Source organism: Bordetella sp. H567 (assembly GCF_001704295.1).
In the GTDB taxonomy this organism is placed as follows: Bacteria; Pseudomonadota; Gammaproteobacteria; order Burkholderiales; family Burkholderiaceae_B; genus Bordetella_C.
Genome location: NZ_CP012334.1, coordinates 2,162,378 through 2,393,063 on the forward strand (window position 1 = coordinate 2,162,378; position 230,686 = coordinate 2,393,063).

Below are 230,686 nucleotides of genomic sequence, written 5' to 3' on the forward strand. Positions count from 1 at the left end.
CGAGCTGGCCGACATCAAGAAGGCAGGCAAGATCCGCGTGGCCATCGCCATGGGCACGCCGCTGTACAGCTACGTGGACGAAAACCTCAAGCCCACCGGTTCGGACGTGGATACTGCGGCCCTGCTGGCCAAGGACCTGGGCGTGAAGCTGGAGATCGTGCAGGTCACCAACGCTGCCCGCGTGCCGACGCTGCAGGCCAAGCGCGCCGACCTAGTCGTGGCCGACCTGTCGATCACCCCCGAGCGCGCGAAGGTCGTCGACTTCTCCGTGCCGTATGCCGTGATCTCGTTGATCGTGGGGGCGCCCAAGGACATCAAGATCGCCGGTTATCCGGACCTGAACGGCAAGACCATCGGGCTGACTCGCGCGACGGTCAACGACAGCATCACCACGGAACTGGCCAAGGGCGCGGACATCAAGCGCTATGAGGATGACGCCACGCTCATCACTTCCATGGTGACCGGCCAGATCGATATCTTCTCCAGCACGCCGTCCAACCTGGCCGAAATCCAGAAGCGCGCGCCGCAGCGCAACGTCGAAATGAAGTTCGCCCAGAAGGAGTTCGACCTGGGCATCGCCCTGCAGCAGGGCCAGCCCGCGCTGAAGGACTGGGTCAACAACTGGGTGCGCGAAAACCTGAAGAACGGCAAGCTGAACGCCATCTACAAGAAATATCACGGCCGCGATCTGCCCGCGCGTATCACGCAAGCGCAGGGCTGATGCGAGTTTGAGCGCGTCGGGCCCTTCGTGACGCGACCGCGTCATCGGGCCTGGCGGCGATCGATGCAACCGGCGTCCCGCGCGCAGGCATGGCCTGGGCGCCGGTGCCGGTTTTTCGTTATGCTGGGCGGCTTTGATGCAGCGGCTATGACAGGAGCGCGGGTGCCTTGCGGCGATGCTGGGCACGCGGTCGCGCCGAACGAGGACCATGCAGCGATGGAGCACGGGGTGATGCAGTGTCTACGATGACGGGATCCCATGCGGGCGCGGCCAGCGCGGCCCGCGCGACAAGCATAGGCGTGATCGCCATCCTGCTGTGGGCGGCGCTGGCCCTGCTGACGGTGCGGGCCGGCGGCCTGCCGCCGTTCCAGCTGCTGGCCCTGAGTTTCGGCGTGGCTTTCGTGGGCGGCGTCTGCGCGCTGCTGCCGCGCGGACGCGCCGCGCTGGCCGAGATGCGCCAGCCCCTGCGCCCCTGGCTGCTGAGCGTCGGCGGCATCTTTTGCTATCACGCGCTGTATTTCTTCGCGCTCTCGCACGCGCCGGCCGCGCAGGCCAGCTTGATCGCCTATTTGTGGCCCTTGTTCATCGTGCTGTTTTCCGCGCTGGCGCCGGGCGGCCATTTGCATCCCCGCCATGTCGTGGGCGCGGTGCTGGGGCTGGCGGGCACGGCGCTGATCGCACTCGATCGCAGCGGCGCGGCCGACGCGGCATGGCCGGTCGCGGGCATCGCCGCCGCCTTCGGCTGTGCGCTGATCTGGTCGGGATACTCGGTGCTGAACCGGCGTTACGCCAGTGCGCCCAGCAGCATGATGGTGGGCGTATGTGGACTGGTTGCGCTGGCAGGCGCCGCCTGCCACGCCCTGCTGGAAACCACCGTGCCCGTCAGCGGCGCCCAGTGGGGCGCGATCCTGCTGCTGGGGCTGGGGCCGACGGGGCTTGCCTTCCTGGCCTGGGACTACGCCACCAAGCATGGGCATCTGGCCTTGCTGGGCCCCTTGTCCTATCTGGCGCCCTTGCTGTCGACGCTGCTGCTTGTCCTGACCGGCGAAACGCCCGCGACCCTGTCACTGCTGATGGCGGCCTTGCTGATCATCGGCGGTTCGGTGGTGGCCACCTTCGCGCGCCGCTAGCGTCGTCCGTCACGGCGGGCGGCTGCGGGGCCGGGCGCCTTCCTTGACAGGCCCTAGATCATCTCCAGCGGCCGTTTCCGCCCGGGCGGCGGGAAGGCCTGGTCCAGTTCGGCCAGGTCCTGGTCCGTCAGCGTAACCCCCAGGCAAGCCAGGTTCTGCTTCAGGTGTTCGCGCGATGCCGTCTTTGGGATCGCGATCACGCCGGGCTCGCGCAACACCCACGCCAGGGCGGCCGCCGCCGCGCTGATGCCATGGCGTTCGCCCACCCGCTTCAGCGTGGGATCGTGCAGCAGGCGCCCCTGCTCGATGGGGGAGTAGGCCATGACCGGCATCCCACGCGAGCGGCACCACGGCAGCAGATCGAACTCGATGCCGCGACGGCCAAGGTTGTACAGCACCTGGTCGGTCTGCGCCCGCTCGCCGCCGGGCAGGGCGGTCAATTCCTTCATCTCCTCGCCGTCCAGGTTGCTGACGCCCCAGCGGGCGATCTTGCCCTGGCTGACCAGCTCCTCGAAGGCCGCCACGGTGTCGGCCAGGGGGTGCGGCCCACGCCAGTGCAGCAGGTACAGGTCGATGCGGTCCACGCCCAGGCGCCGCAGGCTCGCCTCGCAGGCACGCGCGACGCCATGCCGGGAGGCATTGCCGGGCAGGACCTTGCTGACCAGGAATATGCGGTCGCGCCGTCCCTGGATGGCGCGGCCGACGATTTCCTCCGCGCCGCCATTGGCATACATTTCCGCGGTGTCGATCAGCGTCAGGCCGGCGTCGATGCCGGCCTGCAGCGAACGGATTTCAACTTGGGCGCGCGCCGAGGATTCGCCCATGGACCAGGTCCCCTGGCCCAGGGCCGGGACGGTCTGCCCATCGGGGAAAGCGATGCTGGGGGGCTTGCGGGTCATGGCGGGCTCCTCCGTTGGCCGCCGCGGATCCCGGGCCGCGGCGGATGGTCAGCCGCAGCGCAGGGCAGTCAGCGCGCCCTGTTGGTCCAGGATCAGGTTGATACGCTGCGGGTCGTATTCCATGGTCATGACTTCGCCAGGCTTCAGCACACGGGTCTTGCTGGAGGAAGACGCCTGCTTGATCTGGCTTTCCACCGAGCTGGTCAGCTTGGTGCCGATCATGTTCTGCACGGGCTGGGCATCGCAGCCGCGGCTGGCCGCATAGGACGGGGTGTAGCCGCCGCCGCCATACCCCCCGCCGTAGCTTCCACCTGCGCTGTCGCCGGAGGCCCCGTAGCTTTCCGTGCTGCTCGAGCTGTCCGTGGTACCGGCCGAAGGCGTGGAGGATGTCGTGCCGTCCGTGCCGGTCGATGATGCCTGCCGGCCGGTGTTGGCGCAGGCAGCGAGACTGGCGACGAGAACGAGCGGGATGAGCTTGCGGATCATGCGTACCCCTATAACAGCGTTGATATTGCGTACAAGCGTCCTTGCGGGAAGGACCGGTACATCATAGTTCAGTGCGAACGGCTTGGGTTCGCGGCGCGGGCGCGTCCTCCACCCCCAGCGGCGTGGCGATCTCTTCCAGCGGCTTGCGTTCCGCGTCCACGCCGTGGCGCAGGGCCAGCAGGCCGGCCGCGATGACCAGCAGCGCGGCGAACGCGTAGCCGTAACCGACGGCGTTGCGGTTGCCGCTTTCGATCAGCGTGCCGAACAGCACGGGTCCGACAAAGCCGCCGGCGCCCGTACCGATGGCATAAAAGACGGAAATCGCCAGGGCGCGGGTTTCCAGCGGAAAGACTTCGCTGACCGTCAGGTACGCCGAGCTGGCCGCGGCCGACGCCAGGAAGAACACCGCCGACCAGCACAGCGCCAGTGTGCCCGCCCCCAGGTGGCCCGCCATGAAGGCCCATCCCGTCAGCGCCAGCGCGACCCCGGCCGAGACATAGGTCAACGCGATCATGCGGCGGCGGCCCACGTGGTCGAACAGCGGGCCCAGCAGCAGCGGCCCCAGCACATTGCCCGCGGCGAACGGAAAAATATACAGGGCCACGCGGTCTGCCGGTACGTGCATGAAGCGCGTCAGCACAAGCGAATAGGTAAAGAAGATTGCGTTGTAGAAGAACGCCTGCGAGATCATCATCGACAGCGCCACCACGCTGCGCTTGCGATAGCGCCGCGTCAGTACGTGCGCTACCTCGCGCAGGGTGGGCGCGGCCCGGCGGCCGAACGTCACGCTGGCGGCCACCGGCGCCAGGCCGCCCTCCCGCGCGATGACCTCGGCTTCGATCGCTTCGATGATGCGCAGGGCTTGCGCCTCGCGCCCGTGAGACAGCAGCCAGCGCGGGCTTTCCGGCACATCGCGCCGCACCAGCAGGATGGCCAGGGCCAGCACCGCGCCCAGGGCGAAGCCCGCCCGCCAGCCGTATTCCGGACCGAGCACGCGCGCGTCGAGCAGGAACAGGCTGACCGCCGCACCCAGTGCCGCACCGACCCAGAAGCTGCCATTGATGGCCAGGCTGACGCGGCCACGCACCCGCGCCGGAATCAATTCATCGATGGCCGAGTTGATGGCGGCGTATTCGCCGCCGATGCCCAGCCCCGTGGCGAAGCGGCAGATCGCAAAGAACACGAAATTCGTGGAGAAGGCCGTCAGCAGCGTGGCAGCCATGTACAGCGCCAGCGTCATCAAGAACAGCCTCTTGCGGCCGAGGCGGTCGGCCAGGCGACCGAAGACCAGGGCACCCACCACCGCCCCGGCGATATACAGCGAACCGGACCAGCCCACCTGGACGGCGTCCAGCCCTAGGGTATCCGGACGTTCCAGCACGCTGCCCAGCGAGCCGACCAGCGTGACTTCCAGCCCGTCCAGCACCCAGGCGACGCCCAGCGCCACGACGACGCGCGTATGCCAGCGGGACCAGGGCAGGCGGTCCAGCCGGGCGGGAATGTCGCTGCGGATGACGCTCATGAAGGAGGACGGCAGGAAGAATGATTTTCCCGAGTGTGATGGCGGGCGACCTTGCGCGGGCGTGTCAAAATCCTTGTGACGGATACCAATGGAGACACGCCGCGGCGCCGCGGCGCAGACACCCGATGCTAGACCTGAATGAGTTTCTGACCTTTTCGGTGATCGCGGAGGAGAAAAGCTTTTCCCGCGCGGCGGAAAAGCTGGGTATCTCCAAGGCGCTGGCCAGCAAGCACGTGGCCGACCTGGAACATGCGCTGGGGGTCAAGTTGCTGCATCGGACCACCCGCAAGATCGGACTGACCACGGCCGGCGCGCTGTTCTACGAGCGCTGCCGCCAGCTGGTGGCGCACGCGGAAGACGCGCGTCACGAGATCGAACAATTCCGCAGTTCCCCCGGCGGCCTCATACGCGTCAGTTCGGCCATGGCCTTCGGGCGGCGCCATCTGGTACCGGCCATCACCCGTTTCCTGGAGCAGTATCCCGATATTTCCGTCGACCTGGACCTGAGCCAGCAGTTTCCCGACCTGATCACCGCCGGCGCCGACGTGGTGATACGCCAGGCCGATGAGCCCTTGCTGGTGTCCCTGGTGGCGCGTCGGCTGGCGCCGGTGCGCTGGGTGGCTTGCGCCAGTCCCGCGTATCTGGCGCGGCGTGGTGCACCGCGCACGCCGGCCGACCTGGTCGAACACAACTGCCTGGTGTATTTCGTCAACAGCAAGGGGGAATGGTCGTTCACGGATGAGGCGGGCGTGCAGGCGGTGCGTCCCAAGGGCAACTTCAAGGCCAATAGCGCCGACGCGGTGCTGCATGCCGCGCTGGGCAATCTGGGGATCGGGGTCGTGCCCACCTTTGCGGCCGGCGACGCGCTGCGCAGCGGCCAGCTGGTGCGCGTGTTGCCGGAATACCGGCTGCCGGAACGCGCGCTGTACGCCGCCTATCTGCCCAACCCCACCATGGCCCAGAGTACACGGCTGTTCGTCGGTTTCCTGGGTGATTACTTCGGCGACCAACCCTACTGGGACCGCGACCTGGCGCCGTGACAGCGGCGCGCCCGCCCGTGGTGGTGCCGCGACAGCGACACTTTTCATAACAAATAACGGCGCGGGCGAAGCGCGCCGTGATGGCGGATGCGCGGTTCAGGCCGCGCTGGTTCCGAGCGGTTCAGGCGCGCTGGTTCCGGATAGCGGTTCGGGCCGCTTTAGCCGGATCAGCGGTTCAAGCCGCTTTCGCCCGCGATGTCGTGAAAAAGCTCGCGCTGCTCGAATCGCCACCGGCCATCGAGCCGTACGACACGGTCGCGATAGGTTCCGGCCACGGCGATGGCCGGCCCACCCGGCGCATCGCGCACGACCAGGAAATTGGACCGCACGCCGGCGCTGTCGCCGTCCACGTCGATGATGATGTTGGTGGTGAAGTGCTTGCGCCGCGTCCCCGGCCCCGGCGCGGGCACCAGTTGGCGCATGAAGGAAGCGATGCCGTCCGGGCCCTGCGCCCGGCCGTTGCGCGATATCCACTGGCCCGTCGGCGTGAACAGCCGGCCCAGCTCGGCAAGCTCGTATCCATCCAGCCGGAAGCAGTAGTCCGCCAGGAGCTCCCGGATCGCGTCCTTGGCGTGCAGGATGTCGTTCATGGGCGCATCTCCTCCAGGATGGGCCGCCCGCGCGGCATGTCTTCCGGCGCGATCGGCGCGCGCGTCATCGTCAGTACCACGGTGGCCCCTACCAGCAACAGGACGCCCGCCACCACGAAGGCGGCGTCGTAGCTGCCCGTGCCGGCTATCACGTAGGCGGTCGCGATCGGCGCGATCACGCCGAACAGGTTGCCGCCCGTGACCAGGAAGCCATGTGCCTTGCCGGTATTGGCGGCATTGCGCAACAGGTCGTTGGTCAGCGTGATGTTCAGGCCCACGGCGCTGCCGATGCAGCTGAGCGAGATGGAAAGCAGCGCGATGATGGTCGCGGTGTCGTGAACCCAGCGGATCGTCACCATGACGGCCGAGCACAACATCATGACCGCCACCTGGTTGCGGCGCGCGCCGGACTGCACCGGCTTGCCGCGCATGAGGCGGTCGCTGAGCCAGCCGATGAAGATCGTGCCGGGTACCGCGAAAGCATAGGGTACCGCCGTGAACATGCCGGTTTTCAGGACGCTCAGGCCGCGCGTCGTCTGCAGATACGAGGGCAGCCAGGTGAGGAAAAAGTACACGGTATAGACCGCGCAGCCCTGGGTAATCGCCACGCCCCTCAGGCTGCGGCACCGCAGCAGCGCGGACAGGGGCGCGCCGTGCCGGGCGTCGCGGCGCCGCCGCGCTCGGCCAGAATTTTGGCGCGCTCGGCTTCGCCGATGAAACGGGCCTGCTCGGGCTGGCGAAACCAGATCAGCCACGCCAGCAGCCAGACGAAGCCCACGGCGCCGGCCACATAGAATCCGCCGCGCCAGCCCAGTTCGCTGACGACATAGCCCATGGTGACCAGGCCCAGGGCCGGGCCCGCGTAGCCGCCGCAATTGAAGACCACCGTGGCCAGCCCGCGTTCGCCCGCGGGCATCCATTCGCGTATGGTGCGGCCGCCGGCCGGGTAGGTGGCGCCTTCGCCGAAGCCCATGGCCAGGCGCGACGCGAACAGCGATGCAAAGCTCCAACTCGCACCGGTTGCCAGCGTGGCGAGCGACCATATCGCCATGCCGGCCGCCGTCGAACGCCGGGTACCGTATTTGTCGACCCACATGCCCCAGGGCAGGACGGCCACCAGGTAGGTCCACAGGAAGGCCGAGAACAGATAGCCCAGCTGGACGGTCGACAAGTGGAAGGCGGCGGCCACCGGCTGCGCGGCGACGGACAATACGATGCGGTCGATGTAGTTGATCGAGCAGCCCGTGAAAAGCAGCAGGTAGATCCAGATCCGGCCGCGCGTCATGCCTTGTTGTTGCATTGCTCGTCTCCCCATGAAAGCGTGGCGCCGTGTGCCGCGATCGCCTGGGCGAGCGCGGTGGGCGCCTGCACGGCCATCAGGTGGCCGCTGTCGATTTCCGTGTACCGCGCCCCCGGGATGGCGTCCGCGATACGGCGCGCGTAGGCGGGCGGGCGCAGCACGTCGTGGCGGCCCGCGACGACCAGGACCGGGCAGCGCAGATCGGCCAGCCGCCCATCCAGCTCGGCATGGGCCAGCGCCTGGTTGGCGTGCGCGTAGCCAACGGGATCGCAGCCGAGGAAACGCGCGCGATACGCATCGAAGGCAGCCGCATCGCGCCGGATGCCAGGCGGATAGGAGTTGGCGAGCGATGCATCCGCCACGGCGCGCATGCCCTGATCGACGGCCATGCGCGAACGTTCGTCCAGGTAGGCACGCCGTTGCGGATCCGCGCCCAGCGCGGGCGGGCAAAGCACCAGTCCCGCCACGCGGTCGGGGTGCCGCAAGGCATAGGAAACGACGATGGCCGCGCCGGCCGCCGCGCCCACCAGCAGGCAGGGCAGCGGCACGCCGGCCGCGGCGAGCACCGCTCCAAGGTCGCGCGCCTGGTCATCCAGCGTGCAGGGCGTGCGGGGTTTTTCGGCCAGGCCGTGACCACGCTGGTCGTAGCGCAGGACGCGCCACTGCGATTCCAGCGGGTTCGCCACCTTGTCCCAGCTGTCCAGGCTGCCGCCCAGCTCGTGCACGAGCACGATGGCGCGCCCGCCATGGCCGCTGTCGCGCCGGCAAAGCATGACGCCCGAGGCGTCGTCCCATGCCATGTCGCGATGGTTGGTCTCCTTCATGCTGTCTCGCTTTCGCCGGGCGCCTGGCCCGTTCTTGTTGTCGATCTCGATATCTGGCGCACCTTAGCAGCCGGCGGGGACCGTTGACAAAGACCGAGTCGCGATGGAAAGCTATGCCGTCCCGGCATGGGTGCGTGCCGGTCCATCCACCTGACGGGAGACAGTCATCGACCTGCGCGAATTGCGCTACTTCGCCCATGTCGCGCGCGCCGGGAGTTTCAGCCGCGCCGCCCAGGAGCTCTATATCGCCCAACCCGCGCTCAGCCGCCAGATACGCAAGCTGGAGGAAGAGCTGGGCGTCGCGCTGCTGGCGCGGCACGGGCGCGGCGTGCGGCTGACGGGCGCCGGCGCCCGCCTGCTGGAACGCGCTGAGATGATTGCCGACTTCGTGCGGCAGACGGAGGATCACGTACGCCAGGAAGGGGATGCGCTATCCGGGCACGTCGCGCTGGGGCTGCCGACCGGCGTGGCCATGATGGTCGGCCGCCGTGTCATCGAGGCATTCCGCGCGCGCTGGCCGCAGGTGTCCTTGCATGTGCGAGAAGGCCTGAGCACTTCGCTGCAGGAATGGGTGTTGAACGGGCGGGTGGACCTGGCCGTGCTACACAATCCGCCCCCGCTGGACCGCCTGGACGTCGAACCGGTCATCGCGGAGCCCATGGTGCTGGTCGCGCCGCCGGACGCGGGATTGCCCGGGGCGCCCGGCCGTGCCCGCCGGCTGGCCGATGTGCAGGCGCTGCCCTTGATCCTGCCCGGCTTGCCGCACGCGAACCGCCGGCTGATCGAACAGAGCGCCGTGCAAAGCGGCCTGCGCCTGCGCGTCATCATGGAAATCGACAGCCTGGCCTTGACGCGGGACCTGGTGGCGGGCGGGCTCGGCTATTCCATCCTGACCTATGCGGCGGTGCAGGACGACGCCGCGGCGGGCAGGGTGGCCGCGTATCCGATCGAGCGGCCCGCCATCCCGTCCATCGTGGCCATCGCCGCATTGCGCGAGAGCCGCGCGGTGCGTGCCACCCAAGCCATGCGCTCGGTGCTGCGCGCGGCCTTGCGCGATCACGTGACCTCGGGGGCGTGGCGCGGCAATGCCGCATGGCTGGGCGACGGCTGAGCGGTGAACAATGCCGCGCGCGATTCGTGAACAATCTTTTCACGGATCGCTGTTGAATCGGGCGGGCCACGCGTTCACCATGTTTTCCTCTGTACGTGACTTTTTAATAGGAAGACAGCATGGCTCAAGCAGCAACCTCCCAGGACCCGTCGCTGAAAGGAACGGGCGCCGTGACCTGGCAGGGAGGCCAGGAACACTGGACGCAGCGCGACGGCGACGTCAAGCTTTTCCTCTGGCACAAGCCGGCCGCCGCGGGCGTGCCGCATGCCGGCACGGTACTCTTCGTGCATGGCTCGTCGATGGCATCGCAGCCCACCTTCGACCTGAGCGTGCCGGGCCGGCCCGATTCCTCCGTCATGGACTGGTTCGCAGCGCGCGGCTTCGATACCTGGTGCATGGACAACGAAGGCTATGGCCGTTCCAGCAAGCACCGGCCGATCAACTTCGACATCCCCAACGGCGCGCAGGACCTGGCCGCCGGCAGCGAATACATCCTGCAGCGCGCCAAGGATGAGAAGCTGATGGTCTACGGTATTTCATCCGGCGCCCTGAAGGCGGCGCTGTTCGCCCAGCAGCATCCGGAGCGCGTCGCCCGCGTGGCGCTGGACGCGTTCGTGTGGACAGGCGAAGGCAGCCCCACGCTGGCGCAACGCAAGCTGAAGCTGGCGGAATTCCTGGCCAAGAACCGTCGCCCCATTGACCGCGCTTTCGTCGAAAGCATTTTCTCCCGCGACCATCCCGGCTGCGCCGACGCGGCAACGGTTTCCGCCTTCGCCGACGCCATCCTGTCGCTGGACAGCTCCATGCCCACCGGCACCTATGTCGACATGTGCAGCAAGCTGCCCCTGGTGGATCCGGAAAAGCTGCAGGTCCCGGCCATCGTCATGCGGGGCGAATACGACGGCATCGCGTCCTTCGACGACCTGGCCGAATTCTTCAAGCGCCTGCCCAATACCTTCAAGCAGTTCACCGTGATGCAGGGCATATCGCACGCGAGCTTCCAGCAGAAAAACTACAAGATGGTCTATCACATCCTGCACGCCTTCTTCACGCAGCCGGACCCCGTGTATCGCTGACAGCGTAGCGCCCAGGCGGCGCGATGCGCGAGCCCGGCTCACCGGGCCGCGTCTTCCGTGAATAAAAGGGAGGAGACTACGATGCGACATCGATTTGCAGGCATCATGGCGGCGCTCGCCTTGTGCGCGACGGCGATGACCGGCGCATGGGCCCAAGGCGACGCGGCCAACTACCCCAGCGCCCCGATCAAGCTGGTGGTGCCCTTCGCGCCCGGCGGTTTCACGGACGTCGTGGCGCGCATGCTGGCGGAAAAGCTCAGCCCCGAGCTGGGGCAGCCGGTCGTGGTGGAAAACCGCATGGGCGCGGGCTCGACCATCGGCACGGATTTCGTCGCGAAGTCGGCGCCGGACGGCTATACCCTGGTGCTTATTTCCACCACGCACGTCATTGGCCCGTGGCTGTACAAGAAGCTGCCCTATGACGCGATCAAAAGCTTCGCGCCCATCACCAAGCTGGTGGACAGTCCCTATGTGCTGGTGGTCAATCCCAAGGTGCCGGTCAAGACAGTCGGAGAGCTGATCGCGCTGGCCAAGGCCAAGCCCGGGCGCCTGGACTACGCGTCGTCGGGCAATGGCAGCAGCCAGCATCTCGCGGCCGCGCTGTTCGCCACCATGGCCGATATCAAGATCAACCACGTCCCGTACCGCGGCAGCGGCCAGGCGCTGACCGACATCATCGGCGGCCAGGTCTCGATGGGTTTCCTGGGCGTGACGGCGGCCTTGCCCCAGATCACCGCGGGACGCCTGCGAGCGCTGGCGGTGACGACGCGCCAGCGCTCGGCCGACCTGCCCGATGTGCCGACGCTGGACGAGGCTGGCGTGAAAGGCTACGAGGCCAATATCTGGCTGGGGCTGTTGGCGCCGGCCGGCACGCCCAAGCCTATCCTGGACAAGCTGCACGACGCCACGGCCAAGGTGATGCAGGGACCGGAAGCCGCCAAGGCGCTGGCGACGGCCGGACTGACGCTGAGCCTCAGCAGCGAAAGCGAATTCGAATCGTTGCTGAAGTCGGAGTCGGCCAAGTGGGGCAAGGTCGTGCAGGATACGGGGGCGACGGTCAACTGATACGCGCTTGTCCCCGCTGCCATGCAGGGCAGCCGCGATGGTGACTGCGTGGTGTCCCGCGAGTCGCGCTAGGGCAGGATCCCGGGATAGCCATCCAGCGCCAGGCTGATCTGCTGGCGGATGTCCCATTCCTGCAAGCGGGCCTGCACCGGGCCATAGAAGGCCCCATCGCGGACCACGAACATCGTGGGCAGGAAGAAAACCTCGTAGCGTTGCACCAGCCCGCCGTTCTCCCCGGCATCCACCCAGCACACGCGCTGCACCGGCAAATCCATGCCGGGCAGTTGTTCGCGCGCCAGCCGGCAGTCGGCGCAGGTGCGGCTGTGAAACACCACCAGCGACAGGCCGGCCGCATCCAGCAGGAAGCGGTCGGCCGTGCCGTCGTTCAGTTCGATCTGTTCCATTGCAATCCCATGGCCGGGCAAGCGAATAGCGGGCATCTTAGCGCGGCCCGGCGCCGCGCCTGCCGCAAAACCACGACGCCCGCGGTGCCGGCGATGCCGGCGGGGCCCCGCCATCGTGCCGGCCGGACTGGTTAAGATACGCCGAACCGGCATCCTTCAGAGGCGATATGCAATCGAAAGGCTTCTTTGAATCCCTGGGCAATATCCTGGGCGAAATCATCCGATCCATCGTCGGCGTCCTGCGCTACGTGCTGGGCGGCATCGGCCGGGCGATCAGCCAGTTTTCCGAAGGCTTGGCCCATGCCATGGGCATGAGCCCCAACCTGTTCAATTTCGCCGTGCTTATCCTGGGCGTGCTCCTGCTGATCGCGGCGATACGCGCGCTGCTGCGGCGGTCGATACTGGGATTCCTGTTCTGGGCCATACTGGCCGTGCTGGTATTGGGCGCCTTGATCGGCTAGGGTGGGGAATGCGCCGCCCCACCGGGCGGCGGCCACAAGGGCTTCGCCGCCCACCGGGACGGCTGTCCAGGCAGACATCGACATCGGGAGCAAGCACATGGCGGAAGGTCGTATACGCACGGGGATAGGCGGCTGGACATACGAGCCGTGGCGCAAGACCTTCTATCCCGAGGATTTGCCGCACAGCCGCGAACTGGAATACGCCAGCCGGCAGGTCACGGCCATCGAGGTGAACGGCACCTACTACAGCACCCAGAAGCCGGCGTCCTTCGCGCGCTGGCGCGACGAGACGCCCGACGATTTCATGTTCGCGCTGAAAGCGACGCGCTACGCCACCAACCGCCGGGTACTGGCCGAAGCGGGGGAATCCGTGCAGCGCTTCATCGGCAGCGGGATCAGCGAGCTGGGCGACAAGCTGGGCCCCATCCTGTGGCAGTTCGCGCCGACCAAGGCTTTCGACGCGGCGGATTTCGAGGCCTTCCTGGCGCTGCTGCCGGACCGCGTCGATGGCCGAAGCCTGCGCCACGTGATGGACGTGCGGCACGACAGCTTCATGGATGCCGCGTATCTGAAGCTGGCGCGCAAATACAAGGTGGCCACCGTCTACACCGACTCGGAGAAGTACCCATCCTTCGCCGACCTGACCGGCGATTTCGCCTATGCGCGGCTGATGCGGTCCAGTCCGGACCATCGTACCGGCTACGCGCCCAAGGCCTTGCAGGCGTGGGCCGAGCGCGCCCATGCCTGGGCGGCCGGCGGGCAGCCCGACGACCTTCCCCGCGTCGACGCCGCGACGGCCAAGGCGCGCGCCAAGGGCAGGGACGTCTTCATTTTCTTCATCAACGGGCACAAGGAGAATGCGCCCGCCGCGGCGCAGGCGCTGCTGGAAAAATTGGCGAAGTAACTCAAAAGGCCCCGGTAAAACCGGCCCGAAGCTCGACATCCGAACCATCATGACCCGCACCAACGAATACGGACAACCCATCGGCGACGCATTGCCCGGATGGACCGCGCGCCAGCGTCCTCCCGCCACGCCCATGCAGGGGCGCTTTTGCCGCATCGAGCCCCTGGATCCCGCCCGCCATGCCGCGGACCTTTTCCACGCCTACAGCCAGGCGCCGGACGGGCGGTTGTGGACCTATCTTTCCACCGAACCCTTTACCGATGCCGCGGCGTTCGATGCCTACATGGCCAAGGCCGCGGCCGGCACCGATCCGATGCACCACGTCATCGTCGATCTGGCTTCGGGCAAGGCCATCGGGACGGCCGCGCTGATGCGCATCGATCCCGCCAACGGCGTGATCGAAGTCGGGCATGTCAGTTATTCGCCCCTGTTGCAGCAGACCGCCCACGCCACCGAGGCGCAGTACCTCTTCATGAAGCGCGTCTTCGACGAACTGGGTTATCGCCGTTTCGAGTGGAAGTGCGACAGCCTGAACGAACCCTCACGCAAGGCGGCGATCCGCTACGGCTTCACCTTCGAAGGGATATTCCGCCAGGCCATCGTCTACAAGGGGCGCACCCGCGACACCGCGTGGTACGCCATGATCGACGGCGAATGGCCCGCCTTGCGCGACGGCTACGAAGCATGGCTGGCGCCAGGGAATTTCGATGCGCAAGGCCGCCAGCGGCGCACCTTGGCCTCGTGCATGGGCCGGCGCTGACATGGACGCCGATCGCATGGAAGCGGCGCGCCTGATCGACCGACTGGCCCTGCGGCCGCACCCCGAAGGCGGGTATTACCGCGAGACCTATCGCGCGGAAGAAGTCGTGCATCGTCCGGCGCGGGCGGTCGACCGGTCCGCATGCACGGCGATCTATTACCTGCTCAGCGGCGATGCCTTTTCCGCCTGGCACCGCATTCGTTCGGATGAAATCTGGCACTTCTATGCCGGCGGGCCATTGCTGGTGCATGTGCTGGATGGGCAGGGCGGCTTGATGACGCATCGGCTGGGCAATGCCGTCCAGGACGCGGATTGCGTGTTCCAGGCCGTCGTGCCGGCCGGCTGCTGGTTCGCTGCCGAGCGCGTCCGCGCGGACCGCTACACGCTGGCCGGCTGCACGGTCGCGCCGGGTTTCGAATTCAGCGAATTCGAACTCGCCGATGCGCAGCGGCTGGCCGCGGCATATCCCGCGCACAAGGCCCTGGTGGAGAAGCTGGCGCCACGCGCGCCTTGATCGGTGGGGCGGTCTTCCGCGCGTTCATGGCGCCGTCATTCGTGGCGAAGCGCATGGATGCCGGTGGGCCGTCCTTCGGCGCCAGGGCCGCCATGATGGCACGCGTTACCATACCCGGGTCTTCCGCATTCCCTCCGTGCCGATATCGATATGCCCACGCATCGCTCGACCCGTTCGTCCTCCAGGTTCCGTTTCCCTCTTTCGTCCCGCCGGGCGCCGCGCTGGCTGCCGGTGGCCATACTCGTCGGCGCCGGCATCGCGGGGTGTGCGCGGCCCGGGACCAGCGCGTCCGCGCAGGACATGACGCCCGGCGTCGCCGCCCCGCAGCCGCAGACGGCCCCGGCCGGCGCCGCGGCGCCGGCGTATGTGCCCATGGCACGCCCGATGTCGTCCACCGCCGGCACGCCGGACGAGCAGGACCGCGACCCCGCCCAGTGCTTGGCGACCTTGCGCGCATCCGCTCCGGCCAACGGCATCAGCGTGGCGGACTTCGACCGCTACACCCAGGACACGCGACTGCTGGCCGTCACCGTGGCGGCGGCCAAGGCACAGCCCGAAGGCCAGGAGACCTGGTGGGACTACATCGCCAAGACCGTGGACGACCAGCGCGTGGCCGATGGCAGGACCGTCCTGGCCAAATCGCACGATGCGCTGGCCGCGATCGATGATCGCTACCAGATCGACAGCGAGCCCTTGGTGGCGATCTTCGGCATCGAGACGAACTACGGTTCGCAGCTGGGCAAGGTGGACGTGCTCAATGCGTGGCTGACCCGCGCCTGCACCGAGCAAAAGCCCTTGTGGGTGAAGAACGTGTATGCGTCGGTGCGGCTGCTGCGCGACGGCACCGTCACGCGCGACCGCTTCATCGGCTCGTGGAGCGGGGCGTTCGGCATGACGCAATTCATCCCGACGTCCTTCTACGAATTGGCCGCCGACGGCGACGGCGACGGCCGGATCGACTTGTATGGTTCGCTGCCCGATGCGCTGGCGTCCACGGCGAATCACCTGCTCAAGCGCAAGGCGACCTGGACGCGCGGCATGCCGGCCGTCATCGAGGTGCGCCTGCCCGCGTCGATGGCCGCGACGCTGCCCCCGTCGCCCGATAACGAAATCATGAACCGCGACGACCGCCGTCCACTGTCGCTATGGAGCGATGCGGGCGTGACACGCGCGGACGGAACGCCGCTGTCCGCCGTTCCGATGTCGCTGCCCTGGGAGTCCGTGCAGGCCTATCTGTTCGCGCCCACGGGGTCGCAAGGGCCGGCCTTTCTTGCGACGCGCAATTTCGATGCGATCCTGCACTACAACCAATCGCACAAGTATGCGCTGGCGGTCAGCCTGCTGACCAACCGGCTGAAGGGCGGCCCCGGACTCATCGCGGCCTGGCCGACGGACGACCCGGGGTTGTCGCGCGCGCAGATCAAGGAACTACAGGGCCTGCTGGCCGCGCGCGGCCATGACATCGGCACGCCGGACGGCATCCCCGGCAGCAAGACGCGCCAGGCCGTGGCCGAGGAACAGCAGCGCTTGGGCCTGCCCCAGGACGGCCGCGTAGGCTACAAGGTCTACAGCGCGCTGCAAAACAGCCGATAAGCGGGTACGCGATGGCGGCGCGGGTCGCAAGCACTGCCGCGCTGAAGCGCGCAGCGCCGCACCGCACCGCACGGCACCGCATCGCACGGCGTCGCGGCGCGCCAGGCTATAGCGCCGGCAGCACCAGGTCCGTGGTGCCCGGACGCACCCAGCGCACGCATTCGCGCGTGGTGTCGATGCAGCCGCCATCGATATACACGCCGCGCGGCTCGCGCAGCCGCACCATCTGCGTGAGGATGCGATCGATTTCCGCGGGGTCCGCCATCGACGCCCGCACGCGCGGCTCCACCCGCGTTTCATCCACCCGCAGCACTCCCTCGGCGTCGGTGTACACGCCGTCGCGCCAGTGGTAGATCTCCACGCACTTGGCGGTCAGGCTGAAGGGGCGTTGGTGGTTCCAGAAATTATTGAACATGCCGCCCCCCAGGTAGAAAATCCAGGAGCCTTCGAAGCCTTCGACGTTGGAGGAACGCTCGTCCGGATTGCGAAACCACAGGCGGTCGCCGGGCACGTAGAAGCGAGGCGGCAGCGGGTCTTCCATCGAACCGTATTCGCGCAGGAACACGTCGTGGAACAGGCCCGACATGATGGCGCGCTGTTCCCAGTGATGCTGCAGTTGCGCCAGCAGGGCGGGATTGCTGACGACAAGCTCCTGCGCGATGCCCAGCAGCGTGACGTATTCCGTCGCGCGATAGCACGAAAAGGAATACCGCTTGCCGGAGGCTTCCGGCTGCGTCGCCTTGATCAGCCCCTCGATCAACGATTTGCCGGGCAGGATCGTAAAGCCGCGGCTTTCGTCGTAGGTCCAGTAATCCTCGGGGCGTTCCGCATGCTCGGTATCGAAAGCCAGTTCGGTTCGGCTGGCGGCATGCACGATGTTCAGCTTGATGCGCACGGCCGAGACGAACTCGTCCAGGCTGGGATAGCGAAAGGACACCGGCGCGGCCAGCATGGCCAGCACGATCTCGCGCTCCAGGTTGCGCGCGGCATCCGGGAAGCGCGCGGCCAGCGCGTCGGCCAGGCGGGTGGTGTCGTGATCGGGCGTCCAGGCCTCGGCCGCAGCGTCCGCCAGGCGAAAGCCCGACACCGGCCCGTCGTCATCGTGCCACGCCTCGGTGGCGACGAGCTCGACCAGCCCGAGCTCGGATAGATAAGCGGTCATGCGGCGGGCGGCGTCGCCATGATCCACGGCGTTGCCGAATACTTGCACGCCGATCGCGCGGGGATGCGTGGAAAACGGAATAACTCGATTCAACAAGGGCCTCCCTCGGCCGTCGCGCCAATGCGCGGTGCTGACGAATGACTGAATGAATATGCCGTGAAAAGCCCGGGTTGCAGGGCCTGCTTCCGGCGGATTTCGCGATCATAGGCGATCGGCCTATGATTGCCGGCGTCCGGGCGCGCGAGGCGCCGCGCGCGTCGCGGCCGCTCCGCCCATAGAGAGGGGAAATGAAGGAAAGTTCGTCACACCGGGGCATGTTGTGGGTGGTCGCCGCGGGGTTCTTCATGCAATCGCTGGATGCCACGATCGTCAATACCGCCTTGCCGGCCATGGCGGACAGCCTGCATGAACTGCCGCTGGCGATGCGGCCGGTGATCGTGGCGTATTCGCTGTCGATGGCGATGCTGACGCCGGCATCCGGCTGGCTGGCCGACCGCTTCGGCACCCGCCGCGTCTACTTCACGTCCATCCTGATCTTCGTGCTGGGTTCGCTGTTCTGCGCCATGGCCGCGAACCTGCCGCAGTTGGTAATCGCCCGCGTCGTACAGGGCGTGGGCGGATCGATGCTGCTACCCATAGGGCGCCTGTCCGTTCTGCGCAGCGTGCGGGGCGAGGCCTACATCGCGGCGCTCGCGCTGATTTCCATCGCGGGACAAGTCGGCCCCATGATCGGCCCCATGACGGGCGGCTGGCTGGTGCAGGTGTTCAGCTGGCATTGGATCTTCCTGATCAACATCCCCATCGGCATCGTCGGCCTGATCGCCGTGCGCCGATACCTGCCACCCGAACCCGTTGCCTCGACGCCGTCCTTCGATTTCATCGGCTTCACGCTGCTGTCGACATGCATGGTGGCGTTCTCCCTGGGCATGGAGGGCACGGACGGTTCCGGCCGCGCGGTGTACACCGCCGGCCTCATGGCGCTGAGCGTGCTCACGGTGACGGCCTATATCGCCCATGCGCGGCGGCGGCCGCGTCCGCTGTTCAGGCTGGGACTGTTTCGCGACGAGACCTTCAGCACCGGGCTGGTGGGCAACCTGGTGTCGCGCATCGGCAGCAGCGGCGTCGCCTTCCTGCTGCCCTTGCTGCTGCAATTGCAGCTGGGCTACGAACCCCTTTACGCGGGAATGATGATTTTCCCCACCGCGCTGGCGGCGCTGATCACCAAGCGCTGGGTGGCCCCGCTGGTACGGCGCCATGGCTATGAAACCTTTCTCTCGGTGAATACCGTGGTGGTGGGCGTGTCCATCATGTCGTTCGCCCTGATCGCGCCCGGATGGCCGCTGGCGCTGCAGATCGCGCAATTGGCGATTTTCGGCGGGGCGAATTCCATGCAGTTCGCGGCAATGAACAGCGTCACGCTCAAGGGCCTGAGCGTGGAGGACGCCGCCAGCGGCAACAGCCTGTTCTCCATGGTGCAGATGCTGGCGCTGAGCCTGGGCGTGAGCCTGAGCGGCGGCCTGGTGGGCTTGTTCTCCCAGGGCGCCCACGCGGACGCCTGGGGATTCCGCTGGACCTTCATCTGCGTGGGCGGCGTCACGCTGCTGTCGACCCTGATTTTCAGGCGCCTGGACGTCGACACGGTGCGCGGCCGTGCGTGAGCGTTTATGCTCATCCGTGGGCACGGCGCTTGCTGGACCATAGCTTTGACGAACGCGCCGCCCCAGGGCGGCCATCGACTGGGAGGTCAAGCATGACGCATCGAATGAAATTGTCGGCAATCGGATTGGCATTCTGCGCCGCGGGCGTAATGGGCGCCGCGGCGCCGGCATGGTCTGCGTCCGGCACGGACGCGCAGTACCGCGAAGACGTGGCGCGCTGCAAGAGCGGCGCCAGCGGGCAGGACCAGGCGGCTTGCCTGCGCGAAGCGGGCGCCTCGTTGGTCGAGCGCCGCCGCAATGGCCTTACCGCGCCTGCCGATGCCCAAAGCAACGCCATGGCGCGCTGCAACGCCCTGCCGGCGGACCAGCGCCAGGACTGCATGGCCCAGATGTCCGGGCAGGGCAGTACCTCGGTGCAGGGCAGTGTGACCGGCGGCGGCGTGCTGCGCGAAACGGTCATCCCCGTGCCCGCGGGTACGCCGGGGAGCACGCCGGCCGGGACCGGGCAGCCGGGTTATACCCAGCCCGGCTACACGCAACCGGGCTACTCGCAGCCCGCCACGCCGGTGGCCCCGCCGCCCGCCATGCCGCCTGGCGGCTACGGCACGCCGGCACCTTATGGTGGCCAGATGCCGCGCCAGTAAACAGGCGAGTACGCGGCATGGCAAAACGGCCCGCTTGAACGCGGGCCGTTTTGCATACCGGCCGCATCGGCGCTATTTCGGACGTGGGTTCTTCAATTTTTCGTCCGGCGGTACCAGGCGCCCCTCGCGTTGCTGCCGCACCGCGGCGGCGACGGCGCGCGCCACGTTTCGCACTTCTTCCTGCACGGCGCTGTCCCCGTCCAGTTCATCGTGGCTGGTGGCATAGGGTTGGTAGTAGCCGATATAACGGTCCAGCCGCGCCTTGGCGCCTGCATCGATCAGCCCCATCCAGTCCAGCCAGTCGCTCAACGCGCGCCGCACGCCCTCGATGCCTGCGACGTCGCCATGGACGACAAGGCCATAGACGCGTCCGGCCAGGTGCTTGGGATAAGGCCAGCCCGCGAGCTCCAGGGCCTTGGCCTTGGCGGCGTCCTTGCCGGAAGTGGAGGACGGATCGGGATTGCCGCCGTCCGCGCACACCAGCCGGTCGATCATCAGCTTCAAGGGGCTGGGCGACTGATACCAGTACGTGGGGGCCAGCAGGATCACCGCGTGGGCGCGAACCCACTGTTCATAGACGTCATTCATGCAATCGTTGACTTGTCCCAGCGCGTGGTTGGGATAGCAGCTGCAGGGCCAGTGGCACAGCGGCATGGCGGTCGACACGCAACCCTTGCAGGGATAGATCATGCGTTCGTATTCCGAGGTCAGGCGGCTCAGGTCCAATATGTCGGTTTCCATGCCCGCGCCGTCCAGTTCGGTCTTGGCGATGTTCGTCAACCGCCAGGTCTTGGACATCTCGCCAGGACAACTGCCGTCGTTGCGCGATGCGCCGGCAATCAGCAGCACCCGGGACGGCGTGCCTGGGTCGGCCTGTACGCGCGCCGCTTCGCGCAGGCGATGCGCCGCGGCTTTCCATTCCACCGACAGGTCGTAGCCCGGATCGGCCGCGCCGGGGCCCGCTTTCTCCGTGATGGGTGCCTTGCGGCCGTCGCGATAGGCATCCCATGCGATCGCCTCCAGGCGGTCTATCGCTGCCTGTTCGGGCCGGAAGGCCGGATCATGAAAGCGGCGCATGAAACGCTGCCGGAATTGCTCCCGGGACAGCTTGTCGGGCGCTTGGCCCTTGCGTACCTGGACGGGAAAAGAGCGCATGGCGAGCCTCGGTGACGGATGACGCCGGGCGGTTGCAAGTGCTGTACCAGACGGCCGCGATGAGCAGGGCAAAACGGGGCCCAGGATGCCGGCGCCCGGGCCGTGAGGCCGTGGCTCCCCGGCGGGTTGCTGCAATGCAGCATAAAGGGTTTAATGCAAGGCATAGTGATCCCCGCAGGCATATCGCGATGCGTAGCAAGTTGTCCACGCTGTTCTTTTCCACCGCGCGCAAGGTGGCACGCCTGCAACGGACGGCGTGGCGGCTGGGCATGCCCGGGCTGTTCGATGAAAGGGCGCCGCAGCGCGCGCGCCGCCCTCCCGCCAAGTCCCCCGCGACGCGCAAGCCCGCGGCTGCCGACGCGGCGCCGGAGTTCGATGCCGCCGATTTCGCCGGCGTCTGGAAGTCGCGCGTCTACCGCACCCCTGCCGTGCCGGGCGCCTGGCCGGTGCGCCTTTCCTACTTCGTCTATGTTCCCCCGAAGCTGCGCAAGGGGTGCCCCATGCTGGTCATGCTGCATGGCTGTGAACAGAGCGCCATGGATTTCGCCGTGGGCACGCGCATGCATCGCCTGGCCGATCGCGAAGGCCTGTTGCTGGTTTATCCGCAGCAGTCGCTGCGCGGCCAGCGGCATCGCTGCTGGCACTGGTACCAGCCCGATGCGGCACATGGCTATGCCGAGGCGGATGCGATCGCGGGCATCGCCAGCGCCGCGGCGCTGGACTATCGCGCCGATCCCACCCGCGTCTACATCGCGGGCCTGTCCGCGGGGGCCAGCATGGCCGCGTTGGCGGCGCTGCGCCATCCCCATATCTTCGCCGCCCTGGCGATGCATTCCGGCGCGGTGCTGGGCAGCGCGCGCAGCGCCGCCGACGGCCTGCGCACCATGCGGCACGGCGCCTCTCTGCCACCGGACGCGGCCCTGGCGCCGCTGCTGGGGGACCGCGCCGGCTTTCCGGGCATGCCGGCCATCATCCTGCAGGGCGGCCGCGATGCGGTCGTGGACCGGCGCAACGGCGTCCACCTTCTGGCGCAACTCGCGTGGGCCAACGGCCTGGACGCGGACGCCGCCGGTCCCCAGCAGGAAGAGGGCGAGGGCACGGTGCGCCACTATCGGCGCACCGACGTACCCGCGGGGCGCGGCACCGTGGTGAGCTTGTGCGAAGTGCCGGAGCTGGGACATGCCTGGAGCGGCGGCGATGGCCGGGTGCGCTTTCACGCCCGCCAGGGGCCGGATGCTTCGCGCTTGATATGGCGGTTCCTCAAGACGCGCCGTCGCGTGGCGCAAGCCGAGACCCGCTGACGAGACCGCACGATCCGAGGCGGCGCCTGGGCACGCGTGGCGTGTCTACCTTTGCCTGCCTTCCCGCTTTGGCGGGCCCGTGGCCCCGTGCTCGCACGCGATGCCCGGCGCCCGTTGAAAACCACGGCCCCGCCGCAAGCTGCGGCCGCCAGGTGAAATCAGGCAAAATGGCGGCTATTCCCCGGCCGCGCTTTTTCCATGTCCGACGTCATTGCCCTGATCTTCGATTTCGACGATACGCTAGCGCCCGACAGCACGTCGGGCTTCCTGGCGAGCATCGGCGTGGACACGGCCAGCTTCTGGAAAGAACAGGTGGATCCGCTGCTGTTTCAGCAGGACTGGGATCCGGTGCCCGCTTACCTGTATCGCATGATCCAGCTCTCGCGCGACGGTTCGCATGGCCTGGTCACGCGCGAGCGCCTGCAGGACTGGGGCAGGCGGCTGCCTCTGCATGACGGCGTGACGACGGTATTCCAGCGGCTGCGCGACGCCGTGCGCGAGGCCCAGCCGCAGGTATCCCTGGAGTTCTACCTGATTTCCAGCGGCATCGGCGACGTCGTGCGCGCCACGCCCATCGCCCGCGAATTCACGGAAATATGGGCCTCGGAATTCATCTACGGCCAGGACGGCGGCATCGAGTTCCCGCGCCGGCTGGTCAGCTTCACCGACAAGACGCGCTATCTCTTTCATATCCAGAAGGGCATCGTGGGCAGGGAGTTCCGCAACAAGCCCTTCGAGGTCAATCGCAAGGTGCCCGAAGACCGCTTGCGCGTGCCTTTCGACCAGATGGTGTTCGTGGGCGACGGCTATACCGATATCCCGTGCTTTTCGCTGATCCGCGGCGCGGGCGGCATCGCCTTCGGCGTATGGGATCCGCGGCATCGCGACAAGCGCAGCCGCGCCTGGGGGTTCATCGAGGAAGGCCGCGTGTCCAACCTGAACCACGCCCGCTACGACGAAAACGCCGAGCTCTATCAATTGCTGGAAGAGGCGGTCACCAGCCTGGCCCATCGCATCGCCTTGAAGTCCCGGGTGTACCGTGGTTGAAACGGCCTCGGCCATGCCGGCCGCCGAACAGGCGGCGTTCGACACGGCCATGATGCAGCTGGCGCTGGACCAGGCCCGGCAAGCCTGGCGTGTGGGCGAGGTGCCGGTGGGCGCGGTGGTCGTGGACGCGCAGGGCCAGGTGCTGGGTGCCGGCTACAACCGCACGATCATCGATGCCGACCCCACGGCGCATGCCGAAATCGTCGCCTTGCGGGCGGCTGCCCGGCGCCTGTCCAACTATCGCCTGCCGGGCCTGACGCTCTACGTCACGCTGGAACCGTGCGTCATGTGCATGGGCGCGATGCTGCATGCCCGGCTGGCCCGCGTATGTTACGGCGCCAGCGACCCCAAGACCGGTGCCTGCGGCAGCGTGCTGGATGTCGGCGCCGTGGCGCAACTCAATCACCATACGTCGTTTCATGGCGGCGTCCTGGCGGAACCCTGCGGCGAGGTGCTGCGACAGTTCTTCCGGGCACGCCGCACCAAGGAAAATCCTCAATGAGCAAGCAAGGCATCTATCTGTTTTCACCGTCGTCCGCCGTGCAGGACCCCGCGACCCTGGAGCGCGCGCGCCAGCGGCTGGAGGCCGAAGGCTTCAAGACGGCGATCGACCGCGCCGCGGCCTCGGTGCACCAGCGCTTTGCCGGCACGGACGCCCAGCGCCTGAAGGCCCTCTCGCGCGCACTGAAGCAGAAGCAGCCCATCGTGATGGCCACGCGCGGCGGGTATGGCCTGGGCCGCTTGCTGCCCATGATCGACTGGAAGGCGGTGGCCGACAGCGGCAAGCGCTTCGTCGGCCACAGCGATTTCACCGCCTTCAACCTGGCCCTGCTGGCGCAGACGGGGGAAGTGAGCTACAGCGGCGCGACGGCCGTCGCCGATTTCGGCGGCGCACAGGTGGACGAGCTGACGGCGGCCCTGTTCGGCGAACTGATGCGCGGCGAACTCGAGATCCTCAGCTTCGAAACCCCGGATGCGGATCCCGTGGACTGCCGCGGCATCTTGTGGGGCGGCACGCTGGCCATGGTGGCATCGCTGGTGGGCACGCCCTACATGCCGAAGATCAAGGGCGGCATCCTGTTCCTGGAAGACGTCGGCGAACATCCCTACCGCGTCGAGCGCATGCTGACGCAGCTGTGGCAGGCGGGCATCCTGCAAAGGCAGAAAGCCATCCTGCTGGGCCACTTCAGCAACTACCGCCTGGCGGCGCATGATGCCGGCTTCGATATGCCGGCCGTGCTCGCCTGGCTGCGCAAGACCGTGAAGGTACCGGTGCTGACGGGCCTGCCCTATGGCCATATCGCGTCCAAGGCCACGCTGCCGGTCGGCAAGAAAGTGGGCGTGGCCACGGAGCCCGGAATGGTGCACCTGGTGCTGGACGAACACGATCACCTGCATGACCACGCCCCCCTCTGAGGGCGTGATATCCTCGCCGGGTCGACTGCGTTCAGCAATTGTTCAGAATGGCGCCGCGCGGCGCCGTCACCCGATTCCCTGGAGCCTGCATGCCTCATTCCACACCGCTTATTACGACGATCGTGGGCGGTCTGGTATTGGCGTTCATTCTTGCCTCCATCGCGGTTCGGCTGAAGCTGCCGCCGCTCGTCGGCTACCTATGCGCGGGAATCGTGTGCGGGCCTTATACGCCGGGCTTCACCGCCGACAGCGGCCTGGCCCATGAGCTGGCCGAACTCGGCGTCATCCTGTTGATGTTCGGCGTGGGCCTGCATTTCTCGCTGCGGGACCTGCTGTCGGTCAAGCACATCGCCGTGCCGGGGGCGATCGTCCAGATCGCCGTCGCCACCGCGATGGGACTGGGCCTGTCCTCCATGATGGGGTGGAACATGGGGGCGGGGCTGCTGTTCGGCCTGGCCTTGTCCGTGGCCAGTACCGTCGTCCTGATCAAGGCCATGGAGGACCGCAATCTGGTCGATACCAGCGAAGGCCGCATCGCCGTCGGGTGGCTGATCGTCGAAGACCTGGCCATGGTCGCCGCGCTGGTGCTGATCCCGGCGCTGTCGGGCGCGCTGGGCGGCCGCGCAGCCGAAAGCGGCGGTGCATCGCTGTGGGCCATCCTGGGCTTGACCGGCGTCAAGGTGGCCGCCTTCGTCGCCGTCATGCTGGTGATCGGACGGCGCATCATTCCGTGGCTGCTGGAGCGCGTCGTCCATACCGGTAACCGCGAACTGTTCCGGCTAGCGGTCCTGGCCTGCGCGCTGGGCATCGCCTACGGGGCCACCGCGCTGTTCGGCGTGTCGTTCGCGCTGGGCGCCTTCTTCGCCGGCATGGTGATGGCCGAATCGGAATTCAGCCAGCGCGCCGCTGACGAATCGCTGCCCATGCGGGATGCGTTTTCGGTGCTGTTCTTCGTGTCGGTGGGGATGCTGTTCGATCCGCTGGTGCTCCTGCGCGACCCGTGGGGCGTGCTGGGCACCTTCCTGATCATCCTGGTCGGCAAGTCGATCGCTGCCTATCTGATCGTCCGCGCCTTCCGCCATCCCCAGCTGACGGCCCTGACCATCTCCGCCAGCCTGGCGCAGATCGGCGAGTTCTCCTTCATCCTGGCGGGCCTTGGGGTTACGCAGGAAATCCTGCCCAAGGCAGGGCAGGACCTGATCCTCGCCGGGGCCATCCTGTCCATCCTGGTCAATCCGCTGTTGTTCAATGCGCTGGACCGCTACCGCGTCAATCTGGAGCGGGGCCGCCTACGGCCGGAAGAGCCGGATCCGGGCGTGTAGGCAGGACAGGGCCGCTTCAGGCCCCCAGCATGCCCGTCATCCAGGGCGGATTGCGCCCCAGGCTGCCGTCGCTATCCGGGCCCGCATCGTTTCTGGATGCCAGGGTGCCGTAGCCCGCGATGTCATTACCGTCGCGATGCGCCCCCGGCCGTTTTGGCGCGTCATGGACCAGCGTCTTGGTGGCGGCAACCGCGTCGGGAGCCGTCAGCATGAAGGTATCGACCAGCGCGGCGATGCGCATGTCCAGTGAATCCGGTTCGGACAAGCCATGCACGAAGCCGATGCGCCAGGCTTCGGCGGCGCTGAAGGTCTCCCCGGTCAGGAACCAGCGCGTGGCGTCCCGGGGGCTCATCGCGCGCAGGACGTACGGCGCGATGATGGACGGAATCAGGCCCAGCCGCGTTTCGGGCAGCGCGAACGTCGCCTGCGACGATGCAATCGCGATATCGCAGGCCGCCGCCAGCCCCATGCCCAGTCCCATGCAGGCACCGTGCAGGCGGACGATAGTGGGCTTGGGACAGCGGTAGATGGTCTCCAGCATGGCCGCGCAGGCCATGCCGTCGGCGCGGATCGACGCCTCGCCGGCCTGCGCGCTGCGGCGCAGCCATGCTTCGTCCGCGCCGGTGCAAAAGGCGATGCCCCGCGCCGCCAGGACGATCGCCCGGACCTGGCTGTCGTCGGCCAGGGATGCATATGCGTCGGTTAATTCCCGCACCATTTCCGCGTCCATGGCGTTGCGCACATCGGACCGGGACAGCCAGACCAGCGCGGCTTGGGGCTTGTGTTCGATTTCCAGCGTCTGCAGCATGATGTCTTCCTTTCGATGCCTGCCAGCCCCGCGCCGGCGGCCCGGCACATGGCCGGACGAGGCGCTTGATTGGCGTTGCCGCGCACCGTTCCGGTGTGCGGCAGCCAGACGGTATGCGTGCATCGCTCCGTCGCGCTCTCGCTCGCATTACATCCTCGTTGCGGAAGCTTGACAATCAGCGGACCGGGCTTAAGCCAAACGTCGCAGTCCGCTTTGCGGCGGTGCTGGCAGGGCCTCATCGCGGGCGCGGGACCGCGCGGCGGCTTGCCGGCGGCGTGTCGCGGGCCGCCATCGCCATGTCACCGCCGCGCGCCAGGGCGGGGCTGAACGACTCTTCCATGCCGTAACGGGTACACTGATGGGTTTTCGCCTCGCCTTTTTCGACTCAACGTGATATCCACCGCCAATCTCACCATCCAGTTCGGCCCCAAGCCGCTTTTCGAGAACGTCAGCGTCAAGTTCGGGGACGGCAACCGGTATGGACTGATCGGGGCCAACGGATCCGGCAAGTCCACCTTCATGAAGATCATCGGCGGCGACCTCGAGCCCTCCGCGGGCAGCGTGTCGCTGGAACCGGGCGTGCGGCTGGGCAAGCTGCGCCAGGACCAGTTCGCCTTCGAGGACCAGCGCGTGCTGGACGTCGTCATGATGGGCCACACCGACATGTGGGCCGCGATGTCCGAACGCGACGCCATCTACGCGAACGCCGATGCCTCCGAAGAGGACTACATGCGCGCGGCCGACCTGGAAGCCAAGTTCGCCGAGTACGACGGCTATACGGCCGAGGCGCGCGCGGGCGAACTGCTGCTGGGATTGGGCATCGCGGTCGAACAGCACAACCAGCCCATGCGCGAGATCGCGCCCGGCTGGAAGCTGCGCGTGCTGCTGGCGCAGGCGCTGTTCTCCAATCCGGACGTGCTGCTGCTGGACGAGCCGACCAACAACCTGGACATCAATACGATCCGCTGGCTGGAAGACGTGTTGAACGGCTACCAGAGCACGATGATCATCATCAGCCACGACCGTCACTTCCTGAACCAGGTCTGCACGCACATGGCCGACCTGGACTATCGCGAGATCCGCATCTATCCGGGCAACTACGACGACTACATGCTGGCGTCGACCCAGGCCCGCGAACGCCTGTCGGCCACCAACGCCAAGGCCAAGGAGCGCATCGCGGAATTGCAGGACTTCGTGCGCCGCTTCTCCGCCAACAAATCCAAGGCGCGCCAGGCCACCTCGCGCATGAAGCAGATCGACCGCATCAAGGCGGACCAGGTCGAGGTCAAGCCCTCTTCGCGCCAGAACCCGTACATACGCTTCGAGCAGAACAAGGTCATGCACCGCCTGGCGGTGACCGTGGACAACATATCCAAGTCCTATGACGCGCCGGTCATCCGCGGCTATTCCGCGATGGTCGACGCGGGCGAAAAGATCGCCATCGTCGGGGCGAACGGCGCCGGCAAGACGACGCTGCTGCGCATGCTGGCGGGCGACCTGGCACCGGATTCCGGTTCGATCAAGTGGTCGGAGAACGCCGATGCCGGCTACATGGCGCAGGACGTGTCCGATCAATTCCAGCAGACTGACATCAACCTGTTCGATTGGATGGCCGAGTACCGCCAGCCGGGCGACGACGACCAGTCGGTGCGCTCGGCGCTGGGCCGGTTGCTGTTCTCGGCGGACGATCTGCCGAAGGCGCCGAAGGTGCTCTCGGGCGGAGAAAAGAACCGCATGACCTTCGGCCGCCTGATGCTGGGCCGGCACAATGTGCTGCTGCTGGACGAACCGACGAATCACCTGGATATGGAATCCATCGAATCGCTGCAGTTCGCCCTCGAAAAGTACGAGGGCACGCTGTTCTTCGTTTCCCACGACCGGGAATTCGTGTCGGGCCTGGCCACGCGCATCATCGAAATCCTGCCTGGCGGCGAAATCGTCGATTATCGCGGCGGCTACGAGGACTACCTGGCGTCGCGCGGCGTCGAAGTCTGACGCCGGCGGCTGCGGTACACTAGGGAAAACCCTAGCTATTCGTCTCATGCCGCCCCGCACCGCTACGCGTATCCCGCAGCCTCGCGCTTCCGCCGTGACGCTGCAAGTCGTTTCCATCGTTTTTTTCACCTTCCTGTGCTACCTGGTCATCGGCTTGCCGATGGCCGTGCTGCCCGGCTACGTTCATGGCCAGCTGGGCTATGACTCGGTACTGGCCGGGCTGGTCATCAGCGTCCAGTACCTGGCCACGCTGCTCAGCCGGTCCCACGCCGGCCGCATGGCCGATACGGTCGGGCCCAAGCAGACCGTCATGATCGGCCTGGCCGCCTGCGCGGCCAGCGGCGTGTTCCTGTTGCTGGCGAACGCCTTGTCGAGCGCGCCGGCCCTGAGCCTGGCAGCCCTGATGGTGGGACGGCTGGTGCTGGGCTTCGGCGAAAGCTGGGTAGGCACGGGCTGCATCACCTGGGGCATCGGCCGCGTCGGTGCCACGCACACGGCCAAGGTCATCTCCTGGAACGGCATCAGCACCTACGGCGCGCTGGCGATCGGCGCGCCGCTGGGCGTGCAGCTGCAGGCGCATTGGGGGTTCGGCGCGGTAGGCGGTGCGGTGCTGGTGGCCGGGCTGCTGGGGCTGGCGCTGGCGGCGCCGCGGGCGCGGGTAGCCGTGGTAGGCGGCGCGCGCATGGCGTTTTCGCAGGTGGTGGCGCGCGTGCTGCCGCACGGCATGGCCCTGGGCCTGGCATCGGTGGGCTTCGGTTCCATCGCCGCCTTCGTCACGCTGTACTACGCGTTTCACCATTGGGACGGGGCCGCCGTCTCGCTCAGCGTATTCGGCTGCTTCTTCATCGGTGCGCGCCTGCTGCTGGGCGGCACCATCGCCCGCTTCGGCGGCTTCCGGGTGGCGCTCCTGTCCGTCAGCGTGGAGATCCTGGGCCTGTTGCTGCTGTGGCTGGCGGCGTCGCCCGGGATGGCGCTGGCGGGCGCGGCCCTGGCCGGCTTCGGCTTTTCGCTGGTGTTCCCTTCGCTGGGCGTCGAAGCCGTGAACCGGGTGCCGGCGGGCAACCGTGGCGCGGCCCTGGGGGCCTATTCGGCCTTCCTGGACCTGTCGCTGGGCATTACCGGCCCGGTGGCCGGCTTGATCGTGACGGGTTTCGGCTATCCGGCGATCTTCCTGTTCGCCGCGCTGTCGGCGGCGATCGCCATGGCCATCGCGCTGGGCCTGCAGCGCGATGCCCGCCGTGGCGCCATGGCGCCGCGGCCGGACGCCGGGGAGACGGGACGGGACAGCGGCGCGGCCGTGTCCGGCGATGCCATCGGCTCGCGGCTCCCGCCGGTCCATGCGGCCGCGGCCGTCCCCGCGGGCGGCGACTGACGTGGCGGTTACGCTGGCCGCGACCCACGTCTACCGGGAAACCATCAAGAAAAGCGTTTTCCTGGCGCAGGCCGGACCGGCGGCGGACGTGGACGCGGCCATGGCCTTCATCGCGGGCCATTCGGATCCCGGCGCCACGCACAACTGCTGGGCTTACCGTATTGGCGCCGCATACCGGTTCAGCGACGACGGCGAACCGGGCGGCACCGCGGGCCGCCCCATGTTGCAGGCCATAGACGGGCAGGACTGCGACCGTGTCGCCGTGGTGGTGACGCGCTGGTATGGCGGGATCAACCTGGGGACCGGCGGCCTGGCGCGTGCCTACGGCGGTACGGCGGCGAACTGCCTGCGGCTGGCCCAGCGCATCGAAATCATCGATACCGTCAGTGCCACCTGCGCCTGTTCCTATGCTGAACTACAGCCCCTGAAGTCGCGGCTGGCACAGGCCGGCGCTACCATCACGCGCGAGGCCTTCGGCGCTGGCGGCGTCGTGCTCGCCGTGTCGGTGCCACGCCATGCGCTGGATGGGCTGAACGCCTGGCTGGTGAACTTCAGCCGCGGGCAGTCAGCGCTGCGCCTGGACGACGGCCCGCACGGCGCCTGAGCATCAGGCCTGGCCGCCTTCGGCGTCCTGCTTCGCTTGCGCGTCGGCGATGTCCTGGTGCACCTTTTCCATGTCAAGTTCCTTGACCTTGGCCAGCAGTTCGTTCAGCTGCCCGGCGGACAAGGCGCCCGGCTGCGAGAACAACAGCACCTGTTCGCGAAACACCATCAAGGTGGGGATGGAGCGGATGCCCAGCGCGCCGGCCAGCTCCTGCTCAACGTCGGTGTTCACCTTGGCGAAGGTCACGTCGGGGTTTTCGGCAGCGGCCTTTTCGAAGACCGGCGCGAAGCCCCGGCAGGGGCCACACCAGGGCGCCCAGAAATCCACGATAAGCGTGCCTTCCGGCTTGATGGCTTCCTGGAAGGAATCCTTGTTCAGTTCGACGATGCTCATTCGATACATCCTTGCCGTGCCTTGCGCGGCGCTTGCGAGTCCCGTGGGCCTCTGGTTGCATACGGCCGCCCCGGATGGCGCCGTAGTGGGTTCATGGTAACTGTCCTGCCTGCGCGGCCTGCGTCATTGCGCAACGGCCGTACCGGCCTGCCGGTCGCTCGGCGTTTCCGCGTGCTTGAGCGATGCCACGATCTCGTAGGATCGCAGGCGGTCCGCCGGATCGTAGAAGTCCGAGACGATCATGACCTCGTCGGCCTCGGTGCGGGCAACCAGCGATTCCAGTTCGCGCCTGACCGTTTCCGGCCCGCCGACGATGGCCGCGCCCAGGCGCTGCTGTACCGCGGCCCTTTCCCATTCGTTCCACACCGTGGACATATCGTCGACCGGCGGTTGCAGCTGCAGCCGGTTGCCGCGCACCAAGGACAGGAATTTCTGCTGCTGGGTAGTGGCCTGGCGGCGTGCTTCCTGGTCGGTATCCGCGGCAATGATGGGTACGCCGATCATGGAATAGGGCTTGTCCAGCACGTCGGAAGGCTGGAACAGGTCCCGGTACAAGCGCATGGCGGCCATGCCTTCGGGCGAGAAGTGGCCGGCGAAAGAGAAGGGCAGGCCCAGCTGGGCCGCCAGCCGCGCACTGAAATCGCTCGACCCCAGCAGCCAGATCGGAATGCTCAGCCCTTCGCCCGGGATGGCGCGTACCGCCTGCGTGGAATGCGCCGGCCGGAAATAGCCGCGGAGTTCTTCCAGCTGCGCCGGAAAGTTCAGTCCGCTGCGCGGGTCGCGGCCCAAGGCACGCTGGGTCAGTCCATCGCTGCCGGGCGCGCGGCCCAGGCCCAGATCGATACGGCCGGGGAACAGCGTTTCCAGCGTGCCGAACTGTTCGGCGATGATCAGCGAAGCATGATTGGGCAGCATGACACCGCCGGATCCCACGCGGATGGTGCGGGTATTCGCCGCCACGTGGCCGATTAGCACGGCGGTGGCACTGCTGGCGATGCCGTTGATGTTGTGATGCTCAGCCAGCCAGAACCGGTTGTAGCCCAGGGCCTCGACATGGCGGGCCAGCTGGACGGTGTTGTGGAAGGCGTCCGCCGCGGTGCGGCCTTGCGCGATGGGCGCGAGATCCAGGACCGAAAACGGAATTGCTGACAAGGGCTTCATGGTTTTCCTCACGCCATATACATGGGGCAGTGTATCGGCGATTTCAAGCACGAGCCCGAGCAACCTTGCCGGCGGACGGGTTGTCCCGCGCGCCGGCAGCGTTCGTCGTCGCGAAACGCGTAGACTCGCGGTCATGATTCCCATCTCACATGACCTATTCCTGGACGAGCGCGAAGTCGAGTTCAGCATGATCCGCGCGCAGGGTGCGGGCGGGCAAAACGTCAACAAGGTGTCCAGCGCGGTGCACTTGCGTTTCGACATCCGCGCATCGTCGCTACCCGATGCGATCAAGCAGACATTGCTTGCCGGCGGGGATCGCCGCATCACCAAGGAAGGCGTGGCCATCATCAAGGCACAGACGCATCGCAGCCAGGACAAGAACCGCGCCGAAGCCATCGACCGCCTGGCCGCGATGATCGCGTCCGCCGCGCGTCCCGTGACGCCGCGCAAGGCCACGCGGCCCACCCGCGCCTCGCAGCAGCGCCGCGTGCAGCGCAAGGTGCGTCACGGCCAGATCAAGCAAATGCGTGGCAAGGTGGCGCGAGATCCCGGCTGACCGGCCGCGGCGTGCAGGCTCCTTCCCGCGTTGACAGGCCTGGACGCAGGTCGCCGCCGCGCGATCGCCGCCTAGGCCTCGTGGGGCTTGCCGGGAAGCCGCACGTTCATTGCCATTCGAACACAGCGCGCGAATGCGATCCCTTGGAGACCGTGGCTTGGTGCACCATTTCCTTGCCGTTGTAGGTCGAGGAAATCTTGTACGAACCCGGGGGAAGCTGGACCAGCAGGTAAGGGCCCTTGGTCGTCGTCTGCAATACCGTCGCGCCCTTGCTATCGGTGATGGTGACCGGAACGTCGGCGGTATAGACGCTCTCGGTCCCCTGGCGCTGCGCGAACAGCAGGGTGAGCGAATAGTCTTTTTCGGCGGCCTTCATGGAATCGGATTCATCCTGCCCGACCCCGCCGCTGACGAAGGTGACGGGACCCTGGTGCTGCACGGGCGGCATATCGGCGTAGGCGACGGAGAGCCCGGCGCCGAACATCAGCATCGCGGCCAGCGAGCGGCGAAAACGGATTGTTTTCATCATTCTGCTCCTATGAACAAATCAAAAAGGACTGCCCTAAGCCAGGCAGCAGGCGCGCAGCACGGACGGACAGCAAGCCCGGTACCCGATGCGCACTCATTTTGAGCGTGCCGCAGGCGTTAAAGTTCTGCGGCCTTGCGTATACGGATGTGTATGCGCCGGCCGGCGGGTCAATGCGATTCCAGGTCCCAGTTGGAACGCCCCGCGGGCGTGCCGTCCGGCGCGAAGCGCCGTTCGTACAGGGCGCAATGCTCCTGGCCCACCAGCATGACGGTCGACGATCGCGTGCCGTAGGTCAGGCCGACGATGAAGGCGCTGCTGAGAAACCGTTCGCGTTCCAATCCTATGCCCGTATCGGGCAGCTCGGCATCCAGGGCGGTGGAGCGGTCCCCCAAGGCATCGAACAAGGCCTCCACGTCCGGCGTCGGACCGGCGCGCAGGATCTGCGTGAAGGCTGCCTTGGTGCGGGCCAGCTTGGGCCATGGCGTGTCCAGCAGATGGTTGGACAGGGCATAGATCCCCGCCGCTAGCGCCTGCGGCGACCCGCCGCGATTGCTGTAGTACCAGGTGCTGTCCCGATCGCCCACGATGAGATTGAAGCCGTTGTAGTCCGCGCCCTTTTCGGCGACCTGGGCCGCGTAGTCGGCAGGCGCCGCGGCGCCGCGCAGGAAGTCTTCCACCAGTTTGCCGCGCGAAGGCGCATGTGCCCGGATGCTCATGGGATCGCGGTAGTTGGTGACCAGCGCGTAGCGCCCGTCGCGGGTCATTCCCATCCACGAACCGCCGGACTGCAGATCGCGGCCCGCGATGATGTTCGGGTCGTCCTTCCACGGGGCCGCCGCGGCGGTGGGGCGCGCATGGTATTCGTCGCGATTGGCGGCGATCACCACCGGCAGCTCGGGCAATACGCGGATCGCGAGGACGGCCAGGCACATGGCGGTGGTGGCCTCAGCTCGGGGGCGCGGCGCCTTCGGGCGCCTCGCCGAGATCGCGTGTGAAGGCGGCGGTCCGGGGCCGCACCAGCGCCAGGTAATCGGCCGCGCGCATGAGGATGGACGCGTCCAGCCTGCCGGCGTTGAAGACGATCTCTTCATGGCGTGTCCCCAGCGTTTCGTCGACCAGCAGCGACAGCGCATCGTTGAAGACGAACGGTGGAATCGCGCCGATCTCGCAGCCCGTGAGTTCGCGCGCCAGATCGCGTGAGGCCAGCGATGCCTTCTTGCCGCCGGCGGTGCGCGCGATGGCCTCCAGGTCGGCCTGGCGGTCGGCCGGAAACACGGCCAGCACGTGGGCGCGCTGCGTGGACGAGAGCTTGACGCGGCAGACCAGGGCCTTGGCGCCCTGGCCGACCGCCGTGCCACGGATCGCCGCGACGGCTTCGGAGCGGCCTTCGGCGGCGTGGCGCAGCAGGCGATAGGGGACGCCCGCCGCGTCCAGCAGCGCGGTCAGCTGGTCGTACACGGACATCTCCGCGGTGCCCGCGGGCGCCGGGCCTTCGCGCAGCGCCGCGTCAGCGGACGGCATCGCCGAACCGGTATTCATGCGTCAGCGCATCCAGCCTGGACTTCAGTTCGGGCGTCAACGTGTAGTCGATCGCGGCCAGCGTGTCGTCCAGCTGTTCCGGCTTGCTCGCGCCGAGCAGCGGCGCGGTGATCACCGGATTGGCCAGCACCCATGCCATGGCCAGCGTCGTGAGCGATACGCCCGCTTCCTGGGCGATGCCGCGCAGCGCTTCCACCGTTTCGAAGGAACGTTCGTTCCAATAGCGGTCCTGGTAGCGGCCCCCCGCGGTACCCAGCGTGAAGCGCGTGCCTTGCGCGGGCTCGCTGTTCGGCTTGTGCTTGCCCGTCAGCAGCCCGCCGGCCAGGGGGTTGTACGGGATCACCGCCAGGCCCTCGGCCGCGCACAGCGGCAGCAGCTCGCGTTCGATCTCGCGGAACAGCAGGCTGTAGCGCGGCTGCACCGACGTGATGCGGGTCAGGTGGCGCACGTCCGACCGGCCCAGCGCCGTGGCCAGGCGCCAGGCGAGAAAATTCGAAACGCCGATGTAGCGCGCGCGCCCGGACCTCACGATGACGTCCAGGGCTTCCAGCGTTTCGTCCAGCGGCGTGGCGTCGTCGTCGGAATGCAGCTGGTACAGGTCGACGTAATCCGTTTGCAGCCGCTTGAGCGAGGCATCGATGGCGTCGAGCAGATGCTTGCGCGATGCCCCGCGCTCCCAGTCCTGCGGTCCCATCACGCCAACGGCCTTGGTTGCCAGGATGTAGCGCGAGCGTTTGCCGGTGAGCCAGCGGCCGACGATTTCCTCGGTGCGCCCGACGGTGTCCGGCGTCCCGCCCAGCGGATACACGTTCGCGGTATCCAGGAAATTGATGCCGGCGTCGCAGGCCTTGTCCAGGATGCGGCCGGCGACGGTTTCGTCCGTCTGCAGTCCGAAGGTCATCGTGCCGAGCGCCAGGCGGGATACCTTCAGGCCGGTGCGGCCGAACTGGATCTTGGGGATGGACATCGCGTGTTCTCCGAAATGGCGCGCCGCGTGGACGCGTTCAGCATCATGCAAGCAAGCGGCGCCTCGCGGGCGCCGGTGAATGGGGTGAACCGCGACGATTCTACGCCCGATATTCCGCCATGTCGCCGGCCGTCCGGCGGATGGAATGGCCCTAGGCGGTCAACTGGTATTGGCGCGCCGTGTGTGCGAAGTCCGCCACGGTGCGGCGCTGCCACGCGGCATCGTGACCCAGTTCCTCGGCGAGGATGCGTGCCACGTCCGGCGCCGCCCGCAGCGCGGCGGCGCTGTCCAGGAAGAGGGCGCGATTGCGGCGCGCGAGCACGTCCTCGGCGCTGCGCGCCAGTTCGAAGCGGGCGGCAAAGCGCACGTGGGCTTCGCTCAGGCCGCTGGCCGGCACCAGCATCAGGTCGGCGCCCGGCAGCGCACGCAACTGCGGAAGATCGCTGCCGTAGTAGGCGTCCGGGGTGCCCGGCCGGGCCAGGCCGGCGGGTGCGCCGGCGGCCCCGTGCAAGGGCAGGTTTTCGGTGCGGCACGGGGCGAAGGGCAGGATGTGCTCGCGCGCGGCCAGGTCCATGACGTCCTGCGCCATGCGCCGATAGGTGGTCCATTTGCCGCCGGTGACGGTGATCAGGCCGGTCGGGGATACCAGCAGGGTATGCTCGCGCGACAGCGTCTTGGTCGCCCCCACGCCGCTGGCCTTCACCAGCGGACGCAAGCCGCTCCACACGCTGGTCACGTCCGCGCGGGTGGGCTTGCGGCTCAGGTAGCGGCCCGCCGTGGACAGGATGAAGTCCACGTCCTCGCGGCTGGCCGCAGGCTCCAGGGGCAGGTCCGCGCGCGGCGCATCGGTGGTGCCGACGATGGTGTGGCCGTTCCAGGGCACGACGAACAGCACGCGGCCGTCGTCGGTCTTGGGAATCAGGACGGCCTTGTCGCCGGGCAGGAAATCACGCGGCAGCGTCAGGTGCACGCCCTGGCTGGGTGCCACGATGCCCATGGCGGAGCGGTCTTCCATGCGGCGGATCTCGTCCACCCATACGCCGGTGGCGTTGATCACGCATTTGGCATGCAGGACGAAGGCCGTGCCGCTCAGGACGTCGCGCGCCGTCACGCCGTCCACGCGTCCGTTGCTCTGGTTCAGTCCCGTGACCGCCATGTAGTTGACGGCCACGCCGCCCAGGTCGAACAGGGTGCGCATCAGGGTCGTGGCCAGCCGCGCATCGTCGAACTGGCCATCGTAATAGAGCACGCCCCCGCGCAGCCGATGGCCGCCGACGTCGGGCGCCAACGTGGGGGCATCGGCCAGCATCTGCGACCGCGACAGCAGGCGGCTGGGTTTCAGATTCAACCGGCCGGCCAGCACGTCGTACATCTTCAATCCGATACCGTAGAACGGTTGGTCCAGCAGGTTGTACGCGGGGACCAGGAAGCCCAGCGGCCACACCACGTGCGGCGCATTGCGGCCCAGCAGGCCGCGTTCATGCAGGGCTTCGCGCACCAGGCCGATATTGCCTTGGGCCAGGTAGCGCACGCCGCCGTGCACCAGCTTGGTGGCGCGGCTGGATGTGCCCTTGGCGAAATCCGCGGCTTCGACCAGCAGGGTGCGGTAGCCGCGCGCGGCGGCGTCCACCGCGGTCCCCAGCCCCGTGGCGCCACCGCCGATGACGATGACATCCCAGGGCTGGGCGGAATCGAGCTGTGTCAACAGGCGATCGCGGGAGGGGGGCGCAACGGCGCGGGAGGTAGTCATGACGGGGACGGGCGAGAGGGTGTAGGGACGGTGATTTCGCAGCGCACGCCGGCTTCGCGCAGCACGGCCGCGATGGCTTCCGGAATGGGCTGGTCGGTGAACAGGCGGTGGATGCGCGATACGTGGGCGACTTCGACCATGGCCTGGCGTTCGAACTTGCTGCGGTCGGCGGCCAGCCAGACTTCGCGCGATTGCGCGATGATGGCCCGCGACACGCTGACTTCGCGCAGGTCGTAGTCGCGCAGCGTGCCGTCGGCTTCGATGCCGGATATGCCGATCAAGCCGATATCGACCTTGAAACGGCGGATGAAATCGATGGCGGCGTCGCCCACGATGGCCCGATCGCTGGCGCGCATCAGGCCGCCGGCCACGATGACTTCGCAATCGGGATTCGCGGCCAGGATGTCGGCCACGTGCAGGTTGTTGGTGATCACGCGCAGCCCGCGATGGTTCAGCAGCGCGCGGGCGATCGCTTCGGTGGTGGTGCCGATGTTCAGGATCAGCGAACAGCCCTCGGGCACCTGCGCGGCCACGGCTTCGGCGATGCGGCGCTTGCCCTCGGCATTGACGGCCTGGCGCTGCTGGTAGGCGATGTTTTCCGTGGTGGACGAAGCCGCCACCCGGACGCCGCCGTGAAAGCGGGCCAGCAGGCCTTCGCCGGCCAGGAGGGTTACGTCGCGGCGCACGGTCTGCAGTGTGACGCCGAAGCGTTGCGCCAGCGCTTCTATCGAGGCCATGCCCTGCTGGCGGACGGCCTCGACGAGCGCGAGTTGGCGGGGATTCAGGTCCATGAAGGGATCATAAACGAACAAAATCGAAAACTAAAGAACGAACTCGCGCATAAGCGCCTCGCGCGTCCCTTGCGCACGAGAGAGGCCGCAGCTTTTGCTTACGTGCGGCCTCGGGCCGCCGGCAGTGCCACCGCAGGTAACCTCCCGGCGCCCGATTCCCTCCGCTCACGCGGCGCGCGCCGGCGACGCTTGTGACGGATCGGCTCAATTTGACACGTCCGGCGACGAACGCGGGCACGCCACCGCGCGTATGCTGCCCGGCGGCTACCTTCCACCATGTGGTTGGGTTGACTGGGCCATCCCCCCGGCGGGTATGATCGCTGGATAAACGAGCGCAGGCATGCGCGGTCTTCATGACGCGCCGATGACCGCGCCCCCGGCTCGCGACAGAGCTTATCGGTGCCACCGCGCCGCGACAGATTGACGCTTCATCAATAAATCAGGAGATTGCGAATGAACCGACCCCTCGATGGACTCGTAGCCGCGCTCGATGTGCCGGCCTATGTGCGGCACCGTAAACTCGTCGACTGGGTCGGCGAATTCGTGGCGCTGGCCAAGCCCGATCGCGTGGTCTGGTGTGATGGCTCGCAAGAGGAGTATGACCGTCTGTGCGAGCAGATGGTCCAGGCCGGCACGCTGCGTCGCCTGAATCCGGAAAAACGCCCGAATTCCTATTTGGCCTTGTCCGACCCCGGTGATGTTGCCCGCGTCGAGGACCGCACCTTCATCTGCACCGAGGACAAGGCCGATGCCGGTCCGAACAACAACTGGGCGGCGCCTGCCGAAATGCGCGCGACGCTGAACAAGCTCTTCGACGGTGCCATGCGCGGCCGCACGCTGTATGTGGTGCCGTTTTCCATGGGGCCGCTGGGTTCGCCGATCTCGCACATCGGCGTCGAGCTGACCGACAGCCCCTATGTGGTCGTCAGCATGCGCATCATGACCCGCATGGGCAGCAAGGTGTACGACGTCCTGGGCGACGACGGCGAGTTCGTGCCCTGCGTCCATACCGTGGGCGCGCCGCTGGCCAAGGGCCAGGCCGATGTGTCCTGGCCGTGCAATCCCACCAAGTACATCGTCCATTACCCCGCCACGCGCGAGATCTGGAGCTACGGTTCCGGCTATGGCGGCAACGCCCTGCTGGGCAAGAAGTGCTTCGCGCTGCGTATCGCTTCGACGATGGGGCACGACGAAGGCTGGCTGGCCGAACATATGCTGATCCTGGGCGTGACCTCGCCGGAGGGCAAGAAGCATCACGTCGCCGCCGCCTTCCCGTCCGCCTGCGGCAAGACCAATTTCGCCATGCTGATTCCGCCGGAAGGCCTGAACGGCTGGAAGGTGACCACCATCGGCGACGATATTGCCTGGATCAAGCCCAGCAAGGATGGCAAGCTGCACGCCATCAATCCCGAAGCCGGCTACTTCGGCGTGGCGCCGGGCACGGGCGAGAAGACCAACCCGAACGCCATGGCGACCCTGCGGGCCAACTGCATCTTCACCAACGTGGCGCTGACCGACGATGGCGACGTCTGGTGGGAGGGCATGACCGAACAAGCGCCCGCGCACCTGATCGACTGGCAGGGCAATGACTGGACCCCGCAGATCGCCAAGGAAACCGGCCGCAAGGCGGCGCATCCGAACGCGCGCTTCACGGCGCCCGCTTCGCAATGTCCGTCCATCGATCCGGAATGGGAGAACCCGCAGGGCGTGGTCATCGACGCGTTCATCTTCGGCGGCCGCCGTTCCACCACCGTGCCGCTGGTGACCGAGGCCCGCAATTGGGAAGAGGGCGTCTACATGGCCGCGACCATGGGCTCCGAAACCACCGCCGCCGCGGCGGGCCAGCAAGGTGTGGTGCGCCGCGATCCCTTCGCCATGCTGCCGTTCTGCGGCTACAACATGAGCGACTATTTCCAGCACTGGCTGAACCTGGGTGAAAAGCTCGCCAAGGCAGGCGCCACGCTGCCGCGCTTCTATACCGTGAATTGGTTCCGCAAAGGACCGGACGGCAAGTTCGTGTGGCCGGGCTTCGGCGAGAACATGCGTGTGCTGAAGTGGATGCTCGAACGCATCGAAGGCAAGGCGCAGGGCCAGGAGCATGTCTTCGGCGTGTCGCCGCGCTATGAAGACATCGATTGGACGGGCCTGGATTTCAGCGCGGAGAAGTACAAGCTGGTGTCGTCCACCGACGGCGCGTCATGGCGCGATGAACTCGGCTTGCACGAGGAGCTGTTCACGCAGCTGTCGGAACGCCTGCCCAAGGCGCTGCCGGACACCAAGCAGCGCATCGAGGACCGCCTGGCCGCCTGACCCGACCCCACCACGGAAAGCCGCGGGGCCTCGCATCGTCGTGATGCGAGGCCCCGCTTGCATATCAGTTCCACCGTGCATCGCATCGCAAAGCCCACGTCGCAAGAAACAGGTGCCGCTCGATCGGGGACGCCGCGGATCCGGCTTCGCCGGTCCGCCAGCGTCGCCCCCCTTGAGGGGGGAAGCGCGCAGCGCTTCGGGGGGAGGGCCTCTCGTCTACAGCAGCGTTTTTTCCATGAACACGCTCAGCGGGTCGGGCAGATAGTCGCCGAAGGGCGCGATGTCCCGATAGCCGCTGGTCCGGTACAGGCCCAGGGCCTCGGGCTGGTAGATCCCCGTTTCCAATCGCAAGGTGGCGATGCCGCGCCGGCGCGCGTGGTCTTCCAGGCATTCCAGCAGGCGGCGGCCCAGCTTGATGCCGCGCACTTGCGGGGCGACGAACATGCGCTTGATTTCCGCGCTGCCGTCCAGGGCCGGAACTAGGGCGCAGCATCCCAGGGCGGCTCCGTCACGGCGGGCAACGAAGAAATCGATGCCCGGCTGTTCCAGCGCGCCGGCGTCCAGGATGTGGTTGCTTTCCGGTGGATACAGCCCGTGCAGATAGGCATCGGCCTGCGCGAGCAGCGCCAGCACGTCGTGCTGGCGCGGCGATTCCAACGCGATCGCGGCGTGCTCAGTCGTCCAGGTCGAGGTCATCTTCCTCGTCTTCCTCGTCCTGTTCCAATGCGTCGTAGCCCTTCCAGGTGATGCGCCACATGGCGTCCTGCCCCGTGGTGCTTTCGGTCAGCTTCTTGGCCAGGCCCGCATCGGCCAGCAGCTCGAGGTGATGGTTCACGGCCTCGGGCGTGGCGTCGTCGATATCGAGCTCCTGCACGGCGGCCGTCACGTCGCGGCCGCTCAACACCGACGCTTCGGCATCGCGGAATGCGCCCAGGATGGTTACGACCAGATCGAAATTGCGTTGCATGGCGACACCTCGTATGTTGGCGCGCCGTAACGGCGCACCCTAAACGTTAACAGATGCGCCGTTATCGGAATGTCACGGGTATGGTGCGCCGCAGGCCCAGGCAACCGCGCCGGTATAGTCCGCGGGCAGGGGCAGCAGTCGCAAGTGCAGGGACCGCAGCAGATCACGGTCCGCCATGCCGGCGTCGTCGCAGTGGATGAAGCGCGCATCGCCGGCAGCGGCATCGGCGCGCACTTCGATGCGCCGCAGCGCATCCGCGATGCCGTGGCCCGTGGCCTTCAAGGCCGCTTCCTTGCATACCCAGTAGCGGTAGAACGCGTCGCGCCGTGCGGTGATCGGTGCCTGTTCCAGCAGGCGTTGTTCGGGCGGGGCAAGGACCGCCGCCGCGAGTGCCCCGATGTCCAGCTCCGTGCGCAGTTCCACGTCGATGCCGACGGGGCGGCAATCCGAGATGGCGATCAACGCCAGCGCGCCGGAGTGCGCCACGTTGAAATGCAGCGCGGAACCCGGCCAGACGGGGCGCCCCGTGTCCGTATACGCCAATCGGACGGCGGCGGCGTTCATCGCCGGGCCGGCCAGCAGGCGCTTGAGCATCGCCCGCGTCACGCCAAAGCGCACTTTGTCCGCGTGACGCTGGAAGCCTTCCAGCCGCGCGCGTTCGCCGGCGTCCAGTAGTGCGGCGTCCGGCTCCGGTATCGGCGCTTCCAGGTCCAGTGCCAGCCGCCATATCCGCAGGTCCCCCGGCGACCCGGCCAGGGCCAGGGGCAGCACCCTGGCGTGGCCATCCCCGAACGGGGGCGAGCGTTCCGTGGTTCCCATCTGGCGCTTACCGCATCGGCTTTCCTTGGCCGTCGTCTACCAGCCGCGAAAGCGCGGCCAATGCGCCGCGACGCGGCCGGAGTCGTCCCGGATGACGTGATACGCCTCGTGCTGCGCGCCGGTGGCGCAGGCATGGTTGGGCAATATCCGCACCATCGTTCCCAAGGGCAGGTCGGGCAGGCTGGCCGTGCTACCGGGGCGCAGGGCCAGGATGCCCTGTTCCTGGTTGGTCTCGCGCATGACCAGGTCGAGGTAGGGCTTGCCATCGATGTCGCACACCACGCCGTAGTACTGGTCGACCTTCTGCTTGGCCGTGCCGCGGTCGCGCGACATGGCCATCCAGCCGGCATCGACCAGGATCCAGCCCTTGTCTTCCTGGTGGCCGATGACGGTGGTCAGCACGCTCAGCGCGATGTCGTCCTGGCCGCACACGCCCAGGCCCGCCATGAACAGGTCGAAGAACACGAAGACGCCGGCGCGCAGCTCCGTGACACCGGTCAGGTCGCGGCTGAACAGGGCGGTAGGCGTGGAGCCCACGCTGACCACGGGGCAGGGCAGGCCGGCGGCGCGCAGCGCCTGCGCGCACGAGACCGCCGCATGGCGTTCGCGTTCGGCCATGGCCTCGATGGCCTGGGTGGTCTCGCAGTTATAGGATTCGCCGGCGTGCGTCATCACGCCGCGCAGTTCCGCGCCATGGTCGTGCAGGGCGCGGCCGATGGCCAGCAGGCGATCGGTCTGGCCGGGCGCCACGCCGGCGCGGTGCCCGTCGGAATCGATTTCAATCAGGCAGGGAATGCGCATGCCGCTGGCGCGCGATTTTTCCGCGACCGCTTGCGCGCCGTCGACGCTGTCCACCACGATGGTCAGGTCCACGCCCTGGCCCCGCAGCGCGACCACGCGGTCCAGCTTGTTGGGTGCGATGCCGACGGCGTACAGGATGTCCCGCACGCCCGCCTGGGCGAACTGCTCCGCCTCCTGCAGCGTCGAGACGGTGGCGGGGCCTTGCGGGGTGTCCATGACGCGGCGCGCGACGTCGATGGACTTCGGGGTTTTCAGGTGCGGGCGCAGTTGTACGCCGAGCGCGTGGGCACGTTCGCGCATGCGCGCGATATTGGCCGTCATGCGCCGTTCGTCCAGCACGAGGCTGGGGGTTTCCTGGTCGCGCAGCAAAGGCGCGGCGCCGGAGGCGTGGGTCGGCGTGGTCATGCGGTCTCACTCCATGAAAGCAGGACGCATCCGTACGGTCGGCGTCCATTCGGTATCGGGATCCAGCGGCACGACTGGGCGCGGCAGGCGGCGGAAGTCGAAGCGCGACAGGATGGGCGAGGTCAAGCCCGGCGCGTCCACGCTATGGATACGCTCGGGTGGAAAGAACTCGTCGAAAGCGGCGCGGAAGTGCCCGCGGGATTTGACCACAACGGTGCGCGCGGCGGCGATGTCCAGGCCGAACATCTCGAAGAAAGTGGGCTCGTGGCATTGATGGCGGTGGGTGATGACGACGATGTGGATACCGTCCACCGCGATCAGGGCCGAGGCGCCCAGGTCAAAGCTGCATCCCGCCAGCTGGCCGCGCCGGCCCACGCCCTTGCCGTCACGCAGCGCCACCACGGTGGCGTCGGCCTCGAAGGGCTCGGAATAGCGCGTGGTCTCGCTGCGATTGAAGCGCGCGCGCAGGGGCTTGCCCACGCCGGCCGCATGCGCGTCCGCGGCCAGTTCGGGATCCGTGACGACGCCGGCGATGACGCCGCGCGCGCCGGCCTTCAGCAGTGCCTGCAACAGATACGGCGTGTTGCCGCGCGCGCCGCCGCCCGGATTGTCCGCAACGTCGGCCAGCAGCACCGGCGGCCGCGCGGGGTCGCTGCCGGTCGCCACGGCCAGGGCCACCGCCTCGTCCAGCGGCATCAGGCGCGGGAAGAAGGCCGCGCGGTCGCGCCACGCCGGCGTGACCAGGTCCAGCGCCGTGCGCGCGGCCAGTTCGGCATCGCCGCGTGTCGTGACCAGTACCGTCAGGCCGTTCTTGGGTGTATCGCCGTAGGCGAAGCCGCCCACCGCCGATACGTTGACGATGCGCGGATCGTTCAGCGCCTCGGCCTTCTGGATCATGTCCGCGTAGGGCCCCGTGCCCGGCGCGGTCAATAGCTGCGTGGGTGGCGCGCAGACGGGCATGCGCACATGGGCGACCGCCACACGCAGACCGGCCAGCAGTTCACGCAGCACGTCGGCGGCTTCCGCGCCGCGCTCGGCCATGTCGACGTGCGGGTTGCGCCGATAGGAAATCAGCGTGTCGACCTGGTCCACCATGCGGTCGGACACGTTGGCGTGCAGGTCCACCGTGGCGACGATGGGTATCGAAGGCCCGACGATGCGGCGCACGGTTTCGAACACGAGGCCGTCGGGGTCGTCTTCTTCCGTGGTGATGGCCGCGCCGTGCTCGCAGATATAGACCGCATCCACCGGCAGCGCGGCGCGCAGCCGCGTTTCGAACTGCTCCAGCGTGTCGGCGAAAAAGGCGTGCTCCACCGGCCCACCCGATTCCGCATTGGCGAACAGGATGGGCACCGGAGTCCAGTCGGCGGTGGCGTCCATGCGTCGCACGAAGGCCGGAATCTCCGGCGTCATGCGCGGCGCGGGGCTGCGCGCGTCGCGCAACAGGTCCTCTCCGGCCAGGTAGGCGCGCGATACGAAATCCTCTCGCGTCGATACGGGCGCGTAGCGGTTCGACTCGATGGCGAAGCCCAGCAGGGCGATACGTAGCGACATGGCGGCTCAATCCTGTTTTTCGATATGGGCGGCGGTGATCAGGTCGCCCCACTTGCGCTGCTCGGCGGCGATGAAGCGCGCGAAGTCGTCAGGCGTGCCCGGGGTGCCGGGCGACGCGCTGGCATTGGCCAGGTCCTTGGCCAGCGATTCGCTGACCAGGACCTTGCGCAGCGATTGCGACAGGCGGTCCACGATGGGCTGCGGCGTGCCGGCCGGGAACACCAGCCCGCCCCAGGACACATTTTCGTAGCCCTTCAGGCCCAGTTCGTCCAGGGTCGGCATATCCGGGAACAGCGCCACGCGCTGCTTGCTGGTGATGGCCAGTGCGCGCAGCTTGCCGCTCTTGACCAGCGGATAGGCCACCGACGCATTGGTGAAGGTGTAGTCCAGCCGGCCGCCGGCCAGGTCGGACAGCGAGGCGGGATCGCCGTTGTAGGGGATGAACATGACATCGATGCCCGCCATCTGCTTGAAGAGTTCGCCGGCCATCTGGCCGCTGCTGCCAATGCCGGCGGCGCCATACGACAGCTTGCCGGGTTCGCGTTTGGCCTGGGCGATCAGGTCGTCGACGGTGCGGATGGGCGAATCGCCGCGCACCACCAGCAGGTTGTAGACGGCGAACATCTGGCCCACCGGCGCGAAATCCTTGGCCGGATCGTAAGGCAGCTTGTTGAAGAGGGCGGGATTCACGGCCAGCGTATTGATGTTGCCGTAGCCGAGGGTGTAGCCGTCCGGCGCCGCGCGCTTGACCTGGCTCATGCCGATATTGCCGGCCGCGCCCGGGCGGTTCTCCACCACGAAGTTCGCGCCGGTGTCCTCGGCCACGTGCTTCAGTACGATGCGGCTGAGCACGTCGGCCGATCCGCCCGCGGCGGAAGCGATGATGACGGTGACGGGACGCTGGGGCCAGCTTGCGTCGGCCGCCTGGGCGGGAGAACCCGCCAGTGCGAGCGCGCCGGCGGCGAGCAGGATGGTCCAGGCATGGGCAAGGGTACGTCGCATACAACCTCCGGATGGAAACGGGCCGCGACGGCCGTCACGGTTCGGACCCTGGACGCGCGCACCGGATGGGGCGATGTCCACGGACGGACGGCCGCGCTCGGCGGCAATAAGGTAAAGCACGAATCCCCCGAGTATGGACAGAAGGCTAAAGTCTCGGGTTAAACGGCATTGAATCCTTCATTAAGCCGGGACTTAAGGGAGCAAGGGGTGCTGTCGAGCGAAGATCTGCGCTTTTTCCTGACGGTGGTGGCTGCCCGCTCGCTGGCGGACGCTGCCCGCACGCTGGACGTGACGCCCCCCGCCGTCACCCAGCGGCTGGCGGGCCTGGAGAAGCGCCTGGGCATACGGCTGGTCGAGCGCACGGGCCGGCGCATCGCGCTGACCGACGAAGGCGAGCTGATGGCCGCGCGGGGCCGGCGCATCTGCGACGAACTGGGTCTCCTGGCCGATGCGCTGGGCAGCCGCCGGCGCGTCATCGCGGGGCATTTGCGGGTGCTGGCGCCGTTGGGCTTCGGCCACCGCTACGTGGCGCCGGCCGTCGCCCGCGTGCGGCGCGAGCACCCGGAGGTCACCGCCACGCTTACGCTGTCGGATCGGCCGGGCCGCGTCGCGGAGGACGGCTGGGATGTCATGGTGCACATCGGCGAACTGCGCGATTCGGCGCTGGTGATGCAGCGCATCGCCTCCAACCGGCGCATCCTGTGCGCCGCGCCCGCCTACCTGCGGCGGCGCGGCATGCCGGCGCGTCCCGAGGATCTGCGCACGCACGAATGCATCGCCCTGCGGGAAAACGACGAGGACGTCACGCTGTGGCGGTTTACCGGCGCCCACGGGGAAACGGCCAGCGTGCGTGTCGATCCGGTGCTGGCCAGCACGGAGGGCTCGGTGGTGCACGACTGGGCGGTCGCCGGCATGGGCATCATGGTGCGGTCGGAATGGGATGTGGCGGGAGACCTGCGGGACGGGCGGCTGGTGGCGCTGCTGCCGGCCTGGCGCCTGCCGGATGCCGATGTGATCGCGCTGCTGCCTTCGCGCGAGGTGCGCTCGGCGCGGACCTCGCGGTTCCTGGCCTGCCTGCGGGCGGAGGTCGATGCGCATCCGTGGGCGATCCCGGGATGACGCGGCACATTGCCGCGGGCGCGCCGAACCTCTGTACACGCAGGTATACAATCCTGCTCCAAGTGCTCGCGGGACGCGGCGGCCTTCAATAAGCGCGGCAACAGCCGCCCCCCGGGCCGTTTTCGCCACGATTCCCAAACCTGGACCACAGGAGAAAAACATGAAACTCGGCATATCCCTGCTCGGGAAATTGCTGGCAGGCACCGTTCTCTGCGCCAGCACCTTGGCCGCCCACGCCGCCGGCTGGCCCGAACGGCCGATCACGCTGGTCATCCCGTTCCCGCCCGGTGGCACCACCGACATGGTGGGCCGTCCCCTGGCCGAAGCGCTGGCCAAGAAGCTGGGCAAGCCCGTCATCGTGGACAACCGCGCCGGCGCGGGCGGCACGATCGGCGCGGCCTATGTGGCGCGCTCCAATCCGGACGGCTACACCATCTTCCTGTCGACCATCGCGCATACCATCGCGCCCTCGACCTACGACAAGCTGACCTACGACTTCGAGAAGGACTTCGCGCCGATCACCATCGTGGCGTCGTCGCCCAACTTGCTCATCGTCAACAACAAACTGCCGGTCAAGACCATTCCGGAACTGATCGACTATGCCAAGAAGAACCCCGGCAAGCTGAATTTCGGCTCGGCCGGCATCGGCAGCACCGAACACCTGGCGGGCGAACTGTTCAAGAAGATGGCCAACATCGATATCGCGCACGTGCCCTACAAGGGCGGCGCGCCCATGATGGCGGACCTGATCTCCGGCCAGATCCAGATGGCGATCGAAACCAGCGGCTCGGCGATCTCGCAGATCCGCGCGGGCACGGTGCGCGCGCTGGGCGTCAGCAGCGAAAAACCCAGCGCCTACTTCCCGGGCATCCCCGCCATCGACCAGGCCGGCCTGCCGGGCTACACGTTCTCGACCTGGTACGGCCTGGTGGTTCCCGCCAAGGTGCCCAAGGATGTGCAGGCCAAGCTGTACGAAGCCACGCTGGATGCGTTCAAGGATCCGCAGATGGCCAAGGCCCTGGAAACCATCGGCGCGGAGCCTGGCGGCCAGAAGCCGGAGGAGTTCGGCAAGTTCATCGCCGACCAGACCAGCAAGTGGCACGACATCCTGAAGGGCGGCAAGTAAGGCCCGTCGCAAGGGCGTCCGGAAGGGCGGCGAGCAAGCCTCGTCGCGAGGGCGTCCTAAAGGGCGGCAAGTAAGCCGGCGGACGCGGTCCGGGGCTTCCCGCCCTGGCGCGCAAGCGCCGCCGATATGGCCGCCGGTGCATCCGGCGGCCGTTTTCCTTGGAGCCTGGACCATGCATTTCCTACTTGCCTACGAACTCGCGCCCGATTACCTGGCCCGTCGCGGCCAGTTCCGCGATGCGCACCTGGACCTGGCTTGGCAGGCGTCGCACCGCGGCGAGATCGTGCTGGCCGGGGCGGCGGGCGACCCGGTCGACAGCGCGCTGCTGTTGTTCGAAGCGGATTCCCCCGCGGTGGCGGAAGCCTTCGCCCGCAACGATCCCTACGTGATCAACGGCCTGGTCAAGCGCTGGACGGTCAAGCCGTGGCACACCGTGGTCGGCGATCACGCGGCCACGCCGGTCATGCCGGGCGGCGCGAGCTGACCCGGCCTTAATCAGCCGCGAAGGGCGCCTATCCGGAACACGAATTCCCAAGGCGCACGGAATCTCCTACAGTCGTGCTGTCGCCCGTGGGCGGAGATCGGCCACCCCGATCGCCGGACCGCGCGGCGGCAGCGGCCGTCCCGGCACCCCGGGGCCGCATGGCAAACCGTAGGAGACTCGCAAATTGATCGACCACCTGGATCACCTGGTTCTGACCACCACGGATGAAGCGGCCTGCGTGCGCTTCTACGTCGATATCCTGGGCATGCGCCTGGAAACCTTCGGCGAAGGGCGCAAGGCCTTCGTCTTCGGCAACCAGAAAATCAATCTGCACCTCAAGGGCCGCGAGTTCGAACCGAAGGCGCACCTGCCCGTACCGGGTGCGCTGGATCTGTGCTTCATCGCGGCCGTGCCCCTGGACCAGGTCATCGCGCGCTTGCGCGAACACCAGGTAGCGATCGAGCAAGGTCCCGTCATGCGCACCGGCGCCACCTCGCGGATCCGTTCCGTCTATGTGCGCGACCCGGATCTGAACCTGATCGAGATCTCGGAGCTGGTGGTATGAGCGCGCCCGCCGCCGACGCGCATGCCGACCGGGAGGAAGGCATACCGCCTTCGCCCACCGACCAGCCGTTGACCGACGACATCCGCCTGCTGGGCCGGCTGCTGGGCGAAGTGATTCGCGAACAGGAGGGCGACGACGCCTATACCCTGGTCGAACAGGTCCGCCAGCTTGCCGTGGCCTTTCGCCGCGACGACGACGCGCAGGCCGACCAGACGCTCAAGCACCTGCTGCAATCGCTGCCCGGCATCATGCTGGTCTGCGTGGTGCGCGCCTTCACCTATTTCAGCCTGCTGGCCAATCTGGCCGAAGACCGCCACTACATCCGCCGGCGCGTCGCGCATGAGCGCGGTGGCGATGTGCGGGAGGGCAGCATCGAAGCCATGATGGCGCGCCTGCGCGCGGCCGGCGTCGGCGCCGCGCGCATCTCCCGTACGCTGGCCGAAAGCCATGTATCGCCGGTGTTGACCGCCCATCCCACCGAGGTGCAGCGCAAGAGCATCCTGGACGCACAGCGCGCCATCGCGCAATTGCTGGCCGAGCGCGACGACATCCGCGGCCGCGGCCTGGCGGGCGGCGCCGCCGATGCCCTGCTGGCGCGCGAGCTCGAGTCCAACGCTGCCCAGCTGCGCGGCCGCGTCATCCAGCTGTGGACCACGCGCCTGCTGCGCATGTCCCGCCTGACCGTCGCAGACGAGATCGAAAACGCGCTCAGCTACTACCAGACTACTTTCCTGCGCGAAATCCCGCGCCTGTACGCCACCCTGGAACGCGAGATGCCGGACCAGCCCGTCGCCAGTTTCCTGCGCATGGGCCAGTGGATAGGGGGCGACCGCGACGGCAATCCGAATGTATCGGCCGACACGCTGGCTTATGCCCTGAAGCGCCAGTCGGAAATCGCCCTGCGCCACTACCTGGCGGAGGTGCACCAGCTGGGTGGCGAGCTGTCCATGTCGAACTATCTGGTCGATGTCGCTCCCGAGCTGCAGGCGCTGGCCGACCGCTCGCCGGACGACAGCGCGCATCGCCGCGATGAGCCGTATCGCAAGGCGCTGTCCGGTGCCTACGCCAGGCTGGCCGCCACCCTGCATGCGCTGACGGGCGCGCAGGCCGCGCCGCACCCCGTCGCGCCGCAGCCGCCGTATGCGCGCCCGGAAGACTTCCTGGAAGACCTGGCGGTCGTCGAGCGCTCGCTGGACAGCCATCATGCCGGCGCCCTGGCCGCGCAGCGCCTGCGGCCCCTGATACGGGCAGCCAGCGTGTTCGGCTTTCACCTGGCGACGGTCGACCTGCGGCAAAGCTCGGACAAGCACGAGGCCGTGGTAGCCGAACTGCTCGCGGCGGCCCGACTGCATGCCGGCTATGCCGGGCTGGACGAACAGGCGAAGGTGGATCTGCTGTTGAAGCAGCTGAACGATCCACGCCCGCTGCGCGTACCAGGCGCCGGATACTCCGAGCTGGCGCGCGGCGAGCTGGCCATCTTCGAAACGGCCCGCGTCATGCGGGAACGCTATGGCCGGTCCGCCATCCGCCACTACATCATCAGCCATACCGAAACGGTCAGCGATCTGCTGGAAGTCCTGCTGCTGCAGAAAGAGTCCGGGCTGATGCGCGGCCTGCTGAGCGAAGACGCGCAAGCCGAGCTGATCGTCGTGCCGCTGTTCGAGACCATCGAGGACTTGCGCAATGCCACCGCCATCATGCGTGGCTTCTATGCCTTGCCGGGTGTGTTCGAGCTGGTGCGGCGCAGCGGCGCCGAGCAGGACATCATGCTGGGTTATTCCGACAGCAACAAGGACGGCGGCATCTTCACCAGCAATTGGGAGCTGTATCGCGCCGAGATCGCGCTGGCCGCGCTGTTCGATGAGCTGGCGACCCGCGCGCCGATCAAGCTGCGCATGTTCCATGGGCGCGGCGGCACGGTGGGGCGCGGGGGCGGTCCCAGTTACCAGGCCATCCTGGCGCAGCCGCCCGGCACCGTGCGCGGGCAGTTGCGGCTGACCGAGCAGGGCGAGGTGATCGCATCCAAATATACGAATCCGGACATCGGCCGCCGCAACCTTGAAACCCTGGTCGCCGCCACGCTGGAATCGACGCTGCTGCAGACCCAGCAGCGCGCGCCGGACGCCTTCCTGGATGCTGCGGCGTCCCTGTCGGACGCCAGCATGCGGGCGTACCGCGCACTGGTCTATGAAACTCCGGGTTTCCACGACTATTTCTTCGGCTCCACGCCCATCCGCGAGATCGCCGAATTGAACATCGGCTCACGCCCGGCATCGCGCAGCGGCGGCCAGCGCATCGAGGACCTGCGGGCCATTCCATGGGGATTCAGCTGGAGCCAGTGCCGGCTGACGCTGCCCGGCTGGTACGGGTTCGGCTCGGCGGTGCAGGCCTACGTCGAAGGCGCGGGGGGCGGCGCCGACGCCGCCTGGACCTTGCTGCGGGACATGTATCGCGACTGGCCTTTTTTCCGTACGCTGCTGTCGAACGTGGACATGGTACTGGCCAAGTCCGATCTGGCGCTGGCCTCCCGCTATGCCGAACTGGTCGAGGACACCGCGCTGCGCGATCGCATCTTCCCGGTCATCGAGGCCGAATGGCACCGCACCGCGCAAGCGCTGTCCCGCATCACCGGCCAGGATGCCCGGCTGGCGGGCAATCCAGTGCTGGCGCGCTCGATCAGCCATCGCTTTCCCTATCTGGATCCGCTGCACCACGTGCAGGTGGAACTGATGCAGCGCTATCGCGAAGGACGGGGCGACGCCGTCGTCAAGACCGGCATCCATATCTCCATCAACGGGATCGCGGCGGGACTTCGCAATAGCGGTTGACCGATGCCGCACCGCGCGACATGTCGGCCTGCACGCCCTTCACGCAGGCCGACAGATGCTTGCCGAGCAGGGCGCGGCGCGCCGGATCCATGCGCGGGGAAATGGTGGTGATGAACACCGCGGCGGTCGGCATGCCGCCTGGCTGGCGGATATGCATGCCGATCGCGCTGACGCCGTTGGCCGCCACGCCATCGTCCAGCGCATAACCGGTTTCGCGGGTACGGCGGATGGAGGCGCGCAGCGAGGCGACGCTGAAATTCGGATACCGGGCCAGCTTGTGCTCGATGGCGTCCAGCGCGATATCGACTTCCTGGTCGCTCATCGCCGCCAGGATGGCCAGGCCGCCCACCCCGATCCCCAGCGGATGGCGGTCGCCCACGCCGGAGGTCAAGGTCTGGATGGGGAAGTTGCCGGCGATGCGGTCCAGGCATACGGTTTCAAAACCGCTGCGCGCGACCAGGAATGCCATGTCGCCGGTCTGCTCGGCCAGCCGCCGCAGATGCGGATGGCAGGTTTCCCGCAGATTGTTCTCGGGCAGGGCGCACAGGCCCAGCTCGTAGATCAGCGGTCCGAGCCGGTAGCCGCGCTGACCGGGGATGCGCACCAGCATGCGTTCGCTGACCAGCCGCTGCAGCAGGCGATGCGCGGTGGATTTTTCCATGTCGGCACGCCGCGCCAGATCGATCAGGCGCAGATGCTGCGACGGGCTGCTGGCGATCAGGCGCAGCAGGTCGACGGCGCGGCCCACGGTACTGGCCGGCGTAGCTCGGTTTTGCATGGTTCGTATAAACCGCCCGGGGCGGTCTTCCAGGACGTCATACAAATTTCCAGATACTGGGAATGCATCGGCGCGGTCATGCCGCCGGGATCTTTCCGGCGGCGGGTGCCTCTTTTCAAAATATCATGCGCCGCGCGCGCGACAAACCTCTTTTTTTCGTCGCGCCGCACCATCGGCCTTCGCGCCGCCGCGGTTTTACTAAATGGGAAAAAGCGGCCGAAAGGTTGACGCGCATTTTGGCCGGTTCCAATATCGCCCTGACAACGCGCACGGCCACGCATGAGCCGGCGCATCCATGGGGAACGAAGGCGCCGCGGCGTGGGCGGACCGCCTTCCACAGAGGGTCGTCGCAATGGACAGGATCTTCGTCTGGGCCGCCGGGTTCATGCTTTCCCTGGCGCTTGCCACCGGTGCAACCGTAGCCCGCGCCGCGGGTTATCCCGATCATCCGATACGCATCATCGTTCCGTATCCCCCCGGCGACCTGGCCGATGTGATCACGCGCCTGTTGGGCAACGATATGTCGCAGTCGCTGGGGCAGTCCATCGTGGTGGAAAACCATCCGGGCGCCTCGGGCCTCATCGGCTTGCAGGCGGCCGCGCGGGCCGAGCCCGACGGCTACACCCTGGTCATGGGACAGATGGGCGCGGTCGTCGTCGCGCCGTTGACCAACGACTGGCCCATCGACGTGCGCAAGGCGCTGGAACCGGTGGCGCTGGCCTATACCAACTACATGATGCTGGTGGCCAAGCCGGACTTTCCCGCAAAAACGCTGCCGGAGCTGATCGCGTACTCCAGGCAGCATCCGGGCCGCGTGCGAGTCGGCACCAATGGCGAGGGCGGCTTTCCGCACTTGTCCATGGAGCTCCTGAAGGAAAAGGCGGGGTTCGACTTCACGAATATCCCGTACAAGGGCAGCACCCAGATCATGTCGGACCTGATGTCGGGGCGCGTGGAGCTGACCGTGTTCGGGTACTCGGGCCTGTATCCCTACGTGCAGGACGGCCGCCTGATCGCGCTGGGCGTGACCGGCCGCAACCGCGCGCCCAACGCGCCCAATATTCCGACCTTCGGCGAAACCGTGCCGGGCTACGAGGCGCTGGGATGGTTCGGCCTGTTCGCCCCGGCGGGCACCCCGCCCGACGTGGTGGCAAAGGTGAACAAGGCGCTGAACAAGGCCGTCGCCGATCCGCAGGTGCAAGTCCAGGCGCAGCGCCTGGGGCTGGATGCGGCCACCGGCACGCCGGCCCAGTTCGCGAAGGTCTGGTCGGATGACTACGCCAAATGGGGCGGCACGATACGCAAGCTGGGCCTGGAAAAGAAGAAGTAAAACGGAATCAAGGAGAAGCGCAGCATGACTGCCAAGGAACACCCCGCGCCCAAGTACGAGCCGTTCGGCTGGCATCACTGGCCAGACGATTTCTGGATGTCATACCAGTTCCGGCGCGGCCTGGGCGAAACGCAGGAGGGCGGCGGCGCGGTCAGCGAGGTCTTCCAGGCCGCCACGCATATCGTCGCCGGCGATTTCGAGACCTGGTACAGCGCGTGGCGCCACATCGCGGATCGCAACGCACGGCGCGGCGATGCGGCCTTGCAGGAAGGCCATGTCCGTACGGCCATGAATTGCTGGCTGCGCGCGGCGAACTACTACCGCGAGGCCGAGTTCTGGCTCAAGGCCGACGACCCGCGCCGCCTGGACGCCTTCACGCAAGCCGAGCGCGCGTCGGCCCAGGCGTTCACGCGCATGGACCCGCCGGCCGAAATCGTGGAAATTCCCTACGAAAACGGCAAGACGCTGCCGGCGTACTACGTACGTTCCGCCAATGGCGGCGCGCGCCAGCCGGTGTTGATTTCCGTGGGTGGCCTGGATTCGTACAAGGATGAGCTGTGGTTCATGACGGGGCGCGGCGCGGTCCAGCGCGGCATCTCGGTGCTGATGGTGGACGGGCCGGGGCAGGGCGGCGCGCTGCGGCGGCACGGCCTGACCACGCGCCATGACTACGAAGTTCCCATCGGCCGCTGCATCGATTGGCTATCGGCGCGTCCGGACGTCGACGCCAGCCGCATCGCCGTCAGCGGCTCCAGCCTGGGTGGCTACTATTCCGCCCGTGCGGCCTCCATGGATGCGCGCCTGGCGGCCTGCATTTCACACGGCGCCATCTGGGATATCCACGAGCGCTGGAAGGCGCGTGACGAAAACCACGGATTGGCCAGCCACATCAAGTGGGTGTTCGGCGCCAGTAGCATGGCCGAAGCCACGGAGATCGCGCGCCCCTTCACGCTCGCGGGCGTGCTGGAGCACATGAAATGCCCCTATCTGATCATCCACGGCGGCCACGACGTGCTGGGCGTGGAAGAGGTCAGGAAAGTCCATGACTATGCGATCGCGCATGGCATCAAGGCCACGCTGAAGCTCACCAGCGCGGAAGAGACCGGCGCCGAGCACTGCCAGCACGACAACCCTACCCTGGGCCAGGAACTGATGCTGGATTGGCTGGCGGATGTCTTCGGCATCGACCAGGCCCGGCTGTCGTTCTTTCCGGGATAGGAGAAACAGATGAGTCATTGGTTCGAGTATTTTCCCAGCAACCACATGTGGTCGCAGGGCATGATGTTCGGCATCGAAATGGCGGGCTGGGGCGCGGCGTCGATCAGCGAAATCGACCAGATCGGGCAAAAGCTGCGTGGCCATGAAGGCGACAACGAGCGCTGGTGGAAGGAATGGGTCGAGATGGCCCGGCGCATCGAAGGGTTCGGCGATGAAGAAGAGGCGCGCGGGCACCGGCTGACGTCGGGCGCGTACTACCTGCGCGCCGCGGTCTATTACTTCTGCGGCGAACGCTTCATCGCGCCTTCGGACCGCAAGTCGCAGACCTACCGCGATTGCCTGCGCTGCTTCGCCAAGGGCCTGGAGCGGCGCTTCCCGCAGATCACGCGTGCCGACGTGCCTTATGAAGGCACGACGCTGCCGGCCTGGTGGCTGCGCGCCGACGTCGACGGCCCGGCGCCGACGGTGGTGATGTTCGACGGCCTGGACAACGCCAAGGAAATGAGCGTGCTGTTCGGCGGGATCGAGATCGCCAAGCGCGGCATCCACGTACTGGCCATCGACGGACCGGGGCAGGGCGAGGCCCTGCGCCTGCAGGGCATACCGAGCCGCTACGACTACGAAGTGCCGGCCGGTGCGGCCTACGACTGGGTTGCCGCGCGGCCGGAGGTGGATCCCAAACGCGTGGCCGTCATGGGCTTTTCCATGGGCGGCTACTACGCGCCGCGCGCGGCCGCCCGCGACCACCGCTTCGCGGCCTGCGTGGCCTGGGGCGGCCATTTCGATTACCACGAAGCCTGGACGCGTCGCCGGCGCATCATGGAGTCGGGCGGCACGAAGATATCCGCGCCGAACTTCCAGCTGCCCTGGGTACTGGGCAAGCCCGACATGGACGCCTGCATGAAGAAGCTGGAGGACTACCGGCTCAAGGATGTCGCCCCGGACCTGCTGTGCCCGTTCTTCTGCCTGCACGGCGAGAACGACACCATCGTCCCGGTCGAATTCGCCCAACGCCTGTATGACGCCGTCGGCGCCAAGAACAAGACGCTGCGCGTGCTGACCGCCCATGAAGGCGGCAGCGAGCACTGCCAGGAGGACAACCGCCAGGTCGGCGCCAACATCGTCGCCGATTGGCTCGCGGACAATCTCTGACCCGACGTCTGCCTGCAGGCGATCGCTCGCGCCCCGCCACGATTTTCAGGCCAACACGACGTCCACGCCCGTGCGGCGCCAGCGGCGCAGCTCTTTCTCGAAGTCGGCATCCGCGTGCGCGTTCGTGACGATGCGGCCGATTTCCTTTGGGCTGGCGTAGCGCACGCGGCTCACTACGCCGACCTTGCTGTGGTCGGCCAGCAGGATCCGTTCGCTGGCTTGCGCGGCCATCGCCTGGGCCACCGCCGCTTCGTGATGGGCGTAGCTGGTGGCCCCATGCGTGGCGCTCAGTCCCACGGGCGATAGCAGGGCCAGGTCCGCATGGTAGCGGGTGATCTCGTTGATGGTGCTGCCGCCATAGGTGGCGGGCACGTCGCCGTGCGGCGATCCCCCCAGCAGGATGACTTCATGGCGCGGGGATTCTCCCGCACCGGTGCGCCGCGCCAGCGTCATGGCGATTCCGAGCGAGTTCGTGATGACGGTCAATCCGGCCATACCGCACAGCGCTTCGGCCAGGTAGCCGGTGGTGGTCCCGGCATCCATCAGGATGACTTGTCCTGGCGCCAGCATCGGCAGCACGGCGCGGGCGATGGCCCGCTTCTCGCGCGCGCGCAGGTGCTGCCGTTGGGTGAACGGAGGTTCGGCATGGGCGGCCGTCGTCACCACCCCGCCATGCACGCGCCGCAGCGCGCCCTGTGCTTCCAGTTCCACGATGTCCCGGCGCACCGTCTCGCGCGAAACCGACAGTTCCCGCGCCAGCCGTTCGGTACTCATGCGCGCGTAGGCGCCGAGCAAGGCCTGGATGCGGGCGATGCGTTCTTCCTGCAGCATATCGGTCAAGTCGTGATCGGTTGCGCCTGCAAGGCGCCGCGCCACGAAGCACCGTGGCGCGGCGTCCTTGCCGTCAAAGGTCTTCCATGCCCATCGCGGGATCGCTCAGGCCGTCCTTGCCCGTTTCGACGCGGCCCGCGAAGCGGCGGGACCAGCCGGGCTGTTCGGCGCAGGTGACGGCGAAATCGTACCACCGCGCGCTGTCCTTCAAGTCCCAGTGGACGTCCTGGCTGGCGCCGGCGGCCACCGTCAGGTTCCATGGCCCGTCGTTGCGATAGGCCTTTGCCCGCACGGTCAGGTGCACGTCCTTGCCCCCGGTATTGAGGGCGGTCAGATAGACGTTGCCGTTCGCCACGTCGTAGCAGACGCGGATCTCCGGCACGCCGGCACCGGTGGCGGCTTGCGCCGACAAGTCCCCCGTGTAGCCCCGATGGTAGCCGTTCGCTCCCAGCACCCACAGGTCGTACCGGCCCTCATCCAGCGACTTGGCGTCCCAGCTGTCGTCCAGCTGCTTGCCCGCTTCGACCACATAGCGACGCGGGACACGGTCCAGGTGCAGGCGGTCGTACACATGGAAGACGGCGGCGGCGGAGCCCGTATTGGCGAAGATCAGGCTTACCTTGCCGCTGGCCGCATCGGTGCGGGCGCTGGTGTGCAGTTCATACGGCAGGGCGCGCGACGGCCGCGTCCCGGTGCCCTGGCGCGGCAGGTTCTGCGGCGTGGGCAGGGCAACCTGCCCGAGCGCGTCCTGGGAAATGCGCAGCGTGTCGGCATCGTTGCGGGTGCGGCGGCCGTCAAGCGCGGGCAGCGGATCCTCGTTGGGCGTGGCGAAGTTGAAGGCCGTGGTCAGGTCGCCGAAGACGGCGCGGCGATACGGGCTGATCTGCGTCTCCGCCACGCCGAAGCGGGCTTCGAGGAAACGCAATACGGACGTGTGGTCGAACTGCTGGGAATTCACCCAACCGCCGCGGCTCCAGGGCGAAATCACATACATGGGAACGCGCGGACCGGGGCCATAGCAATCGCCGTCGGGCGGGGGCATCGACGTGTTCGGCACCGCGGGATGCGTGTAGTACTCGTAGGACATGTCGCCGGCGCTCAGGGTCGACTTGCCGAAGGTCGTGCCCGATGTCGTGTCGAGCGAAGGCGCGCATGGCGGCGGCACGTGGTCGAAAAAGCCGTCATTTTCGTCGAAGTTGATCAGCAGCACGGTCTTGGACCAGACTTCCCGATCGGCGGTGAGCGCGTCCAGCACTTCCTGCACGTACCAGGCACCCTGTACCGGACTGGAAGGGCCGGGGTGTTCCGAATAGGCTTCCGGCGCGATGATCCAGGAGACCTGCGCCAGCTTGCCGGCCAGGATGTCCTGTTTGAACGTTCCCAGGAAGCCGCCGTCCGGCATGGTGTTGGCGATGCCCTTGTAGAGCGGGTTGTTGGCATCGTCCGTGGCCGGATTGTAGGGCGGGTTCACCGGTACGTCGTGGTACACCGGCTTGCCCGAGCGCAGGTTGGCGTCGCGATACTGCTTGAAGCCGATGAGCGAGTTGTCCGTGAAGTTATCGGGCATGTTCTGGTAGACCATCCACGACACGCCGGCCTGCGTCAGCCGCTCCGGGTAGGTCGTCCAGTTGAAGCCCGTGGTGGCCAGGTTGGTGGTGGTATCCAGGCCATCCCAGACGTTGTTCACCACCACGTGGGCCGCCGGCGTGGTGGCGCCATTGGTGCCGGTCCAGAAGAACAGGCGGTTGGTGTTGGTACCGCCGTGCAGCGAGCTGAAATACCCGTCGCACAGCGTGAAGGCATTGGCCAGCGCGAACTGGAAAGGCACTTCCTGCTCGGTGAAGTAGCCCATGGACTGTTGTTTCTTGAAGCGCGGCCACTGGTACATACGGCCCTTGTCCCAGGCATCGCGCGCGTCCGTCCAGCCGTGCGGCGTGCCGCTCACGCGTTGCGCGTTGCCGCGCGTCTGGTCCAGGTGGTAGGGCAGGATGGGCTTGCCGTTGGCATCGAGTTGCTGCCATACGTTCAGCGCATTGGGCACCGGGATGGTGAAGCGGTCGCCGAAGCCGCGCACGCCGGCCAGGGTGCCGAAGTAGTTGTCGAAGGAGCGGTTTTCCTGCATCAGGATGACGACGTGCTCGACGTCCTTGATGGTGCCCGAGCGATTGTTCGCCGGGATGGCCAGCGCGCGGCGGATGCTGGGCGGGAACATGCTCAGGGCGGTCAGGGACGCGGTGGCGCCCAGGCTGTTGCGCAGGAACTTGCGTTTGGCGTTGTTGATCATTGTCGGGTCGCGAATCGGTTGTGGCGCAAAGGCCTTCATGGCGGACGCGGTGCCGCCAGGCTCACTATCGAAAGGGGGAGGGTGCGGACGCTACGGCGCGCAGTGCAGCACCGGCGCGGGCGGCTGGTCCGGCGCCGGTTGTGCGGGGGTATCTGGAGTCGTGGGTGTGTCGTCGTCATGGTCGCCGCCGCACGCGGAGAGCGAGCAGGCAACGGCGACGGCGGCCAGCAGCAGGGGCCAGCGCGAGGCGGGACGGGCGCGAGAAGGTCGGGTAGAGGTCGGTTTCATGCGGCGAGGGAGGCGGGTTGCGGAAACGGCCATCGGGACGATGGCCGCGCTCGGCGTGGTGGCGCGTCGAAACGCACTCAAACGCACAAGTCCAAAAAAGTGCAACCGCATGATCGGCCAGTGAGGTGACATGGCCGTGACAGGAGCGCGCGAGAGATTCAGCCGGCGCGTGCCCCGGACGCCTTCACGACGCGGCCCCAGCGATCCACCTCGGTAACGAGGAACTGGCGAAAGCCGTCGGGCGTGCTGCCCGTCGCGATCAATCCTTCATCCATCAGGCGGCTGCGGTTCGACGCGTCCGCGAGTATGTGTCCGGTGGCTTCGGACAGGCGGTCCGCCAGGCCGCGGTCCATGCCCGCCGGGCCCAACAGCCCATACCAGGCATTGAAATCGTAGCCGGGCAGGGTGTCCGCGATGGGCGGAATGTCCGGCAGGGTTTCCATGCGCTTGGCGCTGCTTACGCCCAGCGCTTTGAGCGTCTTGCCTTGCAACTGCGGCCCGGCCAGCGCCGCGCCGGCGAACATCAGCTGCACTTGCCCGCCCAGTACGTCGGTCATCGCCGGCGCCGTTCCTTTGTAGGGCACCAGCACCAGGTCTACCTTGGTCTGCTGCTTCAGGACTTCCGCACAGAGATGGCCGGCCGAACCGATGCCGGGCAGGGCGATGTTCAAGGTACCTGGCCGCGATTTCGCCAGCGCGATCAACTCGGGCACATTGTTCGCCTGGACCGATGGGTGGGCCACCAGGATGGACGGCGCGCTCGCGACGTAGGCGATGGGTTGGAAACTCTTGACGGGATCGAAAGGCAGATTGCCGTACAGCGTGGCGTTGATCGCATGGCTGGTGTAGCAGACGAGCAGGGTGCGGCCGTCCGGGTCGGCGTGGGCCACGGCCTGCGCCGCGATGTTGCCGCCCGCGCCGGGCCGGTTCTCCACCACGTAGGTGCCGGGCACGTATTTGCCCAGCTGCGCCGCGAGCATGCGCGCGACCGTATCGGTGCCGCCGCCCGGCGTGGCGCCGACGATGATGCGCGTGGGGCCGCCCTGCGCACGCGCGAGTCCCGACGCCGCCGCCATGCCGGCGCCCAGCGCGCCCATGAAAGACCTTCTGTCCATGTTGTCTCCTGCCTGCGCGTGTGCCGCGCTGGTATGTTTTTTATTTATCCGGGGCGGGCCGTCAGGCCGTTGCCGACTCGCGCGGGTACGCGGCCACGATGCGTTCCATGTCTTCCTTGAGCAGCTGCGGCTTCCAGGTATCGAAGCGCATGTTCATCGCCTTGGCCTGGCGGCGCTCGTATTCCAGGAATTCCTGGGTGATCGCGCTGCCACGCACGCCGCCGCGCACGGCACCCGCCCGCACGTCGCCGTAGTATTCCTTCCAGTCATCCGCCAGGGGCTGCGAGCCGGGCACCGACAGCCACAGGCGGAACAGGTGGCGCTTGCGGTCCGGCTCGTCGTAGTCCTCGAACGGCGTGCGCGAGTGCAGGATCACAAAGTTGTTCAGGAGCTGCATATCGCCTTGTTCCAGCGTCATCGTGTAGCACAACGCGTCGCTGGGCAGCAGTTCGTCCAGCAGGTCCAGGGCTTGCGTCTGCGCCGCGGTCAGGCGCGGGACTTCGGGAAAGTCGCGCTGCGCCGCGATGGTGTTCTTGCGGTTGGTGCGGGCACTGAAGTATTCGGGATGGCTGCCGAAGATGGGGCAACGGTAATAGGGCGGCTGGCTGGGGTCCTGGGTGCCCTGGTAGCTGTGGAAGAAGGGCGCCTTCAGCACGGGAATGAGATCGGGGCGCCGGCGTTCGACTTCCTGGTACAGGGCGATCGAGCTGACCACCTTGCTGGTGCCGCCCGACTTGGCCGTGCGGCGGCACAGCAGGCCTACGACGTCGCAGGAGTCCTGGTGAAAATCCAGGCCCGCATTGGTGTTGTAGCCGCGGCCTCCCTTGACCTTGTATTCGCCCCCCTCGTTGCGCACGTCGTTCATGAACTGGCTGGCGCGGTTTTGCGTGCGTCCCACCCCCATGTACAGGCTCATGCCCCAATAGGCCAGGCGCGCGTCGTCCTCGCTCCAGACGTCCACCGGAAAGCCTTTCAGCAGGCACATGCCCCAGCGGCCCTGCGTGGTGGCGATGGCCTGCTCGAGTATCCCGCGCGAGGCCGCGGTAAGTGGGAAGTCGGCCTGCTCCATGGCCAGCAGCGGCTTGTTCGACTTGCGCGCATGCGCCAGCGCATCATGGAAACCCTGGACCTGCTCTTCGGTCAGGCGCAGTACCCACGAGCCATCCTCCGCCGCCTGCCGTGCCGTCCAGGCCTGCGGCCGTTGATTCGTTTCCGTGACCTTCATGCGCGCGCTTCTCCTCTCGTTCGATGCGGCGGCGATCCTGCCGCCCGGCCGCGATCCCGGCCGCCAGCGTTGACAGGCCCTAGTCTAGCCACGGAGGCATCATTAGAATAGTGAACTTGTTTGAGGAGCTTCATAAGGAATTTTGATGATGATCAGCGGTTGCCGCCACGCTGCCGCGGGGCGCACAGCATGCGCCAGGCGCGCGCGGCCAGGGGCAGGACGATGAAGCTGGAAACCTTCCGCACGCTGGAAGCGGTGCTGCATAGCGGCACTTTCGCGGGCGCCGCCAAACAAGCCAACGTGACGCCCAGCGCGGTCAGCATGCAGATGAAGCAGCTGGAGCTCTACATGGGCAAGCCGCTGTTCGATCGTTCGGGACTGCAGGCCAGGCCCAATCGCCTCGCGCACGAAGTGGCGGACACGCTGCGCCAGGCCTTGCATGACCTGGAAGCCTTGCGCGCGGGTCATAGCGTGGCCGTGCAGGGCGTGGTGCGGCTGGGCGTTATCGAATCGCTGCAGGCGACGGTGCTTCCCGGCATGATCCGCTTCCTGCGAGAACGCCATCCACGGCTGGAGCTGCGGCTGGCGCGTGGCCGCAGCGCCAGCCTGACGGCGGCGGTCCAGGCGGGGGACGTCGACGCGGCGCTGGTGGCGCAACCGCCCAAGGGGGGCTCGGCCCGCCTGCGCTGGACACCCATGCTGCGCCGCGAACTGGTACTGCTGGCCCCGCCCGCGGCCAAGGAAAACAGCGTGGCCGCGCTGTTCCGCCAATACGACTGGATACGCTATGACCGCCAGACCGTCACGGGGACGCTGGCGAACCAGTACGTGGGCACGCACATCCGCCAAATACGCGGCACGCTGGAATTCGACAGCGCGCCTGCCATCGCCGCGCTGATCAGCGCAGGACTGGGCATTTCGGTGCTGCAAACGCCCGATGCCGCCATGCTGCAAACCTATCCCATGCGGGTGGTCAAGCTGGGCCGCGCCGCGCCGGTGCTGACGCTGTCCCTGGCCACCCGCAAGGTCGACGACGACAACCGCCTGGTGGACGCGGTGCGACACGCCATGCAAGCGGCGCTGGCGTCGTACCAGCGCCAGTTCGCGGTAAGCGGCTGAGCCAGCCCGGTGCCGCCGCCCTGCGGGGCAAGGTGCTCGCTGCTGCCGCGCGTTGGCCGGCATCGAAACGGCAGGGTCGCGACCGGGCGTAATGCCCATCTCGTGCAAGAGTCACATTGAGATCCCGTGCAATTGCCCGTAAGGTGCTTGCTCGACAAGGACTCGAATGACGCTGCGCCGCATGCCCATGGTTGCCTTCCTGATGTGTGCCGCCGTGGCTGCCGCGACGGGCGACACCCAGGCCATGCCCGCGGCCGACGCCGCGCTGCCGCCGAACGAAACAGCGGGCGTGCCCATCCACGCGGGACAGATCGACGCCGCGGTAGGCCAGCTGGACACGCTGGCGCAGGCCATGATGCAGCGCACCGGCCTTCCCGGCATGTCGGTCGCGGTGGTCCACGACGGCCGCGAGGTCTTCGCCAAGGGCTATGGCGTGCGCAATACGGACCAGGCTGGCGAGGTGGATGCCGATACCGTTTTCCAGCTGGCATCGCTGTCGAAGTCCGTCGGTGCCACGGTGGTGGCGCACGAGGTCGGCAAGCAAGGCGTGGCGTGGAACGATCCCGTCGTCAAATACCTGCCGGGGTTCCAGCTGGCCGATCCGTGGGTGACCGCGCACGTGACGCTGGCCGACTTCTACTCGCATCGTTCCGGGCTGCCCGATCACGCCGGCGATGATCTCGAGGACCTGGGCTATGACCGCGGGCAGGTGCTGGAACGACTGCGTCATCTGCCTTTGCAGGCCTTCCGGTCGACCTGCGCATACACCAATTTCGGCGTGACGGTCGCGGCCGAGGCCGTTGCGCGCGCTGCCGGCAGGGACTGGGCAAGCCTGTCGGAGGGGGTCCTCTATAGACCCTTGCATATGGACCGCACGAGTTCGCGCTTCGCCGATTTCGCGGCCGACAGCAACCACGCTCATGGTCACGTCAAGAGCGGCGGCGTCTACCAGCCCAAGTACCAGCGCGAGCCCGATGCGCAATCGCCCGCCGGCGGCGTCAGTTCCAGCGCCAACGACATGGCCAAATGGCTGGCGATGCTGCTGGACGATGGGCATGATGCGCAAGGGCAGCCGCTTATCCCGGCCGCGGCGCTGCTGCCGGCGATCACACCGCAGGTCATTTCGCGGGCGTCCTCGTCACCCACCGTCCGGGCGGACATGTATGGCTACGGTTTCAATGTGAACGTGCAGTCCTCCGGCCGCACCGGCATCAGCCATTCGGGCGCGTTCGCACTGGGCGCGGGCACGGCCTTCTCGATCATTCCGTCGGCCAAGGTGGGCATCGTCGTGCTGACCAACGCCGCGCCGATCGGGGCCGCCGAAGCGCTGAGCGCCGAATTCATGGAACTGGCGCAGTTCGGCCGGATCACGCGAGACTGGTATGCCGGCTATCACGCCTTGTTCGCGGCCTATGCCGAGCCGGCGGGCAGCCTGGCCGGCAAACAGCCGCCGGACGACCCGGCGCCCGCCCGCCAGCCGGGCGCTTATGCGGGCGATTACGGCAATGCGTATTTCGGCACCGCCCACGTCGTGGCGGACGATGCCGGCCTGGCGTTGGTGCTGGGTCCCAGGAATACGCGTTTTCCCATGCGCCACTGGGATGGCGATCGCTTCGTCATCGCGATGCACGACGAGAACCACGAAGAAGGATCGGTGTCCGCCGTGGATTTCAGCGGCGCCGGATCGGACGGCATGGCGTCGATGAGGGTCGAATTGCTGGATACGAACCACCTGGGCACGTTCCAGCGCCATTGACCGGGCGTCGGCCCCCGCTTATTTCCCGGTGGCCCAGTGCGAGTCGCGCATCAGCCGGCTGAAGTCCCTGCGGACGAAATGCGGGTCCTTGTACGCCAGGACGTCCGCCAGGCCGGTGCCTTGGGTGGTTTCCGGACGGTGCTTCAGGCTGTCGTAGAGGGCCTGCATGAAGTCTTCGGCGAATCCCGGCGGATGCGGATGAGCGGCCTCGACGGCGTTGCGTTCCGCCGTGGTGAAGTCGCCATAGCCGGCGCCCACCAGGTCCATGTTGGCCCCTTCGGCAACCAGCGTGGCCAGGGGCGACAGATGCGCGGAAATTCCATTCGTGGTGTGCAGCGCGATGGCGAGCCAGACACCCTGGGCGTCGGCTTCCGCGACGCCGTGGCTGCGCAGGAAATCACGGGCGGCGTTCGCGCCGTCCACCTCGTAGCGCAAATGGCTTTGCCCATAAGCGGCCGTCAAGCCGTAATCATGGAACATGGCGGCGACATACAAAAGTTCCGGGTCGAAGTTCAGCGCCCTGCGCTTTCCGGCCAAGGCGCCCCAGTAATACACGCGCGTGGAGTGCTGGAACAGGAAATCGCCTTCCGCATCGCGGACCAGGCGCGCCGCATCGCGCGCCATCTGGCTGTCGGGAATCGTTATGCCAGGGACCTGATCGCCCGCGCCGGGCGTTGCCTGGCCCGATGGGGGCGTGGGTGCCTGCGCCTGACTGTCTGGCACCGCCAGGACAAACCCGAAGGTGGTGAATGCCAGGGCGGCGCAAGCCGCGCGGGTGGAGCTACCGAGCTTCATGGCGTGGCCTCCCGTGCCGGATGATCACGCGCCATTGTACGGCGGACGATGCTAGATAGCGCGCTTGCGCAGCACCCCATCGAAGGCCGTTTGCACCATGCGCTGCAGCAAAGGCTGGATACGGCCCGCCGTTTCGGGAAGGTAGTCGAAGGGCAGCGCCTCCTGCATGTAGGTGCACTGCGTCATTTCCAGCTGGATGGCATGGATGCCCTGTTCAGGCTGTCCGTAGTGGCGGGTGATGTAGCCCCCCGTGAAGCGGCCGTTCAGCACGCTGGTGTAGCCCTGCGCTTCGCCTTCGCGGGCGACGGCGTGGACGGCTTCCGCGATGTCCTGCGCGCAGGCGATGCCCTTGCCCGTGCCCAGGTTCAGGTCGGTCAGCTTGCCTTCGAAGAAACGCGGCAGCACCGAACGGATCGAATGCGCGTCCCAGAGCAGCACGACGCCATGTCGGTCGCGCAGGCGGGCCAGCTCTTCGGCGAGTTTGTCATGGTAGGGCTGCCAGACCTGCGCGCGGCGCTGGGCGACCTCCGCTTCGTCCGGCACGTCCTTGGGATCGCGATACAGCGGGGTGTCGTCGAAGGTATCGACGGGACAGAGCCCGGTGACGCTCTGGCCCGGGTACAGGCTGCTGCCGTCGGGCGGACGGTTCAGGTCGGCGACGTAGCGCGAATGCGTGGCGACCAGCACCGACGCGCCCATGCCGACCACGAAGTCGTACAGGCGTTCCAGGTGCCAGTCCGTATCGGGCACGTGGCGCGCCTCGTCGGTCAGGCGGTCCGCGATCGCGGGCGGCACGTAGGTGCCGACGTGCGGCATGGAAACGAGCAGCGGTGCCGTGCCCTGGCGGAAGGTGAAGACGGGACGGTCGGTCAAGAGTTTGGACATGGATGTTCCTCCGGATGATGAATCAGCTTGCCGCCACGAGCGTACGGCGGACGTCGACGAATGCCGCGGCCGCGGCGTCGCGCAGCGCATGGCGGCCTTCCCGCACGCGGGATCGTCCGCCTACCCATACGTTGCGTATGGCCGATGTGCGGTGGCTGCCGAACACATGGGCCGACAGCATGTCGCGCGCCGGCAGCCCGGCCAGGGCCACATGGCCGGGCTCCAGTTCCAGGAAATCGGCCTGTTGGCCCGGCGCGAGCCCGGCAACCGGCCGCCCGCTGGCCTGCGCGCCGCCCGCGACGGCGGCCAGGGTCATCGCGGTGGCGACGTGCGGCTGCCCGGCCTCGGCCATGACGTTGCGCTGCCGCGTGGTCAGGCGCAGCCCGTACTCCAGCCACTGCAGCTCTTCGGCGGCATTCACGGTGGAATGGCTGTCAGAGCCTATCCCCCATCGTCCTGCGCCTTCGCGCCAGTGGGCCATGTCGAACAGGCCGTCGCCCAGGTTGGCTTCGGTCGTGGGACACAGGCCGGCGACCGCGCCGGTGCGGGCGGCGTCCGTCGCTTCGTCGGCCGTCATGTGCGTGGCGTGGACCAGGCACCAGCGCGGCCCCACGGGCGCATGCTCCAGCAGCCAGCGCACGGGCGGCAGGCCGCTCCATGCGATGCAGTCTTCCACTTCCTTCACCTGCTCGGCGATGTGGATATGGATGGGCGCGGTGGGATCGATGGCATCGAGCCCGTCCAGGGCCTCGGTCAAGGACGCGGGTGGCACGGCACGCAGCGAATGCGGCGCCAGGCCCAGCCGCGCGCCTTGCGCATCGCAGGCAGGCTTCAGGGTATCCAGCAGCCGCAGCATGGCGGCCGTGTCGTGCAGGAAGCGGCGCTGGCCGGCATGCGCCGGCGCCCCGCCGAAACCGCTCGTCTGGTACAGCACGGGAAGCAGCGTCATGCCCATGCCGGTCCGTTCGGCCGCGCGCAGGATGGCGTGCGCCATCTCCGGCCCCTGCGGATAGGGTTCGCCTTGCGGATCATGGTGCAGGTAGTGGAATTCGCAGACGCTGGCGTAGCCGGCTTCCAGCATCTCCACGTACAGCCACGTGGCGATCGCCTCCACCTGGGCCGGGTCGATGCGGCCCGCGCACCGGTACATCAGTTCGCGCCAGCTCCAGAAGCTGTCCGCGGTTTGGCCGCGGTATTCGGTCAGCCCGCAGAAGCCACGCTGGAAGGCGTGCGAATGCAGGTTGGGCATGCCAGGAATCAGCGGACCGGTGGCGCGAGGCTGTTCCGGCTCGGCGGCGGTATCGCTGCGCACCTCGGTCAAGCGGCCCTGGGCATCCCAGGCCAGGCTGACGTTGCGCGCCCAGCCTTCCGGCAACAGGGCATCGGCGGCCCATAGACGGTTGGCGTGTTTCATGTGGCCTCCTGTCCACGCGTGACTTCGCGTGCTTGGTCGTTCGGCGCCTGTGGCGCGATGGCCACGGCGATCAATCCCGTTCCGGGCGCAAGGCCCGTCGTCCCCGCGGGCCGCACGCGCCAGCCATGGTCCGATGCGGCCCACCACAGGCCCGTGTCCGGCGCCAATTCGTATTCCGCGCCGTGCCCGGCCTGGACCTGCCAGCGGCTTCCCACGGCCATCAGCAGGCCGTGCGGCGTGCGGGGCAAATCGCCGCCGTGCTGGATGACGGACACGCGCGCCTGCACACGGCCGCGCCGGCTCATCACATTGAAGTCTTCGGACGTGCCGCCCTGCAGTGTGCATTGGACATCGACGTCGCCCGAGAAGGCGAAGGGCGCGAGGGGCCGGGTCAAGGCGTGTTCGCCCGCCGCGAAGCCGCCGCGCAGCACCACGCCGGGGCCGCTCAGCAGCGTAATGACGCGGTCCACGCCCGCGAAGCGCGAGAACGGGCCGCCGGCGTCGATACGCGCCACGCTGATGCGCCACACGAAGTCGTCCAGCCCCGCCCCCGGCGGCCAGCAGGCGACTTCCCGCGTCAATCCGCCGCCGTTTTTCCAAGGCTGGGCAGGCAGGTCGGCCAGCCGGAAGCGCGTCGGCCCGGCCGGCGCGCCCGCTACGTCATGCCGGCCATCTCCGGCCGCCATCGATTCGAATGTGTCAGCCACGCTTGAGCACCGCCTGCAGGAACTCGCGTGTGCGAGCTTGGTTGGGAACGGTGAAGATCTGCGACGGCGGGCCGGCTTCGATGATGCAGCCGTCGTCCATCACCACCACGCTGTCCGCGACTTCCTGCGCGAACGACATTTCATGGGTGACCACCATCATGGTCATGCCCTCCGCGGCCAGGATCTTCATGACTTTCAGCACTTCGCCGACCAGTTCCGGGTCCAGTGCGGACGTCGGCTCGTCGAAGAGCATCACGCGGGGCCGCATCGCCAGGGCCCGGGCAATGGCGACACGCTGCTTCTGGCCGCCCGACAGGCTGGCCGGCATCGCGTCCGCCTTGTGCGCCAATCCCACTTTGTCCAGCAGCGCGCGCGCTTCCTCTTCCGCCTGCCGGCGCGGTATGCGGCGCAGCTTGCGCGGTCCGAGCGTGATGTTGTGCAGTACGTTCAGATGCGCGAACAGGTTGAAGGACTGGAACACCATGCCCACTTCCTCGCGCAGCTTGTTGAGCTTGCCGTCGGGCAGCGTGCGGCCCCCCGACAGCAGCGGCCGGCCGCAGATCTCGATGTCGCCTCCCTGCGCCAGCTCCAGGCCGTTGCAGCAGCGCAGCAGGGTGCTCTTGCCCGATCCGCTCGGGCCGATCACCACGACCACCTGCGAAGGCAGGACGTCCAGGTCGATGCCGCGCAGCACGACGTTATCGCCATAGGCCTTGGTCAACCGGCGGATGCGAACCATGGGGAGCTGATCGGCCATGTTCATTGCACCATTCCTCCCGCGCGCAGGCGCAGCTCGACACGCCGCAGCAGGAACGTCGTGGCGCCGGTCAATATGAAATAGATCACCGCGATGGCCAGGTACACCTCCAGCGAGCGGTACGACACGGAGATGATCTTCTGCCCCTCGTGCATCACGTCGTGGATGGTCAGCAGCGAAACCAGGGCGGAATTCTTGATCAAGGCGATAAATTCGTTGCCCAGCGGCGGAATCATGCGCACGAAGGCCTGCGGCAGCACGACGTTGGCCATGGCCATGCGGGCCGGCATGCCCAGCGAGCGCGCGGCCTCGACCTGCCCGCGGTCGATGGACTGGATGGCGCCGCGCACGATTTCCGACACGTAGGCCCCGCTGTAGACCGACAGGCCGATGGTGCCGCAGACGAACGCGGGCAGCATGATGCCGAACTGCGGCAGGCCGAAGAACAGGATGAACAGCTGCACCAGCAGGGGCGTGCCGCGGATCGCGGCCACGTAGGCCGAGCACACGCCGTAGACCAGGCGGCGGCGGGGGTCCAGTCGTCCCATGCCGACCAGCAGGCCGATCACGCAGCCGCACAGCAGCGACACGGACACGATTTCCACCGTGACCGCGGCGCCGCGGATCAGGTCGGGCCAGTTGGCCCAGACCGGGGAAAAATCCAGATCCATTCAGGGCCTCAGTTGCTGAACCACTTCTTGACGATGGCGTCGTACGTGCCGTCGGCCTTCAGCTGGGCCAGCGCCTTGTTCAGGCTGGTGGTCAACTCGGGCTCGTCCTTGCGCACCGCCATGCCATAGGCTTCGGTGGTGAGCTGCTCGGGCAGGACTTTCAGTCCGCCGCGGGTGCGCACGTACTGGTAGGCGGCGGGCAGGCCGGTTACGGCGGCGTCGGCGCGGCCGATGGCCACCAGGTTGAACATCTGGTCGTTCTTCTCCACCTCCACCAGCTTCACGCCAGGGTAGTGTTCCTTCAGGTAGCCCACGGATTTCGTGCCGACCTGCACGGTGACCTGCTTGCCCTCCAGGTCCTTCGGCGTCTTGATGGCGTTGTTGTCGGCCTTGACCATCGCGACGAGGCCGCCGGCGTAGTAGGAATCGCCGAAGTCGACGACCTTGCGGCGTTCGTCGGTGATGTAGATGGCCGATACGGCCATGTCATAGCGCTTGGATACCAGGCCGGGGATCAGGCCCTTGAAGTCGATCTGCGTCCATTCGACCTTCTTGCCCATGGCCTTGGCCAGCGCCTCGACGAGTTCGATGTCGAAGCCGGTGAGCTTGCCGTTGTCGACGTACTCCATGGGGGGAAAGGTGGCGTCGGTGACGACGCGGATCACGTCATCGGCGCGGGCGGGCGCCGGCACGGCGGCCCACAGCAGGGGACACAGGGCAATCGCGGCCATCAGGGCACGGCGGCTTGGGGCTTTCATGACAGGCTCCTTGGGGTTCGGGACGCGAAGGTCCGGTAAACAGCGGTCAACTCAGGTTCAACAGACGGGACACGCGCGCGGCGGCCACCACGACCATCTCGATCAATTCGCCTTCGCGGGACAAGGCACGCGCGATCGGCGCCATCAGTGTCATGCAGCCCGCCAGCCGCTGGCCGGGGCCCAGGAGCGGGGCGCTAGCTCCCCATACGCCTTCGTCGATTTCGTTCTGGCTGCATGCATAGCCCGCCTTGCGGATCGCCGCCAGCGATGCACGGTCGGGCAATTGCGGATCCGGCGCTTCGTCATGCCAGCCGTCCAGCACCGCATCGCGCCGTGCCGCGGGCAAATGGGCGAGCAGGCACTTGGCCGTGGCGCCCTTGCGCAGGGGCACGCTGCGGCCTTTCTCGAAGGAGCAGCGCAGCGCCTGCGGGCTTTCCAGCATGTCCAGGCAGATGGCGCGATCGTTCACCGCCACGATCAGCCCCACGCTTTCGTTGGACTGCTTCACCAGGCGCTGCATGTCCATGCGCGCCATGTGCACCAGGTTGGAGCTGGCATCGAAGCCTTGCGCCAATTGCAGGCCCAGCGGTCCGGGCGCATAGCTGCCTTCTTCTTCCTGGACGAAACCCCAATGCTTCAGGCGCGCCAATTGGCGATACAGCGAACTGCGCGGCAACCCGGTGGCGTCGGCAAGCTGCTGCGCCGTCGCCGGGCCGTTCCATTGGGCCAAGGTCGCCAGGACCAGCAGGACGCGGTCTTGGGACGCGGGGGATTGCGCGGGCGTGGACATGATGCCGCCAGTATCGGCCAGCCGGGGGCGTTCGGCAAAGCCAAAATTCCCAACGCATGGGAATGCAGGCGGCTTTTGGCGGCTGTCGCGACGGGTGCGGGTTTCTCCTAAGTGACTGATTTCCCTGTGCGTCCGGGAAAATTGGGGAAAACCCTCGTCAGTGGCGGATTGGTATTGGTCCCAAGGCGTGGGACGATCGAGCATGGCCTTATGGGCGCGCCTGGACCTGGAGCCGACCCAGCCGGCGATATCGGGAACCGTGAAGCAAGCAATCGTCCCCGCGATCCTCGCGCCCCGCGTCACTTTTCGCCTACGACGAAAAGTGATTCATTATTTTTCATTAGAGTAAATCAATGGCCGCTCCTATGATCCCTACGATAGTCAGCCAGACAGGGAGATGCACGTGGCAGGGTGGGCGATCGGGATAGATATCGGCGGGACCTTCACCGATATCGTGGCGCTGGATTACGGGGCTTCATGCCTGCACAGCCTGAAAGTGTTGACGACGCACGGCGATCCCGCCGAAGGCGTGGCCGACGGCGTGGGCCGCATGATCGCGTCGCACCGCATCGATCCGTCCAGGGTCACGCGCATCGTGCATGCGACCACGCTGTTCACCAACGCGCTCATCGAGCGCCGCGGCTGCAGGACGGGCTTGCTGGTCACCCACGGATTCAGGGACGTGATCGAGATCGGCCACGAACGCAAATACGACCTGTACGACCTGCAGATCGAGGCGGCACCGCCGCTGGTGGAACGGCGCCTGCGCGCGGAAATCGGTGCCCGCATGGATGCACGCGGCCAGGAAATCGAACCGGTGAATCCCGGCGAGGTACTCGATGCCGTCGGCCCGCTGGTGCGCGAAGGCATCGAGTCGCTGGCGGTCTGCCTGCTGCACGCCTATGCGGACGACCGGCATGAGCGGCAGGTCAGGGACATCCTGCAAGCGGCTTTTCCCGGCCTTGCCATCACGCTGTCCAGCGAGGTCGCGCCGGTCGTCCGCGAATTCGAGCGTATGTCGACGACGTCGGCCAATGCCTATATCAAGCCGCTGGCCAGCCGCTACCTGGACAATCTCCAGCGCCGGCTGCGCGAGCTGGACTTGCGTGCCGACATCCTGATGATGCTTTCCAACGGCGGGCTGTCCCATCTGGGCGAGGCCAGGCGCGTGCCCATCGAACTGCTGGAGTCCGGTCCCGCGGCCGGGGCGATATCGGCGGCCTGCTACAGCGAACGCGACGGGCAGGCCAATCTGCTGGCCTTCGATATGGGCGGCACGACCGCCAAACTGTGCCTGGTGGAGCACGGCCAGCCGTCGATCTCCTTCGGCTTCGAGGCGGCGCGCCGCAAGCGCTTCGCCGAAGGCAGCGGCTTGCCGATACGCATCACCACCATCGACTTGATCGAGATCGGCGCCGGTGGCGGCAGCATCGCCAACCAGGATGCCCTGGGCCTGTTGAAGGTGGGCCCGCACAGCGCGGGCTCCGAGCCTGGTCCGGTCTGCTATGGCCGCGGCGGCGACCAGCCCACCGTGACGGATGCCAATCTGCTGCTGGGCTACCTGAACCCCGACTATTTCGCCGGCGGCACGATGTCCATCGATCGCGAGCTGTCGGGCACCGCCATCGCGGCAATGGGGCGAGACCTGGGCCACGACACCATCGACGTCGCGTGGGGCATCCACGACATCGTCGCGGAGAACATGGCGGGAGCCGCGCGCGTGCACGTCGCGGAACGGGGCCGCGATCCGCGCGACTTCGTGCTGCTGTGCACGGGGGGTGGGGGGCCGCTGCATTCCTACTACGTTGCCCAGAAGATAGGCGTGCGCACCATCATCTGCCCACCGGCGGCCGGCGTGGCGTCGGCCTACGGCCTGCTGGTCGCGCCCGCTCGCGCGGACCGATCGCGCACGGTCCATGTGCGGCCGGCCGTGGACAGCCTGGAGGACCTGGAGCGCGCCTATGCGGAGCTGGAGCACAACGCGGTCGAATCGCTGCGGCCGCTGGATGCGGCGTTTGGGCCCTGCGCGACCCGGCGCAGCGCCGATGGCCGCTTCGCGGGGCAGGGTTTCAGCCTGACGGTATCGCTGCCGCCCGGCCCCTACGCGGGTCCCGGCGCCGCCGACGGCGACACGGTACGCCAGGCGCTGCTGCACGCCTTCGAAGCCGGCTATCGCGAGAAATTCGGACGCACGCCGCCCGATGTTCCGATCGAACTGCTGAACCTGCGCGTCAGCGCGACGGCGCCGCCGCGCGAGCAGCTTGCACACGTGGCCATGGCGCCCGCTGGCGACATCCCGCCCGCCGGCCGGCGAGATGTGTATTTCCGCGAAGCGGCAGGCTTTGTCGATACGCCGGTCTACAAGCGCGAGACATTGCGCCCGGGCTTCGATCGCGCCGGCCCGATGCTGGTCGAGGACGAGGGGTCCACCCTGGTTGTCGGCCCGCGCGGGCACGTACGCCAGCTTCCCAGCGGCAATCTGATCGTCACCATTCAGGAGCAGCAGGCATGACGAATCCCCACGGCCGCACCGGCGCCCAGGCCGCCGATCCCATCTTCCTGGAAGTCTTCTGGACGCGCATCCGCTCCGTGGTCAACGAAGCCGCCAAGCTGATCGTGCGCACATCGTTTTCGACGCTTTCTACCGAGGCCAATGACTTCGCCGTGGTGCTGACCGATTCCGGCGGCCGGTCCCTGGCGGAAAACAGCGGCAGCATTCCCTCCTTCATCGGCACCCTGCCGCGCACGGTGCAGGCGGCGATCGCCCGTTTCGGACGGGACGATATCCGCGACGGCGACGTGTTCATCACCAACAATCCCTGGATCGGCACCGGCCATCTGAACGATGTGAGCCTGGTCAAGCCGATTTTCCATGAGGGCCGGCTGGTGGGCTTCGCGGCCACCGCGGCGCACGTGCCCGACATCGGCGGCAAGATCCGCTCCGTGGACGCGCGCGAACTCTTCGAAGAGGGTTTCCATATCCCCTTGATGCGCCTGTTGCGCGACGGCCAGCCCGACGAGACCTTGCTGTCGCTGATCCGCACCAATGTGCGCACGCCGCAGCAGACAGTGGGCGACATCTGGTCGCAGGTGGGCGCGGTGGAGCTGATCGCCAATCGCCTGGCTGCCATCCTGCATGAATACCGCCTGGACGGTATCGACGAACTGGCGCGCGCCCTGTTCGACCGCAGCGAAGTCGCCATGCGCCGCGCCATACGCGAGCTGCCGAACGGCGAGTACCGCTACGCCATGCAGACCGACGGTTTCGAGAACCGTTTCGAATATCACGTCTGCGTGCGCATCAACGATGAAGACATCGAATGCGATTTCACCGGCACCTCGCCCCAGCAGCCCCGCGGCATCAATTGCGTGCTGGCCTATACCAGCGCGATGACGGTGTACGCGATCAAAAGCCTGTTGCTGCCTGACCTGTCCAATAACGACGGCTTGTTCCGGCCCATCCGGATCAGCGCGCCGGAAGGCAGCATCCTGAATCCGCGCATGCCCGCACCGGTGGGCGGGCGGGCGTGCACCGGCCACTATGTGCCCACGGTGATCTTCGGCGCCTTGTACGGCATCCTCCCGCACAAGGTCATGGCCGGTGTCGGCTCGCCGCTGTGGATCGCCAACCTGAGCGGCACGCGTGAAGACGGCCGGCCTTTCGCGACCGTGCTTTTCTATAACGGCGGCATGGGTGGCACCTTGGGGAAGGACGGCGCCTCCGTGATGTCGTGGCCCAGCAATATTTCGGCGACGCCCATCGAGGTGGCGGAACGGGAAGCGCCGCTCTTCTTCAAGTACAAACGCCTGCGCCCCGATTCGGGCGGGCAGGGCGCCTATCGCGGCGGCCTGGGCCAGGAGGTCTGTTTCGTCAGCCGGCACCACGCGCCGCTGTCGGTGGTATTCCTGACCGAGCGCCTGCGCGTCGCCGCCCCGGGGCTGGGCGGGGGCGGCGACGGCGCGCTGGGCGAGGTCACGATCAACGGCGTAGCCATCGACAGCCGGCGCCCGCACGTGCTGAACCCGGGCGACGAGGTGGTATTGCGCACGCCCGGCGGCGGCGGCTACGGCGATCCGGCGCAGCGGGACGCCGGGGCAAGGACACGGGATATCGCGCAAGGCTATGTCTCGGCGGACTGAGCCCGGCGGCGGCCACGCGCGCCGCCGGGCTCGGTAAATCAACCAGGCCGCTGCAGCGGCTGATTCAAGGGAAAGCATATGAAGATAACGTTGAAGTGTGGTCTGGCCGCCTTGTCGTTATTGGCCTGCCTGGTATCCGCGGGCGCGTCCGCGGCTCCGGCCTACCCGAACAAGCCGATACGGCTGGTAGTCCCTTATCCGGCCGGCGGATCGACCGACGTGCTGGCCCGCATGCTGGGCCAGAAGGTCGGCGAAACCCTGGGCCAGACCGTGATCGTGGAGAACCGTCCCGGCGCCAGCGGCAATATCGGCGCGACCTTCGTGGCGAAGTCCGAGCCGGACGGCTACACCTTGTTCCTGGGGACGTCCACCGCGCTGTCGGTGAACCAGAGCCTGTACAAGACGCTGCCCTACGATCCGCAGAAGGACTTCACGCCCATCGTGCTGGCCACCATGCTGCCCAGCCTGGTGGTGGTGAACGACAAGGTCCCGGTGAAAACGATGCAGGCGTTGACCGACTGGCTGAAAGGCCCCGGCCGCACGGCGAGCTACGCGTCCTCGGGCGCCGGCACACCCGCGCACCTGGGCGGCGAGCTGTACAAGTGGCTGACCGGCACGCACGCGACGCACGTTCCCTACAAGGGCGGCGCGCCGGCCCTGACCGACCTGGTCGGCGGCCAGACCGCCTATATGTTCGCCATCCTGCCCGAGGCCATGCCGCTGGTGAAAACCGGCCAGCTGCGCGCCCTGGCGGTGACCACGGCCCAGCGCCTGCCCGCGTATCCGGACATTCCGACCGTCGCGGAATCCGGCGTGCCGGGCTATGAGCTGATCGGCTGGTACGGCTTCCTGGCGCCGGCCGGTACGCCGCCCGCCATCATCGACACCTTGAACAAGGCGTTCAACAAGGGCCTGCAGGATCCCGAGACGCGCCGGAAACTGCAGGATCTGGGCTTCGAAGTGGCGGGCGGCCCGCCCCAGGCTCTGAGCGAGCTGATGCGCAGTGAATCGGTCAAGTGGAAGCAGGTCATCGACAAGGCCGGCATCAAGCTGGAGTAGAGGTAAGGCCGGCGCTGCTCACGCATGCGGGGCGCGGCCCTTCAACGTTGCGTGGCGCGAGTCTTTTCCGCCACGCGCTTGCCTTCCCGTGTCTTTTCGCCGGGCGCCTTGCCGGCCGTTACCTTGCTGCCCGTTTGCCCGCCGGCTGGCGCCTTGCTGGCTGGGGCCTTGCCCCCAGTGCCTTGACGCCCGGCGGCAAGGGACGTTCGTCGATCGCGCGGCGCATGAACGCCAGCAAATGCGCCGAACTGGGCGAGAGCGCCCGCAGCTTGCGGCTGATCAGGCAGATCTCGCGTGACAGCCTGGGGCCGGTCACTTCGCGGAACACGAAGGGTGCGAACTGTCCCATGCCCGCGGCCAGCGCTGGAATGATGGCGTAGCTCGCGCCCAGGCGCAGCACCGCATGCAGCGACGTCGTGCTGGATATTTCGTCGCGCAGGCCCGAAAACATGTCCGCGCGCCCGGCGTTCTGCCGCAGGAAGGCGCCTATGCCTGTATCGGGCGAGAAACTGACGTAATCAGCGGGATCCAGCTCCGCCCAGCGCAGCGGCTTGCGGCTCGCGCCGTAGCGATGCCGGGGATCGCACACGACGCCGTAGCGATCTTCCAGCAGCGGCGTGTACACCAGGTCGTCGTGTCCCCGATGCCGGCTCGTCACGGCGAAGTCCAGGTCGCCGCCCGCCACCATGGTCTCGACGAGTTCAGCCCCCGCGTCGCGCAGCGAGATCGTGGTGTCGGGATATTCCGTCTTGAAGGCATGGGCCGCGCTGGCCAGGAAGTGCTCGATCACCGAAGCCGCCGCCGCGATGCGGATGTGGCCCTGGCGGCCTTGCGAGAACGCTTGAAGGTCGCTCAGCGCGCCGTCGAAATGGCTGAGTATCTTGTCCGCCTCGACCTTGAAGCGCACCGCTTCGTTCGTCATCGCGACGCGGCGCGTGCTGCGGTCGAACAGCTTGACGCCCACGGTTTCCTCGAACTGCTGGATGGTGGCGGTCAGCGACGATTGGGTCAGGTACAGGCGCGACGCCGCTACCGTGAACGACCCCGCCTCGGCCACCGCCACAAAACATCGCAGGTGGCGCAGGGAAATATTGCGCAGCATCGGTGCCTCCGTCGTCGCCATGCCCGCTTGATCATATATTGGCGAAAACGAATAAACAATCAAAATTCATTGTTTGTGATGAACAAAGCGGCTTCCTAGAATTCTTCCGGCCGTCCCCTTCCGGGACATGCAGAACGGCGCCATCGCCACGAACCGCAAAGGACATAGACATGGGCTTACTCGCAGACCGGGTCAATCGCATCAAGCCTTCACCGAGCTCGATGGCGGGGCAGCGCGCGCGCGAATTGCGCGCCAGCGGCCGAGACATTCTGGGGCTGACCGCGGGCGAGCCGGACTTCGATACCCCGCAGAACGTCATCGAGGCCGCCACGCGCGCCATGGCGCAATCGCGCACCAAGTACACCGACGTGGGCGGCACGCCGGAATTGAAAGCCGCCATCGCCGAGAAATTCAGGCGGGAGAACGGCCTGGAATACAGCAAGGAAGAAATCATCGCCGGCACCGGCGGCAAGCAGGTGATCTTCAACGCGCTGATGTGCACGGTGGGCAAGGGCGACGAGGTCATCGTGCCGGCGCCGTACTGGGTGTCCTATCCCGACATCGCGATGCTGGCCGGCGCCACGCCCGTGTTCGCGCCCACGCGGGTGGAAGAGGGCTTCAAGCTGCGCCCCGACGCGCTGGAGCGCGCGATCACCCCGCGCACGCGCTGGCTGATCTTGAACGCCCCGAACAATCCCAGCGGCGCCACCTATTCCGCGCAGGAACTCAAGGCGCTGGCGCAGGTGCTCCTGCGCCATCCGCACGTGTGGATCCTCACGGACGACATGTACGAACACATCCTCTACGACGGCCGGCGCTTCAGCACCATGGCGCAGGTCGAACCGGAATTGAAGGCGCGCACCTTGACGGTCAACGGCGTGTCCAAGGCCTACGCAATGACGGGCTGGCGCATAGGCTACGCCGGCGGGCCCGCGGAATTGATCAAGGCCATGACCAAGCTGCAGTCGCAAAGTACGTCCAACCCTTCCTCCATCAGCCAGGCCGCGGCGCGCGAAGCGCTGGTGGGGCCACAGGATTTCATCGCGCAGCGCACGGCGATATTCCAGCAGCGCCGGGATTTCCTGGTGAGTGCCTTGAACAGCATTCCAGGCATCCGCTGCCATGTGCCGGAAGGCGCCTTCTATGCCTTTCCGTCCTGCGCGCAATTGATGGGGCGCCGCACGCCGCGCGGAAGCACCCTGCGCAGCGACGAAGACTTCATCATGTACCTGCTGGAAGAAGTCGATTTCGCCGTCCTGCAAGGCGCGGCCTATGGCGTGTCGCCGTATTTCCGCCTGTCGTTCGCGGCATCCATGAATGCCATAGAGGAAGGCTGCGACCGCCTGCGCCGCGCTTGCGGGAAACTGGCCTGAGTTGTTGGGCTGGGCCGGTTCCGTCGGATAGCGGCAAGATATTCGTTCTTGGAGGGCAGGGACGGGATACGCGCATCCGTCTTGGCGGCATACCGCTAGCACGGTAGCCCAGTGGGGTGCGACGCTACCGAAAAACCGCCAAATCAAAAAAAACGACCGATTTTAAAAGGCGCCGCTGGGCGCAGTCAGCCATACTCGTTGAACATACCTTATTGCATCTTCTGTGCGTTTCGGATAATGAACAACGGAGAGTTTTATAGGCTTTATTCTGGACGTTTGGGGCGAGGGAAGAATTATAGCCGGTAATCAGATTACTGGTTTTGTGGAGGCGGACAATCTCAATCATGTGAATCAGAGGATTTCCAATGGTTCTTATTCGGGACAGCCGATTCCGAGGTTAATCCCGGTTGATAACTACTACTATCCACAATTTCCGATAAGTGATAATTCATACACGTACTTGACGTTGATCGGCTCCCCCATAGCGCCGGCTGTTGTGGCTGAGATGTTAAGAGTATTCGATAAAAGCGCTGGAGGTCGTATTTATCTATATGATCCGCAGGATGAAGACCTCGATACGTTCGAAAAAGCGATATTTTCATCGAAACTTATAATGGACGGAACCTATAATCCGAGAGGTCTTCCCTCGCCATTTAGTCAGATTTATTTGCCTGTTGCGGAGCAAACTAAAGCAGAGTATGTAATGACATACAAGTGGTACGACAAAGAACTATAGTAAGTTGAACGCTGGTACACGCATGTGCGGGGTATCGCGGCGTCCTACGCGCGCCCCGCGAGCCTGGCGACGTCTCGCCGCCGTGGCGCGCCAGATGGCGGCGATGATTGCGTCGTGCATTCCGGTAGATGCCGTTTAGCGCGGTCACGAAGATCCGACAAGCGGCCAGCGGCTCGACCAGGGAGGTAATCCCAATATCGGGCCCGTGTGCGCAAGCAACGGGGAGACGCTCTCGTGGTTCGGATCGGCGAAGTGCTGGATGCCAGGGTGGCGGAAGGCTTTGCAGGGCTGGGTGCCGGCTGATGTGACGTAACCCTCTGACCTGCACCTCTGCCGTAAACCGCTGATCTGAAATGCAAAAACCGACCTGAGGGTCGGTTTTTGTCTGGAATTTTTGGTGGAGCGGAGGAGGATCGAACTCCCGACCTTCGCATTGCGAACGCGACGCTCTCCCAGCTGAGCTACCGCCCCACATCAAGCAAGTCCGCAACTATACCAGAAAATTTCCACGTGGCGTGCCCGCATGCCGGTCCGTCCAGAGCGTGAGGGCGCAGCCTCTTTTCGCTCATCAATCCGCGAAAATGTATGTATCTGGACATGTTGTTACATTACCACAATGTGGCATCGTGCCAACGGCTGATAGGCCGTTTTTGCTTTCGCCGTGCGACGTTACATTCGCGCCGAGCTGCACCGAATAGAGGATAGGAGGGGTTTGCCCGAAGTTGGACGCAATAGACCCCACTTTTAACGGAAGAGCAGGCTACGTCCGTGCCCCCATTACAAATGTGTCCACGCCTTGAAAGGTTTCACTACCATAATATTTACATTCTCCTGATAGCTTGTGACATAAATCGCGTTTTTCTGGAGTTGATCGAGCGTTGAACGACACAGACAATGCCGGCCGCAGTTTCATCTTAGCTGTTTCGTCGACCGTTCCTCTTGTAAAAACGACCTGTATGCGGAGCGGCACGTGCTGAGCGCGAAGTATTACAGCCGGGAAATCAGCTGTTACTCCACCACGACCACGCATCACGGGAAAGTCATGCATTTGTTTCGTCTGAAGCATCTTGTTGCCGCAATTGCAACCGCAGCGACGGCCGCCGCCGTCGCCCAACCCAGCCAGTCCAACGCCCAGCTTGCCAAGCCGCCCGTGGTTCCGGCCGCCGGGGCACCGGTTGCACAAGCCACCGACGTCAAGGGTGCCGCGACCCTGTACCAGGTCGTTGAGCAGACGCTCCTCACCAATCCGGAAATCCAGGCTCGCTACAACGACTTCCGTTCTTCCCTGGAAGGGCAGAACGTCGCCCGCGGCGGCTTCCTGCCGCAAGTCAACGCGCAGGGCTGGCTCGGCCATGAATGGCAAAGCAATCTGCCCGGCCAAGGCTCGGCCAGCTGGAATCGCCCCGGTTATACGCTGGAGCTGCGCCAACTGCTGTTTGACGGCTTCAAGACCACCAGCGACGTGAAGCAGGCCGGTTTCGAAAAGCTGTCGCGCTTCTACGACCTGCTCGCCACCAGCGATGAGATGGCCTTCAATGCGACGCAATCTTTCCTGGACGTCGAGCGCTATCGCGACCTGGAGTTGCTGGCGCGCCAGAACTACAGCCTGCACGAAGAAACGATGAAGCAGATCCGCGAGCGCGCGGATTCCGGCGTGGGCCGCCGCGTGGACCTGGAACAGGCGGGCGGCCGCCTGGCCCTGGCGCAGACCAACCTGATGACGGAAAGCGCCAACCTGAACGACGTGACGCAGCGTTTCCGCCGCGTCACCGGCCTGGATGTGCCGAACACGCTGGCGCCGACTCCGCGCGTGGACGACAAGCTGCCCAAGGATCCGAAGAACTTCAACGACTCGCTGCGCAGCAACCCGTCCTTTCTGTCGAAGCAGGCGCTGCTGCAGGCCGCCGATGCCGGCGTGCAGTCGTCCAAGGGCGCGTTCTCGCCCAAGTTCGAATTCGTGGCCTCCAGCGGCACCGACTCGTCGCAGCCCGGCCCCGACTACAAGAACACGCGCAGCAACAACGTGCAGGTCGTCATGTCGTACAACCTGTACCGCGGCGGTGCCGATTCCGCGCGTGTGCGCCAGACCTCGGCGCAGAGCTATGCCGCGCGCGACGTCCGCAACTTCACCTGCCGCAATATCCAGCAGGACGTGGCGATCGCATGGAACAACGTGGTGCACCTGCGCCAGGCGCTGCCCTTCCTGCGCGACCACGAAGTGGCGACGACCAAGGTCCGCGACGCCTATCGCCAACAGTTCCAGATCGGCCAGCGCACGCTGCTGGACTTGCTGGATACCGAAAACGAATTGTTCGAATCGCGCCGCGCGCTGACCAACGCGCTGTATGACCTGCAGGTGGCCCAGTACCGCTGGCTGACGCTGTCGCACAAGCTGCTGCCCACGCTGGGCCTGCGCCCAGCCAACGACGAGACGCCGGAAGAAAACGGCAAGCTCGAAGTCAGCGACGAAGTCATCAAGCTGTGCAATTCGACGGTGCCGGACGCCTCGCGCCTCCAGCCCGTGAAGGTGAATTACAACAGCGACATGAGCCCGCCGGATCTGGTACCCGCCGGCAAGGCTTCCCAACCCAGCCCGGCCAAGCCGGGTTCCACCCCGAAGTGGTGATCTGCCATGGCGACTCAAGGCGACAAGGAACGAGACGGCGAGTTTTCCAAGCTCGACCTGGATTTTGTCCGCGTACTCGAAGACCTGATAGACGCCTTGATCGCCAACGGCACGCTGCGGCTGACCGATCTGCCGCCGCAGGCGCAGCGCAAGCTCAACGAGCGCAAGCAGCACCGGGCCAGGTTATCCGAACATCTGGATTTGTTGGACGATGAAGACGGACAAGTCATTTGACCGCTCGGTGGACTCGTGGCGCGTAGACCCGCGCTCGACCCATGACGATCCCCTGTTGGAATGCCTGGTCGAGCTGACCCGCGTGCATGGCGTGCCGGCCACGGCGCAGGCCCTGTCGGCGGGGCTGCCGCTGGTGGACCAGCGCCTGACGCCCGCGCTGTTGCCGCGTGCCGCGGCGCGGGCCCGCCTGTCGGCGCGCCTGGTCAAGCGTACGGTGGCGGAAATCCCGACCGATATCCTGCCGGCCATCCTGTTGCTGCACGGCGAACGCGCCTGCCTGCTGCTGGAAGCGCGCGAAGGCACATACCTCATCAGCCATCCCGAACTGGGCGCGGGCGCGGTGGAAATCACTGCGGAGGAACTGGCGCAGGATTACACGGGCATGGCGTGCTTCGTACGCCCGCAGTTCCGCTTCGACGCGCGCTCGCCGGAGATCGGCAAGGTGCGCGGCCGGCACTGGTTCTGGTCGGCGATATTCGAGAACCGGCGGCTGTACCGCGACGCCATCCTGGCGGCGCTGCTGATCAACGTCTTCGCCATGGCGATGCCGCTGTTCACGATGAACGTGTACGACCGTGTCGTCCCCAACAACGCGCTCGAGACCCTTTGGGTGCTGGTGGTGGGGATCGCCATCGTGGTGATCTTCAATACCATCCTTACCACGGCCCGGTCCCACGTGATCGACAGCGCGAGCAAGCGCGTGGATGTGCGCTTGTCGGCACTGATCATGGAGCGCGTCCTGGACCTGCGCATGGAAGCTCGGCCCGCGTCGGTGGGCTCGTTCGCCGCCAACCTGCGTTCCTTCGAGTCCATACGCGACTTCATCGCCTCGGCCAGCATTACCACGCTGGTCGACCTGCCGTTCGTTGTCCTGTTCTTGCTGGTGCTGGCGTGGATTTCGCCGTGGATGCTGATTCCACCGGTGGTTGCCATCGTGCTGATCGTGCTGGTCTCCCTGGCGGCGCAGTTCCGCATGGAGACCTTGACCATGGCGTCCTACCAAGCCTCGTCTCAGCGCAATGCCACCCTGGTGGAGGCCCTGACGGGCTTCGAAACGGTCAAGACCTTGAACGCCCAGGGCGCCATGCAGCGCAACTGGGAGCGATCCACCGAGTACATCGCCAACATCAGCAGCAAGCTGAAGCTGATGTCCAGCACGACGGTGGGCTTCGTCGCGGCCATGCAGCAGCTGGTGTCGGTGGCGGTGGTGACGATAGGCGTGTACCTGGCGCACGATTCGGCCGTGTCCATGGGCGGCATTATCGCGGCGTCGATGATTTCCGGCCGCTGCCTGGTGCCGCTGGGCCAGATCGCCGGGCTGCTGATGCAATACCAGAACGCACGGACGTCGCTGGGCTCCATCGACAACTACATGCAACTGCCGGTCGAACGCCCGGAAACCGCGGAGTTCCTGCATCGACCGGTCTTCCACGGATCGGTCGAGTTCCGCGACGTGACCTTTTCCTATCCCGGCGCCGCGCAGCCCGTGCTGCAGAACGTGTCCTTCAAGCTGAATCCCGGTGACAAGGTCGGCATCATCGGCCGCATCGGCTCGGGCAAGACCACGCTCGAAAAGCTGATCATGGGCCTGTACCAGCCATCCGAAGGCACGGTGCTGCTGGATGGCGTGGACGTCCGCCAGATCGACCCGGCCGACCTGCGCCGCGCGATCGGCTACGTGCCCCAGGACCCGGTGCTGTTCTACGGCAGCTTGAAGCACAACATCTCCATGGGCGCGCCCTACGCGGACGACGCCAGCATTCTGGCGGCGGCCGAGGTCGCGGGCGTGAGCGAGTTCGCGAACGTGCATCCGGACGGCTTCGACATGCTGATCGGCGAACGCGGCGAATCCTTGTCCGGGGGCCAGCGGCAGTCGGTGGCGATCTCGCGTGCCTTGATCAACGATCCGCCGGTGCTGCTGCTGGATGAGCCCAGCAGCAATATGGATCACCAGAGCGAAGCGCGCTTGCGCAAGCAGCTGAGCGCCGCGGGCGCCAACAAGACGATGTTCCTCATCACCCACCGCACGGCGCTGCTGGAACTGGTGACGCGCCTGATCGTGATCGATGGCGGCCGTATCGTGGCCGATGGTCCCAAGGACCAGGTCGTCGAAGCGTTGCGCACGGGCCGGGTGGGACGAGGGAGCTGATCATGGACACGCATGTCGCGAACGGAAACGGTTCCTTCCTGGGGGCGCTCGTGCGTCTGCCGCGGACGGTGTTCGTCAAGCTGTTCGACATCCTGTTGGATGGCGAGGAGCGAGGCAAGCCCAAGGTGACGACCGGCTATACCGGCAATGCCGAGTGGGCGATCTATCACTCCGATGCGCGAGGCGCGCGCGTGCTGCTATGGACCTCGGTGGTCGTGGTGGCGGGCTTGCTGACCTGGGCTGCCTATGGCCCCATCGACGAAGTGGTGCGCGGCGAGGGCAAGGTCGTGCCGTCGCGCCAGGTCCAGGTGGTGCAGAGCCTGGACGGCGGTATCGTCAAGGAAATCATGGTGCGGCCTGGCCAGACCGTCGAGCCAGGCCAGATCCTGCTGAAGATCGACCCGACGCGCTTCAATTCCTCCCTGGGCGAGAACCAGGCCGAATACCTGTCGCTGCAAGCCAAGGCCTCGCGCCTGCGCGCCCTGGCGACCGGCGAGCCCTTCGAGGTGCCGCCGGAAGTGCAGGAAAAGCTGCCTGTCGCGGCGGAGGCCGAGCGCAATGCATGGATCCAGCGCACCAACGAATTGAATGCGACGATCAACGTCGCCAAGGAACAGGTCAAGCAACGCCAGGAAGAACTGCGGGAAACCCAGGCCAAGCGCGACCAGGCGTCCACCACTTGCTCGTTGACGTCGCGGGAACTGGCGGTGACGCGGCCGCTCCTGAGCAGTGGCGCGGTTTCCGAAGTGGATCTGCTGCGCCTGCAGCGCGATGTCGCCAAGAGCTGCGGCGACCAGAAGGCAGCCGAAGCCCAGATTGACCGCATCCAGGCGTCCATCCAGGAGGCCCTGAGCAAGACCAAGGAAGCGGAACTGACTATCCGCAACCAGGCGCGCAGCGACCTGTCGGATACCACGACCAAGCTGCGTACGCTGGGCGAAGGCAAGCTGGCGCTGGCCGACAAGGTCAAGCTGGCGGAGATCCGCTCCCCGGTGCGTGGCACGGTCAAGACCTTGCTGGCGAACACGGTTGGCGGCGTGGTGCAGCCCGGCAAGGACATCATCGAGATTGTCCCGACCGACGACACGCTGCTGCTGGAAGTGCGTATCCAGCCGCGCGACATCGGCTTCCTGCACGCGCAGCAGAAGGCGGAGGTGAAGTTCACGGCCTATGACTTCTCCATCTACGGCGGTTTGCCGGGCGTCGTGGAGCAGATCAACGCCGACACGACCACCGACGAGCGCGGCAATTCGTTCTACATCGTGCGGGTACGCACCGATCGCGCCACCGTTGGCGACACGCATCTGCCGATTATCCCGGGCATGATCGCCGAAGTGCATATCCTTACCGGCAAACGGACGGTGCTGCAGTACCTGCTCAAGCCCATCCTGCGCGCCAAAGAAAACGCATTCACCGAACGCTAGGCGGGCAGGGGCCGGCCGACAGCCCCGCTCGCTCGTTCGGATTCGCATCCGCATACCCCGCGCGCGGCGCGTCACGTCGCGCCGCAGCGGGCTACTGGAAGAGGTATTGATGCACGTGGCACCGGTTCTGTTCGTCACCCATGACGATCTGCTATGGAAACACTGGTCGGGCCTGGACGCGCGACGCTGGCTGCCTGCGCGCGGGCGCACGCTGCCGGATGTCTCGCGCTGGCGCGAACAGGGCAGGTCGCTGGTGGTGGTGGATGCGGACCTGCCCAGGCTTCCGGCTTGGAATTCCGAGCAGTGGACCGGCGCGATCAAGGGCTTGCGCGCCATCGTGGCCAGCGCGCGTCCGCATGACGAACAGGGCACCAAGGTGCTGGCCTCCGGTGCCGTGGGCTATTGCCATACCTATGCACCGCCGGCCTTGCTGAACCAGGTCCTGGAAGTGGTGGACGCCGGCGAGATCTGGATGGGGCGCTCCCTGGTGACGCGTCTGCTGCGACTGGTGGAAAGCCGCGCGGGCGGCAAGGAAGAATGGCACGCCAATGCGCTGACCGAGCGCGAGGACATGGTCGCGCGCCGTGCCGCGGTGGGCGAGGCCAACGGCGAAATCGCCGCCGCACTGGGCATCACCGAGCGCACGGTCAAGGCGCACCTCTCGTCGGTCTTCGAAAAACTGGGGGTAAGCGACCGCCTCCAGCTGGCGCTGCGGGTACACGGCATCAGCCGTTGAGCGGCTGCGCGGCGCGACGGCCGTGCCGTACCCTGCGCCCGCCGGGCGATGGCCGGATGCCTGGCCCCGAACGGACGGCACCCATTCCCGCCGCGGCCCAGCCCGGACAACCGGGTATACAACCGCAGGCGCATCCTTGTTTACTACGCCCAGCCGTACGCCTCGTAGGTTCGGTGGGCCTGTTCAGCGGCCTCCCCTCCCTTCACCTGACTACAAAACCTGTCCTCCAGGACAATATCCGCCATACGGCCCGGTCTATAGGATTACGCCATCTAAAACCGGAGCTAAAAAATGGCCTTCTCCACTCCCGCCGTAGTCACGCAAGTCGTCGGTCGCGCCTGGATACGCAACAGCGACGGCTCGCTGACCGAACTGCATGCCGGCAGCCGGATTCCGCCCGATACCGAAATCGTGACCGCGTCAGGCGCCACCGTCGCCCTGCAGACGGAAGGCGGGATGCCGTTGACCATCGGCGAGAACCGCGACGTGGCCTTCAATGCCGACATGGCGGGCCAGCCGGTCGACCGTTCCGAAGCCGCCGTGGCCGCGCCCACCGGTACCGATTCCGACCGCCTGCTGGCGGCCCTGCAGAATGGCCAAGACCCGTTCGACAACCTGGACCCCACCGCGGCCCTGGTGGCTGGCGGTGGCGATGCCGGCGGCAGCAGCTTCGTGCGCCTGGCCCGTGTCGTCGAGTCGACCTCCCCGCTGGACCTGGCCTACCCGGGTGCCGGCACGCCGTCCATCAATCTGCTGACGCCGGCCGGCCTTGCCACCAATACCAACGCACCGGCCAATGACGCGCCCGTCGCCGGCAACGACACGAACACGACGACCGAAAAGTCCTTCGTGACCGGCAACATCCTGACCAACGACGCCGATCCCAATGGCGACGCGGTCTTCATCCAATCCGTGGCCGGCAACCCCATGGCCACCGGCGGAGTCACCGTGGCCGGTTCCACCGGCGGCACCTTCACCGTCTTCCCCAACGGCACGTACATCTTCAATCCGGGTGAGGCGTACCACAACCTGGGCGCGGGCCAGTCGACGACCAGCAGCATCACCTACACGGTGTCCGATCCCTTCGGCAATACGTCCACGGCCACGGTGACCGTGACCGTGAACGGCTTGAACGATGCACCCACCGCCACCACGGTCGACAACATCAACGGCACCGACGCGCAGCAGAACGTCAATGTGAGCGTGGCCGGCCACTTCGCCGACGTGGACAACGGCGACAAGCTGACCTATACGGCCAACGGCCTGCCCCCCGGCCTGACGATCGACCCGAACACCGGCGTGATCACCGGCAACATCGACCACTCCGCGTCGCAAGGCGGCAACAACGGCGTGTACCAGGTCACCATTACGGCGACCGATACCAGCGGCGCCACGGTCACCGAAACCTTCAACTGGAACGTCACCAATCCCGCTCCCGTTGCCGTCAATGATGCCGGCACGACAAGCGAGGACACCGCGGTGTCGGGCAACGTGCTGACCGGCAACGCCCAGGGCGTGGGCCGCGACAGCGACCCGGATGGCGATACGCTGACGGTCGTGCATGCTGGCGATCGCGACGTCACGGCACAGGGCGTGGAGGTGGCCGGATCCGCCGGCGGGACCTTCACCATCCGTGCGGATGGCTCGTATTCGTTCAATCCGGGCGAGGACTTCCAGAGCCTGGCGGCCGGCGAGACCAAGACGACGACCGTTACATACACGATTTCCGACGGCGAAGGCGGCACGTCCACGGCGACGTTGACGCTCACGGTCACCGGCACCAACGATGTGCCCGTCATCACCCCGGGCGAAGGCGGCCCCGACGCCAACCACGTCAAGGAAGACCAGGTCCTGACGGCCGAAGGCAAGCTGGACATCGTCGATGCCGACCACGACCAGTCCTTCTTCCAGGCACAGAACGGTACGGCCGGCCAGCATGGCACCTTCTCCATCGATGCCGATGGCCACTGGACGTACAACCTGACGAACGACGATCCGCAGGTGCAGCAGCTGGCCGTGGGCGAGCACTTGACCGAAACATTCACGGTGAAGGCGGCCGACGGCACCGAGACGGCCGTGACGATCACCATCGACGGCACGAACGACGTCCCGACCATCAGCGGTCCCGGCACGGCTGCCGCCACCGAAGATGTGGAACAGACGGTTTCCGGCCAATTGACGGTGGCCGACGTCGATACCAGCGATACGCACGCGTGGTCGGTGTCCGGCGAGCCCAAGGGCCAATACGGCACCATCAGCGTGGACCAGACCGGCAAGTGGACGTACACCATCGACCAGCAGGCCACGCAGGCGCTGGCCAAGGACCAGCAGGTCCAGGAAACGTTCCACATCCTGGTCGATGACGGCCATGGCGGCACGGCCGTCCAGGACGTCACGATCACGATCACCGGCACGAACGACGTTCCGGAAGTCAGCAGCGGCGCCAACGCCGTGACGGAAGACCAGAACGTCAGCGACGACGGCCAACTGGTTGCGAGCGGCCAGCTGACGATCGCCGATGCGGACGCCGGTGAAAGCAATTTCCGTCCGGGCGCCACGTTCGACCACAGCACGGGCAACGGCAACGCGGCCCTGGGCACGCTGGAATTCAATGCCGACGGTTCGTACACCTACAAGGTGGACAACAGCAACGCGGTGGTGCAGGGCCTGCGCAGCGGCGAAAGCATCGTCGAGACCTACACGGTGACCAGCCAGGACGGCACGGCCACCAGCACGATCACGATCACGATCAACGGTACCGACGACGTACCGGTGATCACCCCGCATTCGCCGGACAGCGACAAGGGCGAGGTGAAGGAAGACACGACGCTGGCGACCAGCGGCAAGCTGGACATCGTCGACGCCGACCATGACCAGTCGTTCTTCCAGGCGCAGGACAATACGGTTACCCAGCACGGCACGTTCAGCATCGATGCGAATGGCAACTGGACGTACAACCTGAACAACAGCGATCCGAAGGTCCAGGAACTGGGCGTGGGCGAGAGCCTGACGGAGACGATCACGGTGGTGACGGCCGACGGCACGACGACCGAAGTGGTCGTGACGATCGACGGAACGAACGATGTGCCGCAGATCAGCGGCGAAGCCACGGGCGCGATCAAGGAAGACGTGGCGCCGTCTGTGTCGGGCCAGCTGGCCGTGTCGGACGTGGACGTGAACGACGCGCATACCTGGTCGGTACAGGGCAACCCGAAGGGCCAGTACGGCACGCTGACGGTGGATCAAACCGGCAAGTGGACGTACACCGTGGACGGCAAGGCCGTTCAGGCGCTGGCCGAAGGCCAGGAGAAGGTCGAGACTTTCCAAGTCCTGGTCAACGACGGTCATGGCGGCACGGACGTGCAGACCGTGACGGTGACCGTGACGGGCACCAACGATGCGCCGGTGGTTACCGGCTCGGCCCACGGCACGGTGTATGAAGACTTCCTGCCGGTGACCGGCGGTGACCTGGATATCAAGGACGCCGACGCGGGTCAGGCGCACTTCCAGTCGGAGAAGGTGACCGGCGAGCACGGCACTTTCGCGATTGCTTCCAACGGTACGTGGGGCTACCTGCTGAACAACAGCGACCCGGCGGTCCAGGCCCTGGGCGTGGGCGAGAAGCTGACTGAGACCTTCACGGTGAAGACGGCGGACGGCACGCCGACGACGGTGACGGTCACCATCGTGGGCACCAACGATTTCCCGCACATCAGCGGCCAGAGCACGGGCGCGATCAAGGAAGACGCGGCGACGACGGTCAGCGGCCAGCTGAACGTCAGCGACGTGGATGCGCACGATACCCACAGCTGGTCCATCGTCGGCAGCAACAAGGGCGATTACGGCACGCTCGCCATCGACCAGACCGGAAAGTGGACGTTCACCGCCAACCAGAACGTGCAGTCGCTGGGTGAAGGCGATACGGTGCAGCAGAAGTTCCTGGTGCAGGTCAACGACGGCCACGGCGGCTTCGACCTGCGGACCGTGACGGTGACGCTGACGGGCACCAACGACGTGCCGGTCATCACGCCGCATGACCCGGGCAACCCGCAAGACCCGGCCAGCGCCAGCGATCATGGCACGGTGGTGGAGGATGCCACCCCCGATACGACCGGCGGCAAGCTCGACATCAAGGACCCGGATGCCGGCGAAAGCAAGTTCACGCCGCAGAACAACCATGCGGGCGAGCACGGCACGTTCTCCATCGACCAGAACGGCAACTGGACCTATCACCTGAACAACGGCGATAACGCTGTCCAGCAGTTGGGTGCCGGCCAGACCCTGACCGAGCAGTTCACGGTGACGTCGGCCGATGGCTCGGCCTCGCACCAAGTGACGGTGACGATCATCGGCACCAACGACGTGCCAGTTCTTAGCAGCGGCGCGAATGCCGTGACGGAAGACCAGAACATCAGCAACGACGGCCAACTGGTTGCCAGTGGCCAGCTGACGATTGCCGATGTGGATACGGGCGAAAGCAATTTCCGCCCGGGCGCCACGTTCGACCACAGCACGGGCAACGGCAACGCGGCCCTGGGTACGCTGGAGTTCAATGCCGACGGCTCGTACACCTACAAGGTGGACAACAGCAACGCGGTGGTGCAGAGCCTGCGCAGCGGCGAGAGCATCGTCGAGACCTACACGGTGACCAGCCAGGACGGCACGGCCACCAGCACGATCACGATCACGATCAACGGTACCGACGACGTACCGGTGATCACCCCGCATTCGCCGGACAGCGACAAGGGCGAGGTGAAGGAAGACACGACGCTGGCGACCAGCGGCAAGCTGGACATCGTCGACGCCGACCATGATCAGTCGTTCTTCCAGGCGCAGGACAATACGGTTACCCAGCACGGCACGTTCAGCATCGATGCGAACGGCAACTGGACGTACAACCTGAACAACAGCGATCCGAAGGTCCAGGAACTTGGCGTGGGCGAGAGCCTGACGGAGACGGTCACTGTCGTGGCGGCCGACGGTACGACGACCGAAGTGGTCATCACGATCGACGGCACCAACGACGTGCCGCAGATTAGCGGCGAAGCCACGGGCGCGATCAAGGAAGACGTGGCGCCGTCTGTGTCGGGCCAGCTGGCCGTGTCGGACGTGGACGCGAACGACGCGCATACCTGGTCGGTGCAGGGCAACCCGAAGGGCCAGTACGGCACGCTGACGGTGGACCAGACCGGCAAGTGGACATACACCGTGGACGGCAAGGCCGTGCAGGCGCTTGCCGAAGGCCAGGAAAAGACCGAGACCTTCGCCGTCCTGGTGGACGACGGCCATGGCGGCCAGGCCGTGCAGACCGTGACGGTGACCGTGACGGGCACCAACGACATCCCCGTGGTCACGGGCGACGATGCCGGAACGGTCAAGGAGGATTCGTTCTTCCTGGTGACCGGTGGCGACCTGAGCATCAAGGATGCGGATGCGGGCCAGTCGTACTTCCAGCCCAACGTCATCGCGACGCCGCACGGCACTTTCATCGTTGGCTCCAATGGCGGCTGGCTCTACACGCTGAATAACAGCAACCCCGAGGTCCAGGCGCTGGGCGCCGGCGAAAAGCTGGTCGAAAGCTTTACCGTGAAGACGGCGGACGGCACGCCTGAAACGGTGACGATCACCATCCTGGGCACCAACGATGCGCCGCATATCAACGGCGAGAGCACCGGCGCGATCAAGGAAGATGTATCGACGACCGTGAGCGGTCAGTTGAACGTCACTGACGTCGACGCGCACGACACCCACAGTTGGTCCATCTCGGGCAGCAACAAGGGCGATTACGGCACGCTCAGTATCGACCAGACCGGCAAGTGGACCTTCACGGCGAACCAGAACGTACAGGGGCTGGCCGAAGGCGTGACGGTACAGGACAAGTTCTTCGTCCAGGTCAGCGACGGCCATGGCGGCTTCGACCTGCAGCAGGTGGTCGTGAACATTACCGGCACCAACGATGCGGCGGTGATCACCCCGCATCACCCCGGCGACGACCGCGGTACGGTGCAGGAAGACCGCGTGCAGACGGTCTCGGGCAACCTGGATGTCAAGGACGCGGACGCGGGCCAGAGCACGTTCCAGACCCAGAGCAAGACGCCGGGCGAATACGGCAACTTCTCCGTCAATTCGCAGGGCACCTGGACCTACCAGCTCAACAACAGTAACTCCCACGTGCAGGAGCTGGGCCAGGGCGAACACCTGACCGAAACGTTCACGGTCAAGAGCGCCGATGGCACTTCCGCAACCGTAACGATCACGATCGACGGCACCAACGACAATCCGGTGATCGGCGGCGTGCACAACGGTGCGGTGACCGAGGGCGGCGCGCCCGCCGTGGTGGGCCAGCTCACCGTGTCGGACGTGGATGTAAACGACACCCATACCTGGACGGTGGTCAACGGTTCCAAGGGTGACTACGGCACGATCAGCGTGGACGGCACCGGCAAGTGGACCTACACGGTCGACCAGCAGGCCGTACAGGCCCTGAAGGAAGGGCAGAAGCAGACCGACACGTTCACCATCAAGGTGGACGACGGCCACGGTGGTACGGACACGCAAACCATCACGGTTACCCTTACCGGTACCAACGACGTGCCGGTGATCAGCACCGGTGCAAGTTCGGTGACGGAAGACCAGAACGTCAACCATGACGGCAACCTGGTGACGACGGGTCAACTGACGATCACCGACGCGGATACGGGCGAGAGCCACTTCCAGTCGGGCGCACACTTTGACGGCAGCACGGGCAACGGCAACGCGCCGCTGGGCCAGCTGGTGTTCAACGCCGACGGTTCGTACACCTACACGGTGGCCAACGACAACGCGGTGGTGCAGGGCCTGAAGACGGGCGAGAGCATCGTCGAAACGTACACGGTGACCAGCCAGGACGGTTCGCAGACCAGCACGATCACGATCACCATCAACGGTACCGACGACGGCGCGACGATCACGCCGCACGATCCGGGCATGCCGGGCCAGCCGGAGACGGCCAGCGACCACGGCACGGTGGTGGAAGACGCGACGCCGAACACGACCGGTGGCAAACTGGACATCCAGGATGCCGACGCGGGCCAGAACAAGTTCGTGGTGCAGACCAACCACAACGGCGACCACGGCACGTTCTCGATCGACGAGAACGGCAACTGGACGTACAAGCTGAACAACGCCGACCCGGCGGTGCAGGAACTGGGTGCCGGCCAGACGATGACCGAGACGTTCACGGTGTCCTCGGCCGACGGCAGTGCCACGCACGAAGTGACGGTGACCATCGTCGGCACGAACGACGTGCCGGTAGTGAGCAGCGGCACGGGCGCGGTGACCGAAGACCAGAACGTGGGCAACGACGGCCAGTTGAGCACCAGCGGCCAACTGACCATCACCGACACGGATACGGGCGAGAGCCACTTCCAGTCGGGCGCGCACTTTGACGGCAGCACGGGCAACGGCAACGCGCCGCTGGGCCAGCTGGTGTTCAACGCCGACGGTTCGTACACCTACACGGTGGCCAACGACAACGCGGTGGTGCAAGGCCTGAAGACGGGCGAGAGCATTGTCGAAACGTACACGGTGACCAGCCAGGACGGTTCGCAGACCAGCACGATCACGATCACCATCAACGGCACGGACGATGGCGCGACGATCACGCCGCACGATCCGGGCATGCCGGGCCAGCCGGAGACGGCCAGCGATCACGGCACGGTGGTGGAAGACGCGACGCCGGACACGACCGGCGGCAAGCTGGACATCCAGGATGCCGACGCGGGCCAGAACAAGTTCGTGGTGCAGACCAACCACAACGGCGACCACGGCACGTTCTCGATCGACGAGAACGGCAACTGGACGTACAAGCTGAACAACGCCGACCCGGCGGTGCAGGAACTGGGTGCCGGCCAGACGATGACCGAGAAGTTCACGGTGTCCTCGGCCGACGGCAGTGCCACGCACGAAGTGACGGTGACCATCGTCGGCACGAACGACGTGCCGGTAGTGAGCAGCGGCACGGGCGCGGTGACCGAAGACCAGAACGTGGGCAACGACGGCCAGTTGAGCACCAGCGGCCAACTGACCATCACCGACACGGATACGGGCGAAAGCCACTTCCAGTCGGGCGCACACTTTGACGGCAGCACGGGCAACGGCAACGCGCCGCTGGGCCAGCTGGTGTTCAATGCCGATGGCTCCTACACCTACACGGTCGCCAACGACAACGCGGTGGTGCAAGGCCTGAAGACGGACGAGAGCATCGTCGAAACGTACACGGTGACCAGCCAGGACGGTTCGCAGACCAGCACGATCACGATCACCATCAACGGCACGGACGATGGCGCGACGATCACGCCGCACGATCCGGGTATGCCGGGCCAGCCGGAGACGGCCAGCGACCACGGCACGGTGGTGGAAGACGCGACGCCGGACACGACCGGCGGCAAGCTGGACATCCAGGATGCCGACGCGGGCCAGAACAAGTTCGTGGCGCAGACCAACCACAACGGCGACCACGGCACGTTCTCGATCGACGAGAACGGCAACTGGACGTACAAGCTGAACAACGGTGATCCCGCGGTGCAGGCCCTGGGCGCCGGCCAGACGATGACCGAGCAGTTCACGGTGTCCTCGGCCGACGGCAGCGCCACGCACCAGGTGACGGTGACCATCGTCGGCACGAACGACGTGCCGGTAGTGAGCAGCGGCACGGGCGCGGTGACCGAAGACCAGAACGTGGGCAACGACGGCCAGTTGAGCACCAGCGGCCAACTGACCATCACCGACACGGATACGGGCGAGAGCCACTTCCAGTCGGGCGCGCACTTTGACGGCAGCACGGGCAACGGCAACGCGCCGCTGGGCCAGCTGGTGTTCAACGCCGACGGTTCGTACACCTACACGGTGGCCAACGACAACGCGGTGGTGCAAGGCCTGAAGACGGGCGAGAGCATTGTCGAAACGTACACGGTGACCAGCCAGGACGGTTCGCAGACCAGCACGATCACGATCACCATCAACGGCACGGACGATGGCGCGACGATCACGCCGCACGATCCGGGCATGCCGGGCCAGCCGGAGACGGCCAGCGATCACGGCACGGTGGTGGAAGACGCGACGCCGGACACGACCGGCGGCAAGCTGGACATCCAGGATGCCGACGCGGGCCAGAACAAGTTCGTGGTGCAGACCAACCACAACGGCGACCACGGCACGTTCTCGATCGACGAGAACGGCAACTGGACGTACAAGCTGAACAACGGTGATCCCGCGGTGCAGGCCCTGGGCGCTGGCCAGACGATGACCGAGCAGTTCACGGTGTCCTCGGCCGACGGCAGCGCCACGCACCAGGTGACGGTGACCATCGTCGGCACGAACGACGTGCCGGTGGTGAGCAGCGGCACGGGCGCGGTGACCGAAGACCAGAACGTCGGCAACGACGGCAACCTGGTGACTTCGGGTCAGCTGACCATCGCCGATGTGGATGCGGACCAAAGCCACTTCCAGGCCGGCGCCCACTTCGATGGCAGCACGGGTAACGGCAACGCGCCGCTGGGCCAGCTGGTGTTCAACGCCGACGGTTCGTACACCTACACGGTGGCCAACAGCAACGCCGTGGTGCAGGGGCTCAACGCCGGCGAAAGCATCGTCGAGACGTACACGGTGACCAGCCAGGACGGTTCGAAGACCAGCACGATCACGATCACCATCAACGGTACGGATGACAGCGCGACGATCACGCCGCATAGCCCGGGCAGCGATGCGGGTACGGTGTTCGAAGACGCCGTCCCCAACACCATCGGCGGCAAGCTGGACGTGGTGGACCCGAATCCGGGCGAATCGCAGTTCCACGTGCAGCTGGGCACGCCTGGCACGCACGGTGCCTTCTCCATCGACGCCAATGGCAACTGGACATACGCCCTGAACAACAGCGATGCCGCTGTGCAAGGGCTGAGCCAGGGTGAGACCATGACCGAGCAGTTCAAGGTCAAGTCGCTGGATGGCAGCGGCGAGCACACCGTGACGGTCACGATCGTCGGTACGAACGATGTTCCGGTCATCAGCGGCACGGCAACGGGTGCGGTGAAGGAAGACGTGGACACCTCGGTCTCCGGCCAATTGACGGTCGCGGACAAGGACTACCACGACGGCCACACCTGGACCATCGATACGCCCGCCAAGGGCGCCTACGGCACCCTGACCCTGGACAACACCGGCAAGTGGACCTACACGGTCGACCAGCAGGCGACGCAGGCCCTGGCCAAGGATGAGCAGAAGACCGACACCTTCACGGTGAAGGTGGACGATGGCCACGGCGGCATCGATACGCACACGGTCGTCATCACGGTCACCGGCACCAACGACGTCCCGGTCATCACGGTGGGCCAGGGCAATTCCGACCACGGCACGGTCTACGAAGACGGCGCCGCCTTGACCGGATCCCTGTCCATTAAGGACGCCGACGCCGGGGAAAGCAGCTTCCAGGCCAACACGATCCACGATCAGTACGGCACCTTCACGGTCGACGCCAGCGGCAACTGGACCTACACGCTGGACAACACCAATCCGGCGGTGCAGGCCCTGTCCAGCAGCGACAGCCTGGGTACCCGCACTTTCACCGTGGTTTCGGCCGACGGGACCGCGACGCACAATGTGCAGGTCACCATCACTGGCACGAACGACGCGCCGGTCGCGGCGGACAACTCCGCCACGGTGGGCGTGGGCGGCAGCCACGTCTTCACGACCAGCGAGTTCAACTTCGCGGACAGCCATGGCGAGCACAACACGCTGCAGGACGTCATCATCACCCGCACTCCGGACAGCGGCACGCTGAGCTTCAACGGCGTGGCGGTGACGGCCGGCCAGGTGATCTCCGCCAGCGACATCGCCGCCGGCAAGCTGGTCTACACCCCGGGTGCCGACGGCAAGGACACGTCCTTCGGCTTCAAGGTGCAGGACAACGGCGGCACGGCGCACGGCGGTCAGGACACGTCGACGGAGCACAACTTCGGCCTGGTGACCAACAACCTGATCGAAGGCGACAACACCAGCACGGGCGACACCAACAACCACGGCGGCACGACCCCGCCGCTGAACGGCGGTTCGGGCGACGACATCATCCTGGGCGATACGGGCGGCACGGTCACCACGACCACGCCGGGCCAGAACTACAACATCGCGCTGATCGTCGACCACTCGGGCAGTATGGACACCGACCTGGGCACGGAAACGCGCATGGAGCTGGTCAAGGACGCCCTGACGCAGTTCGTCAAGCAGCTGGCCGGCCACGACGGCATCGTCAACGTTACGCTGATCGGGTTCGGCAGCACCGCCGATAACCCCATCACCGTGCAGAACCTGAACCTGAGCGATGTCGACCAGGCGACGGATACGTTGATGAAGGCCATCAACAACCTGTCCGCGTCCGGTTCGACCAACTACGAGGATGCCTTCGATTCCGCGGTGGACTGGTTCAACGCCCAGGCGGGGTCCGGCAAGGGAACGGCGAACGGTTACGACAACCTGAGCTTCTTCCTGACCGACGGTGACCCGACCGTGTACAACGGCGGCGGTGGCAGTTCGGCCACCAGCGCGACGGTGATGCAGCACTCCATCGACGCCTTCGCGGCCCTGTCCGCGATGAGCACGGTGCACGGCATCGGTATCGGCGACGGTGTGAACGAGAACTACCTGAAGTTCTTCGACAACACCGACACCACGGGAACGGGCCAGATCGACTTCGGCAACGGTTCGACCAACCTTAGCTCATCGCGATCCTACGACCTGGACAACGATGCCAACTGGACGCGCGACCAGAACGGCGGCGGCACCATCCAGGAAGGCACCGGCACGTCGATGCTGATTTCCGATGTATACGGTACGAAGGCCGGCACCGCACAGTCGACCAAGTATGCGACGGACAGCACGATCAGCGTGTCCAGCGGCCACACCGCCCACTTCGAGTTCGACCTGGCCACCACGTCGGGCTTCAAGTCCGGCGACACGGTGACGTGGCACCTGCAGCAGTTGGTCAGCGGCAATTGGACCGACGTGCAATCCGGTACCAGCACGGGCCATGTCACCACCCATGATTTCGGCGCCGGCCAATATCGCCTGGACATCGAGGTCAAGGACAACACCAGTGGCACCGGTGATGCGACCGTCAGCGTGGACAACATCACGCTAGTCGACCACCAGTACGTCAGTGGCCCGACCGGCGAAGTGGACATCGTGCTGCAGCCCGGCGACCTGAGCACGGCCTTGACCGGCGGCGGATCGCATTCCGATCCCAACCCGGTGGGTGCCGATACGATCAACGGCGGTGATGGCAACGACATCATCTTCGGCGATACGATCGACACCGATGCGCTGAACTCGACGCAGCATCCGGCCGGTACGCACAACGGCCAGGGTCTGCAGGGCCTGCTGGACAACCTGACCGATACGCTGGGCCACGCGCCTACGTCGAGCGACGTCTACAACTACGTCAGCCAGCATAGCGATACGCTGAACGTGGGCGGCGACACGCGCGGCGGGAACGATACGATCCACGGCGGCAACGGCAACGACATCATCTACGGCCAGGGCGGCAACGACACCCTGTACGGCGATGCGGGCAACGATACCCTGGTGGGCGGCGCGGGCAACGACACGTTGTACGGCGGCGACGGCAGCGACACCTTCAAGTGGTCGCTGCACGACGGCGGCACGACGGCCAGCCCCGCGGTGGATACCATCATGGATTTCGACAACCGTGCCGCCTCGGCCGGCGGTGATGTCCTGGACCTGCATGAGTTGCTGAACAACCCGGCCGACGGCGACCTGTCCAAGTACCTGCACTTCTCCAAGAGCGGTACCGACACGGTCATCAACGTCAGCACCACGGGCGGCGCCGCGCAACAGGCCTTCGACCAGAAGATCGTGTTGCACGGCGTGGATCTGACCAACGGTGGCAACCTGCAGAACGACCAGGCCATCATCAACGATCTGATCCAGAAGGGTAAGCTGCATGGCCATAGCTAATCCCTAGCCTGCCGTCGCCGGACCGCCCTCGAAAGCGGGCGGTCCGGGTTGGCTTTACAATATGTTTCATGGTTAACCCGACCGCATCACGCGCCGTCCTGGCCTTGGCCAGGGCGGCTTTCTTCTGCCTGCTTTTCGGCTGGGGAATCAGCGGTGCGTTGGAACTGGACTCCGCACGGCTGGAGCAGGTCGCCGCCAGCCGCTACGGCGGCAAGGGCGCGCATGCGGTCGCCGCGTGGCTGCAATTGCTGCAGGACGATGCCGCGCTAGCCGAGGCCGACAAGCTGTCCAGCGTGAACAACTTCTGGAACCGGCGCCTGATGCAGGCGGAAGACCAGACGATATGGGGTCAGGCCGACTACTGGGCCACGCCGCTGGAAGCCCTGGGCAAGGGTGCCGGGGATTGCGAAGACTTCGTCATCGGCAAGTATTTTTCCTTGATCAAGCTGGGGGTGCCGACCAGCAAGCTGCGCTTCGTGTATGTCCGGGCGCGCATCGGCGGTCCGGAAAGCAGCGAACAGATCGCGCATATGGTGTTGGCCTACTATTCGACGGCCGATGCCGTCCCGCTGGTCCTGGATAGCCTGATATCCGATATCCTGCCCGCCAGCCAGCGTCGGGATCTGACCCCCGTATTCAGTTTCAATGCCGACGGCGTGTACGTCGACGGCAAACATGCCGCACCGGTCGATCGAATCGGCCGCTGGCGCGACCTGCTTCAGCGCATGGCGCGCGAAGGCATCCGGCAATAGGCATTGCAGGAAACCACTATGTCCATACTTCGACAACTACTGCTCAGTATCACTATCGCCATCGCGATCATCCTGCTCGGTACCCTGGCGCTGAGCGTGACGGCGGCGCGGGACTACCTGGCGGGCCAGCTGCAGGTGCAAAGCAGCGACGCCGCCGTATCGCTGGCGCTGTCGCTGTCCCAGCCGGCGAACAGTTCGCGCGTGACGCAGGAGTTGCTGGTGTCGGCCTTGTACGACGGCGGGCATTTTTCGCTGGTGCGGCTGACCGACCCGCAGGGCAAGACCATCATCGAACGTAGCGGCCAGAGCGCGTCGACCGCGGTACCGAACTGGTTCCAGCGCCTGGTACCTTTGTCGGCCAAGTCGGCCAGCCATGTGGTTACCGACGGCTGGCGCCAGATCGGCGAGGTAACGCTGACCGCCAACGACACCTATGCCTGGGAAACGCTCTGGGCCAGCAGCGTGCAGATGATCCTGGTGATCGTCGCGGCCGGCGTGGTCTGGGCCCTGTTTGCCTTCGCCCTGGTGCGCTGGATCGAAAAACGCTTGCTGGCCGAGGTCGGCGAACACATGCTGGCGATCGGCCGCGGCCAGTTCGGCGGGGCGCTGACGGCACGGGTGCCGGAATTGTCGGGTATCACCGAAGCCCTGAACCAGACCCGTGAACAGCTGCGCGCCACCACGGAGGAACAGACGGCGCGCATCGAGTCCCTGGAGATCGAGGTCAACCAGGATCCGGTTACCGGCCTGGCCAATCGCAAGTACTTCATCAATGAATTCCTGCGCGCGGTGGACAAGGGCGCTGGCAAGCCCAAGGATGGCCAGGCACTGCCGGAAACGGGCCATGTGCTTGTGTCCCGCCAACGCGATCTGGCGGCGATCAACCGCCATATGCCGCGTGAGTTCGTGGACCAGTGGCTGGCGGGCCTGGGCAGCCGCGTGGCGGCCTTGCTGGACCAGTTCCAGTTGAACGATACGCTGGTCGCGCGGCTGAACGGTTCGGACTTCGCGCTGCTGATGCCCGGCTGCGCCGCGCCGACCGCCATGCTGGTGGCCGAGCGCTTGCGCAACGAACTGCGCGAGGCGCGCATCCCGGTGGGCGAGGGCGGGCTGTGCCGCTGGGCGCTGGGCATGACCGATTACCAGCGCGGCGCCAAGGTCGGCGATCTGTTGGGACGCCTGGATTTCGCCTTGATGCGCGGCGAAAGCGCGGGCGACGACCACGTGCAGCTGGCGACCGACGAAGCGCAGGCCTTGTCCGCGCACGGCGAGTCGGCATGGCGCCAGGCCATTACCGACGGCATCGAGCGGCAGCGCTTCACGCTGGCGCTGGAACCTCTGTTGGCGCTGGACGGGTCGGTCATCCGCCAGGAATCCACTTTGATGCTGCACAGCCAGGGTTCGCCGGAACCCATCCCGGCCAAGTTGTTCATTCCGGCGGCGACGCGCCTGGACCTGACGGCGGAATGCGATATCCAGGCGGTGCGCCTGGCGGTCAGCTGGCTGATGATGAACGAAGGCGACGTGACGGTGCGCATCGCGATGCCTTCGCTCTCGCATCCCAATTTCCTGCTGCAGGTCGAACGCATGCTGGCCGAGCGCAAGCAGCTCGCCGCGCGGCTGTACCTGGAAGTCGACGCCCACGCGGTCGCGGAGCGGCGCGACGCCGTGGCGGAGCTGTGCCGCATCGCGCACGATTGCGGCGCCCACGTGGGTGTGCGGCGGCTGGCGCAGCAGCTCAGCGCGGTCAGCCTGCTGCACAGCCTGTCGCTGGCCTATGTGAAGCTGGGCGGCGGCTTCGTCACCGGCATGGCGCGCAGCCTGGGCAGCCAGCAACTGGCGGTGTCGGTGTTGGAAACCGCGCGCTCGCTGGGCATCCAGGTGTATGCGGAGGACGTGCCGGACGAGGCGACGCGCGGCATCCTGGCGAAGCTGGGCGTGAACGTGATGCGCGGACCGGGCATCGCGGCGGCTCCGGGCGCGGAGTGAATCGAATCGGGCATGCGCCGCCGCTGACCACAATTGTTCGGTAGGAAGTCAAAATCTGAAGATTCCGTCGTTACACCGGTCAGGCCAATCGTGTTATCGCGATGCGCGCGGCTTCGGCGATCAGGCTTTCGTCCGCCTTGGCATGCGTGTCCCGGCTACCCGTGTATATCGCCAGCACGATAGGCGGACGGCCCGGCGGCCAGACGATACCGAAGTCGTTCGCGCTGCCGTAGTCTCCCGTGCCGGTTTTGTCGGCCACCTGCCAGCCGGCCGGCACGGCCGCGCGGATGCGGTGGTCGCCCGTCTTGTTGCCCAGCAGCCATGTCTTGAGCCGCGTGCGCGCCTCGGCGGGCAAGGCGTTGCCCAGAACCAGCGCTTCCAGCATCCTGCCCATGTCCGCCGGCGTGGATGTGTCGCGCTCGTCGCCGGGGATGGCGGTGTTCAGTGCGGTCTCGTAGCGGTCCAGGCGAAAGCTCTTGTTGCCCACATCGCGCGCATAGGCGGTCAGCGCGCGGGGCCCGCCCAGGCGATGCAGCAGCAGATTGGCGGCGGTGTTGTCGCTGTACTGCACCGCCGCCGCGCACAGTTCGGCCACCGTCATGCCGCCGCCCAGGCGTTCCTTCGTGACGGGGGAATAGGAAGCCAGATCGTGTTGCGTATAGATGATGCGTCGTTCCAGCAGCCCCGGCTGGGCGGCATCCTGCGCCAGCGTGGCCGCGGCGAGCACGGCCTTGAAGGTGCTGCAGAAGGCGAAGCGCTCGTTCGCCCGGTAGGCGATTTCCCGGCCGGTGCCGGTTTCCAGGGCATAGAGCCCCAGTCGGCGCTGATGGGACCGTTCAAGCCGCGCAAATTCCGCATCGATCGCGGTGCCGACGGCGGCATCATCGCCGTCGCGGGCGGGCAAGTGGCCGCCGGCCAGTGCGGGGCGGATCCATAGCAGGGGCGTCGCGGCTGCCCATAGGAGGGCTTGCCGCCGAGTCAAGCTGGCGGAGGCATGTTCGGTGTGTCGCGGCATGGCGTGTCTCTCTTCGATGAAAAAAGCAGGGTGTGAATATCGGTTCGTGACGATCGCCGCATCCGGTTCCTCCAGCAAACGAGGATAAATCGCGCGGCATGTCGCCCGGCATGCGGGCCTTCCATGACTGGCCATCGCGCAGGCGCGTTGGTGGTTCGTTTATTTGCCATTGAATGCCGGAATATGGCATTACGGAACGCTCGCGCTGGCGGGCGTAAGCGCGCGGATAATCCCGGATACCAGAGATTACGCGTGGGCCCACGGCCTTTCGCGTTATCAATCTAGTCCATTCATACCGACACGGATCCGGAGCCACCATCATATCCACAGCGCGCATCGGCGACCTCGAAATGCACTATGAAATGCAGGGCGCCGGAGATCCTATTGTGCTGGTCGCCGGCTATACCTGCGATCGAACATTCTGGAATGCGGTCGTGCCGTCGCTCGCTGCCCGCCATACCGTGGGCACGCTCGATAACCGCGCCGTCGGACGTTCCCGGGACGAGGGCAAGGCGTTCACCATCGACACCATGGCCGGCGACACGGCGGACCTGATCCGCCATCTGGGCTTGACCCGCCCCGGACTGGTGGGGCAGTCCATGGGCGGTGCCATCGTGCAAACCATGCTGGCGCGGTTCCCGGATGTCTGCGGGCCTTGCGCCATTGTCAACTCGACCCGTTCATTCAGCAGGACCACGCTGCTGGCCTTGAGAACCTTGCTGGCGCTGCGCCAGGCCGATGCGGACCTGGACCTGCAGGTGAACACGGCGCTGCCCTGGCTGGCCGGCAAGGCATGGCTCGCGTCCGCCGAAAACATCGCGGCATTCAAGACCGCGCTGCTGAATCATCCCGCCCCGCAATCGCTCGCGGACCAGGACCGGCAACTGCACGCGCTGGAGTCTTTCCAGGCGGACAAGGACGGTACGCCGTGGACCTATCCTTCGCTCGTCGTATCGGCGACAGAGGACGTGATCACCACGCCGGCGGAGGGCAAGGCGCTGGCCGCGATCCTGGGCGCGGCCTACACCGAGTTGCCGGGCGGCCATCAAACGCCCATCGAAGAGCCTGCCCGCCTCGCCGACGTGCTGGGTGATTTCTTCGCCGCCAGCCCTAGGTAAAACCCGCAGCCACGCGCTTTCCCGTTGACGCCCCCGGTGGGGGCGCCCTACCATGATGTGCATACGTAGTCACATCGGGGCCGATTCCGGTCGCCGGCAGGGGAAGTGGACATGAGCGCAAAAACGCAGCCGGTGCCGCCGCAGGCCGCCGGCATGGTCGACGGCGAATGGGAAATCCGCTGCGACATGGCGGCCATCTTCCGGGCCATGAACCGCCTGGGCATGAACGAACAGATCGCCAACCACTGCAGCATGATGCTGCCCGGCACCGACAACCTGTTCCTGATCAACGCGCGCGGCTATCACTACAGCGAGATCACGGCCAGTAGCCTGATCGTCTGCGATTTGCAGGGCAACGTCCTGCGCGGGGACGGCGAACTGCGCAAGGTCGCCTTCCACATTCACGCACGCCTGCATCTGAAGCACCCGCAGGCCCGCTGCATCCTGCACGTGCACCCGCAATATCTGACCGCGCTGTCCATGCTGGAAGAGGGCAGGCTGGAGTTGGTGCACCAGAACAGCGCCATGCTCTATGACCGTGTGGCCTATGACGAGGTCCACAACGGCGTCGTGCTGTGGGACGAGGAAGGCGACCGCATCGCCGAGGTGCTGGGCGAACGCACCATCCTGATCATGAAAAACCATGGCGTCACGGTGGTCGGCCCCAGCGTGGCGGAGGCCTTCGACGAACTCTATATCGCCGAACGCACCTGCATGTACCAGATGACCGCCATGGGCACCGGTATGAAGCTGGCAAGCATCGGCGACAACTTGCGCGACCGCTACAACGGCCCATGGGGAGAGCGCTTCGACGCGCGCCTGCACCTGGACGCCTGGCGTCGCATGCTGGACAAGCAGGAACCGGACTACGCGACCTGATCCGGCGCACCTAAGACTACTCAAGGGGAAGTGAATATGAAGCGATTCTTTCCGAGCGCCGGCTTGCTGGCCGCGACGTGCATGGCCGCTTTGGTGCTGGCGGCCGCCCCGGCGCATGCCCAGAAGCGCGGCGGCGACGTGGTGGTGGCGCAGCAGGCACAGCCGCCCAGCCTGGACGCGCAGATCACCTTCGCCCAGGCCGCCCGCAATATCAATCTGCACATCTATGAAGCGCTGTTCGCGCGCAACGACAAAGGCGAGACCATCCCGGAACTGGCGGAAAGCCATACCGCGGCGCCGGACAGCCTGTCGTACGAGATCAAGCTGCGCAAGGGTGTCCTGTTCCACAACATGAAGGAAATGAAGGCCCCCGACGTGAAGGCGTCGCTGGAGCGCTACGCCCGCTACGGCGGCAGCGCGCAGAACATGTCGCTCGTCGACCATATCGACATCGTGGACGACTACACGATCAAGATCTTCATGAAGAAGCCCTTCCAGGGGTTCATCGAATTCCTGGGCTCGCCGCGCGCGCCCGTGGCCATCTATCCGGCCGAGGAGGCCGCCAAGGGCCCGAACCAGATCAATGTGATCGGCACCGGCCCCTTCCAGTTGGTGGAATACAAGCCGGACAGCTACGTCAAACTCAAGCGCTTCGATTCGTATTCCGCCAATCCCAACTACAAGGGCCGCGACGGCCTGGGTGGGCGCAAGACGGCGTATTTCGATACGGTGACCTTCCGCTTCATGCCCGAGGCCGGCGCGCGCGAGTCGGCGCTGCAGACCAACGAGGTGCAGGTGCTGGAAGCCATTTCGCCCACCGCGGCCAAGCGACTGAAGAACGACAGCAACATCAAGATCTACGAGATGATGCCGTGGGCCTTCCAGACCATCATCCTGAACGCCGGGGCACCGCCCACCGATAACCTGAAGGTGCGGCAGGCGATTCAGGCTGCTCTGGACGATGAGGAAATCATGGCGATTTCGACGGATGGCCTGTACCGCATGACGCATGGCTGGCAGCATCCCGGCACGCCTTACTACGCCGGCGACGTCGGCAAGAGCCTGTACAACCAGCACAACCTGGATCTGGCCAAGAAGCTGCTGAAGGAGTCCGGCTACAAGGGCGAGGAAATCACCTTCATCGCCGACAACGGTTTCAAGAACCACAACGATACGGCCGTCATCGCCACGCAGCAGTTGCAGGCTATCGGGATGAATGTCAAGCTGCGCATCGCCGACTGGCCCACCACGCTGGCCGCCCGCGACAAGCCCGCGGGATGGAACCTGTTTCCCATCATGGTGGGCATCGAGCCGTACGAAGGACCGAACGGCGTGGCCGTGCTGTTCTCCGGCGAGCAGAACTGGCAGCATCACAAGGATGCCGGACTGGAAGCCGCCGTGGCAAAGCTGAACAGCGCTCCCGACCTGGCCGACCGCAAGGCCGCCTTCGCCACCATCCAGCAAATCGTCTACGAACAGGTGTACGCGATCAAGGTGGGCGATATCGGCGTACTCGAGGCCGCGCGGTCCAACCTGAAGAACTTCGTGCCGCATCGCGTTCCCCGCATGTGGGACGTCTGGTACGACTAAGCGAGGATCGCGGGCAAGCCGCGGCGGGTTAGACGCGCCGCGATCCCGCGCCAGGGAGTTCGCATGCTGATGTATCTGGTGCGCCGATTGCTGAGCGCCATTCCGGTCTTGGTGCTGGTGTCCCTGCTGACGCTCAGCCTGATCTGGCTCGTTCCCGGCGACGCGGCAGCGGAGCTCGCGGGGCCTGGGGCCAGCGCGCACGAGCTGGCGCGCCTGCGCACGGAACTGGGCCTGGATCAACCCGCCTATGTCCAGGCTTGGCGCTGGTACGTCAACGTGCTGCACGGCGACCTGGGGAGGTCGCTGCTGTTGAACCGCGGCGTGACCGAGGCCATCCTGGAACGCCTGCCGGTGACAGCGTCGCTGACTTTGCTGGCCCTGCTGATGACCGTGGCGGTGGGCATGAGCACAGGCATCCTGGCCGCCGTGCGGCGCAATACCTGGGTGGATCAACTGGCCATGTCGCTTGCCATGCTGGGCCTGTCGCTCCCGGATTTCTGGCTGGGGTTGGTCGGCATCTATCTTTTTTCCGTAAAGCTGGGCTGGTTTCCGACGGGCGGATACGTTCCGTTCGGGCAAAGTCCGCTGGGCTGGCTGCACAGTCTGTTCTTGCCGGCGGCCGCGCTGGCGGCGACGCAGCTGGGATTGCTGGCGCGCATGACGCGCTCCAGCATGCTGGAAGTGCTGGGCCAGGACTACATCCGCACCGCGCGCGCCAAGGGTGTGCCGCCGCGTACCGTGGTGGGCCGGCATGCGCTGGTCAATATCGCCGTGCCGACGCTGACCGTGATCGGCGTGAACGTGGGCATTCTGATCGGCGGGGCGGTAATCATCGAATCGGTTTTTTCCGTTCCCGGCGTGGGGCGGCTGGTCATCGGCGCAATCCAGCGGCGCGATCTGCCGGTGATACAGGGTGGCCTGCTGATGATCGCGTGCGCCATGGTGATCGTCAATCTGCTCGTCGACCTGCTTTACGCCGTTTTCGATCCGAGGGTGCGCCATGGCCGTTGAACTGACCGCAGGGGGAGCGGGGACCGCGCCCGGATGGTGGCGGCGCGTGGCCGCTTCGCGCATGGTGGTCCGGTTGCGCGGGCACCGGCTGTTCATGACGGGACTGGTACTGCTGACCGTCATCCTGTTGATGTCCTTGCTGGCTGGGTGGTTGGCGCCTTATTCGCCGGTGGTCAACGATTACCGGTATCGGCTGGGGGCGCCGAATGCCACGCACTGGATGGGAACAGACAGTTTCGGTCGGGACGTGTTCAGCCGCATGCTGTATGGCAGCCGGGTGTCGCTGCGCATCGGCTTTTTCGTGACGTTATTCACGGGGTTGTTGGGGACGGCGATCGGCCTGTGCGCCGGCTATTTTCGCCGGCTGGAGAACCCCCTCATGCGGGTGATGGACGCGCTGATGGCCTTTCCCGGGATCCTGCTGGCCATTGCGCTGTCTTCGGTGCTGGGGCCGTCGGAGATGAATGTGGTGATTGCGCTGGTGATCACCTATACGCCCCGTACGGCGCGCATCATGCGGGCGGCGGCGCTGGTGCTGGTCCAGATGGAATTCGTGCAGGCGGCGAAGGTGGCCGGAGCGGGGCATTTCCGCATCCTGGTGCGCCACATTGCCATGAATAGCCTGGCGCCGTTGATCGTTCAGATGACCTTTATCTTCGCGATATCGATACTTGCGGAGGCCGTGCTCAGTTTCATCGGAGTGGGGCCTCCGCCGCCTACGCCTACCTGGGGCAACATTATCGCGGACGGGCGCGATTTCATTCCGGATGCGCCTTGGATTTGCTTGTTCCCGGGTGGGGTTTTGGCGATGACGGTGCTGGGGCTCAACTTGATCGGCGACGGGTTGCGGGATGTGCTGGATCCGCGGGTGCGGGTTGAGGGGCGGTAGGTCGTCGGCGTTGCGGCTTGTGGTGGGTGTATTGCTAATGCCGTCCGTCGGGGGTGAGGCCTGTCGGGGCCGGCCCGATCGGGCGGTCCGGCCCGCGGGGGCCGGACACCGCTGCGCTCACCTCGTCCGCCGGGCGTTTGGTGTTGGGGTTTTTCTTGATGGGGTCAGCGCCTCGGCTCCCTTCGGTATCCGCTTGCTCGCCCTCAACGGGCCGGCCCCGACAGGCCTCACCCCCGACGGACTCCGTTGTGCCTTAATCACTATCCGCTGACACGATCTGTGTTCTTGCGCTTCGTGGGTGCTGGCTTTCGCTGGTGGAAGACCTTGTCACGCCCGTCGTTCGCGGCCGCCCAGCGCGGCCACGAAGCGACCTACGCCGTTGTGGCATGCCGGGGTTGCCGGCATGTGGACGTTGCTGAAATGAAGTGGAAATCGCTGCCTGCAAAATCCGCTGCCTGCAAAGTTTCTGCGCATTGCACGCACCCTATGCATGCAAAAACCGCCAGCGTATTCGCGACCGTCGCCGTCTAGCAACCGTTGCATGCCTAAACCGCGTAGGCGGTGGGAGTGTCATAAATTTTGTGTTTGAGGCCTAACATAGCTGCTCCAGAGGAGCACATTATGGCTACCAAGCAAAAGGCACCTCCGAGGGAATTGCCATCGATTCCTGCAAATCTGATGGATGAGTTCGTCAAAGGTCCGATGACGCCGGAGTCGGTGCAGGACCTTTCGATGGCGTTCAAGAAGGCCCTGATCGAACGGGCGCTGGGCGCGGAAATGGGCCAGCACCTGGGCTATGGCGCCGGCACGGACCCGCCCGAAGGCAGCACTAACCATCGCAACGGCACCAGTGGCAAGACGGTGATAACCGACGATGGGCCGCTACGCGTGGACATTCCCCGGGACCGGCAAGGCAGTTTTGCGCCGATCCTGATTCCCAAGCACAAGCGTCGATTTACGGGATTTGATGACAAGATCATCGCCATGTACGCCCGGGGGATGACGGTGCGCGAGATCCAAGGTTTTCTGCTTGAGCAGTACGGCACGGAAGTCTCGCCCGAGTTCATCAGTTCGGTGACCGACGCGGTTATGGAAGAGGTGATCGCCTGGCAGAACCGCCCTTTGGAGACCATGTATCCGGTGGTGTTCTTCGACGCGTTGCGGGTGAAGATCCGCGAAGATGGCGTGGTACGCAACAAGGCGGTGTACCTGGCGCTGGCGATCCTGCCGGACGGCACTCGTGACATCCTGGGCCTGTGGATCGAGCAGACCGAGGGATCGAAGTTCTGGATGAAGGTGTTCAACGAACTCAAGACTCGGGGCACGCTGGATATCCTGATCGCGGTCACCGACGGCTTAAAGGGAATGGAGCAGGCGCTGAACGCGGTATTTCCAAGCACCACACTGCAAACGTGCATCGTGCATCTGATGCGCAGTAGCGTCGAATATGCGAGCTGGAAGGAGCGCCGGATAGTGGCTGCGGCTCTCAGGCCGATCTATACCGCACCGACCGTGGAGGCTGCGCAAGCGGCGCTGGCAGTGTTCGAGCAAGGCAGTTGGGGCCAAAGATATCCGACCATCGCCCAGACCTGGCATCGCGCCTGGGACCGCGTGATCCCGTTCTTTACGTTTCCCCCGGCGATCCGAAAGATCATCTACACCACCAATGCCATCGAGAGCTTGAATGCGCAATTGCGCCGATCGGTAAAGACCCGTGGACACTTCCCCAGTGACGACGCCGCAACCAAGTTATTGTGGTTAGTCCTGCGCAATATCACGGGCACCTGGGGCTGCGCCACGCACGACTGGAGGTTGGCCATGAACCAGTTTGCCATCATCTATGCAGAACGCTTCACCGACCCATATCACTGAAGTAGCATGAACCTGGAGAGTCAGAAACACGACGACGTTCAAATGCCTCAAACACAAAAATCCTGACAGTCCCTAGGCGGTTCGTGGCCGCGCTGGGCGGCTGCGAAGCGACGGGCAAGACCAGACCTTCCATCGGCAGAACGCAAGCCCCCACGAAGCCCAAGAACACAGACCGTGCCAGCGGACGTGATGGATAGACACCGGAGTCCGTCGGGGGTGAGGCCTGTTGGGGCCGGCCCGTTGAGGGCGAGCAAGCGGATACCGAAGGGAGCCGAGGCGCTGACGCCGTCAAGAAAAACCCCAACACCGAACGCCCGGCGGACGAGGTGAGCGCAGCGGTGTCCGGCCCCCGCGGGCCGGACCGCCCGATCGGGCCGGCCCCAACAGGCCTCACCCCCGACGGACGGCATTAGCAATACACCCACCAGCAGCAACCCTGAAACACCCAACCTAAAACGACCCCCGCCGCACCAACTCCCCCTGCAGCACCTCCCGAACCGGCGTCAAATCCGCCGGCTGCTCCAGCAGGTCCAAGGCAACATCGATCATCCGGTCCAGCGGATTGCTGTACGTGGTAAGCATGTAAGGCGGCCAGCTGGCATTCGGAATATCGTCGAACCCAACGATGGAAGGCGCTGACCCCAATCCCCCCGGCATCCCGCGATATCCATCCAGCATCCCGATCGCCACCATATCGTCGCCGCAGAACACCGCATCCACCGGTACGTCCCGCTCGCGCAAGATGCCTGCGGCTTCATAGCCCCAGGCGTGCGAGAAAGCCCCTTCCAGCACCACCTCCGGCGTCACGCCCTGTTCACGCAGCGCCTGCAGGAACGCATCCCGCCGCACCACGTTCGTCGGTGAATCCGGCAGGCCGCCGATATATGCGATACGCCGCTTGCCCGCCGCAATGAAATCGTACGCCACCAGCCGGCTGCCATGCACGTTGTCGCAGGATACCCCGTGCACCGCTTTCTCTTCGACATACCGGTTCACCATCACGATAGGCGTCCCGCTTTGCCGCACCTGCCGCGCGATGCGGGCGCCGATGCTGACGTTGGCGATCAGGATGCCCTTGACGCGGTAGCGCAGCGCCAGCGGCAACTGGCGGTCGATATCCTGGCCGGGCGGCGAATTCAGCAGCAGCACTTCCTGCCCCCGCCGCTGGATCGCCAGCGTCATCTTTTCCAGCATCTGGGGCACGAACGGGTGCGTGATATTGCTGGTGACCACCGCCACGATATTCGAGCGCCCCTTGACCAGCGAGCGCGCCGCCATGTCCGGCAGATAACCCAGCTTGCGCGCCGCTTTTTCGATCTGCTGGCGAACCTCCGCGGCCACGTACCCGCGTCCCGCGAACACGCGCGACACCGCGCTTTGCGACACGCCGGCTTCCCGCGCCACGTCCTTTTGCGTGTTTCCGTTCTTCTGGGCCCGCGGCGCGCGGGACTTCGGCAGGGCAGGGGTCGTTCGCTGCGTCGACAAGAGGGCATTCCGTTGATGGCGGGCCGTGGGGCAGTATAGCGAGCTACGTAGCGGCCCGATAGGGCAATCCGCCGCCCGCTTCGTCCCAGTGCGGATTGCTGGCGATCAGGTCCGTCAGGAAGTCGACGAACGCGCGCACCTTCGGCGAGAGATTCTTGCCTGGAAGATAGACGGCGGACACTTGCGGGCCCAGCGCGACATAGTCGGTCAGGATGGCCTGCAGCCGTCCGTCGCGCAGCGCATCGGCGGCGATGAAGTTGCTGATCATCGCCACGCCCAGGCCAGCCGTCGCGGCTTCCAGCAGCGATTCCGCGTTGTTGATGTTCAGCCGTCCCGACACCGTCCTGCCAAAGGTGCGACCGTCCTTGATGAATTGCCATTCGCGGTAGCGGCCCGTATGCATCAGCACATAGGCCAGGCAATGGTGATCGTCCAGGTCATCGGGCGTGGCGGGCTCGCCATGGCGCGCCAGGTATTCCGGCGCGGCGCAAGCCACGAAGCGCAGGTTGCACAAGCGCCGTCCGATCAGGCGCGCATCGGCAAGTTCGCCGATCTGCACCGCGACATCGATGCCTTCGTAGGCCAGGTCCACCATGCGGTCGCTCAGCTCCGCGTCCAGCACCAGGTCGGGATAGCGTTCGATGAAGCCGCTCAGGTGCGGCACGATGACGCGGCGGCCAAATCCCACCGGCATGTGCACACGCAGGCGTCCGTGCGGGGCCGCGCGCGAACGGTTCAGCGAGTTCTCGGCGTCCTCGACATCCGCGAGTATCTGTTGGCAGCGTTCGAAAAAACTCGCGCCGTCGTTGGTCAGGCCCACCGAACGCGTCGTCCGGTGCAGCAGGCGCAGGCCCAGTTCCTGTTCCAACCGCGTGATGGCCTTGCTGACCGCGGAAGAGGTCAGGCCCAGATGCTTGGCGGCGTCGGTGAAGCTGCGCGTCTCGGCGACCTTGGCGAACACGCGCAAGGCGTTCAGGTTTTCCATATTGATTCATGAACCTGGTTCATCAGTGTTTGTAATTCTAGCCAATTGATCGGTCTGGCAGCTGAAATTAGACTGCTCTGCATCACAACAGCACGCCTCTGCGGCGCGGGCGCCCGCCCAAGCCGAAAGAGCGCGTCCCGCACGGAGACCGATGTTCCATGCCGCAGCCGCATCCCGCCACAGGCGCCTTCGCGTCCCCGGACGCTCGTGCAGCCGAAGATGCTGCCGGCCTGCCCGCCTACGACGTGTTCGCCGTGAAGTACGCGACGCGCCCGGCGCAGCGCGTCGCCAACTTCCTGGGTGGTGATCCGCACGATGCGCCGATGCCGATGGATTACTACGTGTGGCTCATCCGCGATGCGCAGCGCATCGTCCTGGTGGATACAGGCTTTGCTCAGGACATGGCCGACAAGCGGCACCGCACCCTGTTGTGCCATCCGGCGCAGGCGCTGGAACGATTGGGCGTGCAGGCCGGCGACGTCGGCGACATCGTCATCACGCACTTGCACAACGACCACGCGGGCACGCTCGCGGACTATCCGAACGCACGATTCCATCTGCAGGATAGCGAGATGGCCTTCGCCACGGGTAGACATATGTGCTGCGGCATGCTGAATCGCGCCTACGAGCCCGACCACGTATGCGGCATGGTGCGCCTGGTCTATGGCGACCGGGTGGTCTTTCACGATGGCGACGCGGCAATCGCGCCAGGCATCAGCGTGCACCGCATCGGCGGCCATACCGATGGGCTGCAGGCCGTGCGGGTGCATACGACGCGGGGCTGGGTGGTGCTGGCTTCGGACGCCAGCCATTACTACGAGCACTTCGAGCAGGATCGCGTATTTCCGCTGGTCTACAGCGTGGGCGACGTGCTGCAGGGTTATCGGCGCCTGAAGGCCCTGGCGGCGTCGCCGGACCACGTCGTGCCCGGGCACGACCCGCTGGTGATGGAGCGCTACCCCAGCGCGGGGCCGGGCCTGGACGGCATCGCCGTGCGCCTGGACGTCGCACCGCGCCGCTGAGGCGATTCATTCGAAGTCGACAAGGAGACAAGCCGAATGCTGCTGCAACAGCCCGGGCTGATAGGCGGATTGCGCCTGAAGAATCGCGTGGTGATGGCGCCCATGGGCACCAACTACAGCACCACGGACGGCCTTTCCACCGAACGCGACAAACAGTACTACGAAGAGCGGGCACGCGGCGGCGTGGGCATGATCATGACCGAAGCGATGGTCGTGACCGAGCAGGCGCGCCCGCACAACAATTCGCTGTGCTGCTATCACGACCGCTTCATTCCCGGCCTGGCCAGCATCGTGGAGGCGATCAAGCGCCACGATTGCGCGGTATTCGGCCAGCTGAACCACCGAGGCGCGCTGCTGCGCCGCTCGGTGCTGAACATGGAGCCGGTCGGGCCGTCGCCATGGGCCAATCCCAATACCGGCGATACGGTGCGGCCGCTGTCCATTGCCGAGATCGCGGAGATCCAGACGCTGTTCGTGGCGGCGGCGCGGCGCCTGTGGCTGGCCGGCTATGACGGCGTGGAGATCCATGCCGCCAACGGCTATCTCTTCCAGCAGTTCTTCAGTCCGCGCATCAACCGGCGCGACGACGCCTACGGCGGCTCGATCGAGAACCGCATGCGTTTCCTGCTGGAGACCATCGGCCGCATGCGCGACGCCTTGCCGGACCTGCGCCTGGGGATACGCCTGAGCGCCAGCGAGTTCGCCGACGGCGGCTACGGGGAGGACGAGATCATCGCGCTGGCGCGGGCCGTGGAGCACGCGGGTGCCGACGCGATCGATCTGTCCGGCGGCAGCAATGAAAGCCCGCAGCTGTCCAAGTTCTGCATCCAGCCGCCGTCGTTTCCGCGCGGCTGCCTGGCCGACACGGCGCGGCCCATCAAGCAGGCCGTGGGCATCCCGGTGTTCGTGGCCGGTCGCATGGTCCAGCCGGAGGATGCGGAACAGGTACTGGCCAGCGGCGCCGCGGATTTCGTATCCATTGGCCGCGCCCTGTATGCCGACCCGCATTGGACGGCAAAGGCCTTCGGCCGTATCGACGCGCCCATCCGCGCCTGTATCGCCTGCAATGTCTGCTTCGAGCGGCTGACGCTGGAAAAGGACGTGGCCTGTGTGCAGAACCCGATGATGGGCACGGAATTCGAACGCCTGGAATACGCGGAGCCGCAGCTGTTCGCGCCACCGGCCGGGCCGCGTGCCCGGGTGCTGGTGCTGGGTGCCGGCGTCGCCGGCATCGAGGCGGCGCGCGTGCTGAAGGGCCGCGGCCACGTGGTGGAGGTCTGGGAAAGCGGGGACCGGCCCGGTGGGCAGATGCCGCTGGCCACGGCCTCACCCGACAAGCAGGAAGTCGAACCCGTGTGGAGCTATCGCTGGGGGACCGTGCAGCGCATGGGCATTCCTGTTCGACTGGGCGTGGCCGCGGACGAGGGCGCCATCCGCGACTTCGCGCCGGACTACATCGTCGTGGCGACGGGTTCGCGTCCCGCCGCGCCCCCATTGGATGTCGGCGCGCTGGCGTCCACGGTGCGCGTGCGGCATGCCTGGGAGGTGCTGGCCGATCTGGACGCGCTGCCGAAGGGCACTCGCGTGACCATCGTGGGCGGCGGCATGGTCGGGGCGGAAACCGCGGATGCGCTGCGCGTGCGTGGCGCGCGGGTCACCGTGCTGGAAATCCAGGCGGGCATTGCCAACGGCATGGCGCGCAACAACAAATTCGAACTGGTGGAGCGCCTGGCCGCCGACGGCGTGACGCTGCTCACCCGCTGCCGCATCCTGAAGGCGGAGGGCGAGACGCTGGAGATCCAGGTACAGGACGAGGCGCCGCGGCGCATCGCGGCCGGCGACATGCTGGTGTTCGCCACGGGGCCGCGGCCGAACCTGGCTGTGTTGCCGGCGGTGGAGGCCACCGGCATCCCGCACGCCCGCATCGGCGATTGCAATGTCCCAGGCGACTTCCTGGCCGCGCTGCGCGATGCCTGGATGGTGGCGCTTAGCGTGGATGAGCGCATCCATCGGCGGCAGGCGGACGAGAGCAGTCGGAAGGAATTGCAGGCGTGAACACCAACGGCCATGGAGCTGAGACATGAACGATAAGGACAAGGGGACGGCGGACAAGGGGACGCGGATCTGGGCGCCGCTGGCTTTCGCGGCCGCCGCGGCATTGCTGGCCGGCCCCGTGTGCGCCGCGGCCGGCGCGGACGCAGCCGCGAATTTTCCAGACCGGCCGGTGAAGCTGATCGTACCGTTTCCGCCCGGCGGCGGTACGGACATCCTCGCACGCCCGATGGCGCAGAAGCTTGGCGAAAAATGGAAGCAGCCCGTCGTCATTGAAAACCGCGCCGGCGCCGGCGGCAATATCGGCACGGAGGCCGCCGCGCGGGCGCCCGCGGACGGCTACACCATCGTTCTGGGCACGGTCGGCACCCATGCCATCAACCAGAGCCTGTACCGCAATCTGCCGTATGACGCGACGCGCGATTTCACCGCCATCACGATGGTGGCGAACACGCCCAATGTCCTGGTGCTGAACCCCGGCGTGCGGGCGCGCTCGGTGCAGGAACTCATCGCCATGGCCAAGGCCAAGCCGGGCACGCTCAATTACGCTTCTCCGGGCAACGGCACGCCGCCGCACCTGGCCGCGGAAATCTTCAAAAGCATGGCCGGGGTTTCCATCACGCATGTGCCCTACAAGGGCAGCGGCCCCGCCATGACGGACCTGTTGGGCGGACAGGTGCAGATGATGATCGCCAACGCGCCGGTAGTGCTGCCGTACATCAAGTCGGGCAAGCTGATCGGCCTGGCAACGACCAGCGCGACGCGGCCGGCCATGCTGCGCGATATCCCCACGCTGTCGGAAAGCGGCCTGAAGGGCTACGAGGCGGATACCTGGTATGGGCTGTTCGCGCCGGCGGGAACGCCGCCGGCCGTTATCGCGAAGCTCAACGCCGACGTGGTCGCGGTGCTGAAGTCGCCGGACATCCAGGCATTCTTCGCGGAGCAGGGCGCCGAGGTCATCGGCGACAGCGCGGCCGACGCCAACGCCAAGGTGCGTGCCGAGGTGGACAAATGGCACGCGGTCATCCAGTCCATTGGCCTGAAGATGGACTAGCGCTAACAGGCCCCGGGAACGCATGATGAGCCACCAAGGCACCGATACCCTTGCCGTCGAACTCGGCCGCTTCATCGCGCGCTCGCGCTACGATGGCCTGCCGGCGGATGTCGCCGATGCCGTGAAACTGCGCGTGCTGGATGTGCTGGCGGCCGCGTGCAGCGGCGTGCTGGCGGGCAACCACGAAGGTCCGCTGCGCCTGCTGCCGGAGCCCGGCGCTTGCGGCATCTGGGGCACGCCGCAGCGGCGTTGCCTGCGCGACGCGGTCATTATCAACAGCGCCCTGTCGCATTCGACGTATTTCGAGGATGGCTCGCGCTATACCGGCGGACATCCGTCTTCGGCCCTGATCCCGGCCGCGCTGACGCTGGCCGCCGCGCGCGGCGCCACGGGCCGCATGCTGGTGGCGGCCATCGCCAATGGCTACGAGGTCTTCCTGCGGCTGGGCCGCGCCATCTATCCGGCCACGGTGCGGCGCGGCTTCCAGAGCACCGCGATCCTGGCGGCGCCCGCGACGGCGGCCGCGGCGGCGACCTTGCTGGACCTGCCCGCGGAGCGCGCCGCTCACGCGGTGGCCATCGCATGCAGCCACGGCGCGGGGCTGAAGGCCGCGCTCAAGAGCGCGGACAGCCAGCCGCTGCAGGTCGGCCGCAGCAGCGAGGGCGGCCTGCTGGCAGCCTTGTATGCGGCGCAGGGCGCGACCGGCGCACCGGACATCTTCGAAACCGGATTCCTGCCGGCCTTCGCCGGACCGGCGGACGCGGTGGCGGAGGCCCGGCAGGCCGCCCGGGACCTGGGCGCGCGCTGGAGTATTGACGAAACCTATCTGAAGGCGCACGGAGGCTGCCGCGGCAATCATGCGCCTGTCGACGCCGCCGCCGCCGCGATGCAGGGCATGGACCCCGCGGCGGTCGCGCATATCGACGTCAACGTCGATACCGTCACACGCGCCGCCGCGATCGAACCGCCGCGCAACGCCGACCAGGCGCAGTTCTCCATCGCGTTCTCGATCGCCGCCATGCTGGTGGCGGGCGACGCGGCGCCGGCCCGCTATACGGACGCCATGCTGGCCGACGAACGTATACGCGGGCTCATGGCAAGGACGTCGGTCAATGCCGATCCCGCGCTGGATGCCGGTTACCCCGACCGCCGCCCCGCGCTGGTGACGGTGACGCTGGCGGACGGCCGCGTGCTGCGCCACGCGCTGGACCATGCGCGGGGCGAGCCGGAGAACCCCATGTCGCGCCAGGACATCGCGCGCAAGTTCGACCAGGTCGCCACACCCATCTACGGCGCGGACCGCGCGCGCATTCTGGATGTCGTGCTGGCGCTGGACGGAGCGCGTCCGGAGGGCACGTTGCCGTCCGGTGCGGTTTCCTCCGGCACCTCGCTGGCCGGCGCAGCTTCCTCCGGCACGTCGCCGTCCGCCGCGGCTCGGGCCGGCGCTTCGCCGGCGGGCATTGCGCCAGCCGGTGGTGTCGCGCCGCAGGACGTACCGTCGCCAGCCGCGCTCGCCACGCTGCTATCTGCCGCCGCCATGCCTGTTTCCTCCACGCTCAACGCCGCACATCCATGACCACCACCCACCCCGAGTCTTCCGCCGCCTTGCCGCAATACGAGGTCTACGCCATCCGCTACGCCACGCGTGAAGGCCGACGCCAGAACCACTTCGTCGGCGGCGACCCGCACGACGCTCCCATGCCCATGGACTATTACGTGTGGCTGGTGCGCGGCGACGGCCGCGAGTTCGTGGTCGATACCGGCTTCGGCGCGGAAGTCGCGCGCAAGCGCGGACGCACGCTGCTGCGCACCCCCGGGGAAGGCCTGGCGCTGCTGGGCGTGGACGCGGCCCAGGTGCGCGACGTGATCATCACCCATCTGCACTACGACCACGTCGGCACCTTCGACACCTTCGCCGCCGCACGGTTTCACCTGCAGGATGCGGAGATGGCCTACGCCACGGGCCGGCACATGCGCCATCGGCAGTTCAACCACGGCTACGAGGTGGACGAGGTCACCGGCATGGTGCGCCTGGTCTACAAGGATCGCGTGGTGTTCCACGCCGGCGACGCCGAGCTCGCGCCCGGCTTGAGCGTGCATCACATCGGCGGCCACACGCATGGCCTGCAATGCGTGCGCGTGCATACGCGGCGCGGCTGGGTGGTGCTGGCGTCCGACACCAGCCACTTCTACGAGCACTTCGAAAAGCGCCGCGTATTCACCACGGTGTTCCACGTCGGCCAGGCCGTCGAGGGCTATGACGCGCTGGCGCGCCTGGCCGACACGCCCGCGCACATCGTGCCGGGACACGATCCCCTGGTCATGCACCGCTATCCCGCCGTGTCGCCCGAGCTGCGCGATATCGCGGTGCGGCTGGACGTTGCGCCGTCCGAATAGGGGATGGCGCGCAGGCGCCATCCGTTCCATAACAAAGAAGGAGACAGGAATGACACCGACAAGATCGCTGGTGGCCGGCGCGCTGCTGGCCTGCGCCATGACCCAGGCTGCCCACGCCGATACCTATCCCTCGCGCCCCATCCGCACGCTGGTGGCCTTTCCCGCCGGCGGCAGCGCCGATATCGTCGCCCGCATGGTGACGCAGAAGGTCGGCGAAATGTCGGGCTACACCTTCGTCGTGGAGAACCGGCCCGGGGCGGGCGGCAACCTGGCTTTCGACGCCACGGCCTCGGCACCGCCCGACGGCTATACGGTGCTGTTCAGTACGCCCGGAATCGCCATCAATCCCAGCCTTTACCGCAAGGTGGAATACAAACTGAGCGACTTCAAGCCCATCGCCCTGGTTGGCGAGGCGCCGCTGATGCTGATGGTGCGGCCGGATCTTCCCATCCACGACATCAAGGAACTGGTGGCGGCCGGCAAGGAGAAGCCCGATGCCATCCGCTTCGCCAGCTCGGGCAACGGCAGTTCCTCGCACCTGGCCATGGAAGTGCTGAAGTCCATGGCGGGACTGCAATACCTGCACGTGCCCTACAAGGGCGGCGGCGCGGCCATGGCCGACATGCTGGGCAAGCGCGTGGACGTCACCATGCTGCCGATCTCCGAAAGCATGCCCTATATCCGCGACAACCGGCTGCGCGCGCTGGGCCAGACGGGCGGCAAGCGCTCGCCCATCGCGCCGGACGTTCCCACGCTGGCGGAAGAGGGCGTCGAGGGCTATTCGGTGACCACCTGGTACATGCTGCTCGGTCCGGCCAAACTGCCCGATTCCATCGTGAAGACGCTGGCGGAGAAATTCGACCAGGCCCTGAAATCCCCCGACCTGCAGCAGAAGCTGCGCAACGCCGGCGTCAGCATCATCAATGAGGGCCCGCAGCCGACCCAGGTCTTCCTGGACCAGCAGGCGGCCAGTTGGGCCAAGGCCATCGCCGCATCGGGCACGCATATCGACTAATGAACAGGAGATTTCTTCCATGAGCAGTTCCAAACCGCCGTTGCTCGATCATGCCACTCGTGACCTCGCCGCCTTCGCCGCATCAGTCCGCTACGAAGACCTGCCGGCCGAAGTGATCCAGCGCATCAAGACCAGCACGCTCGACAGCATCGCCTGCTGCCTGTACGGCGCCACCTTGCCATGGACGCGTAAAGTGGCCGACATGGTCGAGGAGGAGCGCGCCGCTCCCGTCGCCGCCGTCATGGGCACGGGCCGCCGCACGTCGGTGGCCAACGCGGTACTCGTCAATGCCACGGCGGGCCACGCCTTCGAGCTGGACGACATCCACAAGGAATCCATCCTGCATCCGGGCTCCATCGCCTTGCCGATTGCCCTGGCCTACGCCGAGCGCGACGGCGGCTGGAGCGGCCGCGACGTCATCACGGCGATGGCAACGGGCTACGAAGTCGGCATCCGCGTCGGCAATGCCGCGACCATGGGCTTGTTCTTTCGCGGCTTTCATCCGCAGGGCTCGTCCGGCGTGTTCGTCGGCGCCGCCTGCGCGGGCAAGAGCCTGGGACTGGACGCCGGCCGCATGCAGCATGCGCTGGGCATCGTGGGCTCGCAGGCCGGCGGCCTGATGGCCGCGCAGGAAGGCGCGATGGTCAAGCGCTTGCATGCCGGCCGGGCGGCGCAGAGCGGCGTGTATTCGGCGCAGCTGGCGGCGCGGGATTTCACCGGCATCACCGACGTGCTGGAAGCCAGCTACGGCGGCTACCTGGTGGCGTATTCGGATTCGCCCAATGCCGCGCGGCTGACCGAGGGTCTGGGCAGCGACTGGGAGACGGCCAAGGTGGGCTACAAGCCGCATGCCAGCGTGACCAGCATCCATTCGGCGCTGGACGCGCTGGCGCAGATCATGCGGGAAAACCGGCTGGCGCCGGACGACATCGAATCCGTGGACGTCGGCGTCAGCGAGATGACCTTCGTGCACTGCGCCTGGGACTACAAGGCGCAGGGCGTGACAGCGGCGCAGATGAACCTGTACTACGGGCTGGCGGTCATCGCGCACGACGGCGTGGCCTTCGTCAGCCAGTACCGGCAGGATAGACTGGCCGATCCACGGCTACTGGACTTCATCAAGCGCATCCATGCGCGGTCGGACGCGGAGATCAACGCCATGGGGCCCGCCTTCCGCCATGCCGCCATCGTCGCCGTGCGCACGCGCGACGGCCGCGCTTTCACCCAGCAGATCCTGAACCGCCGCGGCAGTCCGGAAAACCCCTTGCAGCCGCGCGACGTGGAATACAAATTCCGCAACGTAGTGGAGTCCTGCCTGGCGCCCGCCGACATCGAGCAGCTTGTGCGCCTGTGCGACACGCTGGAAACCATGGACGACGTGCGTCCCCTCATAGACCTGCTGGCCAAGCCGGGCGCGACGGGATGACAAGCCCGTCGGCGCACCGCGCCGGGGCCCGCCACCGCCGGCCCGTGCCACAAATCCCTTTCTTCAACACAGACCCATTCATCAACGTCTCGACAGGAACATCATGCCCAAGACGCTTTCCGAACAACTTGCCGATCATTTTTCCGCCTTCGGCGACAAGCCCTTGCCCGACGCCAACCGCAAGGCGGTGAAGCGGCTGCTGCTGGACTACCTGGGCGTGGCCGTGGCGGGCAGCCAGACCGGCAGCGGCGAGGTCGCGCGCCGTTTCGCCCAATCCAGTGGCGGCCATCCCGAAGCCACGCTGATCGGCGAAGGCACGCGAGTGCCCGCCATGCAGGCGGCCCTGGCCAACGCCATTTCATCGCACAGCGTCGAGCTGGACGATATCGACGTGCTGGCGCTGTTCCACTTCAGTCCGCCCGTCTATTCCGCCGCCCTGGCCACCGCCGAACGGCAGAAGGCCGACGGCAAGGCCCTGCTGGCGGCACTGGCCGCCGGCTGCGAAATGATGGAGCGCGTCAGCAAGGCGGCCAACAATTCCTTGCGCAACCGGGGCTATCACACCACGCCCACCTGCGGCATCTTCGGCGCCACGATCGCCTCGGCCTGCCTGCTGGGACTGCCGCCCGAACAGATCGTGTCGGCGCTGGGGCTGGCCGGCGCGCAGTCCGGTGGCCTGATGGAGATGTACGGGCCCTCGATGCAGAAGCGATTCAATCCCGGCCCGGCCTCGCGCAGCGGCGTGACGGCATCGCTGATGGCGCAGCTGGGGTTCACCGGCGCGGCAACCATCTTCGAAGGCGAACGCGGCTTCCTGAAGGCCTTCACCGACAGCAACGACCCGGGCCAGCTGGTGAAGGACCTGGACCAGCCCTATCTGCTGGACATCGAGTTCAAACCCTATTCCTGCGCGCGTCCCATCCACAACGCCATCGATTGCGCCCTGGAGATCCGCCGCAAGCACGCGCCCGACCTGAGCCGCGTCAAGCGCATCCGCATGGGCCGGCATCCGGACTGGGCGCTGTATCACCAGAACGCCCATCCCTCCACGTACCACGAGGCGCAGGTCAGCCTGCCGTATTCGGTGGCGGTGGCGCTGACCGACGGGCAGGCGCTGTTTCCGCAGTACAACAACGCGCGGTTGAAGGAACCCATGCTGCGGAAGCTGTCGGAGATGGTGGAGATCAGCGTGGACGCCAGTCTGCCGCGCGGCGTCTCCTGCGCGATGACGATGGAGATGGATGACGGCGCCACTTACCGGTCCCAGGTGGATTACCCCAAGGGATCGATCCAGAATCCGATGTCCGATGAGGAATTGCGTGCCAAGTTCGACAGCCTGGCAACGCCGGTGCTGGGTGCGGCCCGCGCGGCGCAGGTGGCCGAACAGGTGGCGAATATCGAGGCCTGCCGCGATGTCGGCGCGCTCATGCGCCTGCTGGCACCCGCGGGCTGATCGCGTACCCGCACGTCGCGCACGAAAACAAGAAGAATGTCCACGCGGCGCCGGGTCGACCGGCGCCGTCGATGGAAGCGAAGCGTACCTCAAGGAGACTCACATGCTGCGTTTGTTCAAGCCCCTGGCTACCCTCATCACCGCCACGGCGCTCGCCGCCGCCTTGCCCGCCACGGCCACGGCCGCCGGCCAAGACGACTTCCCGTCGCGGCCCATTCATCTGGTGGTCGGCTTTCCACCCGGCGGATCCAACGACATCGTCGCCCGCATTCTCGCCCCCAAGTTCAGCGAGTTCATCGGCGCCAGCGTGGTGGTCGAGAACCGCCCGGGCGCCAACGCCATCATCGGCACCGACTACGTGGCACGCTCCGCGCCGGACGGCTACACCATCACGCTGGGCAGCGCCAGCCCGCTGGCCATCAGCCCGCACACGTACAGCAATATGCCGTTCGATCCGCTCAAGGACCTGGTCGGCATCACCACGGTGGCGCAGACACCCGAATTGATCGCCGTCAATCCCAAGGTGCCCGCGGAGACCCTGCCCGAACTGGTTGCCCTCTCCAAGACCCGGGACGTGACGTTCTCTTCGTCGGGCAACGGAGGCCTGCCGCACCTGGCGATCGAACTGCTGAAGATCGCCTCGAAGGGCCGCATCGTGCACGTGCCGTACAAGGGCGCCGGGCCGGCCATTACCGACGCCGTGGGCGGCCACGTGGACGGCATCATCGTCGACCTGCCCGCGCTGTACACGATGGTCAGCGAAGGCAAGCTGCGGGCCATCGCCGTGACCAATACCCACCGTGCGGATGTCATGAAGGACGTGCCCACGTCGGCGGAGGGCGGCCTGCCCACGGTGCTGGCCTTCAACTGGTTCGCCGTCATGGCGCCCGCCAAGACGCCCAAGCCGGTTGTCGACAAGCTGTACAAGGCGCTGGTCCAGACGGTGCAGTCCCCTGATGTCAAGGCCAGCCTGGCCAAGCTGGGCATCGAGCCCTTCACGCAGCCCTCGCCGGAGGCCTTCGGCCAGTTCATGAAGACGGAGCTGGTGCGCTGGGGCGAAGTGGCCCGCGCGTCCGGCGCGAAGGCCGACTAGGGGCGATCCCGACTGGAGGAAATCCCATGGACGATCTGCAATCATGGAAAGCGTTGTCGCACGAGCATCGCGGCATCACGATGGCGCTGGCCGAGTTCATCGCCGGCCTGACGCCGGCCGCCATCCCGGGGCGGACGCGTGACGTACTGCGCAAGGCGCTGGTGGATGGGCTGGGCTGCGGCCTGTATGGCCTGGCGACGCCCTGGGGCCGCATCATGCGCGAGTACGCGCGGGATCGCCAGGGCCCCCCGGAGGCCGCGCTGTGGGGCGGCCAGGCGCGCGTGGCGGTGGACAACAGCGTGCTGGCGGCGGGCACCGCCATCCACGGCTTCGACTTCGACGACCATAGCCGGGCCAAGATCCACCCGGGCGCTGTCGTGCTGCCCGTGGTGCTGGCGCTGGGCGAGCGCGAAGGCGTGGACGGCGCCACGCTGCTGACCGCCATGGCGGCGGGCTACGAGACGATGAACCGCGTCAGCCAGGCCGCGAATCCCGGCCGTACGCGCATGCGCGGCTGGCATCTGACCGGCACGACAGGCACCTTCGCCGCCGCCGCGGCGGCCAGCGTGATCCTGGGCCTGGATGCTTCCACAACGGCCAGCGCGCTCGGCCTGGCGGGCACGCAATCGGCCGGGCTGTGGGCGTTCACGGCCGACGGCGGCATGAGCAAGCGCATGCATCCCGGACGTTCCGCGCAGGCCGGGGTGGCAGCCGCGCTGCTGGCCGCACGCGGCTTCGCCGGGCCGCGCTTCATCCTGGAAGCGGAGGACGGCAGCTTCCTGTTCGGCATGTCCGACAGTCCGCGCCCCGGCATGATCACGCAGGGACTGGGCTCCACATGGCATACCGACGCGACCTGCTTCAAGCCGCATGCGTGCTGCGGCAGCAACCACGCCTGCGTGGATGCGGCCCTGGACCTGATGCGCGAACATCGCATCGCGATCGACGATATCGAGCGCATCGTCGCCGGCATTCCTTCCGTGGTGAACACCCAGACCGGCTTCGACTATCGCGCCGATTCGGTCCTGAACGCCCAGATGAGCCTGCGCTACAACATTGCCGTGGCGCTGATGGACGGCCAGGCCTATCTGGAGCAGTTCACGCCCGCGCGCATCGTCGAGCCGCGTGTCGTCGCGCTGTCGCGGCGCGTCGACATCGAGATCGATGCCGATATCGACCGTGCCTATCCGGAGATCTACGGCGGGCGCGTCACCCTGATCGTGCGCGGTGGCCGCAGCTATGCACGCCGGGTGGATTATTCCTTGGGCATGCCGGAGAACCCCATGCCGCACGCGGAGATCGAACGCAAATACCTGTCGCTGGCGGGCGCATCGGTGGGCGCGGAATCCGCGGCGCGGATACTGGAGCTGGCGAACGGTCTGTTCGACGGGGAGGGCGCCGCGCCGCTGGGCGGCGCGCTGGCGCAAGCCGAACCCGTCATGCAACCGTAGCGCTGGATTCCGCGCCGTCCGCCAGCACGGGCTGCCGGCCGACGACCAGGGCATCCGGGATGCTGCCGCCGATGTAGAAGATTTCTTCCTCCTGGTTTTCCAGGCTGCGCATGATGGCGGCGCGCAGGGTCCCGCTCGGTATCTTGCCTTGCTGCACCAGGCGTGGGCCGTCGTTGAGCAGGATGTCCTCGATGGTGCGGAATCGGCCCGGCGCGGCCGATGTATCGATGGTGAGGATGTGCGGGTGCGGTGGGGCCCCGTCCGTATGCACGGACACGGGCCGGTTGGCGCTCAGCGACAGGACGTGGGCCGGGCTGCCGCCGGCGCAGGCCTTGTGGCGGATGGTTGCGGCCAGGATGTCGTCCACGGAAGCATCCGGACTGATCGGGGTACGCAGCATATCGCGGTCCGGGCCGCCGCTCGGGCCGCGGTATACGCGCATGGGCACCGGGCGGCGGGCCGCTTTTTCCAGGCTCTGGCGGATGGTCGTCGCGGTCAGATTCCGATGCGCCGGGCCGGTGCGCGCCAGCACTTCGTAGATGCCGTCCAGCAGCAGCCGGGCATCGGCCGCGCGCAGCGCGGCACCGGCGCTGCGTGTGGCGGCCTTCAAGGCCTGCGTGGCCAGCGGCGTGACGTGGGCGGCGCTCTTTAGCAGCTTTCCCACTGAAAATACGGGCAGCACGAAATCCGCGAGCTCGCGCGCGCCGCCCAGCATCAGGGCCCTGATGTGAAACTGCTGCACCACCGTCCGCATGCCTGCCTTCACCATCGCCTTGATGCCCTGCGCCGCCACGGTGCGCATGGATGCATGCGCCGCCACGACGCCGGCGCTGCCGCCGCCGGCGGTGAGGGCGATGCCCGCCACGGTGATGGCCAGCGCCGCCGCGTCCCAGGCGATGTCACCGGCCTGCAGGCGATAGCCGGGGTCCCATTTCACGTTGTGATACAGGCTATAGAACGGAAGGACCAGGCGCAGCACGGTTTCCGTGCGCGAGGGAAGATAGTTGTCGGTTTTCCATTGCGCGATGGCGCCGTGGACGGCGCTGCGCCGCAGTGCGACGATATGGCCGCGCAGCGGTACCGGTTCGTAGGGTTTGCAGGCCACCATATGTTCGGTGTCGGAGTCTCCGTCGCCGTTGACGGCTTCGGTCGCGGGATCCGCTCTCAGTCCCAGGCCGCACAGCAGCGGCAATAGCTTCAGCTGTCCCGCGGGATCGGCCAATCCGGGCGGCAGCTTCGCCATCTTCCCGGACGCATCGATGTGCAGGAACTGGCCGTCCGGCATTTCGGCCACATAGGATTCGCCCAGGGGACGGCCGAGCGCGCTCAGCATGCCGCCGGAGGGCAATCGGTGCGCGCCGGCGGGAAAGGCCAACAGGCTTTCGATGTGCCACATGCGCGTGGGACGTTCTTCCAGCCGCAACCGCGGAATGCCCGCGGCGACCGCATCGCCGATCGCGCCGAGCTTGCTGAAATGGTCCAGGTGCGTGTCCACGTAGTCCGCGAACTGGCGGTAATAGCGGATGCGCACCTCTGGCATTTCCATGTAGTGATCGAGCAGGGTGTCCACCGGCACGGGATCGATCGTGGGCCTGTCCGCGATCGCGATCGGCTGGCCGGCCTGGGCGAGTTCCAGCACATATTCCCGTGCGATGTCGCGCCGGGTCTGGAACACCGGGGGCACCGGCGGATCCAGCGCCAGTGACCACAGGTCCAGGTAGGCTTGCAGCCGTGCGGCTTCGTCCACGGACGGCGGCGCGTCGTTGGCCGCCGCCCAGGCAGCGGCCTCGGCGCGCCATAGGGAGAGCGAGGCCTCTTGCGCATCGGCGTCGTCGGGGCTCGCCACGGCTTTCTGGTGGACCTCATTGGCGGCCATCAGCAGCACGTCGTCGTCATCGCCCGCGGCATCCTGGAGGATGGCGCGCGCGCCGGCGATACGGGCGGCCAGCAGCGAGCCGGGATCGGGCCTGTCCGCCGCGGCGGCGTCCGGGCAGGGCGCGGGCTCGGCGGGAACCGTCGGACGGATGTCGCCAGGCGCCGGTATGGGGAGGGTCGGGCGTGCCACGGCGGGCTCGGCCGCACGCGGCGACATGGCGTCGCGCCGATGCCGCGTATCGTGCCAGTGGCCGATGGAAACGGTATCGGCATAGGCGGCGAATGACGCGGCAGCTGCGATGTGAGGCGGTGGTATTCCGGGAACGCGCGGGAGGAGGGCAGGCGTTGCGGTGTCGGGCGTGGTGCGGTGTATGGCCGGGGCCGCCGGGGAAAAGAGTGTCATCGTACCCAGGGAAGCGCCGCGATACGGTCCCTGTGGGCGCGGCGTGCGTAGCTTATCGTGTTGGGGAGCGAGTGAGTAACGACTCGCTCTCATTCGTCCCTTTCGGACGGTTTCCCCCATCGCCCGCCGTTTTTCCCACGCGGCCACGGGCGCCACGCGGCGCCCGTCCCGCCTTCAGCAAGCGCAGGCCGTTGGCCACGACAAGCAGGCTGGTGCCCACGTCGGCGAAGACCGCCATCCAGAGTGTCGCCATGCCCGCCACCGCCAGCACCAGGAAGACAGCCTTGATGCCCAGGGCCAGCGCGATGTTCTGCACCAGCACGCGGTGGGTGTCGCGCGACAGGGCGACGAATTCGGCGACCTTGCGCGGGTCGTCGTCCATCAGCGCGACGTCCGCCGTCTCGATCGCCGTGCCGGTACCGGCGGCGCCCATGGCGAAGCCGATGTCCGCGCGCGCCAGGGCCGGCGCATCGTTGATGCCGTCACCCGCCATGCCCACCAGGCCGTCGCGCATGCGGGATTCCAGAGCCGCGAGCTTGTCTTCGGGCAGTTGGTCGCCGCGCGCGTCGCCGATGCCCAGCTCGCCGGCGATGGCCCGCACCGCGGCCGTGTTGTCGCCGCTCAGCATCAGCGTGCGGACCCCTAGCGCGTGCAGCATGTCGATTGCCTCGCGGCTGTCGGGCCGCACGGTATCGGCCACCGCGGCCACGGCGATGGCGCCATCGTCGCCACACAGCGCCACGGCCGTCTTGCCCTGGGCTTCCAGCGCGTCCAGGGCTTGCGCCAGGGCGGGCGTATCCCAGCCTCGTTCGCTTACTAGGCGCCGATTGCCCAGGTGATACTGGGCGCCTTCGATGCGGCCGCGTACGCCGCGGCCCGGCAAGGCGGCGAAGTCCTCGACGTCGTACAGGGCGTCATCGCCATGGCCGCGCGCGATCGCCCGTGACACGGGGTGATCGGAGCGGGCGGCCAGGCTGGCCGCCAGGCGCGCGGGGTCCCGCGATAGTGTCGTACCGTGCGCCGCCGCGCCCGCCGCGGCCCGCGCGGCGGGCGCGGCGGGCTGGGCGCCGCGATCGTCGCGATGGATTTTCACCAGGTCGGTCAGCGCGGGCTTGCCGTGCGTGAGCGTGCCGGTCTTATCGAAAGCCACCCAGCGCAGCTTGCGGCCGTTTTCCAGGTAGACGCCGCCCTTGACCAGGATGCCGCGCCGCGACGCCGCCGTGAGGGCGCTCACGATGCTGACCGGGGTGGAAATCACCAGCGCGCAGGGACAGGCGATGATCAGCAGCGCCAGCGCGCGATAGACCGCTTCGGTCCAGGGCTGCGCCCACAACAGCGGGGGCACGCAGGCCGCCAGCAGGGCAAGGACTACGACGGCTGGGGTATAGACGCGCGAAAAGCGGTCGATGAAGCGCTGCATCGGCGCGCGCGAGGCGGCCGCCTGTTCGACCGCGTGGATGATGCGCGCGAGCGTGGTGTCCCGCGCCGCCGCGGTGACGCGGTATTCGAACGAGCCTTCCGCATTGACGGTGGCCGCGTAGACGGTATCGCCGACGGTCTTGTCGGCAGGGAGGCTTTCGCCGGTGATGGCCGACTGGTCGACGGCGGACTGGCCCGCCACGACGGCGCCGTCGGCGGCGATGCGCTCACCGGGACGCACGCGCACGATATCGCCGACGGCCAGTTCGGCTGCCGGGACCTCGCGCCATGTGCCGTCGTCCTGCCGCCGCGTGGCCGTGGGGGGCGCCAGATCGAGCAGCCCGCGCACGGCGTTGCGCGCGCGGTCCAGCGACCGCGCTTCGATCTGTTCGGCAACGTTGAACAGGAACATCACCATGGCGGCCTCGGGCCATTGCCCGATGATCGCCGCCCCGGTTACCGCGATACTCATGAGCGCGTTGATGTTCAGGTTGCGATTGCGTACGGCAATCCAGCCCTTGCGATAGGTGTTCAGGCCGCAGGCCAGCACGGAGGCCGCGGCAAGCACCGCCGTCGCCGCGTCGGGCATGCCGGCGAAGTGCGCGGCCTCGGCCAGCGCCGCCAGGATGCCGGCCGCGGCCAGCAGCTTCCAGCGGGGGCGTTCGGGAGCGGGTGCCGTCGCCGGCGCCTGGCCGGCCAGCACTTCGGGGGTCATGCCGACGGCGCGGACGCCGGCCAGCACCTGCTCTTGCGCGCCTTCCTGGTGCACGACCGACAGCACGCGCCGCATCAGGTCGAAGTGCAGGTCGCGCACGCAGGCCATGCCGCCCAGCTTCTTGCGCAGCAGCGCTTCTTCGGTGGGGCAGTCCATCTGGCCGATGCGTATCCGCGTCAGGACCATGCCGGCTTCGACCCGCAGGGACGGTTGCGCGGCGGTGTCCGCCGGCTGATCGCCGTGGCAGCAAGCCGCGCCGTGATCATGGGCAGGGTGATGTGCCTGCGCGTGATCGTGGGCGGGGCCATGGCCGTGATCGCCGGCATGATCGTGGCCATGATGGCGCGCATGATCGTGATCATGGCCGTGTGCGTGGTCATGTTCCTGGCCGTGTCCATGATCATGGCCGTGCGCGTGATCATGGCTGTGGGCGTGATCATGGCCGTGGACGTGATCATGGCCGTGGCAGCAATCTCCGCCGGGATGCGCGTCGCGTGCCTGGATGGCGATGGTTTTCTTGCTCATGACGCGTATTGCACACCCTGGGGTTACTATAGGGTCAAGCCCACGAACAGGAGAGCCTCCATGAAGATTGGAGAACTGGCCAAGGCCGCCGGGACCACCGTGGAGACGGTGCGCTACTACGAGAAGGAAGGCCTGCTGCCGGCGCCGGAGCGCGGCGCCAATAATTACCGCAGCTATGGCCCGCTGCATGCCGAACGGCTGCGCCTGATCCGCAACTGCCGGGCGCTCGATATGACGCAGGATGAGATCCGCGCCATCCTGACCCTGGCCGACAGCCAGGCGGCGGACTGCGGCCCCATTAACGAGATTTTCGAAGACCACATCCGGCACGTCGATGAGCGCATCGCCGAGCTCACGCACCTGAAAGGGCAATTGTCGGTGCTGCGCCAGCGCTGCCTGTCGGCGCGGCCGCACGCGGAGGACTGTGGGATCCTTCACGGCCTGGCGGAAATGCAGGTCGAGGAACGTCCCGAGCGCCACACCCATCTGGGCTGAGCCGCGCGCCACGGCGCGGGGACTCCAGCCGCGCCCCCTCAATTCTTATCGATATCCATGACTTCCGCACCCATACACGCCCTGCATACCCGACGTTCGATGAAATTCCTGCGCGCGCCCGCCCCGCGCCCGGAAGAGCTGGACCAAATGCTGCAAGCCGCCATGTCGGCGCCCGACCACGGCGCCCTGCGCCCATGGCGTTTCAAGCTGATCCGCGGCGAGGCCATCGGCCGCCTGGCCGATATGGCCTTGGATGCCGTCAAGCGCAGCGGCGACAAGCGCATGACCCCTGAAAAGGAAAAGTCGGTCCGCGAATGGCTGGCCGGCGTACCCGTGATCGTCGCGCTGGCGCAGAAGATCGATCACGATAACGTCAAGATCCCGGAGCAGGAGCAGCTGCTGGCGACCGGGGCATCCGTGATGAACATCCTGAACGCCGCCCACATGCTGGGCTATGGCGCTTTCTGGAGCACGGGCCTGGGCACCTACCTGGAGCCGGTCCAGGAAGCCCTGGGCTTCGATCCGCTGGACTATCGCTTCCTGGGGTACCTGGCGATCGGTACGCCCGCCTGCGCCGTGCCGCCGGCCAACCGCCCGGACTTCCACGATTTCGTGTCCGAGTGGACGGGCTTGCCGGGCTGAGACAGGCCGCGCTTCAGCCGCCGGCCAACTCGTCCATGATGGGGCAGTCCGGCCGGTTGTCGCCATGGCAATGGTCCGCCAGGTGATGCAGGGTGTCGGCCATCTGCTGCAGTTCGCGCGCCTTGCGTTCCAGTTCGGCGACGTGCTGCATGGCGATCCGCTTCACGTCGCCGCTGGCGCGGCTGCGGTCGCGCCACAGCGCCAGCAGGTCGCGCATCTGTTCGACGGAAAAGCCCAGGTCGCGCGCCCGGCGTATGAAGCGTAGCGTGTGCACGTCATTGTCGCCGTAGATGCGATAGCCCGCTTCGGTTCGTTCGGGCGCGCGCGTCAGGCCGATGTGCTCGTAATAGCGGATCATCTTGGCCGTGATGCCGGATGCCGCCGCTGCCTGGCCGATATTCATGGTGTCCTGGCTCCGGATGAAAGGGCGGGCGCGTGGCCGCCGCCTTGCGTTCCGGCGGTGGCCGGGCGCCGCGTGTTGCCCGGCGCGCGAAAGGCGCGCAGCCGCAGCGCATTGCCCACCACGAACAGGCTGGACAGGGCCATCGCCGCGGCCGCGAAGACGGGCGACAGCGACGGGCCGTGGAACAGCGCCGGCACGCCCGCGGCCAGGGGGATGAGGGCCACGTTATAGAAGAAGGCCCAGAACAGGTTCTGGCGGATGTTGGCCAGCGTCGCCCGGCTGATCGCCATGGCGCGCGGCACCCCCGCCGGATCGCCCGCCATCAGCACCACGGAGGCGGCGTCGATGGCGACGTCGGTGCCCGTCCCAATGGCGATGCCCACGTCGGCCGCGGCCAGCGCGGGCGCATCGTTGATGCCGTCGCCGACGAAGGCCAGCAGCGGGCGACCGGCCGGCGGCGCGCCAGCTTCTTCGCGCAGCGCCCGTACCGCTTGCACCTTGCCCTCCGGCAGCACTTCCGCGCGCACCTCGTCGATGCCCAGGGCTTGCGCCACGGCGTGGGCGGTGTGGCGATTGTCGCCCGTGATCATCACGGTGCGCACACCGGCCGCGTGCAAGGCGGCAATCGCGGCCGCGGACGTCTCGCGGATCGGGTCCTCCACCGCCATGACGGCGGCGGCCGCACCGTCCACGGCAACGTAGACGGCCGTCTTTCCGGCGCGCGCCCACGCATCCGCCGTCGCGGCCAGCGTATTCGTGTCGATGCCCTGTTCACGCATCAGCCGTTCTCCACCCACGATCAGTTGGCGGCCCTGTACGTCGCCGCGTACACCCGCGCCCGAAATGGCGAGGAAGCCGCCGACCGGCGCCATCGGCAAGCCGGCCTCGCGCGCCGCCGCCACGATGGCCGACGCGATCGGGTGTTCCGAAGCGGCCTGCACCGATGCGGTCCAGGCCAGGACGTCCTCGCGCCGGAAAGGCGGCGTCACGGCGACGTTCGTCAGCGCCGGCTTGCCCAGCGTCAGCGTGCCCGTCTTGTCGAAGGCGACAGTCTTGACGTCGCGCAAGCGCTGCAGCGCATCGCCTTGCCGGAACAGCACGCCCATGTCCGCCGCGCGGCCGGTCCCCACCATGATGGACATGGGTGTCGCCAAGCCCATGGCGCAAGGGCAGGCCACGATGAGCACCGCCACCGCATGCACCAGGGCCTGCGGCAGCGCGGGTTGCGGGCCCAGCGCGAGCCACGCGAAGAAGGCAAGGGCGGCGATCGCCATGATGGCGGGTACGAAGCGGTAGGTGATCCGGTCCACCAGGCTCTGGATGGGCAGCTTGGCGCCCTGCGCGTCCTGCACCATGCGCGCGATGCGCGCCAGCGCCGTGTCGGCGCCGGTATGCGTAACCTGCACGGTCAATGCGCCCTGGGTATTGAGGGTGCCGCCGGTCACCGCGTCGCCCGCCGCCTTTTCCACCGGTATGGGTTCGCCGGTGATCATGGATTCGTCGACGAACGATGCGCCGTCCAGCACCGTGCCATCGACAGGGATTTTTTCGCCGGGACGGATGCGTACCACGTCGCCGGCGCGCACCGCTTCGATGGGCAGGTCCACCGTATCCGGGCCGCGCAGGACCCGCGCCTGGCGCGGCTGCAGCGACGCCAGCCGCGCGATCGCGGCGCCGGTGCGGCCCTTGGCGCGCGCTTCCAGCAGGCGTCCCAGCAGGATCAGCGTAACGATCACCGCGGCGGCCTCGAAATACACGTGGCGTGCATCTTCCGGCAGCCAGCCTGGCGCGAAGGTGGCGACCGACGAATACAACCAGGCGCTGCCCGCGCCCACGGCGACCAGCGAATTCATGTCGGGCCCGCGGCGCGCCAGGGCGGCGGCGCCTTTCAGGAAGAAGTCCCGGCCGGGCCCGGCCAGCACCAGCGTGGTCAACGCCCACTGCAGCAGCCAGAGATGAGTCGTGCCGACGTGCGCGGCCAGCGCGTGATGCAGGGCCGGGAAGAGATGCCCGCCCATGTCGAGCAGGAAGACGGGCAGCGTCAGCAGCAGGGCAAGGGCGAAGCGGCGGCCCAGGCGGCGGGCTTGCGCGTCGCGCGCCGCGGCCTGGCGCGCGGTTTCGTCCTGGGCGGGCGCGATAGGGCGCGCGCTGTAGCCCGCCTTGGCCACCGCGGCGATGAGGGCATGGTCGGCAACCGCCGCGGCTGGGTCCCTATCCACGTGGGCCCGCTCCGTGGCCAGGTTGACGCTTGCCGCCCGCACACCGGGCACGGCGGCCAAGGCATTCTCGACGCGCTTGACGCAGGAGGCGCAGCTCATGCCTTCTATGGAGAGATCAAGACCGTCGCTGGCGGAACGGTAGGAGTTCATATCGACTTCCAGGTGAAGAGGGGTGATGCGTAGTTTCATCCTTCCCATCATGGTAAGGTCAAGCACAGGCCTCCGCCAGCGCGGTGTTCGTTTGCGCAGAGGCGGTGCCGGTACGCTCGCCGCGAGGCCGGGGTTGCCTTCGGGGCGGCCCGGCTTCGGCCCGGGCGGCGATCGCCACGCCCGTCTTGGGCTCGTCTTGCCGGCCCGGCGCCGAGCTGGGGAGGACGGCCGTTGACCTTGCCATCGTGGGAAGGTGTACGCTGCGTAACATCAGGGGGTAGCCCGCCCGTCCCGGGCCGGCTTCGCGCCCCACACCCTGCTTGAAGGAGTCATGATGGTCCTGCAATATCAAGTTCCCGACATGTCCTGCGATCACTGTGTCCGGGTGATTACCCAGGCGGTGACGCAGGCCGTACCCGGCGCGGCGGTGCAGGTGGACCTGGCCAACCATCGCGTAACCGTCACCGGTACGGAAGATAATCCGACGGTCGAAGGCGCGATCCGAGGCGCGGGCTATACACCTACCCGCGGCTAGGGAGCGCCGGCGGGGAAGCCATTGACGCGAGCTATCAATTAATAAGAATAATTAAATTTGATATCTCAATAGTAGATATTTATTATTCGTCCATGGCGTTCTCGCCTCCACCCGAACAGGAGATTTACCCATGCTGCAAGCCCGCGAAGGACAACGCGTTCCGAACGTGAGTTTCCCCGTCCGCGAGGACAACACCTGGAAGCAGGTCACCAGCGACGACATCTTCAAGAACAAGACGGTCGTCGTGTTCTCGCTGCCTGGCGCCTTTACGCCCACTTGCTCCTCCACCCACTTGCCGCGCTACAACGAACTGGCGCCGGCCTTCTTCGCCAACGGCGTCGACAGCATCGTTTGCGTGTCCGTGAACGACACCTTCGTCATGAACGAGTGGGCCAAGGACCAGGAATCGTCGAACATCACCCTGCTGCCGGACGGCAATGGCGATTTCACCGACGGCATGGGCATGCTGGTCGACAAGCGCAACCTGGGATTCGGCAAGCGCAGCTGGCGCTATTCCATGCTGGTGCGCGACGGCGTGGTTGAAAAGATGTTCATCGAACCGGAAAAGGACGGCGACCCCTTCGAGGTTTCCGACGCCGACACCATGTTGAACTACATTGCCCCGGCCGCCCGCAAGCCGGATCAGGTGGTGGTGTTCTCCAAGCCCGGCTGCCCCTTCTGCATCGAAGCCAAGGCGCTGCTGGAAAGCAAGGGTTACGCCCCGATCGACATCCCGCTGGAGAACAAGGTGCGCGGCCGCGTGATCGGCGCCGTGTCCGGCAAGGCCACCGCTCCGCAGGTGTTCATCAATGGCGCACTGGTCGGCGGCCTGGAAGAACTGAAGGCGCATTTCGCCTGAGTCCCTGGCCACGCGTGTACATGACCTCGCAATAACATCATCCGAGCATCATAAGGATTACGCATGAAAACCTTGCATACCGATGTGGCTGTTATCGGCGCCGGCACTGCGGGCTTGGGCGCCTATCGCGCGGCCGTGGCCGCCGGCCAACGCGCGGTGATCGTCGAAGGCGGGCAGTACGGGACGACGTGCGCCCGGGTAGGGTGCATGCCCTCCAAGCTGATGATCGCGGCGGCGGAAGCGGCGCACGCCGCTGCGCATGGCGCGCCGTTCGGCGTGCACCTGGACGGCAAGGTCCGTGTGGATGGACGCGAGGTCATGGACCGCGTGAAGCGCGAGCGCGACCGCTTCGTGGGCTTCGTGCTGGAAGGCGTGGAGAACATCCCCGCCCAGGACAAGCTGCGCGGCTATGCGCGTTTCGTTTCCGACACGGTGCTGCGCGTGGACGACCATACCGAGATCCACGCGCGCAGCGTGGTGATCGCCACCGGTTCCACGCCCGCCGTGCCGCCGCCTTTCCAGGCGCTGGGTGACCGGCTGGTCGTCAACGACGACGTCTTTTATTGGGACGACCTGCCGGGCAGCGTCGCGGTGTTCGGCCCTGGCGTGATCGGGCTGGAGCTGGGCCAGGCGCTGGCGCGGCTGGGCGTGCGCGTGCGCGTCTTCGGTGTCAGCGGCAGCCTGGGCGGCATCACGGACCCGACGGTGCGCCAAAGCGCGAAGAAAGCCTTCCAGGAGGAGTTCTACCTGGACCCGGATGCGCGCGTGCTGGAAACCACGCGAGACGGCGACCGTGTGCGCGTGCGCTACGTGGCGCTGGACAATACCGAGCGCGTCGAGCACTTCGACTACGCGCTGGTGGCCACGGGCCGGCGTCCCAATCTGGGCGGACTGGCCCTGCAGAACACCAGCCTGAAGCTGAATGCGGCGGGGGTGCCGGAATACGACCGCTACACGATGCAGGCGGGCAAGTCGCCCATTTTCATCGCGGGCGACGCGAACAGCGATCTGCCCTTGCTGCATGAGGCCGCGGACGAGGGCCGCATCGCCGGCGAAAACGCCGCGCATTTTCCCAACGTCAAGGCAGGCCGGCGCCGCGCGCAGATGGCGGTGGTGTTTACCGACCCGCAGATCGCGGTGGTCGGCACGCCGTACAACCGCTTGCCCGAAGGGACGTATGTCACCGGCGAGGTGGACTTCGGCAACCAGGGACGTTCGCGCGTCATGCTGAAGAACAAGGGCCGGCTGCATGTGTACGCGGACCGCGCCACTGGCCGCTTCCTGGGCGCCGAGATGGCGGGCCCCAGCGTCGAACACCTGGCCCATCTGTTGGCCTGGTCGCTGCAGCAGGAGCTGACCGTGGCGCGCATGCTGGAGATGCCCTTCTATCACCCCGTGGTGGAAGAAGGGCTGCGCACCGCGCTGCGCGACGCCGATGCGCAGGTTCGCCAACACAAGCCCGCCCTGGCAACCGCGGCCTGAGTCCGCTTCGCGGGGTGCGGCTGCGCCCGCGTCCGCGCAACGCGGGCGTTGCCCGCATCGCGGTGCGGGCCTGCAGGGGCCGTCGGTGTCGCAAGAGGATCAGGCTGCCTGATTTTCGAGCGCGGCCTCCAGGGCGCGCAGCGCCGGCGTCAGGCTTATCGTCTCGAGGCGCGGGTGCGACATGTTTCGATAGGTCATCCTGATCTTGTCCTCGATCCACACATGAGCCTGCAGCGTCTTGAGTCGTGCGAGCGCCTCGTGGATATGCCGGGGTGGCAGGCCAAGGCGCTTCAGGACCGCTTCGCACAGGATGCGGGCGTCGGGCAGTTCGCGGGCATGCTGGTTCAGGCAGGCGGACAGGGCTACGAAGGCCTCCACGAACTCGGGGTTGTCGCGACCGCCGCGGAGCGCTGCGACCGCATTGCCAACGGCCTGCATCGTGTGACGTATCGCCGGTTCATTTGCCAGCGCCGCATCCAGGGCCAGAAGATGCAGCCTACGGGCGCGTGGAATGCCGCCGCGCCTGTCCAGGACGTCCGCCTTCAGGGATTCGTTGCTGTCCACCAGATCGCGCAAGGCGGCACATTGGGCTGGCGTCAGCGTGCTTACGCATGCTTGCACGACATCGCCATACCGTGCGGGCGACCGTTGCAAATCAATCAAGTCCTGGATGGCCGCTTCCATGATTTTCCATTGCGCCCTCGTCGGCGAGGTGGAGACGGCTTGTTGCTTGATGATCTGGCCGACCCGGCGTTGCGCGCGTTCCAGCCGCGTGGAGGGACGAATACGGCGCCAGAAAGCTTGCGCGATTTCGCGCAGTGTGCGGCGCCGAGGCGCGGGCATGGCCAGGAGCGCGGCACGCGCGGTCCCCGCAGCGGCATCGGCGGCGTGCTTGCTGGGCGGTTCCTTGCCGCTCAAGATGGCCGCGGCGGCGAACAGGTCCGTCATGAACTGCCGCTGGTCGGACTGCAGGCGTTCGGAAACCTTGCCGGGCAGCAGGGCCTCCGATTGCATCACGTCGCGGTAACTGCGCAGTGCCGGCGCTGTCGCGCGGTCTCCGGTGTCCGCTTGTGCCGCCGCGAATGTGCGAATGAAATCTTCCTGGACCGGGCGCGGCAGGCTCCCGACGAGCGCCAGGCAGCGCTCCACGCCGGACTGATGAGGCAAGGCAAAGGACCGATCCAGGGCGTATAGGCTGACGAAGGCGCGATGCAGGGCGTCGGGATTGCCAACGCTGGCCGCCAGCAGCTTTTCGATTTCATCCTGGTATACGCGCCGCCTGAAGGACTCATTGGCCATTTCGGCCACCAGGTCGATGATAAGCCGGGCGACGCAGCGCGTTTGCGGGCTGGCCGCCGGCCCCAGGGCGCGATCCACGGCCACATCCAACTTACGCCGGTTCGCGCCGTCCAGGTCACGTAGCTGGCGGAGGCGATTGAGGATATCGGAGCGCGCCAGAATGGGTGAAGGCAGGAGCTCCTTGTCGCTGGATGCGCGGCAAGGTCCATTCCGGGTGGCGTAGTCATCGATGGCGGATGCCAGCGCCATCTGGACGAAATTGGATTCGATCGTTATTTCCGCCGTGCCGCTGGTCAACCGCGCCGCCGCCGCGGCGAGTTCGGCGGCGGCCCGCTCGTGCCAGGCGAGGGTCTCGTCGACCATGGCTTGCTGTACGCGGCAGCCGAGCAGGTAGAGTTCAGACCCTTCAGAGCGCGGCGCGGCGGACTCCGCCAGTGCGGCGCCGGCCCTGTTGCCGCCCTCGGGCCCCGTGCAGTCGGCCAGCAGTGCATTCACCGCGATGCGTACCAGCGGCGCTCGGACCAGGGCAGGAGCGGGTTCGACTGGCCTTACCTTGGTTAGGGTAATGAAGGGGCTATCGGTAATGGTTGCCTTCACCTCGCTTATCACGGGGGGAGTTGCCGGGATATCGGGTCCGGCGTGTTCAAGCCCATGGCCGCCAATCACGATGCCGGCTTCACTGGTTTGCCAGCGGGCCATGGCGTGCCGGTTCGCGTCGTACAGGCTGTCCCTGCTCGAAGGAATGGACGTCGAGATGCTGCCGTTGCTGTGATAGCCGCTACTGGCCGGAATGGACGCGGGGATGCTGTCCTTGCTGGAATAGCCGCTACTGGCCGGGCTATGGCTGCGCGGCGTGGAATGTGCGAGGTTTTCCATGGACGCGTGCCGCTGCCGCCCCGACGCATGGCGGGGGACGGCCTGCGATTTTCCGGGGGTGGCGAGCCAGAAGGCTGGTCCGTCCGCGCTGGACGACCATGACGCCCTGCGGGCAGGTACGCGGCTGCACGATGCCCGGGATGGGTGTCCGCATGATGGGGCGAAGGTGAAGGACGGTGCGTCGTGTGCCGGTGTATCGACGTACGGCAGCGGAGAGGACGGCGGCGTAACGGGCAGGAAAGCGGTGTCGGGCATCGGGGGGTACCTGGGAATGGTAGCGGTCGCTTGCCGGAACGGGCGACTAGCGAAGCGGCAGCGATTCGTGCACGGCCGTGGAAGACCATGCCGCGGCGGCTATGCCGTATCGGTGTGATTCGCCGTGGTTTGATTCCCTTGGCTCGGGCCCGGCATCGCCTGCTTTTTCACGTCCGCGGGAACCTGGGGGCCTGCATGCCATGCCCGGAAGGAAAAAGGCCGCGTTGCGATGCCGCGCGGCCTTTCCAAGCGCAGGCTGGCGGGCCTGCGGGCGTGTTCACAACTTGGCGGCCGCCGCGCCAAGCGGCGTCGCCGCTCAGGCCGCCTGCGCTTCGAGCGCCGCGGCCAGGACCCGTAGCGAGGGCATCAGGCTGGACGTTTCGGCGACCGCGTTGGGGGTGCGCCGGTAGGTCTCGAAGGTCGCGGTGATATCGTCCTTCAGCCGCGCTTGCGCCGCCAGCGTACGGAGCCGCGCCAGCGCGGCGTCGAGGTCGCCCGGTGGCAGCGCCAGCCGCTTCAGCGTCGCTGCGCACAGCGTACGGGCGGCGGGCAGGTCGCCGGCGTGCTTGTCCAGGCAGGCCGACAGCGCTTCGAGCGCGCCCAGGAGGTCCCGCCCGCGGCTACCCCTGGCGAGCGCACGGATCGCCTTGTCGACGGCCGGCATGGCGGGCCGTACGTCCACTTCTTTTGTCAACGCCGCGTCCAGCGCCGCCAGATGCTGCTTCCGTTCCGCGGAGAGGGAGCGATGCAACGCCGGGTCGTCTTCCTTCAGATGTTCGTAGCTGTCGACGATGTGGTGCAGGGCGACGCATTGCTCCGGCGTCAGCGTGCGTACGCACGCTTGCACGACGTCGGCATAGCTTGCCGGCGGCTGCTGCAGGGCCAGGACGTCCCGAATGGCTGCGTCCATGGACGTCCATTGCGCGCGAATGGGGCGGATGGGCAACACGGCCTGCTGCTTGATCGCCTGGAAGAGCCGGCGTTCGGCACGTTCCAACGGGGTTGCGGGGCCCAAGCGGCGCCAGATATTCCGTACCATGGCCGCCAGCGTGGGGCGCTGCGGTGCCGGCATATCGAACAGGTCGGTGGTCGTGCGTTTCCGACCGGCATCGGCCGCGGGCGCGATAGCAGCTTCCTCGCCGCGCAGATGCGCTGCGGCCGCCAACAGGTCGGCCATCATACGCTGCAGGTCGACCCGTAGCCGATCGGAGACCTGGCTCCCCAGTACCACGCCTGCCTGGACCGGACGCAGGTAGGCCTGAAGGCCCTGTGCCGGCACGTCGTCGGCCGGGTGTTCCGATCGCGGTAAGAATGTGCGCATGAAGTCCGCCTGGACCGGCGCGGGCAGGCTTTTTACCAGCCTGATGCATCGGTCTACTCCCGATTGATGGGGAGACGCGAAGGCCCGATCCATGTGGTACAGGCGGATGAAGGCTTCATGCATGGCGTCGTGGTCGTCGCGATCGCTGGCGGCGACCAGTTTTTCGATTTCGTCGCGATATACGCGGCGGTGGAACACTTCGTGCGCCATTGCCGCCACCACATCGACGACGCGCCCAGCGACGCGGCGGGCCGTGGTGTTGGTCCAGGGCACGAGCGCGGTATCCACGGCGGCTTCCAGTTTCCGGCGATCCACGTTGTCGACATCGCGCAGCCGTGCGACGCGGTCGAGTATGTCCAGATCCGCGGCGGTTACGGTACGCGGACCGCCCGTGTCGCCCGTGGCCGGCTCACGGGCGCCATCGGCCTCCGACTGGAGACTGATGTGAAGTGCAAGCGCCAGCTGGGTGAAGTCGACCGCGATGGCTTGTTGCGCGATGCCGCTCGTCATCGCCGCCGCCGCCGTGGCGATCCGGGAGGCCGCGCGTTCGTGCCACCCCGATGCTTGATCGAACAACTCGCCGCGGATGTGGCAGCCCAGAAGGTAGAGTGAGGTCTCCTGCGGTGACGGCTCCTGCGCGGGCGATGGAAAAACGCCCGGGGGGCGGATCGACGGCATCGTGGGTCCCGGCAAACAATCCGCCAGCAACGCGTCGACGGCCGCGCATACCGCGGGTGCCCGGGGCAGGCAAGGACGGGGGTCGGTTGATTCCATCAGCCATGTGGTCTCGGCGGCGTGGTCGGTGATGGCCAATGTCACTTCGCTGACGGCCGGAGATGGCGTCCGTCGATCCGGCATCACCGCTTCAGGCGTGCTGTCCCCGATCATGATGCTGGCCTGACTGGAGTGCCAATTCTGATGGGCCGGAAGTGGACGGGATAGGGGCGTGCCCTCGCCCTGGTGGGCCCCCGGCCGCAGCGGCGCGTGGCGCAACACGGTGCCGTTGCGTGCGTCGGCAAGCCGCAGGATGCGTGTCCGCATGTCAGGTGTTGGGCGGCGGCCTGTTGCGGCGTGGTCGAAGGATGCCCTGGCCGGACGTTTGAATGTTTCCGTCTTGAATGCCGCAAGGGGAATGTCCTGCGCATCGGAGGAGGGGTTGATCGAATAAGACCGCAGGGATGTCTGGGTAGGAAGAGGGAGGTAGTCGGGCATCGGATGTTTCCATGGAGGTCGGCGATTGCATGGACAGCCTGGCGGCCATGTGGGTGGCGCGGCAGGCAGCTGACTTGCGGCGATATGGCGGCAGGCTCACGGCATAGGCCGGTTGCGGCCGAGGCGCCGCCGCTGACGGGTTTCCCGTCAGCGCGTGCCCCCGCGCTGGCCTTCTAGCGGTCGGTCTTCAGTCTGGCCGCGTCTTGTTCGAGCGCGCTGGCGTGAGCCATTTCCGCTGCCATGTCAACCCGGGCGCCGGGCAATCGGCGGGCTGGGTGAGGACATGCTCGGAGACGATCACCCGCGGTGTGTCGTCGGTGATCGTTATCGTGGCTTCACTGACCTGGCGATGCCGCGCGCCACCAAGGCCGGAGTCGACCGAGCCGGCGCACGACAAGCCGCTCTCGCGGCTGGACACCGAAGCCGGGCGATGGTCGACGTCGACCCCGCGGATGCTGCCGATACCGCTCTCGCCGGCGATGCTGCCGATACTGCTCTGGCTAGCGATGCTGAGAGCGCTGCCGATACTGCTCAGGCTGGCGATGCTGCGCATGCTGCCGATACTGCTGTGGCCGGCCATGCCGCGGCTGGCGGTGCTATGCATGCTACCGATACTGCTTACGCTGGCGATGCTGTCGCGGCGCAGCGTGGCGACACTGCCGGCGCGTGCCGCGCGCGTCGATGCAGGCGTGATGCCATGATGCAATGACGTGGGCATCGAGACCAGCGCGTCATCATGCCGGGACGGCCGCGGCCGCATGTATGCCGGCGCGTCCACGATATGCCCGCGCACCGGCCGCAGCGGCGCATGTCGCAGGACGGTGCGCGTGTTGTTCGCATGCGTAAGCCGGGCGCCCGGCGCCGCGGAGGATGGTCGAGGAGGGCCGGCGGTGTGAGCGCGGGCGCGCGATGCGCGGGCCGGGGAAGTGGCGGTGGACGTGAAGGCCAGGGAGGAATCCGCATCATGCGGAGCGAGCGTGGCCGGGATGGTATAGGACGCGGTGATAGGGATATTGCAAAGCGTGCTGACGGACATCGGGTGCTTCCATGGAGATCGGCGGATGCGTGCATTGCCATCGAGGACCATGCAGCAGTGCCAATGCCGCATGCGTGTGATTCCCTGCCAGTTGATTCCTTCGTCCCGCGACGGGACTCGCCCGCTTTTTTCCGCTCGGCGGCCGCCGCTCATGCCGCGGACCATGCAGGGAGCGGTGGCGTATTGACGGCCGGATAGCGTTCTGGCGCGGCCCGCAAGGGAGCAAGCGCGTCGATGCGCCCGCCGCAGCGCGCGGTCCGCAAGCGTTGATCAAATGTAGAAAGCCGCGCTGCAATGCGGCGCGGCTTTCTGGCATGGGGGACCCGGCGCGGGCCGGGGACGGCGCTTAGGCGCCGCGGCGACGCGTGAACAATCCCACCACGAACAGCACGATGATCGCGCCGATGACCGAGGCGATCCATCCGGCCGGCTCGCCCGGCGCATACCAGCCCAGCGTTCGGCCCAGGAACCCGGCCACGACGGCGCCGACGATGCCCAGGATGCTCGTCAGGATAATGCCCATGGATTGCTCGCCGGGCATGAGCGCGCGCGCGATCAGACCGACGATGAAACCCACGATGATCATGATGATGATGTCCATACGTGCTCCTTCCGTTTTGATACGCGTCTAAGGGAACCGCAACACGGGCATCATAGCGGCGGCCTGTCGGGCCGGTCGCCGGTCGCATGTAACAACAAATTGCCTTGTTGTTTTATCGCTGCACGCTGCCGACCAATTTCCGCAGCGCATCAACGATCTCGTCCGTTGAGCTGCTGTCGGAAAGCAGCAGGCGAGCGTCGCCGTGGCTGTCGAATACATAGACGCCGCGGCTGTGCGTCACGTTGTAGACCTTGGGATCGGCGCCGGGCTTGGGCTTGTCGATCTGGTAAGAGACGCGATACCGCCGCGCCACGTCCGCGATCTGGCGCTCCGTGCCCGTCAGGCCGATGGCGTTGGGGTTGAATGCGTTCACATACGCTTGCAATCCGTCGGGCGTGTCGCGGTGCGGGTCGACGCTGACGAACAGGATGCGCACATCGGCGCCTTCCTTGCCCAACCGGTTCATGACGTCCGCAAGCTGGGCCATGGTGGTCGGACAGACGTCCGGGCAGCTGGCATAGCCAAAGAACAGCAATACCGTTTTGCCCTTGACCTCGTCCTGGGTGACCGTGCGCCCCTGCGCGCCGGATAGCGTGAACTTCAGCTCGGGCAGGTGGCCGCGGATATCGTAGACGGCCGGCTGCGGCGCGGCCTGCGCGGCCGCCGTCATCATGAGCAGGGCAACGACGGCCGCCGCCAACCGGTACAGGATGGCCCTGGCCAGCGCCGGGATGGCGAGGCCGGCGTGGACGGCGCCCGCTCCGAAGGCGGCGAGATGGGGCGCGGCCGAACCGGCCGCGGCCGCAAGGCGCCTGGCGGGAACAGGCATGGCGCAAGCTGCCAGGATGCGACGCGATGCGAGAGGCGGGCGCATGGCGTCAGTCCTGCAGGGCGGTCATGCCGCTGTGGCGCAGCAGCGCGTCGATGCGCGGTTCGCGGCCGCGAAAGGCCTTGAAGGAATCCGCCGCGGGACGCGCACCGCCCACCGCCAGGATCTCGCGCCGGAAGCGCGCCCCGGTGGCCGCGTCCAGCGTGCCGTGCTGGCCGCCGCGCGCCGCTTCCTCGAAGGCTTCGTAGGCGTCGGCGGACAGGACTTCCGCCCATTTGTAGCTGTAGTAGCCGGCGCCATAGCCGCCGGCGAACAGGTGCGAAAAACTGTGCGGCATCCGGTGCCAGTCCGGCGGCGTCAGTACGGCGACCTCGCGGCGGACTTCGCCGAGCAGGTCCAGCACGGACCGGATGCTCGCGCCCTCGGGCCGCTCGTGCAGCAGCATGTCGAACAGCGCGAACTCGATCTGCCGCACGGTCTGCATGCCGCTCTGGAAGTTGCGCGCCGCCTGCAGTTTCTCGAACAGCGCGCGCGGCAGCGGCTCGCCCGTGTCCACGTGCGCCGACAGGCGCTGCACCACCGGCCATTCCCAGCAGAAGTTTTCCATGAACTGCGACGGCAACTCGATGGCATCCCACTCCACGCTGGCGAAGGCGGCCGCGCCGGGTTCATCCACTTCGGACAGCAGGGCGTGCAGGGCATGCCCGGTTTCGTGGAACAGGGTGATGACGTCGTCGTGCGTCAACAGCGCCGCCTTGCCGCCGTTGGGACGCGAGAAATTGCATGTCAGGTAGGCCACCGGCGTGTGCAGCGTCCCGCCCGCCAGGCGCCGGCTGCGCTCGCTGTCCACCCAGGCGCCGCCTTGCTTGCCGGCGCGCGCATACAAGTCCAGGTACAGATAGCCCACCAGTTCGCCGTCGGGCCGTTCGACACGCACGCCGCGTACGTCGGGATGCCAGGCCGATACCGGAAATTCACGCAGGCGTACGGTGAACAGCGTTTCGATGACTTCGAAGAGGCCGGCCAGCACGCGGGGTTCGGTGAAGTACTGCTTGATGTCGTCCTCGGAATAGGCATAGCGCGCTTCGCGCAGCCGTTCGGAGGCATACGGAACATCCCAGGGCTGCAAGTCGTCCATGCCCAATTCCTGCCGGGCATAGTCGCGCAGCTGCGCCAGGTCGCGTTCGGCATAGGGGCGGGCGCGGCCGGCCAGGTCGCGCAGGAAGGCAACGACCTGGTCGGCGCTGCGGGCCATGCGGGTCTGCAGGCGCAGTTCGGCAAAATTGCGGAAACCCAGCAGGCGCGATTCTTCCGCGCGCAGCGAGAGCAGTTCCTCGATCAGCGGCGAGTTGTCGAACTTGCCCTCGCCCTGTTCGGAGGCCACGGTGCCGTAGGCGCGATACAGCGTTTCGCGCAAGGCACGATCGCGGGCGTATTGCATGACCGGCAGGTAGCAGGGCATTTTCAGCGTCAGCTTCCAGCCCGGCTTGCCGTCGGCTTCGGCCGCCTGCCGCGCGGCCTGTTTCACATCGTCCGGCACGCCGTCCAGGCGCGCTTCGTCCTCGATCAGCAAGGACCAGGCATCGATGGCGTCCAGCACGTTTTCGGAGAACTTCTGCGAGGTCTGGGCCTCGCGATCGGAAATCTCTGCATAGCGGTCGCGGTCGGCCCCCTGCAGTTCCACGCCGCTGAGGCGGAAATCGCGCAGCGCCAGGTCGATGACACGCTGGCGCACCGGGCTCCACGACGCGAAGCCGGGCGCGGCGTGCAGCCGCTGGTACTGCTTGTACAGGCCCTCGTGCAGCCCTACCCAGGTCGAAAAATCGGTCACCTTGGGCAGCGCGGCGTTATAGGCCTCGCGCAGTTCCGGCGTGTTGACCACGGCGTTCAGGTGGCCGGCCACCGACCACGCGCGCCACAGGCGTTCGGACGTCGAATCGAGGGGCTCGATCACGGCTTCCCAGGTGGCGGGCAGCGCGGGATCGGCGGCGCGGTCCACCGCCTGGCGCGCGGTGTCCAGCAGGCTATCCATGGCCGGCACGATGTGCTCGGGCTTGATGGCGGCATAGTCCACCAGGTCTTCGACGGGGGCGAGTAGCGGGTTGGCGCTCATGTTCGGCTCGATGGGAACGACAGTGCAGTTTAGATGGAGACGGGCCGCATAGGTTGCAAGGGCCGCGCCGCGGACGATGCCCGCGCCCGCGCGGCATCAAGGCCGCCGGCCGGAGGGCAGGGCCCAACGCTCCAGCGCCGCCCTGCCAAGATGAAACGGTGTACCCAGATCGGTGACGCCGCGGATCCGGCTCCGCCGGTCCGCCAGCGTCGCCCCCTTGAGGGGGAGGCGCGAAGCGCTTCGGGGGTGGGTCTTTCCCCCGGTCCGCCGGCGTCGTCCCCTTGAGGGGGAAGCGCGTAGCGCTTCGGGGGTGGGCCTCGACCCTACCTTAGCCGTTCGGCGGCTTCGACCGTATTGACGAGCAGCATGGCGATCGTCATGGGGCCGACGCCGCCCGGCACGGGCGTGATCGCGCCGGCGACCTGCACGGCGCTGTCGAAGTCCACGTCGCCGCGCAGCTTGCCGTCCTCGCCGCGGTTGATGCCCACGTCGATCACCACGGCGCCGGGCTTGATCATGTCGCCCCGGACGATGCCGGGCTTGCCGGTGGCCACCACCAGCACGTCGGCGCGGCGCGTATGCGCGCCCAGGTCGCGCGTCTTGGAATTGCACAGCGTCACCGTGGCGCCGGCCGCCAGCAGCAGCATGGCCATCGGCTTGCCGACGATATTGCTGGCGCCCACGATGACCGCTTCGGCGCCGCGCAGCGCCACCCCTTCGGATTCCAGCATCTTCATCACGCCGTAGGGCGTGCAGGGGCGGAACAGGGGCTGGCCGGTCATGAGCAGGCCGGCGTTGCTGATATGAAAGCCGTCGACGTCCTTTTCCGGCGCGATGGCCTCGATCACCTTGTGGGCGTCCATGTGCGGCGGCAGCGGCAACTGCACCAGGATGCCGTGGATGGTGGGATCGCCGTTCAGCACGGCGATGCGCTGCAGCAGCTCCGCCTCGCTCATGGTGGCGGGGTACTGCTCCTTGACCGAATGCAGGCCGGCCCTCTCGCAGGCCAGCACCTTGTTGCGCACATACACCTGCGAGGCCGGATTGTCGCCCACCAGGACGACGGCCAGGCCAGGCCGCACCCCTTGCTTCGCCAGTTCGGCCACGCGATGCGCGACGTCGTCGCGGATGCGCTGGGACAGCGCCGAACCATCGATGATGCGTGCCGTCATGCGTGTGCCTCGGGTTTGGCCAGGGCCACCTTCATCAGGTCGGCCACGGTGGTGACTTCCAGTTTTTCCATAATGTTGGCGCGATGCGCTTCCACGGTCTTGATGCTGATGCCCAGGTCGTCGGCGATCTGCTTGTTCAGGCGGCCCGCCACGATGCGCTCCAGCACCTGCTGTTCGCGCGCGGTCAGGCGGGCCAGCATGGCTTCGTGGTCGCGTTGGGCCTGGAACTTGGACACCCGCTGGGTGGCCTGTTCCAGCATGCGGGCCACGATCTCGCGCAGGTCCGATTCGTTGAAGGGTTTTTCCAGGAAGTCGATCGCGCCCTTCTTCATGGTGGTCACCGCCATCGGCACGTCGCCGTGGCCGGTGATGAACACGATGGGCAGCGGCGCCTTGCGGGCGATCAACTGTTCCTGCAGTTCGAGGCCGCTCATGCCCGGCATGCGGACATCCGCGATGAGCACGCCGACCTGGTTGGGATCGTAGTCTTCCAGAAAGCTTTCCGCGCTGGCATAGGCGCGCACGCGATAACCGTTGGCTTCCAGCAGCCAGCGCAGCGAATCGCGTACCGCTTCGTCGTCGTCGACGATGAATACCGTGCTGGACGGATTGGGGGTGTTCATGCGTGAAGCTCCTCGGACTGGTCATTCTGCGACTGCGCTTGTGGCGCGGCGCAGGGCAGGGTGAAGCGGAAGATCGTGCCGCCCGCGGGATTCGGGTCCGCCCAGAGGCGGCCGTGGTGCGACTCGATAATGGTACGGCAGATATTCAATCCCATGCCCAGACCCTGGGCCTTGGTGCTGAAAAACGGTTCGAACAGCCGTTCCGGGTCGGCCAGGCCGTGGCCGCGGTCGACCACCGCCACTTCGATGTGCTGTTCGTGCAGGATGACGGCCACCTTCAGTTCGTCGGAATCGCTGTTCTCCATGGCCTCCAGGCCGTTCTTCAGGAGGTTGAGCAGAACCTGTTCGATCAGGATGGGGTCGGCCAGCACGTCCGGGGCGTTCGACGGCACGAAGCGTTCGATGCGGATGCGGCGCTTGCGCGCGTCGATCTCGGCGAAGCCGATGGCATTGTCGACGATCCCGGCGATGGAGACGCGCTGGCGGCGCGGCTCGCTGCGCTTCACGAATTCGCGGATGCGGCTGATGATCTTGCCGGCGCGTTCGGCCTGCGCGGCGGCTTTTTCCAGGGCCGGCAGCAGCATGCGGGGATTGGTGTGGCCCGCCTTGACCAGGGCCACCGCGCCCATGCTGTAGTTGCTGATGGCGGTGAGCGGCTGGTTCAATTCGTGCGCCAGCGACGATGCCATCTCGCCCATGGTCGTCAGGCGGCTGGTGAGCTGGATCTTTTCCTGCTGCACGCGCGACGCCTCTTCGTGCTGGCGGCGCTCGGTGATGTCGCGCGCGACTTGCAGGCGTACGCGGCGCCCGTCGGTCCAGGCCAGCATGCGGTGGTGGACTTCGAACCAGCGCTGCACCGACGGGGCGAAGACCTCGACCGATTCGTCGGTGAAGCGGCCGCGGCGCCCGGCCAGCAGTTCGTCATGGCCGCCGGTCTGCGCGCCGAAGACCCGGCGGTAGGTGCGGTTGGCGAACAGCAGTTCGAGTCCGTCGTGCGTATCGGCGGTGACGGAGATCGCATCGTCCAGCCCTTCCAGCACCGTCATGAAACGTTCGTGCGCTGCGGTCAGGGCCTCGCGGATGCGCTTGGGCTCGGTGATGTCGGTCATCGACGTCATCCAGCCGATCTGGTTGCCGTTCGGGTCCAGCAGCGGCGATACATACATGCGCGCGGTGAAGCGCGAACCGTCGCGCCGCTGGGCTTCCACTTCCAGGCCGCTGCTGGGCGTCTTGCCCGACAGCAGGATGTCCAGGGTGTGCTGGTGCTGGTCGTGGCGGCCCGGCACCCAGTAGGGGAAGGGCGGGCTGCGGCCGAGTAGATCGGCTTCGTTCCAGCCGATCATGCGGCAGAACGCGGGATTGACGTAGGCGATGCGGCCTTCCATGTCCAGCACGCGCATGCCGGTGGACATGGAGTTTTCCATGGCACGCCGAAACCCCGTTTCCGCGATCAGCGCGGCCTCTGCGTGCGAGCGAAAGCGCGTGTAGCGCCACAGCATGAGCAGGCTGATCACGATCACGCAGGACAGCGCCAGGACCACCCACAACAGCCGCTGCTGCCGCATCTCCTGGTCTATGGTCACGAACATGACGCTGTCGTCATGGATGCGCTGCAGCCAGAAGAACACGCCCATGACACATATATAGAGTATGAGTACGACCACGGGCGTGAGCCAATACACTCCCCGCCTGCGCAAGCGGGCATGATCGTGGAACGGCGTGGGAATATTCGACTTAGGAGCGCTGGCCATGGCTATGTCGGGGGAACTTGGCGCATTTTAGTCGTTTGTTTCTATTCGCGATGATTTCGCATTATGAAATGCCGTACCGCAACATGAAATTTATCTTGCGCCGGGTTAAATTTGTTTCCTAGAATGCGCCGCATAAGTTGCCCTGGCCAGCCCCCCGCCGCGAAACCGCGCGGCGGGCACGGTATTGCGCGGGCGTTTTTCCATGCCCTTCGCGCCAGCACAGGCGCACGGCTACAACCCTCTCTGCTGGAGACACACGATGTCCTCTAACGCCCTGGCTGGCGCCCAAACGGCTGCCAATGACGAAGACACCCTGGAAACCCAGGAGTGGCTCGAAGCGCTGGCGGCGGTGCTGGACCGCGAAGGCCCGGAACGCGCGCACTATCTGCTCGAACGCCTCATCGACGAGGCCCGCCGCTCCGGCGCTCACATTCCGTATTCGCCCAACACCGCTTATGTAAACACGATTCCGCCCGGGCTCGAACCGGCACACCCGGGCAACCTGGAACTGGAAGCGCGCATCCGCTCCTATGTACGCTGGAACGCCATGGCCATGGTCGTGCGGGCCAACCGGCATTCGCCTCCGGACGGCGGCGACCTGGGCGGCCATATCGCCTCCTTCGCCTCGCTGGCCACCATGATCAGCACCGGCCAGAATCACTTCTGGCACGGCGAGAGCGAAGGCCATGGCGGCGACCTGGTGTACTTCCAGGGCCATTCATCGCCCGGCGTCTACGCCCGCGCCTTCCTGGAAGGCCGGCTGACCGAAGAACAAATGGACCACTTCCGGCAGGAAGTGGATGGCAAGGGCCTGTCGTCGTATCCGCATCCGAAGCTGATGCCGGAATTCTGGCAGTTCCCCACCGTGTCGATGGGCCTGGGCCCCATCACCGCCATCTATCAGGCGCGCTTCCTGAAGTACCTGCATGCGCGCGGCCTGGCCAATACGGCCAATCGCAAGGTCTGGGTCTTCTGCGGTGACGGCGAAATGGACGAGCCGGAATCGCTGGGCGCGATCGCCCTGGCGGCCCGTGAAAAGCTGGACAACCTGATCTTCGTCATCAACTGCAACCTGCAGCGCCTGGACGGCCCGGTGCGCGGCAACGGCAAGATCATCCAGGAGCTGGAAGGCGATTTCCGCGGCAGCGGCTGGAACGTCATCAAGCTGATCTGGGGCGGCTATTGGGATCCGCTGCTGGCGCATGACAAGGAAGGCATCCTGCGCCGCGTGATGGAAGAAACCGTCGACGGCGAATACCAGGCCTACAAGGCGAACGACGGCAAGTTCGTGCGCGAAAAGTTCTTCGGCAAGCACCCCAAGCTGCTGGAAATGGTCGCCCGCATGAGCGACGAGGATGTCTGGCGCCTGAATCGCGGCGGCCACGATCCGCACAAGGTCTACGCGGCCTTCGAGGCGGCGTCCAGCCACAAGGGCCAGCCCACCGTCATCCTGGCCAAGACCATCAAGGGCTACGGCATGGGCCACGTCGGCCAGGCCAAGAACCCCACGCACCAGCAGAAGAAGCTGGACGTGGCGGCGGTGCGCGAATTCCGCGACCGCTTCGGCATCCCCATCCCGGACGACAAGCTGGAAGAACTGCCGTTCTTCAAGCCGGCCGAGGATTCGCCGGAAATGAAATACCTGCACGAACGCCGCAAGGCGCTGGGCGGCTATCTGCCCAAGCGCCGCACCAAGGCCGACGAGCAGCTGAAGGCCCCCGCGCTGGAAGCCTTCAAGCCGGTGCTGGAAGCCACGGCCGAAGGCCGCGAGATCTCCACCACGCAGGCCTTCGTGCGTTCGCTGAACCAGATCCTGCGCGACAAGGAACTGGCGCCGCGCGTCGTGCCCATCCTGGCCGACGAATCGCGTACCTTCGGCATGGAAGGCCTGTTCCGCCAGATTGGCATCTATGCGCCCGAAGGGCAGAAGTACACCCCGGTCGATAAGGACCAGGTGATGTACTACAAGGAAGCGGCCGACGGCCAGCTGCTGCAGGAAGGCATCAACGAGGCGGGCGCGATGAGTTCGTGGATCGCGGCGGCGACGTCGTATTCCACGAACAACCGCATCATGGTGCCGTTCTATGTGTATTACTCGATGTTCGGCTTCCAGCGCATCGGCGACCTGGCCTGGCTGGCGGGCGATATGCAGGCGCGCGGCTTCCTGATCGGCGGCACGGCGGGCCGCACCACGCTGAACGGCGAAGGCCTGCAGCACGAGGACGGCCACAGCCACCTGATGGCGGCGACCATCCCGAATTGCCTGCCCTACGATCCGACCTACGCGCACGAAGTGGCGGTCATCATCCAGGACGGCCTGCGGCGCATGGTGCAGAACCAGGAGAACGTCTACTACTACCTGACCGTGATGAACGAGAACTACCCGCACCCGGGCTTGAAGCCGGGCGACGAGGAAGGCATCGTGCGCGGCATGTACAAGCTGAAGACCGTGGGCAAGGGCAAGCAGCGCGTGCAGCTGATGGGCTCGGGCACCATCCTGCGCGAAGTCGAGGCCGCCGCGGCGCTGCTGGACACCGACTGGGGCGTCGCATCCGATATCTGGAGCGTGACCAGCTTCACGCTGCTGCGCCGCGAAGGCCAGGATATCGATCGCCACAATCTGCTGCATCCGACGGAAAAGAAGCCGCAGGCGCCGTACGTGACGCAGCAGCTGGAGAAGACCGAGGGTCCGATCATCGCGTCGACCGACTACATGAAGCTTTACGCCGACCAGATCCGTCCATTCATTCCCAAGGGCCGCGAGTATCGCGTGCTGGGCACGGATGGTTTCGGCCGGTCCGATTTCCGCTACAAGCTGCGCGAGCATTTCGAGATCGACCGTCACTTCGTGGCCGTCGCTGCCCTGAAGGCGCTGGCGGACGAAGGCGCCATTCCGGCTTCCAAGGTGGCCGAGGCCATCAAGAAATACGGAATCAACCCCGAGAAAGCCAACCCGCAATACGCCTGAGGCCCGAACGACATGAGCAATACGGTGGAAATCAAGGTACCTGACATCGGCGACTTCAAGGAAGTCGAAGTCATCGAAGTGCTGGTGGCTCCCGGCGACACGATCAAGCCCGAACAGAGCCTGATCACGGTGGAGTCGGACAAGGCGTCCATGGAAATCCCGTCGTCCGAAGGCGGGGTGGTCAAGTCGGTGAAGGTCAAGGTTGGCGACAAGGTGTCCATGGGCACGGTCGTCCTGGAACTGGAAGCGGGCGGCGCGGCCGAAGCGCCCGCCGCCGCGCCGGCGAAGCAGGAAGAAAAGCCCGCGGCCCAGCCCCAGAGCCAGCCTGCCCAGGCGGCCGCGCAGCCCCAGGCGGCGGCGCCCGCGCCCGCGCCCGCGGGCGGCGGCGAAGCCGTCATCGAGGTGCCGGACATCGGGGACTTCAAGGAAGTCGAGGTCATCGAAGTGATGGTCGCTGTCGGCGACACGATCAAGACCGAGCAAAGCCTGATCACGGTGGAGTCGGACAAGGCCTCGATGGAAATCCCCGCGTCGCAGGGCGGCGTGGTGAAGGAAGTGCGCGTCAAGGTGGGTGACAAGGTGTCCAAGGGCACGCCGCTGGTCGTGGTGGAAGGCGGCGCCCCGGCTGCCGCGCCGTCCGGCCAGGCCGCCGCGCCCGCTCCGGCCGCCGCCCCGGCGCAGGCCGCACCGGCAAGCGCGGCTGCCGCGGCGCCCGCGCCCGCGGCTGCCGCACGGCCGGCGCCCCCCGCTGCCGCGTTGCCCGCCGCCGATCTCAAGCCCGGCCAGCTGCCGCACGCGTCACCGTCGGTGCGCAAGTTCGCGCGCGAACTGGGCGTGGACCTGGCGCGCGTGGCGGGCAGCGGCCCGAAGGGCCGTATCACGCAGGAAGACGTGCGCGGCTTCGTCAAGCAGGCCTTGGCCGGCGGCGCGCCCGCCGCGGCCGGCGCGGCGGCAGGCGGCAATGTCGGCGGCCTGAACGTGCTGGCCTGGCCGCAGATCGACTTCAGCAAGTTCGGTCCCGTCGAAGCCAAGCCGCTGTCGCGCATCAAGAAGATTTCCGGCGCGAACCTGCACCGCAACTGGGTCATGATCCCGCACGTCACCAATAACGACGAAGCGGACATCACCGACCTGGAAGCGCTGCGCGTGACCTTGAACAAGGAAAACGAGAAGGCCGGGATCAAGGTCACCATGCTCGCCTTCCTGATCAAGGCGATCGTGGCGGCGCTGAAGAAGTTCCCCGAGTTCAACGCATCGCTGGATGGCGACAACCTGGTGCTCAAGCAGTACTACCACATCGGCTTCGCGGCCGACACGCCCAATGGGCTGGTGGTGCCCGTGCTGCGCGATGCGGACAAGAAAGGCATCCTGGACCTGGCGCGCGAAACCTCCGAAATGGCCAGGAAGGCGCGCGACGGCAAGCTGTCGCCGTCCGAAATGCAGGGCGGCTGCTTCTCGATATCCTCGCTGGGCGGGATCGGCGGCACGCATTTCACGCCCATCATCAATGCGCCCGAAGTGGCCATCCTGGGCGTGTCGCGCTCCGAGTTCAAACCGGTATGGGACGGCAAGCAGTTCGTGCCGCGCCTGAAGCTGCCGCTGTCGCTGTCCTATGACCACCGTGTCATCGACGGCGCGGCCGCCGCCCGCTTCAATGCCTATCTGGGTGCGCTGCTGGCCGACTTCCGCCGCATCGCGCTGTAATCGGGGATCGATATGAGCAATACGGTGGAAATCAAGGTTCCCGATATCGGCGACTTCAAGGAAGTCGAGGTCATCGAAGTGCTGGTGGCCGCCGGCGATAGCATCAAGGCGGAACAAAGCCTGATCACGGTGGAATCGGACAAGGCGTCGATGGAAATCCCGTCTTCGCAGGGCGGGGTGGTCAAGGCGGTGAAGGTCAAGGTCGGCGACAAGGTGTCCATGGGCACCGCCATCCTGGACCTGGAACCGGCCGAAGCCGGGGCGGCGCAGGCCGCGCCGGTCCAGGCGGCAGCGGCGCCGGCGCCCGACGCGTCCGCGCCCGCTCCCGCGGCCGAGAAATCCGCGCCGCCGCCCGCGGCGGGCGCCGCGGCCGCCGTCGCGCCGGCCGCCGCCACGTATTCGGGCGGCGTGGACATCGAATGCGACATGCTGGTCCTGGGCGCGGGCCCCGGCGGCTATTCCGCCGCCTTCCGCGCCGCGGACCTGGGCCTGAAGACCGTGCTGGTGGAGCGCTATTCCTCGCTGGGCGGCGTCTGCCTGAACGTGGGCTGCATTCCCTCCAAGGCCTTGCTGCACGTGGCCGCCGTGATGGAAGAAGCCAAGGCGCTGGCCGATCACGGCATCAGTTTCGGCGAGCCCAAGATCGACCTGGACAAGCTGCGCAGCTTCAAGGACAGCGTGGTCGGCAAGCTGACCGGCGGCCTGGGTGGCATGGCCAAGATGCGCAAGGTGACGGTGGTGACCGGGGTGGGCGAATTCGCCGATCCCCATCACATGACCGTCAAGGGCGCGGACGGCAAGACGCAGACGGTGCGCTTCAAGCAGGCCATCATCGCCGCGGGCAGCCAGGCGGTGCGGCTGCCCTTCATGCCCGACGACGAGCGCGTGGTCGATTCCACCGGCGCGTTGCTGCTGCGCGGCATCCCCAAGAAAATGCTGATCGTGGGCGGCGGCATCATCGGCCTGGAAATGGGCACGGTGTACTCCGCGCTGGGCGCGCGCCTGGACGTGGTCGAGATGCTGGACGGCCTGATGCAGGGCGCGGACCGCGACATGGTCAAGGTGTGGCAGAAGATGAACACGCCGCGCTTCGACAACATCATGCTCAAGACGAAGACCGTGGCCGCCGAAGCCCGCAAGGACGGCATCTACGTGAGCTTCGAAGGCGAGGGCGCCCCCAAGGAGCCGCAGCGCTACGACCTGGTGTTGCAGGCCGTGGGACGTTCCCCCAACGGCAAGAAGATCGGCGCCGACAAGGCCGGCATCGCGGTGACCGACCGGGGCTTCATTCCGGTCGACCAACAGATGCGCACCAACGTGCCGCACATCTACGCCATCGGCGACATCGTCGGCAACCCGATGCTGGCGCACAAGGCCGTGCATGAAGGCCACGTGGCGGCGGAAGCGGCGTCGGGCGAGAAGTCTTTCTTCGATGCGCGCGTGATCCCTTCCGTGGCCTATACGGACCCCGAAGTGGCATGGGTGGGCCTGACCGAGGACGACGCGAAGAAGCAGGGCATCAAGATCGAGAAGGGCGTGTTCCCGTGGGCGGCGTCCGGCCGCGCCATCGCCAACGGCCGCGACGAAGGCTTCACCAAGCTGATCTTCGACGCGGACAACCACCGCATCCTGGGCGGCGGCATCGTCGGCACGCATGCCGGCGACCTGATCAGCGAACTGGCGCTGGCCGTGGAGATGGGCGCGGATGTCGTGGACATCGCCAGGACGATCCACCCGCATCCCACGCTGGGCGAATCGGTGGGCATGGCCGCGGAAGTCGCCGAAGGCGTCTGCACGGATCTGCCGCCGGTGAAGAAGAAGTAGCCAGCCGCAGCCTGTTGGAAAAAGAGCGGCCCGCGTCGGACCGCTCCCGAAGCTGGACGCAAATCCAGCCTTCGGGGGTCGGTTCAATGCGGGCCGTTTTTCTTGCCGCGGGGCGGTGCGGCGGCAAGAAAATCCTGCCGCGCCATTGCCCGCGCCGGCTGCCTCAGGAAGTCCTCTTCAGATAGCCGTCGGGCGCGACCGAAATCAACACCTTGTTTTCGATATCCCGGTCGATCTCGAAGGACGGATGGCGCCGCACGTAGTCCCACACTGCCGTCTTGGGATTGTCGCCGGGGCCCCAGGGGCGGTCGTTGGACAGGGACGCGGGCAGATCCTCCACCACGGTATCGAACACGACACAGTAGCTGCCCACGCTGGTCAGCGGCGCGTATGCCTCCAGTTCCGCCAACACGTGCGCATGCGTATGGTTGCTGTCCAGGCATACCAGCACCGTCTGGTGCCCGGCCGCCAAGGCCCGGACCTGGTCCACCACTTCCGGGGCAATGCTGGAGCCCTGGATCATCTGGATGCGCGAGGACATGGCGTGGGCCGCGATGGCCTCGCGGTTGTGCGGGCGGATATCGATGTCTATGCCGACCACCTTGCGCCGCGATTGCCGCGGATCGATGGTCGTACCCGCCGCGATGGCTTCTTCCATGTCCAGCAGGGCCAGCATCGAGGCGCTGAGGATGAGCGATCCGCCGTGCGCGATGCCGGTTTCGATGATCAGGTCCGGCTTGACCGTCCAGATCAGTTCCTGCATCGCCACCATGTCCTGCGGATACTGGATGATGGGGCGGCCCAGCCAATTGAAGTTGTAGGAATACTTGGGCGCGATGGAAGCCAGCAGGAATCCGCGTGCCGCCTGCTTCAACGCATCATCGTGCGCATTGGCGTCGATGCGGGCGGCGACTTCTTTCTGGAACGAGTCATTCATCGTCGACTCCGATGTAGGTATAGGCATTGCCAGTCATGTCCTTGATTTCCGGCAGGTAGTTGGAATTCATCACATAGATGGGCGCACCGGCCGGCAGGCCGCCCAGCGCGGCTTCGGGCGTGCTGACCTGGAGTCCCGTCGCGGCGATGTACTTGCCCTGTTTTGCCGGGTTGATGTCAATGATGGTGTCGATTGCGCGGCCCCGCCGTTCCATCAGCAAGGCGAAGATCACGCCCTTGGAGGCGCCACCCCAGACCACCCCGGCCCCGGTGCGAGACGCGCCCAGCCGCTCGATGGACGACAGGAAGCCGTCCGGCAGCCCAACGGGTTGCGCCGGTGGAAGCGCCTGGCGCAGGCTGCCCAGGTCCGCCACGACGTACAGGTACTGGCCGCCGAAGATCCGGCCCGACTCGATCACCCGATCGAAGATGCGGTGGAAGTCATCGAGGCGGAAGTAGTTGACATGCTCGTAGAAGAAGTCGAACCACGCCTTGTGGGCCAGGATCCAGTCCAGGCAGGGCACCTCGATATAGATGCGGCCGGCATGGCCGTTGGCCTGGGCCAGCTGCCGCAGGAAGGGCAGCGGGTCCTGTATGTGCTCCAGGACGTGGCGCAGGATCAATCCCGCGCCGCGCCCGACCAGCGAAGGCGCGAAAAGCTCGCGCCGGATACGCGGGTTCTCGCCTTCGTAGGCAGGGTCGAAGCCGGCGATATCGCAGCCGCGGTCGGCCAATGTTTCCAGGAAATAGCCTTTGCCGCAGCCCACTTCCACCAGGCTCTGCCGTCCCAGCAGGCGTTCCACGATGTCGCCCACGTCCGCCAGGTGGCGTTGGAAGGAGGGACTATTGCCTTGCTCGTTCTGGTAGTGCTCGTCGTACACCATCAGCTCGGGCCGGAAGGCCAGGTTGGCGACGATCCCTGTGTTGGGATCCTGGGCCAGGCGGATGTCGCCCTTGGGGCACTGGCGTGCCGCCGCGCGCGTCGCGTACATGCGGTTCTGGAAAACCGGGAAGTCCCGTTGTTCGTAGAGAATCTCGCTCATCATTCAGTCCTTCACGCCTACGATGACGGGCGGATCGATGTCGTTGTCGGGACGGGCGCCGAAACGCAGCAGGTCGCGGTGGCCGGACGCGTCGGCGAGTGCCTCGACCAGGGCCCGCACCGTCACGGCACGCCCTGAACACACGTTGATCGCACCTTGGCGTTCGCCCATCAGGTGCTGCGCGAGATCGCGGGCGGCATCCTCGACCGGCATGTAGTCCCTGACCTGGTTCGCGTGCGTCAATTCCACCGGCAGCCGCTGGGCCAGGCGCTGCCTGACATAGGCGATCAGGCGGCGCGGGTCTTCCCCTTCGCCGTGCAGGTAGAACAGGCGGCACCAGGCAAAGGAAATGCCCGCTTCGCGGAGAAAGCCGTCCAGCGCCAGGTAGGCGGCGGCCTTGGCCGCGGCATAGGGAGACATGGGTCGCAGGGGCGTATCGACCGACAGGTGCCCGGCGCTGGTGTCGTATTCGAAGCAGGTGCCGACGCCCACGAAGCGCGATACGCCGGCGCGCGCGCATCCCCGCGCCATGGCCAGCGTGCCGGCCAGGCAGTCCAGGTTGCGCGGCGATCGCAGGTAGAGCCCTGGCTCCACGTACCAGGCCAGATGCAATACCCGGCTGCATCCGGCCGCGACATCCGCCCACCACGCGGCGGGCTCGGCGAACAGGTCCCCGGTCTCGATGATCTCGGCGCCGGGCGGCCAGTCCGCGCCCCTGTCGCGCCGGGGGCGGGCAATCACACGCAGCGGCACGCCGGCGGCATGCAGGCGGGCCAGCACATGCCTGCCGACGAAGCCGGAGGCGCCGGTAAGCAGCACTTTCTGCTTCATTGGACGACCAGGCCGGGTACGGCCGTGACGAACCGCACGCCGCGTTCGGCCAGGGATGCGTTCTGCCGCCTGACCTCCGGTGCGATGTTCCACGGCAGGATAAGCACGAAATCGGGCCGGCTTTCGGCCAGCGCATCCGGCGCCAGGATGGGGATATGGCTGCCCGGCATGAACTTGCCCTGCTTGGCCGCGGCCGCGTCGCAGACCAGCGGTAGGAGGTCCGGCTTGATACCCGCGTAGTTCAGCAGTGTGTTGCCCTTGGCCGCGGCGCCATAGGCCACGACTTTCCGGCCCGCCTTTTTCTGCTCCAGGAGAAAGGCCAGCAGGTCGTCCTTCACGCGATCGGCGCGTTGCTGGAAGCCGAGGTAGGTGTCCAGGTCGCGCAAGCCCGCGGCCGCCTCCTGCGCAAGCACATGCTCGACCGCATCGGTGGACGGCCGGCCGTCTGTCTCATGGCAACCGAACACCCGCAAGCTCCCGCCATGCGTATCGAGCGTCTGCACGTCGAATATCCGCAGCCCGGCGGCGCCAAAGATGCGCTGCACCGTATAAAGCGACAGATACGAGAAATGCTCGTGATAGACGGTATCGAACTGCACCTGCCGGATCAGCTGCATCACGTGGGGAAATTCCAGCGTGATGGTGCCCGCCGGCTTGAGGGCCGCTTGCAGGCCCTGGGTGAAGTCGTTGATATCCGGCACGTGGGCGTACACGTTGTTGCCCGCGATCAGGTCGGCCTGCCGGCCTTCGCGCGCCAGCCGCTCGCCCAGGGCGCGCCCGAAGAATTCGCGCAATACCGGAATGCCCAGCCGCTCCGCCGCCTCGGCCGTACTGTCCGTGGGTTCGATGCCCAGGCAGGGCACGCCCATCTCGATGAAGTTGCGCAGCAGGTATCCGTCATTGGACGCCACTTCGATGACCAGGCTTTCCGCGTTCAGTGCCAGTCGGCGCGACATATCCTGCGCATAGCGCCGCGCGTGGGCCAGCCATCCGGTGGACGTGCTGGAGAAGTACGCGTATTCGGCATTGAACAGTTCGTCGGCCTGGGCATAGTCTTCCGTCTGGACCAGCCAGCACGCCTCGCATACGCGCACGCGCAGGGGGAAATGTTTCTCCGGCCGGCTCAGGTCCTCGCGCGTCAGATAGGCGTTGGAAGGCGGCGCGTAGCCCAGGTCCAGGAATACGTGTTGCAGGGGGTGGGCGCAATGGCGACAGTTCATGGCAGAAGAATGCCTTCGAAGTTGTCCGCGAGCGGGGCGAACGCGCGATCGCGCTCCGACATGGACGCGATCGGCAAGGGCCATGCGATGCGCGCGCGCGGGTCCGTGGCGCTGATGCCGCGCTCGCTCGCGGCGGCATAAGGCGCCGAGTGCAGGTAAAGCATTTCGACGTCATCCGTCAGCGTCTGGAATCCATGGGCGCAGCCTTCGGGAATCAGGAGCGCGGTCAGATTGGCGGCGGACAGCCGTTCGGCATGCCAGCGCAGGAAGGTCGGGGAGCCGCGCCGCAGGTCCAGCACCACATCCCAGACCTCGCCGCGCACGCAGCGCACCAGCTTCATCTCCGCGTCCGGGGGTTCCTGGTAATGGAGGCCGCGCACGGTACCGCGCGCATGGGTCAGCGTCATGTTGGCCTGGGCAACCGGGCCGGTCCAGCCTGCGTCGGCCAGCTCGTCGCGGCAGAACACCCGTGCCAGATGGCCGCGGGCATCGCCAAGGCGCGCCGACACGACGCGGCGCACTCCGGGGATGGGGGTATCGTGGCTATCCAGGCGTTTCATTCGTCGCGCGTCCATGCCTCGATATCGCGCTCGCACAGCGTGGCGGCCGGTACGCCCTTGGCGTGATCCGCATACCAGGCCAGCGTGCGCCGCACGGCTTCGGCCAGCCCGAAGCGCTGCCCGATGCGCAGCGTGGAGCGGGCACGCGACGTGTCCAGGGCCAGCAGGCCGGCCTCGTGCGGCCCCTGCGGTGCCTCGCCGTAGCGCACCCGCGCGCCGGGCAGGAAGGTCCGGGCCAGTTCGATCACATCCCGCACCGATGCCGCCTCATGCGGTGGCGGGCCGAAGTTGTAGGCACGCGGCAAGCCGGGCTGGCGCCAGAGCGCCTCGGCCAGCGCCAGGTAGCCCGCCAGCGGTTCGATGACGTGTTGCCAGGGCCGTACGGCATCGGGGCGACGGACGTCCAGCTCCTGGCCAGCCTGCCAGGCGCGCACGGCGTCGGGGATCAAGCGGTCCTCGGACCAGTCGCCACCGCCGATGACGTTGCCCGCGCGGGCGCTGGCAACGGCAACGCCCTGGGCGTCCAGATAAGACGCGCGCCAGCTGTCGATGGCTGCTTCGCAGGCGGCCTTGCTGGCGCTGTAGGGGTCGTGGCCACCCAGGGCATCGTCTTCCCTGTACGGCCATATCCATTCACGGTTGCGATAGACCTTGTCGGTGGTGACCATCACCGCGACGCGCGCGGACGGGGCGTCCCGCAAGGCATCCAGCACCTGGGCCGTGCCCATCACGTTGGTGGCAAAGGTGTCCAGCGGCGCCCGATAGCCCGCGCGTACCAGCGGCTGCGCCGCCAGGTGCAGCACCACTTCCGGCTGGGCCGCGGAAACCGCCTCGCGCACCGATGCCGGATCGCGGATATCGCCGATGCGGCTCTCGCATAGCGTTTGCAGGCCGATGGCTTCGAAAAGATTGGGCGCGGTGGCCGGGGCCAGGGACAGGCCGGTGACGCGCGCGCCCAGGCGGTGCAGCCAGAAGGCCAGCCAACCGCCCTTGAAGCCGGTATGTCCCGTCAACAGTACCCGCCGCCCTTGCCAGAACCCCGCATCGGGAAGGTAGCGGGAAGTCAGTCCCATCGCTTCCATGGCGCCGTGCCCGTGCTCCAGAGTTCTTCCAGGTAATTCTTGTCGCGCAGGGTATCCATCGGCTGCCAAAACCCGTCATGCTCGTAAGCGCGAAGCTCGTCCTGGCGCACCAGCTGCGCCAGCGGTTCGCCTTCCCAGCTGCTGCCGTCGTGTTCGATAAGGTCCAGGACCGATGGCGCAAGCACGAAGAAGCCGCCGTTGATCAGGCCGCCGTCCCCGGGGGGCTTCTCCTGGAAGCCGGTCACGCGGGTGCGGTCCAGCATCAGCGCGCCGTAACGCCCGGGCGGCCGCACCGCCGTCACCGTGCCGGCCCGCCCGTGTTCGCGGTGGAAGGCGATCAGCGACGAGATGTCGATGTCCGCCACGCCATCGCCATAGGTGAAGCAGAAGGCCTCTTCGTCCTTGACGTACTGCGCGACACGCTTGAGACGGCCGCCGGTCATGGAGTGTTCGCCGGTGTCCACCAGCGTGACGCGCCAGGGTTCGGCCTTGCGCTCATGCACGACCATCTTGTTGTTCGCCATGTCGAACGTAATGTCCGACATGTGCAGGAAGTAATTGGCGAAGTATTCCTTGATCATGTAGCCCTTGTATCCGCAGCAGATCACGAAATCATTCACGCCGTGCGCCGAATAGATCTTCATGATGTGCCACAGGATGGGCTTGCCGCCGATTTCCACCATGGGCTTGGGGCGGGTGATCGTCTCTTCGGAGATGCGCGTGCCCAGCCCCCCCGCGAGAATAATCGCTTTCACTCGGGCACCTTTTCGAAGCGCTTTTTCAGGACGTCGCGTATCGCCTTGGCGTGCTTCTTTACCTCGCTGGCCGACAGGGCCGTGGTGGCCAGCCGGGAGAAATCCTCGACGTAGTAATCGTAGAAATCCTTGCGCGGGAATTGACGCGCCTTGCCGGCGGAGAGCCTTTCCTCGCGCCCCTCGGCGCGCGTGGGGAAGTAGCGGCGGTAGTACTGCGCCTTATCGTCAAAGGCCAGTTTGCCGCCCCAAAGCAGGCGGCTGATCACGACGTGGTCCCAGGAGATGGTTTCGCGGATATCGAAGCCCTCCAGCTGTTCACGGCGAAAGAGGGAATGCAGGATGGTGCAATTCGCCAGCAGCGCGACCGAGCTCATGTAGCGATGCAGGGCCGAAGGGTCGGAAAAATCGTATACGGCCGACGGGACGGCCGCGACCGTCGTACCGATGATCGAGTGCGGCATCCCGCAGACCATGGAGACGTCGTCTGCCTGCTCGATGCGGGTCAGGACGGAGGCCAGATAGCCGTCGGACAGGCAGTCATGCGCACCCAGCCACATGAAATATTTCGAGGACGAATGCGCCAGGGCCCAGCGGAAATTGCCTATCGCCCCGATGTTGCTTTCCTGCCGGACGATGCTGAAGCGTTCGTCGTTTCCGACCACGTCCCGGATGATGTCCAGCGTCCCGTCGGTGGACCCGTTGTCGCTGATAAGGAAGCGCACGTCCTCCACCTGCTGCGCCTGCAGGCTCCTGATGGTGGCTTCGATGTGCCGGGCCTCGTTGTACACCGGGACACCGACGCAGACCTTTGCGTAAGGCGCGGGGCGGGCAAGGTATTCCGCCGCGGACAGCACGGTTGCCGCGCGGCGGGCATCGCCGGCGCTTCGCGTCTCCTGGGACGCGGTGTCTGCGGTTTTCAGCCAGCCGCAGTTGGCGAGGAAGCGTTCCCCTACCTGCGGGTCGATATGGCAGAGCACCCGGTAGGCGGCGTCGGTCGCGCCGTAGGCCGAATGCAGGATGAAGGCGAGCTTCCACAGCGCGTTGGCCGGCAAGCTGCGCAGCTTCTGGTCGCCGGGAATGAACACGCCTTGCGCCACCGTGAGCTGCGAGCCGGTGTGGGGCCGGGTGCGGTCGGCTGGCAAGGCACTGGCGTACCGCGCGTCGTCGAAGCGCAGCAGCACCAGGCCGGCGGCGTTCAGCCGCGCGGAGAGGGATGACAGGTCCGGCTGGTCGCGGTAGGCCGCGACGAAATTGACGGCCACCTGCACCACCAGCGCGGACTGCAGCAGGCGCTGGCCGCCATCCAGGATCGCCACGCTGTCGTAGGCGCCCCCGAGCACCAGCCAGTCGATGTAGTCCAGGCCTTCGATGCTATCCAGCGCGACCGTGGCGATGGGCAATCGGGTCAGGACGGTCAAGCCGGGCCGCAGGATCGCCGGTTCGCGATCCGAGGGCAGCGGTTCCAGCGTGCCGGATGCCGACGCATTCAGGCAGGCGTAGAGGGTCGCCGGCTTACCGTCGCCCAGCGCGACGTGCGCATGGTAGTCATGCAGCAGGCCCCGCTGCTTCAGCGATTCCCCATCGGCGGCCTGGCTGGCAGGGTCGATCTGCACCAGCTGCAATCCGCGCAGGCCCGCCAGCGAAGTGAACGCGCTGGAGCGCAGCAGGTTTGCGCCGTGATCCAGCGTGACGACCTTGCCCTGGAAGGAGAACTCGAAGGACTGGGCGTCGGGGTCCGCCGGTGGCTGGCTGACGACGGTGGGAGATGCGTCGCCCTGGAACCAGGGTTGTCCTTCCGGCGTGAAGCTCAAGGCCGCGGGCGGCTTGTCTTCGCAATAGCGCTGCCAGATGGCGCGCAGGGCCTGGGCCAGGTTGCCGGCGAACCGGCGCCCATCGCAGACCGGCGAGCGCAGCAAGGTGTCGCGCAGATGGCGGCGGATCGTGGACAGGCTTTGCAGGTCGCCCGCCAGTTCCAGCACGCGGGCGTGGTACTGCTCCCAGTCGGCGACGACCAGTTCCGGCATGCCGGCGTTGATCAGGTGCGTCGCGGAGTGGCGGCCGGCGAACGTGGGGCCGGGCAGGGTGACGACCGGCACGCCCATCATCATGGCTTCGCAGGTGGTCAAGCCGCCGGAGTAGGGCCAGGGGTCCAGCGCGATGTCCACCTCGTTGTAGCAGGCCATGTGCGCCGCATGGACGGACTGGCCCTCCAGGCGCACCCGGTCCGCGTCGATGCCGTGCGCCGCCAGGATGCCCAGGATACGCTGCTGCATCTCCACGCTGCCGTAGGCGCCGCCCTTCAGGTAAAGACGCGATGTGGGCACGGCGTTCAGCAGGCCAGCCCACTTGGCGAGGACAACCTCGTTGACCTTGGCAGGGTTGTTGAAGCAGCCGAAGGTGATGTAGCCGTTCCTCAGCGCCGGCAGCGGGGCGACGTCCGGTGCGTCGCTGGGCGGCACATAGCAGATATAGTCGTCCGGCATGCGCACCAGCTTTTCGGTATAGAAGCTGTCGCTGCCGGGCGGCGATTCGATGTTGTCGGTCAACAGGTAGTCGATGGCCTCGACGCCCGTCGTGTTGATCAGGCCGCCGACCCATTTCATCAGGATGGGCGCGGGCTGCAGCGTCATCGTCCGTATCCGGTTGCCGGAATTATGGCCCGCCAGGTCCACCAGGACATCGATGCCGTCTTCGCGGACACGGCGTGCCAGCTCTTCGTCGCGTACATTGGCGATGGACGCCCATCGCGTGGCGATCGCCATGACCCGCTGCGTGATCTCGTCCACGCGGCTATTGGTCGTGTAGATGTACAGCTCGAATCCCAGCTTGACTAGGTGTTCGAGCGCCGACGTGGTCATCGCGCCGACCGGATGCTGCCTGAATCCATCGGAGAACATCCCTATCCGCAACTTGCGGTCCGGCGAGCGATCGGCGGGCACCGGCCGTGGCAGCGGAACGGTCGGGGCGAACTTGCGCGCCCACTCCTTGCACGCTTGCAGGATATCGAGCGGGCTGCGATCCGGCATGTAGTGCAGCAAGGTCAGCCAGTTGGAGAGCGGGGCAGGGTCGGTATCCGTCAGCGACGCGGCCTTGCGGTAGGCGATTTCGCCTTGCTCGAGCTGGCCCATGGCGCGATGGATATTGCCCAGGTCGTTCCAGTGCGTCGCTTTCTTCTCGCGATCCGATTCCGTTTCGATCAACTTGCTGCACAGCGCCGAGGCCTCTTCCATGCGGAAGAGGCGCGTCAGGATCTGCACCTTGCAGATCAGGGCGATCGGGTGGTCCGGCCGCTTTTCCAGCGTGCGGTCGATATAGCGCAGGCCCGATTCATTCTCATAGCTCAGGTAGAAGATCGTCGCCATGCCCTGGTTCGCGTCGGCGTCCTCGGGCTCCAGCGCCAACGCCTGTTCGAAATGCCCGCGGGCGGCGGCGTGCTCGCCCTGTGCCATGTCGATATAGCCGAGCATCATCCATGGTTGCGGGTCCGTCGGGGCGAGCTCGGCGGCGGCACGCAGGGCCGCCCGCGCGTCGTCGAACTTGCCTTCGTCGCGCAGGCGCTGCGCCAGCTGCTTCAGTCCCCTGGGGGTCTTGGGCAGCGGTCTTTTCCTGGCGCGCCCTGGTTCCGCGGCAGCGTCTTTCGTATTTGCGGAATCCGGCGTCGGCCGGGCGGATTTCAGAACGGAGGATTTCGCCATGTCGCGGAGCAGCGGAGATGAATGATCCGGGCTAGCTTACCCGCGGGCCGTCCCGGGCAATCGGCCGTTGAACGAGCGAAATTCCCGCCAGTTCCGGCCTAAATGAAAAACCCCCGGCCAGGGGCCGGGGGTTTGAAGCTGGACACGCCTTGCGGCGTGTCCAGCGTACCGACTTGATCGATCCGCCGCGATTAACGCAGCAGCGACAGCACGGTTTGCGGAACCTGGTTGGCTTGCGCCAGGACCGAGGTACCAGCCTGCTGCAGGATCTGAGCACGGGTCATGTTCGACACTTCGGTCGCGTAGTCGGCGTCTTGAATACGCGAACGGGCGTCGGACAGGTTGTTGACCGTGTTGTTCAGGTTGGCGATGGTCGACTCGAAGCGGTTCTGGATCGCGCCCAGGCCGCTGCGCAGCGTATCGACGTCCTGCAGAGCCGAGTCCAGGGCGGCCAGCGGGTTGCTGGTCAGCTTGCCGGCGCTGGTCGTCTTGGTCGTGAGGTGACCGGCGGAATCCAGATTGACGGTGTCGCCGACCTTCTCCTCGTACTTCGTGCCAGCCACGGCGGCGTCCGTCGCCTTGACGGTGACCGTGCCGGTGTCCGGATCGACGCTGTAGGTCGTGTCGTACGTGTTGATGGTGGTGAAGCCGCCATCGTTATCGACGTACGTGTCGGTCGACTTGCCGGAGGTAAACGTCGCCGTAGCGGAGAGCAGGCCGCTCTGGTACTTGATCGTCGAGTTTGCGTTCGCGTCGGTCTTCAGATCCGTCAGGACGGTGTCTTTGGTGGCGGTGGCGGTGTACGTCACGGCGCCGGTGCCGTCGCCCTTGTAGGTCGTGCCGCCGATCGTCAGCTTCGAACCCGAAATAGCGCCCAGGCCGGACGCGAACAGGTCGTCCAGCGTGGCTTGCGTCGCGCTGCCGCTCGTGTCGTTGGTGGTCAGCTCGCCGGCGGCCGTCAGGAACGCCTTCTGGCCACCGATGGTGACGTTGCCGGTGGAGTCCACCTGGAAGGTCGCCACGGCGCCGTTGGTGGCGTCGTAGGTGCCGGTGACCGTGCCGGTGGTCGGCAGGTAGTCGCTGGTAACGGCGGTAACGGCCGCGGCGCTGGTGGTATCCAGCGTGGCGTCGTACGTGAAGCTGCCGCTCGCGGCGCTGTACGTGTAGGTAACGTCGGGGGTGGTGGCCGTGCCGTCGCCCTTGACCATCACCTGATCGCCGTCGTTCAGCTTGCTGAACGCCTGGTCTGCCGTCACGGCGTCGAACGTCGTCGTCACGGTGTACGTGTTGGCGCCCGCGGTCGCGCCGCCGGCGGCGACCAGGTCGCTGACCGTGGCGGTGCGGTTCTGCGTCGTGCCCGTGCCGTTGACGTTGAAGCCGTCCAGGCCCAGGGACTTGGAGGTGATGCCCTTCAGGCTGATGTTGATCGTCTGGCCGTCGTTGGCGCCGACCTGGATGGTCAGGCTTTGGTCCTTGGCCAGCACGTTCACGCCGTTGAACTGGGTCTGGGCCGACACGCGGTCGATTTCGCCCAGGCGCTGCTGAATTTCAGCCTGGATCGAATCCAGGTCGGACTGCGAGTTCGTGCCGTTCTGGGCCTGAACCGTCAGTTCGCGAACGCGCTGCAGGTTGTTGTTGATTTCATTCAGGGCGCCTTCCGTCGTTTGCGCGATGGAGATGCCGTCGTTCGCGTTGCGAGCAGCCTGGGTCAGGCCGTTCACGTTGGCGGTGAAGCGGTTTGCAATCGCTTGACCAGCGGCGTCGTCCTTGGCGCTGTTGATGCGCAGGCCGGAGGACAGGCGCTCAATCGCAGAGCCCAGGGCCGACTGCGAGTTGTTCAGGTTGTTTTGGGCAACCAGAGAGAGGTAGTTGGTGTTGATCACTGCAGCCATGAATAGCTCCCAAGAGAGAAAGGCTTCTTCAAACCGGGCAGCCAGGCCGCCCTGCGGGCGCGGAATCGTCCACCAGGGTGATGGCCGCATGCCGCGCCGCTGTCTGGGTAACGGCAAGCTTCAGTAAACCTTTAGGGGGATAGGCAGCGAAAAATTTCCGACTGTCGCACCCTCGCCTGGGGGGAACAGGCGGGGTCGGCTGTTATCTTTTGAAAGATATATGCAAAGGATGAGGAGCGGGCGTCACGCGACGTAGGCGATGCGCACGTCTTCCGGCAATTGCTGCCAGGCGCCTTCCTTCAGTTTGGCGCGCAGGCGCGACATTGCCTGCGAACGCAACTGGCAGACGCGCGCCTCGGTCACGCCCATGACCGCGCCGACTTCTTTCAGGTTCAGGCCCTGCTCGTAGCACAGCGACAGCAGCAGCTTTTCCCGGTCGGGCAGGGCGGCGATGGCTTCCACCAGGGCGTTGCGAAAGTCGGTGGCCAGCAGGCTGTCCAGGGGATTGCCGCAAGGGCCGCTTTCGGCCGCGCCGGCGACCCAGTCGCCGTCCCGGGCATCGGCGCCGTTTTCCGTGCCGAAGTCCTCGTAATGGACGACCTGCGCCCCCTGGGCGTCATAGAGCAACTGATGGTATTCGGGCAGGGACAGGTCCAGGTGGCCGGCGATTTCGGCCTCCGTGGGCGGGCGCATCAATTGTTGCGTCAACTGCGCGACCGCCTGGTCGATGCGCTTGGCCTTGCTGCGCACGCTGCGGGGCAGCCAGTCCTGGTTGCGCAGTTCGTCCAGCATGGCGCCGCGTATGCGCGCGGTGGCATAGGTCTCGAACTGGGCGTCCACCACCTCCTGGTAGCGCCGCGCCGCGTCCAGCAAACCGATCATCCCCGCCTGGATCAGGTCGTCCAGTTCCACGCTGGCGGGCAGGCGTGCCAGCAGTTGTAGGGCCAGCTTGCGCACCAGGGGCGCGTATTCAGCCAGGCGATCTTCGGAAAGGGGCATCGCGGTCGGGTAGAAGGTTGGCGCGTCTCTTCACCGGTCTTTGCTTTGTTGCCTGCGCGCGACATTGTCAGTTGTTACGAATGCGGCGCCTACACCACGGTGACTGGACGTTTCACCCTGCATTGTGCGCAGTTCCTACGGCTTCATTGGCACAAAGACACAAGCTTTCTAATGCTTGTTTACGGAATTGCCTTACACTCACCAAAGTCTTTGTTGCTATATATGTCTCAGAGGTGCGATATTTGACTCAGAACAAAGAATCGTCACGTCTGTCATACAAAATGACATCGCACATGGTAAATTGCATGACTTCTGGGAACAAAAGAAATATTTCGAGATTTGTTGCACAGGCAAAGTAACCAGTTGGCACGCCGGCCGACTGGTCCAGGGACAGAACTGAAGAGTGAAGAAGGGATATCCGATGAAACAGCATGAGAACACTTTGCTCGCCGATATTCGAGAAGTGAACCTGTCCTACCTGCTCCTCGCCCAGCGCATGCTCCGCGACGACTATGCGGCGTCCATGTTCCGGCTCGGCTTCAGCGAACAGGTCGCCGACATCCTGATGCGGCTATCGCCCGCGCAGCTGGTCAAGCTGGCGAGCTCGAGCTCGCTGCTGTGCCGGTTCCGCTTCGACGACTACAGCCTGTTGTCCGCGCTGACGCACGATGTGCTGGGCGGCGCCCTGCAGCAGGCGCACGCCACCATCCTGCTGGCCAAACAGCCCGTCGAACAACTGGCCTGATTTTTCTTATTCTGCGACGGTCATGGCTATCAAAAGCGTTTCCCAAGAAGCCGACGAGATCCTGCTGGCCAGCGCCATGATCAGTCTCGGCGCCCGGCTGCAAGTCCTGGAGTCGGAAACCAGCCTGAGCCACGACCGGCTCGCCCGGCTGTACCGCGAGATCCGCGGCTGCTCGCCCCCCAAGGGCATGCTGCCGTTCTCGGTGGACTGGTTCATGACCTGGCTGCCGAACATCCATTCGTCGCTGTTCTATAACGTCTACAAGTTCCTGAACGAGCACACCGGCAGCAAAGGCGTGCGGGCGATCATCGACGCCTACCGCCTGTACCTCGAACATGCCGGGGTGACCGATGTGGAGCAGGGCGAGCCCGTATTGAGCTTCACCCGGGCCTGGATGCTGGTGAGGTTCTTCGACGGCAAGATGCTGCAGCTGTCCGAATGCCGGCAATGCAGCGGGCATTTCATCGCCCATGCGCATGATCCGCGCTCCGATTTCGTCTGCGCGATCTGCCGCCCGCCCCCGCGTGCGGGCAAGACGCGCGCGGCCGCGAAGGAACGCGCTGGCCGCCGCGCCGCCCCAGTCGCCGACGTCGTCGGGTCGTGAACACCCCGGGGGCTGGGCATGCGCGCCCGTCCCCGAAGGGCCCGGAAGGCCGGGGCGGCCCGGCGGTTCATGCCGCCTGCCGTGCTCAATAACCCCAAATGCCCCTGAAAATTCCCCGTAAACCACGCTTTCGCGGCGACGGTCTCGGGGGATCATGGGCGCTCGTGTAATACATCTACGCTTGGCAGGGGCCTGATGTGCTGATTGTTATTGGTTATCTCGTGGTGATCGCGTCCGTCGTCGGCAGCTTCGTTGCCCTGGGCGGCCATCTGGGCGCGCTGTACCAGCCTTTCGAATTCACCCTGATCGCCGGCGCGGCGACGGGCGCCTTCCTGGCGGGCAGCAGCCGCAAGTCGCTGAAGCTGGTCAAGACCGCGGTCCCCAATGCCTTGCGCGGCGCGCAATACGGCAAGGACGTGTACATGGAGCTCATGTCGCTCATGTACGTGATCCTGAACAAGGCGCGGCGCGAGGGCCTGATGGCCATCGAGTCCCACATCGAGGACCCGGCCTCCAGCCCCATCTTCACTGAATGCCCGCGCATCATGAAGGACCAGAAGCTGATGGAGTTCATCACCGACTACCTGCGCATCATGATCAGCGGCAACATGAGCTCGTTCGAAATCGAAACGCTGATGGACGAGGAAATCGAGACGTTCCGGCATGAGCGCCACGTTCCGGTCCAGGCGCTGCAGGGCGTGGCCGACGCCATGCCCGCCTTCGGTATCGTGGCCGCGGTGCTGGGCGTGATCAAGGCGCTGGCCGCGGTGGACCAGCCGCCGGCGGTGCTGGGCGACCTGATCTCCAAGGCGATGGTCGGGACCTTCCTGGGCATCCTGCTGGCCTACGGCTTCGTTTCACCGCTGGCCTCGCGCGTGGATCGCCAGACCAGCGAGGCGGTCAAGATCCTGGAATGCATCAAGACCACGCTGCTGGCCAGCATGAACGGCTATCCGCCGCAGCTGGCGGTGGAATTCGGCCGCAAGGTCCTGTTCTCCGGCGTGCGTCCGTCGTTCGCCGAGCTGGAAGAGCACGTGCGCCAGGCCAAGACCTCCACCTCCAAGGCTTGATCGGGAAGCGTCCGCATGGCTCCCGTCAACAACCACCGCGTGGTGATCCGCCGCAAGAAAGGCGCGCATGGCGGACACCATGGCGGCAGCTGGAAGATCGCCTACGCCGACTTCATCACCGCGATGATGGCGTTCTTCCTGGTCATGTGGCTGATCAGCGTCGTGCCGCGCGAAGAGCTGAAAGGCATCGCGGAGTATTTCCGCATGCCGCTCGCGGTGGCCCTGACGCGCGGCCCGAATAACTCGGCCAACTCCAGCGCCATTCCGGGCGGTGGCGCGGACCCGCTGCGCAGCGATGGGGATGTGCGCCGCGCCGACGGCAATCGCGTCCAGGCTCAGGTCCAGGGCGACGAAGCGCAGCGCCGTGACCAGCGCCGCCTGGAAGACCTGCAGAAGCGCCTGAACAACCTGATCGAGAGCAGTCCGATCCTGAAGAATTTCCGGCCGCAGCTGCTGATCGACATGACGACCGAAGGGCTGCGCATCCAGATCATCGACAACAAGAACCGGCCGATGTTCGCCACCGGTTCGGCCGAGGTCCAGCCCTATATGCGCGACATCCTGCGCGAACTGGGGCCCGTCCTGAACGAGATTCCCAACAAGATCAGCATCTCCGGCCATACCGACGCCACGCAGTATGCGCGCGGCGAACGCGCCTACAGCAACTGGGAGCTGTCGGCCGACCGGGCCAATGCCTCGCGGCAGGAACTGGTCGCCGGCGGCATGACCGAGACCAAGGTGGCCCGCGTGATGGGCCTGTCGTCCAGTGTCAGCCTGGTTAAAGATGACGCCTATGCTGCCGTTAATAGACGTATCAGTCTGGTGGTATTGAACAAGGCGACGCAGGAGCGGCTGGAGCGCGAGAACGCGGCAGCGGCGGATGTCTCGGCCGGAGACGCGAAGCAGGTGGGTTCGAACCTGACGCGGGCATTGTCCAGCCCGCCCGCCGCTCCGCCCGCCGCCCCGCCGGCCGCCCCGCCGGCCCGTCGCAGCGGCGTGATCGAGGACGTTCCCGGGACGGGGCAGCCTGCCTCCGCCACGGGAGTGAGTTACACCACCACGACGGGACAGGGGCCGGCACAGGCGCCCGCGGCGTATGGCCCGGCGGCCACGGGGACGGGCGCCAGGACGACCGTAATCGTGCCGGCGCGCCCCGCACAATAGGAGCAGTTCGACCATGACGGCGACGATACTGGTCGCGGACGATTCCGCGACGATGCGCATGATAGTCCAGGCCACCCTGACGGGGGCCGGCTGGAAAGTCCTGGCCGCCGGCAATGGCAAGGATGCGCTGGCGTTGGCGATGGAACAGGGCCAGCCTGTGGATCTCGTGGTGAGCGACTGGAATATGCCGGTGATGGGCGGCCTGGAGTTGATACGCGGGCTGCGCCAGGTGGAGCGCTACCAGGAAGTGCCCGTCCTGGTGCTGACGACCGAAGAGGACATCGAAAGCAAGACCGCCGCGCGCGACCTGGGCGTATGCGGCTGGCTGCAGAAGCCGGTCGACCCGGACGTGTTGGTGGAAATGGCGTCGGAGCTCCTGGGTCTGCCCGGCGAGCCCTCGCATTGAGAAGAGAAAGGCGTCATGAGTGGTCTTGACCTGAGCCAGTTTTACGAGACGTTCTTCGATGAGGCGGACGAACTGCTTGCCCAGATGGAGCAGCTGCTGCTCGAACTGGACGCGGGCCAGCCCGACATCGAGCAGTTGAACGCGATCTTCCGGGCGGCACACTCGATCAAGGGCGGCGCCGCGACCTTCGGCTGCTTCACGCAGCTGGCCGAAACCACCCACCTGTTGGAAAACCTGCTCGATGCCATCCGCCGCGGCGAAATGGCCTTGCGCACGGACATGATCGACATTTTTCTGGAAACCAAGGACGTGCTGAAAAGCCAATTGGACGCCTATCGCGCCTCCGAGGAGCCCGACGCCGCCGCCTACGAGCGCATATGCGACGTCCTGCGCCAGCTGGCGCTGGAACAACAGGGCGGGCAGGGCGCCACGTCCGCGCCCGCGCCTGTCGCGCCCGTGGCCGCCGCGCCCGTCCCGCAAGCACCGGCGCCGGCCGCGGACAACCTGCCGCTGCGCGTCCGTATCAACAAGGTTTCGGCGAAGGACGCCCAGTCCTTGTTGGAAGAAATGAACAACCTGGGCCGCGTGCTGGCCAGCGATCAGCTGGGCGGCGGCCTGACCGTATGGCTGGAAAGCACCTGCTCGGCCGACGATATCGAGGCCGTCTGTTGCTTCATCGTCGACGCGGACCAGATCGCCATCGGCCGCGAAGCGGTACCGGCTGCGGACCATGCCGTGGACGATTTCGCCCAGGCCGCGGCGGATTTTGCCGCGCAAGCCCAGGCCCAGCCAGCCGCGGTGGCCGCGCCGGCCGCCCCGCCGGTGCCGGCCGCGCCCGCTGCGCCCAAGCCCGCGGTGCCTGAAAGCAGCGCACCGCGTGCGCAGCGCGGGGCCGGCGCCGCGCCCGCGGCGGACAAGGAGTCGACCTCCATCCGCGTCGGCGTCGAGAAGGTGGATCAGATCATCAACCTGGTCGGCGAGCTGGTGATCACCCAGGCCATGCTGGCGCAGACCGCGTCCACGCTGGATCCGGTGCTGCACGACCGCCTGCTCAACGGCATGGAGCAGCTGGAACGCAATGCGCGCGACTTGCAGGAAGCGGTCATGTCCGTGCGCATGATGCCCATGGATTACGTGTTCAGCCGCTTCCCGCGCCTCGTCCGCGACCTGGCGGGCAAGATGGGCAAGCAGATCGAATTGCAGACCTACGGCCGCGCGACCGAGCTGGACAAAAGCCTGATCGAGCGCATCATCGACCCCTTGACCCACCTGGTGCGCAACAGCCTGGACCATGGCATCGAGACGCCGGAAACGCGCATCGCGGCGGGCAAGGATCCGGTGGGCCAACTGGTCCTGTCGGCGCAGCACAGCGGCGGCAACATCGTGATCGAGGTCGGCGACGACGGCGGCGGGCTGAACCGCGAGCGCATCTTGAAGAAAGCCATCCAGCAGGGCATCGCCGTCAGCGAGAACGCCAGCGACGACGAGGTGTGGCAGCTCATTTTCGCGCCAGGGTTCTCCACGGCCGAACAGATTACCGATATTTCGGGCCGTGGCGTCGGCATGGACGTCGTGCGCCGCAATATCCAGGACATGGGCGGCCACGTGCAGCTGTCGTCCGTGCCCGGCAACGGCACGACGACCCGCATCGTGCTTCCGCTGACGCTTGCCATCCTGGACGGCATGTCGGTGCGCGTCGGCGCGGAAACCTTCATCCTGCCGCTGAACCACGTCACGGAATCGCTGCAGCCGACCAACGACCAGATCTATTCGGTGGCGGGCAACGAGCGCGTCATGCACGTGCGCGGGGAATACCTGCCGCTGGTCGAAATGCATCGGGTGTTCTCGGTGGCGGATGCGCAGAGGGATCCGACGCAGGCCATCGCCGTGATCATGCAAGCCGAGGACCGGCGCTTCGCGCTGCTGGTCGACCATCTGGTGGGCCAGCACCAGGTCGTCGTGAAAAATCTGGAATCGAATTACCGCAAGGTACCCGGCGTATCGGCGGCCACCATCCTGGGTGACGGCAGCGTCGCGTTGATCATCGACGTGTTCGCCATGGCCCGCGCGAACCGCGAGAAGTGGGTACCGGCCGAAGCGGTCTTGAACTGAGGAGAAACACATGGCAGCCAAACCGCAATCGCAGGGCGCCCGCGTCGAAGACATCGGCCGCGAGTTCCTGGTCTTCACGCTGGGCGAGGAAGAGTACGGCATCGATATCCTGAAGGTGCAGGAGATCCGCGGCTATGACGCGGCCACCGTCACGCGCATCGCCAATGTGCCGTCCTTCATCAAGGGCGTGACGAACCTGCGCGGCATCATCGTCCCTATCGTCGACCTGCGCATCAAGTTCAACCTGGGCAAGGTCGAATACAACGAGCAGACGGTGGTGATCATCCTGAACCTGGACCGCCGCGTCGTGGGGATCGTCGTCGACGGCGTGTCCGACGTGCTGATGCTGGGCGCAAGCCAGGTGCGGCCGGCCCCGGAATTCGGCGCCACGCTCTCCACGGAATACCTGACCGGCCTGGGTACCGTGGACGACCGCATGCTGATCCTGGTGGATATCGAAAAGCTGATGACCAGCGACGAGATGGCGCTGGTGGAAAAAGCCGCCGTCTGAGCGGCATCCATACGGAGAGGACGGTGCGCGGAGACCAAGCTGTCCGATAGGGGTATGCAGATGCGCAGGTTTTTTGCCAACATGACGATACGCGCGAGCCTGCTCTGGGTGCTGGTCTTTTTCTCGCTGATGCTGGTCCTGGGCGCCGCGCTGGGCGTGCTGTCGCTGCGGGTGGGCGATGCCACCATGCAGGACATGCGCCGCAGCCAGGCCATCGGCAATGCGCTGCAGGACGTGGTGGGCGACTACAAGAGCGCCATGATCGGCCTGGGTCGCGCCGCCGCGCTGCACCTGAACGAAGTCATCAAGCAGGTGGGCCAGCCCGCCGTCCCGGCAGCCGGATTGAGCGACTCGGCCAAGCCCCTGCTGGACTTCGCACGCATCTCCTATGACAAGGCGCAGGCCGACTTCAAGAAATACCAGGCCCTGCCCAGGCCGCCGGGACTGGAACAGGAATTCAAGGAAATCGACGAGGCTTTCATCGCCTTGATGGGTCAGGGGCTGAAGGTGATGTTCGACGACCTGGCCAAGGCCGATATGCCGGCCTACCAGACCCATGCGCAGATGGTGTCCGACGTCATGGAGGACAGGCTGAACCTGGCGATTGGACAGTACCTGGCATGGCACACGCGCACCACGGGCGCGGCCTTCGAGCAGACGCAACAGCGCTACAACCTGGTGTTGGCCGCCGTTGCCGCGGGTGGTGTCATCGCGCTGTTGCTGGTGCTGGCGACCTATATGTTCCTGCGCAGGCGCGTGGTCCAGCCGCTGGCCGATGCCGTGCGGCATTTCGATCGTATCGCCGGCGGCGACCTGACTGAAACGGTGGCAGCCGGTTCAAACAACGAAATCGGTGCCTTGTACGCCGCGATGAAGCGCATGCAGGAAAGCCTGACGCGCACGGTGTCGGCGGTGCGCCGCGGGGTGGACGAAATCAACGTGGGTTCACGCGAGATCTCCGCGGGCAATACCGACTTGTCCAGCCGCACGGAGCAGCAGGCGGCGTCGCTGGAAGAGACGGCGGCGTCGATGGAAGAACTGGCCTCGACGGTGAAGCAGAACGCGGAGAACGCGCGCCAGGCCAACCAGCTGGCGGCCAGCGCCTCGGACGTGGCCGAGCGCGGCGGTTCGGCGGTGGCGGAAGTGGTCAACACGATGCAAGGGATCTCGGGCAGCTCGCGCAAGATCTCGGAGATCGTCAGCGTGATCGACGGGATTGCGTTCCAGACCAACATCCTGGCGCTGAACGCGGCGGTGGAAGCGGCGCGCGCGGGCGAGCAGGGCAAGGGCTTCGCGGTGGTGGCGGGCGAAGTGCGCTCGCTGGCACAGCGCAGCGCGCAGGCGGCCAAGGAAATCAAGGCGCTGATCGAGGACTCGGTGACGAAGGTGGGCGCGGGTTCGCAGCAGGTCGAGCGGGCGGGGGCGACGATGCAGGAGATCGTGGCCTCGGTCAAGCGGGTGACCGACATCATGGGCGAGATCTCGGCGGCGTCCGAAGAGCAGTCCACCGGCATCGACCAGGTGAATCGTGCGGTGTCGCAGATGGACGAGGTGACGCAGCAGAACGCGGCGCTGGTGGAAGAAGCCGCCGCGGCGGCCGGTTCGCTGCAGGAGCAGGCGCAGCGCCTGGCCGAGGCCGTATCGGTGTTCAAGATCAACGAAGGCCACGTCATCGACGTGCCGGCGCGCGAGCTGGGCGCGCCCCACGCTGCACCACGCCTTACGGCGCAGGCCGCATAGGGCAAGAGGATCACGTGGCGACAGCGACGACAGCGGTATCCGGGCAGGTCGAACGGCAGTTCGAGTTCCGCGAGGCGGACTTTTCCCGCGTGCGCCGCATGATTCATGAGCGGGCCGGCATTTCGCTGGGTACGCATAAGCGGGAAATGGTCTACAGCCGCCTGGCCAGGCGGCTGCGAACGCTGGGAGGCGCCGATTTTTCCAGCTACCTGGACCGGCTGGAAGCGTTCCCGGCGAATCCTGAGTGGGAAGAGTTCGTCAATGCGTTGACCACCAACCTGACGGCCTTCTTCCGCGAGGCCCACCATTTCCCCATCCTGGCCAAGTTCGCGGCCGAGCGGCCGCAGCCGGTATCGATCTGGTGCTGCGCGGCATCGACGGGCGAGGAGCCTTATTCCATCGCGATCACGCTGATGGAGGCGCTGGGCGCGCGCGCCGCCTCGGCCAGCGTACTGGCCACCGACATCGATACCAATGTGCTGCAGCGGGCCCGAGGCGCGGTCTATCCGTTCGAGCGCGTGGCCAAGATCGACGAAGCCCGGCTGAAGCGATTTTTCCTGAAAGGCAAGGGCGCGGCGGCAGGCCAGGTGCGGGTGCGGCCGGAAGTCGCCGGCATGGTCAGGTTCGATACCGTGAACCTGCTGGCGCCCGATTGGCCCATCCAGGAGAAGTTCGATGCCATCTTCTGCCGCAATGTGATGATCTACTTCGACAAGCCGACGCAGGCGCGCATCCTGGAGCGTTTCGCACCCTTGTTGAAGCCAGGCGGCTTGTTGTTCGCGGGCCATTCCGAGAACTTCAGCTATATCAGCCGCGATTTCCGCTTGCGCGGACAGACGGTCTACGAGTGCTTGGGGAAAGCGTAACGGCGCCCCGTCGGCGAATCACATGCAGAAAAAAATAACCGTTTTGTGCGTCGATGATTCGGCGCTGGTGCGCGGGCTGATGACGGAGATCATCAACAGCCAGCCCGATATGGAGGTGGTGGCGACCGCGCCCGATCCCCTGGTCGCGCGCGACCTGATCAAGAAGCACAATCCGGACGTGCTGACGCTGGACGTCGAAATGCCGCGCATGGACGGGCTGGACTTCCTGGAAAAGCTGATGCGCCTGCGCCCGATGCCGGTGCTGATGGTGTCGTCCCTGACCGAGCGCGGTTCGGAGATCACGCTGCGGGCCCTGGAACTAGGCGCGGTGGACTTCGTCACCAAGCCCAAGCTGGGCATACGCGACGGCCTGCTCGAATATACCGAGATCATCGCCGATAAACTGCGCGCCGCCGCGCGGGCCCGGCCCAAGGCGCTGCAGGCGGCGCCCGAAGCGCCCAGGCAGATGCTGCGCTCGCCCTTGTCCAGCTCGGAAAAGCTGGTGATCATCGGCGCCTCCACCGGCGGCACCGAGGCGATCCGCCACGTGCTGCAGCCGCTGCCCCCGGACAGCCCGGCAATCCTGATCACCCAGCACATGCCGGCGGGCTTCACGCGCTCGTTCGCGCAGCGGCTGGACGCGCTGTGCAGCCTGACGGTGCGCGAGGCCACTCACGGCGAACGCGTGCTGCCCGGGCACGTCTACCTGGCGCCCGGCGGCGAGCACCACATGCGGCTGGGCCGCAGCGGCGCCAACTACGTCGTGGATCTGGACCCGTCGGAACCGGTGAACCGCCACCGTCCTTCGGTGGACGTGCTTTTCCATTCGGTGGCGGTGGCGGCCGGCCGCAACGCGGTGGGTGTCATCCTGACCGGCATGGGCAAGGACGGCGCCGCGGGCTTGCTGGAGATGAAGCGGGCCGGCGCGCGCACGCTGGCGCAGGACGAGGCCACCTGCGTGGTATTCGGCATGCCGCGCGAGGCCATCGCGCTGGGCGCGGCCGACGAAGTGGTATCCCTGAACACAATGAGTGAACGCATCCTGGCCAATGCCGGCGATCGCGGACACCGCGTATGATGCCGGGCGACAAACGTCCCGGCGTGCAATTGAATTTTTTGGAGTCAATGAGATGGTTGACAAGAATTTGAAGATTTTGGTGGTTGACGATTTCCCGACCATGCGTCGCATCGTCCGCAACCTGCTCAAGGAATTGGGGTTCGAAAACGTGGACGAGGCCGAGGACGGCCAGATGGCCTTGGAGAAGCTGCGCACCGGCGGGTTCCAGTTCGTCGTGTCCGACTGGAACATGCCCAACCTGGACGGCTTGTCCATGCTGCAGCAGATCCGCGCCGATGCGAACCTGGCCAAGTTGCCGGTGCTGATGGTGACGGCCGAAGCCAAGAAGGAAAACATCGTCGCGGCCGCGCAGGCCGGCGCCAATGGGTATGTGGTCAAGCCCTTCACGGCGGCCACGCTGGAAGAAAAACTGACGAAGATCTTCGAGAAACTTGGCGGCTGAGGAAAGTCATGGAGACGACGCAGAGTCCGACGCAAGGCCCCAATGGCGATCCCGGCGAGCTGATCCACCGCATCGCGTCGCTGACGCGGATGCTGCGCGAAAGCATGCGGGAACTGGGCCTGGATCAGGCCATCAAGGACGCGGCGCAAGCCATTCCGGACGCGCGCGACCGCCTGCGTTACGTGGCGCAGATGACCGAACAGGCGGCGCACCGGGTGCTGAACGCCATCGACCAGACGCAGCCCATCCAGGACGATATGGCGAAGAGCGCCCAGGCGCTGGACACGCGCTGGCGTGACTGGTTCGACCAGCCGCTGGAACTGGCCGACGCCCGCGAACTGGTCAAGGACACCCGCGCCTTCCTGCAGCATGTGCCGAAGCAGACGCAGGCCACGCAGTCCAAGCTGCTCGAAATCATGATGGCGCAGGACTTCCAGGACCTGACCGGCCAGGTCATCATGAAAATGATGGACGTGGTCGGCGCGATCGAAAAGGAACTGCTGCAGGTCCTGATCGACAGCGTGCCCACCGAACGCCGCGAAGAAGCCAATACCCTGCTGAACGGCCCCCAGGTCAACCCCACCGGCAAGGCCGACGTGGTGACCAGCCAGGACCAGGTCGACGACCTCCTGGCCAGCCTGGGGTTTTAGACCCACCCCCCGAAGCGCTGCGCGCTTCCCCCCTCAAGGGGGGCGACGCTGGCGGACCGGCGGAGCCGGATCCGCGGCGTCCCGGGTTGGGCGGCACCGGCTTCATGCGACGGGGGGTGGGGGAAAGCCCACCCCCGAAGCGCTGCGCGCTTCCCCCCTCAAGGGGGCGACGCTGGCGGACAGGCGGAGCCGGATCCGCGGCGTCCCGGTCGGACCAGACCCGTTTCATGCGGCGTTTTGTGCGCGTGGCGATAGGGTGGGCTGATGCCTGCGTTGGGGATTTCGGCTGGCCCCAATTTCCTTGGAACGAAAAGCACCGCTTTCCCCGGGTTGATCGCGGATTCGCTTTTCGGCGCTTTTCCTAAAATTTCATCGCCGGCCTGTTTCATCCGCAAGGAGGCTCTCGAGAGAGCGCCCACAGGCCCGGCCGACGTCCGGATAAGCGTTCAGCATGGCCGAAGAAAGCGATCTCGAAAAAACCGAAGCCGCCTCACCACGGCGCCTGGAAAAGGCGCGCGAGGAGGGGCAGGTCCCCCGTTCCCGGGAGCTGAGCACCTTTCTGGTGCTGGCCACCGGCGTGGGTGTACTGTGGGGCGGCGGCGCTTACATCTACGATGCGCTGGACGGCATCATGCGGCACGCGCTGGGCTTCGACCCCAACCTGGCGCGTGACACCAGCATCATGCTGGCGACCGCCGCCGACGGCGGCTGGCATGGGCTGTTGACCGTGCTGCCCATCCTGGGGCTGCTGGCCGTGGCCGGGATATTCGCCGGCCTGTCGCTGGGCGGCCTGGTGTGGTCCGGCAAGCCGCTCGAGTTCAATTTCGGCAAGCTCGATCCCCTGGCCGGATTCGGCCGCCTGTTTTCGTGGCAGACGGTGGTCGAGCTGACCAAGGCCATCAGCAAGGCCCTGGTGGTGGGCAGCGTGGCGGCGGCCGCCATCTGGAGCTACCACGACGACATGATCGGCCTGATGCACGCCGCGCCGGCGGCGGCCCTGGCCACGATGCTGAACATCGCCGGCATGTGCTGCGCCTTCGTGGTCGGTTCGCTGCTGCTGATCGCGGCGATGGATGTGCCATGGCAGATCTTCAGCCATGGCAAGAAGCTGCGCATGAGCAAGGAAGACGTGCGCCAGGAATTCAAGGAAAGCGAAGGCGATCCCATGATCAAGGCGCGCATCCGGCAGATGCAGCGCCAGGCGGCGCGGCGCCGGATGATGGCCGAGGTGCCCAAGGCCGACGTGATCGTCACCAACCCGACGCATTATGCCGTGGCGCTGCGTTACAGCGACGGCGACATGGCGGCGCCCCGGGTGGTCGCCAAGGGCATGGGCGAGATCGCTGCCCGTATCCGTGAAGTGGCCCAGGAAAACCGCGTGCCGATGCTGGAAGCGCCGCCGCTGGCGCGCGCGCTGTATCGCCACGTCGACCTGGGCCAGGAAATCCCGGCCGCGCTGTATACCGCGGTCGCCGAGGTGCTTGCCTGGGTGTTCCAGCTGCGGTCCTGGCGGCCGGGCTGGGCGCAGCCGGTGCCGCCGACGAATCTGCCGGTGCCCGTGGGGATGGACCCGCAGGCGCCGGGCGCGGCCGTCCCGGCCGCTGAAGGAGCTTAAGGAATGGGCGCGTTGATCGCCATGTTCAAGAACAACGGTGGGGCGCAGGCGCGACTGCTCGCGGGCCCGCTGTTGATCGTATTGGTCCTGGGAATGATGATCCTGCCCTTGCCGGCATTCATCCTGGACCTGCTGTTCACGTTCAATATCTCGCTGGCGATCATGATCCTGCTGGTCGCCATGTTCACGCGCAAGCCGCTGGACTTCGCGGCCTTTCCGTCCGTGCTGTTGTTCGCCACGCTGCTGCGCTTGTCGCTGAACGTGGCGTCGACTCGCGTCGTCCTGCTGAACGGCCATACCGGCCCGGATGCGGCCGGCAAGGTGATCGAGGCCTTCGGCCACTTCCTGGTGGGCGGCAACTTCGCCATCGGCATCATCCTGTTCGTGATCCTGACGATCATCAACTTCATCGTCATCACCAAGGGCGCGGGCCGGATCGCCGAAGTGGGCGCGCGATTCACCCTGGACGCCATGCCCGGCAAGCAGATGGCGATCGACGCCGACCTGAACGCGGGCCTGATCCGCGAGGACGAGGCGCGCCGCCGCCGCAGCGAGGTCGCGCAGGAGGCCGATTTCTTCGGCTCCATGGACGGCGCAAGCAAGTTCGTGCGGGGCGACGCCGTCGCCGGCCTGCTGATCATGTCGATCAACGTCATCGGCGGGCTGATCGTCGGCGTGGCGCAGCACAGCCTGTCCATCGGCGATTCCGCGCGCGTGTACACGCTGCTGACCATCGGCGACGGCCTGGTGGCGCAGATCCCCGCGCTGGTCATTTCCACGGCGGCCGGCGTGGTCGTTTCGCGCGTGTCCAACGAGCAGGACATCGGCCAGCAGATGATCGGCCAGCTGTTCTCCAATCCCGCCGTGCTGTTTCTGACGGCGGCCATCATCGGCGTGATGGGGCTGATTCCCAACATGCCGCACGTCGCTTTCCTGGGGCTGGCGGCCCTGTTCGGCGCCGGCGGCTGGGCGCTGCACAAGAAGCAGACGCGCGAGGCCGCCGAAAAAACGCGTGGGCCTTCCCCGGCCCAGGAACAGGCCAAGATCGCGGCGGCCGAGGCCAGCTGGGAAGATGTTTCCATGGTGGACCAGCTGGGGCTGGAGGTGGGTTACCGCCTGATCCCGCTGGTCGATCATTCGCAGAACGGCGAGCTGCTGCATCGCGTGCGCAGCCTGCGCAAGAAGTTCGCGCAGGACGTCGGCTTCCTGCCGCCGGTGGTGCATATCCGGGACAATCTGGAACTGAAGCCCAACGATTACGTCATCCTGTTGTCCGGGGTGGAAGTCGGCCGCGGCGTGGCCATGCCCGGCCAGTGGCTGGCCATCGACCCGGGCGGCGTCACCATCAAACTGAAGGGCACGCCCACCACCGATCCGGCCTTCGGCCTGCCGGCCGTCTGGATCGATGCCTCGCTGCGCGACCAGGCCCAGGTGGCGGGCTATACCGTGGTGGATGCCAGCACCGTGGTCGCGACCCACCTGAACCACCTGATGCATCGCCACGGCTCGCAGCTGCTGGGCCGCCAGGAAGTCCAGCAGTTGCTGGACCGCATCGCCCGCGAAGCGCCCAAGCTGGTCGAGGACTTGGTGCCCAAGACCGTGCCGCTGACCATCCTGCAGAAGGTGCTGCAGGGCCTGCTGGCCGAGGAAGTCCCGATCCGCGACATGCGCTCCATCGTGGACACCATGTCCGAACACGCGCCGCGCCTGTCGGCGATGAATGCCACCGCCGGTGGCCAGCCGGACGTCGGCGAACTGATCGCGCTGGTGCGCCGCGCGCTGGGCCGCGCCATTACGCAGCAATGGTTCCCCGGCGAAGGCGAAGTGCGCGTCATCGGACTGGACGTCAAGCTGGAGCGCGTGCTTTCCCAGGCCATCGGCACCAGCGGCGTGCTGGAGCCAGGCCTGGCCGATACGCTGCTGCGCGAAGCGCGCGCGGCCGTCAGCCGCCAGGAAGCGCTGGGCAACGCGCCCGTCCTGGTGGTATCGCCGGTGTTGCGCCCGGCGCTGTCGCGCTTCCTGCGCCACCACGTTCCGCAACTGGGCGTGCTGGCCAATACCGAAATTCCGGATGAACGCATCGTGCGCGTCACGGCGCTGATCGGGGGTAACGCTTGAAGATCACCCGCTTTTTCGGTGCCACGCACCGCGAGGTCATGCGCGAAGTGCGCATGGCCCTGGGGCCGGACGCCCTGATCATTTCCAGCCGCAGCATCGAGGGCGGCGTCGAGGTCATGGCGACGGATCCGTCGGCCATCGACGATGAAGGCCGCATCGTATTCAAGGAGCCGGAAGCGGCCGTCGCCGGCGTGGCGGCGGCGACGGCAAAATCCTTCGATGCACCGGCCGCGCCGGCGAGGGCGTTCGATGCACCGGCGGCGCCGGCAAGAACCTTCGATGCACCGGCCGCGCCGGCAAGGACCGCCGGCATACCGGCTGCACCGGCAAGAATCGCCGACACGCGGGCATACGAGGCGCGTAGCGCCGGCCATCGCGCGGCGGAACCCGCCGCGGTCGAGGCCCGGGCCACCGCCATCCCGGCGGCCGAGCCCTCGCCGCGAGCCCCCGCCACGCCGGCGTATGTCGCCGATGACAGCACTTTCGCCCTGGTGGACGAGGAAAACGGCCAGTATCAGCCGGCCGGACCGGCCGCCGCCGACGCCAGCCAGATGGCCGAGGCGCTCAACGCCCTGCGCGGCGCGCTGGAAACGCGTATCGACGGCCTGATGTGGGGCAAGGGCCTGAGCCGCGAGCCCGTCGCCACCACGCTGTTCCGCACTCTCATGGAAGCCGGCTTCAGCGCCAACCTAATCCGCGCCATGCTGTCGCGCCTGCCGCCGCGCCTGTCGGTGGCGGCGGCCATGAACTGGGCGCGCAACGAACTGATCGATCATCTGCCAGTCGTCGGCAACGAAGACGAGCTTCTGGGCAACGGCGGCGTCTTCGCGCTGGTCGGCCCGACCGGCGTGGGCAAGACGACCACGCTGGCCAAGCTGGCCGCGCGCTGCGTGGCCCGCGTGGGGCGCGAACAGGTCGCCATGCTGACCACCGACAATTTCCGGATCGGCGCGCATGAACAGCTGCAGATCTACGGCCGCCTGATGGGCGTGCCGACCCGTTCGGTGCGGGACGTCGCGCAGCTGCGCGAAACGCTGGCCGAGCTGGGCTCGCGCAAGATCATCCTGATCGACACTACGGGTATCAGCCAGCGCGACCGGCATGTCGCCGAACAGGCCGCCATGCTGTGCGGCGCGGGCCGCCCGGTGCAGCGCCTGGTGGTCCTGAACGCGGCCAGCCAGGGCGATACGCTGGACGAAGTCGCGCATGCCTATCGCAACGGCGCCGACGAAGACGTGCGCGGCTGCATCATCACCAAGATCGACGAGGCGTCGCGCTATGCCGCGGCGCTGGACACGGCCATTCGCCATCGGCTGCCCATCCACTACGTATCGCGCGGACAGCGCGTGCCCGAGCACATGGACGTGCCGACGGCGGCCGAACTGGTGGATGGTGCGTTCGCCTGCCTGCGCCGGCCGGCGCTGTACACGCCCAGCGAGGCCGACCTGGCGGCGTTGTGGTCGGCGTCGCGCGACGAAGCCGGCGGGCTGCTGGGCATGGATCCCGTGCGCCGCCGCCAGTTGCTGGCCTCGGCCATGCTGCGGCCGCAGGGCACCACCCCGGAAACCGAGCAGGACATGGATGCCGCGCTGGCGTGGATCAACACCGATCCGGCCTGTGTCCAGGCGCGCGAGTTGTGGCGCGGCTTCGGCGGCGAGCGGCCGCTGGCCACCCAATCCCTGGTTCACATGCCGCTGGACATGGTCCGGGCCGAGTTCTCGGCAACCTGCAGCCGGCACCTGCTGGTGCTGCATGGGCAGGTGGCCATGAGCGGGCCCGGCATGCCGGGCGGGACGCTGATGTCCTCGCTGCTGATGAGCGATCGCGGCGCGGCGCTGGCCGCGCCCGTGCAGCAGCTGGCGCTGCAGCACGGCACGGTCTCGAGTATCGCCGCCGGCGGCGCCACCCATGCCAACGTGGCGGACGCCCTGGCGGCGCGTGCCGCGTGGTTGCAGGCGGCGCTCAAGCCGGTGCCGGTGATACACCTGATCGCGGCGGGCACCGCCGCGCTTTGGCAATCGCTTTCCGCGCAGGGCATGGACTGGATGTCCCGTTCCACCGGTGCGCTGCGGGTGGTGCAGGACGAAACGCCGACGACCCTGCAGGCCATCGGCAAGACGCTGGGCTATGTGCCGGTGGGCGAGGCGGGCGACATGGTGGGCCTGACCCACATTGCCGGCGACGCCGCCGTGCCGCTGCGCCTGTGGGCCGCCGGCACGGAAGTCACGCTGGCGGGACGCGGCGCCGACGCGACGCCGGTGAGGCTGGTCTGCGCCAAGCTGATCGATCCGTCCGGCAAGGTGATCCAGCAAGTCTATGGGTTGACCAATGTCGGCGTGGCGCAGGCGGATGCGGCGACGGTCGCGCGCTGGCTGGTCCTGCACGATCACGCCAAGACCACGTTCCGCTATATGTCGCATGCCTGGCAGCCCTTGTCCGGCAGCGCGGTGGGGGACGATTCCACCCTGCGGCAGGTGCTGATGGCGGGCCAGTTGGGCGCCGCATGCTGGCAGCTGGCGCATGCGCCGTCGGCCTCCGTCATGCGGCGGCTGCTGCAAAGCCTGATGGGGCCGGAGCGCAAGCTGCCGGCTCGCCTGGTGCCGCCGGCACTGCTGCGATTCCTGGCGATGGTCGAGATGGCGGGCGAGGGCGGGGCGGCTTAGTACCAACCGGTCCCTCGCTTTCTTCTTGATGGCTCGATAGTCCGGCGGCTTTGAACAGGCCTTGGTGGAGCCGTCCAGATCGTCCCATTCCTGCCTTGGCCTCGGGCAAGAAAAAAAGCTTCTACGCCACGCTTAGACGCCGTCGATGCCGACTTCGACGGCTTGGTCGACCGCCTTCAGTCGCGACAGTACCAGCATCCCAATTGACAGCCCTTGAGGGGCAAGCGCGCAGCGCTTCGGCGGTGGGTTTCATTCAGACGTCAATCCCACGCAAAGCCCGCGTCGTATGAAACAGGTGCCGCCCGACCGGGGACGCAGCGGATCCGGCTCCGCCGGTCCGCCAGCGTCGCCCCCTTGAGGGGGAAGCGCGTAGCGCTTCGGGGGTGGACCTTTCAAGTAGCGATGATGGTTTTGCCCGTGTTTCCCTGGCGCGACCGTCCGTTGGCCTCGTACAGGCTGGAGCGCTTGGTCAGGGACTGCAGCGCATCCAGTGCTTCCTCGGTATAGCGCAGGTGCATGTCGATCAGCGCACCGTTGCGGTCGTTGATGCCGGCCGCGGCCGCGCAACGGTCCAGCAGCTGGCGCCAGATCGCCGCGATATCCGGGTAGCGTTCGGCGGCTTCCGTGGTGCCCGGGTGCCCCGGCCCGAAACCCAGTTCGGCCAGCAGGGCGTCGCGGCGGGCGCTCAGCTCATGCAGGCGTACGGCGATGCCGTTCTTCGACTCCGTGATGGCGTTCAGGGCGTTGAAAGACTGGCGCTCCGTCAGCGCGACGGTTTCGGAGCCCAGCAACTCGGTGAATTCGACGACCAACGCATCTTCTTCCAGCAAACATTCGTGCAGTTTTTCCGTGGCGTTCATGGCGGTCAAGAGAGGGTGTGTCGAAAAAAGGCGGTTACTTCAGCAGTTCCTTGGCGCTGGCGATCAGGCCATCGGCGATCTTGCTGGGGTCGATCTTGAGCTGCCCCGCCGCGATGGCGTCGCGGATAGCCTGTACCTTGGCGGTGTCGATATCTTCGGATCCGCTTTGCAGGTCCACCAGCTTGCGGGACATCGGGCTCAGGTCCACCTGGGCGCTGCTCGACCCACCGCTGGCCACGCCGCCATAGGCTTGGCCGAGCGCGGCGCGCGTATTGCCGGCGTCTACGGTGGTCGGTGATGGCCGGGTGGTCGAGGAATTGATCTTCACGGTCGAAATCCCGCGGAGCGGGCTCCTGGGTGCACAGGCCGAAGCGCCTGCCTATGTCCCTGTAACGGCAGCTTCGTCCGGAACTTTAGGGAAGCCTTGGCCGCGATGGCGAGGCCGGAAACTGGCCGCAAAGCGTCATCACCGGTCAATTGTGTGCATTCGTTCAGCATTTTGTCATCAACGCCGCTGTTACAGCGGCACTTCGACGTTGCCCTGCGGCTGCAGGATCCCGCTGACGATCTGGCCGGACGCGGTCTTCACTTCCACCGTCGACCCCGGGGTGGCGTTCTGCATGACCTGGCCTTCGCTGCTGACCACGAAACCCGCGCCGCGCGCCGTGATGCGCACCATCTGGCCGCGCTGCACCGAGCCGGCGCTGCGCAGATTGGTCGCGCGGATGGGTTGCCCCATCCCGACGCGGTAGCCCACCGTCATGCCGATCACGCTTTGCGGATCGATGATCGCGCCCGGGGGCAGGTTGATCAGGTCGCCGTCGCGCGGCGCCAGGTCTTCCTGCCGCAGCGTTTCGCCGGCATTGATCGGTCGCGCCGCCACGTAGTACTGGCCGGGCAGGCTGACGGTGGCTTGCACGTAGACGTTCCAGGCCTTGGGCGCCGTGCACCGCACCCCCACGCTCATGCGCGCGCGCGGCCGCATGGGGCCGGTGGTGTAGGCGGTCAGCGCATCGCAGGCGGGCAGCCGGTCGGTGCGCACTTCATCGATCTGGATATTGGGCTGGGCCGGCAGGGACGACAGCTGCTGCACCAGGTAATCCTGGGCGACGTGCTGGACGGCGGCCGGATCCTGCGTGCGCTCGCCGGCCTGCGCCTGGGCGAGGGCCGCGCCGGGCAGGGCGCCCTGGGCGGCAAGCGCCAGGGCCAGGAACAGAAGGCGTCGGGTCATTAGGGTATCCCGCGGCGGACCGGAAAACATGATGGAAGGAATTGTAGAAGCGCGGCGGCGGAATCAATACCCGAATTGGCGGACGAATAGTCGGTTATTTGGATGATTGTGGGCGGCTTCCCGCACCTATGATTCCTTCCGTGCCGAAAGGTCTCCCCGCGCAGCGCCGTTCCGGAAAAGGGCGGGCGCTTTTCGCCTTGGGGTGGCCTGGACGCGTGGGCCCGGCATCCGCCGGGACGGATGGCAGCATGGCCGCCGCACGATTAGGGATGCGACCCGGATGATAGACCGCCTCAGCCAGGATCTAGGCTTTTTCCAGCAATCGCTGGATTTGCGCGCACAGCGCCAGGAAGTCCTGTCGGCCAACATCGCCAACGCCGACACGCCGAGCTACAAGGCGCGCGACTTCGATTTTCGTTCCGCCCTGGAAGGCGCGATGGGCGCGGGCCTGAACCTGCCGCCGGTGAACCTGGCGCTGACCTCGTCGCGCCATATTCCCGCGCAGGGGCCCAGCCAGCCCACCGTGGACCTGCTCTACCGCAATCCCTACCAGGCCACCCTGGACGGCAACACGGTCGATATGGACGGCGAGCGCGTGCGTTTTGCCGACAACACGCTGCATTACCAGAGTACCTCCACCGTCCTGACCGCCAAGATCAAGGACATGCTGTTGGCCATTTCCCAATAACACCGACACGGGATAGACCATGGGTTTGTTGAGCATTTTCGATATCGCGGGGTCGGCGCTGACGGCGCAGTCGCAGCGCATGAACGTGGCGGCCAGCAACCTGGCGAACGCGGACAGCGCTGTCGGGCCGGACGGCCAGCCCTATCGGGCGCGCCAGGTGGTGTTCCAGGTGAACCCCTCCCAGGGGCAGACGGCTGGCGCGGAAATCGGTGGCGTGCGCGTGGCCGGCATCGTGCAGGACAACGCGCCCATGAAGCGCCTGTTCGACCCCACCAATCCGCTGGCCGACAAGCAGGGCTACGTGACCATGCCCAATGTCGATCCGGTGGCGGAGACGGTCAACATGATTTCGGCATCGCGCTCGTACCAGGCCAATATCGAAGTGCTGAATACCGCCAAGACCCTGATGCTGAAGACGCTGACGATCGGCGAATAGGCCTCGCACGCGGCGTCCATGGACAAACACCGGAGTTACGCATGACCACCACCAGCACCGTCAACAACAACACCCCCACCGGCGCGGCCGCCGGGGCGGCTTCCTCGGGCAGCGCGTCCAGCGCGCAATCGCTGCAGGACCAGTTCCTGACGCTGCTGGTCGCGCAGATGAACAACCAGGATCCGCTCAATCCGATGGACAACTATCAGTTGACCTCGCAATTGGCGCAGATCTCCACGGTGCAGGGCGTCCAGGACCTGAAGTCGGTCATGCAGACCATCAGCAGCCAGGTTGACCTGGGCCAGTCCATGGACGCGGTGTCCATGATCGGCAAGCACGTGCTGTTCCCCGGCAATTCCCTGAAGGTGGACACCGATGCCGCCACCGGCACGCGTGTCATGACGCCGGTCGGCGTGGACGTGCAGGCCGATGCCCATGACGTGGTCGTCAAGATCAGCGACAGCACGGGCCGCGTGGTGCGCACCATGGACCTGGGCGCGCAGGATGCCGGCATCGTGGCGCCCAACTGGGACGGCAAGGACGACAGCGGCAACACCATGCCGGACGGCAAGTACACCTTCACCGTGGCGGCGACCGACCAGAACGGCAACGCCGTGGCGGCCGACGCGTTGACCTACGGCCAGGTGGGCGGGGTTTCGTATTCGACGCAGGGCGTGCGGCTGGACCTGGGCCTGGCCGGCCAGGTGAGCATGCTCGACGTACGCAAGGTGTTGGGCTCCTGATAGACACGCGGCGGCCTGGCGGCCGCTTAGGGCCGGTCTTCCGGCTTCCATCAACATTCTGAACAAGCGAGAGAACGCATGGGTTTCGGACAAGGACTTAGCGGCTTGGATGCCGCGTCGCAGAATCTGGACGTGATCGGCAACAACATCGCCAACGCGAACACCGTGGGCTTCAAGTCCGCGACGGCCACCTTCGCGGACATCTACGCCACGTCGCGGGTCGGCCTGGGCGTGAAGGTCGCTTCCATCGACCAACGCTTCACCGTGGGCAACGTAACGTCCACCGGCGGGCAGTACGACCTGGCCATCGACGGCTCGAACGGCTTCTTCCGCCTGGTCGACGCCAGCGGCTCGATCTCGTACACGCGCAACGGCCAGTTCGGCATCGACAAGAACAACAACATCGTCAATGCGGCAGGACAACAGCTGACCGGCTATGGCCCCGGCGGCGTGGGTACCGCGCCCGTGCCGCTCACGCTGCCCACGGCGAACATCGCGCCGGCCGCGACGACGCGCTCGGGCTTTACGACCAACCTGAACGCCAACGCCGCCGTGATCCCCGCCACGACCGCCTTCGACCCGGCGAACACAGCGACGTATACGGATTCGCAGCCGATGACGGTGTACGACTCGCTGGGCAATTCGCACCAGTTGACGACGTACTTCGCCAAGCGCGCCGGTACGGGTGGGCCGCCGGCGACCACCAGCGTCTACGACGTGTATTACACACTGGACGGCTCGGCCATGAGCCCCACCACGCCACCTGACCCGGCCGCCGTACCTCCGGTGCCCTGGGGCGGCGCGACGCAGATGACCTTCGATACGTCGGGACGCCTGACCAGTGCGCCGACGGTGAACCTTTCCTTCCCGACCCCTGGCGGTACGGGCTCGCCCGCTGCGCCGCTGGCCATCGCCATGGACTACACCGGCTCTACGCAGTTCGGCGGTGACTTCTCGGCGGACTTCACGCCGGACGGCAACACCACCGGCGAGTTCACCAATATCACCTTCGGCAAGGACGGCAGCATCGTCGCCAACTACACCAACGGCAAGACGCAGACCGTCGGTACCGTGGCCCTGGCCAACTTCAACAACGTGAACGGCCTGCAGCCCATCGGCGACAACAACTGGAGCGAGACGTCCGAATCCGGCCAGGCCGTGCTGGGCCAGCCGGGCACCAATGGCCTGGCGAACCTGCAGGGTCAGGCGGTGGAGGCATCCAACGTCAACCTCAGCACGGAACTGGTCAACATGATCGTGGCGCAGCGTACCTACCAGGCGAACACGAACACGATCAAGACCCAGGACCAGGTGCTGCAATCGCTGCTGGCCATCCAGTAAACGCGACGGTAACCGAAGCCCAGGCAGGATAAGGAACGCATGGACCGAGTCATTTACACCGCCATGAACGGCGCTGTCCGCATCAACGAACAGCAGTCCGTCCTGACCAACAACATGGCGAACGTCAACACGCCGGGTTTCCGGGCGCAGATGTCGATGTACCGCTCGGTCCCCGTCAACGACGGGATCAGCCTGCCGACCCGGGTTTCGACCGTCGCGGCCACCCCGCGCAACGATTTCACGCCCGGCGTGATGGACGCGACCGGCCGCGACCTGGACATCGCCGTGACCGGCGACGGCTGGATCGCGGTGCAGACGCCGCAAGGCGAAGCCTATACCCGCGCGGGCGACCTGCAGGTCGGCGTCAACGGCCTGCTGCAGACCGCCCAGGGCATGCCGGTGCTGTCCAACCAGAACGGCCCCATCGATGTGCCGCCCAACGCGACGCTGACCATCGCCACGGACGGCACCATCACCGCCATCGGTGCCGGCGATCCGCCCAACACCATCCTCAACCTGGGCACGATCAAGCTGGTCAGCCCGCCGTTGGCCTCGCTGGTGCATGGCGATGACGGCGTGTTCCGCCGCGTGGCGGCCAACGGCCAGCCCGCGCCGGCCATGCCCGCCGATCCCACGCTGCGCGTCATGCCCGGCGTGCTGGAGGGCAGCAATGCCAATGCCGCTTCGTCCATGGTCGGCATGATCGAGAATTCGCGCCGCTTCGAAATGCAGATGCAGGTCATCCGCGACGCGCAGACGAACGAAGACAAGGCCAACTCCTTGCTTTCGCTGAGTTGATTTCCCCAGTACGTATTTATCGTGACGCGGCCGCGCCGCGCACCCAGGAGCCTTAAACACCATGCTACGTTCGCTCTGGATCGCCAAGACCGGCCTGGAAGGGCAGCAGACTTCGCTGGACGTGATTTCCAACAACCTGGCCAACGTCAACACCAACGGCTTCAAGCGCGGCCGCGCCGTGTTCCAGGACCTGATGTACCAGACCCTGCGCCAGCCCGGTGCCCAGGTGGGCGACGCCAACCAGCTGCCCTCCGGCCTGCAGCTGGGCACGGGTACGCGCGTGGCGGCCACGGAGCGCCTGCATACGGAAGGGAACCTGACGAACACCAGCGACCCCATGGACATCGCCATCCAGGGGCAGGGCTTCCTGAACGTCCAGCTGCCCGACGGCACCGACGCCTATACGCGCGACGGCGCCCTGCAGGTGGACCAGAACGGCCAGCTGACGACGGCCGGCGGCCTGGTGATCCAGCCGCCCATCAATGTCCCCAACAACGCGCTGTCGCTGACCATCGGCAAGGACGGCACCGTCTCGGTCACTCAGCCGGCCGCGCCGGGCACCAATGTGCAGATCGGCCAATTGCAGCTGGCCAATTTCATCAATCCCAACGGCCTGCAGTCCGTTGGCGATAACCTGTACCTGGAAACGGATGCCTCCGGCGCGCCCAACATCGGGCAGCCGACGGTCGACGGCCTGGGCAGCATCCTGCAGCAGTACGTCGAAACATCGAACGTGAACGTCGCCGAGGAGCTGGTGAACATGATCACCACCCAACGCGCCTACGAAATGAACAGCAAGGCGGTCGAGACATCCGACCAGATGCTCGCCCGCCTGACCCAGCTTTGATGAGGCATTCCATGCGCGGCGCGCGTTTCTTTTGTGGCGTTGTGGTTGTGACGGCCGGACTGGCGGGCTGCTCGCTGGTGCCCCCCGAACCCGTCGTGCTGGGCCCGACCACGGCCATGCCGCCGGCACCGTCTGTACCGGCGCCCGCGCCGGACGGCTCCATCTACCAGCCGACCGTCTACGGAAACTATCCGCTGTTCGAGGATCGCCGGCCGCGCAACGTGGGCGACGTCGTCACCGTCGTGCTGGAAGAAAGAACCGCCGCCGCCAAGAACGTGGCGACCAATACCACCCGGACCTCCGCGACCGACAACTCCATCGCCGCGTCGCCGGGCTTCATGAGCAGCTGGTTCAACGCCAAGCTGGACACCAACACGTCGGGCAGCAACGTGAACAAGGGCGCGGGCGACAGCAGCGCCAACAACACCTTCACGGGCGTGCTGACCACCACGGTGGTCGGTGTGCTGCCCAATGGCAACCTGCAGGTCGCAGGCGAAAAGCAGATCGCCATCAACCGCGGCAGCGAATACATCCGCTTTTCCGGCGTGGTGGACCCGCGTTCCGTGACCGGGCTGAACACCGTGTCCTCCACCCAGGTGGCCGATGCCCGCATCGAATACCGCAGCAAGGGCGTGATGGACGAGGTCCAGACGATGGGTTGGCTGCAGCGCTTCTTCCTGATCGCCAACCCATTCTGATGAGAGTTGAACCCACCCCCGAAGCGCTGCGCGCTTCCCCCTCAAGGGGGCGACGCTGGCGGACCGGCAAAGCCGGATCCGCCGCGTCCCCGATCGGGCCACGCCGGTTTCACGCGGTGCGGAGCCATGCTGATATGACGTACTTCCTTGCCTATCCCATCCGGATCCGCCGCCTGGCGGGCCTGCTGCTGGCGGCCGTGCTGCTGACAGCCGGCGCCGCGCATGCCGAACGCCTGAAGGACCTGGCCACCATCCAGGGCGTGCGCGGCAACCAGCTCATCGGCTATGGCCTGGTCGTGGGCCTGGATGGCACCGGCGACCAGGTGCGCCAGGCGCCGTTCACGCAGCAGAGCGTGACGAATATGCTGTCGCAGCTGGGCGTGACCATGCCCAACAACAGCAATATGCAGTTGAAGAACGTGGCCGCCGTCATGGTCACCATGAACCTGCCGGCCTTCTCGCGGCCCGGGCAGACCTTCGACGTCGTGGTGTCCTCCATGGGCAACGCCAAGAGCCTGCGCGGGGGGACGCTGTTGCTGACGCCCATGAAGGGCGCGGACGGACAGGTCTACGCGCTGGCGCAGGGCAACATCCTGGTGGGGGGCGCGGGCGCCTCGGCCGGCGGTTCCAGCGTGCAGATCAACCAGCTGAACGGCGGGCGGATCAGCAACGGCGCGCTCGTCGAGCGCGGCGTGCCGACCACCTTCGCGCGCAACGGCAATATGTTCCTGGAGCTGAACGAGCTGGATTTCGGCACCGCGCAGAACGTCGCGGCCGCCTTGAACCGGCACTTCGGCGGCAGCGTGGCCCAGGTGGTCGACGGCCGCACGGTGCGTGTGCAGGCGCCAACGGAGCCCGCCGCCCAGGCCGGCTTCATCTCCCAACTGGAGAACCTGCAGGTCACGCGCGCGCCGGCTGCGGCCAAGGTCATCGTGAATGCCCGTACCGGTTCGGTGGTGATGAACCGCACCGTCATGCTGGAAGAGTCCGCCGTGGCCCATGGGAACCTGTCGGTGGTAGTCAACCAGACCAATGCGGTATCGCAGCCCAATACGCCCTTCGGCGGCGGACAGACCGTCGTGGTGCCGAACACCCAGATCGACGTGCGCCAGGAAAACGGATCGCTGCAGCACGTGCGCACCAGCGCCAACCTGGCCGACGTGGTGCGCGCGCTGAACGCCCTGGGCGCCACGCCGCAAGACCTGCTGGCCATCCTGCAGGCCATGCAGACCGCCGGTGCGCTGCGCGCCGAGCTGGAGATTATTTAAGCCATGGCGCTCGGCTCATCCCCGACCCCGGCCGGCCAGCCGTCGATCTTCGATTTCGGCTCGCTGTCCAGCCTGCACCACGACGTGACCAGCGGCCCGGCCTCCGCGCAGAAGCAGGCCGAGGTCGCGCGCCAGTTCGAAGCCGTCTATATCCAGATGCTGCTCAAGCAGATGCGGCAGGCCACCATGAAAAGCGGCCTGTTGGACTCCAACGAGTCGCAAATGGTGCAGTCGATGGCGGACGAGCAGTTGGCGCTGCAGCTGGCCAACCCGGGCATCGGCCTGGCGCAGTCCCTGTTGAAGCAGATGCAGGCCAACCAGCCCGGGGCCGGCGACGCGGCGCAAGACGGCGCCCAGGACGGCACCCAGGCCATGAAGCCCTTGGACCTGGCCTCGCGCACGATCACCTCCGGCACGTCCAATCCCGAGGTCGCGGCGCTCTTGCGGGTGATGCGCCGCGGCGGGGCCTCCGACCGGGCCCTGGCGGCCGCCGAAGGCGCGCCCGACCATGTGGTCGATTTCGTGGCGCAGATGGCGCCGGCGGCCAAGGCCGCGGAACGCCAGAGCGGCGTGCCGGCCCGGCTCATCCTGGGCCAGGCGGCGCTGGAATCCGGCTGGGGCCAGCGCGAGATCCGCTATCCGGACGGCCGCACCAGCTACAACCTGTTCGGCATCAAGGCGGGCGACAGCTGGAAGGGCAAGACCGTCAACGTGCTGACCACCGAATACGAAAACGGCGCGCCACGCAAGGTCATGCAGGCGTTCCGGGCCTACAACTCGTACGAGGAGTCCTTCGCCGACTACGCCCGCCTGCTCGGCGGCAACCCGCGCTACGACGCGGTGGCGGACGCCCGCGACGAAATCGAGGCGGCGCGGCGCATCCAGGCGGCAGGCTATGCCACGGACCCGCGCTACGCCGACAAGCTGATCGGCATCATGGGCCAGTTGCAGGGCGCGGCGAGCCGGGGCAGGGGCCTGGATGGCGCGGCCTTCGACGGCAAGGTGGAGTTATTGGGGTCGGATTTCGAAGGCGCGGGAGATCCCTAGGGCGGGCCTGTGCGCGTGGCAGCCCGAGGATCACCTTGGATTTCATTAAGTTTCGTCCGGCTCTTGCCGTTAAGCCAATATCCAGACGTTTGAACACGGTTAATCGAGAGGCATCCCGACCATGAGTTTGTACAGCCTGGGCCTGAGCGGTCTGAACGCGGCGCAAGCGGGGTTGACCACCACCGGCCACAACATCGACAACTCCACGACCGACGGTTACAACCGCCAGCGCGTGCTGACGTCGACGGCCGGCGCCACGCCGACGGCGAACGGCTTCTACGGCCGGGGCGTGCAGGTCGACACGGTCCAGCGCCAGTACGACAGCTTCCTGTACAAGCAGCTGGTCGGTTCGCAGAGCCACAGTTCCTCGTATTCGACGTACCTGGACCAGGTCTCCCAGATCGACAACATGATGGGCGACGAAACGGTGGGCATCTCGCCGGCACTGGCGGACTTCTTTTCCAGCGTCAACGCCGTGGCCAGCAACCCGGCCGACGCGGCCACCCGGGCGAACCTGGTCGGCAAGGGCCAGGCGCTGGTGTCGCAGATCAATTCCGCCTACCAGGACCTGCAGACCCAGCGCGAAGGCCTGAACCAGCAGATCACCCAAGCCGTCAATTCCGTCAACGGCTACCTGGGCCAGATCAACAAGCTGAACCAGGAAATCGTCATCGCGCGCGGCCAGGGCAACGGCAACGCCCCCAACGACCTGCTGGACCAGCGCGACCAGTTGCTGTCGCAGCTGTCGCAGACCGTGGGCATCCGCTACACGACGCAGGGCGACACGGTCAATATTTCCCTGGAATCGGGCCAGGCGCTGCTGTCGGGCAACACGGTGTATTCGCTGCAGGCCGTTGCCTCGGCCGCCGACCCGTCGCGCACCGTGGTCGCGTACAACCTGCCGTCAGGCCCCAACGGCGCAACGACGCCGGTGGAGCTGAGCGACGCCAAGCTGAGCAATGGCACGCTGGGCGGCCTGCTGCAGTTCCGCACGAATTCACTGGACGTGATCCAGAACCAGCTGGGCCAGATGGCCGCCGGCCTGGCGGTTACCTTCAACACGCTGCACACGCAGGGCGTGGACCTGTACGGCAACCCCGGCGGGGATTTCTTTTCGCTGGCGTCCCCGGCCGCGCTGACGAGCGCCAAGAACACTGGCACCGCCGGCTTGACGGCGGACTACACCGATGCCAGCCAGCTGACGTCCAGCGACTACCAGATCAGCTTCGACGGCACGAACTACACGGTGACCCGCCTGTCGGACAACACGGCCGTGACCGCCACGCCGACGGGCACGCCGCCGACCTCGCTGGATTTCGACGGCCTGACCGTGAACATCGCCGGCACGCCGGCCGCCGGCGACAGCTGGACGCTGCAGCCCACGCGCAACGCGGCCCGCGACCTGGGCATGGCGCTGACGGATCCGGCGACGATCGCCGCATCCAGCACGACCAACCCGGGTTCGGCCAACGGCGAGAACGCCCTGGCACTGGCGAAGCTGCAGACCACGCGCAACCTGGCGGGCAATTCGCTGAGCGTGACGGATATGTTCTCGCAGATCGTCAACAACGTCGGCCAGCAGACGGCCGATGCCAAGGCCAACGACAAGGCGCAAAGCGCGGTGGTTGCCCAGCGCACGCAGAACAATGCGTCCGTCTCCGGCGTGAACCTGAACGAAGAATACGTGAATCTCTCGCAGTACCAGGAGCAGTACCAGGCGGCCGCCAAGATCATCGACGTGGCCAGCACCGTCTTCGATGCCTTGCTGGGCCTGAAGTAAACGGTCATCCGCTTCAAGATAAAAAGCATCCGGAGTAACACAGCATGATCCGCCTGAGCACCTCCACGATCTACCAGAGTGGCCTGAACGGCATTCTGAAGAACGAGTCGGACGTCAACTACCTGCAGCAGCAGCTCAGTTCCGGCCGCAGCGTCGTGACGCCTTCGGACAATCCGCTGGCAGCGGGGCAGGCGATCACCGCCTACCAGAACCTGAACATGACGGAGGCGTACGCCAGCAACCGGGTCGCGGCCAACCGCTCCCTGGGCAACGAGAGCAATGCGCTGTCCTCCGTCGTCTCCACGCTGACCAATGTGCTGACGCGCGTGGTGCAGGCCGGCAACGGCACGCTGGCCGACGCCGACCGCAATACGCTGGCCACGGTGCTGGGACAATCGCGTGACGCCTTGTTCGCGCTGGCCAACACCACGGACGGCAATGGCCAGTACCTGTTCTCGGGCACGGCCGGCGACGCCGCGGCCTATGTGCAGGATCCGACCACCGGTGCCGTCAGCTACAACGGCAATACCGGCCAGCGCCAGGTACAAGTGGAGCAGGCGCGGCAGATGAACGTAGCGGACATCGGTACGGACATCTTCAACCGCGCCACGCCCGGCGCGGTGGGCTACGTGGCGTCCGCCGCCACCTGGAACGCGGGAACGGCCACGTTCTCCACGCCGGCCGTCGCGCCAGGCGGCGGGGCGGGCCTGAACTACCAGGTCGACTTCCAGAAGGATCCGGCCACCAACCAGCTGACCTACACGATTACGACGTCCGATCCGTCCACGGGCATGGGCACCACCAGTACGCCCGTGGCGTACAAGGCGGGCGATAGCATCGACGCCGGCAACGGCGTCACCATGAAGGTCGACGGCGATCCGCAGGTGGGCGATACCTTCTACGTCAAGACCGCGCAGTCGGCCGACGTCGACATGTTCGCGACCCTGGATTCCCTGGTCGCGGCGCTGAAGAGTCCTTCGCAGAACGACGCCCAAGGCCAGGCCGCGCTCCTGAACCTGCTGTCGACGGCGGGCAAGACGCTGTCGATCAACCTGGACAACGTGTCGACGGTGCAGGCGTCCGTGGGCGCCCGCCAGAACGAACTGGATGCCCTGGATACGACCGGCGCGCAGCGCAAGCTTACCGACGGCAAGACGCTGACCGACCTGACGCAGATTGATTACTACGATGTGATTTCCAAGATGAGCATGCGCCAGCTGTCGCTGCAGGCCTCGATGTCGGCGTTCAGTGCCGTCAAGGGCACCTCGCTGTTCAGCATGAATAAGTAATCAACGACCCTGTATCTTCGAAGTAGAAACGACGGCTTGCCGGATAGATAACGATATGTTTACCAATATGAAAGTCCGCACGTCCATCATCGCGTTGCTCGCGCTGTACCTGGGCGCGATGCTGATCTCGAACTCCGTCTCATGGTTGGGGCTGGACTCGAGCAACAGCAATCTGGAGCAGGTCAACAACCTTTACAGCGACCAGGTCACCAACCTGTATGCCTCGTATGCACAGGTGCTGCGCGCGCGCCAGGTCTTGAACAACGCCCATGAGATGATGCAGAACAACCGCGTGGACGAGGGCATGAGCCAGGTCATGCGGGCGAGCACTTTCAAGGCCGACGCCGACAAGCGCATGGCCCTGTTCGGCCAATCGCCGAAGCTGCCCGCGACGGCGGACATGGCCAAGGCGATCATGGCCAACTACAAGACCTACGGGGGCCTGATCGACGATCAGATCAATGCCCTGCGCTCCAGGCAGATGGATACCTATTTGGCCTCGTCCAAGGCATCTTCGTCGTCCAACCAGACGCTCGACAAGTCCGTGCAAGTCATGCTGGAGTACCTGGACAAGGCCACGGACGACATGGTGGCGGCCGGACATCGCGACTTTTCGCTGGCGCGCACCGTGACGGTCGTCATGGTGGCCTTCGCCCTGTTCCTGACCATCGCCTGCTGGCTGGTTCTTAGCCGCATGGTGCTGCGTCCCCTGCGCGAGGCCGGCCAGCACTTCGACCGCATCGCCGCCGGCGACCTGAGCCAGCACATCGAAGTGCGCAGCACCAATGAAATCGGCCTGTTGTACAGCGCGGTCAAGCGCATGCAGGAAAGCCTGACGCGCACGGTGTCGGCGGTGCGCCGCGGCGTGGACGAAATCAATGTGGGCGCGCGCGAGATCTCCGCGGGCAACACGGACCTGTCCAGCCGCACGGAGCAGCAGGCGTCGTCCCTGGAAGAGACGGCGGCGTCGATGGAAGAACTGGCCTCGACGGTGAAGCAGAACGCGGAGAACGCGCGCCAGGCCAACCAGCTGGCGGCCAGCGCCTCGGACGTGGCCGAGCGCGGCGGTTCGGCGGTGGCGGAAGTGGTCAACACGATGCAGGATATCTCGGGCAGCTCGCGCAAGATCTCGGAGATCGTCAGCGTGATCGACGGGATTGCGTTCCAGACCAACATCCTGGCGCTGAACGCGGCGGTGGAAGCGGCGCGCGCGGGCGAGCAGGGCAAGGGTTTTGCGGTGGTGGCGGGCGAAGTGCGCTCGCTGGCACAGCGCAGCGCGCAGGCGGCCAAGGAAATCAAGGCGCTGATCGAGGACTCGGTGACGAAGGTGGGCGCGGGTTCGCAGCAGGTCGAGCGGGCGGGGGCGACGATGCAGGAGATCGTGGCCTCGGTCAAGCGGGTGACCGACATCATGGGCGAGATCTCGGCGGCGTCCGAAGAGCAGTCCAGTGGCATCGACCAGGTGAACCGCGCGGTGTCGCAGATGGACGAGGTGACGCAGCAGAACGCGGCGCTGGTGGAAGAAGCCGCCGCGGCGGCCGGTTCGCTGCAGGAGCAGGCCCAGCGCCTGGCCGAAGCGGTGGCGGTATTCAAGGTCAATCAGGGCCAGGTCATCGACGTGCCGGCGCGCACCATCGCATCGACGGCCGCGCCTCGCGTCGCGGCCGTCGCGCCGCAGCCGGCAGCCCCGGCCGAAGCGCCGCGCCTGAATCATGCGGCGTCCGCCGCGCGCACCGCCAGGACTTCCGCGACCCCGGCGCGTTCCTCCGCGGCGGCAACGGGCAAGCGCCCCCCGGCCGCCAACGATAACGCCGCCGCGCGTCCCGCGCCGGCCGCCGCCAAGTCCCGGGCCGTCGCCGCCGGCGGCGGTGCCGCGGCCCTCAGCGACAACGATTGGGAATCCTTCTAGGACGACCATGATGCGCGCATCCCACCTCATCGTGAAATGGCGGGCCAGCCTTGTGGCCTGCTTGGCCGGCTGCGTACTGCTGGCCGGCTGCGCGACGGGACAGAATTTTTCCGCCGACGCCGTCGCCAGCCTGCAGCCCAGCCGGACCACCATGACCGACGCGATCCAGATCCTGCAGGGCCTGCCCCAGCAGGTGCTGCCGCAATCGGACGGGTCGACCATCGCGCTGTGGTCCTACAAGATGTCCGTCGTCACGGATGCCGTCTATTTCCGCCGGGAAGCGATGCTGCAGTTCGCGCCCGACGGTCGCCTGGCGCGCGTGCTCGACACGACTAATGTTCCGTTGTCCGGGGCGACCCGGCAGAAGCTGCTGGGCGCGGCTTCGATTCCGCAGGATGCCGCTGCATCGCCGGGCGCAACCGTGGAAACGGCCGCGCCGGGCACCGGTACGGCAGCGCCGCCCGGCACGACCGCGATACCCGTGCCGGCGCCGTAGGGCGCATGGCATCCGACGGCCGCGGAGCCGCCTCCACGAGGGGTGGGTCACCGGCTACTTTTTCGAATCCGATTTGCAAGTTTGGAGGGCCTCATGGAAGCCATCGCAGATACGAGCCGTAAGGCCAAGGCCAGCAAGCGCAAGGCGGCGCGTCCGCCCAAGGTCAAGCGCAAGTTCTCGGTGCGCGATACGCGCGTCGGCACCTTGCTGATGATCGTGCTGGGCATTTTCGCCCTGCTAATCGTGGCGGTGGGCGGCATGGCGGCCTACTTCCTGAACCAGAACTACCGCGCGGTGCTCGAGCTCGGTGCGCTGACCGATCGCGCCACGCAGGTGCAGATCATCAACGCCAACATGCTGCGGGCGCGTGTCGCGCTGCTGGTGTCGGCGCGCGACCTGCAGGAAGCGGGCGCCCCCAATGTGTCGCCCGAAGCGGCGGCAACGGCCAAGAAGGACGCCGCCGATTCGCTGAAGGGCGCCAACGATCTGCTGGCCGAAGTGCGCAACAACTTCGCGGACTTCCAGAAGAACATGCTGGAAGACGACACCGGGCGCCAGCTGTCCATGAACCTGGTGCGCCGCTATCGCTCCTATATCGACGACGGCGTCGACACCATGGTGGAGGCCTTGCGCAGCCAGGACTACAGCACGTTCTATATGGTGAACACGGAATATGGCACGCCCCGCAGCGCCGCCTTCGTCGATGCGATCGAGGAATTTTCGAAGTACATCAAGACCGAGCAGACCGATACGGCGGCCCAGGCCAAGCAGAACCTGAACCTGGCGCTGATCGCCGTCGCCGTCGCCGTGGGCCTGGCCGTCATCCTGATGATCGTGGCGCGCATCGTCTTCGGCCGCATGGTGGTGCGTCCCCTGGTCGAAGCCGGCCAGCACTTCGACAAGATCGCCAACGGCGATTTGACCCAGCGCGTGGACATCCGTTCGCATAACGAGATCGGCATGCTGTACGGCGCGCTCAAGCGCATGCAGGAAAGCCTGACGCGCACGGTGTCGACGGTGCGCCGCGGGGTGGACGAAATCAACGTGGGGTCACGCGAGATCTCCGCGGGCAATACCGACCTGTCCAGCCGCACGGAGCAGCAGGCGGCGTCGCTGGAAGAGACGGCGGCGTCGATGGAAGAACTGGCCTCGACCGTGAAGCAGAACGCGGAGAACGCGCGCCAGGCCAATCAGCTCGCGGCCAGCGCCTCGGACGTGGCCGAGCGCGGCGGTTCGGCGGTGGCGGAAGTGGTCAACACGATGCAAGGGATCTCGGGCAGCTCGCGCAAGATCTCGGAGATCGTCAGCGTGATCGACGGGATTGCGTTCCAGACCAACATCCTGGCGCTGAACGCGGCGGTGGAAGCGGCGCGCGCGGGCGAGCAGGGCAAGGGCTTTGCGGTGGTGGCGGGCGAAGTGCGCTCGCTGGCACAGCGCAGCGCGCAGGCGGCCAAGGAAATCAAGGCGCTGATCGAGGACTCGGTGACGAAGGTGGGCGCGGGTTCGCAGCAGGTGGAGCGGGCGGGGGCGACGATGCAGGAGATCGTGGCCTCGGTCAAGCGCGTCACCGACATCATGGGCGAGATCTCGGCGGCGTCCGAAGAGCAGTCCAGCGGCATCGATCAGGTGAACCGCGCGGTGTCGCAGATGGACGAGGTGACGCAGCAGAACGCGGCGCTGGTGGAAGAAGCCGCCGCGGCGGCCGGTTCGCTGCAGGAGCAGGCGCAGCGCCTGGCCGAGGCCGTATCGGTGTTCAAGATCAACGAAGGCCAGGTCATTGACGTGCCGGCGCAGCAGCTGGCGGGCGGCGGCTACGCACAGCCGCTGGTCAGCCACTGAGGCAGTACCGCAAGGCAATGCAAGGGCGGCCACGAGGCCGCCCTTTTTTATGTCCATTGACGATGTTCATTCCCGTTGACAGCGTTCGCGCTCGTTGAAGATGCGTGGAATGTTGGGGCGCTCTTCCGCGGTGGGAATCGAATCTATGCCCTCCCAGCGTTTCCAAAGGAATCCTTTTCCTTTCGATGGCTCGCGGGAATGCATGTTGGCGTGACGGTACGGCCGATTCGTTGGCCCATGCAACGGCATGCCCGGGCCCGCCCCTACCGTGTCCAGTTCTTCCTACCGTCCGGCGCCGGCATCCAGCCGCGCCGTTTCCGCTTCCGTGCCGTCCCTGGCCGCGCGGCTGGTTCCAGAGTGCTTGACCCTGGTCTACGTGGCCTGGGTTTTCCTTGCCATGGACGGCTTCTTCGCCGTCGAACGCTTCCACGCCATCGGCCTGAACGTCCAGGGCCATTTCGGCCCGGCGGAGTACCTGCGCCAGGCCGTCTTCGTGCTGGAATACGCCGTCGCGATCCTGGTCCTGTACAGCGCCACGCGGGTCAGGCGCTGGGCGGGCGCGATACTGCTGGCCGTCCTGTGGTCGTTGACCACGGTGGACCTGACCGCGCACGCGATATATGGGCGGCCCGCCGGCATAGGCAACATCAGTGCATTGAATGCATCGGCAGCGATGCTGGATGCGGCCTTGCGCGAGTATGGGCAAACGATCGCCGTGGCCACGGGCAAGGCCGCGGTGCTGTTCGTGCCGCTCATCGCCAGGGCGCTGTTCTCGCGCAGGACGCGCAGGCCGCTGTGGCTGCCCATGCTGCTGATATGCGCGCTGGCCGGCATGTACGGCATCATCCTGGTGAAACGGGGGCCGCCCGCGCTTATCGGCTTTCCAAAGGGCTACTCGTACGGCTTCGGTTCATTGGCCATCGAGGCAAATAACCTGCTGGAACGGCCCCGCTACGTGCCGGCCCAGGCGGAGATCACGTCCGACGTGCCCGCCACACAGCCGAGCCCGAGCACGGACACGGCGAGCGCCACGGACGCGGCGGGCTTCGGCAACTTCCGCAATGTGATCGTGATCGTCGACGAGTCGATCGAATACCGGCATTTTTACAAGCTCTTCCAGGGCCAGGATACGCGCTACGCCGATTTCGGCCAGGCTTATAGCGGCGCCAACTGTTCGGCGGCGTCCAACTACATACTCAGAAAGGGCTGGTGGCCCAGGCAGGACACCGGGCACGTCGGCATTACCCGCACCGACAGCCTGTTCACGCTGGCCAGGCGCCGCGGCTACACCACCACCTATATCGACAACCAGGGCGTGCTGGACGACCCGACCACGCGAAACTATATCGACGGCAAGGAACTCGCGGATATCGACCACGTGGTCGAGAACCGCGGCCCGCTATACCAGCGCGATGCGGTGGCCCTGCGGCAGATCGCCGAGCGCGCCGCAACAGGCCACAACTTCATTTTCGTCAATAAGGACGGCGCGCACTTTCCGTATCGCGACTATATTGATCCCTCGCTGGCCTCCGGCGATAAGGCGACCGACTACCTGACGGCGATACGCACGAATACCGTGGATTTCCTGCTGGCGCTGCAAGCCAGGCTGCCGGAGGGCACCCTCGTTTTCTATACGTCGGACCACGGCCAGAACCTGACGACGCGGGCGACCCACTGCAATACGGGCGACGAAGCCACGCCGGAAGAATACCGCGTGCCTTTCCTGGCGCTGGCCACGGAGCCCGGCGTCCAGGCGCGCTTGAAGCATGCGGCCGATGTGCAGCGCGGCCGGCTTACCCATCTGGAATTTTCCGAATCGGTGCGCGAAGCCCTGGGCTATCGGGTCCCGGGGGTGAAGTCGCTGTTCGCGCCGCACCCCATCGAGACGCCGTTCTGCGGACTGTATGGTTCTCCGAAAGTATTTTTCGGCGTCGAGCCGTCGTTCAAGGCCTTGCCTACTCACTGACGGAGCTCAGGCACTTCACTAAGTGCCGGCCAGTAGCCCGGCCATTCGCTCCATGGCCTCGATGCCTTCCTGGAACAACGCCGCCAGGAACCCGGTACTTTGCGGTAGCGCAACGGCCAGCAACACCACGCCGGCGATCAAGGTAATGGGGAATCCAACGGCGAACACCGATAGCTGCGGCGCGGCGCGGTTCAGCATGCCCATCGCCAGGTGGATGATCAGCAGGGCGGCGATCAAGGGCAGCGCCAGCAGCAGCCCCGACGAGAACACCTTGCTGCCCAGCTGCGCCACCATGACCCAGCCTTCCGGGTTCAGCGTCTGCGTGCCGATCGGCAGGATGGTGAAGGTCTTCACCAGCATGGCCAGCATCATCAGGTGCCCGTTGACGCTCAGGAAAACCAGCATCGCCAGGATATTGAACAGCCGCGCCAACACTTCCGTATTGGCCTGGGTCGTGGGATCGAAAATCGTCGCCAGCGACAGGCCCATCTGCAGGCCGATGAAATCGCCGGCCGTCTGCACGGCCGCGAAGCACACCCGCATGCAGAAGCCCACGCCGATCCCGATGAAGATCTGCTGCGCCAGCACCCACAGCCCGGCCAGCGACCCGGGGGCCACCGCCGGCATCGGGGGCAGGGAAGGCGATATCGCCACGGCCAGCACCGCGGCCAGGCCCACCTTGGTCATCGGCGGCGCGCTGGTTTCGCCGAACAGCGGCGCCACGCCTATCATCGCCAGCAGGCGCGCGAAGGGCCACAGAAAGGTGTCGATCCAGCCGTACCACTGGTCCAGCGTGAAGGTGATCATGGCGGCGTGGCGCGACCGCGGGTCACGATACCAGGTTGGGGATCTGGTCCATGATCTGGCGGATGTAGTCCGTCATCATGCCGATCAGCCAGGGGCCCAGCAGCACCAGCGTGGCGGCGACGGCCACCAGCTTGGGAATGAAGGACAACGTCATTTCGTTGATCTGCGTCGCCGCCTGGAACACGCTGATCAGCAGGCCGACCAGCAGGGTGACCAGCAGCAGCGGTCCGGCCACGATCAGGATCATGCGCATGGCCTGGTACGTCAGCGTCATTACGGTTTCGGCATCCATGCCTGGCCTCCGGTCACTGGTAGAAGCTGCGGGCCAGCGAACCCAGCAGCATGTGCCAGCCGTCGGCCAGCACGAACAGCATCAGCTTGAACGGCAGCGACACCGAAATCGGCGGCACCATCATCATGCCCAGGCCCATCAGCACGCTGGCCACCACCATATCGATGATCAGAAAGGGAATGAAGATGGTGAAGCCGATCTGGAAAGCCGTTTTCAGCTCGCTGGTGATGAAAGCCGGCACCAGCACCTTCATCGGTACCGCTGCCGGGTTGTCCAGCGGCGGCTGGTTGGTCAGGTTGGCGAACAGCGTCAGATCCGTTTCGCGCGTCTGGTGCATCATGAAGGTGCGCAAGGGCTCGGCACCGCGTTCGATCGCGGTCTCGAAGGAAATCGCGCCGTTGGATAGCGGCTGGTACGCGTCCTTGTAGATCTGGTCGAAGACCGGCGACATCGTGTAGGCGGTCAGGAACAGCGCCAGTCCCACCAGCACCAGATTAGGCGGCGTGGTCTGGGTGCCCAGCGCGTTGCGCATCAGGCTCAGCACGATGATGATGCGCGTGAATCCCGTCATCATCAGCAGCGCCGCCGGGATGAAGGTCAGCGACGTCAGCATCAGCAGGGTCTGCACGCTGAGCGAATACGTTTCGCTGCCGTTCGGGCCCGGCGTCGCGGTCAGCGCCGGCAGGGTGGCCTGCGCGGACGCCACCAGGGGAAGGCAAGCCAGGGCAAGCAGGGCCAGGGCGGCCAGGGCGCGGCGCATGGCGCCTGCTTCGCCGGACCGCGCGCGGGGGAAACGTGTCATGGGAACATCCAACCGCATCAGCCCCGGCGCAGCGCCTGGCCCAGTCTGCTGGCGAAGGAGGCGTCCTCCGGCAGCGTGGACGGCGCCGCGTCGCCTTGCGTCGACGCCGCGCCCGCGCCCTTCGCGCGCCGGCGCGACAGCAACGACGCCGCCAGCGCGCCAGGCGCCTGGGGCACGGCGGCGGTGTCGCCGGCCGGCAGTGTGTGTAGGGAATTCATCTGGCCCGCCGTCACGCCGACCAGCACCCAGGTATCGGCCACTTCCACCAGCACGATGCGCTGGCGCGGCCCCAGGGTGAGGCTGTCGACGACGCGCATGGTGCCGCCCGGCGCGCGTCCGGCCAGGCCCGCGCGGCGCGCGAGCCAGCCGCAAGCCAGGATCGCCGCGATGACGACGACCAGGCCCACGATGACGCGAAAGGAAGCGGCGTCGGCCATGGCGGATCAGCGTCGGCCGTTCAGGCGGTTGATGCGCTCGGCCGGCGTGATGATGTCGGTCAGGCGGATGCCGTACTTGTCGTCGACGACCACCACTTCGCCCTGGGCGATCAGGTAGCCGTTGACGAAAATATCCATGGGTTCGCCGGCCAGGCCGTCCAGTTCGACCACCGAGCCCTGGCCCAGCTGCAGCAGGTTCTTGATGGTCAGGCGCGTGCGCCCCAGTTCCACCGTCAGTTGTACCGGCACGTCCATGATCAGGTCGATGTCGGCGGTGGACTTCTCGCTGGAGCTGGACAGCGGCTTGAAGACGGACGCGGCGGCGGGCTTGGCGGCGGGCGCGGCTGGCGCGGCGGCGGCGGGGGTGGACGCGGCGGTCTGTTCGGCCAGCGCATCGGCCCAGTCGTCGGCCGGCTTCAAACCGTCGGCCTGCGTGGGCGGGGCGGCGCGCGACTGTTCAGCCAGGGCGTCGGCCCAGTCGTCGCTGGCGCCGGCCGCGGGTTTGTCTTGATCGGGCCGCTCGGCGTTCTGGTCAGTCATGGTCGGGGGCCTCGTTCTCGGGATCCACAGGGGTAAGCAGTTTCTGTACGCGCAGCGCGTACTGGTTGTTGAACACGCCGTATCCGCATTCCATGACAGGCACGGCATCGACGTTGGCGATGACGGTTTCCGGCACATCGACCGGCAAGACGTCGCCGACCTTCATTTTCATCAGCTCGCGGATCGACGACGGGATGCGCGCGAATTCGGCGATCAGCTCCACGTCGGCGCTGCGGATCTGGCGCGACAGCTGGCGGGCCCAGCGCTGGTCCACCGCTTCCAGCGTGGTCTCCTGCAGCGGGCGGGTCAGGATGTCCCGCACCGGTTCGATCATGGAATAGGGCAGGCAGATATTCAGGTCGCCGCCGGTGGCGCCGAATTCGATGTGGAAAGGCGTCACCACCACGATTTCGTTGGAGCCGGTGATGCTGGCGAACTTCGTGTGCATTTCCGAACGCACGTATTCGAACTCGATCGGATAGACCGCTTCCCAGGACTTGCCGTAGCTTTCCAGCGTCAGGTTGAGCAGGCGTCGGATGATGCGCTGCTCGGTGGTGGTGAAGTCGCGGCCCTCGACGCGGGTATGGTAGCGGCCGTCGCCGCCGAACAAACTGTCGATGACCAGGAACACCAGGTTGGGGTCGTAGCTGAACAGGGCGGTGCCGCGCAGCGGCTTCATCTGCACCATGTTCAGGTTGCTGGGCACGGGCAGGTTGCGCTCGAAATCCGAGTACTTCAGGATGCGGATCGAACCGACCGTAATGTCGGCGTTGCGGCGCATGAAGTTCAACAGCACGTTGCGCATATGGCGCGCAAAACGTTCGTTGATCAGTTCCAGCGTCTGCATCCGGCGCCGCACGACCCGCTCCGGGGAGCTCAGGTCGTAGGCGCGTACGCCATCCTGGTTTTCCTGACTGGTTTCCTTGCCGTCGCTTTCGCCGGTGACGCCCGCCAGCAGGGCGTCTACTTCGTCCTGCGATAGGAACGCCTCGTAAGCCATGCTTATTGCACCACGAATTCGGTGAACAGGACGTCGGTCACGTACTGTCCGTCGGGCAGGGGGGTGAATGGCCTGTTGACGGCCTTCATCAGCGCGTTCGCCAGGTCGACCTTGCCTTGCGGCGTCTGCACGCTTTCCGGCGTTTGCGCCGACAGCAGCATCAGGACGCGGCTGCGCACTTCCGGCATGTACTTCTCGATGCGCTGGCGCGATTGTTCGTCGGCCACGCGCAGCGTCATGGCGATATGCACGATGCGCTCGCGGTCGGCGCTCTGCAGCGTGACGGTGAACGGCGTGATCGGAATGAAGATGGGCGCGGGCACCGCCTGCGGCGTCTGCGGGGGCGCGACGAAGGTGGTCGGCGTGGCACCCACCGCGGGCTGCTGCGCCTGCCCCACGTTGATTTGCACGGCGGAATTGGCCGCGCCGCGCTGCGACCGGGTGGTAATCATCCACGTCGTGGCGACGCTGGCGGCGGCGACGATCAGGAGAACCAGCAGGCCGATGATCGGACGCAGGAACCGAGACGAGCCGCTGGTGCGCATCGGTAGCGTGCTACGCGACGGCAGGGTGGAGGTTTTGGATGTCGCCATCTTTGATGGTTTTTGATTTGCCAGGGAAACGGATATCGATTATCCGAGTGCATTTTGCCTGACTTGGGCGGTCAGGACGTAGGGGAAAAACAGGGCGAAAACTGGGTATCTCCACCTATTGCTCTCGAGTTCGCCGGGGCCGCCGCGCGGCGCCCGGGACGCGAGGCGGGCGCCCGCGCTCATGCGAAGGTGTCGACCAGGCCGGCATTGGAGCGGCGCGGCGCGGGCACCGCGATCTGCACGGTATCGCCCGCCGTATCGGCCTGCGACTGCGCTGTTTGCCCGGCGCCCTGGCCCGGGCGCTCGCTGCCCTGCTGCATGCCGCCGAAGCCGGCCTGCCCGCCCTGGTCGCTGACGTTGGCCTGGCCCAGCGAAATGCCGGCCTGCGCCAGCGTCTGCTGCAACTGGGGCAGGGCGGACTCGACGGCCTGCCGGACCGCGGCGTGGGCCGACACGAAGGACGCCTCGGCCACGCCGTCGCTCAATTTGATCGTGACGCGCAGGGGGCCCAGGTCCGGCGGGTCCAGGCGCAATTCGGCGGTGTGGGCGTCGTTGCCGCCCCGGTGCGTCATCAGCACCAGTTGGCCGCCCAGTTCCGCGCCCCATTGCTCCTGTCCGACCGGCGTCCGGATGGCCGGCGCATTGACGGCGCTGGCGCCGGCGGGGGCCGCCGGGGCCTGCCAGGCATTGGCCAGCGCCTGCGTCATATCGGCCTGCGGCGCATGGGCCGGGGCGCGCGACGCCGTGGCGGCGGCTTCCGTCATGCCGTCCTTGTCGCCCGTGGCGGTACTGCCTTCGTGCGAGAGGCGGGGCGCATCGTCCCGGGCACCGGCGCGCGCATCGCGGCCGGATGCCTCCGTGGAGGCCGTGGCGGCCGCCTCGACGTTGCGATCGCTCGCCTGCCGGCTTTGTCCGCCGACGGGCGACGCGTGCGCCGGACCCGTGCGGCTCGCCTTGGGCGCGGTGTCGTCCACCGTCTGCGCGGTGGCGCCTGGCGCGGTGCCGGCGGGTAGCGCAGGCAGGCCCGCCTGGCCCGTGACGGCGGTTTCCGTGGCCGCGGCCGGCGCGGTGTTGGCATCCGCCGGTACGGCGGCGCCCGCGGGCAGCGCCTGCGTCGCCGCTGCCGACGTAGCGGGTGCGGTGCCGGCCGCCGTGGCGGCCGTCGCGATACCGGTGGCCTCGGCCGCGCCCGCCGCGGACGCCTGTGCGTTCGTGCCGGCCTGGGTGCCGTTCGCCGGTCCGGCCTGCAATTGCATGGCCATGGCCGCCATGGCCAGGGCCTGCTGCGCCAGCGTCGGCGCGGCGTCCGCGGGCGCCTCGGCGATGGCCTTGTCGTCGTCCTTCGTGTCGTCCGCCGCCGTGGCGCCGTCCTGTGCGGGGGCCGCCGGGCTGCGCGGATCCGCCGCGCCCGCGTCGGCTGCCGTGGCGGGATGTCCATTCGCCGGCGTGGCGGCGTCGGCCTCCTGGCCGGCACGCTGGCGCGCCATGATGTCGGAAAAGCTGGATGCACCGTTGCCGTCGCGCGATCCGCGGCCATCAGGCGCGGACGCGCCCGATGCCGGGCCGGAGGGCGCGGGCGTGGCCACGGCTAGCATGGCGAGCGGGGAAGTCATGGTCGGCATCCTTTTGTTCAATGCAGTCCCCGGGCGCCACGGACCAGGCGCGCGGAATACTCGTCGTTCAGGCGTTGTTCGCGGCGCGCGTCCTCGCGCATCCGCACTTGCTGCTGGCGCTGCGCCAGCGCATCGAAGGAGTTCAGCTTGCGTCGTTCCTCGCGCCAGTGGTCCTTGCCTTGCTCCAGGTGCGTGGCGGCCTGTTCCAGGACCGCCCGCTGCTGGTCGATCGCATCGTCCAGCGTGGCGATGAAGCGCTGGTAATTGTGGCAATCGGCGGCCGACATGCCGGTCATCATGGCGTTCTGCAGGCGCTGCAGATAGTCGGCGCGGTAGTCGCTCAGCATCGTCAATTGCTGTTCGGCGTTGTTGCGCGCGACGTGCAGGCCGCCAAGCCGCTTGGCGGCTTCGTCCGTGTGATCCTTGGCCAGCGAGATCAGCGTATCCAGGGGGAGTTGGCTAGGCATGCGATTCACCTGTCTGGAGCGTAAATTGCAATTGGGCGACGGCGGTGGCGTAGTCCACTTTTTCGCCGACGTTCTGCTGCAGGAAGGCTTCCAGCCGCGGATAGCGCGCGATGGCGTCGTCCAGGGCAAGATCGTGGCCGGGCGCATACGCGCCCACGGCGATCAGGTCGCGGTTGCGCTGGTAGCGGGACACCACCTGCTTGAAGCGCCGCACCACGGCGAATTGCTCCGTCGTGATCAGCGAGGTCATGGCCCGCGAAATCGACGCCTCGATGTCGATCGCGGGGTAGTGGCCGGCTTCCGCCAGATGGCGCGACAGCACGATGTGCCCGTCCAGGATGGCCCGCGCCGAATCGGCGATGGGGTCCTGCTGGTCGTCGCCTTCGGCCAGCACCGTATAAAAGCCGGTGATCGATCCGGCCTTGCCGTGCGGGCCGGGCGAGCCCATGCCGGCGCGTTCGACCAGCGCGGGCAGCCGCGCGAACACGGAGGGCGGATAGCCCTTGGTGGCGGGCGGCTCGCCGATGGCCAGCGCGATTTCCCGCTGCGCCATCGCATAGCGCGTCAGCGAATCCATGATCAGCAGCACGTCCAGCCCCTGGTCGCGGAAATGCTCGGCGATGCGCGTGGCATAGGCCGCGCCCTGCAGGCGCAGCAGCGGCGACACGTCGGCCGGGGCGGCAACCACGACGGAACGGGCCAGTCCCTCCGGCCCCAGGTTGTGCTCGATGAATTCCTTTACTTCGCGGCCGCGTTCGCCGATCAGGCCGACCACGATGACGTCGGCCTTGGTATAGCGCGCCATCATGCCCAGCAGCACGCTCTTGCCCACGCCGGAACCGGCGAACAGGCCCATGCGCTGGCCGCGGCCGACGGTCAACAGGCCGTTGATGGCCCGCACGCCCACGTCCAGCACCGTGTCGATGGGGGCGCGGGACAAAGGGTTGATGGGTATGGCGGACAAGGGCGCCTGATCGGCACCGACCAGCGGGCCCAGATCGTCCAGGGGTCGGCCGCCGCCATCCAGCACGCGGCCCAGCAGGGCGTTGCCCACGGGCAGGTGGCGGCCCAGCGCGGGCTTGGCATTGCCGTTCAGGACCGCCTTGCGGGGCAAGGGGATCTGCCGCTGCAGCGGCGGTTCGCCAGGGACGACGCGTGCGCCGGGCGGTAGGCCGGAGATATCGGACTGCGGCATCAAGTAAAGGGTATGGCCGTCGAAGCCGACCACCTCGGCGTCGGCCCAGTGGTCGTGGCCCGGTGCGATTTCGATGCGGCAGACGGCGCCCACCGGCAGGCGCAGCCCCGTGGCCTGCAATACCAGGCCGGTCGCGCGCGTGACGCGGCCGGTGGCCAGCCAGGGGTCGGTCGAACTGGCGCGGATCGAGCCGATCTGCAGCTGCGTGACCCAACGATCCACCACCGGTACGGCCGGCACGGCCGGTACCGCGCCTGGGGAGGCCGCATTGAGGGACAGCGTCTGCGATTCGCTCACTGAACGGCCCTCCAGTCGCTGCGCGACATCTTCCCAGGGAAGGAAGCGTGGCCGTCGGGCGACCGTGCGGCCACGCTCATTCGGTCGGCTCCAGCGGCATGTCTCGTCCCAGCGACGCCGCCACGCGGCGCCAGCGGGTTTCCAGGGTGGCGTCGATTTCGCCCAGCGAGGTTTCGGCGCGGCAGCCGCCGCGCGTGATGGATTCGTCGGCCAGCACGCGCCACGGGCCGGTCTTGAGTTCTTCGGCCAGATGCAGCCGCACCAGCTCCAGGTCCAGCGGATGCAGCCACAGGCGCAGCGGCGCGCTCGCGGTCGGATTCATGTGCAGCACTTCACGCACAGCGGTCAGCAGGGCCTCCGGCTGCGTCGCCACGGTGGTGCGCACGACCTGGCGAGCGATGTCCAGTGCCAGGGTCAGCAGCGCCTGGCCGGTTTTTTCTTCCAGCTGCGCCAGGGAGGACGCGGTCGCCTCCGCGATGGCGCGCAGCTGTTCGGCTTCCTCGGCGCCTTGCTTGCGCCCCTCGTCCAGGCCTTTGGCATGGCCGGCCTGGCGGCCTTCTTCCAAGCCTTGCTCGTAGCCGCGCGCGCGGCCTTCCGCGACGCCCAGGTCGTAGCCTTCCGCGCGCCCTTCGGCCAGGCCCTGCGCGTGGCCGGCACGGCGGGCTTCCTCGCGCACCAAGCGCGGATCGGGGCCCGGATCCGGCCGCGCTTCCGGCACGCTGACGGCCGAGTCCTGTTCCTCGAACGACGCCAGGCGCCAGCGCTGCCAAGGGGCGCTGGAAGGCGACGCCGGGACGGCGCGGCGGTCAGACATACGCGTCGTCTCCAGCGCCGCCCAGCACGATCTGCCCGCTCTCGGCCAGGCGGCGCGCGACCAGCAGGATCTTCTTCTGTTCGGCTTCGACCTTGGACATGCGGATCGGACCCTGCGCTTCCAGGTCCTCGCGCAGCATTTCGGCCGCGCGGCTGGACATGTTGCGCAGGAACTTGTCGCGCAGCTCCTCGACGGCACCCTTGAGGGCTACCATGAGCGTGTCGTTGTCGATTTCCTTGAGTATGAGCTGGATGCCGCGGTCCTCGACGTCGAGCAGATTCTCGAAGACGAACATTTCGTCGACGATCTTCTGCGCCAGGTCGGCATCGCGCTCGCGCAGGCTGGTCACGACGTTTTCCTCGTCCGAGGAATTCATCATGTTCAGGATCTCGGCCGCGGTGCGCACGCCGCCCATCTTGCTGCGCTTGGCGCCCTGGCCGGCCAGCACGGCGTTCAGCGTTTCCGTCAGTTCCGACAGCGCCGCGGGCTGCACGCCGCCGAAAGTGGCGATGCGCAGCATCACGTCGTTGCGCAGGCGTTCGGTCAGGCGGGTCAGCACGGCGGCGGCGCGGTCGCGTTCCAGGTGGACCAGGATGGTGGCGATGATCTGCGGGTGCTCGTCGCCGATCAGTTCGGCCACGATGTGCGGGTCCAGCCAATTCAGCGCGTCGATGCCGCTGCCGCTGTCGCCGGCTTCCAGGATGTCTTCGATCAGGCCGGCGGCGCGATCGCTGCCCAGTGCCTTGGTCAGCACCGTGCGGATGTAGTCGTCCGATCCCAGCGTGACCGCGATGAACTGATCGGATTCCTGGCGGAATTCCTCCAGCACCTCCGCCACGTCCTCGCGTGTTACCTGCTTCAGTTGCGCCATCGCGGCGCCCACCTGCTGCACCTCGCGCGCGCTCAGGAAGCGGAAGACCTCGGCCGCGGCGTCCTCGCCCAGCGACATCAGCAGCACCGCTGCCCGGGTCATGCCATCGATGGGTTTATCACTTGCCATCTTTGCTCATCCAGGTACGCAGCACCATGGCCACCGCGCGCGGGTCCTTCGTGGCCATATCGCGGGCGCGCTTCATGTTGTCGTCGAAACGGTCCATTTCCTTCGCGCGGGCCTGTTCGTGGGCCTCGCGCAGCGCGTCCTGGCGCTCCAGCTCGGCCAGCTCCGGATCGACCGGCGGGTTCATATAGCGTTCGTAGATGGGGCGCACCAGCGAACGCCACACCCACAGCGCCAGCACCGCCAGGACCAGCCAGCCGAGCACGCTCTTGGCCAGCGCGATATTGGCCGGATCCTTCCACCACGGCGTGGCGGGCTCGGTATCGTTGAACTGGCTGTTGACCACGTTCAGCGAGTCGCCGCGCGCCTCGGAATAACCCATCGCTTCCTTGACCAGCGTGGTCAGCTTGTTCAGCTGGTCGGCCGGCATGGCCTTGGGCTCGCCTTCCTTGTCCGGCAGGTAATTGATCACCACGGCGACCGACAGGCGCTTGACCGCGCCCACGGGCTGCTTGACATGGCTGATGGTGCGATCGACTTCGTAGTTGGTCGTGTTCTCGCGGCGCGTGCTGGCCGGGCCTTGCTGGGCGGCGGTGGCCGTCTGTGCCTGGCCTGCCTGTCCCTGCGCCTGGACGGGCTGCTGGGCGCCCGGCTGGCCAGGACGCTGCGCCTGCGTGGCCGGCGGGTTGGCGATCGGCGCCTGGGCCGCGGCGGGCGGTTCGTTGCTCAAGGCACCCGGCACGCCCTGTGCCGGATTCCCGCCGAGCTGCTGCGAATCGTTGGTCTGCTGGCTGCGGACGGCGCCCTGGCCCGGCTCCTGGTTGGGCCGGTAGACCTCCGAGGTTTCCTCGCGGCGGGAGAAGTCCATATCGGCGCTGGCCTGGGCGTGGACGTTGCCCGGACCGACCAGCGGGTTCAGGATCGCCAGGATCCGCTCCACGGTGCGCTGCTCGTTCTCGCGCACGAAGCGCATCTGGTCGGCGTCCATGCCGCGGCCTTCGCCGCTGGGCGAGGACAGCAGGCGGCCGTTCTGGTCCACGATGGACACGTTGCTGACGGTCAGCTCCGGCACGCTGGAGGCGACCAGCCACGAAATGGCGGATACCTGGGAATCGCCGATGCTGCGGCCCGGATACAGCGTCAGGACGATGGACGCGGTGGGCGGCCGGCGGTCGCGCACGAACAGCGTCTGGCGAGGCAGCGCCAGGTGCACCCGGGCGTGCTGCACGGCATTCATGGATTCGATCGAGCGCGCCAGCTCGCCTTCCAGGCCGCGCTGGTAATTGATCTGTTCGGTGAACTGGCTGGCGCCGAAGCGGGTGTTGTCCAACAGCTCGAAGCCGACCGAGCCGCCGCGCGGCAGCCCCTGGCCGGCCAACTGCAGGCGGGCATCGTAGACTTTTTCGGCGGGCACCAGGATCGCCGTACCGGTTTCGTTGAAACGGTACGGAACGTTCATCTGGTTCAGGGCGGCGACGATGGCGCCGCCGTCCCGGTCGTCCAGATTGCTGAACAGCACCTTATAGTTAGGGTCGCGTCCCCACATCACCGCCGCGACGATCAGCGCGATAACCGCCGCCGCCGCGCCCAGCAATAGCGGTTTCGGGACGGTCCGCAGCTTCTCCAGCGCGGGAAACCGGGACATCAAGGACGAGGTGAGGGTGGCCTGCTGGTTCATCGGCTGCCCCCGCTCGCCAGACGGCGCGAGTTCCGGGGATGTACGTTGGGGTTAGGCAAGTTACACATGCAACGTGCTTCGGATATCGGAGCGTGGATTATGGCCGGGGTGCCAGCCATCCCAAGGGCAGAAAAACCTGGGTTTTTGGCGTCATTTGCCTTTTATGTCTTTCGCGGTACAAGTCCTTGGCCTCAAGCAGGCGAAATATCGGGTTTTTTGACTTCATTTGTGCCATATGAGGACGGCCCCGGGGCGGTAGTCTCTTGCCACCGACAACAAAGGAAAGATTTGCTATGGCAATAGCCGGACTGGCTGGTATCGAAAACATGCTGGAGCAGATGCGTCAGGTCGTGCGCGTCGCGCAGGACGGCGGCACGCCGGACGGCGTGGGCGGCGCCGCGCAGGTCGGCGAGGGATTCGCGGCGGAGCTCCAGCGGTCGCTGAAGCGCGTCTCCGGCGCCCAGAATGCCGCCGTGGCTCAATCCAAGGCGTTCGAACTGGGCGCGCCCAATGTTTCCTTGAACGACGTCATCGTCGATATGCAAAAGGCCAACGTCGGATTCCAAACGGCGGTGCAGGTGCGTAATCGCCTTGTCTCGGCTTACAAGGAAATCTCGTCCCTGTCGGTGTGAGACTTGCCGGTTTTGTGCAAGAATCCTGCCCGTGCGGCACGCTTCGGACTAATTCCGTTATCGCCGTCGACGGTGTGCGATGCTTGACACTCTTACATTGCTTGTCGTAGCCGTAATCCAGTTCGAGATCATCGGCGTCGTGCTGCTGACAACATGGTTCATTTCCCGGCGCGCCCGCGGCGCGCTGGGCGGTGGCGGAGCCATGGCGCTGGTCGCGGCGATGTGCCTATTGCCGGTCTGGTATCTCTGGGATACCGGGATCGCCCATATCGCCGGATTCCACTGGATACTGCTCACGTTGATCGTGGTGGTGCCTTCGGGCCTGCTGCTATTCCTGGCGCTTCATCTCGTGCGTTCGGAGGCCATCCTGCGCGCCGTGCGCATTACGCGCAGCGGCCAGAGCGTGCTTGGCCTGTCCCAGGTCGCCGATTCCGAGGCCCTGGAAGAAGACCTGCGCCAGGCCATGCAGGAAACAGGACAGCTCTATGTCCACTACCAGCCTATCTATAGCGCGGGCACGCGTACGCTCGTGGGATTCGAGGCGCTGCTGCGCTGGAACCACCCGCACCGCGGGCTGGTCGCTCCCATGCAGTTCATCCCGCTCGCCGAACAGACCGAATTGATCGTGCCGCTGGGCGCATGGGTGCTGGAAACCGCCTGTGCCGAAGCCGCCAACTGGCCCGAACCCTGGTATCTGTCGGTCAATCTTTCACCGGTGCAGCTGGAAAAGATCCAGCTGGTGCGCGATGTACGGGCCGTCCTGGAACGCACCGGCCTGGCCGCGGAGCGCCTGGAGCTGGAAATCACCGAAGGCGTGCTGGTGGCCGCCGAGGGCGGGGAGATTTCGCGCCTGGCGGAATTGCGCCGGGCCGGCGTGCGGATCGCCATCGACGACTTCGGTACCGGCTATTCCAGCCTGGGTTATCTGCGTCAATTGCCGTTCGATACCATCAAGATCGACCGTTCCTTCGTACGCAATCTGGAAAGCGATTCCAGCGCCCAGGCCATCGTGGGCACCATCGTCGAACTCTCGCGCCGCCTGAACCGCGAAATCGTCGCCGAAGGCGTGGAAACGGAGGGCCAGTACGCCATCCTCAACGCGCTGCAATGCCACCGCGTACAGGGCTGGCTACTGGGCAAGCCCATGCCGCCGGAAGAGATCGCGGTGCATTATTTCCCGTCGGTGGCCGAGGAAGGCGAGACGCATGAAGTGCCCTGGGTGGACCAGCCGGAAACCTCGTAGGGCCGGTTCACGCGCGGTATCGACGGCCAACCAGGGCGGCGGCCCACCGCGCATCGGCGCGGGCGGTGCGGCGACAGGATGCGGTCTTCGGGCTCAACCCGCGGTGCGGGCCTTTTCCAGCCGCCACACCACCTGTTGCAGCCATGCTTCCTGGCGCCCGGTCAGCGCCGCGAACTCCGCGCCGATGTGCGTCAGGGGATCCTGGCTGATCAGGCTGGGGCGCATGGCCGGCACGGCCGCCATGGCTGGCGCGTCGCCGGCGGCCAGCGCCGGTGCGTCCAGCGCGGATTCCAGCAGCGGCTGGCCGGACAGCGGAATCACCGTGCGCACCTGCAGGTCCGTGGTGATATTGCCGAAGTCGCCGAAGTCCAGATAGACCTCCTCCATGACGACGCCCGCGCCCGGCAGCTCGGTGGCCAGTCTTTCCACGCGCAGCCCGATGCCCTCCACGGAAATGTCGCGGATGGCGAACAGGATGGGCTTGGACTTGGGGTCGGGCCGCCATTGCCCGGCGCAGCGCACCGCCGTGCCGATGATGGAAGCGCGGAACAGCTTGCGGCGCTGGATGCGCGAGACGCGCTCGGGCAAGGGCGATACGAAGGCCGCGCTGCCGTCGTCAAAGCGCACCAGCTCGGGGCGCGGGACCCGGAAGTGGATCTGCACGCCGCCGTAGCCGTTGCCGTGGAACTGCAGCACGGTGCCCACGCGCAGGCCGCGGCTGTCGTTGGTGGCGAAGTCCGAGCCGGCGAAATCGCGCGGACGCCAGAAGAAGTGGTCGGTCTGCTTGTCGATGCCCAGCACCAGGATCGCGGTTTCGCGGTCGGCGGCATCGCGTACCAGGGTCGTGCAGTCCTGGTGCGTCAGTTCGAAAATGGCGGAGCGTATTTCCTCCGGCCGCGTCAGCAGAAAGTCCGGTTCGGGCTCTTTCAACGGCATGGCGATTCCAGCGTAGATATCAAACGATTGTGTTGGGCGGCGGTGGACCGGGCAGCGCTTGGTCGGGCCGTGCCTCCAGCCGGTAAAGCCATGCCAGCAGCTCCGCGACCGCCAGATACAGCTGGGGGGGTATATGCGCGTCCAGATCGACCTGCATCAGCAGGCCTACCAGCTCGGGCGACTGGTGTACGTACATGCCGTGTTCGCGGGCGGTACGTATGATGGTGTCGGCCAGCGTTCCATAGCCCTTGGCGACGACGCGGGGCGCGGCCTCGCCGTCCTGGTAGGACAGGGCGACAGCGGCCGGGCGTGCCGCCTCATTGCCGCCGGCGGAAGTGGGCGGGCTCACGATGCACCTTCCTGTCGCTGCGCGATTGCCTTGCCAGGGGAGGGTGCCCGTTCTTCGGGCGGCCGGGCGAACGGGATCATGGCAGCGCTTCCGGCGCGGGCGCGTGCGTGCTGACCGTCATCTGGGCCAGCTGCAGGCCGGCGCTTTCCAGGCGCTGGCGCAGGTCATTGCCGCCGGCGGCGATCTCGCCCTGGCTTTCGGGGGCGACGATCTGCAGCGCGAGGCGCTGGCCGGACAGGGAAATGTTCGCTTCCACGGTACCCAGGCGCGGCATGGTCAGGACCAGGCGCGTGGCCCAGCCCGCGGGCGCCTCGGCCGGGGCATATGCGTTTTCGTCGCGGGCTTCGCGGCGGATCTCCCACCACATGTCGGTGCCGGGCCAGGCGTTGCCTTCCCAGGCCAGTGTCTGGTTGGCCAGCACTTCCAGCTGCTGGCGCACCAGCAGGGTGGCATCGGGATGAACGCCGGGCGGCGGAGCGGGCGCATGGCCGGGCGTGGACGCCGACCAGGTCGACGCCGTGCCGCCGGCGGGCGACCCGTCCGCCTGGGCCATCGTCGGGGCGGCGTTGGTCGGCAGGTTGAAGCGCGGATTATCGGCCAGGATGGATTGTTTGGGCACCGGCGTCTGGATGGCCGGGGCCTGCCCGGGGTCCAGCGCGGCCTGGGGCTCGGCACGCAAGTGCGCGATGCCGCGCTGCCCATAGGCCACGTCGCCCAGGTGCGACTCGTAGAACAGGCCGCTGGTTTCGATGGCATGCCGCAGCGCTTGCGCCAGGGGGCCGGGCTGCGGGCCGCTGGTGTTCAAGGTTGCCGCGCGCGCGGCATCGGCGCCTTGCGCACCGGATGCGGCGTTGCCGGCGGCGACGGGACGCGCGGCCGTACCGGCGATGTCGTCGACCGTGGCCGTGGCCGCGGTGCTGGCGGCCTGCGGCGCGCCGCCTGTCGTGGCGCCGCGCGCCGTGCCGGCGGATGTATTCGTTCCGGGGTTCTGGCCCGCGGCATCCTGCTGGGCGCCGTCGTCGGCGCCAGGCCCCTGGACCGCGCGCGGCTCACCCTGGACGCCTGGGCGGCCGGCCGTGCCCAGGCTTGTCCCATCCCGGCCCGCATTCGCGTCCGCGTCCGCTTCGGCGGACCAGAGCGGCGCCTTGCCCGACAGGGCAGGGGCGGTTTCCGGATATTGGGCCAGCAGCGTCAGGATGACGCGTGCCGTCTGCCCCAGCGTGGTCGGAGCCGATGGCGTGGTATCGGTGCTGACGAAGCGGCTGCGCAGCGCCGCCGCCAGGTCGGCCTGTTCGGCGGCTTCGCGCAGCGCGGCACGTTCACGTCCGGTCAGGTTGCCCAGCTGGTCCGCGCCGCGGCCCTGCGGGTCGGGGCGCAGCCCATCGGCCCCGCCGGGGGGAATGACCGCATCCCGCAGCGTCGCGGTATTCCCGTGTTGGGCGAGCTGCGTTCCCAGCACGGCATCCAGCCGCTGCACGAGCAGCGAGCTGAGCGCGGTAGGCCCCACGCTCATGGGTATGGCCTCCTGCCGCTACGCGACTCCTCGTGGAGAGCGCCCCCTACGGGCAGCCGCGCGATAAAGCTCATGCCACTGGCGCCTTGAACCCGTAAGCGTTGAGGGCGGTTTGCTGGCGTTTCATGCGGCCCAGGAGGTCGCTCATGCGCGCCAGTTCAGGGATGGCCAGGTCGCGTGTGTTGGCATCGTTTTCCAGGATCTGGACCAGCATGTCGTGCTTCTGGCGCCGTTCCGCGTCACCCAGCGGCTCCGTCACGCCGATGGTGCGCAGGCGTTCGACGATCTCGCAATATGTTTGCCCGGATTGCAGGACGCCGATCCAGTCCTGCCCACGGGCAGAATTCAGCATTGCCGCGGTGACCGCGACGATCTCGCGATAGAGCTCAAGAATGATTTGCGAGGACTGGGACGGCATAAATGGCCTTGTGGCGGCGACGAGTAGTGTAGGAAGGGTCCCGGGCGCGTCAGGTCCTGGCGGCTTCACCGAGACGGTCCACCGATGTCTGCCATGCATCCTGAAGCTGGGCAAGCAGCGTATCGGCTGTTTCCAGCTGGGCGGCGTCCGCCTTCAGGTTGGCATTGATCAGCGTGCGCAGCACGTAGTCGTAAAGATTGTTCAGATTGGCGGCGACTTCGCCGCCAGCTTCCAGGTCGAGCGCCTGCTTCAACCCTTCGTCCACCAGGCGGATCGCCTTGTTGAGGGCCACGGCCCGCGCCGACACATTGCCTTGCTCCATATGGATGCGGGCCTGGCCGATGGCGGCGCGCGCGGCCGTGTACAGCAGCGTGATGAGCCTTTCCGGGCTGGCGCTCATCACCTGCGTTTCAAGACCCACGTCCGCGTACGAGCGCACGGAGTAGGCATTGTCGGGACGGCGGGATGCGTAGGCCATTACTTGTTCTGGTTCGAGAGGGCAGCGAACTGCTGCGTCAGGTACGAACTTGTGCTGTTCATCTTCGCGACGAAGGAATCCAGCTGCACGAACTGCGCGCGAAGATTCGCGACGTCGGCGTCGATGCGGCTGTTGACGCTGTCGAACCGGGTCTGCAGCGTCTTCTGGGTTTCGGTCAGGCCGGCGGTACGCGTGGCCAACAGGCCGTTGGAGCCCAGGATTCCGCCGACGGCCTTGCCGACGCTCGTGCCCAGCGCGGTCAGGATGTCCGCGACATCCTTCGGGTTGGTGGACAGCGAACCGTTCAGCGAATGCAGATGCGTGCTGTCGATGGTGTTCAGGTTCAGGTCAAGGGTGCCGTCGGTCGGGTCCGTGGTGATGCCCAGGTCCTGGATCGTCTTCAGCGTATCGGTGCTCGAAGCCAGCACGCGCAGCGCGCTCGTCACGGTGGACGAGATCGAGCGGGTCGTGCTGTCGCCGGTCAGGACCGAGGACTGGTTCGACGACGGGTCGTACTTCGTCATCGACGCCACCATCTTCTGCAGCGTGTTGTACGCGGTCACGAAGTTCTGCGTGGCCGTCACGACGCCGGAGGAATCGGTCGCCACCTTCACCGTCACCGGCGACGTGGTCACATCGCTCAGCGTGATGGTGACGTTGTCGATGTTCTTGTCCAGGGTATTGGACCCGCTGACGATCTGCACGTCATTGATCGTGACCTTCGCATCGGTCGCGGCCACGGTCTGCGTCATGCCACCTGTCGGCGTGGCCGACGCGTCGTACCCCAGTGCGGTCTGGATCGTGCTGTTGGTCGAGGTGATCTTGGTGACCGCGGCCTGCGTGCCGGTATCCGAGGACGTCAGCTGCAGAAAGCTCTTGCCGCTGCCGTCCGTCAGGATGGTCGCCGTGACGCCAGCCGCGTCGTCCGCGTTGATGGCCTTGGCGATGCCGTTCAGCGAGGTGTCCTTGCTGACGTCGATCGTCTTGTTGGTCCCGTCGGCCAGCGTGACGGTAATGGTGCCACCGGTGCCCAAGGCCTGGGTGCGATCCGCGATGGCGCCGGACTTCAGCTGTGCCGAGGTGGCCAGCTGGTCGACTTGCACCTTGTATGTCGCGGGCGTGGCGCCGGCTGCCGTCTTGACGGTGAACGCGTCACTGCCGCCGACGATGGTCGCCGTCGTGACGTTGTAGGTCTTGGGATCGGCCAGCGCGCTTGCCGCCGTCTGCAGGGTTTCGACGGCCTGTTGCAGCGTACCGTAGGCGGACAGCTGGGTCGTGACCAGCGTCTGTTGATTCTGGATGGGGACCAGTGCCTGCTTTTCGTTGTCCTGCAGGCTTTCCAGGATGCCCTGCAAATCCAAGTTCGAACCGGAGCCCAGGGAGGTGACTGGCGGAAGGGGGGAAGTGGCCATCGTGCTGTTTCCTTGATGCGCTTATTCTGTCAAACACCTCGCCGGCCCGATACGTCGGGCAAGCGGCATAAGGCGGGCTTGTTCGGTGTTTTTCCGTGAATACCGGCGGGTGGTGCTGCGCGTCAGGCGCTGGTTTCCACGCCGCCGCCCTGCATTTTGGTAATCATCTTCGCGATGTTCAGGACCGTTTCGCTGGGGATGGTCTTGATGGTGTCCCCCGTTTTCGAGTCCTTGATGGAAATCACCACGCGGTGCGTGTCCGGGTCGATGTCGAACTGGATCTGCGTCGACCAGGCCTGCATTTGCTCGTTGATCTTCTGCAATGCCCGGTCCAGAGGCAGCTGCGGCTCCGACGGCTGGCCGGACGAACCGCCGCCGCTGGTGGCGCCGCCGGTGTCGGCGCCTTTCTGGGCGTCGCCGCCAGGGGTGACCAGAACGGCGGCATCAGGCAACGGTGCAGGGTGTGCCTCGGCGAGCTGGACCGGAAGGGCCGCGGGGGCGATAGGGCTGACAGCCATAAGGACTCCACTTTCTGCTGTGCGTCGACGACGCGGGTTTCTGGGTAGACAACGTCGTAACGGCAGGGCAGCCGGAAACTTTAGTCCCGCGGCGCCGTTATCTGCATCTCGTTCCGCCGGGCGCCCCGCGACCCCCGCACCGCCTGAAACAGGTGCACCCAGACCGGGGACGCCGCCGGAGCCGGCTTTGCCGGTCCGCCAGCGTCGCCCCCTTGAGGGGGAGGCGCGCAGCGCCTCGGGGGTGGGGCCCTCCCTCCCCCTGTTAAAATTTCGTCTGCTCCAGCTCAGTTTCCCGCCATGTCTCTCACCGCCCCTCCGGATGCCGGCGCCACGCTTACCCAGTGGCTGGCATACCTGGAATCGCTGCACCCCAAAACCATCGACCTTGGCCTGGAACGGGTCCGCCAGGTGGCGCAACGCCTGAAGATCGAGCTGGACTGCGTCAAGATCGTGGTCGGCGGCACCAACGGCAAGGGTTCCACCTGCGCCATGCTGGAAGCCATGCTGCTGGCGGCGGGCTTCAAAACGGGGCTGTATACGTCTCCGCACCTGATCGACTTCAACGAACGGGTGCGCGTGAACGGCGAGCTGGCGTCCGATGCGGACCTTGTCACCCAGTTCCAGGCCGTGGAGGCCGCGCGGGGCGACACCTCGCTGACGTACTTCGAATTCACGACCCTGGCGGCGCTGCGCCTGTTCGCGCTATCCCGCCTGGACGCCGTCGTGCTGGAAGTCGGCCTGGGCGGCCGCCTGGATGCGGTGAATATTGTCGACGCCGATTGCGCCGTCGTGACCAGCGTGGACCTGGACCACATGGACTGGTTGGGGGATACCCGCGAAAAGATCGGCTACGAAAAGGCCCACATCTATCGCCCGGGCAAGCCCGCCATCTGTGCCGACCCCATGCCGCCGCAAAGCCTGGTCGACCATGCCGCGGCCATCGGGGCCGACCTGTGGCAGTTCGGCCAGGACTACAACTACTCGGGCGATCGGCAGCAATGGGCCTACGGCGGCCGGGCGCAGCGCCGTAGCGCGCTGGCCTATCCCGCCCTGCGTGGCGCCAATCAGCTCCTGAACGCCGCGGCCGCCCTGGCCGCGCTGGAAGCGCTGCGCGACCGCCTGCCGGTGCCGCAGCAGGCGGTGCGCCTAGGGCTGCTGCAGGCTACCTTGCCGGGGCGCTTCCAGATACTGCCGGGGCAGCCCACCGTCATCCTGGATGTGGGCCACAATCCGCATGCCGCCGCGGTCCTGGCCCAGAACCTCGACAACATGGGTTTTCATCCCTACACCTATGCGGTGTTCGGCATGCTCACCGACAAGGATGTGGCCGGCGTGGTGGCCAAGCTGGGCGGCCGGATCGACCGCTGGTATTGCGCCGGCCTGCCCGGGCCGCGGGGCGGCAGCGGGCAAGCGCTGGCCGAACAGGTGCGGGCAGCGCTGCCGTCGCCTGGCGCGGGCGACGACGTCCCTTTGATCGCCGCCTATGCGGACCCCGCCCAGGCCTACGCCGCGGCGCGCGCCCAGGCGGGCGAGGGTGATAGAATCGTGGTGTTCGGATCGTTCTTCACGGTCGCCGCCGTGCTCCAATCGCTGGGGCGTAAATCCTGAGTTTTCCACCGCGCGTCGGCGCGCCGGCTGCAAGGAATTCGTGCTTCATGGGTTTGTTCAATCGGAAAGATTCCGCAGCCGACGCGCCGTCCGGCCGGCCGCGTCCGTCCGTATCCAGCGAGGCCCAGGCGGCCGAACTACGCTCGCGGGCGCGCCGCCGTCTGGCCGGCGCGGTCGCCCTGGTGCTGGCGGCCGTCATCATCCTGCCGATGGTGCTGGATTCCGAACCGTCGCGCGTCAGTGACGATATCCCCATCCGTATCCCGGACCGCAATTCGCCTTATCAACCCACGGTGTCGGATCCGCAGGCGCCCGACGCCGGCGCCTCCAGCGGCGCGGGCAATGGCACGCCTGCTACCACCGGCGTAGCGCCTCCCGTCACCGCCGCTCCGCAGGCGCCGGCTACCGGCCAGCAGCCCTCCGCCGCGCAACCGCCGGCCGCCGCGGGCCAGCAAGCCGCGGGCGGCCAGGCCGCCGCGCAGGGCAGGCCAGATACCGCACGCCCCAGCGGCGATCCCGCGCATGCCGATGCCGGCCGCGTCGCGCCGCGTTCCGATACCCGCTCCGAGACGGCCCGCACCGAACCCAAGCCGGAAAGCCGCCCCGAACCCAAACCCACCGCCCGGCAAGAGTCTGCGCCCCGCACCGACGACGGCAGCAAGGCCCTGGCGCTGCTGGAAGGCCGTGGCTCGGGACCGGCACCCGCCAAGCCGGCCCCGGAAGCCCGTTCCGGCACCGACACCAAGGGAAATTTCGTGCTGCAGGTCGCGGCATACACGACCCAGGCCGATGCCCAGGCGCGCCGCGACAAACTGCATGCGGCCGGCGTGACCAACGCGTTCGTCCAGGAAGCCAGCGTCGGCGGCAAACAGCAATATCGGCTGCGCGTGGGGCCGTTCCCCTCGCGCGAAGCGGCCCAGGCGGCCCAGGCAAGGCTGCGTACCCTGGGCTATGACAACGGTTTCATCGCCGCGCAGTGACAGGGTTCGATTTCGTCGTGGTGGCGATCATCGCCATATCGGGCCTCCTGGGCCTAGTGCGTGGCTTGCTGAAGGAAGTGCTGTCCCTGCTGGCATACATCCTGGCCTTCGTGGCGGCAATCTGGTGGGGCCCTGCCGTGTATGGCTGGCTGGCCCCCTGGATCGAAACCACG

190 protein-coding genes, 1 tRNA gene and 2 pseudogenes (2 of these 193 cut by a window edge) are annotated in these 230,686 nt (G+C 66.7%); 104 read left to right on the forward strand and 89 right to left on the reverse strand.

What is annotated here, in order from left to right:
• Both AKI39_RS09790 and yddG read left to right on the forward strand, forming a co-directional pair.
• Positions 1-721: the 3' portion of a transporter substrate-binding domain-containing protein gene (locus AKI39_RS09790; protein WP_066634984.1), read on the forward strand. The gene continues 80 nt to the left of window position 1, outside the view; only the last 721 of its 801 coding nucleotides appear in the window; its start codon lies beyond the left edge, outside the window; it ends in the stop codon at positions 719-721.
• A 245-nt stretch (positions 722-966) separates the two neighbouring features.
• The gene (yddG, locus tag AKI39_RS09795) at positions 967-1,851 is read left to right on the forward strand and encodes an aromatic amino acid exporter YddG (protein ID WP_066634987.1); all 885 of its coding nucleotides are present in this window, start codon (positions 967-969) and stop codon (positions 1,849-1,851) included.
• A gap of 53 nt (positions 1,852-1,904) precedes the next feature.
• Here yddG and AKI39_RS09800 read toward each other — a convergent pair whose 3' ends face one another.
• From AKI39_RS09800 to AKI39_RS09810, 3 genes are all read right to left on the reverse strand, one after another.
• Positions 1,905-2,750: an aldo/keto reductase gene (locus tag AKI39_RS09800; protein WP_066634990.1), complete on the reverse strand. Its 846-nt coding sequence runs from the start codon at positions 2,748-2,750 to the stop codon at positions 1,905-1,907.
• A 48-nt stretch (positions 2,751-2,798) separates the two neighbouring features.
• Positions 2,799-3,236: an I78 family peptidase inhibitor gene (locus AKI39_RS09805; protein WP_066634993.1), complete on the reverse strand. Its 438-nt coding sequence runs from the start codon at positions 3,234-3,236 to the stop codon at positions 2,799-2,801.
• Positions 3,237-3,297: 61 nt separating this feature from the next.
• A complete protein-coding gene (locus tag AKI39_RS09810) occupies positions 3,298-4,758 on the reverse strand; it encodes an MFS transporter (RefSeq protein WP_066634996.1) in 1,461 nt (486 codons plus the stop codon).
• Positions 4,759-4,883: 125 nt separating this feature from the next.
• Between AKI39_RS09810 and AKI39_RS09815 the strand changes: the two genes are divergently transcribed.
• A complete protein-coding gene (locus AKI39_RS09815) occupies positions 4,884-5,798 on the forward strand; it encodes a LysR family transcriptional regulator (RefSeq protein ID WP_066634999.1) in 915 nt (304 codons plus the stop codon).
• 167 nt (positions 5,799-5,965) lie between these two features.
• Here the strand turns inward: AKI39_RS09815 and AKI39_RS09820 are convergent, their stop codons facing one another.
• From AKI39_RS09820 to AKI39_RS09830, 4 genes are read right to left on the reverse strand one after another with little or no spacing between them, the layout of a single operon-like run.
• The gene (locus AKI39_RS09820) at positions 5,966-6,388 is read right to left on the reverse strand and encodes a nuclear transport factor 2 family protein (RefSeq protein ID WP_066635001.1); all 423 of its coding nucleotides are present in this window, start codon (positions 6,386-6,388) and stop codon (positions 5,966-5,968) included.
• The gene (locus AKI39_RS26175; RefSeq protein WP_338012429.1) at positions 6,385-7,032 is read right to left on the reverse strand and encodes an MFS transporter; all 648 of its coding nucleotides are present in this window, start codon (positions 7,030-7,032) and stop codon (positions 6,385-6,387) included. Before AKI39_RS26175 ends, AKI39_RS09820 begins: the two co-directional genes overlap by 4 nt.
• Entirely contained in the window at positions 7,002-7,688 is a 687-nt protein-coding gene (locus tag AKI39_RS26180) for an MFS transporter (protein WP_158515167.1), read from the reverse strand. The genes AKI39_RS26175 and AKI39_RS26180 overlap by 31 nt, the downstream gene beginning before the upstream one ends.
• On the reverse strand, positions 7,670-8,512 hold the full coding sequence (locus AKI39_RS09830; protein ID WP_201258559.1) for an alpha/beta fold hydrolase: 843 nt from the start codon (positions 8,510-8,512) through the stop codon (positions 7,670-7,672). Before AKI39_RS09830 ends, AKI39_RS26180 begins: the two co-directional genes overlap by 19 nt.
• A gap of 181 nt (positions 8,513-8,693) precedes the next feature.
• Here AKI39_RS09830 and AKI39_RS09835 point away from each other — a divergent pair, with 181 nt between their 5' ends.
• From AKI39_RS09835 to AKI39_RS09845, 3 genes are all read left to right on the forward strand, one after another.
• The gene (locus AKI39_RS09835) at positions 8,694-9,623 is read left to right on the forward strand and encodes a LysR family transcriptional regulator (protein WP_145925238.1); all 930 of its coding nucleotides are present in this window, start codon (positions 8,694-8,696) and stop codon (positions 9,621-9,623) included.
• A gap of 119 nt (positions 9,624-9,742) precedes the next feature.
• Complete coding sequence (locus AKI39_RS09840; protein WP_083228743.1) at positions 9,743-10,699, forward strand: alpha/beta hydrolase; 957 nt, start codon at positions 9,743-9,745, stop codon at positions 10,697-10,699.
• Between the two features lie 81 nt (positions 10,700-10,780).
• Complete coding sequence (locus AKI39_RS09845; RefSeq protein ID WP_066635007.1) at positions 10,781-11,764, forward strand: tripartite tricarboxylate transporter substrate binding protein; 984 nt, start codon at positions 10,781-10,783, stop codon at positions 11,762-11,764.
• A gap of 68 nt (positions 11,765-11,832) precedes the next feature.
• Here the strand turns inward: AKI39_RS09845 and AKI39_RS09850 are convergent, their stop codons facing one another.
• Positions 11,833-12,168, reverse strand: coding sequence for a thioredoxin family protein (locus AKI39_RS09850; protein WP_066635010.1), 336 nt, complete (start codon positions 12,166-12,168; stop codon positions 11,833-11,835).
• 167 nt (positions 12,169-12,335) lie between these two features.
• Between AKI39_RS09850 and AKI39_RS09855 the strand changes: the two genes are divergently transcribed.
• The 5 genes from AKI39_RS09855 (at position 12,336) to AKI39_RS09875 (ending at position 16,400) form a co-directional block, all read left to right on the forward strand.
• The gene (locus AKI39_RS09855; RefSeq protein ID WP_066635013.1) at positions 12,336-12,629 is read left to right on the forward strand and encodes a hypothetical protein; all 294 of its coding nucleotides are present in this window, start codon (positions 12,336-12,338) and stop codon (positions 12,627-12,629) included.
• Between the two features lie 97 nt (positions 12,630-12,726).
• Positions 12,727-13,533, forward strand: a complete 807-nt coding sequence (locus AKI39_RS09860; protein WP_066635016.1) for a DUF72 domain-containing protein — start codon at positions 12,727-12,729, stop codon at positions 13,531-13,533.
• 49 nt (positions 13,534-13,582) lie between these two features.
• Positions 13,583-14,293 carry a GNAT family N-acetyltransferase gene (locus tag AKI39_RS09865; protein WP_066635019.1) on the forward strand — a complete coding sequence of 237 codons (711 nt, stop codon included), beginning with the start codon at positions 13,583-13,585 and terminating at the stop codon, positions 14,291-14,293.
• A gap of 1 nt (position 14,294) precedes the next feature.
• Positions 14,295-14,807, forward strand: a complete 513-nt coding sequence (locus AKI39_RS09870) for a cupin domain-containing protein (RefSeq protein ID WP_235610784.1) — start codon at positions 14,295-14,297, stop codon at positions 14,805-14,807.
• Positions 14,808-14,957: 150 nt separating this feature from the next.
• The gene (locus AKI39_RS09875) at positions 14,958-16,400 is read left to right on the forward strand and encodes a lytic murein transglycosylase (protein ID WP_083228745.1); all 1,443 of its coding nucleotides are present in this window, start codon (positions 14,958-14,960) and stop codon (positions 16,398-16,400) included.
• Positions 16,401-16,506: 106 nt separating this feature from the next.
• On the opposite strand, the gene AKI39_RS09880 is transcribed toward AKI39_RS09875, so the two are convergent.
• Entirely contained in the window at positions 16,507-17,655 is a 1,149-nt protein-coding gene (locus AKI39_RS09880) for a hypothetical protein (protein ID WP_443103395.1), read from the reverse strand.
• A gap of 194 nt (positions 17,656-17,849) precedes the next feature.
• Between AKI39_RS09880 and mdtD the strand changes: the two genes are divergently transcribed.
• Both mdtD and AKI39_RS09890 read left to right on the forward strand, forming a co-directional pair.
• Positions 17,850-19,220 (forward strand): multidrug transporter subunit MdtD, encoded by a 1,371-nt coding sequence (gene mdtD, locus AKI39_RS09885; RefSeq protein ID WP_066635022.1) that lies wholly within the window; start codon positions 17,850-17,852, stop codon positions 19,218-19,220.
• Between the two features lie 104 nt (positions 19,221-19,324).
• On the forward strand, positions 19,325-19,864 hold the full coding sequence (locus tag AKI39_RS09890; RefSeq protein ID WP_076879684.1) for a hypothetical protein: 540 nt from the start codon (positions 19,325-19,327) through the stop codon (positions 19,862-19,864).
• Positions 19,865-19,936: 72 nt separating this feature from the next.
• On the opposite strand, the gene AKI39_RS09895 is transcribed toward AKI39_RS09890, so the two are convergent.
• Complete coding sequence (locus AKI39_RS09895) at positions 19,937-21,019, reverse strand: flavodoxin family protein (RefSeq protein ID WP_066635027.1); 1,083 nt, start codon at positions 21,017-21,019, stop codon at positions 19,937-19,939.
• A gap of 188 nt (positions 21,020-21,207) precedes the next feature.
• Here AKI39_RS09895 and AKI39_RS09900 point away from each other — a divergent pair, with 188 nt between their 5' ends.
• The 5 genes and pseudogenes from AKI39_RS09900 to AKI39_RS09920 all read left to right on the forward strand — a co-directional run bounded on the left by AKI39_RS09900 (position 21,208) and on the right by AKI39_RS09920 (position 26,105).
• On the forward strand, positions 21,208-22,320 hold the full coding sequence (locus AKI39_RS09900; RefSeq protein ID WP_066635030.1) for an extracellular catalytic domain type 1 short-chain-length polyhydroxyalkanoate depolymerase: 1,113 nt from the start codon (positions 21,208-21,210) through the stop codon (positions 22,318-22,320).
• 198 nt (positions 22,321-22,518) lie between these two features.
• Positions 22,519-23,367: an HAD family hydrolase gene (locus AKI39_RS09905; protein WP_066635031.1), complete on the forward strand. Its 849-nt coding sequence runs from the start codon at positions 22,519-22,521 to the stop codon at positions 23,365-23,367.
• Positions 23,368-23,380: 13 nt separating this feature from the next.
• Positions 23,381-23,869, forward strand: coding sequence for a tRNA adenosine(34) deaminase TadA (tadA, locus tag AKI39_RS09910; protein WP_066635033.1), 489 nt, complete (start codon positions 23,381-23,383; stop codon positions 23,867-23,869).
• 8 nt (positions 23,870-23,877) lie between these two features.
• A pseudogene (locus AKI39_RS09915) lies at positions 23,878-24,783 on the forward strand (LD-carboxypeptidase); the annotation flags it as partial.
• An 89-nt stretch (positions 24,784-24,872) separates the two neighbouring features.
• Positions 24,873-26,105 (forward strand): cation:proton antiporter domain-containing protein, encoded by a 1,233-nt coding sequence (locus AKI39_RS09920; RefSeq protein ID WP_076879685.1) that lies wholly within the window; start codon positions 24,873-24,875, stop codon positions 26,103-26,105.
• Between the two features lie 16 nt (positions 26,106-26,121).
• On the opposite strand, the gene AKI39_RS09925 is transcribed toward AKI39_RS09920, so the two are convergent.
• Positions 26,122-26,913 carry an enoyl-CoA hydratase-related protein gene (locus tag AKI39_RS09925; protein WP_066635037.1) on the reverse strand — a complete coding sequence of 264 codons (792 nt, stop codon included), beginning with the start codon at positions 26,911-26,913 and terminating at the stop codon, positions 26,122-26,124.
• 390 nt (positions 26,914-27,303) lie between these two features.
• On the opposite strand from AKI39_RS09925, the gene AKI39_RS09930 reads away from it, so the two are divergent.
• Genes AKI39_RS09930 through AKI39_RS09940 form a run of 3 tightly spaced genes read left to right on the forward strand, consistent with a single transcriptional unit; the run spans position 27,304 to position 30,884 of the window.
• Positions 27,304-28,908 (forward strand): ABC-F family ATPase, encoded by a 1,605-nt coding sequence (locus tag AKI39_RS09930; protein ID WP_066635040.1) that lies wholly within the window; start codon positions 27,304-27,306, stop codon positions 28,906-28,908.
• A 46-nt stretch (positions 28,909-28,954) separates the two neighbouring features.
• A complete protein-coding gene (locus tag AKI39_RS09935; RefSeq protein WP_083228748.1) occupies positions 28,955-30,280 on the forward strand; it encodes an MFS transporter in 1,326 nt (441 codons plus the stop codon).
• Between the two features lies 1 nt (position 30,281).
• Positions 30,282-30,884: an IMPACT family protein gene (locus tag AKI39_RS09940; protein WP_201258560.1), complete on the forward strand. Its 603-nt coding sequence runs from the start codon at positions 30,282-30,284 to the stop codon at positions 30,882-30,884.
• Between the two features lie 3 nt (positions 30,885-30,887).
• On the opposite strand, the gene trxA is transcribed toward AKI39_RS09940, so the two are convergent.
• Positions 30,888-31,277, reverse strand: coding sequence for a thioredoxin (trxA, locus tag AKI39_RS09945; RefSeq protein WP_066635048.1), 390 nt, complete (start codon positions 31,275-31,277; stop codon positions 30,888-30,890).
• Positions 31,278-31,400: 123 nt separating this feature from the next.
• On the reverse strand, positions 31,401-32,438 hold the full coding sequence (locus AKI39_RS09950) for an LLM class flavin-dependent oxidoreductase (RefSeq protein ID WP_066635051.1): 1,038 nt from the start codon (positions 32,436-32,438) through the stop codon (positions 31,401-31,403).
• A gap of 133 nt (positions 32,439-32,571) precedes the next feature.
• On the opposite strand from AKI39_RS09950, the gene arfB reads away from it, so the two are divergent.
• Positions 32,572-32,994, forward strand: coding sequence for an alternative ribosome rescue aminoacyl-tRNA hydrolase ArfB (gene arfB / locus AKI39_RS09955; protein WP_066635054.1), 423 nt, complete (start codon positions 32,572-32,574; stop codon positions 32,992-32,994).
• A 106-nt stretch (positions 32,995-33,100) separates the two neighbouring features.
• On the opposite strand, the gene AKI39_RS09960 is transcribed toward arfB, so the two are convergent.
• The 6 genes from AKI39_RS09960 to AKI39_RS09985 all read right to left on the reverse strand — a co-directional run bounded on the left by AKI39_RS09960 (position 33,101) and on the right by AKI39_RS09985 (position 38,570).
• The gene (locus AKI39_RS09960) at positions 33,101-33,523 is read right to left on the reverse strand and encodes a hypothetical protein (RefSeq protein WP_066635058.1); all 423 of its coding nucleotides are present in this window, start codon (positions 33,521-33,523) and stop codon (positions 33,101-33,103) included.
• A gap of 167 nt (positions 33,524-33,690) precedes the next feature.
• Complete coding sequence (locus AKI39_RS09965) at positions 33,691-34,455, reverse strand: NRDE family protein (RefSeq protein ID WP_066635060.1); 765 nt, start codon at positions 34,453-34,455, stop codon at positions 33,691-33,693.
• Between the two features lie 13 nt (positions 34,456-34,468).
• Positions 34,469-34,987, reverse strand: a complete 519-nt coding sequence (locus AKI39_RS09970) for a YbaK/EbsC family protein (RefSeq protein ID WP_066642651.1) — start codon at positions 34,985-34,987, stop codon at positions 34,469-34,471.
• A 43-nt stretch (positions 34,988-35,030) separates the two neighbouring features.
• Positions 35,031-36,029: an aldo/keto reductase gene (locus AKI39_RS09975; protein WP_066635062.1), complete on the reverse strand. Its 999-nt coding sequence runs from the start codon at positions 36,027-36,029 to the stop codon at positions 35,031-35,033.
• 151 nt (positions 36,030-36,180) lie between these two features.
• Positions 36,181-37,779, reverse strand: coding sequence for a glycerol-3-phosphate dehydrogenase/oxidase (locus tag AKI39_RS09980; RefSeq protein WP_066635065.1), 1,599 nt, complete (start codon positions 37,777-37,779; stop codon positions 36,181-36,183).
• Positions 37,776-38,570 carry a DeoR/GlpR family DNA-binding transcription regulator gene (locus AKI39_RS09985; RefSeq protein WP_066642653.1) on the reverse strand — a complete coding sequence of 265 codons (795 nt, stop codon included), beginning with the start codon at positions 38,568-38,570 and terminating at the stop codon, positions 37,776-37,778. Before AKI39_RS09985 ends, AKI39_RS09980 begins: the two co-directional genes overlap by 4 nt.
• A 453-nt stretch (positions 38,571-39,023) precedes the next feature.
• On the opposite strand from AKI39_RS09985, the gene AKI39_RS09990 reads away from it, so the two are divergent.
• Positions 39,024-40,880, forward strand: a complete 1,857-nt coding sequence (locus AKI39_RS09990; RefSeq protein ID WP_066635068.1) for a phosphoenolpyruvate carboxykinase (GTP) — start codon at positions 39,024-39,026, stop codon at positions 40,878-40,880.
• Between the two features lie 216 nt (positions 40,881-41,096).
• Here AKI39_RS09990 and AKI39_RS09995 read toward each other — a convergent pair whose 3' ends face one another.
• The 6 genes from AKI39_RS09995 to AKI39_RS10020 form a co-directional block, all read right to left on the reverse strand.
• On the reverse strand, positions 41,097-41,576 hold the full coding sequence (locus tag AKI39_RS09995; protein WP_066635071.1) for a GNAT family N-acetyltransferase: 480 nt from the start codon (positions 41,574-41,576) through the stop codon (positions 41,097-41,099).
• Positions 41,554-41,847: a DUF2513 domain-containing protein gene (locus AKI39_RS10000; protein ID WP_066635077.1), complete on the reverse strand. Its 294-nt coding sequence runs from the start codon at positions 41,845-41,847 to the stop codon at positions 41,554-41,556. Before AKI39_RS10000 ends, AKI39_RS09995 begins: the two co-directional genes overlap by 23 nt.
• 72 nt (positions 41,848-41,919) lie before the next feature.
• Positions 41,920-42,666 carry a 4'-phosphopantetheinyl transferase family protein gene (locus AKI39_RS10005; protein ID WP_066635079.1) on the reverse strand — a complete coding sequence of 249 codons (747 nt, stop codon included), beginning with the start codon at positions 42,664-42,666 and terminating at the stop codon, positions 41,920-41,922.
• A 36-nt stretch (positions 42,667-42,702) separates the two neighbouring features.
• The gene (locus AKI39_RS10010; protein WP_066635081.1) at positions 42,703-43,872 is read right to left on the reverse strand and encodes a DSD1 family PLP-dependent enzyme; all 1,170 of its coding nucleotides are present in this window, start codon (positions 43,870-43,872) and stop codon (positions 42,703-42,705) included.
• Positions 43,873-43,878: 6 nt separating this feature from the next.
• Complete coding sequence (locus AKI39_RS10015; protein ID WP_066635082.1) at positions 43,879-45,426, reverse strand: M81 family metallopeptidase; 1,548 nt, start codon at positions 45,424-45,426, stop codon at positions 43,879-43,881.
• A gap of 6 nt (positions 45,427-45,432) precedes the next feature.
• Positions 45,433-46,428 carry a Bug family tripartite tricarboxylate transporter substrate binding protein gene (locus AKI39_RS10020; RefSeq protein WP_066635083.1) on the reverse strand — a complete coding sequence of 332 codons (996 nt, stop codon included), beginning with the start codon at positions 46,426-46,428 and terminating at the stop codon, positions 45,433-45,435.
• Positions 46,429-46,635: 207 nt separating this feature from the next.
• Here AKI39_RS10020 and AKI39_RS10025 point away from each other — a divergent pair, with 207 nt between their 5' ends.
• From AKI39_RS10025 to ppc, 5 genes are all read left to right on the forward strand, one after another.
• Entirely contained in the window at positions 46,636-47,547 is a 912-nt protein-coding gene (locus AKI39_RS10025) for a LysR family transcriptional regulator (protein WP_066635084.1), read from the forward strand.
• 160 nt (positions 47,548-47,707) lie between these two features.
• A complete protein-coding gene (locus AKI39_RS10030; protein WP_076879686.1) occupies positions 47,708-48,673 on the forward strand; it encodes a Bug family tripartite tricarboxylate transporter substrate binding protein in 966 nt (321 codons plus the stop codon).
• A 172-nt stretch (positions 48,674-48,845) separates the two neighbouring features.
• Positions 48,846-49,157 (forward strand): YciI-like protein, encoded by a 312-nt coding sequence (locus AKI39_RS10035; RefSeq protein WP_066635085.1) that lies wholly within the window; start codon positions 48,846-48,848, stop codon positions 49,155-49,157.
• Between the two features lie 184 nt (positions 49,158-49,341).
• Positions 49,342-49,722 (forward strand): VOC family protein, encoded by a 381-nt coding sequence (locus tag AKI39_RS10040; protein ID WP_066635087.1) that lies wholly within the window; start codon positions 49,342-49,344, stop codon positions 49,720-49,722.
• Positions 49,719-52,550, forward strand: a complete 2,832-nt coding sequence (gene ppc / locus AKI39_RS10045) for a phosphoenolpyruvate carboxylase (RefSeq protein ID WP_066635090.1) — start codon at positions 49,719-49,721, stop codon at positions 52,548-52,550. Before AKI39_RS10040 ends, ppc begins: the two co-directional genes overlap by 4 nt.
• Here the strand turns inward: ppc and AKI39_RS10050 are convergent.
• The gene (locus tag AKI39_RS10050) at positions 52,513-53,328 is read right to left on the reverse strand and encodes an IclR family transcriptional regulator (protein WP_066635093.1); all 816 of its coding nucleotides are present in this window, start codon (positions 53,326-53,328) and stop codon (positions 52,513-52,515) included. The genes ppc and AKI39_RS10050 overlap by 38 nt on opposite strands.
• 352 nt (positions 53,329-53,680) lie before the next feature.
• Here AKI39_RS10050 and AKI39_RS10055 point away from each other — a divergent pair, with 352 nt between their 5' ends.
• Genes AKI39_RS10055 through AKI39_RS10065 form a run of 3 tightly spaced genes read left to right on the forward strand, consistent with a single transcriptional unit; the run spans position 53,681 to position 57,028 of the window.
• Positions 53,681-54,658, forward strand: a complete 978-nt coding sequence (locus AKI39_RS10055) for a Bug family tripartite tricarboxylate transporter substrate binding protein (RefSeq protein WP_066635094.1) — start codon at positions 53,681-53,683, stop codon at positions 54,656-54,658.
• 24 nt (positions 54,659-54,682) lie between these two features.
• A complete protein-coding gene (locus tag AKI39_RS10060; RefSeq protein ID WP_076879687.1) occupies positions 54,683-55,876 on the forward strand; it encodes an alpha/beta hydrolase family protein in 1,194 nt (397 codons plus the stop codon).
• A 9-nt stretch (positions 55,877-55,885) separates the two neighbouring features.
• Positions 55,886-57,028, forward strand: a complete 1,143-nt coding sequence (locus AKI39_RS10065; protein WP_066635095.1) for an alpha/beta hydrolase family protein — start codon at positions 55,886-55,888, stop codon at positions 57,026-57,028.
• A gap of 45 nt (positions 57,029-57,073) precedes the next feature.
• On the opposite strand, the gene AKI39_RS10070 is transcribed toward AKI39_RS10065, so the two are convergent.
• The 4 genes from AKI39_RS10070 to AKI39_RS10085 form a co-directional block, all read right to left on the reverse strand.
• Positions 57,074-57,859: a DeoR/GlpR family DNA-binding transcription regulator gene (locus AKI39_RS10070; protein WP_066635097.1), complete on the reverse strand. Its 786-nt coding sequence runs from the start codon at positions 57,857-57,859 to the stop codon at positions 57,074-57,076.
• Positions 57,860-57,932: 73 nt separating this feature from the next.
• Positions 57,933-60,143, reverse strand: a complete 2,211-nt coding sequence (locus AKI39_RS10075) for a phosphocholine-specific phospholipase C (RefSeq protein WP_066635100.1) — start codon at positions 60,141-60,143, stop codon at positions 57,933-57,935.
• A gap of 446 nt (positions 60,144-60,589) precedes the next feature.
• Positions 60,590-61,546: a Bug family tripartite tricarboxylate transporter substrate binding protein gene (locus AKI39_RS10080; protein WP_066635102.1), complete on the reverse strand. Its 957-nt coding sequence runs from the start codon at positions 61,544-61,546 to the stop codon at positions 60,590-60,592.
• Positions 61,547-61,607: 61 nt separating this feature from the next.
• Positions 61,608-62,771, reverse strand: coding sequence for a TauD/TfdA family dioxygenase (locus AKI39_RS10085; RefSeq protein ID WP_066635105.1), 1,164 nt, complete (start codon positions 62,769-62,771; stop codon positions 61,608-61,610).
• 222 nt (positions 62,772-62,993) lie between these two features.
• Between AKI39_RS10085 and AKI39_RS10090 the strand changes: the two genes are divergently transcribed.
• Complete coding sequence (locus AKI39_RS10090) at positions 62,994-63,890, forward strand: LysR family transcriptional regulator (RefSeq protein ID WP_066635108.1); 897 nt, start codon at positions 62,994-62,996, stop codon at positions 63,888-63,890.
• A 166-nt stretch (positions 63,891-64,056) separates the two neighbouring features.
• Positions 64,057-65,646 carry a serine hydrolase gene (locus AKI39_RS10095; protein WP_066635111.1) on the forward strand — a complete coding sequence of 530 codons (1,590 nt, stop codon included), beginning with the start codon at positions 64,057-64,059 and terminating at the stop codon, positions 65,644-65,646.
• Positions 65,647-65,664: 18 nt separating this feature from the next.
• On the opposite strand, the gene AKI39_RS10100 is transcribed toward AKI39_RS10095, so the two are convergent.
• The 8 genes from AKI39_RS10100 to AKI39_RS10135 all read right to left on the reverse strand — a co-directional run bounded on the left by AKI39_RS10100 (position 65,665) and on the right by AKI39_RS10135 (position 72,423).
• Positions 65,665-66,270 (reverse strand): HD domain-containing protein, encoded by a 606-nt coding sequence (locus AKI39_RS10100; RefSeq protein ID WP_066642661.1) that lies wholly within the window; start codon positions 66,268-66,270, stop codon positions 65,665-65,667.
• A gap of 222 nt (positions 66,271-66,492) precedes the next feature.
• The gene (gene hutG / locus AKI39_RS10105; RefSeq protein WP_066635114.1) at positions 66,493-67,326 is read right to left on the reverse strand and encodes an N-formylglutamate deformylase; all 834 of its coding nucleotides are present in this window, start codon (positions 67,324-67,326) and stop codon (positions 66,493-66,495) included.
• A 22-nt stretch (positions 67,327-67,348) separates the two neighbouring features.
• Complete coding sequence (locus tag AKI39_RS10110; RefSeq protein ID WP_066635117.1) at positions 67,349-68,740, reverse strand: formimidoylglutamate deiminase; 1,392 nt, start codon at positions 68,738-68,740, stop codon at positions 67,349-67,351.
• Entirely contained in the window at positions 68,737-69,447 is a 711-nt protein-coding gene (locus AKI39_RS10115) for a HutD/Ves family protein (RefSeq protein WP_235610785.1), read from the reverse strand. The genes AKI39_RS10110 and AKI39_RS10115 overlap by 4 nt, the downstream gene beginning before the upstream one ends.
• Positions 69,440-70,210 (reverse strand): amino acid ABC transporter ATP-binding protein, encoded by a 771-nt coding sequence (locus AKI39_RS10120; protein ID WP_066635122.1) that lies wholly within the window; start codon positions 70,208-70,210, stop codon positions 69,440-69,442. Before AKI39_RS10120 ends, AKI39_RS10115 begins: the two co-directional genes overlap by 8 nt.
• Complete coding sequence (locus AKI39_RS10125; protein ID WP_066635125.1) at positions 70,207-70,875, reverse strand: amino acid ABC transporter permease; 669 nt, start codon at positions 70,873-70,875, stop codon at positions 70,207-70,209. Before AKI39_RS10125 ends, AKI39_RS10120 begins: the two co-directional genes overlap by 4 nt.
• An 8-nt stretch (positions 70,876-70,883) precedes the next feature.
• Positions 70,884-71,606, reverse strand: coding sequence for a glutamine ABC transporter substrate-binding protein (locus AKI39_RS10130; protein ID WP_145925415.1), 723 nt, complete (start codon positions 71,604-71,606; stop codon positions 70,884-70,886).
• A 73-nt stretch (positions 71,607-71,679) separates the two neighbouring features.
• Positions 71,680-72,423 (reverse strand): IclR family transcriptional regulator, encoded by a 744-nt coding sequence (locus tag AKI39_RS10135; RefSeq protein ID WP_066635130.1) that lies wholly within the window; start codon positions 72,421-72,423, stop codon positions 71,680-71,682.
• Positions 72,424-72,820: 397 nt separating this feature from the next.
• Between AKI39_RS10135 and AKI39_RS10140 the strand changes: the two genes are divergently transcribed.
• From AKI39_RS10140 to AKI39_RS10150, 3 genes are all read left to right on the forward strand, one after another.
• A complete protein-coding gene (locus AKI39_RS10140) occupies positions 72,821-74,935 on the forward strand; it encodes a hydantoinase/oxoprolinase family protein (protein WP_083228754.1) in 2,115 nt (704 codons plus the stop codon).
• Positions 74,932-76,563, forward strand: coding sequence for a hydantoinase B/oxoprolinase family protein (locus AKI39_RS10145; RefSeq protein WP_066635131.1), 1,632 nt, complete (start codon positions 74,932-74,934; stop codon positions 76,561-76,563). Before AKI39_RS10140 ends, AKI39_RS10145 begins: the two co-directional genes overlap by 4 nt.
• A gap of 78 nt (positions 76,564-76,641) precedes the next feature.
• The gene (locus AKI39_RS10150; protein ID WP_066635132.1) at positions 76,642-77,622 is read left to right on the forward strand and encodes a Bug family tripartite tricarboxylate transporter substrate binding protein; all 981 of its coding nucleotides are present in this window, start codon (positions 76,642-76,644) and stop codon (positions 77,620-77,622) included.
• Between the two features lie 118 nt (positions 77,623-77,740).
• On the opposite strand, the gene AKI39_RS10155 is transcribed toward AKI39_RS10150, so the two are convergent.
• On the reverse strand, positions 77,741-78,745 hold the full coding sequence (locus tag AKI39_RS10155) for a LysR family transcriptional regulator (RefSeq protein WP_235610786.1): 1,005 nt from the start codon (positions 78,743-78,745) through the stop codon (positions 77,741-77,743).
• 149 nt (positions 78,746-78,894) lie between these two features.
• On the opposite strand from AKI39_RS10155, the gene AKI39_RS10160 reads away from it, so the two are divergent.
• Complete coding sequence (locus AKI39_RS10160) at positions 78,895-80,097, forward strand: pyridoxal phosphate-dependent aminotransferase (protein ID WP_066635136.1); 1,203 nt, start codon at positions 78,895-78,897, stop codon at positions 80,095-80,097.
• A 1,131-nt stretch (positions 80,098-81,228) separates the two neighbouring features.
• Here AKI39_RS10160 and AKI39_RS10165 read toward each other — a convergent pair.
• Positions 81,229-81,304, reverse strand: a tRNA-Ala gene (locus AKI39_RS10165).
• 571 nt (positions 81,305-81,875) lie between these two features.
• Here AKI39_RS10165 and AKI39_RS10170 point away from each other — a divergent pair.
• The 8 genes from AKI39_RS10170 (at position 81,876) to AKI39_RS10205 (ending at position 103,748) form a co-directional block, all read left to right on the forward strand.
• Positions 81,876-83,459, forward strand: a complete 1,584-nt coding sequence (locus AKI39_RS10170) for a TolC family outer membrane protein (protein WP_083228755.1) — start codon at positions 81,876-81,878, stop codon at positions 83,457-83,459.
• Between the two features lie 6 nt (positions 83,460-83,465).
• Entirely contained in the window at positions 83,466-83,693 is a 228-nt protein-coding gene (locus AKI39_RS10175) for a hypothetical protein (RefSeq protein ID WP_066635139.1), read from the forward strand.
• Complete coding sequence (locus AKI39_RS10180) at positions 83,671-85,842, forward strand: type I secretion system permease/ATPase (RefSeq protein WP_066635142.1); 2,172 nt, start codon at positions 83,671-83,673, stop codon at positions 85,840-85,842. Before AKI39_RS10175 ends, AKI39_RS10180 begins: the two co-directional genes overlap by 23 nt.
• A gap of 2 nt (positions 85,843-85,844) precedes the next feature.
• Positions 85,845-87,266 (forward strand): HlyD family type I secretion periplasmic adaptor subunit, encoded by a 1,422-nt coding sequence (locus tag AKI39_RS10185; protein WP_066635145.1) that lies wholly within the window; start codon positions 85,845-85,847, stop codon positions 87,264-87,266.
• Positions 87,267-87,375: 109 nt separating this feature from the next.
• A complete protein-coding gene (locus AKI39_RS10190; protein ID WP_066635151.1) occupies positions 87,376-88,002 on the forward strand; it encodes a response regulator transcription factor in 627 nt (208 codons plus the stop codon).
• Between the two features lie 291 nt (positions 88,003-88,293).
• Positions 88,294-101,007, forward strand: coding sequence for a retention module-containing protein (locus AKI39_RS25500; RefSeq protein ID WP_066635152.1), 12,714 nt, complete (start codon positions 88,294-88,296; stop codon positions 101,005-101,007).
• Between the two features lie 68 nt (positions 101,008-101,075).
• A complete protein-coding gene (locus AKI39_RS10200; protein WP_083228756.1) occupies positions 101,076-101,759 on the forward strand; it encodes a transglutaminase-like cysteine peptidase in 684 nt (227 codons plus the stop codon).
• An 18-nt stretch (positions 101,760-101,777) separates the two neighbouring features.
• The gene (locus AKI39_RS10205) at positions 101,778-103,748 is read left to right on the forward strand and encodes a bifunctional diguanylate cyclase/phosphodiesterase (RefSeq protein ID WP_066635155.1); all 1,971 of its coding nucleotides are present in this window, start codon (positions 101,778-101,780) and stop codon (positions 103,746-103,748) included.
• Between the two features lie 79 nt (positions 103,749-103,827).
• Here the strand turns inward: AKI39_RS10205 and bla are convergent, their stop codons facing one another.
• Positions 103,828-104,763, reverse strand: a complete 936-nt coding sequence (gene bla / locus AKI39_RS10210; protein ID WP_066642673.1) for a class A beta-lactamase — start codon at positions 104,761-104,763, stop codon at positions 103,828-103,830.
• A 350-nt stretch (positions 104,764-105,113) separates the two neighbouring features.
• Here bla and AKI39_RS10215 point away from each other — a divergent pair, with 350 nt between their 5' ends.
• The 6 genes from AKI39_RS10215 to AKI39_RS10240 all read left to right on the forward strand — a co-directional run bounded on the left by AKI39_RS10215 (position 105,114) and on the right by AKI39_RS10240 (position 112,122).
• Entirely contained in the window at positions 105,114-105,881 is a 768-nt protein-coding gene (locus AKI39_RS10215; protein WP_066635158.1) for an alpha/beta fold hydrolase, read from the forward strand.
• A 111-nt stretch (positions 105,882-105,992) separates the two neighbouring features.
• Positions 105,993-106,760 carry a class II aldolase/adducin family protein gene (locus AKI39_RS10220; protein WP_066635161.1) on the forward strand — a complete coding sequence of 256 codons (768 nt, stop codon included), beginning with the start codon at positions 105,993-105,995 and terminating at the stop codon, positions 106,758-106,760.
• 36 nt (positions 106,761-106,796) lie between these two features.
• Positions 106,797-108,350, forward strand: coding sequence for an ABC transporter substrate-binding protein (locus tag AKI39_RS10225; protein WP_066635163.1), 1,554 nt, complete (start codon positions 106,797-106,799; stop codon positions 108,348-108,350).
• A 63-nt stretch (positions 108,351-108,413) separates the two neighbouring features.
• On the forward strand, positions 108,414-109,361 hold the full coding sequence (locus tag AKI39_RS10230) for an ABC transporter permease (protein WP_066635165.1): 948 nt from the start codon (positions 108,414-108,416) through the stop codon (positions 109,359-109,361).
• Positions 109,351-110,250 carry an ABC transporter permease gene (locus AKI39_RS10235; RefSeq protein WP_083228757.1) on the forward strand — a complete coding sequence of 300 codons (900 nt, stop codon included), beginning with the start codon at positions 109,351-109,353 and terminating at the stop codon, positions 110,248-110,250. The genes AKI39_RS10230 and AKI39_RS10235 overlap by 11 nt, the downstream gene beginning before the upstream one ends.
• Positions 110,251-110,871: 621 nt before the next feature.
• A complete protein-coding gene (locus AKI39_RS10240; protein ID WP_066631610.1) occupies positions 110,872-112,122 on the forward strand; it encodes an IS256 family transposase in 1,251 nt (416 codons plus the stop codon).
• 450 nt (positions 112,123-112,572) lie between these two features.
• Here AKI39_RS10240 and AKI39_RS10245 read toward each other — a convergent pair whose 3' ends face one another.
• Positions 112,573-113,607: a LacI family DNA-binding transcriptional regulator gene (locus tag AKI39_RS10245; protein WP_066635170.1), complete on the reverse strand. Its 1,035-nt coding sequence runs from the start codon at positions 113,605-113,607 to the stop codon at positions 112,573-112,575.
• A 43-nt stretch (positions 113,608-113,650) separates the two neighbouring features.
• Complete coding sequence (locus tag AKI39_RS10250; RefSeq protein WP_066635177.1) at positions 113,651-114,592, reverse strand: LysR family transcriptional regulator; 942 nt, start codon at positions 114,590-114,592, stop codon at positions 113,651-113,653.
• A gap of 158 nt (positions 114,593-114,750) precedes the next feature.
• Here AKI39_RS10250 and AKI39_RS10255 point away from each other — a divergent pair, with 158 nt between their 5' ends.
• The 10 genes from AKI39_RS10255 to AKI39_RS10300 all read left to right on the forward strand — a co-directional run bounded on the left by AKI39_RS10255 (position 114,751) and on the right by AKI39_RS10300 (position 127,555).
• Complete coding sequence (locus AKI39_RS10255) at positions 114,751-115,614, forward strand: N-acyl homoserine lactonase family protein (RefSeq protein WP_083228758.1); 864 nt, start codon at positions 114,751-114,753, stop codon at positions 115,612-115,614.
• Positions 115,615-115,650: 36 nt separating this feature from the next.
• Complete coding sequence (locus tag AKI39_RS10260; RefSeq protein ID WP_066635181.1) at positions 115,651-117,669, forward strand: NAD(P)/FAD-dependent oxidoreductase; 2,019 nt, start codon at positions 115,651-115,653, stop codon at positions 117,667-117,669.
• A 25-nt stretch (positions 117,670-117,694) separates the two neighbouring features.
• Positions 117,695-118,720 carry a tripartite tricarboxylate transporter substrate binding protein gene (locus AKI39_RS10265; protein WP_083228759.1) on the forward strand — a complete coding sequence of 342 codons (1,026 nt, stop codon included), beginning with the start codon at positions 117,695-117,697 and terminating at the stop codon, positions 118,718-118,720.
• Positions 118,721-118,742: 22 nt separating this feature from the next.
• Positions 118,743-120,296 (forward strand): MmgE/PrpD family protein, encoded by a 1,554-nt coding sequence (locus tag AKI39_RS10270; RefSeq protein ID WP_083228760.1) that lies wholly within the window; start codon positions 118,743-118,745, stop codon positions 120,294-120,296.
• Entirely contained in the window at positions 120,293-121,117 is an 825-nt protein-coding gene (locus tag AKI39_RS10275) for an N-acyl homoserine lactonase family protein (protein ID WP_066635186.1), read from the forward strand. The genes AKI39_RS10270 and AKI39_RS10275 overlap by 4 nt, the downstream gene beginning before the upstream one ends.
• 49 nt (positions 121,118-121,166) lie before the next feature.
• On the forward strand, positions 121,167-122,132 hold the full coding sequence (locus AKI39_RS10280) for a Bug family tripartite tricarboxylate transporter substrate binding protein (RefSeq protein ID WP_066635188.1): 966 nt from the start codon (positions 121,167-121,169) through the stop codon (positions 122,130-122,132).
• Between the two features lie 19 nt (positions 122,133-122,151).
• The gene (locus tag AKI39_RS10285) at positions 122,152-123,558 is read left to right on the forward strand and encodes an MmgE/PrpD family protein (protein WP_066635194.1); all 1,407 of its coding nucleotides are present in this window, start codon (positions 122,152-122,154) and stop codon (positions 123,556-123,558) included.
• A 103-nt stretch (positions 123,559-123,661) separates the two neighbouring features.
• The gene (locus AKI39_RS10290; protein ID WP_066635196.1) at positions 123,662-125,011 is read left to right on the forward strand and encodes an MmgE/PrpD family protein; all 1,350 of its coding nucleotides are present in this window, start codon (positions 123,662-123,664) and stop codon (positions 125,009-125,011) included.
• Positions 125,012-125,114: 103 nt separating this feature from the next.
• A complete protein-coding gene (locus tag AKI39_RS10295) occupies positions 125,115-126,104 on the forward strand; it encodes a Bug family tripartite tricarboxylate transporter substrate binding protein (protein ID WP_066635198.1) in 990 nt (329 codons plus the stop codon).
• 26 nt (positions 126,105-126,130) lie between these two features.
• A complete protein-coding gene (locus AKI39_RS10300) occupies positions 126,131-127,555 on the forward strand; it encodes an MmgE/PrpD family protein (RefSeq protein ID WP_066635201.1) in 1,425 nt (474 codons plus the stop codon).
• Here AKI39_RS10300 and AKI39_RS10305 read toward each other — a convergent pair.
• Both AKI39_RS10305 and AKI39_RS10310 read right to left on the reverse strand, forming a co-directional pair.
• Positions 127,542-129,620 (reverse strand): hypothetical protein, encoded by a 2,079-nt coding sequence (locus tag AKI39_RS10305; RefSeq protein ID WP_145925239.1) that lies wholly within the window; start codon positions 129,618-129,620, stop codon positions 127,542-127,544. The two genes, AKI39_RS10300 and AKI39_RS10305, sit on opposite strands and share 14 nt — an antisense overlap.
• Before the next feature lie 265 nt (positions 129,621-129,885).
• Positions 129,886-132,153 carry a heavy metal translocating P-type ATPase gene (locus AKI39_RS10310; RefSeq protein ID WP_066635206.1) on the reverse strand — a complete coding sequence of 756 codons (2,268 nt, stop codon included), beginning with the start codon at positions 132,151-132,153 and terminating at the stop codon, positions 129,886-129,888.
• Positions 132,154-132,552: 399 nt separating this feature from the next.
• Between AKI39_RS10310 and cadR the strand changes: the two genes are divergently transcribed.
• Together cadR and AKI39_RS10320 are read left to right on the forward strand one after the other, a co-directional pair.
• Complete coding sequence (gene cadR / locus AKI39_RS10315) at positions 132,553-132,987, forward strand: Cd(II)/Pb(II)-responsive transcriptional regulator (RefSeq protein ID WP_066642679.1); 435 nt, start codon at positions 132,553-132,555, stop codon at positions 132,985-132,987.
• Between the two features lie 57 nt (positions 132,988-133,044).
• A complete protein-coding gene (locus AKI39_RS10320; protein WP_066635208.1) occupies positions 133,045-133,629 on the forward strand; it encodes a nitroreductase family protein in 585 nt (194 codons plus the stop codon).
• A gap of 13 nt (positions 133,630-133,642) precedes the next feature.
• Here AKI39_RS10320 and cueR read toward each other — a convergent pair whose 3' ends face one another.
• Both cueR and AKI39_RS10330 read right to left on the reverse strand, forming a co-directional pair.
• Positions 133,643-134,032, reverse strand: coding sequence for a Cu(I)-responsive transcriptional regulator (cueR, locus tag AKI39_RS10325; protein ID WP_066635212.1), 390 nt, complete (start codon positions 134,030-134,032; stop codon positions 133,643-133,645).
• Positions 134,029-136,440 carry a heavy metal translocating P-type ATPase gene (locus tag AKI39_RS10330; protein WP_443103424.1) on the reverse strand — a complete coding sequence of 804 codons (2,412 nt, stop codon included), beginning with the start codon at positions 136,438-136,440 and terminating at the stop codon, positions 134,029-134,031. The genes cueR and AKI39_RS10330 overlap by 4 nt, the downstream gene beginning before the upstream one ends.
• A 295-nt stretch (positions 136,441-136,735) precedes the next feature.
• Here AKI39_RS10330 and AKI39_RS10335 point away from each other — a divergent pair, with 295 nt between their 5' ends.
• The 3 genes from AKI39_RS10335 (at position 136,736) to AKI39_RS10345 (ending at position 139,277) form a co-directional block, all read left to right on the forward strand.
• Positions 136,736-136,936 (forward strand): heavy-metal-associated domain-containing protein, encoded by a 201-nt coding sequence (locus tag AKI39_RS10335; RefSeq protein WP_066642690.1) that lies wholly within the window; start codon positions 136,736-136,738, stop codon positions 136,934-136,936.
• Between the two features lie 130 nt (positions 136,937-137,066).
• Positions 137,067-137,795 carry a glutathione peroxidase gene (locus AKI39_RS10340; RefSeq protein WP_066635220.1) on the forward strand — a complete coding sequence of 243 codons (729 nt, stop codon included), beginning with the start codon at positions 137,067-137,069 and terminating at the stop codon, positions 137,793-137,795.
• 63 nt (positions 137,796-137,858) lie between these two features.
• Positions 137,859-139,277 carry a dihydrolipoyl dehydrogenase gene (locus AKI39_RS10345; protein ID WP_066635223.1) on the forward strand — a complete coding sequence of 473 codons (1,419 nt, stop codon included), beginning with the start codon at positions 137,859-137,861 and terminating at the stop codon, positions 139,275-139,277.
• 99 nt (positions 139,278-139,376) lie between these two features.
• On the opposite strand, the gene AKI39_RS10350 is transcribed toward AKI39_RS10345, so the two are convergent.
• From AKI39_RS10350 to AKI39_RS10390, 9 genes are all read right to left on the reverse strand, one after another.
• On the reverse strand, positions 139,377-141,452 hold the full coding sequence (locus AKI39_RS10350) for a hypothetical protein (RefSeq protein ID WP_066635226.1): 2,076 nt from the start codon (positions 141,450-141,452) through the stop codon (positions 139,377-139,379).
• Positions 141,453-142,023: 571 nt separating this feature from the next.
• Positions 142,024-144,069, reverse strand: a complete 2,046-nt coding sequence (locus tag AKI39_RS10355; protein WP_066635228.1) for a hypothetical protein — start codon at positions 144,067-144,069, stop codon at positions 142,024-142,026.
• Between the two features lie 358 nt (positions 144,070-144,427).
• Positions 144,428-145,276: a hypothetical protein gene (locus AKI39_RS10360; RefSeq protein ID WP_066635231.1), complete on the reverse strand. Its 849-nt coding sequence runs from the start codon at positions 145,274-145,276 to the stop codon at positions 144,428-144,430.
• 346 nt (positions 145,277-145,622) lie between these two features.
• Complete coding sequence (locus AKI39_RS10365; protein ID WP_066635234.1) at positions 145,623-145,877, reverse strand: GlsB/YeaQ/YmgE family stress response membrane protein; 255 nt, start codon at positions 145,875-145,877, stop codon at positions 145,623-145,625.
• Positions 145,878-145,989: 112 nt separating this feature from the next.
• Positions 145,990-146,550, reverse strand: a complete 561-nt coding sequence (locus AKI39_RS10370) for an SCO family protein (RefSeq protein WP_066642700.1) — start codon at positions 146,548-146,550, stop codon at positions 145,990-145,992.
• Positions 146,551-146,755: 205 nt separating this feature from the next.
• Entirely contained in the window at positions 146,756-148,819 is a 2,064-nt protein-coding gene (locus AKI39_RS10375) for a M3 family metallopeptidase (protein WP_066635236.1), read from the reverse strand.
• 323 nt (positions 148,820-149,142) lie between these two features.
• Positions 149,143-149,991, reverse strand: coding sequence for a bifunctional methylenetetrahydrofolate dehydrogenase/methenyltetrahydrofolate cyclohydrolase FolD (folD, locus tag AKI39_RS10380; protein ID WP_066635238.1), 849 nt, complete (start codon positions 149,989-149,991; stop codon positions 149,143-149,145).
• Positions 149,988-150,614, reverse strand: coding sequence for a response regulator transcription factor (locus AKI39_RS10385; RefSeq protein WP_066635243.1), 627 nt, complete (start codon positions 150,612-150,614; stop codon positions 149,988-149,990). The genes folD and AKI39_RS10385 overlap by 4 nt, the downstream gene beginning before the upstream one ends.
• Entirely contained in the window at positions 150,611-152,365 is a 1,755-nt protein-coding gene (locus AKI39_RS10390; protein WP_066635245.1) for a PAS domain-containing sensor histidine kinase, read from the reverse strand. The genes AKI39_RS10385 and AKI39_RS10390 overlap by 4 nt, the downstream gene beginning before the upstream one ends.
• A 259-nt stretch (positions 152,366-152,624) precedes the next feature.
• On the opposite strand from AKI39_RS10390, the gene aceE reads away from it, so the two are divergent.
• From aceE to lpdA, 3 genes are read left to right on the forward strand one after another with little or no spacing between them, the layout of a single operon-like run.
• Positions 152,625-155,333 (forward strand): pyruvate dehydrogenase (acetyl-transferring), homodimeric type, encoded by a 2,709-nt coding sequence (gene aceE, locus AKI39_RS10395; RefSeq protein ID WP_066635246.1) that lies wholly within the window; start codon positions 152,625-152,627, stop codon positions 155,331-155,333.
• A 12-nt stretch (positions 155,334-155,345) separates the two neighbouring features.
• Positions 155,346-157,037, forward strand: coding sequence for a dihydrolipoyllysine-residue acetyltransferase (gene aceF / locus AKI39_RS10400; RefSeq protein WP_066635252.1), 1,692 nt, complete (start codon positions 155,346-155,348; stop codon positions 157,035-157,037).
• 12 nt (positions 157,038-157,049) lie between these two features.
• Positions 157,050-158,861 (forward strand): dihydrolipoyl dehydrogenase, encoded by a 1,812-nt coding sequence (gene lpdA, locus AKI39_RS10405; protein ID WP_066635255.1) that lies wholly within the window; start codon positions 157,050-157,052, stop codon positions 158,859-158,861.
• 163 nt (positions 158,862-159,024) lie between these two features.
• Here lpdA and AKI39_RS10410 read toward each other — a convergent pair whose 3' ends face one another.
• From AKI39_RS10410 to AKI39_RS10455, 10 genes are all read right to left on the reverse strand, one after another.
• Positions 159,025-159,798 (reverse strand): cephalosporin hydroxylase family protein, encoded by a 774-nt coding sequence (locus AKI39_RS10410; protein WP_066635258.1) that lies wholly within the window; start codon positions 159,796-159,798, stop codon positions 159,025-159,027.
• The gene (locus AKI39_RS10415; RefSeq protein ID WP_066642702.1) at positions 159,791-160,840 is read right to left on the reverse strand and encodes a class I SAM-dependent methyltransferase; all 1,050 of its coding nucleotides are present in this window, start codon (positions 160,838-160,840) and stop codon (positions 159,791-159,793) included. The genes AKI39_RS10410 and AKI39_RS10415 overlap by 8 nt, the downstream gene beginning before the upstream one ends.
• 3 nt (positions 160,841-160,843) lie before the next feature.
• Positions 160,844-161,671, reverse strand: a complete 828-nt coding sequence (locus AKI39_RS10420; protein ID WP_066635261.1) for an NAD-dependent epimerase/dehydratase family protein — start codon at positions 161,669-161,671, stop codon at positions 160,844-160,846.
• Positions 161,668-162,891 (reverse strand): class I SAM-dependent methyltransferase, encoded by a 1,224-nt coding sequence (locus AKI39_RS10425; RefSeq protein WP_066635265.1) that lies wholly within the window; start codon positions 162,889-162,891, stop codon positions 161,668-161,670. Before AKI39_RS10425 ends, AKI39_RS10420 begins: the two co-directional genes overlap by 4 nt.
• Entirely contained in the window at positions 162,888-163,451 is a 564-nt protein-coding gene (locus AKI39_RS10430; protein ID WP_066635268.1) for a dTDP-4-dehydrorhamnose 3,5-epimerase family protein, read from the reverse strand. Before AKI39_RS10430 ends, AKI39_RS10425 begins: the two co-directional genes overlap by 4 nt.
• Positions 163,448-164,533 carry a CDP-glucose 4,6-dehydratase gene (gene rfbG / locus AKI39_RS10435; RefSeq protein WP_145925240.1) on the reverse strand — a complete coding sequence of 362 codons (1,086 nt, stop codon included), beginning with the start codon at positions 164,531-164,533 and terminating at the stop codon, positions 163,448-163,450. Before rfbG ends, AKI39_RS10430 begins: the two co-directional genes overlap by 4 nt.
• The gene (gene rfbF, locus AKI39_RS10440; protein WP_066635271.1) at positions 164,515-165,288 is read right to left on the reverse strand and encodes a glucose-1-phosphate cytidylyltransferase; all 774 of its coding nucleotides are present in this window, start codon (positions 165,286-165,288) and stop codon (positions 164,515-164,517) included. The genes rfbG and rfbF overlap by 19 nt, the downstream gene beginning before the upstream one ends.
• On the reverse strand, positions 165,285-168,983 hold the full coding sequence (locus AKI39_RS10445; protein ID WP_066635274.1) for an O-linked N-acetylglucosamine transferase family protein: 3,699 nt from the start codon (positions 168,981-168,983) through the stop codon (positions 165,285-165,287). Before AKI39_RS10445 ends, rfbF begins: the two co-directional genes overlap by 4 nt.
• A gap of 191 nt (positions 168,984-169,174) precedes the next feature.
• The gene (locus AKI39_RS10450) at positions 169,175-170,875 is read right to left on the reverse strand and encodes a FliC/FljB family flagellin (protein WP_066635277.1); all 1,701 of its coding nucleotides are present in this window, start codon (positions 170,873-170,875) and stop codon (positions 169,175-169,177) included.
• A 243-nt stretch (positions 170,876-171,118) separates the two neighbouring features.
• Entirely contained in the window at positions 171,119-171,874 is a 756-nt protein-coding gene (locus AKI39_RS10455; protein WP_066635280.1) for an RNA polymerase sigma factor FliA, read from the reverse strand.
• 421 nt (positions 171,875-172,295) lie between these two features.
• Here AKI39_RS10455 and flhD point away from each other — a divergent pair, with 421 nt between their 5' ends.
• The 15 genes and pseudogenes from flhD to flhF all read left to right on the forward strand — a co-directional run bounded on the left by flhD (position 172,296) and on the right by flhF (position 189,658).
• Complete coding sequence (gene flhD / locus AKI39_RS10460; protein ID WP_066635283.1) at positions 172,296-172,619, forward strand: flagellar transcriptional regulator FlhD; 324 nt, start codon at positions 172,296-172,298, stop codon at positions 172,617-172,619.
• 22 nt (positions 172,620-172,641) lie between these two features.
• Positions 172,642-173,223, forward strand: coding sequence for a flagellar transcriptional regulator FlhC (flhC, locus tag AKI39_RS10465; RefSeq protein WP_066635294.1), 582 nt, complete (start codon positions 172,642-172,644; stop codon positions 173,221-173,223).
• A gap of 197 nt (positions 173,224-173,420) precedes the next feature.
• On the forward strand, positions 173,421-174,293 hold the full coding sequence (gene motA, locus AKI39_RS10470) for a flagellar motor stator protein MotA (protein ID WP_066635297.1): 873 nt from the start codon (positions 173,421-173,423) through the stop codon (positions 174,291-174,293).
• Positions 174,294-174,308: 15 nt separating this feature from the next.
• A pseudogene (gene motB, locus AKI39_RS10475) lies at positions 174,309-175,232 on the forward strand (flagellar motor protein MotB); the annotation flags it as partial.
• Between the two features lie 238 nt (positions 175,233-175,470).
• On the forward strand, positions 175,471-175,863 hold the full coding sequence (locus AKI39_RS10480; protein WP_066635300.1) for a response regulator: 393 nt from the start codon (positions 175,471-175,473) through the stop codon (positions 175,861-175,863).
• Between the two features lie 15 nt (positions 175,864-175,878).
• Positions 175,879-177,975, forward strand: coding sequence for a chemotaxis protein CheA (cheA, locus tag AKI39_RS10485; protein ID WP_066635303.1), 2,097 nt, complete (start codon positions 175,879-175,881; stop codon positions 177,973-177,975).
• Between the two features lie 10 nt (positions 177,976-177,985).
• The gene (cheW, locus tag AKI39_RS10490; protein WP_066635305.1) at positions 177,986-178,486 is read left to right on the forward strand and encodes a chemotaxis protein CheW; all 501 of its coding nucleotides are present in this window, start codon (positions 177,986-177,988) and stop codon (positions 178,484-178,486) included.
• 60 nt (positions 178,487-178,546) lie between these two features.
• The gene (locus AKI39_RS10495; protein WP_066642706.1) at positions 178,547-180,226 is read left to right on the forward strand and encodes a methyl-accepting chemotaxis protein; all 1,680 of its coding nucleotides are present in this window, start codon (positions 178,547-178,549) and stop codon (positions 180,224-180,226) included.
• 14 nt (positions 180,227-180,240) lie between these two features.
• A complete protein-coding gene (locus AKI39_RS10500; RefSeq protein WP_066635308.1) occupies positions 180,241-181,092 on the forward strand; it encodes a CheR family methyltransferase in 852 nt (283 codons plus the stop codon).
• A gap of 22 nt (positions 181,093-181,114) precedes the next feature.
• Entirely contained in the window at positions 181,115-182,170 is a 1,056-nt protein-coding gene (locus AKI39_RS10505; RefSeq protein ID WP_066635321.1) for a protein-glutamate methylesterase/protein-glutamine glutaminase, read from the forward strand.
• A 52-nt stretch (positions 182,171-182,222) separates the two neighbouring features.
• Positions 182,223-182,612 carry a chemotaxis response regulator CheY gene (gene cheY, locus AKI39_RS10510; RefSeq protein ID WP_066635323.1) on the forward strand — a complete coding sequence of 130 codons (390 nt, stop codon included), beginning with the start codon at positions 182,223-182,225 and terminating at the stop codon, positions 182,610-182,612.
• Between the two features lie 8 nt (positions 182,613-182,620).
• Positions 182,621-183,262, forward strand: coding sequence for a protein phosphatase CheZ (cheZ, locus tag AKI39_RS10515; protein WP_066635326.1), 642 nt, complete (start codon positions 182,621-182,623; stop codon positions 183,260-183,262).
• A 451-nt stretch (positions 183,263-183,713) separates the two neighbouring features.
• Positions 183,714-184,877: a flagellar biosynthesis protein FlhB gene (flhB, locus tag AKI39_RS10520; RefSeq protein ID WP_066635329.1), complete on the forward strand. Its 1,164-nt coding sequence runs from the start codon at positions 183,714-183,716 to the stop codon at positions 184,875-184,877.
• 3 nt (positions 184,878-184,880) lie between these two features.
• The gene (flhA, locus tag AKI39_RS10525) at positions 184,881-186,995 is read left to right on the forward strand and encodes a flagellar biosynthesis protein FlhA (RefSeq protein ID WP_066635332.1); all 2,115 of its coding nucleotides are present in this window, start codon (positions 184,881-184,883) and stop codon (positions 186,993-186,995) included.
• Positions 186,992-189,658, forward strand: coding sequence for a flagellar biosynthesis protein FlhF (gene flhF / locus AKI39_RS10530; RefSeq protein WP_066635334.1), 2,667 nt, complete (start codon positions 186,992-186,994; stop codon positions 189,656-189,658). Before flhA ends, flhF begins: the two co-directional genes overlap by 4 nt.
• 392 nt (positions 189,659-190,050) lie before the next feature.
• Here flhF and AKI39_RS10535 read toward each other — a convergent pair whose 3' ends face one another.
• From AKI39_RS10535 to flgA, 3 genes are all read right to left on the reverse strand, one after another.
• Positions 190,051-190,518 (reverse strand): flagella synthesis protein FlgN, encoded by a 468-nt coding sequence (locus tag AKI39_RS10535; RefSeq protein WP_066635337.1) that lies wholly within the window; start codon positions 190,516-190,518, stop codon positions 190,051-190,053.
• Between the two features lie 34 nt (positions 190,519-190,552).
• Entirely contained in the window at positions 190,553-190,846 is a 294-nt protein-coding gene (gene flgM / locus AKI39_RS10540; protein ID WP_066635340.1) for a flagellar biosynthesis anti-sigma factor FlgM, read from the reverse strand.
• A 189-nt stretch (positions 190,847-191,035) separates the two neighbouring features.
• On the reverse strand, positions 191,036-191,749 hold the full coding sequence (gene flgA / locus AKI39_RS10545) for a flagellar basal body P-ring formation chaperone FlgA (protein ID WP_066635343.1): 714 nt from the start codon (positions 191,747-191,749) through the stop codon (positions 191,036-191,038).
• Positions 191,750-192,029: 280 nt separating this feature from the next.
• On the opposite strand from flgA, the gene flgB reads away from it, so the two are divergent.
• The 15 genes from flgB (at position 192,030) to AKI39_RS10620 (ending at position 208,894) form a co-directional block, all read left to right on the forward strand.
• Positions 192,030-192,437 (forward strand): flagellar basal body rod protein FlgB, encoded by a 408-nt coding sequence (flgB, locus tag AKI39_RS10550; protein ID WP_066635350.1) that lies wholly within the window; start codon positions 192,030-192,032, stop codon positions 192,435-192,437.
• A 19-nt stretch (positions 192,438-192,456) separates the two neighbouring features.
• Positions 192,457-192,873: a flagellar basal body rod protein FlgC gene (gene flgC / locus AKI39_RS10555; protein ID WP_066635352.1), complete on the forward strand. Its 417-nt coding sequence runs from the start codon at positions 192,457-192,459 to the stop codon at positions 192,871-192,873.
• A 41-nt stretch (positions 192,874-192,914) separates the two neighbouring features.
• Positions 192,915-193,616: a flagellar hook capping FlgD N-terminal domain-containing protein gene (locus AKI39_RS10560; protein WP_066635355.1), complete on the forward strand. Its 702-nt coding sequence runs from the start codon at positions 192,915-192,917 to the stop codon at positions 193,614-193,616.
• 78 nt (positions 193,617-193,694) lie between these two features.
• The gene (flgE, locus tag AKI39_RS10565) at positions 193,695-194,957 is read left to right on the forward strand and encodes a flagellar hook protein FlgE (RefSeq protein ID WP_066635358.1); all 1,263 of its coding nucleotides are present in this window, start codon (positions 193,695-193,697) and stop codon (positions 194,955-194,957) included.
• A gap of 39 nt (positions 194,958-194,996) precedes the next feature.
• Entirely contained in the window at positions 194,997-195,755 is a 759-nt protein-coding gene (locus AKI39_RS10570; protein WP_066635361.1) for a flagellar basal body rod protein FlgF, read from the forward strand.
• A 61-nt stretch (positions 195,756-195,816) separates the two neighbouring features.
• On the forward strand, positions 195,817-196,602 hold the full coding sequence (gene flgG, locus AKI39_RS10575; protein ID WP_066635363.1) for a flagellar basal-body rod protein FlgG: 786 nt from the start codon (positions 195,817-195,819) through the stop codon (positions 196,600-196,602).
• A gap of 11 nt (positions 196,603-196,613) precedes the next feature.
• Positions 196,614-197,300 carry a flagellar basal body L-ring protein FlgH gene (locus AKI39_RS10580; RefSeq protein ID WP_145925241.1) on the forward strand — a complete coding sequence of 229 codons (687 nt, stop codon included), beginning with the start codon at positions 196,614-196,616 and terminating at the stop codon, positions 197,298-197,300.
• 134 nt (positions 197,301-197,434) lie between these two features.
• Positions 197,435-198,568, forward strand: a complete 1,134-nt coding sequence (locus AKI39_RS10585; RefSeq protein WP_066635369.1) for a flagellar basal body P-ring protein FlgI — start codon at positions 197,435-197,437, stop codon at positions 198,566-198,568.
• 3 nt (positions 198,569-198,571) lie between these two features.
• Positions 198,572-199,615: a flagellar assembly peptidoglycan hydrolase FlgJ gene (gene flgJ, locus AKI39_RS10590; protein ID WP_066635372.1), complete on the forward strand. Its 1,044-nt coding sequence runs from the start codon at positions 198,572-198,574 to the stop codon at positions 199,613-199,615.
• Positions 199,616-199,736: 121 nt separating this feature from the next.
• Positions 199,737-201,395 carry a flagellar hook-associated protein FlgK gene (gene flgK / locus AKI39_RS10595; protein ID WP_066635375.1) on the forward strand — a complete coding sequence of 553 codons (1,659 nt, stop codon included), beginning with the start codon at positions 199,737-199,739 and terminating at the stop codon, positions 201,393-201,395.
• 44 nt (positions 201,396-201,439) lie between these two features.
• Entirely contained in the window at positions 201,440-202,684 is a 1,245-nt protein-coding gene (flgL, locus tag AKI39_RS10600) for a flagellar hook-associated protein FlgL (protein WP_235610787.1), read from the forward strand.
• A 55-nt stretch (positions 202,685-202,739) separates the two neighbouring features.
• Entirely contained in the window at positions 202,740-204,593 is a 1,854-nt protein-coding gene (locus AKI39_RS10605) for a methyl-accepting chemotaxis protein (protein ID WP_066635378.1), read from the forward strand.
• A gap of 7 nt (positions 204,594-204,600) precedes the next feature.
• The gene (locus tag AKI39_RS10610) at positions 204,601-205,089 is read left to right on the forward strand and encodes a hypothetical protein (protein WP_066635381.1); all 489 of its coding nucleotides are present in this window, start codon (positions 204,601-204,603) and stop codon (positions 205,087-205,089) included.
• A 93-nt stretch (positions 205,090-205,182) separates the two neighbouring features.
• Entirely contained in the window at positions 205,183-206,928 is a 1,746-nt protein-coding gene (locus AKI39_RS10615; RefSeq protein WP_066635384.1) for a methyl-accepting chemotaxis protein, read from the forward strand.
• A 247-nt stretch (positions 206,929-207,175) separates the two neighbouring features.
• Positions 207,176-208,894, forward strand: coding sequence for a sulfatase-like hydrolase/transferase (locus tag AKI39_RS10620; protein ID WP_066635386.1), 1,719 nt, complete (start codon positions 207,176-207,178; stop codon positions 208,892-208,894).
• An 18-nt stretch (positions 208,895-208,912) separates the two neighbouring features.
• On the opposite strand, the gene fliR is transcribed toward AKI39_RS10620, so the two are convergent.
• The 13 genes from fliR to fliF form a co-directional block, all read right to left on the reverse strand.
• Positions 208,913-209,701 (reverse strand): flagellar biosynthetic protein FliR, encoded by a 789-nt coding sequence (gene fliR, locus AKI39_RS10625; RefSeq protein WP_066635388.1) that lies wholly within the window; start codon positions 209,699-209,701, stop codon positions 208,913-208,915.
• 22 nt (positions 209,702-209,723) lie between these two features.
• Positions 209,724-209,993, reverse strand: a complete 270-nt coding sequence (fliQ, locus tag AKI39_RS10630; protein ID WP_066635390.1) for a flagellar biosynthesis protein FliQ — start codon at positions 209,991-209,993, stop codon at positions 209,724-209,726.
• Between the two features lie 13 nt (positions 209,994-210,006).
• A complete protein-coding gene (gene fliP / locus AKI39_RS10635) occupies positions 210,007-210,795 on the reverse strand; it encodes a flagellar type III secretion system pore protein FliP (RefSeq protein WP_274532994.1) in 789 nt (262 codons plus the stop codon).
• A 17-nt stretch (positions 210,796-210,812) separates the two neighbouring features.
• Complete coding sequence (gene fliO, locus AKI39_RS10640) at positions 210,813-211,232, reverse strand: flagellar biosynthetic protein FliO (protein WP_066635392.1); 420 nt, start codon at positions 211,230-211,232, stop codon at positions 210,813-210,815.
• A gap of 6 nt (positions 211,233-211,238) precedes the next feature.
• The gene (fliN, locus tag AKI39_RS10645; protein WP_066635395.1) at positions 211,239-211,772 is read right to left on the reverse strand and encodes a flagellar motor switch protein FliN; all 534 of its coding nucleotides are present in this window, start codon (positions 211,770-211,772) and stop codon (positions 211,239-211,241) included.
• A complete protein-coding gene (gene fliM / locus AKI39_RS10650; protein ID WP_066635398.1) occupies positions 211,765-212,772 on the reverse strand; it encodes a flagellar motor switch protein FliM in 1,008 nt (335 codons plus the stop codon). The genes fliN and fliM overlap by 8 nt, the downstream gene beginning before the upstream one ends.
• A gap of 2 nt (positions 212,773-212,774) precedes the next feature.
• Positions 212,775-213,365, reverse strand: a complete 591-nt coding sequence (locus AKI39_RS10655; protein ID WP_066635401.1) for a flagellar basal body-associated FliL family protein — start codon at positions 213,363-213,365, stop codon at positions 212,775-212,777.
• 179 nt (positions 213,366-213,544) lie between these two features.
• Positions 213,545-214,978 (reverse strand): flagellar hook-length control protein FliK, encoded by a 1,434-nt coding sequence (locus AKI39_RS10660; RefSeq protein ID WP_083228766.1) that lies wholly within the window; start codon positions 214,976-214,978, stop codon positions 213,545-213,547.
• A gap of 17 nt (positions 214,979-214,995) precedes the next feature.
• Positions 214,996-215,445: a flagellar export protein FliJ gene (gene fliJ, locus AKI39_RS10665; protein WP_066635402.1), complete on the reverse strand. Its 450-nt coding sequence runs from the start codon at positions 215,443-215,445 to the stop codon at positions 214,996-214,998.
• A complete protein-coding gene (gene fliI, locus AKI39_RS10670; RefSeq protein ID WP_145925417.1) occupies positions 215,438-216,880 on the reverse strand; it encodes a flagellar protein export ATPase FliI in 1,443 nt (480 codons plus the stop codon). The genes fliJ and fliI overlap by 8 nt, the downstream gene beginning before the upstream one ends.
• A gap of 133 nt (positions 216,881-217,013) precedes the next feature.
• Positions 217,014-217,751 carry a flagellar assembly protein FliH gene (gene fliH, locus AKI39_RS10675; RefSeq protein WP_066635404.1) on the reverse strand — a complete coding sequence of 246 codons (738 nt, stop codon included), beginning with the start codon at positions 217,749-217,751 and terminating at the stop codon, positions 217,014-217,016.
• The gene (gene fliG, locus AKI39_RS10680; RefSeq protein WP_066635405.1) at positions 217,744-218,751 is read right to left on the reverse strand and encodes a flagellar motor switch protein FliG; all 1,008 of its coding nucleotides are present in this window, start codon (positions 218,749-218,751) and stop codon (positions 217,744-217,746) included. Before fliG ends, fliH begins: the two co-directional genes overlap by 8 nt.
• Positions 218,741-220,426: a flagellar basal-body MS-ring/collar protein FliF gene (gene fliF / locus AKI39_RS10685; protein ID WP_066635406.1), complete on the reverse strand. Its 1,686-nt coding sequence runs from the start codon at positions 220,424-220,426 to the stop codon at positions 218,741-218,743. The genes fliG and fliF overlap by 11 nt, the downstream gene beginning before the upstream one ends.
• Before the next feature lie 293 nt (positions 220,427-220,719).
• On the opposite strand from fliF, the gene fliE reads away from it, so the two are divergent.
• Positions 220,720-221,058 (forward strand): flagellar hook-basal body complex protein FliE, encoded by a 339-nt coding sequence (gene fliE / locus AKI39_RS10690; protein WP_066635407.1) that lies wholly within the window; start codon positions 220,720-220,722, stop codon positions 221,056-221,058.
• Between the two features lie 79 nt (positions 221,059-221,137).
• Positions 221,138-222,301, forward strand: coding sequence for a putative bifunctional diguanylate cyclase/phosphodiesterase (locus AKI39_RS10695; protein ID WP_083228767.1), 1,164 nt, complete (start codon positions 221,138-221,140; stop codon positions 222,299-222,301).
• A 93-nt stretch (positions 222,302-222,394) separates the two neighbouring features.
• Here AKI39_RS10695 and AKI39_RS10700 read toward each other — a convergent pair whose 3' ends face one another.
• The 7 genes from AKI39_RS10700 to AKI39_RS10730 form a co-directional block, all read right to left on the reverse strand.
• Positions 222,395-223,237 (reverse strand): hypothetical protein, encoded by an 843-nt coding sequence (locus AKI39_RS10700; protein ID WP_066635417.1) that lies wholly within the window; start codon positions 223,235-223,237, stop codon positions 222,395-222,397.
• 19 nt (positions 223,238-223,256) lie between these two features.
• Positions 223,257-223,589, reverse strand: coding sequence for an EscU/YscU/HrcU family type III secretion system export apparatus switch protein (locus AKI39_RS10705; protein ID WP_066635419.1), 333 nt, complete (start codon positions 223,587-223,589; stop codon positions 223,257-223,259).
• 73 nt (positions 223,590-223,662) lie between these two features.
• Entirely contained in the window at positions 223,663-225,099 is a 1,437-nt protein-coding gene (gene fliK / locus AKI39_RS10710; protein WP_066635422.1) for a flagellar hook-length control protein FliK, read from the reverse strand.
• Between the two features lie 70 nt (positions 225,100-225,169).
• The gene (locus tag AKI39_RS10715; RefSeq protein ID WP_066635425.1) at positions 225,170-225,517 is read right to left on the reverse strand and encodes a flagellar protein FliT; all 348 of its coding nucleotides are present in this window, start codon (positions 225,515-225,517) and stop codon (positions 225,170-225,172) included.
• A 49-nt stretch (positions 225,518-225,566) separates the two neighbouring features.
• The gene (gene fliS / locus AKI39_RS10720; RefSeq protein WP_066635430.1) at positions 225,567-225,995 is read right to left on the reverse strand and encodes a flagellar export chaperone FliS; all 429 of its coding nucleotides are present in this window, start codon (positions 225,993-225,995) and stop codon (positions 225,567-225,569) included.
• Positions 225,995-227,407 carry a flagellar filament capping protein FliD gene (gene fliD, locus AKI39_RS10725; protein WP_066635432.1) on the reverse strand — a complete coding sequence of 471 codons (1,413 nt, stop codon included), beginning with the start codon at positions 227,405-227,407 and terminating at the stop codon, positions 225,995-225,997. The genes fliS and fliD overlap by 1 nt, the downstream gene beginning before the upstream one ends.
• 122 nt (positions 227,408-227,529) lie before the next feature.
• A complete protein-coding gene (locus AKI39_RS10730; protein WP_066635435.1) occupies positions 227,530-227,925 on the reverse strand; it encodes a flagellar protein FlaG in 396 nt (131 codons plus the stop codon).
• Between the two features lie 297 nt (positions 227,926-228,222).
• On the opposite strand from AKI39_RS10730, the gene folC reads away from it, so the two are divergent.
• The 3 genes in view from folC to AKI39_RS10745 are tightly spaced (at most 47 nt apart) and all read left to right on the forward strand, a layout consistent with a single transcriptional unit that may run on beyond the window.
• Entirely contained in the window at positions 228,223-229,533 is a 1,311-nt protein-coding gene (gene folC / locus AKI39_RS10735; RefSeq protein WP_066635438.1) for a bifunctional tetrahydrofolate synthase/dihydrofolate synthase, read from the forward strand.
• 47 nt (positions 229,534-229,580) lie between these two features.
• Positions 229,581-230,513 carry an SPOR domain-containing protein gene (locus AKI39_RS10740; RefSeq protein ID WP_066635440.1) on the forward strand — a complete coding sequence of 311 codons (933 nt, stop codon included), beginning with the start codon at positions 229,581-229,583 and terminating at the stop codon, positions 230,511-230,513.
• Positions 230,510-230,686 carry the beginning of a CvpA family protein gene (locus AKI39_RS10745; RefSeq protein WP_066635442.1) on the forward strand. It continues 312 nt past the right edge of the window, so 177 of the gene's 489 nt are visible here — the first part of the coding sequence; it begins with the start codon at positions 230,510-230,512; its stop codon lies off the right edge, out of view. The genes AKI39_RS10740 and AKI39_RS10745 overlap by 4 nt, the downstream gene beginning before the upstream one ends.

Bases quoted from the DNA above. Each gene is read 5' to 3' on its own strand.
- yddG (WP_066634987.1), top strand. From the start codon at position 967: ATGACGGGATCCCATGCGGGCGCGGCCAGCGCGGCCCGCGCGACAAGC.
- AKI39_RS09800 (WP_066634990.1), bottom strand. From the start codon at position 2,750: ATGACCCGCAAGCCCCCCAGCATCGCTTTCCCCGATGGGCAGACCGTC.
- AKI39_RS09805 (WP_066634993.1), bottom strand. From the start codon at position 3,236: ATGATCCGCAAGCTCATCCCGCTCGTTCTCGTCGCCAGTCTCGCTGCC.
- AKI39_RS09810 (WP_066634996.1), bottom strand. From the start codon at position 4,758: ATGAGCGTCATCCGCAGCGACATTCCCGCCCGGCTGGACCGCCTGCCC.
- AKI39_RS09815 (WP_066634999.1), top strand. From the start codon at position 4,884: ATGCTAGACCTGAATGAGTTTCTGACCTTTTCGGTGATCGCGGAGGAG.
- AKI39_RS09820 (WP_066635001.1), bottom strand. From the start codon at position 6,388: ATGAACGACATCCTGCACGCCAAGGACGCGATCCGGGAGCTCCTGGCG.
- AKI39_RS26180 (WP_158515167.1), bottom strand. From the start codon at position 7,688: ATGCAACAACAAGGCATGACGCGCGGCCGGATCTGGATCTACCTGCTG.
- AKI39_RS09830 (WP_201258559.1), bottom strand. From the start codon at position 8,512: ATGAAGGAGACCAACCATCGCGACATGGCATGGGACGACGCCTCGGGC.
- AKI39_RS09840 (WP_083228743.1), top strand. From the start codon at position 9,743: ATGGCTCAAGCAGCAACCTCCCAGGACCCGTCGCTGAAAGGAACGGGC.
- AKI39_RS09845 (WP_066635007.1), top strand. From the start codon at position 10,781: ATGCGACATCGATTTGCAGGCATCATGGCGGCGCTCGCCTTGTGCGCG.
- AKI39_RS09850 (WP_066635010.1), bottom strand. From the start codon at position 12,168: ATGGAACAGATCGAACTGAACGACGGCACGGCCGACCGCTTCCTGCTG.
- AKI39_RS09855 (WP_066635013.1), top strand. From the start codon at position 12,336: ATGCAATCGAAAGGCTTCTTTGAATCCCTGGGCAATATCCTGGGCGAA.
- AKI39_RS09860 (WP_066635016.1), top strand. From the start codon at position 12,727: ATGGCGGAAGGTCGTATACGCACGGGGATAGGCGGCTGGACATACGAG.
- AKI39_RS09865 (WP_066635019.1), top strand. From the start codon at position 13,583: ATGACCCGCACCAACGAATACGGACAACCCATCGGCGACGCATTGCCC.
- AKI39_RS09870 (WP_235610784.1), top strand. From the start codon at position 14,295: ATGGACGCCGATCGCATGGAAGCGGCGCGCCTGATCGACCGACTGGCC.
- AKI39_RS09875 (WP_083228745.1), top strand. From the start codon at position 14,958: ATGCCCACGCATCGCTCGACCCGTTCGTCCTCCAGGTTCCGTTTCCCT.
- mdtD (WP_066635022.1), top strand. From the start codon at position 17,850: ATGAAGGAAAGTTCGTCACACCGGGGCATGTTGTGGGTGGTCGCCGCG.
- AKI39_RS09890 (WP_076879684.1), top strand. From the start codon at position 19,325: ATGAAATTGTCGGCAATCGGATTGGCATTCTGCGCCGCGGGCGTAATG.
- AKI39_RS09895 (WP_066635027.1), bottom strand. From the start codon at position 21,019: ATGCGCTCTTTTCCCGTCCAGGTACGCAAGGGCCAAGCGCCCGACAAG.
- AKI39_RS09900 (WP_066635030.1), top strand. From the start codon at position 21,208: ATGCGTAGCAAGTTGTCCACGCTGTTCTTTTCCACCGCGCGCAAGGTG.
- AKI39_RS09905 (WP_066635031.1), top strand. From the start codon at position 22,519: ATGTCCGACGTCATTGCCCTGATCTTCGATTTCGACGATACGCTAGCG.
- tadA (WP_066635033.1), top strand. From the start codon at position 23,381: ATGCCGGCCGCCGAACAGGCGGCGTTCGACACGGCCATGATGCAGCTG.
- AKI39_RS09920 (WP_076879685.1), top strand. From the start codon at position 24,873: ATGCCTCATTCCACACCGCTTATTACGACGATCGTGGGCGGTCTGGTA.
- AKI39_RS09925 (WP_066635037.1), bottom strand. From the start codon at position 26,913: ATGCTGCAGACGCTGGAAATCGAACACAAGCCCCAAGCCGCGCTGGTC.
- AKI39_RS09935 (WP_083228748.1), top strand. From the start codon at position 28,955: ATGCCGCCCCGCACCGCTACGCGTATCCCGCAGCCTCGCGCTTCCGCC.
- trxA (WP_066635048.1), bottom strand. From the start codon at position 31,277: ATGAGCATCGTCGAACTGAACAAGGATTCCTTCCAGGAAGCCATCAAG.
- AKI39_RS09950 (WP_066635051.1), bottom strand. From the start codon at position 32,438: ATGAAGCCCTTGTCAGCAATTCCGTTTTCGGTCCTGGATCTCGCGCCC.
- arfB (WP_066635054.1), top strand. From the start codon at position 32,572: ATGATTCCCATCTCACATGACCTATTCCTGGACGAGCGCGAAGTCGAG.
- AKI39_RS09960 (WP_066635058.1), bottom strand. From the start codon at position 33,523: ATGATGAAAACAATCCGTTTTCGCCGCTCGCTGGCCGCGATGCTGATG.
- AKI39_RS09965 (WP_066635060.1), bottom strand. From the start codon at position 34,455: ATGTGCCTGGCCGTCCTCGCGATCCGCGTATTGCCCGAGCTGCCGGTG.
- AKI39_RS09970 (WP_066642651.1), bottom strand. From the start codon at position 34,987: ATGTCCGTGTACGACCAGCTGACCGCGCTGCTGGACGCGGCGGGCGTC.
- AKI39_RS09975 (WP_066635062.1), bottom strand. From the start codon at position 36,029: ATGTCCATCCCCAAGATCCAGTTCGGCCGCACCGGCCTGAAGGTATCC.
- AKI39_RS09980 (WP_066635065.1), bottom strand. From the start codon at position 37,779: ATGACTACCTCCCGCGCCGTTGCGCCCCCCTCCCGCGATCGCCTGTTG.
- AKI39_RS09985 (WP_066642653.1), bottom strand. From the start codon at position 38,570: ATGGACCTGAATCCCCGCCAACTCGCGCTCGTCGAGGCCGTCCGCCAG.
- AKI39_RS09990 (WP_066635068.1), top strand. From the start codon at position 39,024: ATGAACCGACCCCTCGATGGACTCGTAGCCGCGCTCGATGTGCCGGCC.
- AKI39_RS09995 (WP_066635071.1), bottom strand. From the start codon at position 41,576: ATGACCTCGACCTGGACGACTGAGCACGCCGCGATCGCGTTGGAATCG.
- AKI39_RS10000 (WP_066635077.1), bottom strand. From the start codon at position 41,847: ATGCAACGCAATTTCGATCTGGTCGTAACCATCCTGGGCGCATTCCGC.
- AKI39_RS10005 (WP_066635079.1), bottom strand. From the start codon at position 42,666: ATGGGAACCACGGAACGCTCGCCCCCGTTCGGGGATGGCCACGCCAGG.
- AKI39_RS10010 (WP_066635081.1), bottom strand. From the start codon at position 43,872: ATGACCACGCCGACCCACGCCTCCGGCGCCGCGCCTTTGCTGCGCGAC.
- AKI39_RS10015 (WP_066635082.1), bottom strand. From the start codon at position 45,426: ATGTCGCTACGTATCGCCCTGCTGGGCTTCGCCATCGAGTCGAACCGC.
- AKI39_RS10020 (WP_066635083.1), bottom strand. From the start codon at position 46,428: ATGCGACGTACCCTTGCCCATGCCTGGACCATCCTGCTCGCCGCCGGC.
- AKI39_RS10030 (WP_076879686.1), top strand. From the start codon at position 47,708: ATGAAACTCGGCATATCCCTGCTCGGGAAATTGCTGGCAGGCACCGTT.
- AKI39_RS10035 (WP_066635085.1), top strand. From the start codon at position 48,846: ATGCATTTCCTACTTGCCTACGAACTCGCGCCCGATTACCTGGCCCGT.
- ppc (WP_066635090.1), top strand. From the start codon at position 49,719: ATGAGCGCGCCCGCCGCCGACGCGCATGCCGACCGGGAGGAAGGCATA.
- AKI39_RS10050 (WP_066635093.1), bottom strand. From the start codon at position 53,328: ATGCAAAACCGAGCTACGCCGGCCAGTACCGTGGGCCGCGCCGTCGAC.
- AKI39_RS10055 (WP_066635094.1), top strand. From the start codon at position 53,681: ATGGACAGGATCTTCGTCTGGGCCGCCGGGTTCATGCTTTCCCTGGCG.
- AKI39_RS10060 (WP_076879687.1), top strand. From the start codon at position 54,683: ATGACTGCCAAGGAACACCCCGCGCCCAAGTACGAGCCGTTCGGCTGG.
- AKI39_RS10065 (WP_066635095.1), top strand. From the start codon at position 55,886: ATGAGTCATTGGTTCGAGTATTTTCCCAGCAACCACATGTGGTCGCAG.
- AKI39_RS10070 (WP_066635097.1), bottom strand. From the start codon at position 57,859: ATGCTGCAGGAAGAACGCATCGCCCGCATCCAGGCCTTGCTCGGCGCC.
- AKI39_RS10075 (WP_066635100.1), bottom strand. From the start codon at position 60,143: ATGATCAACAACGCCAAACGCAAGTTCCTGCGCAACAGCCTGGGCGCC.
- AKI39_RS10080 (WP_066635102.1), bottom strand. From the start codon at position 61,546: ATGGACAGAAGGTCTTTCATGGGCGCGCTGGGCGCCGGCATGGCGGCG.
- AKI39_RS10085 (WP_066635105.1), bottom strand. From the start codon at position 62,771: ATGAAGGTCACGGAAACGAATCAACGGCCGCAGGCCTGGACGGCACGG.
- AKI39_RS10090 (WP_066635108.1), top strand. From the start codon at position 62,994: ATGAAGCTGGAAACCTTCCGCACGCTGGAAGCGGTGCTGCATAGCGGC.
- AKI39_RS10095 (WP_066635111.1), top strand. From the start codon at position 64,057: ATGACGCTGCGCCGCATGCCCATGGTTGCCTTCCTGATGTGTGCCGCC.
- AKI39_RS10100 (WP_066642661.1), bottom strand. From the start codon at position 66,270: ATGGCGCGCGATGCGGCGCGCCTGGTCCGCGATGCGGAAGGCGATTTC.
- hutG (WP_066635114.1), bottom strand. From the start codon at position 67,326: ATGTCCAAACTCTTGACCGACCGTCCCGTCTTCACCTTCCGCCAGGGC.
- AKI39_RS10110 (WP_066635117.1), bottom strand. From the start codon at position 68,740: ATGAAACACGCCAACCGTCTATGGGCCGCCGATGCCCTGTTGCCGGAA.
- AKI39_RS10120 (WP_066635122.1), bottom strand. From the start codon at position 70,210: ATGAACATGGCCGATCAGCTCCCCATGGTTCGCATCCGCCGGTTGACC.
- AKI39_RS10125 (WP_066635125.1), bottom strand. From the start codon at position 70,875: ATGGATCTGGATTTTTCCCCGGTCTGGGCCAACTGGCCCGACCTGATC.
- AKI39_RS10130 (WP_145925415.1), bottom strand. From the start codon at position 71,606: ATGGCCGCGATTGCCCTGTGTCCCCTGCTGTGGGCCGCCGTGCCGGCG.
- AKI39_RS10135 (WP_066635130.1), bottom strand. From the start codon at position 72,423: ATGTCCACGCCCGCGCAATCCCCCGCGTCCCAAGACCGCGTCCTGCTG.
- AKI39_RS10140 (WP_083228754.1), top strand. From the start codon at position 72,821: ATGCACGTGGCAGGGTGGGCGATCGGGATAGATATCGGCGGGACCTTC.
- AKI39_RS10145 (WP_066635131.1), top strand. From the start codon at position 74,932: ATGACGAATCCCCACGGCCGCACCGGCGCCCAGGCCGCCGATCCCATC.
- AKI39_RS10150 (WP_066635132.1), top strand. From the start codon at position 76,642: ATGAAGATAACGTTGAAGTGTGGTCTGGCCGCCTTGTCGTTATTGGCC.
- AKI39_RS10155 (WP_235610786.1), bottom strand. From the start codon at position 78,745: ATGGCGACGACGGAGGCACCGATGCTGCGCAATATTTCCCTGCGCCAC.
- AKI39_RS10160 (WP_066635136.1), top strand. From the start codon at position 78,895: ATGGGCTTACTCGCAGACCGGGTCAATCGCATCAAGCCTTCACCGAGC.
- AKI39_RS10170 (WP_083228755.1), top strand. From the start codon at position 81,876: ATGCATTTGTTTCGTCTGAAGCATCTTGTTGCCGCAATTGCAACCGCA.
- AKI39_RS10175 (WP_066635139.1), top strand. From the start codon at position 83,466: ATGGCGACTCAAGGCGACAAGGAACGAGACGGCGAGTTTTCCAAGCTC.
- AKI39_RS10180 (WP_066635142.1), top strand. From the start codon at position 83,671: ATGAAGACGGACAAGTCATTTGACCGCTCGGTGGACTCGTGGCGCGTA.
- AKI39_RS10185 (WP_066635145.1), top strand. From the start codon at position 85,845: ATGGACACGCATGTCGCGAACGGAAACGGTTCCTTCCTGGGGGCGCTC.
- AKI39_RS10190 (WP_066635151.1), top strand. From the start codon at position 87,376: ATGCACGTGGCACCGGTTCTGTTCGTCACCCATGACGATCTGCTATGG.
- AKI39_RS25500 (WP_066635152.1), top strand. From the start codon at position 88,294: ATGGCCTTCTCCACTCCCGCCGTAGTCACGCAAGTCGTCGGTCGCGCC.
- AKI39_RS10200 (WP_083228756.1), top strand. From the start codon at position 101,076: ATGGTTAACCCGACCGCATCACGCGCCGTCCTGGCCTTGGCCAGGGCG.
- AKI39_RS10205 (WP_066635155.1), top strand. From the start codon at position 101,778: ATGTCCATACTTCGACAACTACTGCTCAGTATCACTATCGCCATCGCG.
- bla (WP_066642673.1), bottom strand. From the start codon at position 104,763: ATGCCGCGACACACCGAACATGCCTCCGCCAGCTTGACTCGGCGGCAA.
- AKI39_RS10215 (WP_066635158.1), top strand. From the start codon at position 105,114: ATGCACTATGAAATGCAGGGCGCCGGAGATCCTATTGTGCTGGTCGCC.
- AKI39_RS10220 (WP_066635161.1), top strand. From the start codon at position 105,993: ATGAGCGCAAAAACGCAGCCGGTGCCGCCGCAGGCCGCCGGCATGGTC.
- AKI39_RS10225 (WP_066635163.1), top strand. From the start codon at position 106,797: ATGAAGCGATTCTTTCCGAGCGCCGGCTTGCTGGCCGCGACGTGCATG.
- AKI39_RS10230 (WP_066635165.1), top strand. From the start codon at position 108,414: ATGCTGATGTATCTGGTGCGCCGATTGCTGAGCGCCATTCCGGTCTTG.
- AKI39_RS10235 (WP_083228757.1), top strand. From the start codon at position 109,351: ATGGCCGTTGAACTGACCGCAGGGGGAGCGGGGACCGCGCCCGGATGG.
- AKI39_RS10240 (WP_066631610.1), top strand. From the start codon at position 110,872: ATGGCTACCAAGCAAAAGGCACCTCCGAGGGAATTGCCATCGATTCCT.
- AKI39_RS10250 (WP_066635177.1), bottom strand. From the start codon at position 114,592: ATGGAAAACCTGAACGCCTTGCGCGTGTTCGCCAAGGTCGCCGAGACG.
- AKI39_RS10255 (WP_083228758.1), top strand. From the start codon at position 114,751: ATGCCGCAGCCGCATCCCGCCACAGGCGCCTTCGCGTCCCCGGACGCT.
- AKI39_RS10260 (WP_066635181.1), top strand. From the start codon at position 115,651: ATGCTGCTGCAACAGCCCGGGCTGATAGGCGGATTGCGCCTGAAGAAT.
- AKI39_RS10265 (WP_083228759.1), top strand. From the start codon at position 117,695: ATGAACGATAAGGACAAGGGGACGGCGGACAAGGGGACGCGGATCTGG.
- AKI39_RS10270 (WP_083228760.1), top strand. From the start codon at position 118,743: ATGATGAGCCACCAAGGCACCGATACCCTTGCCGTCGAACTCGGCCGC.
- AKI39_RS10275 (WP_066635186.1), top strand. From the start codon at position 120,293: ATGACCACCACCCACCCCGAGTCTTCCGCCGCCTTGCCGCAATACGAG.
- AKI39_RS10280 (WP_066635188.1), top strand. From the start codon at position 121,167: ATGACACCGACAAGATCGCTGGTGGCCGGCGCGCTGCTGGCCTGCGCC.
- AKI39_RS10285 (WP_066635194.1), top strand. From the start codon at position 122,152: ATGAGCAGTTCCAAACCGCCGTTGCTCGATCATGCCACTCGTGACCTC.
- AKI39_RS10290 (WP_066635196.1), top strand. From the start codon at position 123,662: ATGCCCAAGACGCTTTCCGAACAACTTGCCGATCATTTTTCCGCCTTC.
- AKI39_RS10295 (WP_066635198.1), top strand. From the start codon at position 125,115: ATGCTGCGTTTGTTCAAGCCCCTGGCTACCCTCATCACCGCCACGGCG.
- AKI39_RS10300 (WP_066635201.1), top strand. From the start codon at position 126,131: ATGGACGATCTGCAATCATGGAAAGCGTTGTCGCACGAGCATCGCGGC.
- AKI39_RS10310 (WP_066635206.1), bottom strand. From the start codon at position 132,153: ATGGTCCTGACGCGGATACGCATCGGCCAGATGGACTGCCCCACCGAA.
- cadR (WP_066642679.1), top strand. From the start codon at position 132,553: ATGAAGATTGGAGAACTGGCCAAGGCCGCCGGGACCACCGTGGAGACG.
- AKI39_RS10320 (WP_066635208.1), top strand. From the start codon at position 133,045: ATGACTTCCGCACCCATACACGCCCTGCATACCCGACGTTCGATGAAA.
- cueR (WP_066635212.1), bottom strand. From the start codon at position 134,032: ATGAATATCGGCCAGGCAGCGGCGGCATCCGGCATCACGGCCAAGATG.
- AKI39_RS10330 (WP_443103424.1), bottom strand. From the start codon at position 136,440: ATGAAACTACGCATCACCCCTCTTCACCTGGAAGTCGATATGAACTCC.
- AKI39_RS10335 (WP_066642690.1), top strand. From the start codon at position 136,736: ATGGTCCTGCAATATCAAGTTCCCGACATGTCCTGCGATCACTGTGTC.
- AKI39_RS10340 (WP_066635220.1), top strand. From the start codon at position 137,067: ATGCTGCAAGCCCGCGAAGGACAACGCGTTCCGAACGTGAGTTTCCCC.
- AKI39_RS10345 (WP_066635223.1), top strand. From the start codon at position 137,859: ATGAAAACCTTGCATACCGATGTGGCTGTTATCGGCGCCGGCACTGCG.
- AKI39_RS10350 (WP_066635226.1), bottom strand. From the start codon at position 141,452: ATGGAAAACCTCGCACATTCCACGCCGCGCAGCCATAGCCCGGCCAGT.
- AKI39_RS10355 (WP_066635228.1), bottom strand. From the start codon at position 144,069: ATGCGGACACGCATCCTGCGGCTTGCCGACGCACGCAACGGCACCGTG.
- AKI39_RS10360 (WP_066635231.1), bottom strand. From the start codon at position 145,276: ATGTCCGTCAGCACGCTTTGCAATATCCCTATCACCGCGTCCTATACC.
- AKI39_RS10365 (WP_066635234.1), bottom strand. From the start codon at position 145,877: ATGGACATCATCATCATGATCATCGTGGGTTTCATCGTCGGTCTGATC.
- AKI39_RS10370 (WP_066642700.1), bottom strand. From the start codon at position 146,550: ATGATGACGGCGGCCGCGCAGGCCGCGCCGCAGCCGGCCGTCTACGAT.
- AKI39_RS10375 (WP_066635236.1), bottom strand. From the start codon at position 148,819: ATGAGCGCCAACCCGCTACTCGCCCCCGTCGAAGACCTGGTGGACTAT.
- folD (WP_066635238.1), bottom strand. From the start codon at position 149,991: ATGACGGCACGCATCATCGATGGTTCGGCGCTGTCCCAGCGCATCCGC.
- AKI39_RS10385 (WP_066635243.1), bottom strand. From the start codon at position 150,614: ATGAACACCCCCAATCCGTCCAGCACGGTATTCATCGTCGACGACGAC.
- AKI39_RS10390 (WP_066635245.1), bottom strand. From the start codon at position 152,365: ATGGCCAGCGCTCCTAAGTCGAATATTCCCACGCCGTTCCACGATCAT.
- aceE (WP_066635246.1), top strand. From the start codon at position 152,625: ATGTCCTCTAACGCCCTGGCTGGCGCCCAAACGGCTGCCAATGACGAA.
- aceF (WP_066635252.1), top strand. From the start codon at position 155,346: ATGAGCAATACGGTGGAAATCAAGGTACCTGACATCGGCGACTTCAAG.
- lpdA (WP_066635255.1), top strand. From the start codon at position 157,050: ATGAGCAATACGGTGGAAATCAAGGTTCCCGATATCGGCGACTTCAAG.
- AKI39_RS10410 (WP_066635258.1), bottom strand. From the start codon at position 159,798: ATGAATGACTCGTTCCAGAAAGAAGTCGCCGCCCGCATCGACGCCAAT.
- AKI39_RS10415 (WP_066642702.1), bottom strand. From the start codon at position 160,840: ATGAGCGAGATTCTCTACGAACAACGGGACTTCCCGGTTTTCCAGAAC.
- AKI39_RS10420 (WP_066635261.1), bottom strand. From the start codon at position 161,671: ATGAAGCAGAAAGTGCTGCTTACCGGCGCCTCCGGCTTCGTCGGCAGG.
- AKI39_RS10425 (WP_066635265.1), bottom strand. From the start codon at position 162,891: ATGAACTGTCGCCATTGCGCCCACCCCCTGCAACACGTATTCCTGGAC.
- AKI39_RS10430 (WP_066635268.1), bottom strand. From the start codon at position 163,451: ATGAAACGCCTGGATAGCCACGATACCCCCATCCCCGGAGTGCGCCGC.
- rfbG (WP_145925240.1), bottom strand. From the start codon at position 164,533: ATGGAAGCGATGGGACTGACTTCCCGCTACCTTCCCGATGCGGGGTTC.
- AKI39_RS10445 (WP_066635274.1), bottom strand. From the start codon at position 168,983: ATGGCGAAATCCTCCGTTCTGAAATCCGCCCGGCCGACGCCGGATTCC.
- AKI39_RS10450 (WP_066635277.1), bottom strand. From the start codon at position 170,875: ATGGCTGCAGTGATCAACACCAACTACCTCTCTCTGGTTGCCCAAAAC.
- AKI39_RS10455 (WP_066635280.1), bottom strand. From the start codon at position 171,874: ATGCCCCTTTCCGAAGATCGCCTGGCTGAATACGCGCCCCTGGTGCGC.
- flhD (WP_066635283.1), top strand. From the start codon at position 172,296: ATGAAACAGCATGAGAACACTTTGCTCGCCGATATTCGAGAAGTGAAC.
- flhC (WP_066635294.1), top strand. From the start codon at position 172,642: ATGGCTATCAAAAGCGTTTCCCAAGAAGCCGACGAGATCCTGCTGGCC.
- AKI39_RS10480 (WP_066635300.1), top strand. From the start codon at position 175,471: ATGACGGCGACGATACTGGTCGCGGACGATTCCGCGACGATGCGCATG.
- cheA (WP_066635303.1), top strand. From the start codon at position 175,879: ATGAGTGGTCTTGACCTGAGCCAGTTTTACGAGACGTTCTTCGATGAG.
- cheW (WP_066635305.1), top strand. From the start codon at position 177,986: ATGGCAGCCAAACCGCAATCGCAGGGCGCCCGCGTCGAAGACATCGGC.
- AKI39_RS10495 (WP_066642706.1), top strand. From the start codon at position 178,547: ATGCGCAGGTTTTTTGCCAACATGACGATACGCGCGAGCCTGCTCTGG.
- AKI39_RS10505 (WP_066635321.1), top strand. From the start codon at position 181,115: ATGCAGAAAAAAATAACCGTTTTGTGCGTCGATGATTCGGCGCTGGTG.
- cheY (WP_066635323.1), top strand. From the start codon at position 182,223: ATGGTTGACAAGAATTTGAAGATTTTGGTGGTTGACGATTTCCCGACC.
- cheZ (WP_066635326.1), top strand. From the start codon at position 182,621: ATGGAGACGACGCAGAGTCCGACGCAAGGCCCCAATGGCGATCCCGGC.
- flhB (WP_066635329.1), top strand. From the start codon at position 183,714: ATGGCCGAAGAAAGCGATCTCGAAAAAACCGAAGCCGCCTCACCACGG.
- flhA (WP_066635332.1), top strand. From the start codon at position 184,881: ATGGGCGCGTTGATCGCCATGTTCAAGAACAACGGTGGGGCGCAGGCG.
- AKI39_RS10535 (WP_066635337.1), bottom strand. From the start codon at position 190,518: ATGAACGCCACGGAAAAACTGCACGAATGTTTGCTGGAAGAAGATGCG.
- flgA (WP_066635343.1), bottom strand. From the start codon at position 191,749: ATGACCCGACGCCTTCTGTTCCTGGCCCTGGCGCTTGCCGCCCAGGGC.
- flgB (WP_066635350.1), top strand. From the start codon at position 192,030: ATGATAGACCGCCTCAGCCAGGATCTAGGCTTTTTCCAGCAATCGCTG.
- flgC (WP_066635352.1), top strand. From the start codon at position 192,457: ATGGGTTTGTTGAGCATTTTCGATATCGCGGGGTCGGCGCTGACGGCG.
- AKI39_RS10560 (WP_066635355.1), top strand. From the start codon at position 192,915: ATGACCACCACCAGCACCGTCAACAACAACACCCCCACCGGCGCGGCC.
- flgE (WP_066635358.1), top strand. From the start codon at position 193,695: ATGGGTTTCGGACAAGGACTTAGCGGCTTGGATGCCGCGTCGCAGAAT.
- AKI39_RS10570 (WP_066635361.1), top strand. From the start codon at position 194,997: ATGGACCGAGTCATTTACACCGCCATGAACGGCGCTGTCCGCATCAAC.
- flgG (WP_066635363.1), top strand. From the start codon at position 195,817: ATGCTACGTTCGCTCTGGATCGCCAAGACCGGCCTGGAAGGGCAGCAG.
- AKI39_RS10580 (WP_145925241.1), top strand. From the start codon at position 196,614: ATGCGCGGCGCGCGTTTCTTTTGTGGCGTTGTGGTTGTGACGGCCGGA.
- AKI39_RS10585 (WP_066635369.1), top strand. From the start codon at position 197,435: ATGACGTACTTCCTTGCCTATCCCATCCGGATCCGCCGCCTGGCGGGC.
- flgJ (WP_066635372.1), top strand. From the start codon at position 198,572: ATGGCGCTCGGCTCATCCCCGACCCCGGCCGGCCAGCCGTCGATCTTC.
- flgK (WP_066635375.1), top strand. From the start codon at position 199,737: ATGAGTTTGTACAGCCTGGGCCTGAGCGGTCTGAACGCGGCGCAAGCG.
- flgL (WP_235610787.1), top strand. From the start codon at position 201,440: ATGATCCGCCTGAGCACCTCCACGATCTACCAGAGTGGCCTGAACGGC.
- AKI39_RS10605 (WP_066635378.1), top strand. From the start codon at position 202,740: ATGTTTACCAATATGAAAGTCCGCACGTCCATCATCGCGTTGCTCGCG.
- AKI39_RS10610 (WP_066635381.1), top strand. From the start codon at position 204,601: ATGATGCGCGCATCCCACCTCATCGTGAAATGGCGGGCCAGCCTTGTG.
- AKI39_RS10615 (WP_066635384.1), top strand. From the start codon at position 205,183: ATGGAAGCCATCGCAGATACGAGCCGTAAGGCCAAGGCCAGCAAGCGC.
- AKI39_RS10620 (WP_066635386.1), top strand. From the start codon at position 207,176: ATGCCCGGGCCCGCCCCTACCGTGTCCAGTTCTTCCTACCGTCCGGCG.
- fliR (WP_066635388.1), bottom strand. From the start codon at position 209,701: ATGATCACCTTCACGCTGGACCAGTGGTACGGCTGGATCGACACCTTT.
- fliQ (WP_066635390.1), bottom strand. From the start codon at position 209,993: ATGGATGCCGAAACCGTAATGACGCTGACGTACCAGGCCATGCGCATG.
- fliP (WP_274532994.1), bottom strand. From the start codon at position 210,795: ATGACACGTTTCCCCCGCGCGCGGTCCGGCGAAGCAGGCGCCATGCGC.
- fliO (WP_066635392.1), bottom strand. From the start codon at position 211,232: ATGGCCGACGCCGCTTCCTTTCGCGTCATCGTGGGCCTGGTCGTCGTC.
- fliN (WP_066635395.1), bottom strand. From the start codon at position 211,772: ATGACTGACCAGAACGCCGAGCGGCCCGATCAAGACAAACCCGCGGCC.
- fliM (WP_066635398.1), bottom strand. From the start codon at position 212,772: ATGGCTTACGAGGCGTTCCTATCGCAGGACGAAGTAGACGCCCTGCTG.
- AKI39_RS10655 (WP_066635401.1), bottom strand. From the start codon at position 213,365: ATGGCGACATCCAAAACCTCCACCCTGCCGTCGCGTAGCACGCTACCG.
- AKI39_RS10660 (WP_083228766.1), bottom strand. From the start codon at position 214,978: ATGACTTCCCCGCTCGCCATGCTAGCCGTGGCCACGCCCGCGCCCTCC.
- fliJ (WP_066635402.1), bottom strand. From the start codon at position 215,445: ATGCCTAGCCAACTCCCCCTGGATACGCTGATCTCGCTGGCCAAGGAT.
- fliH (WP_066635404.1), bottom strand. From the start codon at position 217,751: ATGTCTGACCGCCGCGCCGTCCCGGCGTCGCCTTCCAGCGCCCCTTGG.
- fliG (WP_066635405.1), bottom strand. From the start codon at position 218,751: ATGGCAAGTGATAAACCCATCGATGGCATGACCCGGGCAGCGGTGCTG.
- fliF (WP_066635406.1), bottom strand. From the start codon at position 220,426: ATGAACCAGCAGGCCACCCTCACCTCGTCCTTGATGTCCCGGTTTCCC.
- fliE (WP_066635407.1), top strand. From the start codon at position 220,720: ATGGCAATAGCCGGACTGGCTGGTATCGAAAACATGCTGGAGCAGATG.
- AKI39_RS10695 (WP_083228767.1), top strand. From the start codon at position 221,138: ATGCTTGACACTCTTACATTGCTTGTCGTAGCCGTAATCCAGTTCGAG.
- AKI39_RS10700 (WP_066635417.1), bottom strand. From the start codon at position 223,237: ATGCCGTTGAAAGAGCCCGAACCGGACTTTCTGCTGACGCGGCCGGAG.
- fliK (WP_066635422.1), bottom strand. From the start codon at position 225,099: ATGAGCGTGGGGCCTACCGCGCTCAGCTCGCTGCTCGTGCAGCGGCTG.
- AKI39_RS10715 (WP_066635425.1), bottom strand. From the start codon at position 225,517: ATGCCGTCCCAGTCCTCGCAAATCATTCTTGAGCTCTATCGCGAGATC.
- fliS (WP_066635430.1), bottom strand. From the start codon at position 225,995: ATGGCCTACGCATCCCGCCGTCCCGACAATGCCTACTCCGTGCGCTCG.
- fliD (WP_066635432.1), bottom strand. From the start codon at position 227,407: ATGGCCACTTCCCCCCTTCCGCCAGTCACCTCCCTGGGCTCCGGTTCG.
- AKI39_RS10730 (WP_066635435.1), bottom strand. From the start codon at position 227,925: ATGGCTGTCAGCCCTATCGCCCCCGCGGCCCTTCCGGTCCAGCTCGCC.
- folC (WP_066635438.1), top strand. From the start codon at position 228,223: ATGTCTCTCACCGCCCCTCCGGATGCCGGCGCCACGCTTACCCAGTGG.
- AKI39_RS10740 (WP_066635440.1), top strand. From the start codon at position 229,581: ATGGGTTTGTTCAATCGGAAAGATTCCGCAGCCGACGCGCCGTCCGGC.